Origin of the sequence: Streptomyces sp. NBC_01571, from assembly GCF_026339875.1 — a bacterium.
GTDB lineage: Bacteria > Actinomycetota > Actinomycetes > Streptomycetales > Streptomycetaceae > Streptomyces.
Window position 1 is genome coordinate 9,490,162 of the sequence record NZ_JAPEPZ010000001.1, and the last position, 167,857, is coordinate 9,658,018.

Annotated in this window: 136 protein-coding genes, 1 tRNA gene and 16 pseudogenes (1 of these 153 cut by a window edge); 58 read left to right on the plus strand and 95 right to left on the minus strand. The window is 70.0% G+C overall.

What is annotated here, in order from left to right:
* The 3 genes from OHB41_RS42365 to OHB41_RS42375 all read right to left on the minus strand — a co-directional run.
* Positions 1-153, minus strand: partial view of an Rv1733c family protein gene (locus OHB41_RS42365; RefSeq protein WP_266705329.1) — the start only. 432 nt of this gene lie to the left of the window's left edge; 153 of the gene's 585 nt are visible here — the first part of the coding sequence; the start codon lies at positions 151-153; its stop codon lies off the left edge, out of view.
* A gap of 516 nt (positions 154-669) precedes the next feature.
* A complete protein-coding gene (locus tag OHB41_RS42370) occupies positions 670-948 on the minus strand; it encodes a hypothetical protein (protein WP_266705331.1) in 279 nt (92 codons plus the stop codon).
* Positions 945-1,808, minus strand: coding sequence for an isocitrate lyase/PEP mutase family protein (locus tag OHB41_RS42375; protein WP_266705333.1), 864 nt, complete (start codon positions 1,806-1,808; stop codon positions 945-947). The genes OHB41_RS42370 and OHB41_RS42375 overlap by 4 nt, the downstream gene beginning before the upstream one ends.
* Positions 1,809-2,108: 300 nt before the next feature.
* Here OHB41_RS42375 and tmpA point away from each other — a divergent pair, with 300 nt between their 5' ends.
* Positions 2,109-3,785, plus strand: coding sequence for a 2-trimethylaminoethylphosphonate dioxygenase (gene tmpA, locus OHB41_RS42380; protein WP_266705335.1), 1,677 nt, complete (start codon positions 2,109-2,111; stop codon positions 3,783-3,785).
* A 44-nt stretch (positions 3,786-3,829) separates the two neighbouring features.
* Here tmpA and OHB41_RS42385 read toward each other — a convergent pair whose 3' ends face one another.
* Positions 3,830-4,615, minus strand: a complete 786-nt coding sequence (locus OHB41_RS42385) for a GntR family transcriptional regulator (protein ID WP_266705337.1) — start codon at positions 4,613-4,615, stop codon at positions 3,830-3,832.
* A gap of 741 nt (positions 4,616-5,356) precedes the next feature.
* On the opposite strand from OHB41_RS42385, the gene OHB41_RS42390 reads away from it, so the two are divergent.
* On the plus strand, positions 5,357-6,271 hold the full coding sequence (locus OHB41_RS42390; protein WP_451289665.1) for a YihY/virulence factor BrkB family protein: 915 nt from the start codon (positions 5,357-5,359) through the stop codon (positions 6,269-6,271).
* Positions 6,272-6,310: 39 nt separating this feature from the next.
* Positions 6,311-6,511, plus strand: a complete 201-nt coding sequence (locus OHB41_RS42395) for a hypothetical protein (RefSeq protein WP_266705339.1) — start codon at positions 6,311-6,313, stop codon at positions 6,509-6,511.
* A 21-nt stretch (positions 6,512-6,532) separates the two neighbouring features.
* Here the strand turns inward: OHB41_RS42395 and OHB41_RS42400 are convergent, their stop codons facing one another.
* The gene (locus OHB41_RS42400) at positions 6,533-8,806 is read right to left on the minus strand and encodes a SpoIIE family protein phosphatase (protein WP_266705341.1); all 2,274 of its coding nucleotides are present in this window, start codon (positions 8,804-8,806) and stop codon (positions 6,533-6,535) included.
* Between the two features lie 697 nt (positions 8,807-9,503).
* Between OHB41_RS42400 and OHB41_RS52110 the strand changes: the two genes are divergently transcribed.
* Together OHB41_RS52110 and OHB41_RS42410 are read left to right on the plus strand one after the other, a co-directional pair.
* Positions 9,504-10,463: a lamin tail domain-containing protein gene (locus tag OHB41_RS52110; RefSeq protein WP_323138440.1), complete on the plus strand. Its 960-nt coding sequence runs from the start codon at positions 9,504-9,506 to the stop codon at positions 10,461-10,463.
* Between the two features lie 405 nt (positions 10,464-10,868).
* Positions 10,869-11,564, plus strand: coding sequence for a L,D-transpeptidase family protein (locus tag OHB41_RS42410; RefSeq protein WP_266706545.1), 696 nt, complete (start codon positions 10,869-10,871; stop codon positions 11,562-11,564).
* Positions 11,565-11,638: 74 nt separating this feature from the next.
* On the opposite strand, the gene OHB41_RS42415 is transcribed toward OHB41_RS42410, so the two are convergent.
* Genes OHB41_RS42415 through OHB41_RS42430 form a run of 4 tightly spaced genes read right to left on the minus strand, consistent with a single transcriptional unit; the run spans position 11,639 to position 16,085 of the window.
* Positions 11,639-12,823, minus strand: a complete 1,185-nt coding sequence (locus OHB41_RS42415; protein ID WP_266705343.1) for a Gfo/Idh/MocA family protein — start codon at positions 12,821-12,823, stop codon at positions 11,639-11,641.
* A 13-nt stretch (positions 12,824-12,836) separates the two neighbouring features.
* Positions 12,837-14,180 (minus strand): ABC transporter substrate-binding protein, encoded by a 1,344-nt coding sequence (locus tag OHB41_RS42420; protein ID WP_266705345.1) that lies wholly within the window; start codon positions 14,178-14,180, stop codon positions 12,837-12,839.
* Positions 14,181-14,190: 10 nt separating this feature from the next.
* Positions 14,191-15,108 carry a carbohydrate ABC transporter permease gene (locus tag OHB41_RS42425; protein ID WP_266705347.1) on the minus strand — a complete coding sequence of 306 codons (918 nt, stop codon included), beginning with the start codon at positions 15,106-15,108 and terminating at the stop codon, positions 14,191-14,193.
* 14 nt (positions 15,109-15,122) lie between these two features.
* Positions 15,123-16,085, minus strand: coding sequence for a carbohydrate ABC transporter permease (locus OHB41_RS42430; protein WP_266705349.1), 963 nt, complete (start codon positions 16,083-16,085; stop codon positions 15,123-15,125).
* Between the two features lie 164 nt (positions 16,086-16,249).
* Here OHB41_RS42430 and OHB41_RS42435 point away from each other — a divergent pair, with 164 nt between their 5' ends.
* Both OHB41_RS42435 and OHB41_RS42440 read left to right on the plus strand, forming a co-directional pair.
* A complete protein-coding gene (locus OHB41_RS42435; RefSeq protein ID WP_266705351.1) occupies positions 16,250-17,410 on the plus strand; it encodes an ROK family transcriptional regulator in 1,161 nt (386 codons plus the stop codon).
* A gap of 71 nt (positions 17,411-17,481) precedes the next feature.
* Complete coding sequence (locus tag OHB41_RS42440) at positions 17,482-17,670, plus strand: hypothetical protein (RefSeq protein ID WP_266705353.1); 189 nt, start codon at positions 17,482-17,484, stop codon at positions 17,668-17,670.
* A 75-nt stretch (positions 17,671-17,745) separates the two neighbouring features.
* On the opposite strand, the gene OHB41_RS42445 is transcribed toward OHB41_RS42440, so the two are convergent.
* Entirely contained in the window at positions 17,746-19,122 is a 1,377-nt protein-coding gene (locus tag OHB41_RS42445) for a S1 family peptidase (RefSeq protein ID WP_266705355.1), read from the minus strand.
* Positions 19,123-19,397: 275 nt separating this feature from the next.
* On the opposite strand from OHB41_RS42445, the gene OHB41_RS42450 reads away from it, so the two are divergent.
* Entirely contained in the window at positions 19,398-20,054 is a 657-nt protein-coding gene (locus tag OHB41_RS42450; RefSeq protein ID WP_266706546.1) for a type 1 glutamine amidotransferase domain-containing protein, read from the plus strand.
* A 101-nt stretch (positions 20,055-20,155) separates the two neighbouring features.
* On the opposite strand, the gene OHB41_RS42455 is transcribed toward OHB41_RS42450, so the two are convergent.
* A complete protein-coding gene (locus OHB41_RS42455; protein WP_266705357.1) occupies positions 20,156-21,502 on the minus strand; it encodes an NAD(P)/FAD-dependent oxidoreductase in 1,347 nt (448 codons plus the stop codon).
* 224 nt (positions 21,503-21,726) lie between these two features.
* Between OHB41_RS42455 and OHB41_RS42460 the strand changes: the two genes are divergently transcribed.
* From OHB41_RS42460 to OHB41_RS42475, 4 genes are all read left to right on the plus strand, one after another.
* Positions 21,727-22,362, plus strand: coding sequence for an HAD family acid phosphatase (locus OHB41_RS42460; RefSeq protein WP_266705359.1), 636 nt, complete (start codon positions 21,727-21,729; stop codon positions 22,360-22,362).
* 24 nt (positions 22,363-22,386) lie between these two features.
* The gene (locus OHB41_RS42465) at positions 22,387-22,773 is read left to right on the plus strand and encodes a PPOX class F420-dependent oxidoreductase (protein WP_266705361.1); all 387 of its coding nucleotides are present in this window, start codon (positions 22,387-22,389) and stop codon (positions 22,771-22,773) included.
* A gap of 169 nt (positions 22,774-22,942) precedes the next feature.
* Positions 22,943-23,341, plus strand: coding sequence for a hypothetical protein (locus tag OHB41_RS42470; protein WP_266706547.1), 399 nt, complete (start codon positions 22,943-22,945; stop codon positions 23,339-23,341).
* 133 nt (positions 23,342-23,474) lie between these two features.
* Positions 23,475-24,794, plus strand: a complete 1,320-nt coding sequence (locus OHB41_RS42475) for an MFS transporter (RefSeq protein ID WP_266705363.1) — start codon at positions 23,475-23,477, stop codon at positions 24,792-24,794.
* A 223-nt stretch (positions 24,795-25,017) separates the two neighbouring features.
* Here the strand turns inward: OHB41_RS42475 and OHB41_RS42480 are convergent, their stop codons facing one another.
* Entirely contained in the window at positions 25,018-25,644 is a 627-nt protein-coding gene (locus OHB41_RS42480; RefSeq protein WP_266705365.1) for an ATP-binding protein, read from the minus strand.
* A gap of 12 nt (positions 25,645-25,656) precedes the next feature.
* On the opposite strand from OHB41_RS42480, the pseudogene OHB41_RS42485 reads away from it, so the two are divergent.
* Positions 25,657-26,337, plus strand: a pseudogene (locus OHB41_RS42485) (pectate lyase); the annotation flags it as partial.
* Positions 26,338-26,403: 66 nt separating this feature from the next.
* Here OHB41_RS42485 and OHB41_RS42490 read toward each other — a convergent pair.
* From OHB41_RS42490 to OHB41_RS42500, 3 genes are all read right to left on the minus strand, one after another.
* Positions 26,404-26,793: a Zn-ribbon domain-containing OB-fold protein gene (locus OHB41_RS42490; protein ID WP_266706549.1), complete on the minus strand. Its 390-nt coding sequence runs from the start codon at positions 26,791-26,793 to the stop codon at positions 26,404-26,406.
* A gap of 361 nt (positions 26,794-27,154) precedes the next feature.
* Complete coding sequence (locus tag OHB41_RS42495; protein WP_266706550.1) at positions 27,155-27,823, minus strand: TetR family transcriptional regulator; 669 nt, start codon at positions 27,821-27,823, stop codon at positions 27,155-27,157.
* Between the two features lie 607 nt (positions 27,824-28,430).
* A complete protein-coding gene (locus OHB41_RS42500) occupies positions 28,431-29,891 on the minus strand; it encodes an MFS transporter (RefSeq protein ID WP_266705367.1) in 1,461 nt (486 codons plus the stop codon).
* Positions 29,892-30,124: 233 nt separating this feature from the next.
* Here OHB41_RS42500 and OHB41_RS42505 point away from each other — a divergent pair, with 233 nt between their 5' ends.
* A complete protein-coding gene (locus OHB41_RS42505; protein WP_266706551.1) occupies positions 30,125-30,619 on the plus strand; it encodes a MarR family winged helix-turn-helix transcriptional regulator in 495 nt (164 codons plus the stop codon).
* Between the two features lie 657 nt (positions 30,620-31,276).
* Here the strand turns inward: OHB41_RS42505 and OHB41_RS42510 are convergent.
* The 5 genes from OHB41_RS42510 to OHB41_RS42530 form a co-directional block, all read right to left on the minus strand.
* Positions 31,277-32,455 (minus strand): acyltransferase family protein, encoded by a 1,179-nt coding sequence (locus OHB41_RS42510; protein ID WP_266705369.1) that lies wholly within the window; start codon positions 32,453-32,455, stop codon positions 31,277-31,279.
* A 511-nt stretch (positions 32,456-32,966) separates the two neighbouring features.
* Positions 32,967-34,049, minus strand: coding sequence for an aldo/keto reductase (locus tag OHB41_RS42515; RefSeq protein WP_266705371.1), 1,083 nt, complete (start codon positions 34,047-34,049; stop codon positions 32,967-32,969).
* 202 nt (positions 34,050-34,251) lie between these two features.
* A complete protein-coding gene (locus OHB41_RS42520; RefSeq protein WP_266705373.1) occupies positions 34,252-34,647 on the minus strand; it encodes a luciferase domain-containing protein in 396 nt (131 codons plus the stop codon).
* Between the two features lie 175 nt (positions 34,648-34,822).
* Positions 34,823-35,503, minus strand: a complete 681-nt coding sequence (locus OHB41_RS42525; RefSeq protein ID WP_266705375.1) for a DUF6445 family protein — start codon at positions 35,501-35,503, stop codon at positions 34,823-34,825.
* Positions 35,504-35,624: 121 nt separating this feature from the next.
* The gene (locus OHB41_RS42530; protein ID WP_266705377.1) at positions 35,625-38,087 is read right to left on the minus strand and encodes a SpoIIE family protein phosphatase; all 2,463 of its coding nucleotides are present in this window, start codon (positions 38,085-38,087) and stop codon (positions 35,625-35,627) included.
* A 224-nt stretch (positions 38,088-38,311) separates the two neighbouring features.
* On the opposite strand from OHB41_RS42530, the gene OHB41_RS42535 reads away from it, so the two are divergent.
* Positions 38,312-39,172, plus strand: coding sequence for a peptidoglycan-binding protein (locus tag OHB41_RS42535; protein ID WP_266705379.1), 861 nt, complete (start codon positions 38,312-38,314; stop codon positions 39,170-39,172).
* Positions 39,173-39,318: 146 nt separating this feature from the next.
* Here OHB41_RS42535 and OHB41_RS42540 read toward each other — a convergent pair whose 3' ends face one another.
* A complete protein-coding gene (locus OHB41_RS42540) occupies positions 39,319-40,302 on the minus strand; it encodes an alpha/beta fold hydrolase (protein WP_266705381.1) in 984 nt (327 codons plus the stop codon).
* 284 nt (positions 40,303-40,586) lie between these two features.
* Positions 40,587-41,096, minus strand: coding sequence for a methylated-DNA--[protein]-cysteine S-methyltransferase (locus tag OHB41_RS42545; RefSeq protein WP_266705383.1), 510 nt, complete (start codon positions 41,094-41,096; stop codon positions 40,587-40,589).
* Between the two features lie 274 nt (positions 41,097-41,370).
* Here OHB41_RS42545 and OHB41_RS42550 point away from each other — a divergent pair, with 274 nt between their 5' ends.
* A complete protein-coding gene (locus tag OHB41_RS42550) occupies positions 41,371-43,203 on the plus strand; it encodes a hypothetical protein (protein ID WP_266705385.1) in 1,833 nt (610 codons plus the stop codon).
* Here OHB41_RS42550 and OHB41_RS42555 read toward each other — a convergent pair.
* The 8 genes from OHB41_RS42555 to OHB41_RS42590 all read right to left on the minus strand — a co-directional run bounded on the left by OHB41_RS42555 (position 43,133) and on the right by OHB41_RS42590 (position 50,079).
* A complete protein-coding gene (locus OHB41_RS42555; RefSeq protein WP_266705387.1) occupies positions 43,133-43,834 on the minus strand; it encodes a nucleoside/nucleotide kinase family protein in 702 nt (233 codons plus the stop codon). The genes OHB41_RS42550 and OHB41_RS42555 overlap by 71 nt on opposite strands.
* Complete coding sequence (locus OHB41_RS42560) at positions 43,831-44,148, minus strand: DUF6191 domain-containing protein (protein WP_266705389.1); 318 nt, start codon at positions 44,146-44,148, stop codon at positions 43,831-43,833. The genes OHB41_RS42555 and OHB41_RS42560 overlap by 4 nt, the downstream gene beginning before the upstream one ends.
* Positions 44,149-44,259: 111 nt before the next feature.
* Positions 44,260-45,516 carry a serine hydrolase domain-containing protein gene (locus OHB41_RS42565; protein WP_266705391.1) on the minus strand — a complete coding sequence of 419 codons (1,257 nt, stop codon included), beginning with the start codon at positions 45,514-45,516 and terminating at the stop codon, positions 44,260-44,262.
* A gap of 161 nt (positions 45,517-45,677) precedes the next feature.
* Positions 45,678-46,958 (minus strand): CAP domain-containing protein, encoded by a 1,281-nt coding sequence (locus OHB41_RS42570; RefSeq protein WP_266705393.1) that lies wholly within the window; start codon positions 46,956-46,958, stop codon positions 45,678-45,680.
* A gap of 74 nt (positions 46,959-47,032) precedes the next feature.
* Entirely contained in the window at positions 47,033-47,344 is a 312-nt protein-coding gene (locus OHB41_RS42575) for a DUF1232 domain-containing protein (protein ID WP_266705394.1), read from the minus strand.
* Between the two features lie 105 nt (positions 47,345-47,449).
* Positions 47,450-48,364 carry an MBL fold metallo-hydrolase gene (locus tag OHB41_RS42580; protein ID WP_266705395.1) on the minus strand — a complete coding sequence of 305 codons (915 nt, stop codon included), beginning with the start codon at positions 48,362-48,364 and terminating at the stop codon, positions 47,450-47,452.
* Positions 48,365-48,414: 50 nt separating this feature from the next.
* The gene (locus tag OHB41_RS42585) at positions 48,415-48,792 is read right to left on the minus strand and encodes a hypothetical protein (RefSeq protein ID WP_266705397.1); all 378 of its coding nucleotides are present in this window, start codon (positions 48,790-48,792) and stop codon (positions 48,415-48,417) included.
* Between the two features lie 363 nt (positions 48,793-49,155).
* Positions 49,156-50,079, minus strand: coding sequence for a MurR/RpiR family transcriptional regulator (locus OHB41_RS42590; protein WP_266705399.1), 924 nt, complete (start codon positions 50,077-50,079; stop codon positions 49,156-49,158).
* A gap of 299 nt (positions 50,080-50,378) precedes the next feature.
* Here OHB41_RS42590 and OHB41_RS42595 point away from each other — a divergent pair, with 299 nt between their 5' ends.
* The gene (locus tag OHB41_RS42595) at positions 50,379-51,545 is read left to right on the plus strand and encodes a glycoside hydrolase family 88 protein (RefSeq protein WP_266705401.1); all 1,167 of its coding nucleotides are present in this window, start codon (positions 50,379-50,381) and stop codon (positions 51,543-51,545) included.
* 134 nt (positions 51,546-51,679) lie between these two features.
* Positions 51,680-52,663 (plus strand): aldo/keto reductase, encoded by a 984-nt coding sequence (locus tag OHB41_RS42600; protein ID WP_266705403.1) that lies wholly within the window; start codon positions 51,680-51,682, stop codon positions 52,661-52,663.
* 138 nt (positions 52,664-52,801) lie between these two features.
* On the opposite strand, the gene OHB41_RS42605 is transcribed toward OHB41_RS42600, so the two are convergent.
* Positions 52,802-53,422 carry a DUF2238 domain-containing protein gene (locus OHB41_RS42605; protein WP_526025081.1) on the minus strand — a complete coding sequence of 207 codons (621 nt, stop codon included), beginning with the start codon at positions 53,420-53,422 and terminating at the stop codon, positions 52,802-52,804.
* A gap of 248 nt (positions 53,423-53,670) precedes the next feature.
* On the opposite strand from OHB41_RS42605, the gene OHB41_RS42610 reads away from it, so the two are divergent.
* Positions 53,671-54,411: a TetR/AcrR family transcriptional regulator gene (locus tag OHB41_RS42610; RefSeq protein ID WP_266705405.1), complete on the plus strand. Its 741-nt coding sequence runs from the start codon at positions 53,671-53,673 to the stop codon at positions 54,409-54,411.
* A 4-nt stretch (positions 54,412-54,415) separates the two neighbouring features.
* On the plus strand, positions 54,416-55,591 hold the full coding sequence (locus OHB41_RS42615; protein WP_266705407.1) for an FAD-dependent oxidoreductase: 1,176 nt from the start codon (positions 54,416-54,418) through the stop codon (positions 55,589-55,591).
* An 85-nt stretch (positions 55,592-55,676) separates the two neighbouring features.
* Here OHB41_RS42615 and OHB41_RS42620 read toward each other — a convergent pair whose 3' ends face one another.
* The gene (locus tag OHB41_RS42620; protein ID WP_266705408.1) at positions 55,677-56,786 is read right to left on the minus strand and encodes a hypothetical protein; all 1,110 of its coding nucleotides are present in this window, start codon (positions 56,784-56,786) and stop codon (positions 55,677-55,679) included.
* A 227-nt stretch (positions 56,787-57,013) separates the two neighbouring features.
* On the opposite strand from OHB41_RS42620, the gene tgmA reads away from it, so the two are divergent.
* Both tgmA and OHB41_RS42630 read left to right on the plus strand, forming a co-directional pair.
* Entirely contained in the window at positions 57,014-57,205 is a 192-nt protein-coding gene (tgmA, locus tag OHB41_RS42625; protein WP_148008417.1) for a putative ATP-grasp-modified RiPP, read from the plus strand.
* Between the two features lie 15 nt (positions 57,206-57,220).
* Positions 57,221-58,162, plus strand: a complete 942-nt coding sequence (locus tag OHB41_RS42630; protein ID WP_266705410.1) for an MvdC/MvdD family ATP grasp protein — start codon at positions 57,221-57,223, stop codon at positions 58,160-58,162.
* 135 nt (positions 58,163-58,297) lie between these two features.
* Here OHB41_RS42630 and OHB41_RS42635 read toward each other — a convergent pair whose 3' ends face one another.
* The 3 genes from OHB41_RS42635 to OHB41_RS42650 all read right to left on the minus strand — a co-directional run bounded on the left by OHB41_RS42635 (position 58,298) and on the right by OHB41_RS42650 (position 61,931).
* Positions 58,298-59,941: a serine/threonine protein kinase gene (locus tag OHB41_RS42635; protein ID WP_323138441.1), complete on the minus strand. Its 1,644-nt coding sequence runs from the start codon at positions 59,939-59,941 to the stop codon at positions 58,298-58,300.
* Between the two features lie 192 nt (positions 59,942-60,133).
* On the minus strand, positions 60,134-61,351 hold the full coding sequence (locus tag OHB41_RS42640) for a 4-hydroxybenzoate 3-monooxygenase (protein ID WP_266705414.1): 1,218 nt from the start codon (positions 61,349-61,351) through the stop codon (positions 60,134-60,136).
* A 367-nt stretch (positions 61,352-61,718) separates the two neighbouring features.
* Entirely contained in the window at positions 61,719-61,931 is a 213-nt protein-coding gene (locus OHB41_RS42650; RefSeq protein WP_266705416.1) for a DUF6188 family protein, read from the minus strand.
* A 310-nt stretch (positions 61,932-62,241) separates the two neighbouring features.
* Here OHB41_RS42650 and OHB41_RS42655 point away from each other — a divergent pair, with 310 nt between their 5' ends.
* Positions 62,242-62,664 carry a hypothetical protein gene (locus tag OHB41_RS42655; protein WP_266705418.1) on the plus strand — a complete coding sequence of 141 codons (423 nt, stop codon included), beginning with the start codon at positions 62,242-62,244 and terminating at the stop codon, positions 62,662-62,664.
* 354 nt (positions 62,665-63,018) lie between these two features.
* Here OHB41_RS42655 and OHB41_RS42660 read toward each other — a convergent pair whose 3' ends face one another.
* Together OHB41_RS42660 and OHB41_RS42665 are read right to left on the minus strand one after the other, a co-directional pair.
* Positions 63,019-63,789: an SMI1/KNR4 family protein gene (locus tag OHB41_RS42660; protein WP_266705420.1), complete on the minus strand. Its 771-nt coding sequence runs from the start codon at positions 63,787-63,789 to the stop codon at positions 63,019-63,021.
* Between the two features lie 47 nt (positions 63,790-63,836).
* Positions 63,837-64,454 (minus strand): helix-turn-helix transcriptional regulator, encoded by a 618-nt coding sequence (locus OHB41_RS42665; protein WP_266705422.1) that lies wholly within the window; start codon positions 64,452-64,454, stop codon positions 63,837-63,839.
* A 69-nt stretch (positions 64,455-64,523) separates the two neighbouring features.
* On the opposite strand from OHB41_RS42665, the gene OHB41_RS42670 reads away from it, so the two are divergent.
* Positions 64,524-65,228, plus strand: coding sequence for an ABC transporter ATP-binding protein (locus tag OHB41_RS42670; protein WP_266705424.1), 705 nt, complete (start codon positions 64,524-64,526; stop codon positions 65,226-65,228).
* A 2-nt stretch (positions 65,229-65,230) separates the two neighbouring features.
* A complete protein-coding gene (locus tag OHB41_RS42675; protein ID WP_266706553.1) occupies positions 65,231-68,056 on the plus strand; it encodes an FtsX-like permease family protein in 2,826 nt (941 codons plus the stop codon).
* A 277-nt stretch (positions 68,057-68,333) separates the two neighbouring features.
* Here OHB41_RS42675 and OHB41_RS42680 read toward each other — a convergent pair.
* Positions 68,334-68,585 (minus strand): annotated as a pseudogene (locus OHB41_RS42680) (integrase core domain-containing protein); the annotation flags it as partial.
* Positions 68,586-69,281: 696 nt separating this feature from the next.
* Between OHB41_RS42680 and OHB41_RS52115 the strand changes: the two are divergent.
* The 4 genes and pseudogenes from OHB41_RS52115 to OHB41_RS42705 form a co-directional block, all read left to right on the plus strand.
* Positions 69,282-69,581, plus strand: a pseudogene (locus OHB41_RS52115) (LysR family transcriptional regulator); the annotation flags it as partial.
* A 653-nt stretch (positions 69,582-70,234) separates the two neighbouring features.
* Complete coding sequence (locus OHB41_RS42690) at positions 70,235-71,692, plus strand: serine hydrolase domain-containing protein (protein WP_266705426.1); 1,458 nt, start codon at positions 70,235-70,237, stop codon at positions 71,690-71,692.
* Between the two features lie 255 nt (positions 71,693-71,947).
* On the plus strand, positions 71,948-72,973 hold the full coding sequence (locus OHB41_RS42695) for an alcohol dehydrogenase (protein WP_266705428.1): 1,026 nt from the start codon (positions 71,948-71,950) through the stop codon (positions 72,971-72,973).
* Positions 72,974-74,222: 1,249 nt separating this feature from the next.
* On the plus strand, positions 74,223-74,684 hold the full coding sequence (locus OHB41_RS42705; RefSeq protein ID WP_323138442.1) for a hypothetical protein: 462 nt from the start codon (positions 74,223-74,225) through the stop codon (positions 74,682-74,684).
* Here the strand turns inward: OHB41_RS42705 and OHB41_RS42710 are convergent.
* The 3 genes from OHB41_RS42710 to OHB41_RS42720 form a co-directional block, all read right to left on the minus strand.
* Positions 74,656-75,471 carry an IS5 family transposase gene (locus OHB41_RS42710; protein WP_266705432.1) on the minus strand — a complete coding sequence of 272 codons (816 nt, stop codon included), beginning with the start codon at positions 75,469-75,471 and terminating at the stop codon, positions 74,656-74,658. The genes OHB41_RS42705 and OHB41_RS42710 overlap by 29 nt on opposite strands.
* A 427-nt stretch (positions 75,472-75,898) precedes the next feature.
* On the minus strand, positions 75,899-76,729 hold the full coding sequence (locus tag OHB41_RS42715; protein ID WP_266705434.1) for an SAM-dependent methyltransferase: 831 nt from the start codon (positions 76,727-76,729) through the stop codon (positions 75,899-75,901).
* Between the two features lie 381 nt (positions 76,730-77,110).
* Complete coding sequence (locus tag OHB41_RS42720; RefSeq protein WP_266705436.1) at positions 77,111-77,341, minus strand: hypothetical protein; 231 nt, start codon at positions 77,339-77,341, stop codon at positions 77,111-77,113.
* 141 nt (positions 77,342-77,482) lie between these two features.
* Here OHB41_RS42720 and OHB41_RS42725 point away from each other — a divergent pair.
* A pseudogene (locus OHB41_RS42725) lies at positions 77,483-77,830 on the plus strand (transposase family protein); the annotation flags it as partial.
* Between the two features lie 290 nt (positions 77,831-78,120).
* On the opposite strand, the gene OHB41_RS42730 reads toward OHB41_RS42725, so the two are convergent.
* The 3 genes from OHB41_RS42730 to OHB41_RS42740 all read right to left on the minus strand — a co-directional run bounded on the left by OHB41_RS42730 (position 78,121) and on the right by OHB41_RS42740 (position 79,541).
* Entirely contained in the window at positions 78,121-78,615 is a 495-nt protein-coding gene (locus OHB41_RS42730; protein WP_526025082.1) for a transposase, read from the minus strand.
* Positions 78,616-78,655: 40 nt separating this feature from the next.
* Positions 78,656-79,006, minus strand: coding sequence for a hypothetical protein (locus OHB41_RS42735; protein WP_266705438.1), 351 nt, complete (start codon positions 79,004-79,006; stop codon positions 78,656-78,658).
* 145 nt (positions 79,007-79,151) lie between these two features.
* Positions 79,152-79,541 carry an ArsR/SmtB family transcription factor gene (locus OHB41_RS42740; RefSeq protein ID WP_266705440.1) on the minus strand — a complete coding sequence of 130 codons (390 nt, stop codon included), beginning with the start codon at positions 79,539-79,541 and terminating at the stop codon, positions 79,152-79,154.
* Between the two features lie 93 nt (positions 79,542-79,634).
* Between OHB41_RS42740 and OHB41_RS42745 the strand changes: the two genes are divergently transcribed.
* From OHB41_RS42745 to OHB41_RS42755, 3 genes and pseudogenes are all read left to right on the plus strand, one after another.
* Positions 79,635-81,611 carry a heavy metal translocating P-type ATPase gene (locus OHB41_RS42745; protein WP_266705442.1) on the plus strand — a complete coding sequence of 659 codons (1,977 nt, stop codon included), beginning with the start codon at positions 79,635-79,637 and terminating at the stop codon, positions 81,609-81,611.
* Positions 81,608-82,023: pseudogene (locus OHB41_RS42750) on the plus strand ((2Fe-2S) ferredoxin domain-containing protein). The gene OHB41_RS42745 and the pseudogene OHB41_RS42750 overlap by 4 nt, the downstream one beginning before the upstream one ends.
* A 556-nt stretch (positions 82,024-82,579) precedes the next feature.
* A complete protein-coding gene (locus OHB41_RS42755) occupies positions 82,580-83,809 on the plus strand; it encodes an IS110 family RNA-guided transposase (RefSeq protein WP_266705444.1) in 1,230 nt (409 codons plus the stop codon).
* 75 nt (positions 83,810-83,884) lie between these two features.
* Here OHB41_RS42755 and OHB41_RS42760 read toward each other — a convergent pair whose 3' ends face one another.
* Positions 83,885-84,151, minus strand: coding sequence for a hypothetical protein (locus tag OHB41_RS42760; RefSeq protein WP_266705445.1), 267 nt, complete (start codon positions 84,149-84,151; stop codon positions 83,885-83,887).
* Positions 84,152-84,399: 248 nt separating this feature from the next.
* Here OHB41_RS42760 and OHB41_RS42765 point away from each other — a divergent pair, with 248 nt between their 5' ends.
* The 3 genes and pseudogenes from OHB41_RS42765 to OHB41_RS52785 form a co-directional block, all read left to right on the plus strand.
* Positions 84,400-85,047 (plus strand): cysteine hydrolase family protein, encoded by a 648-nt coding sequence (locus tag OHB41_RS42765; RefSeq protein WP_266705446.1) that lies wholly within the window; start codon positions 84,400-84,402, stop codon positions 85,045-85,047.
* A gap of 202 nt (positions 85,048-85,249) precedes the next feature.
* Complete coding sequence (locus tag OHB41_RS42770) at positions 85,250-85,603, plus strand: DUF1622 domain-containing protein (RefSeq protein WP_266705447.1); 354 nt, start codon at positions 85,250-85,252, stop codon at positions 85,601-85,603.
* Between the two features lie 331 nt (positions 85,604-85,934).
* Positions 85,935-86,240, plus strand: a pseudogene (locus OHB41_RS52785) (transposase); the annotation flags it as partial.
* 784 nt (positions 86,241-87,024) lie between these two features.
* Here the strand turns inward: OHB41_RS52785 and OHB41_RS42780 are convergent.
* The 6 genes and pseudogenes from OHB41_RS42780 to OHB41_RS42805 all read right to left on the minus strand — a co-directional run bounded on the left by OHB41_RS42780 (position 87,025) and on the right by OHB41_RS42805 (position 98,254).
* Positions 87,025-89,562: a SpoIIE family protein phosphatase gene (locus tag OHB41_RS42780; protein WP_266705448.1), complete on the minus strand. Its 2,538-nt coding sequence runs from the start codon at positions 89,560-89,562 to the stop codon at positions 87,025-87,027.
* 109 nt (positions 89,563-89,671) lie between these two features.
* Complete coding sequence (locus tag OHB41_RS42785) at positions 89,672-93,925, minus strand: HAMP domain-containing protein (protein WP_526025083.1); 4,254 nt, start codon at positions 93,923-93,925, stop codon at positions 89,672-89,674.
* Between the two features lie 438 nt (positions 93,926-94,363).
* Positions 94,364-94,909, minus strand: a complete 546-nt coding sequence (locus OHB41_RS42790) for a hypothetical protein (RefSeq protein WP_266705450.1) — start codon at positions 94,907-94,909, stop codon at positions 94,364-94,366.
* A gap of 555 nt (positions 94,910-95,464) precedes the next feature.
* Positions 95,465-96,904 carry a serine/threonine-protein kinase gene (locus OHB41_RS42795; protein WP_266705451.1) on the minus strand — a complete coding sequence of 480 codons (1,440 nt, stop codon included), beginning with the start codon at positions 96,902-96,904 and terminating at the stop codon, positions 95,465-95,467.
* Between the two features lie 229 nt (positions 96,905-97,133).
* Positions 97,134-97,391 (minus strand): annotated as a pseudogene (locus OHB41_RS42800) (hypothetical protein); the annotation flags it as partial.
* Positions 97,392-97,798: 407 nt separating this feature from the next.
* On the minus strand, positions 97,799-98,254 hold the full coding sequence (locus OHB41_RS42805; protein ID WP_266705452.1) for a hypothetical protein: 456 nt from the start codon (positions 98,252-98,254) through the stop codon (positions 97,799-97,801).
* Positions 98,255-98,457: 203 nt separating this feature from the next.
* Between OHB41_RS42805 and OHB41_RS42810 the strand changes: the two genes are divergently transcribed.
* A complete protein-coding gene (locus OHB41_RS42810) occupies positions 98,458-98,931 on the plus strand; it encodes an ATP-binding protein (protein ID WP_266705453.1) in 474 nt (157 codons plus the stop codon).
* Positions 98,932-98,940: 9 nt separating this feature from the next.
* On the opposite strand, the gene OHB41_RS42815 is transcribed toward OHB41_RS42810, so the two are convergent.
* From OHB41_RS42815 to OHB41_RS42905, 19 genes and pseudogenes are all read right to left on the minus strand, one after another.
* Entirely contained in the window at positions 98,941-99,171 is a 231-nt protein-coding gene (locus tag OHB41_RS42815; protein WP_266705454.1) for a hypothetical protein, read from the minus strand.
* Between the two features lie 346 nt (positions 99,172-99,517).
* Positions 99,518-99,912, minus strand: a pseudogene (locus tag OHB41_RS42820) (GNAT family N-acetyltransferase); the annotation flags it as partial.
* Positions 99,913-99,943: 31 nt separating this feature from the next.
* Positions 99,944-100,348, minus strand: a pseudogene (locus tag OHB41_RS42825) (serine/threonine-protein phosphatase); the annotation flags it as partial.
* 680 nt (positions 100,349-101,028) lie between these two features.
* Positions 101,029-102,267 carry a L,D-transpeptidase gene (locus OHB41_RS42830; RefSeq protein ID WP_266705455.1) on the minus strand — a complete coding sequence of 413 codons (1,239 nt, stop codon included), beginning with the start codon at positions 102,265-102,267 and terminating at the stop codon, positions 101,029-101,031.
* A gap of 316 nt (positions 102,268-102,583) precedes the next feature.
* Positions 102,584-102,898, minus strand: a pseudogene (locus OHB41_RS42835) (transposase); the annotation flags it as partial.
* Between the two features lie 155 nt (positions 102,899-103,053).
* Entirely contained in the window at positions 103,054-103,413 is a 360-nt protein-coding gene (locus OHB41_RS42840) for a transposase (RefSeq protein WP_266705456.1), read from the minus strand.
* A 45-nt stretch (positions 103,414-103,458) separates the two neighbouring features.
* Positions 103,459-104,043, minus strand: coding sequence for a DinB family protein (locus tag OHB41_RS42845; RefSeq protein ID WP_266705457.1), 585 nt, complete (start codon positions 104,041-104,043; stop codon positions 103,459-103,461).
* A gap of 763 nt (positions 104,044-104,806) precedes the next feature.
* Positions 104,807-105,574, minus strand: a pseudogene (locus OHB41_RS42850) (SDR family NAD(P)-dependent oxidoreductase); the annotation flags it as partial.
* Positions 105,575-105,777: 203 nt separating this feature from the next.
* Positions 105,778-106,068, minus strand: a pseudogene (locus tag OHB41_RS42855) (transposase); the annotation flags it as partial.
* 606 nt (positions 106,069-106,674) lie between these two features.
* Entirely contained in the window at positions 106,675-107,025 is a 351-nt protein-coding gene (locus OHB41_RS42860; protein ID WP_266705458.1) for a UBP-type zinc finger domain-containing protein, read from the minus strand.
* Positions 107,022-108,470: an ATP-binding protein gene (locus tag OHB41_RS42865; RefSeq protein ID WP_266705459.1), complete on the minus strand. Its 1,449-nt coding sequence runs from the start codon at positions 108,468-108,470 to the stop codon at positions 107,022-107,024. Before OHB41_RS42865 ends, OHB41_RS42860 begins: the two co-directional genes overlap by 4 nt.
* The gene (locus OHB41_RS42870; RefSeq protein WP_266705460.1) at positions 108,467-110,143 is read right to left on the minus strand and encodes an NAD(P)/FAD-dependent oxidoreductase; all 1,677 of its coding nucleotides are present in this window, start codon (positions 110,141-110,143) and stop codon (positions 108,467-108,469) included. The genes OHB41_RS42865 and OHB41_RS42870 overlap by 4 nt, the downstream gene beginning before the upstream one ends.
* A 118-nt stretch (positions 110,144-110,261) precedes the next feature.
* A complete protein-coding gene (locus tag OHB41_RS42875) occupies positions 110,262-111,551 on the minus strand; it encodes a DUF4032 domain-containing protein (protein WP_266705461.1) in 1,290 nt (429 codons plus the stop codon).
* Between the two features lie 49 nt (positions 111,552-111,600).
* Complete coding sequence (locus OHB41_RS42880) at positions 111,601-112,233, minus strand: amidohydrolase family protein (protein WP_266705462.1); 633 nt, start codon at positions 112,231-112,233, stop codon at positions 111,601-111,603.
* Between the two features lie 691 nt (positions 112,234-112,924).
* Positions 112,925-113,713, minus strand: coding sequence for a hypothetical protein (locus tag OHB41_RS42885; RefSeq protein ID WP_266705463.1), 789 nt, complete (start codon positions 113,711-113,713; stop codon positions 112,925-112,927).
* Positions 113,710-113,892, minus strand: a complete 183-nt coding sequence (locus tag OHB41_RS42890) for a hypothetical protein (RefSeq protein WP_266705464.1) — start codon at positions 113,890-113,892, stop codon at positions 113,710-113,712. The genes OHB41_RS42885 and OHB41_RS42890 overlap by 4 nt, the downstream gene beginning before the upstream one ends.
* Positions 113,893-113,985: 93 nt before the next feature.
* Complete coding sequence (locus tag OHB41_RS42895; RefSeq protein WP_266706554.1) at positions 113,986-114,756, minus strand: N-formylglutamate amidohydrolase; 771 nt, start codon at positions 114,754-114,756, stop codon at positions 113,986-113,988.
* Between the two features lie 151 nt (positions 114,757-114,907).
* Complete coding sequence (locus OHB41_RS42900) at positions 114,908-115,366, minus strand: cyclic nucleotide-binding domain-containing protein (RefSeq protein ID WP_266705465.1); 459 nt, start codon at positions 115,364-115,366, stop codon at positions 114,908-114,910.
* 193 nt (positions 115,367-115,559) lie between these two features.
* On the minus strand, positions 115,560-118,268 hold the full coding sequence (locus OHB41_RS42905; protein WP_266705467.1) for a SpoIIE family protein phosphatase: 2,709 nt from the start codon (positions 118,266-118,268) through the stop codon (positions 115,560-115,562).
* 175 nt (positions 118,269-118,443) lie between these two features.
* Here OHB41_RS42905 and OHB41_RS42910 point away from each other — a divergent pair, with 175 nt between their 5' ends.
* Positions 118,444-118,683, plus strand: a complete 240-nt coding sequence (locus tag OHB41_RS42910; protein WP_323138443.1) for a DUF6296 family protein — start codon at positions 118,444-118,446, stop codon at positions 118,681-118,683.
* 493 nt (positions 118,684-119,176) lie between these two features.
* On the opposite strand, the gene OHB41_RS42915 is transcribed toward OHB41_RS42910, so the two are convergent.
* Positions 119,177-119,977, minus strand: a complete 801-nt coding sequence (locus OHB41_RS42915) for a VOC family protein (RefSeq protein WP_266705469.1) — start codon at positions 119,975-119,977, stop codon at positions 119,177-119,179.
* A gap of 242 nt (positions 119,978-120,219) precedes the next feature.
* The gene (locus OHB41_RS42920; protein WP_266705471.1) at positions 120,220-120,435 is read right to left on the minus strand and encodes a DUF4177 domain-containing protein; all 216 of its coding nucleotides are present in this window, start codon (positions 120,433-120,435) and stop codon (positions 120,220-120,222) included.
* Between the two features lie 168 nt (positions 120,436-120,603).
* On the opposite strand from OHB41_RS42920, the gene OHB41_RS42925 reads away from it, so the two are divergent.
* A complete protein-coding gene (locus OHB41_RS42925) occupies positions 120,604-122,076 on the plus strand; it encodes an aminotransferase class V-fold PLP-dependent enzyme (RefSeq protein WP_266705473.1) in 1,473 nt (490 codons plus the stop codon).
* An 81-nt stretch (positions 122,077-122,157) separates the two neighbouring features.
* Here the strand turns inward: OHB41_RS42925 and OHB41_RS42930 are convergent, their stop codons facing one another.
* Both OHB41_RS42930 and OHB41_RS42935 read right to left on the minus strand, forming a co-directional pair.
* Positions 122,158-123,885: an ATP-binding cassette domain-containing protein gene (locus OHB41_RS42930; RefSeq protein ID WP_266705475.1), complete on the minus strand. Its 1,728-nt coding sequence runs from the start codon at positions 123,883-123,885 to the stop codon at positions 122,158-122,160.
* Between the two features lie 181 nt (positions 123,886-124,066).
* On the minus strand, positions 124,067-125,005 hold the full coding sequence (locus OHB41_RS42935) for a tetratricopeptide repeat protein (RefSeq protein WP_266706556.1): 939 nt from the start codon (positions 125,003-125,005) through the stop codon (positions 124,067-124,069).
* A 493-nt stretch (positions 125,006-125,498) separates the two neighbouring features.
* On the opposite strand from OHB41_RS42935, the gene OHB41_RS42940 reads away from it, so the two are divergent.
* Positions 125,499-126,128 (plus strand): DUF6629 family protein, encoded by a 630-nt coding sequence (locus tag OHB41_RS42940; protein ID WP_266705476.1) that lies wholly within the window; start codon positions 125,499-125,501, stop codon positions 126,126-126,128.
* 171 nt (positions 126,129-126,299) lie between these two features.
* Here OHB41_RS42940 and OHB41_RS42945 read toward each other — a convergent pair whose 3' ends face one another.
* The 4 genes from OHB41_RS42945 to OHB41_RS42960 form a co-directional block, all read right to left on the minus strand.
* Positions 126,300-128,360, minus strand: coding sequence for a beta-galactosidase (locus tag OHB41_RS42945; protein WP_266705478.1), 2,061 nt, complete (start codon positions 128,358-128,360; stop codon positions 126,300-126,302).
* A gap of 112 nt (positions 128,361-128,472) precedes the next feature.
* Positions 128,473-129,813, minus strand: a complete 1,341-nt coding sequence (locus OHB41_RS42950; protein ID WP_266705480.1) for an ABC transporter substrate-binding protein — start codon at positions 129,811-129,813, stop codon at positions 128,473-128,475.
* Positions 129,814-129,913: 100 nt separating this feature from the next.
* Positions 129,914-130,870 (minus strand): carbohydrate ABC transporter permease, encoded by a 957-nt coding sequence (locus tag OHB41_RS42955; RefSeq protein WP_266705482.1) that lies wholly within the window; start codon positions 130,868-130,870, stop codon positions 129,914-129,916.
* Between the two features lie 4 nt (positions 130,871-130,874).
* Entirely contained in the window at positions 130,875-131,801 is a 927-nt protein-coding gene (locus OHB41_RS42960; protein ID WP_266705484.1) for a carbohydrate ABC transporter permease, read from the minus strand.
* Positions 131,802-132,081: 280 nt separating this feature from the next.
* On the opposite strand from OHB41_RS42960, the gene OHB41_RS42965 reads away from it, so the two are divergent.
* Positions 132,082-133,113 (plus strand): LacI family DNA-binding transcriptional regulator, encoded by a 1,032-nt coding sequence (locus tag OHB41_RS42965; protein ID WP_266705486.1) that lies wholly within the window; start codon positions 132,082-132,084, stop codon positions 133,111-133,113.
* Between the two features lie 1,084 nt (positions 133,114-134,197).
* Here OHB41_RS42965 and OHB41_RS42975 read toward each other — a convergent pair.
* Positions 134,198-134,743 carry a hypothetical protein gene (locus OHB41_RS42975; RefSeq protein WP_266705488.1) on the minus strand — a complete coding sequence of 182 codons (546 nt, stop codon included), beginning with the start codon at positions 134,741-134,743 and terminating at the stop codon, positions 134,198-134,200.
* Between the two features lie 432 nt (positions 134,744-135,175).
* On the opposite strand from OHB41_RS42975, the gene OHB41_RS52440 reads away from it, so the two are divergent.
* Positions 135,176-135,853, plus strand: a complete 678-nt coding sequence (locus OHB41_RS52440; RefSeq protein ID WP_526025020.1) for an IS5 family transposase — start codon at positions 135,176-135,178, stop codon at positions 135,851-135,853.
* Positions 135,854-135,986: 133 nt separating this feature from the next.
* Positions 135,987-136,484: a hypothetical protein gene (locus tag OHB41_RS42980; RefSeq protein ID WP_266705490.1), complete on the plus strand. Its 498-nt coding sequence runs from the start codon at positions 135,987-135,989 to the stop codon at positions 136,482-136,484.
* Between the two features lie 120 nt (positions 136,485-136,604).
* Here OHB41_RS42980 and OHB41_RS42985 read toward each other — a convergent pair whose 3' ends face one another.
* Positions 136,605-136,826, minus strand: a complete 222-nt coding sequence (locus tag OHB41_RS42985; protein WP_323138444.1) for an IS3 family transposase — start codon at positions 136,824-136,826, stop codon at positions 136,605-136,607.
* A gap of 263 nt (positions 136,827-137,089) precedes the next feature.
* On the opposite strand from OHB41_RS42985, the gene OHB41_RS42990 reads away from it, so the two are divergent.
* Positions 137,090-137,494, plus strand: a complete 405-nt coding sequence (locus OHB41_RS42990; protein ID WP_266706558.1) for a DUF5959 family protein — start codon at positions 137,090-137,092, stop codon at positions 137,492-137,494.
* Positions 137,495-137,522: 28 nt separating this feature from the next.
* On the opposite strand, the pseudogene OHB41_RS42995 reads toward OHB41_RS42990, so the two are convergent.
* Positions 137,523-138,365, minus strand: a pseudogene (locus OHB41_RS42995) (IS5 family transposase); the annotation flags it as partial.
* Between the two features lie 621 nt (positions 138,366-138,986).
* Between OHB41_RS42995 and OHB41_RS43000 the strand changes: the two are divergent.
* A pseudogene (locus OHB41_RS43000) lies at positions 138,987-139,241 on the plus strand (transposase); the annotation flags it as partial.
* A 321-nt stretch (positions 139,242-139,562) separates the two neighbouring features.
* Here the strand turns inward: OHB41_RS43000 and OHB41_RS43005 are convergent.
* The gene (locus OHB41_RS43005) at positions 139,563-140,396 is read right to left on the minus strand and encodes a group II intron maturase-specific domain-containing protein (RefSeq protein ID WP_266705494.1); all 834 of its coding nucleotides are present in this window, start codon (positions 140,394-140,396) and stop codon (positions 139,563-139,565) included.
* On the minus strand, positions 140,350-140,709 hold the full coding sequence (locus OHB41_RS43010; RefSeq protein ID WP_266705496.1) for a reverse transcriptase domain-containing protein: 360 nt from the start codon (positions 140,707-140,709) through the stop codon (positions 140,350-140,352). Before OHB41_RS43010 ends, OHB41_RS43005 begins: the two co-directional genes overlap by 47 nt.
* A gap of 4 nt (positions 140,710-140,713) precedes the next feature.
* On the opposite strand from OHB41_RS43010, the pseudogene OHB41_RS52790 reads away from it, so the two are divergent.
* A pseudogene (locus OHB41_RS52790) lies at positions 140,714-140,896 on the plus strand (ISAzo13 family transposase); the annotation flags it as partial.
* A gap of 512 nt (positions 140,897-141,408) precedes the next feature.
* On the plus strand, positions 141,409-143,028 hold the full coding sequence (locus tag OHB41_RS43015; RefSeq protein WP_266705498.1) for an alpha/beta hydrolase: 1,620 nt from the start codon (positions 141,409-141,411) through the stop codon (positions 143,026-143,028).
* Between the two features lie 247 nt (positions 143,029-143,275).
* Here OHB41_RS43015 and OHB41_RS43020 read toward each other — a convergent pair whose 3' ends face one another.
* Positions 143,276-146,269 carry a glycosyl hydrolase gene (locus OHB41_RS43020; protein WP_266705500.1) on the minus strand — a complete coding sequence of 998 codons (2,994 nt, stop codon included), beginning with the start codon at positions 146,267-146,269 and terminating at the stop codon, positions 143,276-143,278.
* Positions 146,270-146,606: 337 nt separating this feature from the next.
* Between OHB41_RS43020 and OHB41_RS43025 the strand changes: the two genes are divergently transcribed.
* Together OHB41_RS43025 and OHB41_RS43030 are read left to right on the plus strand one after the other, a co-directional pair.
* Positions 146,607-147,299, plus strand: coding sequence for a response regulator transcription factor (locus tag OHB41_RS43025; protein ID WP_266705502.1), 693 nt, complete (start codon positions 146,607-146,609; stop codon positions 147,297-147,299).
* The gene (locus OHB41_RS43030; RefSeq protein ID WP_266705504.1) at positions 147,296-149,134 is read left to right on the plus strand and encodes a sensor histidine kinase; all 1,839 of its coding nucleotides are present in this window, start codon (positions 147,296-147,298) and stop codon (positions 149,132-149,134) included. Before OHB41_RS43025 ends, OHB41_RS43030 begins: the two co-directional genes overlap by 4 nt.
* 594 nt (positions 149,135-149,728) lie before the next feature.
* Here the strand turns inward: OHB41_RS43030 and OHB41_RS43035 are convergent.
* Together OHB41_RS43035 and OHB41_RS43040 are read right to left on the minus strand one after the other, a co-directional pair.
* Positions 149,729-150,271, minus strand: coding sequence for a phosphate-starvation-inducible PsiE family protein (locus OHB41_RS43035; protein ID WP_266705506.1), 543 nt, complete (start codon positions 150,269-150,271; stop codon positions 149,729-149,731).
* A gap of 430 nt (positions 150,272-150,701) precedes the next feature.
* Positions 150,702-151,895 (minus strand): PP2C family protein-serine/threonine phosphatase, encoded by a 1,194-nt coding sequence (locus tag OHB41_RS43040; RefSeq protein ID WP_266705508.1) that lies wholly within the window; start codon positions 151,893-151,895, stop codon positions 150,702-150,704.
* 1,617 nt (positions 151,896-153,512) lie between these two features.
* On the opposite strand from OHB41_RS43040, the gene OHB41_RS43050 reads away from it, so the two are divergent.
* Positions 153,513-153,854, plus strand: a complete 342-nt coding sequence (locus OHB41_RS43050) for a hypothetical protein (RefSeq protein ID WP_266705510.1) — start codon at positions 153,513-153,515, stop codon at positions 153,852-153,854.
* Positions 153,855-153,916: 62 nt separating this feature from the next.
* On the opposite strand, the gene OHB41_RS43055 is transcribed toward OHB41_RS43050, so the two are convergent.
* Positions 153,917-155,602, minus strand: coding sequence for a ribonuclease J (locus OHB41_RS43055; protein WP_266705512.1), 1,686 nt, complete (start codon positions 155,600-155,602; stop codon positions 153,917-153,919).
* 1,022 nt (positions 155,603-156,624) lie between these two features.
* On the opposite strand from OHB41_RS43055, the gene OHB41_RS43060 reads away from it, so the two are divergent.
* The gene (locus OHB41_RS43060) at positions 156,625-156,882 is read left to right on the plus strand and encodes an acetyl-CoA synthetase (RefSeq protein ID WP_266705514.1); all 258 of its coding nucleotides are present in this window, start codon (positions 156,625-156,627) and stop codon (positions 156,880-156,882) included.
* Positions 156,883-156,920: 38 nt separating this feature from the next.
* On the opposite strand, the gene OHB41_RS43065 is transcribed toward OHB41_RS43060, so the two are convergent.
* Together OHB41_RS43065 and OHB41_RS43070 are read right to left on the minus strand one after the other, a co-directional pair.
* A complete protein-coding gene (locus tag OHB41_RS43065) occupies positions 156,921-159,572 on the minus strand; it encodes a WD40/YVTN/BNR-like repeat-containing protein (protein ID WP_266705516.1) in 2,652 nt (883 codons plus the stop codon).
* Between the two features lie 207 nt (positions 159,573-159,779).
* Positions 159,780-159,974, minus strand: a pseudogene (locus OHB41_RS43070) (aquaporin family protein); the annotation flags it as partial.
* Between the two features lie 4 nt (positions 159,975-159,978).
* Here OHB41_RS43070 and OHB41_RS43075 point away from each other — a divergent pair.
* From OHB41_RS43075 to OHB41_RS43080, 3 genes are all read left to right on the plus strand, one after another.
* Positions 159,979-160,275 (plus strand): hypothetical protein, encoded by a 297-nt coding sequence (locus OHB41_RS43075; protein WP_266705518.1) that lies wholly within the window; start codon positions 159,979-159,981, stop codon positions 160,273-160,275.
* Between the two features lie 327 nt (positions 160,276-160,602).
* Positions 160,603-160,710: an ATP-binding protein gene (locus tag OHB41_RS52795; protein ID WP_526025021.1), complete on the plus strand. Its 108-nt coding sequence runs from the start codon at positions 160,603-160,605 to the stop codon at positions 160,708-160,710.
* Between the two features lie 2 nt (positions 160,711-160,712).
* The gene (locus OHB41_RS43080; protein WP_266705520.1) at positions 160,713-160,913 is read left to right on the plus strand and encodes an ATP-binding protein; all 201 of its coding nucleotides are present in this window, start codon (positions 160,713-160,715) and stop codon (positions 160,911-160,913) included.
* A 400-nt stretch (positions 160,914-161,313) separates the two neighbouring features.
* Here the strand turns inward: OHB41_RS43080 and OHB41_RS43085 are convergent, their stop codons facing one another.
* Positions 161,314-162,141, minus strand: coding sequence for a helix-turn-helix domain-containing protein (locus OHB41_RS43085; protein ID WP_266705522.1), 828 nt, complete (start codon positions 162,139-162,141; stop codon positions 161,314-161,316).
* Between the two features lie 111 nt (positions 162,142-162,252).
* Between OHB41_RS43085 and OHB41_RS43090 the strand changes: the two genes are divergently transcribed.
* Entirely contained in the window at positions 162,253-163,029 is a 777-nt protein-coding gene (locus OHB41_RS43090; RefSeq protein ID WP_266705524.1) for an alpha/beta fold hydrolase, read from the plus strand.
* 185 nt (positions 163,030-163,214) lie between these two features.
* On the opposite strand, the gene OHB41_RS43095 is transcribed toward OHB41_RS43090, so the two are convergent.
* From OHB41_RS43095 to OHB41_RS43110, 4 genes are all read right to left on the minus strand, one after another.
* The gene (locus tag OHB41_RS43095; protein ID WP_266705526.1) at positions 163,215-163,628 is read right to left on the minus strand and encodes a hypothetical protein; all 414 of its coding nucleotides are present in this window, start codon (positions 163,626-163,628) and stop codon (positions 163,215-163,217) included.
* A 145-nt stretch (positions 163,629-163,773) separates the two neighbouring features.
* Positions 163,774-164,097: a hypothetical protein gene (locus OHB41_RS43100; RefSeq protein ID WP_266705528.1), complete on the minus strand. Its 324-nt coding sequence runs from the start codon at positions 164,095-164,097 to the stop codon at positions 163,774-163,776.
* Positions 164,098-164,168: 71 nt separating this feature from the next.
* Entirely contained in the window at positions 164,169-164,564 is a 396-nt protein-coding gene (locus tag OHB41_RS43105; RefSeq protein WP_266705530.1) for a hypothetical protein, read from the minus strand.
* A gap of 85 nt (positions 164,565-164,649) precedes the next feature.
* Positions 164,650-164,886 (minus strand): hypothetical protein, encoded by a 237-nt coding sequence (locus tag OHB41_RS43110; protein WP_266705532.1) that lies wholly within the window; start codon positions 164,884-164,886, stop codon positions 164,650-164,652.
* Between the two features lie 78 nt (positions 164,887-164,964).
* On the opposite strand from OHB41_RS43110, the gene OHB41_RS43115 reads away from it, so the two are divergent.
* From OHB41_RS43115 to OHB41_RS43125, 3 genes are all read left to right on the plus strand, one after another.
* The gene (locus tag OHB41_RS43115; RefSeq protein WP_266705534.1) at positions 164,965-165,588 is read left to right on the plus strand and encodes a His/Gly/Thr/Pro-type tRNA ligase C-terminal domain-containing protein; all 624 of its coding nucleotides are present in this window, start codon (positions 164,965-164,967) and stop codon (positions 165,586-165,588) included.
* A gap of 191 nt (positions 165,589-165,779) precedes the next feature.
* A tRNA-Thr gene (locus OHB41_RS43120) sits at positions 165,780-165,854 on the plus strand.
* Between the two features lie 114 nt (positions 165,855-165,968).
* The gene (locus OHB41_RS43125) at positions 165,969-167,072 is read left to right on the plus strand and encodes a UDP-N-acetylglucosamine--N-acetylmuramyl-(pentapeptide) pyrophosphoryl-undecaprenol N-acetylglucosamine transferase (protein ID WP_266705536.1); all 1,104 of its coding nucleotides are present in this window, start codon (positions 165,969-165,971) and stop codon (positions 167,070-167,072) included.
* A gap of 6 nt (positions 167,073-167,078) precedes the next feature.
* Here OHB41_RS43125 and OHB41_RS43130 read toward each other — a convergent pair whose 3' ends face one another.
* The gene (locus OHB41_RS43130; RefSeq protein ID WP_266705538.1) at positions 167,079-167,468 is read right to left on the minus strand and encodes an HIT family protein; all 390 of its coding nucleotides are present in this window, start codon (positions 167,466-167,468) and stop codon (positions 167,079-167,081) included.
* Between the last annotated feature and the right edge of the window lie 389 nt (positions 167,469-167,857).

Sequence of the window (167,857 nt, forward strand, 5' to 3'; positions counted from 1 at the left end):
TTGGGCGGCCACCAGACCGACGAGGGCGCCTCCCACCAGGATGACCGTCCAGACGGCCAGCACGATCCAGGCTTCGACGACATCCTCGTGCCGGCGCAACGGATTGCTCCGCCACCGCCAGCACCACCGCTTCGTACGCCGTGTCCTGTGCATCGCCGCACCTCCTCGTCGTGCCTACGGCCAGGTGACGCCCGGGGAGCGAGGGGTGGCGGGGCCGACCGGACGGATCACGGGGCCGTCCGGCCCTCGTTCGCACACGGGGGCCGTTCCGTCCCGGCCGGCAGGGGCCTCGTGGGGCCCGCCCTGGGAACGGGGACCGATCGGCCCGTGCGCGCCACGGGCGCGAGGGGCCGGTGAAGGGATGTCAGGGCCAGGCGCCGGGGCGGGAAGGGCCCCACCCGCTTCTCGCGGGTCCTGATTGTGCGGTGCACGGCCGCCGACCGCTTCTCCGCGTCCTTCCCGGGTCCTTCCCGTCCTCTCCAGGACAGCACGTGCGGCACGGAACCGCCAGGGCCGATCGGCCCCGGCCCCCTGTTCCGTGACCTCGCCGACCCCTCGTGAGCAGGCGCGGCACCGCCCGGGCCGCCGACGATTCCCGCCCAGGACGGCAGGAGCGTGAGCGTCACCGGTCGCGAGGGCGCCCCCCGTCGTCCTGCGCGATCCCCGGTGTCAGTCGTCGCCCTCCGAGCCCTCCTCGGCCTGGTGCGCCGCCACGAGGGCCTCCACCATGTCCACGGCACTGCCCTCGTGGTCGCTGCCGGCCGTTCCACTGCCCTGCTGGACGTTCGCGGCCCGGTCCACCTCGAGGATCGAGTCGGCGTGCGAGTTGTCGAGCACGGTGATGAAGATGTCGCCCGCGGCCGCCGGTGCCGCCACGGCACCCAGCAGGGCCACGGCCAGTACGGAGGCCGTGCCCAGCCGCCGTGACGGGACGCACGGCGGTGTCACGCGCCCACGCCCTGGGGCTCAGGCCGAAGGCGCGCGATGTTGCGCTCCAGCAGCTGGGTGGCGGTCGCGACGCCGACACCGTTCGTCGTGTCCACCACCGGGAGCCGGCCGTCCGCCGCCCGGAGGTCGGCGAGCGCGGAGTGCATCGCCTGGTGGGCCGCGAACAGACACGGTGTGCTGTAGATGGCGACGTCCACGCCGAGTTCGGACAGCTCGCTCAGGGAGAGCCGGGGCGACTTGCCGCCCGCGATCTGGTTGAAGAGCAGCGGCTTGTCACCGACCACCTTGCGGATCCTCCGGATCCATTCCACGCTGCGCACGCCGTCGACGAGCACCACGTCCGCGCCGGTCGCGGCGAGCGTCTCGGCCCGGTGCAGGATGTCGTTCTCGTCGGTCGCGTCCGTGCGGGCCACCACGACCATGTCCTGCCGGGTCGCCAGCACCATCTCCAGCTTCGCGAGGTACTCGGACAGCGGCAGCACCTGCTTGCCGTCGGCGTGGCCGCACCGGCGCGGCCGCTTCTGGTCCTCCAGGATCACCCCCGACGCCCCGATCCGCTCCAGTCCCTCCACCACATGACAGGCGACCTCGGGATCGACGTACCCGTCGTCGATGTCCACCAGCAGATGGTGCCGGGGGAACGCGCCCCGCAGCCGCTGGACGAACGCCACCATGTCCGGCCAGGCGATGAATCCGATGTCCGGCAGCCCGTAGTACGAGGCCGCGAAACCGAAGCCGGAGACGAACATCCCGTCGTAGTGCTCGGCCGCGATCGACGCCGAGTACATGTCGTGCACGCCGATCAGCGGAGTGGTCCCCGGTCCGGCGATCTGCTCCCTCAGCCTCTTCCCGTAAGTCAACGTCCGGTTCCTTCCTGGGGGTTGAACATGGCGGGCGGAACGGGCCGTCGCGACACGACACCCCTTTGCCAAGACAAAAGGATCTCTATATCGATACGGGGCCCTCCCCTTGGGCGGGCTTTGCTCACCCCAATGGCGCAAGCGGTTCACCGGAGAAACGTCACTCGTCCCCCGTCCGGTCGCCGGATGCCCTCGCCTGCTCGTTCATCCACGCGCAAGCCGCGCGTCACCCCCCGCTCAACTGCGACTGAGACCTTCACGGCATCGATAAAGTTGGCTATACAACTTAGGGAGAGAGTGATGACCAAGTCACCATCAGTCACCCGGCCGTCGGCCGAGGAACCCGTCGTGGAGGACATGCCGCTCATGTGGCTGCGGGACAACTGCGCCTGCGCCCGGTGCCGGGACCCGCGCAACGGCCAGAAGCTGTTCCAGATCACCGAGCTGCCCGCCGGCCTCGCGCTCGGCGCGGTCCGGCGCACCGCCGACGGCGTCGAGGTCGACTGGGCACCCGACGGCCACCGCTCGGAGTACTCCACGCGGTGGCTGACGGACAACCGGCCCGGCACCGGTACCGACGACGGCCCCGGGGACCGGCGTGGCGAGACGGGCAAGACACTGTGGACCGCCGCCGACCTGGACGGCCTGCTGCCCGAGGCCGACTGGGCGGACTACCTGGGCGACCCGGTCGTCAAGGCCCGCGTGCTGGACTCGGTCCTCGGGCTCGGCTTCGCCCTGCTGCGCGACGTTCCCTGCCGCGCGGGCCAGGTGCTCGAGGTGGCGGAGACCTTCGGCTACGTCCGCGAGACCAACTACGGGCGGCTGTTCGACGTACGGGTCGAACCGGACCCCAACAACCTGGCCTTCACCGGCTCGCGCATCACCCCGCACACCGACAACCCGTACCGCGACCCGGTCCCCACCCTCCAACTGCTGCACTGCCTGGCCAACTCGGCGACCGGCGGTGACTCGGGTCTCGTGGACGGATTCAAGGCCGCCGCGCTGCTGCGCGCCGAGGACCCGGAGGGCTTCGCGGTCCTGACCCGCACCCCCGTGCCGTTCCGTTTCGGTGACGCCCGCACCGTACTGGAGGCCGAACGGCCGCTGATCGACGTGGACGGCCGCGGACGGATCCGCGAGGTGCGCTTCAACAACCGCTCGATGTCCACCCTGCGGCTGCCCGTCGACGAACTGGAGGCGTTCTACCGGGCCTATCGGAAGTTCGCCGAGATCACTCTGCGCCCCGAACTCCAGCTGGACTTCCGGCTCGCGCCCGGCGACTGCCTGATCTTCGACAACGTCCGGCTGCTGCACGCCCGCACCGCCTTCGAGGAGAGCGGCGCCCGTCACCTGCAGGGCGCCTACGCCGACATCGACGCGCTGGCCGGCACCCTGGCCGTCCTGCGCCGCGAACGGGACGCGGCCGGTGCGGAGTTCCTGGACGGGCTGTCCGACCTCTTCGCGGGCGAGGGCGCGGGCGCCTACCTGGGCGAGCCGGTGACGATGGCGCAGCACATGCTGCAGGCCGCCGCGCGAGCCCAGGAGGCGGGAGCGTCCGACGCGCTGGTGGCGGCCGCCCTGCTGCACGACGTCGGCCACTTCCACGGCCCGATCACCGGGGAGGACCTGATGGCGGGCACCGACAACCGGCACAGCCACACCGGGGCGGACCGCCTGGCCGACTGGTTCGGTCCCGAGGTCACCGAGCCGATCCGGCTGCACGTGGCCGCGAAGCGGTACCTGTGCGCGGTCGAGCCCGAGTACTTCGGCCTGCTCACCGAGGCTTCCGTGTACACCCTTCAGGTGCAGGGCGGTCCGATGTCCGCGCCCGAGGTCGCCGAGTACGAGGCGAATCCGTACGCGGCGGACGGCGTCGCGGTGCGCCGCTGGGACGACGAGGGCAAGGACCCCGAGGCGTCGGCCCCCGACTTCGCGCACTTCCGGCCGCTGCTCGCCGCGCTGCTGCGGACCGCCTGATCAGGCGGTCCGTCGCCGAACCTCCCGGCCGGGCGGAGGTGCGCTCAGGTGTCGCCGGCCGGGCGGCGGGCCAGCGAGCCGGAGGCGGCCGAACTGTGGACGGTGAACGCCACGGTGTCCGGCAGGTACCGGTCGTCGGACCATTCGATCGGAGTGCCTGCCGGGTCCGTGCTGCACCGCCGTTCGCGCAGCAACGGGCCGCCGGGCCGGCAACCGAGCAGCCGGGCGTCCTCCGCGTCGGCCGGACACAGGTCGATGGTGTGCTGGGCGTCCGCGAACAGCACACCCCGTTCCTCCAGGGCCACCGTGTACGACACGGTGTCCGGCGGCAGTTCGGCGACCAGTTCACCGACGGCCGGCGGGAAGACGGTGCGCTCCACCATCGCGGGCCGGCCCGACAGCGTACGAAGCCGACGTACGTGGTGGACCTCGGTTCCCTCGGCAAGGCGCAGTTGTGCGCACTCGGTCGCGTCGGCGGGCCGGGTCTCCGTGGCGATCATCAGGCCGCCGGGTTCCTCGCCCATCGAGCGTGCCCAGCGGGTGAAGCTGAGCAGTTCGCCGAAACTCTGCGGCCGGGGCATCCCGATCACGACCCGTCGGGTACCGCGCCGCGAGGCGACCAGCCCCTCGGCCCGCAGCAGGGCCATCGCCTGACGGACCGTGCCCCGGGAGACGCCGTACCGTTCGGCCAGCTCGCCCTCGGCGGGCAGCCGTCCGCCGGAGCCGTATCTGCCCTCGCCGATCTCCCGGCCCAGGTCCGCCGCCACCTTCCGGTACAGCGCCTGGTCCTTCGCCGCGCGTTTCCCGGTCCCGGCCGCGCCGTCCGTCACCGTGTGTCTCTCCGTCCTGCCCTGCCGCGGCCCTGCTCGACCGGGCGGCGGATGTGCTCCGACCAGGGAGCCTAGCCGGGTTCGCCTGGGTACGGCCGACCTCCGCCGTCACCCGCTCCTCGTCGTGCGGTAGGGGGACACGCGGCCCGGGCTCCCTTCCGTCGGTTCCGCCCGTCGGACACCGGCGGGCCGTGTCCCGGCACGCGGTACGGGCGACCGCGGATGCGGTGATCGCTTCCGGGTTTCGCGGGCACATGGGAATTCGGGGGCACACGGAAAGAGGCACGGGACGGCCGTACGGACGGAGGCACGGAAACAGACCGTGAATCCGCGTCACGGATCCCGCGGCGAACGTGGGCCGCGGGTCAAGGCCGAAGCCGGGTCCCGAGTGAGCTCGTACCCGGCGGTCGACCGGGGGAGAGGTGGAGAAGGAGGGTGACCGGGCACACCGCCCACGCCGACGTCACCGCCGCGACCCGCCGGGTTCTCGGCGGCTCGCGGCCACGACGCGCCCCGCGGGACAGGATCGTGCCGCGCACGGAGCCGGTGGGGCGGCCGACGCGACCCGAGGCCGAGGGGTCGTGGCCACCCGCCCCGGTGGCGACGGCGCACGGACTCGGAGAGGAAGACGAAGGCTGATGGAACAGCCCCGCTCGGCGGCCGACCGGATCACGCAGGCCGTGACCCCGTACCGTCTCGTCACCCGGGCGCACTTCAGCGCCCACGCGCACCGGAGCCCTCATGTCCGCTGACCCCCGTCCGGACGGCCTCGCCGACGCCGGCCCCCTCCGGGCGGCCCGCCCGCCCGCGTTCCGGCCACCCGCCGCCTGGTGGCCGGCGCTGCGCCGCACACCGGTGTCGATGTGGAACGACGACGTCTCCGACTGGGCGGCGGCGCTGACCTACTACGCGATCCTGACCGTGCTCCCCGCCCTGCTGGCCATGGTCATCGCGTTCGGTCTGATCAGTCCGGACACCGCGGAGCAGTTCACCGAGCACGTCACCTCCCACGCGCCCGCGCAGTCCGGTGCCGAACTGCACGGTGTCCTGGCCGGGACCCTGCGCGAACGTTCGGCCGCCTGGACCCTGCTCGTCACGGGTTCCGCGAGCGCGCTGTGGTCGGCCATCAGCTATCTCGCCGTGTTCCGCCGCGCCTTGCACCGCATGCACCAGGTCAAGGACTCGCGTTCCGCCTGGCGCACGGCGCACCGCATCGTGCTGACCGCCCTCACGCTGCTCGGCCTGCTGGTGGTCAGCGCCCTCCTGCTGCTCCTGACCGGGCCCGTCGCCGAGGCGCTGGGGCATGCCTTGGGACTCGACACCACGGCGGCCGTGGCCTGGAACCTGCTGCGCTGGCCGCTGCTGCTGTGTCTCGTGGTGGTGCTGGTGGTCGTCGTCTTCCACGCGGGCCCCCCTCCCGCCCGCAGGCGGAGTCTCAGCCTGCCCGGGGGAGTCCTGGCCGCCGGCCTGTGGCTCACGGTCTCCGCGGGCTTCGCCCTGTACGCCTCGGCACTGAGCAACTACAGCAGGCTGTACGGCTCGCTGGCCGGTGTGGTGGTCTTCCTGGTCTGGCTGTGGCTGTCCAACCTCGCCCTGCTCGCCGGAGCGCAGTTCACCGCCGAACTCGCCAAGGCGGCTCCCGAGAGTGCCCGCTGACAATATGTGACTTTGGTGTGTAGATATCGTTGTATCCGTGTGACCGCTCGCCATGACTCCAGCCCGCAGCAGCTGGTTCTCGCCGCTCTCCTCGGCGCCTACTGGCTGGACTCGCCGCCGCAGTACCACGGTCGGCACACGCAGCGCGCCGACGGCCCGCAGCCCGCTTCGAGGACGGAGACGACGCGGCCGCCCCGACAGGAACGCGACGGGCCGCCCACGGGGAGCCCGGGGCGATAGCCGGGCCGGAGTGTCGTTTCCTCAGAGACCGAGGGTGAACCAGGTCGTCTTGCCCTCGTCGGTGGGCCGTACGCCCCAGTCGTCGGCGAGGGCGCGTACCAGGATCAGGCCCCGTCCCGACTCCGCGTCCTCGGGCGCCAGGCGCGGCTGGGGAAGATGCGGGCTGTGGTCGCTGACCTCGACGGTGAGATCGGTCGCGGTCCGGCACACGTGCAGGCGGATGGGGCCCTGGGCATGCTGCACCGCGTTGGTCAGCACCTCGGAGAGCAGCAGCCGGGCGTCGTCCGCCAGGGCGGCGCAGTCCCAGGAGGTGAGGGCCTTGCCGAGGAAGGCACGGCCCTCGGGCACGGACTCGGGGACCGCGGGCAGGCCGGTGGTGACAGCGGCCAGGGGCGCGTCGGGGAGCCGGGCCAGCAGCAGGGTGACGTCGTCGTTGTGGCTCTCGGGGTCGGGCAGGAGTGCGGTCAGCACGTGGTCGGCCGCCGCCTCCAGGTCGGGGGCGGTGGTGAACAGCCGGCTCAGCGTGGTGGTGAGCTTCTTGAGTTGGTCCTCGATGTCACTGCCGGGGGTTTCGATCAGCCCGTCGGTGTAGAGCACGAGCGTCGCGCCCGGTGGGATGACCACGCTGGACTGCTGGTAGAGGACGCCGCCGACCCCGAGCGGCGCGTTCACGGGCACCGGGAGCGGACGGGCGCCGTCGCCGGGGGTGGCGACGAGGGTGGGCAGGTGACCGGCCGAGCAGATCGTCACCTCGCCCGCGTCCGAGGCGATCACCAGATAGCAGCAGGTGACCAGCTGGTCCGGCACGTCCAGGTCGGTGACACAGGTGTCGAGGGCCTGCATGAGCTGACGCGGCTGCATACCGGTCTTGGCCAGGGCGTGGGCGGCGGAGCGCAACTGTCCCATGACGGCCGCCGCTTCCAGGCCGCGTCCCATCACGTCGCCGATCAGGACTCCGACCCGGCCGGCCCCGAGGGGGATGAGGTCGAACCAGTCGCCGCCCACCCCCGCCCCCTGGGTCGCGGGCCGGTAGCGGCTGGCGGTGGGGAGACCGGGGATGGCCGGAGGGGTGCCCATCAGGCTGCGCTGCAGGGTCAGCGCGATGTGCCGCTGCTGCTCGTAGAGGGCGGTCAGCTCGGCCTCGGCACGCTTGCGGTCGCCGATGTCCCGTACGATCGCGCACGCGCCGACGACCGTGCCGTCCGCCGTCCGGGTCGGCCACAGCGTGATGTCGACGTCCAGCAGGTCACCGGAGCGGGTGAGCCGTAACGTCTCGAAGTGCTCGACCTTCTCCCCGCTGCCCAGCCGCTCCATGAGGGCGTCGATCTCGTCCCGGTGCTCGGACGGAGCGAGCACGGACACGTGCCGGCCCATCACCTCCTCCGGGACGTAGCCGTACAGCCGTTGCGCGGCGGCGTTCCAGTACGTGATGTCGCCGTCGAGGGTCTTGGCGAGGATCGCGTCCTGGGAGGACTCAACGAGCCCGGCCAGCTCGTTGATGCGTTCCTCGGCGGCTTTGCGGTCGCTGACGTCGCGGACGGCGGCGGAGAGGAGGAGGCCGTCGGTGGTTTCGAGGGGGGAGAGGCTGATCTCGACGGGGAATTCGGTGCCGTCCTTGCGGAGGCCGTTGAGTTCGAGTCCGGCGCCCATGGGGCGTACCTGGCGGTTGTTGGCGTAGCCGTTGCGGTGTTGGGTGTGGTGGGTGCGGAAGCGGCCGGGGACGAGGATTTCGACGGGGTGGCCGAGGAGTTCTTCGCGTCGGTAGCCGAAGAGGGATTCGGTCTGTGCGTTGACGAGTCTGATGGTGCCGGTGTCGTCGACGATGACCATGGCGTCGGGTGCCGCTTCCAGGAGCCCCCGGAACCGTTCCTCGGCGGCTTTGCGGTCGCTGACGTCGCGGACGGCGGCGGAGAGGAGGAGGCCGTCGGTGGTTTCGAGGGGGGAGAGGCTGATCTCGACGGGGAATTCGGTGCCGTCCTTGCGGAGGCCGTTGAGTTCGAGTCCGGCGCCCATGGGGCGTACCTGGCGGTTGTTGGCGTAGCCGTTGCGGTGTTGGGTGTGGTGGGTGCGGAAGCGGCCGGGGACGAGGATTTCGACGGGGTGGCCGAGGAGTTCTTCGCGTCGGTAGCCGAAGAGGGATTCGGTCTGTGCGTTGACGAGTCTGATGGTGCCGGTGTCGTCGACGATGACCATGGCGTCGGGTGCCGCTTCCAGGAGCCCCCGGAACCCCTCCTCGGCACCCGTGGGCGCTGCCCCGTCCAGCAGGGCCCCGCACCGGCACGGTTCCTGGAACACTGCACCGGCGGTCCGAGTTGAATGCGATCCGACGAAGTCGCCCATGTCCGCCCCAGGTGTGCTGTTCGCTCTGAATCGGGCCATCCCAGCGGAATGGGGCGGAGGCCGCCCCGCCATGTCGGTTACTGGCTTCACAACGGCCGAATCTGTCCGGCGGTGTTACGTCCGCTGACCGTCTGCCGCCGCAGTCGTCTCCCAGTCGGTGGGGCGGCTGACCGACCCGTGTGTCCGGACACGCACCGCGCCCGGGCCGGCGGGTGACGTGAGGGCGTGGGCTGAGGGTGGGGGTCCGCGCACGTCCTGCCGCTGGGAGGCGGTGGCCCGCCGGGTTCGGGGTGGGTGTGGGGTGGACAGGTGTTCGGGGTGTCGCTGGGTTGGACGCATGGGTGGGGCGGCGGTTGTTACTCACTTTCGAGTGAGAGGTGGGGTGACGCGGAGGTGACGGTTGAGGTAATTGCCGTTAATTTGTGGGGATTTCGTGTCAATGTGGGGATATCGGGCGATAGGTGTATATTACAGGCGAGAGTCATGGTCGTGTTGTCGGTAGGTAATGCCGTGCGGGTGGTGGGCTCGGGTGCCGTGGTGGGGCGGGAGAGTGTGGTTCTCGGCCAGCGGGCCGGGACCCAAACTCGCGGATCCTGATGTGTGGTCCGCCCGTTCCCTCTAGGGGGCGTTCGTGTCTGTTTCGCAGTCTGTGATGGTTCGTCGTGCTGCCGCGGCTGCGGTGGCTGCCGGTGTGGTGGTGGGTGTGGCGGCGCTGCCGGCGTCGGCGGACCAGGGGCGGCTTCCGTTTCGTGCGCAGGTGCAGATCGGCCAGGTGCAGTACGACTCTCCGGGCTGGGACTCGGGGAGCAACGCGTCGCTGAACAAGGAGTGGGTGGAGGTGACGAACACGGGCCGTTACGGGGTCAACCTGAACGGCTGGACGCTGTCGGGCCGTGACGGCCGCGCGTACGTGTTCCACCTGCGCCTGGGAGGCCGTGAGACGGTGCGGGTGCACACGGGAGTGGGGCGCGACGCGGGCCGGAACGTGTACCAGGACCGTCGTAGCTACGCCTGGGACAACCGCGCGGACACCGCGACGCTGCGCAACGACCGTTTTCGTGTGATCGACGTGGTGACGTGGGGCCGCGGACCCATCGGCGGCCACGTGCTTCCCGGTCGTCACTTCGGTCGCGGCCACGTGCTTCCCGGTCGTCACAACGGTCGCGGCCACGTGCTTCCCGGTCGCCACAACGGCCGTGGGCACCACCTGCCGGTCGGTCACGGCCACGTCTTCCCCGGTGGGAACAACGGCCGTGGCAACGGGCTGCCGGTCGGTCACATCGGCCGTGGCAACGGGCTGCCGGTCGGTCACGTGGGTCGTGGTACCGAGCTGCCGGTCGGTCACATCGGTCGCGGCAACGGGCTGCCGGTCGGTCACGTGGGTCGTGGTACCGAGCTGCCGGTCGGTCACGTGGGTCGTGGTACCGAGCTGCCGGTCGGTCACATCGGTCGTGGTACCGAGCAGCCGGTCGGCCACATCGGCCGTGGTACCGAGCAGCCGGTCGGCCACATCGGCCGTGGTACCGAGCTTCCCGGCGGTCACATCGGTCGCGGTACCGAGCTGCCCGGCGGCCACCTGGGCAACGGCGGTCACGGCCTCGGCGGTCACTGACACCACCGACAGGCGGACGCGGTAGGCGAACCCGTCCGCTCGCCTCCTGGAGGGCGTGCCACCGACCATCGGTCGGTGGCACGCCCTTTTTGTGCTGTACCGACACCCGAAAAGCACTTAAAGAAGGGCAATCGCGACTCATGCTCCATGTCGGTCATGGAGGCGACGGGAACGGGGGTTCGCCTCTGCTCGACGACCCGAGGCATACTTCATCGACGACTGGAGCGGGTCTGCTCCCGCGCCCCCGAGGTTCATCGCCGCACCGGGAGGGGGCGTTCGATTCCGACGGTCAATGTCACCGTTTCGTCGCAGCCTGATCCGCCGCGCAACGCAGGTGCGCCGACGCGTGTCTAGCAGACAGAACACCGAAGGAATCGCCAGGACATGCAGAGGGAAGGGCCCGCCATGGGTGACGTACGCAGACGGGGAGCCGTCGCGCTGGGGATCACCGGACTTGTCGCACCGCTGGCACTCGCGCTGGGCACGGCGCCCGCGCAGGCCGCCAGCTGCACGACGCAGACAGGTCCGTATCAGAAGCAGGTGGAGAAGTTCCTCGGCCGCCCGGTCGACGGCAGGCAGTCCACCGCCGACTGCAAGGCGACCCAGGCCTTCCAGACCAAGCACGGCATCACCCCGAACGCGGGGTACGCGGGACCCGTCACCTGGGGCGTGATGGACCTCATGAACAAGCAGAAGGCCGTCGGCACCAAGCCCAACAAGGACGGCAAGTGCCCGGTCAACAAGGGCCGCATCGCCTGCGTCAACCTCACGCTCCAGCTCAGCTGGATCCAGGACGGCAGCAGGCTGGTCTACGGCCCGGTGCCCGTCCGTACGGGGCGCGACGGCTACGAGACCCGCACCGGTCTGAAGAAGATCTACTGGCGTGACCTCCACCACGTGTCGAGCATCTACAACGTGTCGATGCCGTACAGCCAGTTCTTCGACGGCGGCCAGGCCTTCCACTCGGTCGGCGTCTCCATGTGGAACCCGCCGGGCTCGCACGGCTGCGTCAACATGACCTCGGCCACCGCCAAGAAGTACTGGTCGCTCCTGAAGAACGGCGACGACGTCTTCGTGTACGGCCGCAAGCCGGGCACCTGACCGCGCCATGAGCCGGGCGGCCGGCCCGGCCGCGAGCCGGGCACCCGCGTGCCCGGCTCACCGAGGACCGGGCATCACGCCTCGGGCGCGTTCCCGAAGTCCGGGATCTCCAGCCTGACCCCGCCCTGACGCGCGGACTCGTGCGCGACGATGCCCGGCAGGGTGTAGCGGGCGGCGACCCACGCGTTCACCGACGGCAGTGTCCGCGTGTTGACCGCGGTCACGAAGTCGTCGGCCAGGAAGTGGTGGCTGCCCTCGTGGCCGTTGTGGAGATGGTCGAAGGCACGGGGCAGCCGCGCCCGGTCATGGACGGGCGCCGATCCGGACGTGAACGCGGCCCGCAGCGCCGGCGCGATGTGCTGGAGCGACGGGTCGTCGGGCGCCAGCGTCGGCTCCAGCAGCTCGGTGATGTCCCGCACCCCCTTCTTGTCCTGCCAGAAGCTCACCGTGGCGAGCTGCTCCATGCTGGCGTCGGTGCCGAAGAACCGGAAACGCGATTCCCGGATGTGCGAGGGATAGCCGACCCGCCGGAACTCGTTCGTACGGAACGAGCCGCCGCCCGCCACCTCGAACAGCGCGGTCGCGTTGGAGAAGTCGTTGCCGAACTGGCTGATCTCCTTGTCGAAGACCCCGTCCCCGCGTTCGTCGCGCACCCCGATCGCGGACACGCTCAGCGCGTGCGTCCGCCAGGCGCCCAGCACCCCGCCCACCGAGTGCGTCGGGTAGAGAAGCGGGGGATAGCTGGCGGTCGCCTTCCAGTTCTCGCCGCCGCTGTACCGGTACGCGTCGTAGAACCCCAGGTCCATGTCGTGGACGTAGTCGCCCTCCGCGTAGAACAGGCGGCCGAAGGCACCCTCGGCGATCTGGTTGCGGGCGTGCACGGTAGCCGGGTTGTACTGGCTGGTCTCGCCCATCATGTACGTCAGGCCGGTGGCCCGTACGGCGTCGATGATCGCCGCGATCTCCTCCGTGGAGACCGCCATCGGCACGGCGGAGTACACGTGCTTGCCGGCGTTCAGCCCCTGCAGCACCAGGGGGCCGTGTGTCCAGCGCTGGGTGAAGATCGCGACCGCGTCCACGGCCTTCGACTCCAGCATCGCCTCGTACGAGGGGAAGGTGCCGGACAGTCCTTCGGCGGCGGCCAGCCGCTCGGCCCGCTCGGGCAGGAGATCGGTGACGTGGACCTCGCGGACGCCCGGGTGGGCGAGGAACAGTCTGGCGAACTGCCCGGCGCCGACGATGCCGAGGGAGAACGTCATGAATGCGTGTCCTTTATTGGTCGAGAATCAGGTTGATCTGGCCGTTGGTCCTGCTCAGCCCGCTCACGGGTGCGTGGTTGGCGTAGATGTCCTGCATCGCGGGGTGCATGAGTGCGAAGACGTCCGCCGCGTAGTCGGTGATGGGATAGGAGAAGGTCGTGAAGTCCTTCCTGTCGGCGACCGGCCGGGTGAAGGCGGTGACGTCGATGCCCTTCTGCCGGTAGGCCGCGACCGCGGCCCGGGTGCCGTCCGAGGTGGCGGGGAAGACGATCCCGTACCGCCCGACCGTGCGCTGGCACGCGTCCGAGGCCAGATAGGCCACCCACTTCTCGGCGCCCTTCTTGTTGCGGGCGTTCTTGGTGACCGAGTCGGCGAGGCCGTTCATCATCGTCGCGCGCTTGCCGGTGGGGCCGACGGGAGTGAGGGCGGTGCCCGGGTCGAGGCCCTTGGAGCCGTAGTACGTGGAGATCATCCACGCGCCGTCGAAGGCGGCCGCCGCCCGGCCCGAGGCGAGCTGGGCGTTGGGCGGGTTCGCGCCCTCGCTGTAGTCGGTGAACGGCGCGAGGTATCCCTTGCGGGCCAGACCGAAGTACCACTTCACGACGGACTGGAAGGTCCCGCTGTCGTAGCGGTACCTGGTTCCCCACCGCTTCTTGTCGGTGTAGGTCCAGCCGGCCGAGCCGGTGAAGGGGCTCCACTGGGTCTGGCCGTCGCCGTCGCCCGCGCCGCCGGTGGCCAGCCCGTACACCTTGACGTGGTGCTTGTCGAAGCCGGGTTCGTCGCCGCGCCTGCCGTTCTCGTCGACGGTGAGGTGCGCGACGGCCTTCTCGAAGGTGCCTCCGTCCCGCGGGTTCCAGGAGAGGCTGTTGAGGTCCCGCGCGGACAGGCCGGCCGCCCCGGTCATCTTCTGGTTGTAGAAGAGCGCCACGGTGTCCCAGTCCTTCGGGGCTCCGTAGCGACGGCCGTCCTGGCCGGTCCAGTTGGCGGCCAGCCCCGACTGGTAGGAGGAGTTCTCGATGCCCAGGCCGTCGAGCGGCTCCAGCACCTTGAGACCGGCGAACTGCCCGAACTTCTGTATGTGGTCGGTGAACACGTCCGGCTGGGTGCCGGCGATGAAGCTCGCGGTGAGCTTGGTCCAGTAGTCGTTCCAGCCCAACTGGGTGATGTCGACACGGAGTCCCGGGTTCTCCTTCTCGAAGTCCTTCGCGCAGGCCTGGTAGGCGGGCAGTTGGTTGGCGTCCCACAGCCAGTACGTCACCGTGTGCGCGGACGACCCCGCCGCACCGCCCTTCGCGCACCCGCTCACCAGGGACAGCGCCAGCGCCCCGGTCAGCGCCACGACCGTACGAAATCGCATGCCCGTCCCCTTACTTGATGCCGGTGAAGCCGACCGAGCCGACGATCCGCCGCGCGAAGATCCCGAACAGCACGAGCATCGGGAGCGCCGCGACGAGCGTCGCCGCCATCAGCCCCGACCAGTCGGTGCCCGTCTGCGGGGTCTGTGCCCGGAAGACGTCCAGGGCCACGGTCAGCACGCGTGAACTGTCGCTGTACGACACCATCAGCGGCCAGAAGTAGTCGTTCCAGGAGGTGATGTACGTCAGCACGGCCAGCGTGAGGACCGGGGTGGACGCCATCGGCAGCAGCACCCGGAAGAAGACCCGCACCTTCCCGGCGCCGTCGAGCAGAGCGGCCTCCTCGACCTCAGGAGGCACGTTCATGAAGAACTGCCGCAGGAAGAACACGGCGAACGGCGTCATGAACATCGTGGGCAGAGCGATCCCCAACAGCGTGTCGATCAGGCCGAGTTGTTTGATCAGCACGAAGTTCGGCAGCAGGGTGAAGATCGCGGGCACCATCAGCCCGGCCAGGAAGAGACCGAACACCCTGGCCCGGCCGCGCCAGCGCAACCGAGCGAAGGCGTAGGCGGCCATGGCCGAGAAGAGGATCTGACAGACGGTGACCAGGGTGGACACGACGAAGGAGTTGAGGAGGTAGCGCCAGAACACCAGCCCGCCGCCCGAACCGCCCTGTGCGATGGCCTCCTTGGTGGACTGCAGGCCCAGGGCCCGGGCGAAGCCGCCGCCGGTGAGGCCCACCGGCAGGGGGTTGCCGGGGTCGGCGGCGAGCGCCGCGTCGGAGGAGAGCGCGGTGCGCAGGATCCAGTAGAACGGCAGCAGGGTGACGAGCACGAACGCGCCCATCGCCGCCCAGGCGGCGGCCCGTCCGAGGGTGAGTCGGCGCCGGGCCGGCCGTAGCGGCGTCATCGTTGCCATCGCGGTCATGACGACTCTCCCGCTCAGCCGAGGTCGGTGTGGCCGGCCCGGGTGAGCCGGTACTGGACGAAGGTGATCGCGCTCAGCACGACCAGCAGGGCGACGGACATCGCCGAGGCGTAGCCGAACTGGAAGCGGCCGAAGGCGGAGCCGTAGATGTAGTACTGGAGCACGTTGGTCGCGTTCGCCGGGCCGCCCGCCGTCGTGACGGCGACCGTGTCGAAGACCTGGAACGAACCGATCACGGTCATGATCAGTACGACGGCGAGCACCGGCCTCAGCAGCGGAAGGGTGATCCGCCAGAACATCCGCCACTCGCCCGCCCCGTCGACCTTCGCCGCCTCGTACATGTCGGCCGGGACGGCCTGCAGCCCGGCGAAGAGCAGGAGGGCGGTGTAGCCGACGTGCCGCCACACATTGATCAGGGCGATGGTCGGTATCGCCCAGGTCTCGTCGGCCAGGAACGGGACGCGGCCGAGCCCGAGGCCCTGGAGGATCTCGTTGCCGATACCGAGCTGCGTGTCGAGCATCCAGAGCCAGACGATGCCCGCGACGACGTTCGACACCAGGTACGGGGTGAGGACGACCGCGCGCAGCACCGAGGAGCGGGTCAGGCGCTGCAGCAGCACGGCGACGGCCAGCGCCGTGACCGTCTGCACGCCGATGTTGATGAACACGTACTCGACGGTGACCCACAGCGAGTCCCAGAAGATCGGGTCGTTGACCATCCGGACGTAGTTGTCGAGCCCCACCCACTCGGCGGGCGTGAGCAGGTTGAAGCGGGTGAAGCTCAGATAGATCCCGCGCAGTGTCGGCCAGAGCAGGAACACCAGGAAGCCCAGCAGGGCCGGGGCGATGAACAGCGCCGCGAGGGGGCCGTCGCCCCGCCCCTCGCGCTCCCGGACCCCGCGGACCTTCGACGCGGACTGCGGCCCCGCGACGCCGCGCGGCGGCAGACGCGACGGAGGGCTGGAGGCGACGGTCATCGGGAGACTCCCTCGGCTGCGACTCATCCTCGGGTCACTTACTTTCGAGCTGAAAGAATCCATTCGTCAAGGGTCGCGCACACTTCTGTGCAAGACCCGAACGGCGGCCTAGAGTGCGGCTGTTACTTCCAGGGCAAAAGGAATCTTGGGGGAGTCCGACGCTCATGACCACACCTGCCGCCAGCTGGCTGCCGCTGAGTCCGGGGGAACGGGCCGTGGCGATCGAGGTGCTCGTGCACGGACCGCTGTCGCGCAGCGAGATCGCGCGCCGGCTGAACCTCTCGGCGGGCAGCCTCACCCGGCTGACCAAACCCCTGATCGAGACGGGCCTGCTGATCGAGGCCGCCGGATCGGGGGAGGGGGCCGAGGTGCGCCAGGGGCGCCCCTCGCAACCCCTGGACATCGTCGCCGAATCCCGCACGTTCACCGGGTTCAAGATCACCGAAGACAGGGTCTACGGGGTCCTCACCACCCTGCGCAGCGACATCGTGGCGCGCCACGACCGCCCGCTCACCACCCACGATCCGGCCGAAGTCGCCGACCTCCTGCGGGAGATGACCGAGGAGTTCGCACACGCCCTCCCGGCGCCGGCCGGTATCGGCATCGGCGTCGGCGGCCGGGTCGAGAAACGGGCGGTCGTCGTCGAGTCCGCCTTCCTCGGCTGGACCGACGTCCCGCTGGCCGAACTCGTCCGGGAACGCACCGGTCTGCCCGTGGTCGTCGAGAACGACGTCGCCGCGCTCGTCGAGGCCGAGACCTGGTTCGGCGCGGGCCGTGGCCTCGACCGCTTCGCGGTCCTCACCATCGGCGCCGGGATCGGCTACGGCCTCGTCCTCGGCGGCAGACGGGTGCCCTCCCCCGAGGACGGCCGGGGCATCGGCCGCCGGTGGTTGGTGAACCCGCAGGGCCCCCTCACCCCCGACGGCGAACGCGGCAGCGCCGTCTCGCTGCTCACCATCCCCAGCATCCGCTACCAGGTCCGCGCCGCCACCGGGCAGGAGGCGACGTACGAGGAGATCCTCGCCCGGGCGGCCGCGGGTGACCCCCTGTCAGCTCGCGTCGTCGACGAGGCGGCCCGCGCGCTCGGCGTTCTCGTCGCGCAGATCGCCAACTTCGCCATGCCCCAGAAGATCCTGCTCGCCGGAGAGGGCGTCGGCCTCGTCGACGTGGCGGGCCGCGTCGTCGACGAGACCGTCCTCGCCCACCGGCACCCACTGGCCGGTTCGGTCGACCTGGAGACGAAGGTGTCCGACTTCCACGACTGGGCGCGCGGAGCCGCCGTGTTGGCGATCCAGGTGCTCGTGCTGGGATCGGCCGACGAATGAGTGATCAGGTTCACGGTCCGTATTGTCGCCGGGTGTACCTTTACTCACATCGCCTTCACGCCAGGGCCCGTATGCTTCACACCATGTCCACCACTCCTGAAAGCGACTCCGTGCGCTCTGCCACCGATGTCAACGAGGAGATCCGGGCCCTTTGGTTCCGCGCCGGCGGGACGCTGAACGGGGAAGAGCGGCGGGAGTACCAGCGGCTCGTCCTGGAGTGGGCGGAGGCCGCCCCTCCGTCGCCCACACAGGCGGCGTGACCCCGCTCGGCCGCCCCGCACCACGGTGACGAACGGGGGCCCGGGTCCCGGACCCGTTCCCCCTTCGCCCCTGCCTCAGCCCCAACTCTGCGAGTACTGCCGCCGATAGCGATTGCGGTCCTGCTCCGTACGGATGTACCGCGTGGCGACCAGCGCGATGATGCTGCCGGCGATGACCAGCAGCCCCGGACCGATGTTCTGCGGGTCGGTCAGCCGGTCGAGGAGCGACACCGAGTCGCCGGACCCCACCGCCTGGACCGAACCCGGAGCAACGGAGCCCGGCGCGACGGCGGTTCCCCGCGAGGCCGCCGGTGCGGGGGAGTTCTGGGCGGTGGCACCGGACGCCCCCCGGGCGCCCGGCCCGGTCAGCTTCACCGCGAGCGCGGTCATCGCCTTGGTGATCGGCTGGAAGAACGTCGTACCGCCCGAGGTGCAGTCCCCGTTGCCGCCCGACGTCACACCGAGCGCGATGCCCTCGGAGAACAACGGCCCCCCGCTGTCGCCCGGTTCGGCGCACACATCGGTCTCGATCAGACCGGTCACCGTGCCCTCGGGGTAGTTGACCGTCGCGTTGAGCCCCTTCACCCGCCCGTCGTGGAGCCCGCTCGTGCTGCCGCTGCGAAAGACACGTTGCCCGACGGTCGCGTCTGCGGCCCCGAGGATCTGAACCCCTTTGCCGCCCCCGATCGCGACGACGTTGTTGCCCGTGTCGTTCTCGCCGTTGTTGTACTGGATGAGAGAGAAGTCGTTGCCGGGGAACGCCGTGGTGATCGTCTGCCCCAGCTGTTTGGTGCCCTGGTTGTCGGCGAACCAGACGGAACCGGCCGGCCCGCAGTGTCCGGCCGTGAGGATGAACTCGTTCTTCCCGTTGGTCACGTTGAAGCCGGCCGAGCAGCGCCCGCCGGTCGAGAACATCGGCTGCGCTCCGTTCAACCGGGTGGTGAAGGTGCCCTGGGTGCGCTCCATGCGGACCGAACTCCCCATGCTCCCGGCCAGCTTCGTCATCCGCGACCAGTCGGAGGCGGAGACGCTGCTGTCGGCCCGCACCACCACCTCGTTGTCGACGTAGTCCATCGCCCAGGCGGTGCCGGCCACCCGCGGCGCCGACTTGAGCGCCTGCGTCACGGACTTCAGCTCCTGCATGCTGTGCCGCACGACCTTGGGACGGGCACCCGCTCTCTCCACCTCGGCCGCCGCGGTCGAGTCGGTCACCGCGACCACGGGACGGCCGTCGTCGGCGATCCAACTGCCCGCCGTACGTGCGGTACCCAGGCGCGACACCAGGCCGGCGCCCTTGTCCGCGGCGAGCCGCGCGGCACTCTCCGGCGCACGCGACGAGGCGGACGGCTCGCTCGCCATGGCGTGCGTCACCATCAGCCCACCGCAGAGGAGCCCGCCGACGGCCGCGAATCGCGCCCCCCGTCGGAAGATCCGTCGTCGTGCGTGCCTCATGCATGGGCTCCCGAAGCCGTACGGCGCGGTGTCACCACCGCCGGGACCCCGGTCGTGGGCCCTCCTTCCATACGTGCGTCCGCGCCACCGCGTTCACCGCCGGCCGGGTCCACGGTTCACATCGTGTGTCCCGCCCCGTCCACCACGGCGACTTCGGGAGTTCGCCGACCGCCCGGCCGGCCTCGTAGTGACCCCCACGCAGCACGAGTTCAACGGCCGCGACCGCCCCGGCGGAGACCGTCCGGGCCTGCCATGACGCATCCATGCGTGTGCTGATGCCGGTCCCCGACCGCGATGCAGACGTCACCGAAGTGGCCGTACCCTGGCGGATCCTCACTGACGCGGGGCACGAAGTCGTTCTCGCCACCGAGCGGGCGGCCAGCCGCCCGGCGGCCGACCCGCGGCTGCTCACGGGCGTGCTCCTCGGACAGCTGGGCGCCGCGGAGGAGCCTCGGCGTTACTACCAACAGCTCACCGAGGCAGCGGAGTTCACCGCAACCGTGTCCTGGGAGGACGTGGCCGTCGACGACTTCGACGGTCTGCTCCTGCCGGGCGGACACGCGCCGGGCATGCGGCAGTATCTCGGCTCCGCCGCGCTCCAGCGGCAGGTCGTTTCTGGGCCCTGGGGCGGCCCGTCGGAGCGATCTGCCACGGTGTCCTCGTGCTCGCCCGGCGCCTCGGCCGTTACTACCGGACCTATCCCGCCTACGTCGAGGACGAGGTCAAGGCGGCCCTCGGCGACCCGGGTGCGCAGTTCTCCCGCGGCCCTCGCAGCCTCACCCGCCGCGGCACCGCCACCGACGACACCCACGCGTTCGTCGTCCAGGACGGTCCCTACCTCTCGGCCCCTGGCCGGGCGACGCCTACCTCTTCGCCCGCCGCTTCCTCGCCCTCCTGGACGGCACCACCGAACACTGAGGGCTGCCGCGTGAAGCCCGCCGGGCGGCCGGCGCGCACGGTGGAGCACCCTCGGGCGCCGCACCGCACCGCGCGCCGGCCGCGCCGCCGAACGCCGCCCGCCCGGCCGGGTGCCCTATCCGCCCGCGCGGGCGGCCACCGCCTCGGGGCTCAGATACGTGTCGGTGTGCTCGAAGTCCCGCAGGGTTCCCTTGCGTCCGGCGAGGAAGCCCGTGCGGACGAAGTCGTCGCCCGCGACCGCGTTGAGGAGCCAGTTGGCGCTCGTACGGAACCTGGCCGTGCCCGTGCGCAGCGCGTACAGGTGGTATCCACGGGCCACGACCTGCGCGGGCACGCCCTTGAGGTCGATGCCGAGAGGCTTCGACACCGCGTCGTGTCCACCGAGGTCGACCACCAGGCCGAGATCCTTGTGCCGGTACGACGTGGTCGGCTGCCCGTGCAGCAGCGCCGTCAGGTTCTTCGCGGCGTGCCGGCCCTGCCGGGCTGCGTGCTGCGCGGTGGGCGCACAGTAGGAGCCGTCCCCCTTGGCGAGGTCGGGCACGGCGGCCGCGTCGCCCAGCGCGAACACCCCGTCCATGCCCGGCACCGTGAAGTCCGGCGCGGTCAGGATCCGGCCGCGTACGGTCTCGGCGCCCAGCGAGTCGACCAGTGGGCTGGCCGCGACACCGGCCGTCCACACCAGCGTCCGTGACGGCAGCACCCGGCCGTCCGTCAGGGTGACCGTGTCCTCGGTGACCGAGGACACGGACGTCTTCAGCGAGATCTGCACCCCGCGCTTGCTGAGCATGCGCAGTGCGCTCGCTCCGAGCTTGTCGCCGAGCTCCGGCAGCAGCTTGGGGGCGACGTCGAGCAGATGCCACTGGATGAGGCGGGGATCGAGGCGCGGGTGGTAGCGCTTCGACGCGGCGGTGGTCAGGCGCTGCAGACAGGCCGCGGTCTCGGTGCCGGCGTACCCGCCGCCGACGACCACGAACTGCAGCCGCGTCGCCCGCTCGGCCTCGTCCGACGTGGCCGCCGCCAGGTCGAGTTGGGCGATGACGTGGTCGCGCAGGTACACGGCCTGGGCGAGCGTCTTCATGCCGCGTGCCTCGTCGAGCAGTCCGGGAATGTCGAAGGTGCGGGTCACACTGCCAGGAGTGAGCACCAGGTAGTCGTAGGACAGGTCGACGAGTTCGCCGGTGATCTTGCGGACGACGCACACCTTGGACCGGGGATCGACGCCGGCGACCGTACCGGGGACCAGCTCCGTGCGGCGCAGGATCCGGCGCAGCGAGGGTGCCACGGACTGTGGGGTGACGACTCCGGAGGCGACCTGTGGCAGTAGTGGCAGGTAGAGCTGGTAGTCGGTGGGGCTGACCAGGGTGATCCGGGCGGCGCCCGGTCCGAGCGTGCGCTCGAGGCCCCGAGCGCACTCGACTCCGGCGAAGCCTCCGCCGACGATCACGATGTTCGGTGCGTCCATCCGTGATGCCTCTCTCCGTGTGCCGACACCGTGTCCGCCGCCCGCGAGCCAAGGCTCACACGGGTCGTCCCGGTCTGCCACCGCTGGGCTGCGGGGAGGACGGCCACGGAATTCTCTACCGATCAGTAATTTCGTCTTCCCCTTTCGTCCATCCTTAGGCACGATCATCGGTCGCGGCGATGGTCGAGGCTCCCTCGCCGCTCCGACGGGAAAAGGGGACGGGTATGACTGGACGCGGTGTGGGTCGCCGGATCGGCGCGCTCTCGGCGGTCGTCGCGCTGGGCATCGGAGGGACGGTCACCGTCGCGGGGTCCGCCGCCGCGGCCCCGGCGCGGACGACGGTCGCCGCGACGCAGGCTGCCGACGTCGACTACGCCACCTGGCAGCAGGACGTCCGGGCGGTGCTCGACCAGGCGGTGCCCTACGTCCAGCAGCGCACCGCGAACGCGGCCGGGCAGAAGCTGGCCCTCGTCTTCGACATCGACAACACGTCGCTGGAGACGGACTTCCACCCCTGGTACCAGCTGCCCACGCCGGCCGTGGCGCCGTCGCTCGACCTCGCCCGTTACGCGCGCTCACGCGGCGTCGACATCTTCTTCATCAGCGCGCGTCCGGGCATCATCGCCAGCGAGACGAAGTGGAACCTGACGTCGGTCGGCTATCCGGTCTCCGGTCTCTACACGCGTGACCTGCCCGACCTGTTCGACGAGGTCAGCGCCTACAAGACCGGCAAGCGGGCGCAGATCGAGTCCCTGGGCTACACCATCATCGCCAATATCGGCAACAACGACTCCGACCTCGTCGGGGGCCACGCCGAGCGCACCTTCAAGCTGCCCGACTACGACGGGCAACTGTCCTGAGCCCCGATTGCCTAGACTCCCCGCATGGACGAGACAAGGCTCGACACGCTCGGTTCGGGCAAGTTCCTTCTCATCACGAGCTACCGGAAGAACGGTACGGGCGTCCCGACGCCCGTGTGGGTGGTCCGGGACGGTGACGCACTCGGTGCCTGGACCGGCGCGAACTCCTGGAAGGTGAAGCGGATCCGCAACCGGCCGGACGTTCTCGTGGGCCCCTGCGACGTACGCGGCAACCCGACCGGTGAACAGGTTCCCGCCACGGCGGAGATCCTTGATCAGACCGCGACGGCGCGCTACCGAGGGCTGGTCGCCCGCAAGTACGGCATTCTCGGCCGTCTCACTCTCTTCGGCAGCCGGCTGCGCCGGGGCCGGGAGGGCACGGTCGGAGTACGCATCTCCCTGACCCCGTGAGGGTGGGACGTGGGCCCGGGCGGCGCCGGGCCCACGTCCGCGGCGTCGTCCCGCGTGGTGCGGCCCCGGAGCCGGGCACGGGGGCGGCAGGCCCGTACGCTCAAGTGCCGTGTGTCCGCCGTGCACGCCGGGGCGATCGGCACCTCCCGTGTCGGTGCACTGCGGCATGATGACCGCCGTGAACTCCGAAGAACTGACAGACGTCTGGCAGCGGCTTCTGGCCGACCCTCAAAAGTCGTGGGTGCTGTTCGAGCACGGCACGTGTGTCGTGCTGACCGCTCCGGACGGAGAGCTCGCCGAACAGGCCACCGAGATCCTGAAGGAGTTCGGCCCGTCGCACGCCGGTTCTCCGGCAGGAGACTTCGGCGTGATCGATCTCAAGGACGCCGACGGATGGGTCGTCACCGGGCACCACAACGACGTCCTCACCTATGTCGGCCCCGCCGAGCCTCACGACCCGTCGCACCTCGCTGTCGGGGTGTTCGGACGTGCCAAGCGCCATCGGGACGGCACGGAACTCCACGTCGTCCACGTCGAGGACAGGCGAGGCTCGACGGACCCGGCGTGAATACCCCGCTTCACCGTCCGTGGGCCGCCGGGGCGTATCGGCTCCAGGGTCCGCGCTTCGGTGACCACGCTGCTGGTCGTTGGCGTTCCTGTCGGGGTAACGGAGGGCCTTCGCGACGACGGAGGCGGCTGGGGTGGGATCTGTGACGGAAGTGGCGAAGGATTTTCAGGAAGCCGAGCCGGTGTCGGAGCCGGACGGTCCGGGCCTGTGGCGTCAGCGGGATTTCCTGCTGCTGTGGAGCGGGCAGACGGCCAGTGAGATGGGCTCGGCGGTCACCCAGATCGCGCTGCCGCTGCTCGCGGTCGTCGCGCTCGACGCGAGCACGCTCGAGGTCGGGCTCCTGACCGCCGCCGCCACGGCGGCGTTCGCGCTGATCGCGCTGCCCGCGGGGGCGCTGGTGGACGGCGGTGCCAAACGTTCCGTCATGATCGTCTGCGATGTTCTCCGCCTGGTGATCGTGGGTTCGGTCCCGGTGGCGGCGGCGTTCGGCGTTCTGACGATGGCTCAGCTGTACGTGGTCGCGGCGGCCGCGGGTGTATGCACGGTGTTCTTCGACGTCTCCTACCAGAGTTATGTGCCGTCGCTGATCCGCACCGAGGATCTGATGGCCGCCAACGGCAAGCTCGGGACGACCCAGGCGTTCGCGCAGCTTGGGGGCCCGGGTCTCGGCGGTGGCCTGGTCGGGGCGTTCGGCGCGGCGGGGGCGATGACGGCCGACGCCGTCTCGTACGCGATCTCGGTGCTGTCGATCCTCGGGATCAGGAAGCGGGAGGAGCCGCCGCCGGCCCGGACGGCGGACGAGCCGTTGCGGCGCCGGATCACCGAGGGGCTGAGGTTCGTCTTCGGGCACCCGATCCTGCGGAGGGTCGTGGCGTGCACGGGCACCGCGAACCTGTTCTCCGGGATGAGTTCGGCGCTGGTGATGGTCTTCCTCGTCCGGGTGCTGCACGTGCGCCCCGCGCTGACCGGGCTGATCGTGGCGGGCGCGGCCGTCGGCGGGATGGCCGGGGGCGTGTTCGCCGGCCGGCTCGCCAAGAGGATCGGCTCGGCGCGGATCATCTGGGTGTCGTCGCTGGTCCTCAGCGCGCCGCAGGTCATCGCGGCGGCGGCCTGGCAGGGCTGGGGAGTGCTGCTGTTCCCGCTGGGCTGGGGCATCGCGTACTTCGCCGGGATGGTCTACAACGTCGCGCAGCTCAGCTACCGGCAGTCCGTGACGCCGCCGGAGCTGCTGGGCCGGATGAACGCGGCCGTCCGCTGGATCGTGTGGGGCACGTTGCCGTTCGGGGGCATCCTCGGCGGGGTGCTCGGCTCGCTGATCGGCGTACGTCCCACACTCTGGGTGGCGTTCATCGGCACCTGGGCCGCGGGCTGGTTCGTGTACTTCTCCCCGCTCCGCCATATGCGGGATGTTCCCCGACCCGTGCCTGTGCCGGGTCCCGATGTCCCGAGCTGACAGGGAGCGCGGGGCCGTCGCGCCGCCCGGCGCGACCCGACGGCGTGACCCGCCAGGTGGTTCCCGGAGGCCAAGGCTTCCGCCCACTTCCTTCGGCGACTCGACCGAGGTCCTGGCCGACGGGCCGTCAACCGGGCCGGCCAGGGGCGGGCCGGCCAGGGGCGGACCGGTCGGGGGAGGACCGGTCCGCCGCCGTCGGCCCCGTCCGCGGCCCCGACCGGCCTCAGCCCTCGCGCCGGTCGTCGAGGCGGAGCGTCAGGCCGGGCCAGTGCTCGGCCCACCGCGCCAGGTCGCCCGCGGTCAACGACCATCGTGCGCGCAGGACTCCGTCCGGCAGGAAGCGGACGCAGGTCCCCGTGGTCCCGTCGGTCTCGACGGGGTCCAGACCGGTCACCGGGACGCCGTGTTCATAGCGTCGGCTCCAGGATCCGTTGAGACGGCGGTTGGTATGAATCAGCCACTCGCTGAGCGCCGCGACGACGGACATGCCGCGACGCGGATGCTCGTCCGGAAGCCGTTCCGCCTCCGGGAGGTCGAAGAACCGAAGGTCCTTCGTGGCCATGACCGGCTTCTTCACCACCTGGCCGTGCTCGTCGACGCGTGTGTCGGTGCCCCGTCCGTCGTCCTTCACCGACACGGAGCCGTCGGCATGCAGCGTGACGACACAGCGTCCGCCGCCCCCACTCGCCGCCTCGTCGGCGGCATAGGCGACGACCTCGAGAACAAGGTGTCCTGGCCCGCCCGGCGCGAACTCCGTGGACCGCTCGCGGATTCCACGGAGATGGTCCACGTCCACGGAACCGGCCCAGTCGTGCGTGGTGTTGACCCAAGAAGCCCTTGATCCATCCATCCGGCAAGTATCGAGAACGCACCGATCGGCTTCGGCGCCGGCACCTCCGGCGGCGGAAGTGCCTCCGCCGTCACCGTCACCACCCTGGACGCCTTCGAGACGGCCGTCACGGGCAGCACGGCCAAGGTCGTACGCGTCAGCGGACTGATCTCGCTCGGCGGACAGGTCGACGTCGGCTCCAACACCACGGTCCTGGGCGTCGGTTCGTCGTCCGGGTTCACCGGCGGTGGGCTGCGCCTGAAGAAGGTGACCAATGTCGTCGTCCGCAACCTGGACATCAGCAAGCCGGTCGCGCCGTCCGGCGGCGTCACCGTCCAGGCGTCGACGAAGGTGTGGATCGACCACAACTCCTTCTCGGCTGACCGCGACCACGACAAGGACTACTACGACGGGCTGCTGGACATCACCAAGCTGGTGCGCAGTTGCGGCAACTGCTCCACGCAGTACAAGCGCACGATCGTGGTCAGTGACGTGGACGTGACCGCGTCCGGCAAGCCCGTCGTCGGCATCAACCAGAACTACGGTGACACCGCGACACTGACCAAGGTCCGCATCCACGGCGACAGCAGCAAGAAGATCAAGCCGTGCGTGCGCTACCAGGGCAACAGCACGGGCGCCGAGCCGACCGGGACCGGCAGCGGCGCCGACCGCACGTACTGCCGCTACGCGGGCTCCGACATCACGTACAGCTGACTCGCGAGGGCGGCTGAACGGGCCTGCTCCGCACGGCGGTTCGTTCGGCCGCCCGGGTACGGGGTGTCAGCTCCGGCTCCGGTAGGGCCCGTCGACGAGCTGGAACACCGGCTGGCTGCGCACCGGGTCCTGGGCCGTGGTGAGTTGGACCCGGTCTCCGCTGTGCACGTCGGTGGCCGGTCCCGTGACCCTGCCCCGGACGGTGAAGCCCTCGGCCATCTCGACGAGGGAGACGTTGCGGGCGGCCGGGGTGTTGCGGTGGACGACGGTGGCATGACGGACGACACCGGTCCCCGTGCTCGCCTCCGTCCGCAGGTCGCTGCCGGCGCAGACCGGACACAGGAGGCGCTGGTACATCGCGCTGCCGCACCAGCGGCAGCGCTGGAAGAGGAGGGCGTCCGCGGCCGAGGTCCCGTGCGACGCGGAGTCGGTGCCGAGGACGGCGGCACCCGGCATGGTGCCCTCGGGTCCGGTGTCGAGCACGTCCGTCGAGGGCCGCGGACCCGGATGAAGGGCGATTCCTGGGTGGTGCACGATGTCATCTCCCTGCGCTCGGCCGGAGTCGAAGGTGCCCGGATCGCCGCGCACGAGCCACAGGTTATGGCACTCAGTGCCACCCGTAAAGGCACTCGGTACCCTCAGGTGGAAACGGGCATTCCTCGGCCGCGCCCGATCGGTCCCGTTCGGACGGTTCCGTCCAGGCAGTTCCGTCCGGACAGCCCCGCGCCGGCGGTCCCTGTCCCGACTGTTCGGCTCGGCCCGTCCGGCCGGTCGGCCCCGCCGGCCCGGTCCGATCACTCCCGTGCGGCCGGTCCGCTCAGTCCCGTCCGAGCGTGGACTCGATCTCTCGCACCACGCGCCACAGGGGCGCCCCGCGCCGGGAGATGACGACGACCACGTCCTCCTGCTCCTCGGCCGGAGCGCCGGCGGGAGGGGTACCGAACACGGCCTGCACGTGTCCGAGCGCGTGGTTCACGGCGGTGTCCGCGTCGCCCTGCCCGGCCGAACGCAGCCATGAGCGCAGCGCGTTGTTGTGCGCGGCGACCACGGCCGCGGCGATCACGTCGGCCCGCAGGGCGCCGTCGGGCCGGCCGTCGAAGCGCCCGCGCAGATACTCCGCGAGGGCACGCTCGTAGCGCCAGACCACCGACAACTCGTAGGCGCGCAGACCGGGCACCTTCTTGGTGAGGCGGTAGCGCTGTACGGAGAAGGTCGGGTTCTCGGCGTACATGCGCAGCACGAGCCGGGCCGCGTCGCAGACCCGTCGCACCGGCTCGTCCTCGTCGGTGCCGTCGGCGAGGAAGGCGGTCATGTCGGCCAGACAGCGCTCGTGGTCCGGGAAGACCACGTCCTCCTTGGACGGGAAGTAGCGGAAGAAGGACCGCCTGCCGACCCCGGCTAGTGCCACGATGTCGTCGACCGTGGTCTGCTCGTAGCCCCGCTCGGGGAACAGCCGGAAAGCCGCCGCGACCAGCGCGTCCCGCATGGGGGGCTTCGCCGTCGTCGTGTCGGCGGTGTCGCTGCGCCGGGGTCCCTCGCTCATGGACGGGAACCTAGCATCGCGCGGACGTGATGGCACTCGGTGCACAGACCTGGGGAACCGGGTGCCCTCCCGTGGGGAAGGTGCCATGTGCGCTCCGGACCCGAAGGTGCGTCGGTCGCGGGATCGACCGGCTGTGCCTGGCGCCGCCGCGACCCGGTGCGTCCTTCGCCGGAGGGTGCCGGGGTGCCTGGCGCGCCGCGCAGGAATGACGTGTTCCTGATGCGGTCGGCCACGCCGTCGGTGTCCGGGTCGACCACGCCGCCGGCTCCCACGCCGAACGGCGGTGGGCCGACCCCGCCCGGCGACCTCGCGGAGACCGGTGGCGGGACACGCTGCCGATCGCCGCCGGCGCCGCCGCTCTCCTCGCGGCCGGTGGAGCGATCACCGTGATCACCCGCCGTCGGCGCCCGGCGCGCACCGCATCCCGACCCCGGCGTCGTCGCACCGCGGTGACGCGTCGACGGGCCCTGGTATTCATCAAGTGCGTGCATACCGGGGCCCGTTGCGCTGTGCCGGAGCGGCGCGCGCCCGGCGCATCCGCCCGGGTGGCTCAGGCCTCGACCGCCAGGTGCTGCTCGGGGGCGCCGGCCGTGGCCGCGTTGTCGCCGCGGTCCGTGACGGCGCGGACGGCCGGGATGGCGGCCGCGATCACCGCCGCGACGACGGCGACGCCGCCGCCGATGATCAAGCTGGTGCGGAAGCCGTCCTCGGAGGCGAAGGTGTAGCCGCCCAGCGTGGTGGTCATCTGGGCGAGGACGACTCCGATCACGGCGGCGCCGACGGACGTGCCGAGGGAGCGCATGAGCGTGTTGAAGCCGTTGGCGGCGGCGGTCTCGGAGAGCGGCACCGAGCTCATGATCAGGGCGGGCATCGCTCCGTAGGCGAGGCCCACACCGCTGTTGACCACGATGCCGACGAGCATCAGGCCCCAGGCGGTGCCCATCAGGGTCAGGGCCAGGCCGTAGCCGGCGGCGATGACCAGTACGCCGGAGATCAGTGTGAACTTCGGTCCACGGGCGTCGGTGAGCTTTCCGCCGAGCGGGGAGACGATCATCATCATGATGCCGCCGGGCGCCATCCACAGGCCGGCGGCGAGCATCGACTGCCCCAGGCCGTAGCCCGTGGCCTCGGGGAACTGCAGCAGCTGCGGCATGACCAGCATGCTGGCGTACATCGCGCAGCCGACGAAGACCGAGGCGAGGTTGGTGAGCAGCACCCGCGGCCGGGCGGTGGTGCGCAGGTCGACCAGGGGGTCGCGGGTCCGCAGCTCCCACACCCCCCAGCCGAGCAGCACCACGACGGCGGCGACGAACAGCCCGACGGTGGTGGCCGAGCCCCAGCCCCAGTCGGCGCCCTTGGAGACCGCGAGCAGCAGGCAGACGAGTCCGGCGCCGAGACCGAGTGCGCCGGGCAGGTCGAAGCGCTGCCCCTTGGCGCCGGCGGGGATGTCGGGGATCAGGAACCAGACGAGCGTCGCCACCACCGCGGCCATGACGGCCGCGCCCCAGAAGAGCACCCGCCAGTTCGCGTACTGGGCGACAGCCGCGGCGATGGGCAGGCCGAGGCCACCGCCGATGCCCATGGAGGCGCTGACCAGCGCGATCGAGGAGCTCAGCTTCTCCTTGGGGACCACGTCACGCAGGAGGGCGATGCCGAGCGGGACCATGCCCATGCCCATGCCCTGGAGACCGCGTCCGAGGATCATGGGGACGACCGAGGAGGACAGCGCACACACCACCGAGCCCACGATCAGCGGTACCGAGCAGGCGAGGAGCATCCTGCGCTTGCCCAGGAGGTCGCCCAGGCGTCCCGAGACCGGCACGAACACGGCGGCCACCAGGAGGGTGGCGGTGATCACCCAGGCCGCGTTCGACGAGGTGGTGTCCAAGAGCTGCGGCAACTCCGCGATCAGCGGCGTCACCAGGGTCTGCATGATCGCTGCCGTGATGCCTGCGAAGGCCAGGGTGGCGACCACGCCGCCCGAGCGGCTTGATGCCTGGGTGGCATCCATAGAGGGCTCCTCGTACTTGTCTGCGGTAGCTGTATGCGGAGGGACGGTATGCATCATACATTGGACATGTATTACACACATTGAATGTAGGCTGCATATCTGCGTGAGACGGTGCGACGGAGGGTCGAGGCGGCGTGCGAGGCCGGCGCGCCGGACCGACGGGAGTGCCGGACCGACGGGAGTGCCGGACCGACGGGAGCGTCGGACCGATGAGAGAGGAAGGCGGCGGGCACATGGTCAGGTCCACGCGCGACGTCGAGTACGAGCAGATGCTGCTCAGCCGCCACGCGCTCGTGCGGCACAGGAGGACCCGGCGCGAGGGCGGACTGGAACGCAGCGCCTACATCCTGCTGAGCCGTATCGGCGTCCAGGGGCCCATGTCCATCAGCGAGTTGAGCGACGCCTTCGGGCTCGACGCCTCCACGCTCAACAGACAGACCCGCGCGGCCGTGCGCTCCGGCCTCGTGGCCCGCATCCCCGACCCCGACGGCGGGATGGCCCGCAAGTTCCGCCTCACGGAGACGGGCGCACGCCTGCTGAACGAGGAGCGCGCCCGCAACGTCGAGAGCCTGGACCGGGTGATGGCCGCCTGGTCGGACGGCGACATCGCCGGATTCGCCGCCTACCTCCAACGCTTCAACACCGACATCGAAAGACTGGGCGGCCGTCCCTGGCCGCGCCCTGAGGCTCCGTCGAATCCGTTCGACAGCGAGCGCCGCGCCGGATGACGACCATGCGATGACAAAAGCATCTCACCATCCGATGAATGGCTTATTCCGTGCATACATGGACATGACATCGGCACGCGACGGTCGGTGAACACCGCGGGGGCGGACATGGGCGTGGACGACGCGATGGTGCGTGCGCTGGGCACGGTGGCGAACTGGTTCCTCCTGGCCGTCGCGGCCCTGATCGCGCTCGGGGTCGTACGCAACGCGTCGGCACTCCTGCATCGCGTACGCCCGGGGCCGGATCCTGCCGCTCATCCTGCTGCCCGAGCATCCGGCCGAGGAAGACGGCACCGCGGCACCGAGCGCGCACCTCACCGCCCATCCACCCCGCCGGCCCCGCGCCTGCGACCGCCCACCGCGCCCCGACCCGCCGGCCGGCCCCGCGTGCCGGGCCACTGACCGCCGACACCGCACCGGGCGCGGCCGGTCCGGTCCGGCCGACCGCCAGTCGTCGAGCAGGGCGGGAATCCACCTGCCCGCGATCCCCGGGCCCGGCCGGCCCTCCGGGGACACATGGCGCGACCGCCGTCGGGGCACCGGCACGGACCGGTGCCCCGACGGCGGTCGGCTGCTCGACGGACGCGGGGCCGAACCGGCCTCGCCGTCGATGACGAGGAAATCGTGCTCGGGCGCGTTCCTCGGACGTGCCGTCGCTCAGCCGGTCTTCGACCGGCGCGACCGGCTGAACCGGCGCATGAGCGGGGCTTCGACCGTGGAGTAGAGCACCCACGAGAGCAGGACCGTGACGGCGGCGGTGCCGAGCAGCATCGCGAAGCCGGCCGTGTTGGAGTACATCTGCTGCGTGCCGAGCGCCTTGCGCAGCCAGGACAGCGCCGTGTAGTGCAGCAGGTAGAAGGCGAAGGAGATCTCGCCGAGCCAGACCATCGTGCGATTGCGGAACAGGGTGAAGCGGCCCTCGATGTCCGCGGTCGCCGTGGCCGCGATCAGCAGCACGATCGGCAGGATCATCGTCGCGCGCTGGCCGTACAGGTAGGGCACGTGGAAGGTCAGCACGTATCCGCCCACCAGCAGCAGACTCGACCAGACCATGCCGATGTTGCGCCAGCGCCCGTGCTTCACCGCGAGCGCCACCAGGATGCCGAGGGCGAAGTCGACCATGCGGACCGGGGGCAGTACGTAGGCGAACCAGTACTGCGAGACCGAGAGGACCTGGCCACTGGGCACCAGCGGGGTCTTCGGGAACAGCGCGTACGCCAGCGCGGGGGTGGCCACCACCGCGGCGATCGCCCCGGCGATCCAGTACTTCAGGCGACGGGGGTCGACACGCCGGAACACGTGCAGCAGCAGCGGGAAGCAGAGGTAGAAGACGGCTTCCACCGCCAGGGACCAACTCGGCGAGTCCACACTGAAGTTGGTGAAGTAGCTGGGCACCCACACCTGGACCATGAAGAGGTTGGCGACGGCGACGCGGGTGGAGGTGTAGGAACCGGCGAACAGCAGCATGGCGAGGGCCCAGGCGACCACGTAGATCGGGTAGATCTTGACGAACCGGCGCCGCCAGAACGCCGTCGTGGTGTCGCTGTCCCGCGCCGACCAGGTCAGTACGAACCCGCTGAGCACGAAGAAGAACGCCACGCCGAGTCCGCCGGACTGCCCGAACCAGTCGGCCAGACGGTACTCGGTGCGGTCGTCGGCCAGCAGCCGCAGCGGGGGGATCGGCAGGAAGGCGTGGTGGGCGAACACGGCGAGCGCGGCGGGGAACCGCAGGCCGGTGAGCGACGGCAGCCGTGAGGGGCGGGGACGTCTCGGCTCCGCGGCGGCGCCGCTCTCACCGGCCGGCGCGGAGCCGGTCAGAACTTGATCAGTGGCCATGGGATCTCCGTTGTCGGGCCGTTCTCGGGGAGTCCTGCGGTGTCCGGTCCCGCACGAGGGGGAAGGGACCGGGTCTGTACGGCGCACGGTGGTGAGGCTCGGCCGGTCGGGTCGTGCGTGTCGTCGCGTGGCGGCCGAGTCCGTCCGCCACCTCGCCCTACGGCGCTTCTCCGGTGGGGAGTTACACCGTTTTTTGTACAGTCGCGGGCTAGTGGCGCACTCAAGAGCCAGAGGTGGACCGAGCCGGCCGGGGTGGTGTCGTACTCGACCCGGCCGCCGGGCCGACCACGCGCGTCAACGGCCCGCGCGTCGTCGACGCGCGGGCCGGTCGGTGGTGCCTCGGTGACGCGCGGGCGCGTGAACCGTCAGCCGTCCCCTGTGCGGCTGTCCCCCGGCGGTGAGCCGTTCGCCGGTCGTCGGCGGTCTCCCCGGTCGGTCGGGGTCACCGTCCTATGGCGCGTGGCCCCGACCGACCGCACCGTCCTCCGGCCCGGTGCGGGAGCGCGGTTGCTCAGTAGCGGACGTCGCTCTGGACGAGCGGCGGATACACGGTGGAGGTGTGCCCGTCGACGGTGGTGCCCGCGAACTGCAGCATCGACCGCAGGGCACCGTGCATAGGTGCCGGGTAGTCCAGGTCCGGAGTGGACACCTCGTCCAGCCGTCGGAGCTGTTCGGGGGTGAGTGTCACTTCCAGGCCGGCGAGGTTGTTCTCCAGATGGTCGACGCGCCGGGCGCCCAGAATGGGTACGACGGTGCCCTCGCGGGCCCGCAGCCAGGCCAGCGACACCGCCGCCGAGGTGGTGCCGAGTTCGTCGGCGACCTCCGCCACGGCGTCGATGACCAGGTACTCGTCCTCGCCGGGGCCTCCGACGAAGGCCGTACGCGCGGAGTCGGTGACCTGGGTGTCCCGCCGGTACTTGCCCGACAGGAAGCCGTTCTTGAGCGGGCTCCACGGCACCAGTGCCATGCCCTGGTCGAGCGCGAGCGGCGCGAGTTCACCCTCGACGGTGCGGGCCAGCAGGGAGTACTCGACCTGCAGCGCGATCAGCGGGCTCCAGCCCTTCAGCAGCGCCGTCGTCTGGGCCTGCGCGGTGACCCAGGCAGGGGTGTTGGAGAAGCCGATGTAGCGGATCTTGCCGGCCGTGACCAGGTCGTCGAGGGTGCGCAGCGTTTCCTCGATCGGGGTGTGCCGGTCCCAGTTGTGCAGCCAGTACAGGTCGAGATGATCGGTGCGCAGACGGCGGAGGCTCTCGTCGAGCTGGGCGATGATCGACCGGCGGCCCGCCCCGCCCCCGTTGGGATCGCCGGGGAAGAGGTTGGTGAAGAACTTCGACGCCAGCACGACGCGCTCGCGCTGTCCGGGACGCGCGGCGAAGAAGTCGCCGAGGATGCTCTCGGAGTGGCCGTTGGTGTAGAAGTTCGCGGTGTCGATGAAGTTCCCGCCCCGGTCGAGATAGGTCGCCAGGATCTTCTCGGACTCCTCGACGCTGCATCCGGCGCCGCCGGGGTCCTCTCCGAAGGTCATCGCGCCGAGGGCGAACGGGCTGACCCGCAGCCCCGACCGGCCGAGGGTGACGTAGTGGTCGAGCGGCATGACGGTGCTCCTGTGGGTGTCGCGACGGATTCGGACTGCTCACCACCATCGAAACGCGAGCGGCAGGGGCCGGAGTAGGCCGATCCGCGCGGGTGCTTGCACGATCCTCTTCGCTTCGCCCCGACCGGGCCTGCCCAGCGGCGCCGGAAGGATTCCGTGGCGTGTGCGCACGTCCGCCGGCCCGCCGAGCGGGTCCGTCGCCTCAGCTGCCGCTGAGTATCGTGCGCGGCAGTGACGCGCCGCGGTGTTCGTTGCAGTCGGCCGGTGCCGGGTCGCCGGGGACGGGCCATGCCTGGTGGGACTGCAGGGCGACGCTCACCAGGGTCAGGAGCAGATGGATGTCGGCGTCGACTTCGAGGCGTATGGTCACCCAACGTGAACCGGGCACCATCCGGACCGCGGTCGCGCCCCTGAGGTGATCCTCGTAGCGGTGGATGGCACGGGCCGTCAGATGCAGGTCGACCTCGTGTTCGGAGTGGAAGTGCACGATCTCGTCCCGGGCCGAGCGCAGTGCCCGCCCCGTGCCGCAGCTGGGCCGGGCCTCCGAGAGGTCCGGCCAGGCCGCCAGTTGCGTCATGGCACGCAAGGCCAACGTCATGCCCCCATCATGACCAGCTCATCGCTCGGCCACCAGGACTTCGGGATGCCGTAACTGAGTTGTGGTTCGCGTGTATCGGTGCATATCGGGCAGAACGACGAGGGAATCGCGGGCGACGGGAGGGGCGTCGCTCGGGCCGGTCGAACGGGCGGTCACGCCCCCGGCGAGCGGAGCGTCAGGCCATCCAGAAGAACACCGCGGTCATCCGCTTGTCCTCGATGGTGGTGCCCGCGTAGCCCGTGGCGCTGTGCATCAGGTTGGCGTTGTACAGCAGCAGCCGGTTGTAGCGATGCGGCACACGGACGTCCTCGACGAACGAGTCCGGCGGTACGAAGCGGGTCCCCAGCGCCTCGACGAGGTTGTTGTGGGGGGCCGCCACCACGTTGCCGCCGAGGCGGCCGCCGGGCAGGTTCTGCCGGTAGAAGCTCGTTCCGCAGTCCTTGGGCACGGCCGGGTTGAGATACAGCACCGCGGCGTACCGGCACAGCGCGCGGGAGTCGGTGTGCGGGCGCGGCTCACCCTCGTCCTCGCCGACCACCTGGATGCAGTTGTGGTTGAGGGTGGCCCCGGAGGCCGTCGCCTGCTGCCACAGCTCCCGCGCTCCGGTGGCCTTCTTCACCAGCCGCTCCACGCGGGCGAGTTCGCCCGGTTCGAGACCCGGCATGGTGCGCAGGCCCGGCCAGCTCTCCGAGGTGTACGGGTGACCCTTGACCCAGTCGTCCTTGGCGAGGCAACGGGCCCGGACGGCTTCCACGTCGGGGAGGACATCGTCGAGGACCCAGTAGTCCCGCTCGCGGGTCGGTTTCCGGTAGGGGAGAACGGGGAGGGCGGGAGTCCGTGGGGGGTGTGGGGACATGCGGCAGACCATAGTGGCGGCGCCGGTCACCACAGGCCAAGGAGTTGGTCAACAATCTGTCAACTTCCCTTGGTCGCAGGGGAGTCGCGTGGCCCCGGCGAGCGGATCGACGGCGCGTACGTCACACCGGCGGCTCCGTCAGGGACTGCTCGGCCCAGATGATCTTGCCCTCGGGGGTGTAGCGGGTACCCCAGCGCTGGGTGAACTGGGAGATCAGGAACAGCCCGCGGCCGCCCTCGTCGGTCGTCTTCGGATGGCGCAGATGCGGAGCGGTGGCACCTCCGTCGGAGACCTCGCAGATCAGGGCGTGTTCGGCGATCAGGCGCAGCCGGACAGGACCCGGGGCGTGCCGGATGGCGTTGGTGACGAGCTCGCTCACCACCAGTTCGGTGGTGAAGGCCAGCGCGTCCAGGCCCCAGACCCTGAGCTGCTCGGCTGAGGCCTTGCGGGCCTGGGCGACCACCGCCGGATCGTCGGGCAGGTCCCAGGTCGCGACCTGCTCGGTCCCCAGCCGGCGGGTGCGCGCCATCAGCAGCGCCACGTCGTCGTACGGACGGGTCGGAACAAGATCGTCCACGATGGTCCGGCACAGCCCGTCCAGTGATCCCCGGTATCCCTCCAGCGCGCGTCGCAGACGCTCCCGGCCCGCTTCCGGGTCCCGGCCGGTGCGGGGCGTGGCGATGAGCCCGTCCGTGTGGAGGCCGAGCAGACTGCCCTCCGCCAGGGTGAACTCGGCGGATTCGAAGGGCAGTCCGCCCACGCCCAGCGCGGGACCGCGGGGGAGGTCGGCGAACGAGACCGTGCCGTCGGGGGCGACGATCGCGGGTGCCGGATGTCCCGCGCCCGCCATGGTGCACCGCCCGCTCACCGGGTCGTACACGGCGTAGAGACAGCTGGCACCGACGGCCTGCATACCGCTGGTGAGCGTGTCCGCCCCGCTGCCCTCCTCCCGGGCGGCCCGGCTGACCAGGTCGTCCAGATGCGCGAGCACCTCCTCGGGGGGCAGGTCCAGATCGGCGAGCGTCTGCACCGCGGCCCGCAGCCGCCCCATGGCGGCGGCACCGTCGATGCCGTGGCCGGTCACCTCGCCCACGACCAGCGCCACCCTGGCCCCGGACAGCGGAATCACGTCGAACCAGTCGCCGGCCAGCCCCGTCAGCACGTCCGCGGGCCGGTAGCAGGCGGAGACCTCCACGGCGTTCTGCTCGGGGAAGCGGTGCGGAAGCAGATTGCGCTGCAGGACGAGTGCCGCGTCGCGTTCGCGGGTGTAGCGGCGGGCGTTGTCGACGCACAGGGCGGCCCGGCCCACGAACTCCTCCGCCAGGCTCAGGTCCTCCTCGTCGAAGGGGTCGTGGCGCTGGCGCCGGAAGAACGTGGCGATGCCCAGGGTGACGCCCCGCGCACGGATCGGCACGATCATCACGCTGCTCAGCCCGAGATCGAAGAAGTGGGCGGGCTCGCGCCCCTCGTCCGCCGTGGCCCACTCCTCGGCCGACGGATCCAGCCGCTGCTCGCGCCACGACCGACCCTCGGCCAGACACCGGATCGGGGGAGAGCCCGCCTGGTACGTCGCCACCGCGCCGACGGGCACGGTGGTTTCGGGCACCCCGGCCCGGGTCGACTGCTGGCCGGCGCGCCGCAGCGGTACCGCGTCCGTGTCGTCCAGCGGACCGGCGGCCGGTTCGGCACCCTTGAGCACGGAGTCCAGCAGGTCCACGGTGGCGAAGTCGGCGAGGCCCGGCACGGCCACGTCGGCCAGTTCCTGCGCGGTCCGCGAGACGTCGAGACTGCGGCCGATGTGCTCCCCGGCCCGGTCCAGCAGGGCCAGCCGCCGCCGGGCACGGTAGCGCTCGGTGACGTCGACGACCGTGTAGTACACACCGATCGGACGGCCGTGGTCGTCGTCGAGCCGGACGAACGACAGGGAGTGCGCGGTCTCGCGATGCGGCGCGGACCGTACGCGGCCCACGTGCTCGAATCCGACCACCGGCTCACCGCTCCGCAGCACCTGGCGCATTCTCGCCTCCAGGGCCTCGGCGTCGAGCCCCGGCTGCACATCGGCGAGTCTGCGACCCAGCCGCCGCTGCGGCGAGCCGCCCCCGAACTGCTCCAGCGCCCTGTTCGACCACACGAACCGCAGCTCCGTGTCCACGATCGCGATGCCCACCGGCGAGCCCGCGTTCATCCGCTCCAGTACGGACCGGCTCATGTCCCAGCCGGGGCCGTCGGCGAGGTCGGCGAGCAGCACCACCCACCGCGTCGGCGCACCGTCCTCCCGCATCGGGACGGCCCGCACCATCACCCGGACCGCGTGGCCGTCCCGGTGCAGCGCGGACAGCAGCCCGGTCCAGCCGCTGACGCCGCGGCACCGCCCGGCGTGCTCGGAGATCCGCGCCGCGTCCTCGGGGAGCAGCAGGTCGACGACGCGGTGGCCCACCACCTCGGCGGGCCGGTATCCCAGCAGCCGCTCGGCGTCCGTGGTCCAGCTGGTCACCGTCAAATGGGCATCGAGCAGAAGTGGCGCGGCATCCGCCACGTCGAAGCGCCGACGGGGCGGCACCTCTCGTTCCTCGCTCACGGCCACGGCGACCCTCTCCGCTTCCTGAAGGTGGTCCTACCCCGTATGTGCCCATTCTTCACGTCGTCCGACCGGGGCCGCGGGGAGCGGCCGGCGGCCGTCACGCGGGAGGACGGTCACCGGGTGCCCGTCGGCCGTCCGTCCGGGGCGCCCTTCGCTGAACTCCGGGGCCGACCGTCCCGTATCACTCCACGGGGATGGCGTGAGCTCGCGCGCGGAAGGAGAGCAGTGTGTCGACACCGCCCGAACCGGGGCAGCCCGCGAGGCGACGGGCGATCGAGCCCACCCATGTGCAGCGGCGCCGCCGGACGGAAGCACTGGCGCAGCTCATGAAGGAGGTGCGGGAGGAGCAGTACGGGGCCGATCCGGACGGCGGCTACGAGGTGGTCGCCGTGCCCGCCACCTCGGCGAAGGCCGTCTCGCCGGCTGCGGACGAGGCGACGGAGGAACTGCCGCCCGTACCGGGTGGCGAGGACTACGCCCGCGACGCCGGAACCGCGGGCGTCGCGCCGGGAGCCGCACGGCGGACCGGGCGCGCAGCCGACGCGGGGCCGGGGAACGGGCGCGCACCCGACGTGGGGCCGGGGAACGGTCCCCGGCCCGCGCGGGGACGGCAGCCCGGGCCGGGGCGGCAGCCCACGCCCGGCCGCGAACACGAACCCGGCGACGGGCACGCCGACGGTGCCGGCCGACGCCGGGCCGCCATCGCCCTGGGCGTGACGGCGGCCGCCCTCGCCGGCTTCGCCCTCGCGCTCCTGCTGCCCGGCGACCAGGACAGCCGCGCCCGGGCCGGACAGCCCGGAACCAGCTCCTCCGCGACAGCCGTCGCCCCGGCACCCTCCGGATCCGCCGACCCGGACGGCACGGGCACCCTCCGTGAGGGGGACAGCGGCCCCGAAGTGACCGCACTGCAGCAGCGGCTGCTCCGCATCCCGGACGTGTACACGGGCGGCTCCACCGGCGGCAGCTACGACGCCACGCTCACCGCGGCCGTCGCCCGCTTCCAGCTCTGGTACGGCATCCGGGGTGACGAGACCGGCGTCTACGGCGACGACACCCGCGCCGCACTGGAATCGCGTACGACGCCGTAGACCGTCGGAGCGCGCGTGAACCCCAGGACGGCCCGCCCTGGGAGCGCGGCGCCTCGCGGGGGCCGGCCGAGTTGGCCTGCGAGCCCGGGTCGGACGGAACGGCCCGCGAGCCCCGGGTCAGAGGGGCAGGCCGGCGAGCCCCGGGATCAGACGGGGAGGGCGGCGAGCCAGTCGATCAGGATGCGGTTGACGTCCTCGGGCCGTTCCTGCTGGATCCAGTGGCCGCAGCCCTCCAGCATGTGCGACGAGACCAGACCGGGCAGGGTCGTGGGGAACGCCGTGATCGCGTCGGCCAGCCAGGTGGTGGACGCGTCGAGGGCGCCTCCGACGAACAGCGAGGGCTGGGTGACGGGCGCGCCGTCGTGGTCGGCCAGGTCCTCCCAGTCGCGGTCCATGTTCCGGTAGCGGTTGAGCGCCCCGCTCGTCCCGGTCCGCTCGAACTCCTCCGCGTAGGCGTCGAGGGTGGACTCGTCGAGCCAGTAGGGGAGACGCCCGGTGGGAAACCGGTCCCTCAGGGTTCCGCCGGGGCTCACGAAGTGCGGGTCCGGCGTGCCGGAGCCGGGCATGGTGTCGCCGGACAGTGCCGCGTAGAAGCCCCCGAGCCAGCCGCGGACGTCGGGCTCGATCTCGGCCTCGGCCCGGCCGGGCCGCTGGAAGTAGGAGACGTAGAACTCCTCGGGGCCGCCCATCCGCGCGAAGACGTCGCTGGGGCGCGGACCGCCGCGCGGGGTGTAGGGCACGCTGAGCAGCCCGACCGCGTGGAACACGTCGGGGCGGACCAGCGCGGAGGTGGCGGCGATGGTGGCGCCCCAGTCGTGTCCGACGACGGTCGCGGACCGCTCACCGAGGGCGTGCACGACGGCGGCGCAGTCCTCCACCAGGTTCAGCATCCGGTACTCGGCCACGCCGTCGGGCCTGGACGAGCGACCGTAGCCGCGGACGTCCAGGGCGACCGCCCGGTAGCCGGCCGCGGCGAGCGCCGTCAGCTGATGGCGCCAGGAGTACCAGGACTCAGGAAACCCGTGAACCAGCAGGACCAGCGGGCCGGTTCCCTGCTCCACCAGATGGATCCGGCCGGCCGGCGAGGACACCAGACGGTGGGTGCGGTCTGTTGCGGACGACTTCGGCACGGATCCTCCCGGGACACTCCGCCTACGGTGGGTGCGACCAGCGGGGCTCCCGGGGACCGGCCTCCCCGCGTCGGCACTACGAGTGATCATGCGGCGGTCGGCAGGGCGCGGCCCAGTCCTGTTGCCGATCCGGCAAAACCGGGCCATCGCCGCGGCCTTCGAGCACCCTGGTGCCGTCGCCCGCTCGCAGCGGCGGGGCGACCGCCGCAGGCGTCACGCGGCGCCGTGGAAACCGGGCCTCGGCGCGGGGAGCCGTCCCGAGCGGGCGGCGTCGGGCACGCGGATCACGCGGACCGCCCGGTGTTCTCCAGGTCCAGCAGCCGCTGCTTGCGCTCCAGACCCGCGGCGTACCCGGCGAGTGCGCCGCCGGCACCGATCACGCGATGACAGGGGCGCACGACGAGCAGCGGGTTCGCGCCGATGGCGGTGCCCACGGCGCGCACGGCCGCGCGTGACACCCCGATCCGTGAGGCGATCTCGCCGTAGCTGACCGTCGTGCCGTACGGGACGCCCTCGACGGCCTTCCACACCCGCCGCTGGAAGTCGGTGCCCGCCCCGCCGGCGTACTCGATGGCGAAGTCGGTCAGCCCGCCCTCGAAGTAGGAGTTCAGCTGCGCGACGATGTCCGTGAACGCTCCGTCGTCCCGCGTCCAGCCGTCCCGCACGACGGCACCGGCCTTCTGGCCGGGCATGGAGAGCGACACGAGCGCCGTGCCGCCCCTGGCGGTGGCCGACTCCTCACCCACGAGAAGCAGCTCGCCCAAGGGGCTGTCGATGGTCGTCCAGACCGTCATCGGAGGTGTCCTTTCACGCGTGCTCCAAGCGGTGCGAGCACCGCTTCACCTGCCATGTTGCCGTGTTCCCCGCACGGCGTCCGGCGGGATTCGGACATCTAACCGCAGGCTGCCACCACAGCCTGCGCCGGAGCGGCGCCGGCCGGCCCCTTCGTCCCCGGCACGATGTTCGCCAGGCCGACACGCGCCCTGCCGCCCACGCTCACCTGCTTCACCGTCTTCCGGAGGAGGCTGGCGCAGCGACCGGCGACCTCCGGAAAGAAGGGCTGATCACGTGTATCTCCCCTACCAGCGCGGCCGGTTGCACGATCTCCCGGACGACCCGGCCGCGTACGACACCGTTCTCGCCGCCGTCACCGAGGAGGCGTTGGCCCGCCTCACGCCGGACGGCAGCCTCGAACACCCCGCAGCCGTCGACGACATCGGCGACACCTCGCTCGGCGTCACCTCGCTGCTGGCGCTCGCCTGGCAGCGCACCGGGGACCCGCGCCTGCCGGACGCCGTCCGCCGCAGCCTCGCCTTCCATCTGCGCGAGCGCGTCTTCACGCGGGACAACCCCGGTTACCCCAACCTGAGGGTCCGTGACTCCGGTCTGCCGTACGCCCGTTACGTACTGGAGGAGGGTGCCCACCCCATCGGCGACTGGCCGAGCACGGTGTGGGCGCTGCTCCAGGCGGTCAACGTGCTGGACCTGTCCGAAGGGCTCGTCGACGACGCTCAGCACGGCGAACTGCGGGACGTGGCACGGGGATACTGGCGCCGGCTGACCGAGGCGACCTTCTTCAACCCGCAGGAGGCCGGCAACCAGGCCATCGGCTGCGTCGTCGGCGGACTGATGCTCGCCCGCCGTCTCCCGGCGGCGGAAGGGGAGTCGGTCCGGTCACACGCGATGCGTCTGTACACCGACGAGATCCGGGCCCGCCGCGTCCGCGACCGGGGAGCCCTCCTGCTCCCGGAGCACGGCGGAGCCTACGACAACAACTACGGACCGATCTCCCTGTCCTTCCTCGCCCAGGCCCACCGGGTCAGCGGCGAGCCGGTCTTCGCCGAGGACGGCGACACGCTCGCCCGGTACCTCGACGCACGGCTGACGGCGGGTGGCTTCGACCTCGGCGGTCCGCGCTACAGCGAACAGCACTGCGGCTTCGAGGCCGTTCTCGGCCTGCGCCGTTTCGGCGGCCGGATCGGGTCCGACCTCGGCCGCTACCGGGGGGACACCCGCTGGGGACGGCACGCGACCGGGCCGGACGGCGCCGTCGACGGCCACTTCGCCTTCATGCTGGTCTGGCAGATCCAGGACACGGCCCGGTGGTACCGCACGCCCAGGACGGCGCCGGTATGCCACCAACTACGCGCGGGCACCGTCTCGGTGGCGTTCGACGACCGGATGACGCCGTCCCTGGTCGAGGCGGCGGGCACCTATCTGCTGCCCGCCGCCGTGAACCGCCAGCACGGCTTCGGGCCGGTCGTCGACGGCTTCCTCCTGGCCCGCCCGATGGGCGCGGTGCGGGTGCGCGACCTGGAGAGCGACGGACTGACGGCCAAGCTCGTCAGCAAGCCCGTCGTCACCCGGGACCACGTCCTGCGCCACGTCAGGTCGCTCTACGTCACGGACGGCACCAGCCTGTGGACGACGGTCGTCGTCGAACGGCTGGACGGGGACCCGTACCTGCTTGCCGGAATGCCGTACGCCGCCGACGACGGCGACCGGGTCCGCAGGGTCGCGGCGGCGGACGTGGCGTCCGCCGGCACCCTCCGGCTGACGCACCCGCGGGCCGAGGGCGCCGACCGCTTCGACGCCCGCGCGCGGACCACCCAGGAGGAGGCGGCCTTCGTCCTCGCCGCCGACCCCCGGGTCTACGGCAACCCCGACGAGGGCTGGCGCCACCTGGTCGCCTCCACGGCGTTCGAGGCGGGGCCGGCTCCCGGCGCCCCGGAGGACCTGCACGTCTTCGCTGTGCGCTACGGCTCCCCGGGTCCCTTCGCCCCCGTCGTGGAGCACGCGCCCGAGGGGCTGACGATCCGCACCGAGGCGTTCACCGCACTGATCGGGAATCCGGCGGGCGATGCGCGGGGGGAACCCGGGGCGCGGGTCCGGAGGCGGTGACCTCGGGTCCCACGACCAGATCGGCACGGTCCCGCGTCGCGGCGACCAGATCGGCGTTGCGCTGGTCCGTGCCGAGCACCCAGTCCACCGCGGTGTCGTGGTCCTTGCCGAACTCCTCGTGGCGGGCGACGAGCCGGCGTACGCGTTCGGTCTCGTCGAGGTCGCAGAACCAGACCTCGTCCAGCCGCGACCGTACGCGCTCCCATGCCGCGTCGCGCAGGAGGAGGTAGTTGCCCTCGGTGATGATCAGACGGGCGGTGCGGGGGACCGGGACGGCGCCCGCGATCGGCTGCTCCAGGGTCCGTTCGAAGCCCGGCGCGTAGACGATGGCGTCGTCCTCCTCCTCGTCGCGCAGCCGGCGCAACAGTGCCGCGTACCCCGCCGCGTCGAAGGTGTCGGGTGCGCCCTTGCGGTCCCGGCGGCCCAGGCGCTCCAACTCGACGTCCGCGAGGTGGAACCCGTCCATCGGCACGTGCGCGACCCAGCGGGAGCCGTCGCCGTTCAGCTCCCGGACCAGGCGCTCGGTCAGCGTCGTCTTGCCCGATCCGGGACTCCCGGCGACGCCGAGGATCGCCCGCCGGCCCGGACGGACGAGGGACGCGGCCCGCTCCAGAAGGTCGTCGAAGGTCATGAGCGGCGCCCCGGACGCACGACCGTCGTGCCGGTGTTCAGATCGACGGTCGTACGGTGCGCAGGCGCCCCGTCCTCCTCGTCGTCCCGCATCACCAGCGCCGACTGCCGTTCCTTGAGCTCGTGCTGCTTGCCCGGCGAAAGACTCGCGTGCAGTTGCTCGAAGCCGGTGGCGGACATCTGGCCCTGCCGCGCGCCGTTCCGCCACGGCAGGAGGCCGGCCCGTCCGGCGCGCAGCAGCGCCTGGTCGGCGAAGGCCGTGAGGGTCGGTACGACGACGAGTCCCGGCAAGGTCATGAAGACGGCGAATCCCATGCCACCAGTATCGGGCGCGGAGGCGGGAAGCGGCCGCCCCGGCTCCACCGGGGCCCGCGCCGACCTGGGTGACGGGTGCGGCCGGCGCCGGTCCGGCGGCACCCTGGCACGTCAGTCGCGGGCGATGTCCGGCGCGATGTCCTCGTACCGCTCCGTGGGGGCGGCGGGCGCGATGGCGCGCCGGGTCGCCTTGGACGACTTGCCGCAGAACGCGGATTCCAGCGTGCCGGCCATGGTGTTGAGCACGTTCGCGTTGTTCGAGGTGTTGGCGAGCGAGGTGACGCTGCGCTTGCCGTCCTTCGAGGTGAAGGCGTACGTGTAGTAGCCCTGCACGGTGCCGGTGTGCCCGTACACGGAGACACCGCAGGAAAGGTCACGGCGGCGCAGACCGAGGCCGTAGCCCTGGGTGCTGCTGACGGTGGTCCACTGCTGCATCTGGGCGAGCTGCGCGGCGGCCATGAGCTTTCCGGCCATCACGGCGGAGAAGAACGTGTTGAGGTCCCGTGCGCTGGAGATGATCGCGCCCGCGCTCTGCGCCCAGGACACCGTCTGCGCGGTGGAGTCGACCAGGGCCGCACCGGCCGCGTCGGGGGTGAGATAGCCGTTGGCGTGCGTACCGGGGATGGTGGTGGAGGGGTGCACGTAGAAGGTGTCGGTCAGGCCGAGCGGTTTGAAGATGCGGTTCCGGTACTCCGTGGCCACCGCGTTCCCGGTGAGCTTCTCGATGAGCATGCCCGCGACGACGAAGTTGGTGTTGGAGTACGAGTAGGCCGCCCCCGGCGCGTTGGTGAGCGCGTGCTTCAGGGACAGCCGCACCAGGTCCCGGTAGCTGAAGACCTTGTTGCGAACGGACTCGAAGCCCGGCACCGTCTGCGCGAACATGTCGTTGGTGTAGTCGTAGAGCCCGCTGCGGTGGCTCATCACATGGCGCACGGTGATCCTGTCGTCGGGCAGCAGCCCCGGCAGATACGTGTTCACCGAGGCGTCCAGGTTCAGCTTGCCCTCGTCGACCAGCTGCAGCAGGACCACGGCGGAGAAGCTCTTGGTGACGCTGCCGACGCGGAACCGGTCGGCCGTGGTGATGGCCCGCCCGGTGGCCCGGTCGGCGACCCCCTCGGACAACTCGTGGACGGCGCCCGCGTCGTCGACCCGGACCATCGCACCCGGCGCTCCCTGGGCCAGCGCCGCGTGCAGCACGCTCTGCAGCCCGGCGTCGTCGGGCGCACCCGACTTCGCCGCCGCGACGCTCGTGACCCGTTCGGTGCCCGAGTCGCCCGGCGCCGCGGAGGCCGCCTGCGCGGGGAGCGCGACGAGGGACAGCAGCACCGCGCCCAGCGCCGTACCCGTGCCCACCGATCCTGAGACCATCTGATTCTTCTCCCGACTCTCTCCACCGGTTCGTCCGCCGGTGCGGACGTCCGGCGCGAACCGTGCCGCGGACGCGGCGTCGACACCCTCTTTACGCGCCGGAAGGCCCCCGGGTTGCACGGCACGGAGGGGAATCGGAAGGTACGTCAGAAAGGGTCTGGTCAGCCGCCGAAGAGCTGGGTCCAGTACATGCCCGCGTCGCCGCCGCCCGCGAGGCCGATGCCTATGTGGGTGAAGTCGGGCTTGAGGATGTTGGCGCGGTGTCCGGGGCTGTTCATCCAGCCTCGGACGACCTCCTCGGGGGAGCGCTGGCCACAGGCGATGTTCTCGCCGATGGTCCGGCGCGCGGAGCCCGCCGCGGCGGCCCGGTCCCAGGGCCGGCGGCCGTCGGGCGAGGTGTGGGAGTAGAAGGCGCGGGCCACCATGTCGTCGCTGTGCGCCTGGGCGGCGGTGGTGAGCGGCGCGTCGACGAGGAGCGGCGGCAGGCCCGCGGCGGCCCGCTCGGCATTGGTCAGCGCGACGACCTCCCGCGACGTCCGCGCCAGCCCGTCGCTGCTGAACGGCCGCGCCCACAGCGCCGTCCAGTACAGATCGCCGGAACGGGGGTCGGCGACGTACGCGAGACCCGTCTGGGTGTACGCGCGGTCGTACAGAGTGGCGCGGGACTGCTCGGTGGTGAGGCAGTACTCGACGAACTCGCCGGGTGTGCGCGGGCCGGAGACGAGATGCTCGCCCACGGTGAGATACGCGTATCCCGCGGCCGTGACGCGCTGGTAGACCGACGTCCCGTCCGCGCCCTCGGAACTGAGGAGCCCGCGCGCCGCCATGTCGGAGGCGTGCGCCCGCGCCGCGCCCGCGAGCCGCGCGTCGAGCGACACGGGTGGGGAACCGGCGGCGGCGCGCACGGAGTTCACCAGCTCCAGGAAGCCGTCCCGGTCGGGGGCCGCGACCGGCGGGGCGTCGTCCTCGGTGACGTCGACCCCGAAGTCCCGGGCGACGCCCGCCAGTCCCTCCGCGTACCCCTGGCCCAGCGCCCGCAGCTTCCACTCCGTGCCCCGCCGGTAGATCTCCGCGAGCAGCAGCACGGTCTCCCGCTGCGGGCGCGGGGGAGTGAAACGCGCCAGGGTGCGCCCGCCGGGACCGGTGACGAGCAGGGTGGGGGCGGGGAGCCGGCCCAGCGGTGTGCCGGGATCGGCCGGAGTGACGAGCACGGTGACCCGGCTCGCTCCGGAGCGCAGGCCCGGTGGGTCGACCGTGAGGCTCTCCCCGGTGAGCCGGGCACCCGGCACCGCGGGCTGGTTGTAGAAGACGAAGTCGGCGTCGCCGCGCACCTTGCCGGTGTCGTCGGTGATGAGCGCCGAGACGTCGAAGGGGCCAGGCACCCGGATCGTCAGGGTGCCGCCCGGCAGGGGTACGTTCCCCCCGGGAACCAGCTCGGTCATCGTGCCGCCCGTCGAAGTGGTGATCCCTGCGGACCTCCGGCGCGGGCGTCCTCGACTCCGGCCCGCTCAGCCCGTCAACGTCCGGTGCGCGCGGGAGGGTTCCCGGGTTCGTCGGCATCGAGCAGCTCCGGGCGGCGCAAGGAGCGCAGGGCCAGCAGGAGTACGCCGATGTCGTCCAGGTAGATCGGGTCGGGCAGCAGGTCGGTCGGGAGCAGCAGGTAGGCGACGGCGCCCCAGAAGACCCAGCGGGAGCCGGTCGGGAGTCCGGCACGCCGCAGATCGCGTCGCGCCCGTACGAGCCGGGCCAGGAGCGCGATCGCCACCGCGAGCGCGACGGCCCCCAGGATCGCGACGACGACGACCACTGTCCATGCCGTGGAATCCATGAGTCCGTCCAGGGGGGTCGGCGGGAAGTTCGGTTTCTCCCTGTCGTCTTCCCGTCCGCGGCGTTCGTACCGCCCCGGGTTCGGCCATGTGCGGGGCGTGGACCTCTACGCGCCTTCGGAGGCACCCTCGGGCAGGTCACGGCGGCAGAGGACGAAGTCGTCGAAGACGTGCCGGCCCGGCCGGTCTCCGACGGCGTCGATGGCCGCGCGGATGTCGTGGAGCTGGGCCGTCGTCATCTGCAGGGGCGGCTCGTCGGGCTGGTAGGTGGTCCGCACGGGGTAGTCCTCGCCCGGTTGCCGGGTCATCTCGATGTGGCAGCCGAGCACATGGGTGACCGGCCGTTCGGCGCAGAACCCGATCAGGCGGTCGACGGTGCGGGTGAAGGCCTGCCAGTCCTCGACGTACAGCCGGCCGGGGTAGACGGTGTCACCGGTGAGGAGGAAACCGGTCCAGGGGTCGAAGTACGTCACCGAGGCCGCGTGATGCCCGGGCGTGGCCAGGCACTCCAGGACCCGGCCGCCGAGGTCGACGCGGGCGACGCCGTCCGGGTCCCGGTCGAATCCGAAGAACGTCCACGCCTCGTCGAGGGCCGCGTCCACCACCCTGGTGCGGGGGCGGTCGGTGAACTGGCCGTCTCCCGCGACGTGGTCGCCGTGCGGGTGGGTGTGCAGCACCAGCAGCTCGTAGTCGTCCCGGGGACGCGCGGCCAGCCGGTCCCGTATCAGCCCGTCCACCACCCGCCGCAGCGGGAAGTGCGCGGGCGAGGCCGTGGCGCCCGTGTCGACGAGCACGGCCCGCGCCTCGCCGAACAGCAGGAACAGGAAGGGCGCCTCGTAGTCGACGGCCATGTTCTGCCGCAGGATCACCGTGTCCGCGTCGTGGACGTGTACCTGGAGGTCCGGATCCGTGTTGTGCTTGGCCGACGGCGATCCGTGGATCCACCGCACATCGAGAGTCCGTGCCGCGGCGGTTCGCTCCGCCGCGCCGTCGTCCACGGCCCTGGGCCCCTGTGCGTCCACGACGTCTCCCGGTGGTCGTTGCACCGGGACCGTCGCCCGGCCCCGGGGCCTCAGTTTCGCGTGGCGCCGCTGTCCGTGAGTGCGTGGGTGACCGCTCGGACGCTGCGGGCGATATGACTGAGCTGCAGAACTTCGGCAGCGTACATCTTGATGGTGTGCTCGATCACCGACTCGTGCAGGCCGAGGGCGGGCAGCTCGGAGCGGGCGGTCTGCAGGGCCGTGCGGGCGACGCGTATCTCGTGCTGCACCTGGATCTGTGCGTGGCGGGCGAGCAGAACGGGGTGCTTCATCAGGGTCGGATAACTCGCGTAGCGGGCCGGCACCAGTTCGCGCAGCCACTTGGTGGCCGATCGCTCCCAGTCGAAGCTGCCGGGGGTCTTGACCTGGCACGGCCAGTCCGAGGTGATCGGTGAATACGTCAGGGCCATGTTCATCGCTTCCGGGTCACGTCGGCGGCAAGGGTGGTCAACGGTTCTGGGGCGGCCCCGGTCCAGGGGAAAGGCCGGGGCCGCCACCGCGGGCCCCGTTCGCACGGAGCCCGTCCGATCACCCGGAACCCGTTGCGGGTAGGAGCGGACGGCCCCGGATGGTCGTAGGACGCGACCCGGAGGCCTCCTGGTCGCGATCCGCGAGCAGTATTTATATATACCGGCAGTTACGCAAGGACATGAAAAAATTCATGCGCGATATGGGGCGATAGGTCCCGTGATGCCGTGGTGACGCGCGGTGGGGGAGGGGGTGTCAGACCCTTGGGTGGAGGGCCGGAAGGGCTCAGGTCTTCCGTGCGAAGGTCAGTCCTTCAGGAAGAACTGATGCTGTTCGGCGATCTGCTCGTACTCCTCCAGGCGGGCCTGCGTCCGCTCCGGATCGGCGTCGGTCATGGCCTGGAGCAGTGCCGCCGACATCACCACGGGCGCGGCGTACGAGTCGAAGACGAGCCGGGAGCCGGTGCCGACGGTGAAGGTGATGTCGGCCTCGTCGGCCAGCGGGCCGAGCGCCAGGTCGGTGATCAGGGCCACCTTCAGCCCGGCGCTGCGCGCGACCCGCACCGCGGTGAGCGTCTCCTGTGCGTGCCGCGGCATACCGAACGCCAGCAGCCAGGTGCCGCCCGCCTCGCGCGACTGGAGCAGCGCGTCGTAGGCGACGCTTCCGCCCCGGGTCACCACCCGTACGTCGGGGTGGACGCGGCGCGCCGCGTAGGCGAAGTACTCGGCCAGCGACACCGAGATGCGCAGCCCGAGAACCGTCAGCGGTGTCGACCGGGAGAGCGCGCGGCCGAGTTCGATCACCTGGTCCGGGTCGGCGAAGTCGCGCCGCAGGTTCTCCAGGTTGTCGATCTCCACGTCCACCGCGGCCTGCAGTTCGTTGCCGCGGTCCTCGGTCGGCGCGCCCGGGGTGCTGCCCAGTGTGCTGAGCGCGATGGCCTGGAGCTTCTCCCGCAACGCGGGGTAACCGCTGAAGCCGACCGCTGCGGCGAAGCGGGTCACGGACGGCTGGCTCACCCCTACGCGCTCCGCGAGGTCGGTGATCGACAGGAAAGCGGCCTCGGTGATGTGCTCGATCAGGTACTGGGCGATACGGCGCTGCCCCGGCGAGAGCCGCGGCCCGTCGAACAGTTCCCGGAGCTGGGACGCGGGCGCCGCGCCCGCCTCCGGAGCCGTTTTTCCCGACGTGATCGCGGACGCCTGCGCGCGTGCCTGCTGCGGCGATGGCACCGATGTGCCTCCTTCATGTCCCACGAGGATTCAACATAGCTCACGGACCGTGCACACCAGGGCATGGATGACCACACGCAGTAGCTCACCGCACGCGGGGAGGGGCGCGGCGCAGGGTCGGACACCGGGTCGGCGACACCGTCCGGCGGGTCGGCGGACCGCATGACGGCGGTCTCGCCACCTGACGATCGTACGTGGATGTGAACTCGGTTCGGTTCACGCCAAGTTGACGAGCAGCCATGGACAGTGCGCGAGGCGGGAGTTGAGGATGGGAATCCCCATCCGTAGGAGTTGTTCATATGCGTAGACGACACCTGCTGGCCGGCGGCACCGCTCTCGCGGCCGCCGCCTCGCTCCGCCCCGTTCTGACGACGCCCGCGCGGGCCGCCGGGACCGCGGTGCCGCCGAGGGCGGGGGACGCGCCACCGCTGCCTTCGAGGAGCGAGGTCGTCGCCGTCCTGCGGCGCGTGGCAGACCACTGGATCGCCGCGCACACGGACCCCGGCGACAACGGCTGGGCCAACGCCACCTTCTTCAGCGGGCTGCTCGCCCTCCACCGCCTGACCGGCGACGCGCGCCACCTCGCGTACGCCCGGTCCTGGGCGGACCGGCACGCCTACGGGCTCAACAGCGGGGTGACCACACGCCACGCGGACAACCAGTGCGCCGGGCAGGCCTACCTGGACCTGTACGAGATCGAGCCCGAGGAGCGGAAGCTCACCGCGATCGAGACCTCCCTGCACCGCATGGTCTACACCGACCAGCCGGACAAGAACGACGACTGGTGGTGGGACGACGCCCTCCACATGGCCATGCCGCCCTTCGCCCGCCTGGGCGCCCTCCGCCGGGACCCGCAGTACTGGCGGAAGCTGTACTCCCTGTACGACCACACCAAGCGCGCCGAGGGCGGCCCCGGCCTGTACGACACCGCGACGGGCCTGTGGTACCGCGACGCGCGCTTTCTCCCCGGGGGCATCGTCTCGCCCTCGGGCCGGCCCGTCGTCTGGTCGCGCGGCAACGGATGGGTGGCGGGCGGTCATGTGAAGACCCTCAAGGCGCTGCCGTCGACGGAGCGTCACACCGCCGAGTACCGCGACACGCTGACGCGGTTGGTGTGGGCCGCCGCGGCTGTGCAGCGCGGCGACGGTTTCTGGAACGTCAACCTCGCCGACGCGACCCATCTGCCCGGCCCCGAGACCAGCGGCACGTCCTTCCTCCTGTACGGCACCTCGTACGCGGTCGGCGCCCGTCTGGTCGACCGGGACACCTTCCTCCCGGTGGTGGCCCGCGCCTGGAACGGCCTCGTCACCACGGCCGTGCACCCCGACGGCTTCCTCGGTTACGTCCAGAACGTCGGCGACCGCCCGGAATCCAGCCAGCCGGTCACCTACGACAGCACCGCGGACTTCGGCGTGGGCGCCTTCCTGCTCGCCGGCACCGAACTGGCCCGGCTCACCACGCCCTGACCGCCCGCGGAGCGGCACCCCGGCGTGGCACGTCCGGAACGGACGAACGCATCGGCGACAGCCGAGTGCGGCGGCGGCAGCCGTCGCGAGGCCGGGGTGCCGTCGCTGTCGTCGGGGGATGACAGACTGATCACATGGACGAGCGTGAATTCGGCAGGTCAGGTCAGAAGGCATCGGTCATCGGTCTCGGCACGTGGCAGCTGGGCGCCGACTGGGGCGACGTGAGCGCGGCGGACGCCAAGGCGGTGCTGGAGACGGCGGCGGAGTCCGGGGTGACCTTCTTCGACACCGCGGACGTGTACGGCGACGGACGCAGCGAGCAGACGATCGCGTCCTTCGTGAGCGGCCGCCCCGACCTGCATGTGATGGTCGCGACGAAGATGGGCCGCCGGGTCGAGCAGATCCCGCAGAACTACGTCCTCGACAACTTCCGCGCGTGGAACGACCGCTCCCGGCGCAATCTCGGTGTGGACCGCCTCGACCTGGTGCAGCTGCACTGCCCGCCGACCCCGGTCTACTCGTCGGACGAGGTGTTCGACGCGCTGGACACCCTGGTCGAGGAGGAGCGGATCGCCGCGTACGGAGTGAGCGTCGAGACCTGCGACGAGGCGCTGACGGCGATCGCCCGCCCGAACGTCGCGAGCGTCCAGATCATCCTCAACCCGTTCCGCATGAAGCCCCTGCGGCAGGTTCTTCCCGCCGCCCGGGAGGCGGGCGTCGGCATCATCGTCCGTGTTCCGCTGGCCTCCGGTCTGCTCTCCGGCAAGTACACGAAGGACACGGTGTTCGCGGCCGACGACCACCGTACGTACAACCGTCACGGTGAGGCCTTCGACCAGGGCGAGACCTTCTCGGGCGTCGACTTCGTGACCGGCGTCGAGGCGGCGGCCGAGTTCTCCGCCCTCGCCCCGGAAGGCTGCACCCCGGCCCAGCTGGCGCTGCGCTGGATCATCCAGCAGCCCGGCGTCACCACGGTGATCCCGGGCGCGCGTTCCCCCGAACAGGCCCACGCCAACGCGGAGGCCGCGAAGCTCCCGCCGCTGTCGCGGCAGACACTGGACGCGATCGACGAGCTCTACGACCGCCGGATCAAGGAGCAGGTGGAGAGCCGCTGGTAGTGGGCCGCGAGAGCCCCGACCGGGGACGCCGATCGCCGGCCCGCGGCACCAGGGCCGGCGGTCGGCGTTCGCCGTTCGGCGTGTCCGGAGCGCGGACGGGTGACGTACCGCCCGTGGGCCCGGCACCGGACGTCCAGGTCACCGGACGTCCATCCCGAGCCCTCCGCTCCGGAGCGCGTCGAGCTGCCGGTCGTGCGCCCGGCCGAGCAGCAGGACGGACAGCGTGGCTCCGATCAGCGCGCAGAACATGTCCCACTGGGTGTCCCACACGTCGCCCTGGGTGGCCAGGAAGGCGTCCGCCGAGTGGCCGCCGATGACCGCGGCCGCCCACTCGAACATCTCGAAGAGCGCGCTGAAGGCCAGGCACGCGCACACGGTCAGCGGTGCGAGCCAGCGACTGCCGCACAGCGGTGAGGTCCGGCTCAGCACCTCCCGCACCAGGATGGCGGGCACGAACCCCTGCATGAGGTGACCGAACCGGTCGTACGGATTGCGGGAGAGCCCGAGCAGGTCCCGCACCCAGTCGCCCACCGGTACCTCCGCGTACGTGTAGTGGCCTCCCCCGGCGAGGACCAGCGCGTGGGCCGCCAGCAGGCAGCACAGCAGGTTCGTGAGCGGGAAGCGGCGCCGGAACAGGACGGCGAGGGGCAGCCCGAGCGGCACCCACACGGTCTCCAGCAGCCAGGTCGTCCGGTCGTGCGGGTTCCAGGCGGAGACGGCCAGACCCGCGACGACGAGCGCGACGAGCGCCGTCGGCAGGACCCGCCGCCCGGCACCGGGCTGCGGCGGCCCCTCGGACGCCGGGCGGCGGGTGAGCGAGGAGAGGTGAAGTCCGTTCACGGGTGGGCTCCTTGGTCCGGGTCGCCCCATCGTGCTGGAGCGGCGGAGCGAGGGCATGAGTACGCCTACTCACCCGGGGCGGGAGGACGAGATGCGGCGGCGGTCGAAACCACGAATATGTTCGTCACGTACTTGTTCGCAACGAACATGTTCGTTACCTTGAAGGGGTGACAGCACACCCCGCACCCCGCCCGAGCCGTCGTGAGCGACCGGCGAAACCAGCCCTGACCAGGGAAGGCATCATCGGGACCGCCGTGGCGCTGATGCGTGCCGAAGGTCTCCGACGGGTCACCATGCGCCGCCTGGCACAGGAGCTCGACACCGGCCCGGCCTCGCTCTACGTCTACGTACGCGACACCGCGGAACTGCACGCGGCGGTGCTCGACGAGCTTCTCGGCGCCGTCGACCTCGGTCCGGCCCGCGCGGACGGCGACTGGCGCGACCGGCTCGTCCAGGTGCTCACCTCCTACACGGCCGTGCTGTTCGAGCACCCGGGCCTGGCCCGCTCGGCCCTGGTGTCCCGCCCGTTCGGCGACCGCTACCTGGACCTGCTGGACGCACTGCTCTCCCTGATGGACGAAGGCGGCATCCCCCGGGCGCGAGCGGCCTGGGCGGTGGACCTGCTCCTGCAGTTCGCCACCGCGACCGCCGCCGAATACGCCCCCGGGGAGAAAAACGCCGTCGACTCCCAGGGCGACTCCGAGGGCGAATGGGCCGCGCTCGCCGCCGCATTGCACGGCGCCTCCGGCGAACGGCATCCGCACGTCACCGCCGCGGGCGCCGAACTGCTCTCAGGGCCCGGTGAGGCGCGTATGCACTGGGGCTTCCAGGTGCTGATCAGCGGAATCCTGCACACCCCGAGGCACGGGCCGTCCGACACGCCCCGGCCGTCCCTCCCGAAGGAGTAGCGACATGTCGATCCATCACCCCATAGCCGTCGTAGGCGCCGGTCTCGGCGGCCTCACACTCGCCCGCGTGCTGCACCGGAGCGGCATCGAGACCGCGGTCTTCGAGCTCGACGCCTCACCCACCGCCCGCGCGCAGGGCGGCATGCTGGACATGCACGAGGCATCAGGGCAGGCCGCGCTGCGTGCCGCCGGTCTCCACGACGCGTTCCGGGAACTCATCCACCGCGGTGGCGAGGCCATGCGCATCCTCGACAAGTCGGCCGTCGTCCACATGGAGAACGACGGCCAGGGCGGCGGACGGCCCGAGGTCGAGCGAGGGGCGCTGCGCGACCTCCTGCTCGGCGCGCTGCCCGCCGGCGCCGTCCGCTGGGGCGCCAAGGTCACCGGCGTACGGACGCTCGACGACCGCGGGCACGAGGTGACGCTCGCCGACGGGGAGACGTTCACCGCCGATGTGCTGATCGGTGCCGACGGCGCCTGGTCGAAGGTCCGCCCGCTGGTCTCGGACGCCACCCCGGTCTACTCCGGCCTCTCCTTCGTCGAGGTGCACCTCCCCGACGCCGACACCCGGCACCCCGCGGGCGCCGCCCTCGTCGGCCAGGGCATGATGTTCGCCCTCGCCGACGGCAAGGGCCTCCTCGCCCACCGCGATCCCGGCGGCTCGCTGCACGTCTACGTCGCCCTGCGGACGTCCGCCGACTGGGCCACCTCGGGACCCATCGACTTCACCGCGACCGCGGCGGCGAAGGCGGCCCTGCTGAAGCACTTCCCCGACTGGGACGAGCGCCTGCGCGCGCTCGTCGCCGACGCGGACGGCGAGCTCGTGCCCCGGCCGGTCCACGCGCTGCCGGTCGGCCACCGCTGGGACCGCACGCCGGGCGTCACCCTGCTCGGCGACGCCGCGCACCTCATGTCCCCCTTCGCCGGTGAGGGCGCCAACCTCGCCATGCTCGACGGTGCCGAACTCGCGACCGCCGTCGCCACCCACCGGGACGACATCGAGAAGGCGCTGGCGGTGTACGAGGAGGCGCTCTTCGTCCGCAGCGAGGCGGCGGCGGCCGAGTCCGCGGACAACCTGGAGCTCTGCTTCCAGCCGGACGCGCCGCGCCCCCTGGTGGACCGCATGATCCAGTATCAGGGCCGGGCCCAGGCCCAGTCGGTGTCCGGATCCGAGTCCTGATCCGAGCCCTGATCCGAGACGCTTCGACCGGTGCCGGTGCCGGTGCCGGTGCCAGTACCGGTACCGGCACCGACGGCGATCCGGCTCATTCTCGCGGCGCCGCGCCCCGAAGCGCCGTGATGCAGGAGCCGATCGCCTGCTGGAGCTCCTCCAGCCGCTGCACCATGTCGTCCTCGTAGATGTCGTCGGCGTCGTCGAAGGTCAGCTCCTCGAAGACCCTCGTGGCCCGCTGCAGGCTGTTGTAGAACTTCGTGCGGCGTTCCTGGACCCGCAGTTCGGGGTCCGCCTCGACGGTCTCGACGACCAGACCCTTCATCGTGTCGTAGGCCTCCGTCGCCCACTCGCCCGTGTCCTCGCCCTCGTCCAGCTCGTCGAGGAGCGACAGATGGCGCTCGGCCTCCGAGCGGAGCTCGGCCGGCGCGTCGAGGGTCTGCCCCGCCGGGGTCCTGATCTGCCCCTTCTCGGCGATCTGGCGGACGTAGCCGATCCGGTCGGCCGCCCTGGTCTCGGTGGCCACCGCCTTCTTCAGTTCGTCGGTCCGGGCGATGTCGCGGGCCAACTCGGCCTGCAGCGCCGGGTCTTCCTTCACCCGGTCCAGGAGCGCGGTGCGGGCCGCCTGCGCCGTCGAGGGGTCGGCGAGGATCGCGGCCCGCAGCGCGGTGGGATTCTCGGCGACCTCCAGCGCCTTGGTGGGGCGGATGCCCTCGGCCTGCGCCGCCTCGGCGATGGCGGTTCCCCGTTCGGAGGACGCGCTGGAACGGGAGACGTAGTACGTCAGCCACGCGTCCGCGCCCGGCAGTTCGATCTCCTCGCCCGGGACGAGAACCTCGAAGTGCGGGACGAGGCCGTCGTCGGCCGCCTTGTCCCACGCCTTGTAGAAGCGCATCACCCGCTCGGGTGAGCAGGCGGCCAGCTCGGCGAACTCCTTCGCGGACACCTTCGCGGTCTCGTCGGCGGACTGCCCGCCGGGACGCACACTGCGCGCGACCTTGAGGGCGAAGGCCCAGCCGCCGGTCCGCGCGTAGGCCCCGAAGTCACGCGCATCACGAGAGACGGCGTCGTCCTGCGCGTCACGGGAGACGGAGTCCTGCGGGTCGCGTGAGACGGCGTCGTCGTCCTGCGCTTCGCGTGAGACGGGGACCTGTGCGTCGGGGCGCGCGGCGGATTCGGCGGTCGGGACGAAGGTTGCGGTCACCGGGAACTCTCCAAGGTAAGTGCGGAGTTAAGATCACAGAGAATGAAGCTTTGGCCGTAGGTTGGGCCGGATCAAGCAGACACACAAGCAACAACGGAATCAAGTAAGCCTGAAACGACGCGATGTGACGCTGTTCACCCCGATGTGGCGCAAAGTGATGAATTCCTTACAGTCATCACACGTAGGGGAGGGGGCAGTACATCGTGAGACCGGCGGGAGGATCCATCGTGCGACCGTTCACCCTCAACTACGCCTTGCCCACAGGGCATTCGGCCGCTGTACCCCCGTACCACTTCGACGTGTCCCTGCAACTGAACGTGCTGCCGGACGGTCGGCCGGCCGTCAGCGACCGCGCTCTCCTCATGGCGACCGGTACGACGACATCCACCGCCGGTTCCCAGACGCACTTCGACGACTGACGGCCACCCACCGCGATGACGGTACTGATTCTCACGGCGGAGCAGGACGTCACCGCCGACATGGTCGTGGCCAGGCTGCACGAACAGGGCGTGCCCATGGTGCGCCTGGACCCCGCCGACGTGCCGGGCAGGGCTGTCCTGTCCGCGGACTACGCGCACGGCGACTTCGACGGCTACCTCTCGGTCAACGGCCATGTGCTCAGCATGGGCGGCCTCCGATCCGTGTGGGTGCGCCGCCCGGGCGAGCCCGCGGCGCACGCGCCGGAGCCCTCGCCCTGGCTGACCGCGGAGACCCGGCAGGCGCTGTTCGGGATGCTCTACTCCGCCTCGACCCGCTGGATGAACCACCCGCGCCGCGCCGAGCAGGCCCGGCACAAGCCCTGGCAGTTGAGGGTGGCGCACAGCAGCGGGTTCGCGGTGCCGCCGACCGTCATCACGACAGCGCCGCGGGTGGCCCAGCAGTTCGTCGAGGAGTACCGGCAGGTGGTGGTCAAGTCCGCCTCCGGGCCTCCGCCAGGCGAACCCCGGGTGGCACTGCCCACCACCCTGATCGGCCCCGACGCGGACTTCTCCGGTGTCGCGGCCGGACCCGCGCTTCTTCAGCAGTACATTCCCAAGCGCGCCGACATCCGGCTCACCTGCATCGGGGACCGTCTCTTCGGCGCCCGAAAGACCGCGGTGGCGGGACAGGTCGACGGACGCTTCGGCGAGACCGGGCACGTCTGGGAGCCCGTCGCGGTGCCGGGGCGCATCGCCCGTTCGGTGCAGGAGTACACGGCCTTCACCGAACTCGCCTACACGGCCTTCGACTTCGCCGAGGACGAGGAAGGGGTGTGGTGGTTCCTCGAGGGCAACCAGGGCGGCCAGTTCGGCTTCATCGAGCTGGAGACCGGCCAGCCCATCTCCGAGGCGGTGGCGCTGTGGCTCTCCCAGCGAAGACCGGCGGACCGCCGCTGACCGCGGTCGACCTTCACCCGCTCGCCGGACCCCGGCGGCGCGGGCCGGGTACGGGACCCCGGCGGCACGGGCCGGACACAGAACCGGACAAAGGACCGGGCGCGGGCGTGGCGGGTCGGCTGTCGTGATCCGGGATCACTCCGCCGTGTACGTGAACGTCCGCAGGAACGTGTCCAGCGCCTGCTGGTTGGCGGCCGTGTCCCAGTCGTCCGCCGGGGTCGTCCACCGCAGGGAGAACCCGCGCTGGTCGTCGACGAGGAAGCCGCGCCCGAACGTGCGCTCCCGGACCCCGTCGGACGTGGAGAGCCACTCCATGTCCGCGCCCTGGTAGCCGCGGTAGTCGACGGAGCGGATGCCGCCCAGCCGCTCGTAGCCGATGGAGTCGCCCCGCAGGGAGGTGTCCACCTCGTTCCAGACCGCGACCGGGTCCGGGGCCAGCCGGGTGCTGTAGGTGACGGTCAGGGCGCGTGGGTCGCCGCTGGCGCCGAGCAGGACACGGTAGGACCGGTCGGCGGACCGCTCGGTCCGCAGGGGTGCCCAGCCCTTGGGGAGGTCGATGCCGAAGCCCTGGGGTGCGGTGAAGCGGAAGAACCCCGCCGGCGGATCCGGTCGTTCGGTGCGGGACGGGGACGGGGACGGGGAAGTGGACGGCGACGGGGACGCCGAGCGGGACGCCGAGGCCGAGGGGGTCCCCCGGGGGTCCGTGCCCCCGGCGGTGGGAGCGGGGGAGGCGGCCGGCCGGCCGGGCGCGGAGGCGGACGGCGCGGAGCCCGACGCGGACGTGCCGCGCTCGGACAGCCCGCCCGCCGCGGCGAGACCGGCGAAGCAGACGACCGTCACGGCCAGGGCTCCCCCCAGCAACACCGGTCGGCTGACGGGCCGTCCGCCGCGCAACCGTCCCGGGCGGGCGCCTTCGAAACCGGACTCCTCGAACAACGGCAGCGTCCCGGTCGGCTCCGAGTCGTCGAGCTCCGCCTTGAGGATGCGCGTGAGCGCCTCCCGTACCACCGACTCGGGCACCCGCTCCACGGGATCCCGGCGCAGGAGCCCCTGGATGGCCGGGCCGAGCGGCCCGGCGTTGAGCGGGGCCCGGATGGGCAGCCGCTCCACGGCGCGGAACGTCGCCTCGAGACTGCCCCGGTCCCGGATGACCGGCCGGCCCTCGACCATCTCGTACATGATCGCGCCCAGTGCCCACAGATCGGTGGCCGGTCCGCCGCCCTCACCGCGGGCCTGTTCGGGCGAGGCGTACGAGGGCGCCGTGACGCGGGGTGCGTCGGTGGCTCCCATCAGTCCGAATCCGCCCACCGTGATCCCGCCGAACTCCTCCACCCACACCTGCCCGGGACTCAGGTCGCCGTGCGTGAAGCCCTCTTGGTGCGCGGCGCCCAGGACCTCGAGCAGATCGAGCCCGATGCGGGCCGTCCTGACGTGGTCCACGGGGCCGTGCGCGAGGAGTGTGCTCAAGGGGACGCCCGCCGGCCTCGCGGTGACGGTCCACAGGAACTCGTCGTCCTCGATGACATCGACGACGACGGCAACCCGCCCGGAGCAGACCATCCCCAGCGCCTCGGACTCACGGGTGATCCGTACGGCGGTGCGCAGCCCGGCCTCCTCGCGCAGGTGGTCCGGGCGCCGTGAGCGGGTCAAGGTGACGAGTCGTCGGGACTCGACGTCCTGGCCGTTCCAGCTCTCGCGTCCCTCCTCCTGGTGGACGACCTCCAGGAGCCGGTATCTTCCCGCGACCGACTCGTCCGTGGAGACTTGCACCTTGACCATGGTCATCCCTCGCTGCACAACGGGCACTCACCTTTCCCGTTGGTACGGCGGGTGTGACGGTGGGTGTTCAAAGGCGGGCGATTCCCAGGTCCTGTTTTTCCTGAATTCTTTTCATGTAGCGCACATGTACGAACAGTTCGGGCCTGTTCTTCCACCAGGCCGCCGTGCTGCCGCCCGGTCGTCCGCGGCGGTTCAGCTCACGGTGACCTTGCCGATGTACGACGCGGCGAAGGTGGCCGCCGCCGCGGGCGAGTCCAGGATCCGCCGCAGCCGGGCGCGCGCGGCACCCGCCCGGAAGGGTTCGCCCGAGGACGGCCCGTGCAGCAACTCGGCCAGCCACTGCGAGAATTCCTGGTACTCCCAGACCCGCCGCAGGCAGGCCGCCGAGTAGTCGCGCAGCCCGCTGCCGTCACCCGTGCCGCAGTACGCCACGAGGGCGTCCGCGAGGAGCAGGGCGTCGTGCAGCGCGAGGTTCATGCCCTTCGCGGCGATCGGCGCCACGAGGTGGGCCGAGTCGCCCGCCAGGAACAGCCGCCCGTACGACATCGGTTCGACGACGTAGCTGTGCATGTCGAGCACGCGCTTCTCGATCAGCCGTCCCTCGGTCAGCGGGGGCGCCCCGGCCACCGCCAGCCGGGCGTGCAGCTCCGACCACACGCGGTCGTGCGACCAGCGCTCCGGGTCCTCACCGGGTGCCACCTCCAGGTAGTAGCGGGTGACCTCCGGACTGCGGGCCATATGAGCGGCGAATCCCCGCGGGTGGACGCCGAAGACGACACAGTCGCTGGACGGCGGCGCCTCGGCCAGCAGCGCCAGCCATCCGACGCCGTAGTCGTGACGGGCGACGGTGCCCCGCCCGGGCGCCACACAGGAGCGGGTCACTCCGCGCGCGCCGTCGCACCCGGCCACGATCTCGCAGTCGATGCGGCGCCGTTCGCCCGTGGCCGGATCCGTGTACAGCACCGAGGGCTCGTCGCCGTCGAGGCCGTGCAGGGCCACGTCCTTCACCCCGAACCGGATGTCGCCGCCCTTCACGTCGGCGTACGCCCGCACCAGGTCGGTCACCAGCAGGGGCTGCGGATAGACGAAGTGCCGCTCCCCGGTCAGCTCGGCGTACCGGAAGCGGTGGCGTTCGCCGTCGATGCGGAACTCGCAGTCGCTGTGCGCCTGCGCCCGCTCCACGAGCCGCTCCGCGAGCCCCCGCTCGCGCAGCGCCCGCACCGCCCACTCCTCGATGAATCCCGCGCGGGGCCGCTGTTCGACGAACTCCCGGCTCTCGGTCTCCAGAACCACACAGCCGACGCCCGCCGAGCGCAGTATGTTCGCGACGGTGAGCCCCGCGGGCCCCGCGCCGATGACGACGACCGGGACACGCCGCGTCGGCGCGGAAGTGGGGGAGGGCTTGATCATCTGTGCATTATGTCGGTGGCCCGACAACCCCTGGCAGGGTCTGCACAACCCTCTGACACTTCCTTCGCCGACGCGGCGCGACTTCCTCGATGCCGAAGCCGATGCCGATGCCGCTCAGGCGCGCCATGAAGTCCCAACGCCCCTTTGAACACCCGGCGGGCGCCGGTGCCGTCGTCGGCGAAGCGGATGACACCGCCGGACTCTGAGATCCCGGCCCGCTCGACTATGGCCATCGACCGGCGAACAGCGAGGCGTCAACCGGCGGACCCGCGGGTACCAAATCCCTTCCACCTGTGGTCAACGGGGCAGCAGTCGCGGAGCTACCTGAGCTTCCCAAGGTGAGAGTGCGAAGGGCTTGCTGTCGCTGTCAGGACTCCCGGGCCTTTTCACCGTCAGGGCCCACGGTGACAGCGTGGACGCCGCTCCCGAGCAAGTGCCAGGAGTCGAACTGCGGGTCCGGGTTGATGCGCAGGCCGGCGCCGTCCTCGGAGTCGATGGTCAAGGTGCCGAGACCTTGGACGTCGACGGCCGCGAGCGTGTCACCGAAGAGCCCGAGCACGGGAGCAAGAAAGACGCCCATGCGCCCCAACTTGCCACAGTCGGTGGGGCGTGGTGCTTCCAGGCTGGGTCGTCTCTGGGCCGTCCGAGGTCACTCAGCAGGGGCCAACGACGACCAATGACGACCACCCAGCCGTACGGGACCACCGTCCTGCGCTGTGAAAACCCAGGTCTCCATGACCCCGACAAGACCCAGGGCAAGAGGAAGCCGAGGCCACAACAGCAATCGGCTGGCCAGGACGGCTCGTTGCGCTCACGATGGGCGCATGGACCGGTTGCAGCACAGCGCTTGGCAGTATGTGGCGGAGCTACTCCCACCCGAGGAGCTCCCGATGCTCGCTGCTCGTGCACTCGTCGACGGATGTGATTTCCCCGCCCTGCGCGAACTGGCCGGCCTGCCACGCAGGAGCGAAGAGACCGAGATCCGTGAACTGTACGTCCAGGCCCTGCACGAACTCGGCATACCTCTTCCCGACGAGGAGACAGCCGGCCGCTGGTGCCTCGTGAACCTCGCGTTCGGTCTCGCGAAAGGCGAGCTGGGCCCCAAGGACGTAGCCGACCGGCTGTCAATGACGGTCGCGGCTCGTACACCGGAGGAGACTCAGTTCCTCTCCGTCGCAGCGGACTACAGCAGACGGATGGGACCGGACGAACTCCCGGGATGGGAGAACGATCTCAGGACCTCGGCCCACTCGTTGATCGCCTGCACCGATCTCGAATCCGTTATCGGCGTGCCGGGTTCGCGGCGCGACTGACTGACCTGCCGGAATGCGCCCCGGGCCAGACCCGCGCCAGATACTGCTGGGAACCACGGGGAACAGCGGTCACCCACCCAGAAGCTCCCACAGATCGTGACGCGGCTGGACAGCAGGTCAGCGGGACTCTCTAGTCAATGACGGCTCGTCGCAGTCGAGATGCACTGTTCACCTGGGCCGCCGCTACAGCCGAGGCGCCCTGGGGAACTTCGCCGCTGACCACGTCATCCTTACAAGGCAAGTGTCGGCGGTTCGAAACGATGCACACCTACGTCGACGTGGCACCGTGCATCAATCCAGCGGCGTGCCAGTCGTCGCGGCAAGGCGCTCGTCTACGCGCCTCGCAAGCAGGCTTCACCGCTTGAGTGCATCATCCCAAACGTCACCGCCATCCGCCCAGGTCCGTAGCCAATTACGCAGTGAGGCCGATGCGTGTCTCACGCCGTCGTGCGCGTCTTGGCCCCAGTTGGGCACCCAACCGTCGGCGTCGTAGAGCAGCACCGGGTTACCGACCGCGGTGAGCGAGAGGTACCACTCCATCGTGCATCCGCCGTAAGCGAGGTGCAGCCACGACGTCGGCACTCCACTCGTACGGTTGCGTTCATGGGTGCTGACCGCGCTCGGCCAGTCACTCATGTGCCCCGGGGCCCGGTTGCCGTCGGTGAGCGAGGCCAGACCGCTGTCGGGACCGAAGCCTCCATTGGCGACCTCGGTGTAGACGCGCCGTAGAAGCTTGGGAAGGCGGCGTCCGATTCTGTGTTCTGCCTTATCGACATCCGCCATGGAGAGCGGCGGAAACAGCGGGCCGCGGGGAGCGTCAGCGTAGTAGACGGCCACCTCCTCGACGTCGGACTTGAGCTGTACCGTCCCGTCGCTGCAGTACGACCTGATGAGGTCCCGGCGCTGCTCCAATCGCGCGCTGCCATAGCGCTCGGAGATCCACGGTGTGGGAACGTCAGCCGTGTCGAAGCGCCGTCCGGGATCGCACGCCCGAGCACGAAGCTTCTCGATCAGCGCATCGTCGTTCTCGTCCTTGACGCTCGGCTCGTCGAGAGGCTCCGGTCTGAGCGGTGCGGGACCAGAAGGCGATCGGTTCCGGGCGGAGGTTGGGACCTGGACGTTCATGCCGTACCGCTTGTGCTTCCCCCGACGGCCCGTGATCGCGGCGTCGGCTACGCGGACCTTTCCGCTCCGTCGATGCCGTCAGTGGCCTCGACGGGGTCGGGTGCCTGCTGTTGTGAACGCCCTGACGCTTGTGCGCCGTGTGCTGTGGCGAGTGGGCCCAGATGTTGTGCCGCGCTGTCGAGCAGTGCGAGATCGGCCTTGGTGTGCGCGATGGCTGCGTCGATCAGGACCGCAACCAGTGGCTCGCCGGTGTGGGACCGGCGCTGCTGCGCCAGCCCGGCGAGTTCGGACAGGTAGGTCTGCCGCTGCGACTCGATCAGTTTGTCAAGCGTCTGCGGACCCAGGGCCACGGCACCGAGGAGCTTCAGGAACAGCTCGTCACGGAAGCCGCCGACTCGTACCCAGGCGGTGGTGGCCCAGTCACGCAACTCGCTCTCGCCGGCCTCGGTGAGGGTGTAGAGGTTCTTGTCGGGCCGGTCGGTCTGTGCGACCTGTGAACGTGAGACGAAGCCGTCACGAACCAGGCGTTCGAGGATCTGGTAAAGGTGACCGATGTTCAGGCCGCCCCACTGCGGGCCGATGGTCTCCTCGAAGCGCGTCTTGAGTTCGTATCCGTGGTTCGGCCGCTGGGTCAGCAGCGCGAGCACGGCGTGGTGGAGTGGCATATACCTCCCTTCCGTGTTGTGACAGGATACCCCTACATTGCAACAATGTATGAGGGTGAGGCTGCATCGATGGCTGTGAGCGTGGCGTTGCGCGGGGTGAGCCGGCGGTATCCGAAGCTCGTCGCCCTGGACGGCGTGGACCTGGAGGTCCCCGCTGGCGAGGTGGTGATGCTGACCGGACCCTCCGGTGCCGGCAAGTCCACCGTGCTCCATGTGACAGGTGGTATGGACCAGCCCGACGAGGGGCACGTCGAGATCGACGGGACGAAGCTGGTGCCCCGGGATCTGGACGGTCACCGGCGCCGCATCGGCTTCGTCTTCCAGCGCTTCCACCTGCTGCCCGCGCTGACCGCGCTGGATAACGTGCTCGCACCCGTCCTGCCACGCAGGGTGGACTTCGACCGGCGAGCGCGTGGCATGGAACTGCTCGAAGCGGTCGGCCTGGGCCAGCGGGCCGATGCCCTTCCCTCGCAGTTGTCGGGTGGCCAGCAGCAACGCATCGCGATCGCACGTGCATTGGTCAACCGGCCGGGACTGCTGCTGGCCGACGAGCCGACGGGCAACCTGGACAGCATCATCGGGCGAGAGATCATCGACCTGCTGATGTCGCTGCGCGAGCGGTACGGGATGACGATGCTGATCGCCACCCATGACGCGGAAGTCGCCTCCAACGGCGACCGCGTGGTGCGGTTGCAGGACGGCAGGATCACTTCTGACCAGCGGCTCACACCCTCCGACGACGTGCTGGACCGGCTGGGGGGCCTGCGCCCGTGATAATGATGATTCTCGACCAGCTCCGGCGGCGGCGCGGGCGCGCGCTAGCTCTGGCCGCCGGAATCCTGGTGGCGGCGACCAGCTTCACCCTGCTGACCGCCACGGTGAGCACGAGTAAGGCCACGACGGTGGGCGAGGTACGCCGGAACGCACGGTCCGCCTACGACGTCCTGGTGCGTCCGCCCGGCTCCCAGACAGCCGTGGAGCGGCAGAGCGGACGGGTCGCGCCGAACTTCCTGTCCGGTACGTTCGGCGGCATCACCATGGACCAGTACCGACGTATCCGCGACATGGCCGGAGTTGACGTGGCCGCGCCGGTCGCCAACATCGGTTATCTCGTGGTGGGAAGCTCCGTCACCGTGGATGTGTCCCGCTTCCTGGACAGCGGCGCATCCCGGCAGATCCTGCGGCTCAGCCCCATGCTCACCGCGGGGCTGGGTACTCACCGCATGTCCGATCAGTATGTCTACCTCACCCGCAGACCTTTGACGTCGGCAGAGAGTTCGGACGGCATCTTCAGATCCGACACCCTGGAAGAGGGCACGACGCAGAAGAGCACGCGGCAGTACCAGTTGAAGGGCAAGTATGACGTCTGCTACTACTTCAACTGGGACAAGACTGAGCAGACGAGCTTCAACGGGGAACTGCCCATGAAGCCGAACCTCATAGCCGAAGACCTCAGTGGCAAGTCCGCGTTCGACCGGGACCTGCACTCGCTGATGAACTGCCAGTCCGGGCAGGACAAGGCCACCATTGACGTCTGGACGGGCTACCCGGTGCTGCTGTCCGCCGTCGATCCGGTCGCAGAGGACCGTCTGGTGGGCCTGGGCGACGCGGTCACCTCGGGCAGAATGCTCACCGAGAAGGACAAACCGTGGGTGCTGTCCTCCACGAAGAGCGTCCACGGGCAGCGCGACTCCTACATCCCGGCAATGCTCAGCAGCAACCCGCTGACCGCCGGGACGCTTAAGGCCACTGTCGAGCGACTCGATATCGGTGACCCGGCCGAACTGCCCTCCAAGTTGGGCAACCCGACCGCTCACAGCTTCGTGAGCGGCCTGCACGGCACCCCCGTAGGCCTGGTCCGCGCCGACCTGAGCAAGGGTTACCGGAAGACGCTGGGTGAGGACTCGTTCAACACCGACGCCTACTGGACGGTCGGCCCGGTCACCTACCGCAAGACGTCGGGCGGTGAACTCGCCGCCGAGGCGCAGCCGCCACAGAAGCCCAGCCTGTGGGTGACCAACTCGTCCGAGCAGCCGTTCCCCTACGTTCCCGAGGAAAACCAGGGCGAGCAGTACCGGAAAGTGACCAAACACGCCGCCACAGAGTGCATCGGGCGGGGCTTCTGCGACGGCGTCGACTCAGGGCGTCTGCCCAATCCCTTCGTGCACCTGGTCGGCCGCTACGACACCGGGAAGCTGCCAGGCTTCGCACCGCTCTCCGACGCCCCCTTGGAGACCTATCAGCCGCCCCAGGTCACCGGAGCGGACGCAGCCACCCGCAAAGCACTTAAAGATCGACCGCTCCGGCCCGACCGAAACTTGGGCGGCTACCTCAGCCCGCCGCCCACCATGCTGACGACGATGGACTCCATCACCGCGCTCACCAAGAGCCGCCGGGTCCCAAGCCTGCAGGACAAGGCGCCGGTCAGCGCGATCAGGATCCGCGTGGCCGGGGTGAGCGGCGTCGACACCGCGTCCCGGGCGCGGGTGAACGCTGTGGCCGGGAGGATTCAGGCCGCCTACCCCGGCCTCCAGGTCGACGTCACCGTCGGCAGTTCGCCCGCCCCGCAGACGGTGGCGCTGAGTGCCTCGGCACAGGTGACGGAGCGCTGGGTCGCCAAGGGTGTGGCACTGCGCATCCTCAGAGCGGTGGACACCAAGAGCGCCGTGCTCTTCGTGCTCGTTCTCGTCGTGTGCGCGCTGTTCCTCGGGCAGGCGGCGCTGGCCTCGGTACGCTCGCGCCGCACCGAGATCGGCACCTTGCGCTGTCTGGGATGGAGCAGCGCCGAGGTACTTCGCCTCGTGCTCGGCGAACTGGCGGTGATCGGCCTCGCCGCGGGGGCTGCAGGCGCGGTCGTGGCCTATGTGCTGAGCCAGGTGCTGGGGCAGACCAATACCGGCGCCAAGTCACTCCTTGTATTGCCGGTGGCGTTCCTCCTGGCCACGGCGGCGGGCCTGGTTCCCGCCTGGCTCGCCACCCGGCTGGGGCCGATGGAAGCAGTCCGGCCTGCGGTGACGCCGGTCCATCGCACACACCCGGTCCGTTCGGTGGCTGGACTGGCCGTGCTCAACCTCCTACGGGTGAGGGGCCGCACGTTGCTCGGCGCGGCCGGGCTGGCACTGGGAGTGGCGGGCTTCACGATGCTTCTCGCTATGACGCTGGCCTTCCGGGGCGAGGTGGCCGGATCGCTGCTCGGCAACGCCGTGGTGGCGCAGGCGCGCGAGGCCGACTACCTCAGCGTCGCCCTGTCCTTGTTGCTGGGCGCGGCCGGCGCCATCGACGTCCTGGTCATCTCACAGCGCGAGCGAGCTGCCGATCTCGCGGTGCTGCGGGCAACTGGCTGGACCAACCGCGAACTGGCGATGCTGACCCTCTATGAGGGAATCGGCCTGGCCCTGCTGGGCGGACTGGCCGGCGCGGTGGCGGGACTGGCTGGGGTGCTGTCGCTGGGACAAGGCGTCCTGCACGGACACCTTCTCGCGGTGACCGGCGCCGCACTCCTGGCCACACTGACGGCGACCATGCTGGTGAGCGCGGCTTTGCTGGTGCCGATCCGGGCACTGTCCCGGATCGCCCCCGTTCACCTGCTCGCCGCCGACTGAATCAGGGGCGGCGGGGATCGCGTGCTCGCCGGTGACGAGCAAGGCGCGGATCAGGCGACGAGCCTTGTGGTCGACCTTCGTCGCTATGGACGAGCGGCGGGCTGTCAGCTGTTGATGACGGCGAGGTGCTCCACGCCGGGGCACTGCCGCCACCGATCTCGTTCGACGTGCGGGGACGGGTCTGCTGCAGGTTTGGGTGGGTTGACCTGCCCCACGGCTCGGGTTCCAGCTGCGGTGGCCAACTGGCGACGGGGGCGGTGTCTTGTTCGGAGAGTGGTTCGTACTCGATCGGGGTGCGGTAGCCCAGCGCTGAGTGGCACCGCTGTCGGTTGTGGAAGACCTCGATGTACTCGAAGATCGCGTTCGCCAACTCGACCCGGGTCTGCGACCGTTTGCGGTTCAACAGCTCGATCTTCATCGAGGACCAGAACTACTCCGCCATCGCGTTGTCCAAGCCGTCTCCGACCGTGCCGAACGATGGCAGGAGCCCGGCGGAACGGATCCTTTCCCCGACGGCCCAGGAGGTGAACCCAGGTTCCGTCTCATTCAGCTTGGTTCAGGGCCATCCACGGCGGGACCGAACCCGAAGCCAACAGGACCGCCGAACGCCCATGAACGCAGTGGTCAGCCTTGTATGTAACCCGCGCAGCATCAACAGACTTCGAAAGCGTGCGCCGACCGGCGCTCACGCCAGAAGTGGTGCGCGGCCGGCGCTGGCAGGTCACCTCGTGGCCATCGACGAAGCCCGACCGTCGGTTAGGTCCCGGACAAGTCTCCGGGCCGCCCCCAGACAGGCCGGGGATGAAGCCATCCCTTCAGAGCTGGAACCCCCGGAAGCCGACCGCGCGCTTGAGACCATAGACGCAGGCACTGACAACGGACCTGCCGGCGATGGACCGTTGAGCGATGAGTGTCTAACTGCGTGACAACGCAGACGCACAACGGCGGACGCCCCCGAACGTCTGCGGACCATCAGCGCAGGTGAAGGGCCCACCAGCTCAAGGCGCAGCTCCCACCTGGGTTGCTTCGGGACGAAGCAGTCCCCGTGCCACAGTTGTGCCACATCGTGCGGTCATTCACGGTCAACGACGGCTCGGCAGAGTCGAGATGCTCCGGTTACCTGGGCTGCCGCTACAGCCGAAGTGACCTGGGCGGACCGGCCGCCGATCACGTCCGCCCTTACAACGCAGTAGTCGCGGACGCCTCGGCGGGTCATGATTTGTCTATGGCCGTCGCGGCGGAACTGCACTTCGGCCGTGCCGCCGAGCGCCTCGGAATGGCCCAGCCACCGCTCTCCCGGGCGATCCAGCAGCTCGAGCGGCGTCTCGGCGTCTCCTTGCTGAATCGCAACCGACGCGGTGTCTCCCTGACCGGCGCCGGAGAGATGCTGCTGCACGAGGGCCGCGCAACGCTCGACGCGACCACCGCTGCCGCTCGGCGCACCTGTCGCGCCGGTGGCGCCGATGGTCCGGGCGGTCCCCGCAACCGCCTGGTGCTCGCGGTGAAGGCCGGTGCGTCCCAGGACTGTGAGCCGACCGGGCCTTCCACCGCCGCGACACACCGCCTGACGGTCGGCCGAGGTCGCGTACGGCACGCAGCTCCTTCCCGGCAAGCGCCACCCGCACCTGGTGGGCGGACTGCCGGGTGCCCCTTCCGGGAGCGTCCAACTCCCGGGTGAATCCGGGGGTGTTCGACCTCGGTTCCGAGCGGTGCCGCCGCGTACTCGACGGTCGTTCGCCCCCATGCGTGGCTGCCCCCCGCGTGTGGCCGGCCCTCATGCGCGGCCCGCCCTCCTGCGGGGGCGTCCGCGCCCGACCCGGGCGACGCGGAGGCGGTGACCGCGCTGCCGGAACCGAGTGCGACGGAAGCTCCCGCGACGGAGCCTGCGGAGCTTTGACGGGAGCCTGCGGAGCTGCGGAGGAAACCGCGGCGGCGTCAATCCCCCGACTACGTGTCGCCCTTGATCAAAGTGATTCGGTTCGCGTGCTGACGACCCCATGCGCCATACCACTTGAGCCTCCAGAGAGGCGTGGACGCCTCATGGACAGGTGGCGACGTACAAGGGAAGGATGGTGAATGCACCGAATGGCATCACTCCTTCCGTCGCCACCCGTCACCGTCAGTAAGTAGCCCGTTGCCACCCGCCGTGTCACCCGTCGTCGCCCCGGAGGCCCGCGTATGAGTGCCCGTCCCCTGCCCGTCAGCACCCCCGCCGCCCAGGGGGTCGACGCCGCGGGCGTCCACGCGTTCCTCGACGCGGTCGAGGCCGCGCCGGACATCGAACCGCACAGCCTGATGCTCCTGCGTCACGGGCACGTCGTGGCCTCCGGTTGGTGGGCGCCGTACGCACCCGACCGCCTCCACCTGCTGTACTCGCTCAGCAAGAGTTTCACGTCCACGGCCGCCGGATTCGCCGTCGCGGAAGGGCTGGTGCGCCTCGACGACCCCGTGATCTCGTACTTCCCCGAGTTCGAGGCGGAGATCACCGACCCGCGCAGCCGTTCCATGCTCGTCCGGCACGTGGCGTCCATGGCCAGCGGACACCTCGGTGAGACCTTCGAGGCGGCCGCCCGAGTCGACCGGAAGGAGATCGTGCTGGGATTCCTCCTCGTGCCGCCGGACCAGGAGCCGGGGACCGTCTTCGCCTACAACCAGCCCGCCACGTACACGCTCGCCGCGATCGTCCAGCGGGTGACCGGACAGTCGCTGACCGAGTACCTGCGGCCCCGCCTGCTCGACCCGCTGGGCATCGGTGAGACCGCCTGGCTGCAGCGTCCGGCGGGGCGCGACCTCGGCTTCAGCGGTCTGCACGCGGCGACGGACGCGATCGCCCGGCTCGGCCAGTTCTACCTCCAGGACGGAGTCTGGGACGGCGAACGCCTGCTGCCCTCCTGGTGGATCACGGAGGCCACGCGCGAGCAGATCCCCACCGCTGACGGTACGGCCGTGGACGCTGGCTCCGACTGGCAGCGGGGATACGGGTTCCAGTTCTGGATGGGCCGGCACGGCTACCGCGGCGACGGTGCCTTCGGGCAGTTCTGCGTGGTGCTCCCCGAACAGGACGTGGTGATCGCGACGACGGCCGCGACCGAGAACATGCAGGCCCTGCTGAACCTGATGTGGCGGCACCTCCTCCCGGCGTTCGGTTCCACGCCGCTCGCGGGCACCGAGGACGAGGGGCTGCGACGCCGTCTGGCGGGGCTGGCCCTGCCACCGGTCGAGGCGAGCCCCGAACCGCCCGCTGCGGGTGACGCCTGGGCGCGCACCGTGTTCGTCCCCCAGGACGGCGTCTGCGCGGAGCAGCGAACCCTGACGGGTGTAGAGGTCGTGGCCCCGGTGGACGACGGCGGCTGGAGGGTGTCGCTCGCCGAGGGCGACGAGCGGCACGAACTGCGGCTCACCGCGGCGGGGTGGACGGTCGAGGACGGGCCGATCCCCATGGCGGTGAGCGGAGGATGGACGGATCCGGACACGCTCCGCTTCGACGTGGTGTTCCTGGAGACCCCGCATCGCCTGACCGTGCGCTGCGTGCTGTCGGACGGCACCTTCGGCGTGCGCTGGCACACGACGCCGCTGCACCGGGGCCCACTGCGCTCACTGGCGGCACCCGGACGGGAACGGGTGTGCCAGGGGTAGGGGCAGCCGGGGCATCGGCGAACTCGCCGACCACTTTGAGCTGCTGTAACGTGAAATCACCCGCCGCCGCGCCCGTCAGCGGCCCGTCGAGGTGCGGGGGCCTGCCCCCGCACCGCCGCTGACCGGCGCCCACCACAGGGGTGATGCCCGCCGGTCCGGTCCGCGTTTCACACGCGTCGGGTTCGCGGGCCCAGCGCGACCACCTGCGAGCAGAGAGCCTCGAGATCGGTCCGACTCTCCAAGGCAGGGATCCAGATGACCACCTATCGAGTCGCTCAAGTGGAGTCCGCCGGCGGTTCGTTCGAGATCGTCGAGCGAGAGGCCACTCCGCCGGGCCCCGGCCATGTGCGGGTCACCGTCGACGCCTGCGGGGTGTGCCACAGCGACACCTTCTTCGTGAACGCCGGGGTTCCGGGCGTGACGTTCCCGGTGGTCCCCGGGCACGAGATCGCCGGGCGCGTCGAGGAACTCGGAGAAGGGACGCAGGGCCGCGGCTGGGAGGTCGGCGACCGGGTGGCGGTCGGCTGGTTCGGCGGCGCCTGCGGCTACTGCACGCCCTGCCGGGAGGGCGACTTCGTCGTCTGCGAGAACCTGAAGGTTCCCGGGTGGCAGTACGAGGGGGGATACGCGGAGTCGGTCGTCGTACCGGTGGACACCCTGGCCCGGATCCCCGACGCGCTGGCGGCGACCGACGCGGCGCCGCTGGCCTGCGCGGGAGTGACGGTGTTCAACGGACTGCGGCGCAGCTCGGCACGGCCGGGTGACCTGGTGGCCGTCCTCGGAGTCGGGGGACTCGGCCACCTGGCGGTGCAGTACGCGGTCGCGATGGGCTGCGAGACGGTGGCCATCGCCCGTGGTGCGGGCAAGGCGGACTTCGCCAAGCGACTCGGCGCCCACCACTACGTCGACAGCACGGCCGACACGCCGGTCGCCGAGGCGCTGCGGTCCCTGGGTGGCGCACAGGTCGTCCTCGCCACCGCCTCCAACTCCGAGGCCATCACGGCGACCGTGGACGGACTGCGCCACCGCGGCGAGCTGGTCGTCATCGGCCTGGACGGCACTCCCCTGGGGGTCAGCCCGGCTCAGCTGATCACGGGCGCCAAGGTCGTCCGCGGGCATCCGAGCGGCACCTCGCAGGACACCCAGGACACCATGGCGTTCAGCGCCCTGCACGGCATCCGTCCGATGACGGAGGTCGTACCGCTGGACCAGACGGACGAGGCGTACCGGAAGATGCTCGCGGGCTCCGCGCGGTTCCGCATGGTGCTCAGTAATCGGTAATCAGTAATCGGTAAATCAGTAACGGGTGACGCTGTGCGGTTCCATCCGTGTGCCGGGGGCGCGGAGCGCGGATGGCCTCTGGCCAGGACCGAGCGTCGGCGCACGCTTTGCAGGTCTGTCGGTGGCCCGGACGTCGGGACGGGGCGAACGCTGCCTGTCGCGGCGCTAGGCAGCCTCGAGGTTGAAGTGGCCCGTCCGGGTGTCCGGTGTGCGCCGCGGTTCCTCGCAGGATCTGGCTCGCTTCTGCCCCATCTGAGGTGGTGCCGGTCGCCGTAAGGCTGTTGTCAGTGGGGGGTGTTAGCTTCCCGATCAGAGATGAGCCGGTTCAGTGTTCCTGCTGAGGAACACGGCGGCCAAGGGGGGTGGCCGGATAGGGGTCCCCGGACCTGCGTGGTCGTGGTCCCGGGACACCGAATGGCTCCGCACCCACCCCCCTCTCCATCTTCTGATCGTGCCTCTGGCCACTTCGGTCAGCGACGGTAATTCCGGTCGCTTCGAGACCCCGGAGGGACGGCAGCGGACAGGGGCAGTCACCGGGGTCGAAGTACCGCGCTGCTCTGTCGCGCGCTTGGCTGCCGTGGGTCTCTGACACCGACCAGCGCGTCCTGGGCCACCCCCATCGAGGCCCAGTTGGGACCCTTACGGGTGGCGCAACGCGAACGCCCGGCACCCCGACATCCTCGCCGCCCAACGCCGCGAACGTGCCAAGGTCCGCGGCGAACGACACCAACGCTGGGGTCGACCACGACCACAAGCCGCATGACCAACCCCGGCAAATGTCCTTCGACAGCGAAGTCAGTCGACGTCGTCGCTCTGATCTGGGGCGACTGACTTCACTGTCAAGGCGTCTGCCTTGTGGCCACCCGCCACAGGGAGGCGAGAATCCTCGGCTTCGCCACGCACGATGGACCAGCCCGTCGCCACATCACCCAACCGTTGTGGCAGACGTACTCGACCCCGGGAAACTCGTGCATCCACGCGGCCAGGGTCTGGGCGGTGCGGTCGGGCAGGCCGTCCATCCGCTCACCTGCCGGTGTCGATGCCGAGGAGCTTCGCCACCCCGGCGACCCGCCGGCCGGAGGTGCGGCTGCGCGGCGATCATCATCCGGGGATCACGTCTAAGACGCCATCCGCTTTCCGAACGTGATCGGTTGGTTCGGGGTGGGTGGGCATGAACTCCGGTCGGCGGCAGGAGAGATGGGCATGGTTGGTCCGCTCGTCTCGCTCGTGGGGGTGGCTGGTGCCGTCGGTGCTTGGTTTGCTGGAGGCCCGGGAGAAGAGGGTCCGGGAAGAGATCGCGCGGCTGCGGGAGGAGACCGAGCGGGTGCAGGCCGCGCTCGGCGACGCGGAACGTGCGCTTCAGCGGCTGGTGGATGCCCGCGTGACGGTGGCGGAGGTACTGGCCGAGCCGTCGTCCAAGGTCGCTGAGTCGGCGCGGAGCGCGGTGGCGGGCTCGCCCGTGCCGCGGCGGGCCGAGGGCATGGCGGTGGCGGTCCTCGCACCGGACTACCAGCGGATCCTGTCGGTGCTGGAGTCAGAAGCGGGCCGAGAGGGCATGCGCTGCCAGCAACTGGCCGCGGCCCTGGGGCTGGAGGCCATCCCGGCGAAGGTCGAGGGGCTGCGCTCGAAGACGAAACGTCTGGTGGAGCGGGGGTGGGCCCTCCAGGTGCGGCCGGGGGTGTTCACCGCGCTCGTGGTGCCGGCCGTCTGAAGGCACCCGGGCGGCGTCCGGCCAGGCGGCCGCTCATGAGCATGGTCATCGACCACAGCACCATGGCCTCGTGCATGGCGGGCAGCGTCTCGTAGTCGCGAACCAGTCGACGCGAACGCATCAGCCAGCTCAGCGTTCTCTCCACCACCCACCTGCGCGGCAGCACCACGAACCCCACGGTGTCATCAGTCCGTTTGACGATCTCCAGAGTGAGCCGGAGCTTCTCGCGGGCCCAGTCGACCAGGCTGCCGGCATAGCCGCCGTCCGCCCAGACCAGGCGGATGGAGAAGTACATTTTGCGCAGCCACTCCAGCAGGGGCACCGCGGCATCGCGGTCCTGCACGCTTGCCGCGGTCACTGCCACGGCCAGGACCAGGCCGAGGCAGTCCACCACCAGGTGCCTCTTGCGCCCGCCCACCTTCTTCCCGCCGTCCCATCCGGATGTCGAGCGCGGGATGTTCGCCGCCGCCCGCACCGACTGCGAGTCCACGATGGAGGCCGTCGGGTCCGGTGAGCGGCCCTCCTTCGCCCGGACCTTGTCGCGCAGTCGGTCGTGGAGCTCGGCGAGCAGGCCGTTGACCTGCCAGCGGCGGGCGAAGGCGTGCACCCGCCGATACGGAGGGAAGTCCGCAGGCAGGTTGGCCCACTTGACGCCGTTGTCGACCACGTAGCGGACAGCGTCGATCATCACACGGTGGCAGAAGCCCTCCGGCCGCCCACCCCGCCCCTCCAACCAGGCCGGAACCGGCAGTACCGCCCGGATGACCTGCCACTCCGCCTCCGTCATGTCGGAGGCATAACACGGGGTGCGGTCCGGCCGGTCTGCAGCGTTGCCGAACCTGTGCGCGAGACAGTCACACGGGAGAGACGGCGCGTTGGACTCCACGCATGCGGACGCGAAAGACTGCGGCAACAGGGCCTCCTGGTGATCGGTTTGGTTCGCACCTCCGAACTACCAAGAGGCCCTGCTGCCATGCGCCGCTTCTCGCGTGATCACCCGATCAGGAATCCCGTTCGCCCAGACCAGCCCCGCGATCGATAAGCGGATGGCGTCTAAGGGCTGTCCCGTAATCCCCGGTGGGTCAGCGCGCGGCGTCAGATGGTGCATCGCAAGGCGGAGGTCGTCCTCATACTGGGCGTATTCGGGCGATCCGACAACGCGGCGAGGTGCCGTAGCTGTCGTCGTGCGCCCGCCGGGGATTACGGGACAGCCCTTAGGCTTTCCGGGCCAGTCCGGCGGCTATGAGGTGTTCCCAGACCGTGAGTTCTCGTCTTCCGCCGCTGTTCTTCCAGGGGTTGTCGCTCTCGTCGGGACGCCACAGGGACGCGGGGACGATCCCGGGGTCGAGGATCTCCAGGCCGTCCAGCAGAGAGGCGATCTCCGCGTCGGTGCGCCACCGGCCGCGGCCGAACGTCTGCTGGAGGACCTTCTCGGCCTCCGCGGTCTCCGGGTTGTTGCCGGAGCGGAAGTGGCTGATGAAGAAGTAACTTCCGGAGGGGACGTGGTCTCGCCAGTAGCGGACGATGCCGGCCGGGTCCTCGTCATCGTTGACGTGGTGGAGGATAGCGCTGAGGACGACGGCGACGGGACGAGTGAAATCGATGATTTCCAGGGTGTCAGGGTGAGTGCGGATGCCTTCGGGGTTGCGCACATCGACCGCGACGACGCGGGTCCGGTCGTTGTTCTCCAGCAGCGCGCGGCCGTGGACCAGCACTTGGGGGTCGATGTCGACGTAGACGACCCGGGACTCGGGGGCATGCCGTTGCGCGACCTGGTGGACGTTGTCCGCGGTCGGCAGACCACTGCCCAGGTCGATGAACTGTCGAATGCCGGTGGTCTTCGCGATCTCCCTGACAGCCCGGGTCAGGGCCGCGCGGTTGGCGAATGCGATGGCCACCGAACCAGGTAGGTCGCGCTTGAACACGTCGCCGATCTCACGGTCCACGGCGTAGTTGTCCTTGCCGCCGAGCAGGTAGTCGTAGACGCGGGCGATGCTGGGCTTGGCCGGGTCGATGGAGGAGCCTTCGTACGTCATGGCGGCCATTATTTCCCGCAACGTCGCCTGCGGACCCTCGTTTTGGGATCCTCCGGCCGGTTGGGGGGTGGCGCGAGGCCATGGGTGCCTGAGCTCGGTGTCAAACGCCTCGATCGGATGACAGCGCGACTGGCTTCACTGTCCAAGGACAGCGAACGTTCGTGGACAACGCACTGGCGACGCTCGCCAGGGTCAGCGCGTTTCCTCGCGCCCACTCGGCCAGAAGACACCCTGAGCCTTTTCCCACCTGATCGCTGAGCCTGCCCCGTACGGCTCGCGTCGAGTGGCAGATCACCTTCAACCGCCAAAGCGCGGCTGAACAGGGCCCCCAACGGGCCCACAAAGCGCCTGCCAGGCACCATCTGACATCGGCGTCCCGAAGTCGTCGTCTCAGCTGGTTGTGTGCGCCTGTTCCTCCAGCCAGGTCATGAAGCGCGTGCGCTCTTCGCCGCACCCGCCGCTGCCGGAGGCCTCGCTGTTCGGGCTGAAGGTAGAGCCATACGGTCCGGAGGTGAGGGCGCAATCCTCCCGCACGGGCCGCAGAGCGTAGTAGCCGAATGCTGCCAAACCCACGACCAGCAGGGCAGTCAGCAAGTAGCGGCGGGCTATCGGGGAGGGCATGCTGTGATGCTATCGGCGCGACACATGGCCGGGGCACTGCCAACCTTCGGCGTAGGCGGGTCGGTTGGTTCGACACATGGGTGAAGCCCTTGGTAGACGGATTCACGACCAAGATCACCCAGTACCCACCAGAGGCCTGACGTGCTTGTCCACCCGTGCGGGCTGGACGTGTCCAGCCGGTCCCTGTCCTTCCTCGCTGCTCGTCTGCTTGAGCAACGTCGTCGGATCGGGAGCCGGTGGCGCCGGCTCTCAGCCGGCCGCCAAGCCCTGCTGGTGCTGGCGCATCTGCGCAACGGGACCACGTACGCCCGGCTCGCGGCGGTTTCGAAGTCGGGACGAGCACGCTCTACCGCTACATCAACGAGGCCGTCGACCTACTGGCCGCACTCGCCCCCACCCTCGACGAGGCCGTCCGGGCCGCTTCGCGCACGGCGTACGTCCTGCTCGACGGGACGCTTCTGCCGATCGACCGGATCGCCGACGACCGACTTGTCGAGGCCGGGCGGGCGACCCGCTGCCCGGCCCCGGCGTACGCGGTTCATGGCGTGGCCGCTCTTCTCTGGGATGACGTGGCGGATGCCTCGTCATCGCAGATAGCGCCGGGTCCGGCGGTTGCTGTGGGCCCTGTCGGCACTCACGCTTTCCCGGTGTGCCGCGTGGGCGCCCCGGCCCGAGGCGGGGCACCCGGATGCGCTCCATGACCGGCTCGGACCGGGTGCAGTCCGTCCGCTGTCCCGCCGTCAGCAACAGTGACGGCACGCGGCAGCGACCGTCGGCACTCAGGTGGATCTTGGCGGTGAACCCTCCTCCGGAGCGACCGAGCGCCTCACCTCCTGCACGACCCCCACCAAGCGGGCGCGTAGCCTCGCCCACGGCATCCCGCTCTGATGTGCCATCGCCACCGCCCTTTTTGACGCAGCGGGTGGCAGGGCTCGCGGGCGCCGGCGGCGTGCTCGTGGGCACGAATCGAGGTGGAACCGACCGAGACGTCCCAGTCGGTCCCGCTCGCGGCATCGGCCTGGGCCTGCACCTGCTGGAGCAGCGGCTCCCAGGTCCCGCCGGGCTGCCCAGCGTCGGTGGCGCTCATAGACGGTCTTCCACGGCCCGTAGCGTTCTGGCAGATCCTGCCATTGCACCCCGGTCCGGACCCGGTGCGGGATGCCGTCGACCACCTGACGGTGGTCGCGCCACCGCCCGCAGCGGTTGTTGGCCGCTGGCAGGAACGGCTTCGGACATCGCCACTCCGCCTCTGTCAGATCTCCCCGACCAGTCAGGCAAGAGCCAACGAGTCAGTGGACGGCATCGACGACGCGATCAGTACCGGCGATGCCACCACGCCACCTCCGGATCCGCCATGGGCTCATGGTGCGTTCGTCTGAGCAGCACCTCGTCCAGGCGCTCGACCCGCACACGCAGTTCGGCGGCGGCGCTCGGCGGCAGCATGAACAGAGCCTCTTGCAGCTTGTCCCGGGCCCAGCCCTCGCCGCAGCATGGGCAGGCGAACTCGGCCTCCCACCGCTTCCACCGACGTTCGGTGCCGTGGACGCGGACCGACCACACGCTCAGCGCGACGGACACAATGCCCGGCGCCAGTCGACCCCGCTCGAGCGCGCGGACGGCTGCATTCGCCGCCCCCGACAGGCCAGGGACATCGCGATAACGCACCCAGGGACTCCTCCAGCCACGTTTCTGCGGCCGAAGTGAAGCTGGCGTTCTACGCGGCACGGCCCCTTCGAATGTCAATCATGGACGGCATCCTTCCACGGCCGAGATCGGCCGGACAGAACCTGGAGCGCTGGACGCCCGCAAGCTACGGCCCGGCCGGCGTCTCTTCAGCGGAAGCCACAGGAGCATCGCGGATTCCCATGCGCAGGTGCTCAACGTGGTAGAGGGCCTGGTCGAGGAGTTCGGCGACGTGGTTGTCGTAGAGGGCGTAGATGATCGAGCGACCTCGGCGTTCCCCGCTGACCAGACCTAGATTGCGCAGCAGACGAAGTTGGTGGGAGCAGGCGGAGGCTTCCATACCGACGGCATCGGCGAGCTCTCCGACCGAGCACGGGCCTTCCTGGAGATGGGCCAGGATGTGGAGACGGGAGGGTGTGGCGAGGGCCTGGAGGGTGGCGGCGACATCGGCGGTGCCGACGGCATCGAGGCGCTCGCGGGTGGTGGCACTGCTGGCGGTGTCGGTTCCGTGGCCCATGGGGACATCATAGCGGTGACATATGAAGACCTGTTCAGATGTTCCTGTATGGTGAATATGTTGCCCCATCCGCCCGTGAAGGGTTGTTTTGTCATGTCTTCAGTCCTGGACCAGCGGCCTGCACGGGCCGCTACCGGGCCACGTCCGGCGTCGCCGAAACGGCGCACGCGGGTGCTGGCACTGCCGGAGGCCCGGTGGGCACTGGCCGCGCTGGTGCTGTTCCTGCTCGCCTTCCCCCTGCACCTCCTCGGAGCCCCGGCTTGGCTGTGGGCTCCGCTTTATGCGGCCGTGTATGTCACCGGTGGCTGGGAGCCAGGGTGCGAGGGCCTGAAGGCCTTGAAGGACCGGACCTTGGACGTGGATTTGTTGATGGTGGTGGCAGCACTTGGCGCCGCGGCCATTGGCCAGGTTCTCGACGGTGCACTGCTGATCGTCATCTTCGCCACTTCCGGAGCCCTGGAGGCCGTCGCGACCAGGCGGACCGCGGATTCGGTGCGTGGTCTACTCGACCTTGCGCCGACCACCGCGACCCGGCTGCTGGCAGGCGGCGGGGAGGACAGCGTTCCGGCCGACTCCCTCGCGGTAGGGGACACCATCCTGGTGCGGCCCGGCGAACGGGTCAGCGCCGATGGTCAAGTTCTCGACGGGACCAGCGACGTCGACCAGGCCACCATCACTGGTGAGCCGCTGCCGGTGGCAAAGCAGCCGGGAGATGAGGTGTTCGCCGGCACTGTCAACGGCACCGGCGCCCTGCGCGTACGGGTCGAGCGCGATCCGGCTGACTCAGTGATCGCCAGGATCGTGAAGATGGTCGATGAAGCCTCCGAGACCAAGGCACCCACACAGCTGTTCATCGAGAAGGTCGAGCAGCGCTACTCGATCGGCATGGTCATCGCCACGCTGGCTGTCTTCACGGTCCCGGTCGCCGTGGGCTCCGCACTCCAGCCGGCTCTGCTCCGCGCGATGACCTTCATGATCGTCGCCTCGCCCTGCGCCGTGGTTCTCTCCACCATGCCGCCGCTGCTCTCGGCGATCGCCAACGCGGGCCGCCACGGTGTCCTGGCGAAGTCCGCTGTCGTGATGGAACGCCTGGGCCAGGTCGACACCGTGGCGCTGGACAAGACGGGGACCCTCACCGAGGGCGCGCCTTATGTCACCGACATCCGGCCGGAGCGCCAATCGGGCCTGGACGCGGACGGGTTGCTGGCGCTCGCGGCAGCGGCGGAGCATCCCAGCGAACACCCTCTCGCGCGCGCCGTCGTCCAAGTCGCCCGCGAACGCGGCCTCGCCCTCTCCGAGGCTGCCAGCTTCACCTCCACGCCCGGCGTGGGCGTCACTGCAACCGTCGGCGGCCGTACCGTCCAGGTCGGCTCGCCGCCCAGACTCACCCTCACCGTCGGCCCAGACGTCACCGGCCTGGTGCAAGAACTCGAAGACGAAGGCCGTACCGCGGTCGTCGTCCTGCGTGACGGTGCCCCGGTCGGAGTGCTGGGTATCGCCGACCGGCTCCGGCCGGACGCGAAGGCGACGGTGGCCGCGCTCGCCGAACTGACCGGTCGAACCCCAGTCCTGCTGACTGGCGACAACGAGCGCGCCGCCCGGTACGTCGCCGCCGAAGTCGGCATCACCGATGTTCGGGCTGGTCTCCTCCCGCAGGACAAGGTGAGCGCCGTCCAAGAGTGCGACGCCGCGGGCCGACGGGTGCTCGTGGTCGGCGACGGTGTCAACGATGCCCCTGCCCTGGCCGCAGCGCACACCGGCATCGCGATGGGCAAAGCAGGCTCCGACCTCGCTCTGGAAACCGCCGACGCAGTCGTCGTTCGAGACGAACTCGCCACCATCCCCACCGTCGTGAACCTCTCCCGCAGGGCCCGACGCCTCGTCGTACAGAACCTGGTCATCGCCGCGGTCTTCATCACCGTGCTGGTGGTCTGGGACCTGATCGCCACCCTCCCGCTCCCGCTCGGCGTCGCAGGCCACGAGGGCTCCACCGTCATCGTCGGCCTCAACGGCCTGCGTCTGTTGCGTGAGCAGGCTTGGACCGGCTCCCTCAACAAGGGCACGCTGTGAGTAGACGCCCCCGCTCGACAGCTGCCCATACGAGGCCGGCCAATACCCGATGCACCGTCACCGTCTGCCGAGGGTGCTGTTGCGGCACCCCCTCCGAAGTCCGGCACTTGGACCACGAAGCCCAGCTCACCGACCTGCGCACCGCACTCGCCGGAGTAGTGACGGTCCGACGCACCAACTGCCTGGATGCGTGCGAGCGCGCGAACGTCATCGTCATCCAGCCCTCCGCAGAAGGACGAAAGGCCGGAGGGCGCCCTGTCTGGCTCGGCACGGTCAATGACTCCGGCGCCTCCGCAGACATCGCCACCTGGATCAGCAACGGTGGTCCTGGACTGGCCGAACCACCAGACACCCTTGGCCTTTACACCTTCCGGGCTCACGCCGCGTCCGCGCCGAGCTGCACGACGAATAAACCTCCATGCACACTGCACAGCGGCAGCAACCTTGCCCGGTGCTGTGCAGTGTGCACCCAACCGCTACGACCGCCGACCCGGTGAACCTAATTCGTTCTCAGCGGCCCATACAGAGCGGTTGTCGCTCCAGCGGGCTGTTCGAGTACGGGACTGCGACGCCTCCGGCGAACCGGGTTCATTGAGACCTCCGCATAGAGCGGCGTGCAGCCCCCCGTGCTCGTGGTGGTGGTCGCGTGGGCGTCGGACGGATTCCTACACGAAGCCTGGCTTGAGAAGCCTTGAGCGAAGAGCGAAGCGCTCGTGCCTGCGTGACCGCCGCCACCCCAGGCCGTGCTTGCTCGTTGACGTTGGTGGTGCGAGCCCGCTACATGGTGACCTCTCGATATGCCCGAGCTGCGAGCTCCCGTCGAGACCGAGGCCCGTGTGACGCGCTGGTGCCACGAACGGCTAGTGAGGTGGCGGACCGGCCCTGTCGCCGAGTCCTGGAATTAGGTCGCTGCGTGGCCCGCATGCGCTCGTGACCAGCGCAAACACCCACGCCATGGGGAGGATGCCTTGATCTACTGCGGAATCGACTGGGCCGAGAGGACGCACGACGTCGCCCTGGTCGACGACTCGGGCCAGCTGCTGGCCAAACGCCACATCACCGATGACGCGGCTGGCTACAAGATCCTGTTGGAGCTGCTCGCCGAGTACGGCGACACCGAGGAACACCCGATCCCGGTGGCGATCGAGACCTCCCGCGGTCTGCTGGTCGCCGTGCTGCGGCAGGGCAAGAGGAAGGTCTTCGCGATCAACCCGATGGCCGCCGCCCGCTACCGCGACCGGCACAGCGTCTCCCGCAAGAAGTCCGACCCGGGCGACGCCCTGGTGCTCGCGAACATCCTGCGCACCGACATGCACGCCCACCGGGCCTTGCCCGATGACAGCGAACTGGCCCGCGCCATCGCTGTCCTCGCCCGCGCCCAGCAGGACGCCACCTGGAACCGCCAGCAGATTTCCAACCAGCTCCGCTCCCTGCTGCGCGAGTACTACCCAGCCGCCCTGACGGCGTTCGAGTCGTGGAAGAACGGTCTGTGCCGCCCCGAAGCCCACGAAGTCCTCAAACTGGCTCCAACTCCCACGCGAGCTGCTCGACTGACTCGCGCCCAGTTCCAAGCCGCCCTCAAGCGAGCCGGCCGCCAACGCGGCATCGAAGCCGAGACCGAACGCCTCCGTGAGGTCTTCCGCGAGGACCACACCCACCATCCTGCCCTCGTCGAGGACGCGCTCGGCAAGCAGATGCTCGCCCTCCTGGTCCAGCTCCAGGCTGCCTGCACGGCTGCCGACGACCTCGCCCAGGCGGTGGAGGAAGCTTTCCCTCAGCATCCGGACGCTGAGATCATCCTCAGTTTTCCCGGCCTCGGCGTCCAGCTCGGCGCCCGGGTGCTCGCTGAGATCGGGGACGACCGCGGCCGTTTCGCCGACGCCCGCGGCCTGAAGGCATACGCCGGCTCCTCGCCCATCACTCGGGCTTCCGGCAAGAAGTCCAGCATCACCCGCCGCTGGGTCAAAAACGACCGCCTCAACCACGCCGGCTACCTCTGGGCCTTCTCCGCCCTCCGGGCCTCGCCCGGAGCCATGGCTCACTACCGTCGCCGCCGCGACGAGCATGGGGACTGGCACGCTGCCGCCCAGCGCAACCTCTTCAACCGCATGCTCGGACAGATGTTCCACTGCCTCCAGCGACGCGAACTGTTCGATGAGAACACCGCATTCCCAACTGCCTTGGCCGCTGCGGCTTGACGACTTGGGGTCGTGAGGTGTCTATGCGGTCACAGCACTCGGCGGGATGTCTGCCCGGTCCTGGCGGTAGCGCCGTCAGGTCACTTTCTGGTCGAGCAGTCTGCCTCGGCGGTGGTGCGCGCTGAGTGGCGGGGGGTCGCCGGAGCGGTGGCGGAGACAGGGAGCGACGACGCCCGTGGCCGCCGGCGCGCGGGCCGCCGCGGGCGGGCCGCCTTGATCCAGTAAGGAAACTCCTGCGTAACCGCGCTCCGCGCTCAGCGCGATCAGCAGATCGTCGACCAGAAGGGAGCGGGCGACAACTGGAAGGGAGTCGGCCACGGCCTCGCGACCGAGGTGCAGCAATTCACTGATGCATAACGCCGCGTCATGGGGCAAAGTGGAACGGAGGAGCGAATGACCGGAACAGCGCCTTCTCAGGGCACACACCCCGAAGGCGGGCTACGGCACTCGAGTGATGTCGCTTGGTGTCGGAACTATCCGCAGCGGCTCAGGAAGGCACCTCGCGTCGAACCGGAATGTGCTTCGGAGGGAAATCCACTGTACCGAATGCTTACCGCGCCAGCGGTTTGTTATCGCGTGAGGAGCGCAAGGTGGATGTGAAGAATAGTGACACGGCGGTTGTGTTCATTGACCCGCAGAACGACGTGCTGAGCGAGGGCGGGGCGAACTGGGACGCGGTGGGAGCGAGCGTCACAGAGAACAGGACCGTCGAGAATATGGAGAGAATCTTCGAGGCGGCTAAGGCGGGCGGATATGAGGTCTTCATCTCGCCCCATTACTTCTTCCCGACCGACAACGGATGGAAAATGAACGGGCCGCTTGAGACAAGCGAGCTCGAGACCCACACGTTCGCACGGGCGGGACAGCTCGATCTGACCGGGTTCCAAAACTCCGGGGCAGACTGGCTGGACCGCTTCAAGCCCTATATCGAAGATGGCAGAACGGTGGTCGCCAGCCCGCACAAGGTGTTCGGACCGGAAAGCAATGACTTGGTACTGCAACTGCGCAAGCGCGGAATGCAGAGGATTATTCTCGGCGGAATGCTGGCGAACATGTGCGTCGAGTCCCATATGCGGCACCTCATCGAGGAGGGATTTGAGGTCGCCGTGGTAAGGGACGCAACCGCTGGACCCCGACACCCCGTCTGGGGCGATGGCTATCAGGCGGCGATCATCAACTACCGTTTCTTCGCCCATGCGTTGCTGTCGACCGACGAAGTACTCGATCGAATGCACTGAGGAACTCGCAGCCGGGAAATAACACTCGCGCCCGTCCGATAGTTAATTTCAACGGGCGCCGTCGACGGTCGCCGGCCTACTGCGCGGGGAGTGCCGTGGAAACACGTCTGGCCCATTGTAGCGGGTGCTCGGAAAGGCGTGTCGGTAGCAACAGAGGTTGCGGCCACCAACGAGCGGATTCGTCGGCGCGAAAGAGGATACTGTGGAGTTCCAGCACATCGTGCAGCTGGTCGGTCGAGCCGTTGACGCCGTCGGCGTAGCCATCATAGTCGTGGGAATGCTCTTGGCGACCGTTCTCGCGACTATCCGGCTCAGCCGCCGACAGGTGGGCGTGTATCGCGGCTATCGCCGTCGCGTCGGGCGGTCGATCCTGCTGGGGCTGGAGTTCCTCGTAGCCGGCGATATCATCCGTACGGTCGCCGTTGCGCCGACGTACACAAGCGTCGGAGTGCTGGCCGTGATCGTGGGTATCCGCACCTTCCTCAGCTTTTCTCTCGAGTTGGAGATCACCGGGCGGTGGCCATGGCAAAAGCCGGTGGCCGAAGCCGAAGACTGACCCCGCGTGGCGCCGGCGGCCAGCGGAACGGCGCCATCCTGCCGTGAATTCTTGCGCCAGGGCTCAGTCTCACCAAACGTTTCGCACCAATTGCTCGTGCCTCTGTACACGTTGATGATGTTCCTCGTGGCGTATCCGGCAGGACGGCCCAGGCCAGCGCGAAGTCGGCGACGTCCTCCCAGCCGTCCTGTCCGATGGTGTAGTGGGCCACGCTCGCGCAGCCAGCTGAGGTGTTCGGCGGGACCGGACGGCGGGGATGCCGAGGATGAGCGGCTCAGTACTGCAACGGTTCTTGCCGTGACTGATGGCCAGGTCGTTCGTTGGTGTGGTTATGGGTGGGGACCTTGCTGATGTCAGGTTGTGGGCGGGTGAGCTCGAGGCGGTGCACGAGCGGTTTGTGCACCGGTTCAACAGGTCGGAGCCGCGGGAGTCGGCGCTTGCCTATATGCGGGGGCTGGTCGCGCCGCTGGAGCGGAAGAACGGCTGGACGCTGGCGGAGGAGGCCGGGCATGCCGGTCCCGATCGCATTCATCGGCTGCTGAACCGGATCGAGTGGGACGCTGACGAGGTCCTGGACGACGTGCGGACCTACGTCGTGGAACACCTCGGGGACCGTGAGGCCGTTCTGATCGTCGAATGGCACCGGATTCCTGTCAAGTCCGCCGCCATCCCGGCTGGCACCGCCACATGACCCTGGCCATGGCGGCCCACGCCTGCCTCACCGTCCTGCGCGCCCGCCAGCTGGATCAGGAAAGAGCAGAAACGGATCCTCCCAGCTCATCCACTACAGCCTCGCTGAAATCCGACGGCTGATCACCCGCCTCACGGACCGCCGGGACACCCCGGTCAGCCACATTCTGCACTGGTCACACTGGCGACGACGACGTCAATACCAAGCCCGCGTCCGCCACTACAAACGACGCGGGCACAGTCCATGACATCTACCCAGCACTCAGAGCAAGCACCGTTGCAGTACTAGGGCCTGTCCGATGTTGCAGGTCGCGGCTGCGGACGCCATGACCTGCGATACCGATCAGTCGGGGGCCTTTGCTGGGGCCTCAGCCTCTGGCAGCGCCGGATAGTCGGTCGGGTAGAGCCCGGCAGCGAAGCCGTACACCACATCGCCTCCGCGGGGCAGTTGCGCGTAGTCGTTGGCGAGTTTCCGCGGTGACGCCGTCGTCCGAGTAGCGCACCATACGGTGTGCCTGGGCCGTACGCGGATCGAGGTCGAATCCCTCCAACAACGGTTCCATGTCGGGTCGTCTGCGGGCAGTACGTAGCAGGTCGGTGGCATTGTCCTGCCGCAGCTTTTCGTAGGCTTTCGTCTTCTGTCCTGACCCCGTCAACAGAGCGATCGCCGCTAACTGGCCGGGCCCTTCCACCACCGCGGGGCAACTATGCGGGGCCCAGTTTTCTGTTGATCATTCCGGTGGCTTTGCGGGGATCTGGATGCCGATGAGGCAGGTGTCGTCGTCCGTGTCTGACTTGCTGTAGGTGAGCAGCCGGTCGAGGCGCTGCCCGAGGGCACCGGCGGGGGTCTCGGCGGTGCGCAGCAGCTGGGTCAGGGAGTCCTGCACGGCGGTGTCGCGGCGCTCGACGAGGCCGTCGGTGTACATGAGCAGTGTGTCACCGGGCTGTAGTTGAGTCTGGTCTTCTTCGTAGTCCGCGTCTGCCAGGGCGCCGAGCAAGAGGCCCCCGGTCAGGGGCAGGGTGTCCGCCTGGTCGCCGCGGACGAGGACCGGGGGGAGGTGGCCGGCTCTGGCCCAGCGCATGATGCGGGTGGGCGGGTCGTACAGCGCGCACACCGCGGTCGCGGTGAGGTGGTCGGTGAGGTGGTGGACGACGTTGTTGAGCCAGGACATCAGCTGGGCGGGGCCGGCGCCGGTCATGGCCAGGCCGCGCAGTGCGTTGCGCAGGACGACCATGCCGGTGGCGGCTTTGATGCCGTGCCCGGCGACGTCGCCTACGCTCAACAGGACTTGGCCGGTGGGCAGGACGACGGCGTCGTACCAGTCGCCGCCGACCATGGCTTCGGATTCGGCGGGCCGGTACCGCACGGCGACCTCGAGGCCGGACACCTCGAGCGGGCCGTGCGCAGGGGGCATGATGGCGTGCTGTAGCTGCAGGGCGAGGCGGTTGCGTTCGGCGGATTCCTGCTCGGTGTGGGCGAGCTGGTCGCGGGTGGCGGCCAGGGCCACTTCCGTCCAGTGCTGGGAGGAGATGTCCTGGTAGGCGCCTCGCAGGGCGGCAAGCCGGCCGTCGGAGCTGGTGACGGGTTCGGCCACGACCCGGATGTGCCGGGTGACGCCGTCGGATCGCTGCAGCCGGAAGGCGACGCTGGCGGAGCGGCCGTGGTGCACAACAGTGCGCAGGAAGCGGCCGATGGCGACGGCGTCGTCCGGGTGGGCGTGGGCGGCCAGCTCGTGCAGGGACAGCGGTCCGGCGGCGGGCGGCCGCCCGTAGAGGGCGAACAGCTCACCATTCCAGGTGATGTCGCCGGTGAGCAGGTCTTCCTCAAAGCCGCCGATCCGGCCGAGGCGTTGTGCGTGCTGCAGGATGCTGGCCAAGCGGGCGGTTTCGTCCTCGATGCGCCAGATCATCAGCAGGCTGTCGCCGTGACGGCTGACGCTGATGTCGGCGACCGTGCTCAGGGGGACCTGGTCGATGAGGGTGGGCAGCGTCATGCGCCGAGCCCTGAAGGGTTCCCCTGTGGCGTAGACCCTCTCCAGCTGTCCGAAGAGGTCGCTCGAGCCGACGATCAGGGGGTAGATCTGCAGCAGCAGTGCGCCGGTGAGGGTGCTGCGCGGCCGGCCGGCGGGGTCCTGGAAGTGGCTGTTGGTGTGGTGGATGCGGAAGTCGGCGAGCCGGCCCACGGTGTCCAGATGGGGGGTCAGGACCAGGGCTGGATCGTGCAGCCCGTCGGCGAGGTGAATGAGTTCGGTGGCGGCCCCGTCGGGTGCGGAGGCGCCCGGCGAGGGGCTGTCGCCGGTGGGGCGGGTCTCGAGGGTGTGGGCGCACAGGTCGGCCAGCGCCTCGAGTTGGCGGTGGATGGCGGGGGGCTGCTCGGTGAGCGGCTGGGGCCAGCAGATCTCCAGCACTCCGCTGATGCGGCCGCCGGTGCCCGCGCACAGGGCGATGCGCCCGCCGTCCGGGAAGTCGAGGTATCCGATGGAGGGCACGTGTCCGCTCATGGAGGCGATGTGCACGAGGCAGCGGTCGGTCAGGGCGCGCCTGGCCACGGTGGCGACGCCGGGCGGCACATGGCGCCAGCGTTCGGCTTCGTCGTCGCTGAACCCGGCGTGGCCGCGCAGGGTGAGCGAGCCGTCCGGGCTCGCCCCCCACACGGCGACGGCCGCGGCGCCCAGCGGGGTCAGAGCGTGCTGCAGCAGGGACTCGGCGACGGCCTGGGTGTCGCCGGCGGCCAGGGCGCCGCTCTCTGCGGCCCGCAGCCGCACCGCCAGGGACGCGCGGTCGTCTTCGCCGGTGCCGTTGCCGCTGAGCTGGAGGAATTCCAGCGCGATCTGGGCCACCTGGTCGCGGGCGGCCTGGTTGATGATGTCGGCGGCCAGTTCGAGGTCGGACACACCGGACCGTTCCGCGAGCTTCGCGAGTTGCCGTGCGGCCTGGACGGGCCCGCAGTGCAGCCGCTCGATCAAGATGCCCTTGGCCAGTTCGATCAGTGCGCGGCCATCCGCGGCGGCCCGGGCGGCCTGCACTTCCTCGTTCAGCCGTGCCACGGTCGCGGCCAGGCGGCCCACCGCGACCTGGCCGGTTGCCTGCGCAGCCGGCTCTATCTCCACGCCCGCGGACTCCGCCCGCTGCGGCTGGGCTGGGACCAGGCCCGCGTCCTGCGATGAGGCCGCGGTGCCGGGCACGCGCTCGTGCGGACGTGGCCCCTGCCGTGAGCCGTCGGCGAACGCGGCTTCCGCAGGGTCCTCGGCATACTCGGGTGCGCTCATCGTGCCGGCGACTCCTCGCAGGACCAGGCGCGTGCCGCCGGCCAGCCAAGGCGGCGACGGCCGGCGGGCACGGATGCGCGGCTGGAGACGGGAAAGACCAGCATGGTGCTCACTGCTCCTTGAGCCAGCGCCGGATGCACGCCACGAGATCGTTGGCGTCCACAGGCTTGGTGACGTAGTCGCTGGCGCCGGAGGCAAGGCTCTTGTCCCGGTCTCCCGGCATGGCCTTCGCGGTCACCGCGATGACCGGCAGGTCCACGTACTCGGGCATCTGCCGTATCTCGGCGGTCGCGGCGTAGCCGTCCATCTCCGGCATCATCACATCCATCAAGATCAGATCGATCTCGGGATGCGCCTTCAGGCACTCGATCCCCTTACGGCCGTCCTCGGCGTGCAGAACACGCATACCGTGCAGTTCCAGGATCCCGGAGAGGGCGTAGAGGTTGCGGGCGTCGTCATCGACGACCAGCACGGTGCAGCCCTGCAAGTGCTCATCGAGGGTGTCGAGCCGAGGCTGCCGGCTCTCCTCGCTGCGTACCAGCGCCACCACGTCTCCCGGCTGCTCGGCCGACAGATGCAGGGCGATGCGCTCGCGCAGTTCGTCCAGGCTGCCCAGGACTTCCAGCGAACGCCCGGCCGCCCGAGCCCGAAGTGCCTGCTCCAGGTCCGCGCCGAGCTGACGGTTGCTGTGCGCGAGCACGGGCACGTGCCGCAGTGCCTCATCACCGTCCATCGCGTCGAGGAAGGCCCCTGCCTGGCCCTCGGCCATGTCCAGCTCCAGCACGACGCAGTGGAAGGGCTCGGCCGCCAGTGCGGCGGCAGCTTCCTGGGCTCCGACCGTCGTGATCACCTCGACGTGGCCATGGCGATCGGATGTTCCAGGGCTTCCCTCAAGCCCGACCGCGCTTTCGGCGACCAGCGACAGCAGGCCGCGCTGGCGCTCTTCGATCACCAGCAGCCGACGCGGCTGCCCCTGCCCCGGAGCCTGTTCCGCGGGGGCAGACAGCTCCCGATTCGCTGGCAGCGCACTGGTTACCTCCCCGGGGGCCGGCATGCCCTGCTCGTCGGCCGGGGTCTGGTCGAGGAAGTCACCGCGTGCGGCCGGCAGGTACAACGTGAAGGTGCTGCCCCGGCCGGGCGTGCTCTGGGCGGTGAGAGCGCCGCCCAGGAGATGGGCGATCTCGCGACTGATGGACAGCCCCAGCCCGGTGCCCCCGTATTTGCGGCTGGTGGTCCCGTCCGCCTGCTGGAACGCGCCGAAGATCGTCTCCAGGTGCTGGGCTGCGATGCCGATCCCGGTGTCCTTGACCCGGAAGGCCACCACCGGCCCGTCCCGGTGCACACCGGCGGGTACCTCCTCCTCGCCGGCCGACTCGATGCACAGCTCGATACCCCCGCGCTCGGTGAACTTGATCGCGTTCGAGATCAGGTTGCGCAGCACCTGCCGCAGCCGGGCATCGTCGGTGACCAGATCCGAGGGCACCCGGGAGGCGGAGGCGATGGCGAAGGACAGGCCCTTCTGTGTGGTCATCGGGCGGAACGTCGCCTCGATGTAGTCCAGCAGCCCGCGCAGCGGGACCTGCTCGAGGTTGATGTCCATCTTCCCGGCCTCGACCTTGGACAGGTCCAGGATGTCGTTGATCAGCTGGAGCAGGTCGGAGCCGGCCGAGTGGATGATGCCCGCGTACTCCACCTGCTTCGGCGTCAGGTTGCGCGAGGGGTTCTGGGCGAGCAACTGGGCCAGGATGAGCAGGCTGTTGAGCGGGGTGCGCAGCTCGTGGCTCATGTTGGCCAGGAACTCCGACTTGTACTTCGACGCCAAAGACAGCTGCTGGGCGCGGTCCTCCAGCTCCTGGCGGGCCTGCTCGATCTGCAGATTCTTGCCTTCGATGTCGCGGTTCTGCGAGGCCAGGAGCTGGGCCTTGTCCTCCAGCTCCGCGTTGGAGCGCTGCAGTTCCTCCTGCTGCACCTGCAGTTCCTCGGAGCGGGCCTGGAGTTCCCCGGTCAGCCGCTGGGACTCCTCGAGCAGTTCATCGGTGCGAGCGTTGGCGAGGATGGTGTTGACGTTCACGCCGAGCGTTTCCGCGAGCCGCTCGAGGAAGTCGCGGTGGATGGAGGTGAAGGGCGTGAAGGACGCCAGTTCGATCACGCCGAGCACCTGGTCCTCCACCGCAATGGGCAGCACGATCAGTCCGCCCGGGGTGGCCTTGCCCAGTCCGCTGGAGATGCCGATGTACTCGCCGGGCACCCCCTCGGCGGTGATGACGCGGCGGCTGCGGGCCGCCTGGCCCACCAGCGACTCACCCAGCGTGAACCGGTCGTGGCCGTCGATGCCGGCGGGCCGGCCGTAGGAGCCCACGAGCCTGAGTTCCGTACCGCCCGGGGTGTCTTCGGCCAGGTAGAACGCGCCGTACTGCGCCGACACCAGCGGGGTGAGATCCTCCATGACCAGCTCGGCCACCACCGACAGGTCGCGGTGGCCCTGCATCAGGCCGGAGATGTGCGCCAGGCTGGACTTGAGCCAGTCCTGTTCCTGGTTGGCCTGAGTCGTTTCCCTGAGGGACCCGACCATGGCGTTGATGTTGTCCTTGAGTTCGGCGACCTCGCCGGAGGCTTCCACGGTGATCGAGCGGGTCAGGTCGCCCTCGGCGACCGCGCTGGCCACCTCCGCGATCGCCCGCACCTGGCTGGTCAGGTTCCCGGCGAGTTCGTTGACGTTCTCCGTCAACCGCTTCCACGTGCCCGAGACGCCCTCGACCTCTGCCTGACCGCCGAGGCGGCCCTCGCTGCCCACTTCACGTGCCACACGGGTGACCTCGGCGGCGAACGAGGACAGCTGATCCACCATCGTGTTGATGGTGGTCTTCAGTTCCAGGATCTCCCCGCGCGCATCGACGTCGATCTTCTTGGACAGGTCGCCGTTGGCGACCGCGGTTGTCACCTGGGCGATGTTGCGGACCTGGCCGGTGAGGTTGTTCGCCATCGAGTTGACGTTGTCGGTCAGGTTCTTCCAGGTCCCGGCGACGTTCGGCACCCTCGCCTGGCCGCCGAGCCGGCCCTCGGTGCCGACCTCACGTGCCACCCGCGTGACCTCGTCGGCGAACGCGGAGAGCGTGTCGACCATGGTGTTGATGACGTCGGCGAGGGCTGCGACCTCGCCCTTGGCCTCGACGGTGATCTTCTGGGACAGGTCGCCCTTGGCCACCGCGGTGGCGACCTGGGCGATGGAGCGGACCTGCCCGGTCAGGTTGGAGGCCATGACGTTGACGTTGTCGGTCAGGTCCTTCCAGGTACCGGAGACGCCACGTACGGTCGCCTGCCCCCCGAGGTTTCCTTCCGTGCCCACTTCGCGGGCCACGCGGGTGACCTCGTCGGCGAACGCCGACAGCTGGTCCACCATCGTGTTGATGGTCTCCTTCAGCTGCAGAATCTCACCCCGGGCATCCACCCGGATCTTCTGCGACAGATCCCCCTGGGCGACCGCGGTGGTGACGTCGGCGATGGAACGGACCTGCGCGGTCAGGTTGTCGGCCATGACGTTGACGGACTCGGTGAGGTCCTTCCACGTTCCCGAGACGCCCTTGACATCCGCCTGGCCGCCGAGCCGGCCCTCGGTGCCGACCTCGCGGGCCACGCGGGTGACCTCGTCGGCGAACGCCGACAGCTGGTCGACCATCGTGTTGATGGTGTCCTTCAGCTGCAGAATCTCACCCTTGGCCTCGACGGTGATCTTCTGGGACAGGTCGCCCTTGGCCACCGCGGTGGCCACCTGGGCGATGGAGCGGACCTGGTTGGTGAGGTTGCCGGCCATGAAGTTCACCGAGTCGGTCAGATCCCGCCAGGTTCCCGAGACGCCCTTGACGTCCGCCTGGCCGCCGAGCCGGCCCTCGGTGCCGACCTCGCGGGCCACGCGGGTGACCTCGTCGGCGAACGCCGACAGCTGGTCGACCATCGTGTTGATGGTGTCCTTCAGCTGCAGAATCTCACCCCGGGCATCCACGGTGATCTTCTGCGAGAGGTCGCCCTTGGCGACGGCGGTGGTCACCTGCGCGATGTTGCGGACCTGGTCGGTGAGGTTGCCGGCCATAAAGTTCACCGAGTCGGTCAGATCCCGCCACACGCCACCCACGCCCGGCACCTGAGCCTGCCCGCCCAGCCGGCCCTCGCTGCCCACCTCGCGGGCCACCCGGGTGACCTCGTCGGCGAACGAGGAGAGCTGGTCGACCATCGTGTTGACGGTCTCCTTCAGCTCCAAGATCTCCCCGCGCGCATCGACATCGATCTTCTGCGACAGATCCCCCCGGGCGACCGCGGTGGCCACCTGCGCGATGTCCCGAACCTGGGTGGTGAGGTTGCCCGCCATCGCGTTGACCGAGTCGGTCAGGTCCGCCCAGGTGCCCGAGACGCCCGGAACCTCGGCCTGGCCGCCCAGGGTGCCCTCGGTGCCCACCTCGCGGGCCACCCGGGTGACCTCGGAGGTGAACAGGGCCAGCTGATCGACCATGCCGTTGAACACAGTGGCGATCTCCCCCATGAGACCGTCGGCCTCATCGGGCAGCCGGGTGCCGAAGTCACCGTCGCGCACCGCCGTCAGCCCCGCCAGCAACTGGCGCAGCTCCGGCTCCGCGACCTTCCCACCAGCCCGCGCCGGCCTGGAGCGGGGCACGGGGCGCGACGCCTCAACCGACGCCTCAGGCATGATCCATCCTCATTCCACCTGGCAGCAGGACGCCAGAGCGCCCCGCCAAACGACCGGCCCCGCAGAACCTTCACTACCGGGCCCCACATCCCCGAGAACCTTTTACATGGGGAAAGTATTTAGTACGCCATCCAGCGCCCGTGCGGCAAGTGGACACAGACCCAGGCAGCGACCGTGCCCTGTACACCGAAGGGGCGAACCGCCCCTGAACCTGGGCAAACCGGGCATGAGCTGTCCGGGCTCCCTCAAGCAGTGACCAGACAGCGCCGGTACCGCACCCGGGCCGTGCCAGTCCTCCAGAATCTGGTTGATCAGCGGGAACAGGCCGCTGATTGTGCCCTTGCAACGCCCGCGCCGACGGCGCAGCGCCTCACGGACGGCGGCGACGACCCGTTCGTCGGAACGCCCGGTGGGGCCGGAGGCGCGGGTGGTGCGGTGGTCCAGGAGCCCCCACAGGCCCTGCTTGCCGCAGGCCAGGCGCATGCGCTGCACCGTGGTACGCGACACTCGCCCAACCCCCAGGGCGGTCAGCTCCTCGGCCTTGGCCTGCTCCCGCTCGGCCAGCGTGTGCCGTGCGGGGTCGTACTGGTCCCGCACCACCCCTTCGCTGCCGGGCCCGTCCGCAAGGTCGCATTCGACTTCTCTCACGTGTCGCTGCCAGGCCAGGGCCCTCTCCCGCGCCGCGGCAGGTGCGGTTTCGAACAGCCCCCACTGCGGGGGCCGCCTGCGGTACGCAGGCCCCGATGACGCTGAAGCCGGGATCGGCGAACGGGTACCCGGCGAGCACGGCCTCGCCACCGCCGTCCGGGCCGACGAGGTGAAGTGTCTGCCCGGACAGGGTGATCACCTGCCACTTCACGCCGCGGAAACGGACATGCGCCTCGACCGCCACGGCCGCCCGGGCGTTGCGCCGCGCGGTCACCGGGCCCCTCCCGCCGTGCCCGGACCCGGGCCACTCCAGCCCGGAGGGCCGACCAGGACGCGTTCGTGCAGCGGCTGTCCGCGAGGTTCTGCCGTGGCTGAGGAGCAGGGCTACTCGTTCGGCTTCCCCGTGCGCTGAGCCCGTGGCGGCAGCGGTATGAGGCGGCTGACACGCGCGCTCCGCGGGGAGCCGGAGAGCCGATCCGGCGAGCAGCCCCCACCCACCGGCGACCAGAGCATCCGTCATGTTCCATAGGCACCCCAGGAGCCCTGCGCCGCAGGTCAGCCGTGGCTCTTCCGGCCTGCCCTGTCCTGGGAGCCGCCGGACGCCCCGGCCGGCTTCCGCGCGCCGCCGGGCCCGGCGTGGGCGGGAGCACCCTTGGTCGCCTCCTTGTCGCGGCCCGGGGCGTGGTGCTGAGGGGTGTCGCCGCCCTTCTCCGCACCGGGTGACGTCCGGCGCGCGGCGGCCGGAGCCGCGGCTTCGGTCACGGCTGTCTCGCTGGCCGGGGCCGTGTCGCCGACCGTGGCTGCGGTGGTGGTGGAGCGTGACGGCTCGGACGCCGAACCCGACTCTGGCCGCCGCGTGTTCGGGTCTGCGGCGGCGGTCCTCGGCGCCTTGGCGGAGTCGGAGGGCGGCTGGGCCAGTTCGGACGCGGGGGAGCCGGAGCCGGCGCGTTCGTCGCTGTGCGCGCCGGTGCCCAGGGTCATGGCGAGGGCGGCCCCCAGAGCCGCCGAAAGCGCGGTCAGGGCGGTGCCGACCGCGAGGCGGCGCGCGTGTCCCGTCCTGCCGGTGTGCCGTGCCCGGGCCCGGCTGCGCGTCTCGTCGTCCGCCCGCGCGGAGAGGGTGACGGGGGCCACCGAGGACAGCGCGGCGTCCGTTACGGCGTGCGGAGGTGCGGCGCACAGAGCGGACAGCGCCCGGGCACAACTCGGGGCGTCGGGCCGCGTCGTCTCGTCCTGAGCCGTCATGGCGTGCAGGAGACGGGCCAGACCGGGCGGGAGCGAGCCTGGGACGACGGGCGACCGGTGCACGCGTGCCACAGCCGCTTCCAGCGGGGTCCCCTCGTACTCCAGTTCCCCTTTCAGGCATTCGAGCAGGACCAGGCCGAGGGCGTAGATGTCGGCGGCCGGTCGGACCTCCCTGCCCATGACCTGCTCCGGCGCAAGATAGGCAGCGGTTCCTATGAGGACGTCGGAAGCGGTGTGATGAGTGGCGTTCACCAGCCGGGCGATGCCGAAGTCCGCGAGGTGAGGAGCGCCAGAGGCGTCCAGCAGGACGTTCGACGGCTTGATGTCGCGGTGCACGATGCCGGCGTCGTGCACATGGGCGAGCGCCCGCGCGAGGGCGGCGCCCAGCTCGGCGACGCGCCGGGGGGACAGCGGCCCGCTCGCGAGGCACTCGCGCAACGTCCGCCCTGTGACCAGCTCCATGACGAGGTAGGCGCGGCCCTGGTGCCGGCCGGCGTCGTAGACGGTCACCAGACCGGGGTGCTGAAGCCGCGCCAGAAGGACGGCCTCCTCGGCGAACCGTCGTTCCATCTCCGGGTCGGCTCCCGCCCGGAAGATCTTGACGGCGATCCGTCGTCCGAGGCGGACGTCGACGCCCTCGTAGACGTCGGCGGCACCTCCTCGGCCGATACCGGCGCCCAGCCGGTACCGGCCACCCACGGTCTCGGCGGCCACCCTCTGCGTCGGCGGGAAGTCTGTTCGGGGGCCGTTCATTCGTCTCTCCGTTACTGTCACCGCGAGCAAAGCCGACAATCGACGCTGTGTGGCGCGGGTACCCGCTCCTGCGGCAGGCACCCCGGCCGCTTCGGTGGTCGACGGCCGCGCCCTCGTGGTGACTTCGCACACCTCAGAACTCCGAGCGGCAGGATGCTGCGCACCCGGTTCAAGACCCACGCCCACAGCCAGTTCCACCTGCCTCATGCGCTTAAGCTGGTCGTCAAGATCACCGTCCGGTCGATATCCCCACCCGCCTGGCCCGGCTCCGGGGCAGGTTGATGTCGGGCCCGAAGGCGAGGTAGGTGCCGTCCGTGGTGGCGCAGCCGAAGGCATCGGCGAGCCGCAGACGGCGGCGAGAGTTGACACGTCCCATGTGCACGCGGATGCCGCGCTCGCGCGCCTCAAGGGCTAGGCGGTGGGCGGCCGGCGAGGTCTTCCACTCGGTGGAGCCCGCGAGGAACAGCACGTCGACGCTGTCCCAGGGGCTGTGCTCACGAGCTGCGGCGCATTTCTTGGGACGGGTCGTGACCGGGGACTGCGGCGGTTCTGTTGCTCAGGGCCGAGGCTGAAGTCCTCACCCCGGTCGTGGGCGCGCGCGTTGTCGGCGCTGACCTGACGGGCCTCCCGGGTGCGCCGGGCCTGCCGGATGACGGCTTCCGCCCATACCCGTACGAAGTGCCGGGCGGTCTCCTCGGCCTCCGTCGGCTGGTCCGGCCGGAACCACTGCTTGTCCATCTGGGAAGGCTGCAAGCCTGCCGAGGTCGGCGCACAGGTGGCGGGCGATGGCGGTGGGCAGGGTGACGATCGGCGCGCCGAGCGTGGCGTTCGGGTCCGCGGGGGAACGTCACGATCGATACGGTGCTGGCCCTGGTCTACCTGCAGCAGCACCACTCACCGCGTGAGTGTGGGTGAGCGGGCCACGGCGGCGAGGTCGAGTGGGCTGACGAACTCCAGGTGGCGGGCGCCGATCACCAACTCGCGTCGAGAGCGGTCCTGCAGGCGCAGGTGGCCGCGCAGGAGTTGGGTGAAGGTCGTGTTGTCGAGATACCGAGGCACCGTGTGGTAGCCGAACAGCTCTCCCCCTTTCGGGCCGGTGGCCAGTCCGGGCCGCCCTCGCAGCCACTCGACGTGTTGGTCCTGGGCGGCCCCGAGCGCGAGAAGGGGCCGGGCCCAGCCCGCGCAGGAGCCGCCTGTTCCGCTGTCCACGTAAGGAGCGCCCCGTGGGCCGTTACCGCTGTCGGCCGAACGCAGGGACTTCTTGCCGTACAGGCGCGCGTTGGGGTTGAGGCTCATCGCCCTGTACTCCAGCCGCAGCACCTGCCCGGCGATGTCGGGGTGGGCATGCATCCGCTCCATGTGGGCCGGAGCGAACCCATGGAGATCGGGTAGCGACAAGTTATTGAGAATCGAGACAGGGTCGTGACCTCTCAGGTGGTGGGGTAGCGGCGAGGACTGCCAGGTCGGAGCCTCGCGAGGGGGTTGTTAGAGTTCGCGGTTTGGGGGTAGGCGCGCGTGCGTGGCAGGGCTGCTTGGGAAGCAGGGCGGACCGTATGGGCCAGACGGCAGACGATGACGACCGAATGTCGCTGGTCAGCGACGTCATTTCGGTGTCCGAAGCGTTCGAGGGCAGTGAAGAGATCGCTGCCGCTCGCGATCTGGCTCGGTCCTTCCTGACGGGCGTGCAGGCGGTTCACGGACTTCCCGTGTCCGGCCGCGCGATGGGCATGGTGCAGCTGGTGGTCAGCGAGCTGGTGACCAACGCCCGCAAGTACGCGCCCGGTCCGTGTCTGCTGACGATGCAGGTCCAGGACGGCGCCATCGAGGTGACCGTCTGGGACAGCAGCACTGACCTGCCCGCGGTCCTCCCGCCGGACCCTGACAGGGTCGGACAGCACGGACTGGAGATCGTGATGGCCGTCTGCCAGAGCTTTCGGTTTCATCGGGAACCGGTGGGCAAGCGAATCACCGCGGCTATCGTGCTGGCCGACGATCCGGGCGGGGACGCGGCCGGTCGCCTGCTGTGATCACCGGCTTCAGCGTCGCTCCCGGTCGTTGCCTTGCGGAGTGATCGTCTTCATGAGGTGGGTGAGGGGGACGAATCCGCTGGACGTTCCGAGCTCGGTGGGGGTGGGGCCAGCGGGCGTGGGGGTGTCGGCGAGTCGTTCGGCGAGAGCGGTGACTGCTTCGCGGTCGCCTTCGAGAGCTTCGCGTTCGTCGTCGGTGAGATCGAGCTGTTCGAGCATCTGGTCGATGCCGTCCTTCACGGCCGGCAGCTGGCCGCGGGCGGACTGTTTGGGGACGTAGAACGGGCAGCGTGCGCAGGCCAGCCGGTGGGGGCACTTGGCGAAGAAGTCGTAGCTGCAGTAGCCCTCGCCCAGGTCGTAGGACTTCCAGGATTGTTCGCCGCCGGCGGCGGCGCCGGTGAGGATGGACTCGCGGTATATGAGGACCTGGATGGTGCGGACGTTGCGGGCGAAGTAGTCGGCCTTCTTGTAGGCGACGGTGAGAGTGCGCCGCAGGATCTCTAATGGTGGAGTCGGGTATTGGAACCCCCTGAATGCCTCCCGCCCTCGGGGTTCCGCGTGGGTCCCGGCGTGCTGCGGACCTGTATCAGGTCAGGTCGGTGCGAGGGTCGATAGCCCAGTGGTTGGTTTGCAGGACTCGACCGGCGAAGGGCACGTCTTGCTTGCCCAGGAATCGGAATCCGAGGGTGCGGCAGATGCCGTTGGACGGTGCGTTGGTTGTTGCGGGGAATGCGTGTATCAGCCCCCACCGGCCGTCGTCGCGGGCCAGCTCACCAGCGTGCGGACGCCCTGCTTTCCGAGTCCCCGTCCCTGGTACTCCGGCAGCACCATCCAGCCGATCTCGGAGATGCGCTCGCCGTCTGCGTCATGGGGCCACAAGGTCACGGTTCCCGCGACCACGTCCAGCTCGGCCTCATCGGGCACGATCATCTTTGTCCAGTCAGTGTCCGCTGCCACCCGTTGAACATCACGTTGGACCTTCGCCTGGTCGACATGTCGACCGGACGCGGCCGTACGCTCCCCGTTGGGCCGCGTCGCGGACCTGTCGGAGCACGGTGTCGTCGGCGGACTGCAGGGTCACCTCCAGGACGCCGATGCAGTCGCCGCGGTTGGTGACCGGCGTGATGACGCGCCGCCCGCCCTGTCCGTCCGGTTCCACATGCTGGCGCTGGCTCTGCAGAACGTGGTCGTAGACGCTGCCCTGCAAGGCGATCGGCTCGCCAGGGTCGGCGGCCTCATCGCCGGCCGCGGCGAGGCGTACCAGCCGCTGGCCGATGAGGTCGACGAACAGGAAGGACGTGTGCTCGGCACCGAAACGCTTTTGCAGGTCGTGTGCCACGACGTCGACGGACTCACCGGGCGGGGCCGCTTCCGCAGCGGCCAGCAATTCGCCCAGTTCCAGATCTCCACCCTTCACAGCAACCTCCTGTCGGTTGCCGCATCTTCTTCCCCGAGTCTGCGCAGCATCACCTGATCTGCTTATTTTCCCTGGTCAGGACAGCGGGCCAGATCGGTACGAGCAGGTCCCGGGGCCGTCAGGCGGCGCCCGTGGGCGGTCGTGCGGTCAGCGCGTCGGCAGCCCTCGATACAGAGGAAACAGCACGTCGACTGCATGGCGAGCGATCCGGGAACGGGCCGATGCGCTGTACGGGGTCGTGTACCAGGCCGCGCTCTTCCCGCGGCGCCCGGATCCTCCGGGATGCGCGAGGACTGCGGTATCCGGCCCTCGCGTTGCTGTGCGCAGCCTTCTCGGCGGTGCTGACCGGGGCTCGCGCGCTCATCGCGATCAGCGAGTGGCCCGGGATCACCGCGCCCGGGGTCGGCGTGCATGCGCACGCTGTCGGCCCGTAGCGAATTCATGGAGGAGCTGACGGCCTGGTTCTCACTGTCCGGCAGTCCCCGCGATGCGGGAAGGGCCGACGGACTCGGCGACGCGGCGCATGGCCTCGATGCCGTCCATGCTGGGCAAGCGGACGCGGGGTCTCCCCGGGCCGAGGGCTGCTCGAGCGCCCTGACGACGCAGGCGCGGTCGACATGGTGTCGGTCGCCGCCCGGCGGAAGGGATTCCGGTTCGGCTGGGTGGAGAGGGGCGCGGTGTCAGTGGGTGGTGCTGCCCGCGACCCACTCGCTCCACGGCATGGTCCAGTCGCTGAGGCCGTTGTCCGGTGCCAACGTGGTCTTGTCCTCGGAGTTCTTGACGATCACGACGTCACCAATCATCGAGTTGTCAAAGAGCCAGGCGGCGGGCTGCTTGCCGTCGCCGCCGCCCTTGACGTCCTTCAGACCCACGCAGCCGTGGCTGGTGTTGACCTTGCCGAAGACCGCGTCGGCACCCCAGTAGTTGCCGTGGATGAACGTGCCCGAGGCCGTCAGGCGCATGGCGTGCGGTACGGCCTCGATGTCGTACGCGGGCCTGCCGTCCTTCTTCGTGAGGCCGACGCTCGCACCGTTCATATGGAGATTCCTGAACTTCTCGGAGATGACCATCTGACCGTTGTACGTCGGGTGCTCGGTGCTGCCGGACGAGATCGGGATGGTCTTGATCGTCTTGCCATCCCGTACGACGGTCATCTGCTTCGTCTTGGCGTCGACGGTGCTGACCTGGCTCCGACTGATCTCGAACGTGACCGTCTTCTGGATGCCGTGGAGGTTGAGCTTGACAGTGACGGTCGAGCCGGGCTTCCAGTAGTTCTCGGGGCGGAAGTCCAGGCGGTCGTTGTTGAACCAGTGGCCGACGACCCGCTGCCCGCTGCTCGAGCTGACCCGGATCTCCGACTCCACGGTCGCCCTGTCACTGATCGCCTTGTCGAAGGAGACCGTCACCGGCATGCCCACGCCGACGGTCGAGCCGTCCTCGGGGGAGAGATGCCCGATGAAGTCGTTGGCCGGGGAGACCGTGGTGATCGTGGCGTTCCCGGTGGTGGAGCGGCCCTTCGTGTCCTCGGCCTCTGCGGCGATCTGATATCTGGTGGCCCGGTCCAGCCGGCCGTTCGGCTTCCAGGAGGTATCGTCCGCGGACAAGGTGCCCGGAATCTCGGCACCGCTCGCGACGGCGGTCATGGTCACCTTGGTGAGCTTGCCGTTGCTGACGGTGACTTTGAGGGGATCTTCGATCCCGACATTGAAGGCACCTTGCCCGGGCGTGATTTTTATTCGTGCGTCGGAAGCATCGGCGGCCGCCTGATCCACCCGCGCCTGCGGTTTCGGGGGATTCCCGGCGTCGTTGCGGATCGTCGCAGCGCTGCTGGTACCGCCGAGGACCGTGACTGCGAGTACGCCGCCAAGTACGCCGGCTGTAGCCGCCAGCCCGGTGTGTCGTTTACGTACCGTGATCAAGCGCTTCTCCCATGCCACTGGTCTATGCGTACCTGCGAGCTGATCGCCGGAGGAAGTGCAACCGGCTTGAAACCACTTATAGACCTGTAACTATCCAGAAATGGGCAAATTGTGGTGAAGACCACGCGTCGCCGAGACCTTGCTCGACGGCCGGATGGCGTCCAGACGCTGGCCGGTAACAGCCTTCGAAGAGTTGGGGTGGGATCCGGTGTCAGCGACCTGGTAGCCGTAGTGGAACGGTCGCTACGCGACGTGCGATCGAGGTGGCGGCGCGGGCCGGGCTCATCGATGAGGTCGATCCGGATGGAGCAGGCATAAACGGGATCTTCTCGGCGATGGCCCTGCGGACCATCGCCTTGACCATGCTCACTTTCGTCTCGACGGCGACGCTGTCGTCGATGCCGGCCCGTCGGCATCGCTCGCGGTCGTCCGTCCAAGACGTGGGCAGATACTGCCGCCGGTCGATCAGCCTGCCTCCACGTTCAGTCGCGTAGGCGAGGAAGACACCGATCTCGCTGTTCTCGGTGCGTCCGGCGGTTCCGGAGTACTGCCGTTGCACGCCGGCCGAACGGACGCCCTTCTTCAGGAAGCCGGTGTCGTCGACGACGAGGACGGCGTCTGTGTCGCCGAGGTATCGTCGAGGACCTCATCGGCGTCCCACTAAAAGGGCGAGACTGTCGTGCATGTTCGCACCTGACACGGCGACGGCGAGCGGGGCGCCCCTGGCATCGGACAGCACGTGCAGCTTGCTGCCCTTCTTGCCGCGATCGACCGGTTTCGGCCCGGTCAGCGATCCCCCCTTTTTGGCGCGAACGGAGGCCGCGTCGAGATCCCCGAGGTCCAGTCCACCTCGCCCCGGACCCCGAGTTCGTCCAGCACCGCCCGATGCAGCCGACGCCACAGGCCGACCTCGGTCCATGCCGTGAAGCGGCGATGGGCGGTAGCGGAGGACGTACCGGACGTCGGCGGCAGATGCCGCCAGGCACAGCCGCTGGTCAGCACGTACACCACTGCGGTGAGCACGGCCCGCTCGTCACACGGAGCGGTCCCACCACCTTGCGGACGAGCAGCGAACGACGGCAGCAACGGGGCGACCAGCTCCCAGAGCTCATCAGGAACCAGACGCTTCGACAGATCAGCACTCACGGCCGGCATCATGCCGCTCGAACATCAAGTCACTGGGACAGCCTTCTATGCCTTGACTGATGAGGCCGATCTGGCGGCCTGCTCGATCTTCGCGCAGTAGGCGGTGCGGGCCTCCTCATCGATCTGCGTCTCGTGTTCGGGGCGCATCCCGGTTCGGCCGTCGACGCCTTCGCGCAGGATGTCGGCGTGCCCGGCATGCCGGTTTGTCTCGCCGAGGACGTGGACCATGATGGCGAACAGGTTCGTGCTGAGATAAGGCTCCGGCCACCACGGCACGTGGCCGGGGGCATCGAGGGCAAGCTCGTCGATCGTTGCGTCTGAGTGTTCCCACGTGCGCCGGTAGGACTCGATGATCTGATCGCGCGCCTCGTCCTCAGCCGCCCACAGATCGCTGCCGTCGTGGTCCTGCCACCGGGGCAGCGGTTCCGGGGACGGCCGGTCGAAGACCTCGCCGAAGTACCTGGCCTCAACGCTGGCTACGTGTTTGACCAGGCCGAGGAGGTTGGTCCCGGTCACTGTCAAAGGTCGGCGGGCGTCGTATTCGGACAGGCCGTCGAGTTTCCAGAGCAGCGCCTCGCGGTCCCGCCGCAGTCTCCCGTGCAGGTTGTCCTTCGCGAATTCATCGATCATGCGGCATGAGCCTGCCATGGGTTACTCGTGGCCTCAAGATCCCGTAGGTGGACCGCGATGACCGGCAGAGCCGAAGCCTGGCCACGGCCACCGCTCTGAGTTACTCAAGAAGCTCGCGGAACTTGCCACGTGAGACAGCCTCTCAGTGTTGGTGAACGCGTAATGGAACTGGCGGGGAGTCAGGCCCGCTGCCTTGTTCTTGTTGGCAGGGTCGCCCAGCACGGGCCAGGCCGGTCTGGGCGTGGACAGCGGGACCGGAAGCACACCCTTGACCGGCCCTGAGTCGATGGCCACGCCGGAGATGCCGAGGCACCGGGCCAGCAGGATCTCCACGAGCACGCCCCCGAGGGAGTGGCCCATGATGATCGGCGGCTCGTTCAGGCCGCGGATGGTCTGTTCGTAGTGATGTGCAATCTCGCCCAGTCCGACACCCGCAATCGAGGACCGGGCCAGGCCGGTGCCAGCACGCGGTGGCCGGAGGCGGTGTATCGGTCGCTCCACTGTTCCCGACTGCGCGGAGTCATCCACAAACCGTGGATGAGGACGATCGTGCCGGTCTCCGGCATACCGATCGGGGGCATGAGGCGCTCCTGGGGATAGAACGTTGTGCCACGTCTCACATCCGTCGACTCGGCGTGGTCGTCGGGGTTCATCAGGTGGGTCGCGGGTCTGTCGGCTGGCCCGCGTTCCAGTGGGGTGCTCGGTGACGTGACGTCGGCTATGTGCACGCGCCGGTTGACACAGTTTCGGGCGTGCACAGTGGTCAGATCTGGCGCAGGGCACCGCCGTCGACGTCCCACTCCGCGGCGGTGACCGGGCGTGACAGGGGTGAGACGAGGTAGGCGACGACCTGTGCGACGTCGTCCGGCTGTCCAATCCGGCCCGTGCGCAGCGGCCGGATATCCGTCACCATGCGGGTGATCGCGCTCTCCCTGTCCGTACTCCACAGCTCGGCGCCCTGCTCGCCGAAGCCGCCGGGCCGGTCGTACAGCGGGGTACGGGTGCGCCCGGGGATCACGACGTTCGAGCGGATCCCCTGCGGGCTGAACTCGGTGGCCAGTGAAGTGGACAGTGCCAGCACCGAAAGCTTGGCTGCCGCGTAGTCCATGTTGCCGGTCTCCGGCAGCCGCGCGGAGTCGCTGCCGACGTGGACCAGGCGGCCGCCACCGCCACCGCCACCGGCACCGGCACTGGCACCGAGCATGGCGGGCACGGCGGCGCGGCTCATGCGGCGGGCGGCGTGGAAGTTGATCGAAAGTGGCCAGCCACTGTTCGTCGGTGATGGTCAGGAAGCTGGAACGGGCTTGCAGCCCCCGGCGTTGTTGACCAGGGCGTCGATGCGGCCGTGCTGTTCGAGCACGGTGGCGATCACCCGGGCGGGCGCGGCGGGGTCGGTGAGGTCGGCTTGGACGGCGGTGCCCCGGGCGCCGAGACCGATGTCGACCGGATCGCGGTCGACACCGACCACCACGGCTCCTTCCTCGGTGAGCAGGCGGGCAGTGGCTTGTCCGATGCCTGAGGCGGCGCATAGGACCGAGACGACTCAGCTGTGCACATCACCGCTGGCAGGTGAACTCATCGCGGAGGACTTCGACGGATGGAGTCCGCAGCTTCGACAGGAGTTCGCCGACAACGTCCACAACCGCCAGGTCGGCTCCGTCCTGCTGTCGGAGACCGACGAAGTGAAGGTATGGAGCGTTCGACTGGCTCCCGGCGAGCGAGTGCCTGCCCACCGGCCCGCGACCGGTCCAGCTGGTTCTTCGAGCGCAGTTCCTTCAGCAGCGCCACGTGTAACTGTCCCAGACGCCGGCCTCGTTCCAGGCGGCCAGCCGTCGCCAGCAGGTCATTCCCGAGCCGAAGCCCAACTCCTGCGGCAGGTAATCCCACTGGATGCCGGTGTGCAGCACGAACAGGATCCCCGCACAGTGCCTGCCGGTCCGGCACTCGAGGTCTGCCTTCCACCAGCTTCGGTCCCGGCGCGGGCAGCAATGGCTCGATGAGCGACCACAGTTCATCCGGCACGATCCATGGCCTCGACTGACGTTTCCCCACGACCAGACCGGCGAGCGGACAAGCCAACAGTCACATGATCAACAGTTTTTGTTGGAGCCAGTAAGAGCGAGGTGAGGCCATCACTGGCGTGACTCATTTCAGCATCCTCGCAACGTCGGTCCGAGCTGGGGAACTCGACCTCCTTCGTAGATCATCTGGCCACCTGCCACTGCCCGACTACCTCCACCATCACCCGCCCCCACCTCCCACCCCGCGCATGCCACTGCTGGCGGGCATTCGCGAACCGCCCTCGCCATTTCGGAGGCCGAGAGCCCCCGCCGGAGGCATGCTTTGACCTCCTGCGCGTCGTGCGGTGATCCACCCATTGCCACCGGCCCTATCCGCACGGGGGCGCGCGTCGGCACGGCGCCGGCCGCGCGGGCCCAAGGCAAGAGCGGCGCGCGGCGCGGAGGGGGGAGCGCAACCAGGCTTGATGAAGTGGGGAAAGTTCACCGCGCCGCCGGTGCGCAGCCCCCCGTGTTGGTGTACTTCTCACCTGCGCTGATGGTCCGTGGGCGTCCGCGGTTGTCCGCCGTTGTACGTGGCGCTGTTGCCGTCACCCCAGTCGCGCACGACCCCTCACCGCAGCGTGTCCGCCCAGTTCGCGGGCACGCGTCCCGCGGGGCCGGGCGTGGGCTGGTCCAGGGGGTGGCTTTCCGGGGCCGCGAGCTCGGGGCCCGTCTCGTACAACTCGGACGTCTCGAAGTTCCAGAACCACGACTCGCCGGGCTCGTAACTGCGGATGATCGGATGGCCGGTGCTCTGCGCGTGGGCGGTGGCGTGCTTGGAGGGCGAGTCGTCGCAGCAGCCGATGTGACCGCACTGGGCGCACCGCCGCAGATGGAACCACCAGCCGTCGACGGCGTCACAGTCACCGCACCCCGTACCGCTCGGCGGGACGGTCGGGTCGATTCCGGCGGGCAGGGTCATGACGCCTCCTCGGGCGTTTCGGTGTCCGCCGCGGTCAGTGGCAGACGGACCTGGAAACGGGTGTCACCGGGGACGGACTGCACCGACAGGCTTCCGTGGTGCTTGTTGGCGACGATCCGCCAGGAGATGTCCAGTCCGAGCCCCGTGCCCTCACCCACCGGTTTGGTGGTGAAGAACGGATCGAAGATGCGGTCGCGGATCTCGGCCGGTACCCCGGGACCGGTGTCCCGGAACTCGACGAGCAACTGGTCGTGATCGTGCGCGGTGCGCACCGTCAGCGTGCCCTCGCCCTCCATCGCCGAGGCGGCGTTGTCGATGAGGTTCGTCCACACCTGGTTCAACTCGCCCGGATAGGCGGGGATCCTCGGCGCCGTGCGGTCGTAGTCCTTGGTCACCTTGATGCCGGAACCCATCTTTCCGGCGAGCATCAGCAGTGTGCTGTCCAGGAGTTCGTGCACGTCGACGACCTGGTACGGCGCGCGGTCGATCTGCGAGTACTGCTTGGCCGCGTCCACCAGGTGCGAGATCCGGGTGGTGGAGTCCTCGATCTCGTTCATGAGGAGCTCGGTCTCCACGGTGTAGTTCAGCCACCGCACGGCGCCTTCGAGGGTCTCCTCGTCCACGGTCGCCGCGACCTGGTCCAGCCATTCCGTGTCGAGCCCGGCCTGCACGAACGCCGGCGCGAGCTGCCACCCGCCGGCGATGTCGTGGTCCTCGAGCCAGTCACCGAGCGCGTCCTCCCGGTCGGAGGCCTCGAGGGGGCTCAACGGCGTGGCCTTGGCGACCCGTTCGGCCGTGCGCTCCTGGATCTCGATGAGCGTCTCCAGGGTGTCGCGGGCGTACGGGCCCGAGGCGATGGCGCCGAGCTTGTGCCGCATGTGGGCCACGCGGTCCCGGAGGGTGGAAGTCGCCCGTACCGCCGCCGCGGCCGGATTGTTCAGCTCGTGCGTCAGTCCGGCCGACAGCGAGCCGAGCGCGAGCAGCCGCTCGCGCTGGCCGATGGTCCGCTGGGTGTTCTGGCTGCCGAAGAACAGTCCTTCGAGCAGGTGGACGGCCATCGGGAACCAGTCCCGCAGGACCGCGGCGAAGGTCTCGGCGGGCAGGACGAAGAAACGGGAGGGCTCGGTGACCCTCATCGACCCCTTGTAGAACGTCTGGTCCGGCCCGTTCAGATAGGCCTGCATGGCCCCCGCGTACACCCCGCGCTGGGAGCTGCGGCTGATCTCCACGTCGTCGCCGCCGACCCGGCGCGACATCACGACGGTCCCTTCGAGCAGCACGTAGAAACAGGTGGCCGCGTCACCCTCGGTGTAGACCGGACCGGCGTCGAACTGCTCCACCCGTCCTTCGCGGCACAGTCGCTCCAACTGGTCCTGGTCCAGCTTCTCGAACAGGAACAGTGTGCTGAGCTCGCTCTTGTCGCACGGCAACGGCCGCCCGCTCACGACTGCTCCAGATATCGGTGGACGAGCATGACGGCCATGGCTCCCTCTCCGACCGCGGAAGCGACCCGCTTCGCGGACTCGGCACGCGCGTCCCCGGCCACGAACACGCCGGGCACATTGGTCTCCAGGTGGTACGGCGGCCGGTCCAGCTCCCAGCCCTTGGGCGGCTTTCCGTCGACGGTCATGTCGGGCCCCGCCATGATGAATCCGCGGGTGTCCCTCTGCACCGTACCCTCCAGCCAGTCGGTGAGGGGGGCCGCGCCGATGAACACGAACATCCACTGGGCGTCGACGAGTTCGGTCTGCCCGCTCGTCACGTCCCGCAGGGTGAGCTGTTCCAGATGGTCCGTGCCGTGCGCGGCCTCGACGACCGTGCCGGTACGCACCGAGATGTTGGGGGCCTCCTCGATCTGCTGGACCAGGTAGTGCGACATCGACGCGGTCAGCGAAGAGCCCCGGACGAGCAGGGTGACCGACTTCGCGCCCCGCGACAGGTACATGGCGGCCTGTCCGGCCGAGTTCGCCCCGCCCACGATGTACACGTCGTGGCCCTGACAGGAGGCCGCCTCGGTCAGCGCCGAGCCGTAGAAGACCCCGCAGCCCGTCAGGTCCGCCAGACCGGGCGCCTCCAGCTGCCGGTACGTGACGCCGGTCGCCAGGATCACCGCGTGCGCGGCGATCGCGGAGCCGTCGGAGAACCGGATGACGCGCGAGGCTCCGGTGACCTCGAGGCCCGTCACCTCCCGCGCGGTCAGGATCTCGGCGCCGAACTTCGCCGCCTGCCGGCGCGCCCGCCCGGTGAGCTGGGAGCCGGACACCCCGTCTGGGAAGCCGAGGTAGTTCTCGATGCGCGAGCTCTGCCCGGCCTGGCCGCCGGTCGCCGACCGCTCCACGAGGACGGTCCGCAGCCCCTCGGACGCGCCGTACACGGCGGCCCCGAGGCCGGCCGGGCCACCGCCGATGACGACCAGGTCGTAGAACTCCTCCGTCGGGGTCGTGGCCAGCCCGACCTGCGCCGCGAGGTCCGGGTCCTCCGGCTCCACGAGCGGCGTGCCGTCCGGCGTGATCACCAGCGGCAGCCGGTCCCCGTCCTGGCCGGCCGCGGCCAGCAGCCGCTGCCCCTCCGGCGTGTCCGACGAGTACCAGCGGTACGGCACCTGGTTGCGGGCCAGGAACTCCCGTACGTCCGAGGAACGCGCCGACCAACGGTGCCCGACCACCTTGCAGGTCGGCACGGGCCGGAAGTCGCTGGCCCGCCAGGCGTCCAGCAGATCGTCCAGCACCGGATAGAGCTTCTCCTCCGGTGGGTCCCACGGCTTGAGGAGATAGTGGTCGAGATCGATCACGTTGATCGCGTCGATCGCCGCGTTGGTGTCCGCGTAGGCGGTCAGGAGCACCCGGCGCGCGCCGGGATACACGTCGAGCGCCTGCTCCAGGAACTCGATGCCGTTCATCTGCGGCATCCGGTAGTCGGCCAGGATCACCGCCACCTGGTCGCCGCGCAGCTTCAGCTCCCGGAGCGCCTCCAGGGCGGTGTCACCCGACTCCGCCCGCACGATCCGGTGCGACTCGCCGTAGCGGCGCCTGAGGTCGCGCGCCACGGCGCGCGACACCCCGGGATCGTCATCCACGGTCAGAATGACGGTCCGCGCTGTACCGGCGGCCTGTGCCATACGTCTCCCACCCCGAGCAGGTCGATGTCGTCCCGGCCGCGCGCACGCCGTACGAGCCCGAGCGGCCGGTCCTTGCTCAATCGTATGTATGAACGGTCGCCTTCGCTCTGCAACCGCCTCACGCGGGCCCGGTGGAACTCTCCGGCGGTGGCAGCAGGGACTCCCGGACCTTGGGGAGGACGGTGGTGACGTAGTCCTCGACGGCCGTGTCCAGTCCGATGTCGTGCTGGGCGCGCTCGGACAGGTACCAACGGTGTTCGAGCAGCTCGTGGTAGATCTCCGCGGGGTCCATGGAGCCGCGCAGGTCCGGCGGTACGGCGCGGACGGTGGGCCGGAAGACGTCGCGCACCCAGCGGTGGGCGAGCACCTCGGGGCGCGCCGCCCGGGGGTACCCACCGCCCGGGTAGGGCGACGAGCTCGCGGAATCGTCTTCGGGGGCGTGGTCGTCCTGGGTGGCCATCCAGCTCTCCAGGTCGTTCAGCAGCCGGCGGGCCTGGTTCTCCTCCGCGTCGAGCCCGGTCAGCCGCAGCAGCTGGCGCTGGTGGTGGCCCGCGTCGACGACCTTGGGGACGAAGGTGACCGTGTCCCCGTTCGAGGAGTGCGCTATCTGCATCTCGGCGACATCGAAACCGAGGTCGTTCAGGCGCCGGATGCGGCGGTCGATGTAGTGGTGCTTGCCCGCCGGGTACACGGAGGTCCGGGTCAGCTCCTCCCACAGGCTCCGGTAGCGCGCGCAGATCTCCCTGCCGAAGTCGATCGGGTCGACGGAGGGGTGCAGCGCCCCGGCCGCCTCCAGGTCCAGCAGCTCACCGCTGATGTTGACGCGGGCGAGATCGAGGTCGTACTCCCGCTGCCCGTCGCTCAGCCGGGGGTGCAGCTCGCCGGTCTCGGCGTCCACCAGATAGGCCGCGTACGCTCCGGCGTCCCGTCGGAAGAGCGTGTTGGACAGCGAGCAGTCGCCCCACGCGAACCCGGCCAGATGCAGCCGCACCAGGAGCACCGCCAGCGCGTCCATCAGCCGGTGCATGGTCGCGGGCCGCATGGTCGTCTCGAACATCGACCGGTAGGGCATCGAGCCGCCCAGGTGCCGGGTGATGAGGACGGACTCCAGCGGGCCGCCGTCGGCGTCGGTGCGCCCGGTGACCACGGCGAGCGGGTCCACCGCCGGGATGGAGAGCCGGTCCAGGCCGCGCAGCATCTCGTACTCGCGCAGGGCGGGGCGCTCGGCGAGCTCCTTGACCGCCACCACCTCGTTCCCGGCGCGCGCGTAGCGCACCACGTGCCGGGAGATGCCGCGCGGCAGCGGCACCAGGTGGTGCTCGGGCCATTCCTCCAGCGGCAGCTGCCAGGGCAGTTCGAGCAGGAGCGCGGGGTGCTCCGGGTTGGTGGCGCTGATCTGCAAAGCCATCGGCGGACTGCCCTCACCTCGGAGTCGAACGTGTACCTGCTTCCAGCATCTACGAATGATCGCCGAGGCGGAAGACGCGCCGTGCGTTGCCCGACAGGAACAGCTCGGTGGTCTCCTCGTCGAGGCCCAGCTCGGAGAGGTGCTCCAGCGCCCGACTCGGCGTGATCATGGGGTAGTTGCTGCCGAAGAGGACCTTCCGCCGCCCCCGGCCACGCAGATAGGCGACCCGCTCGGGCGGGAAGCGGCGGGCGGTGTAGGCGCTGGTGTCGATGTACACGTGGGCGTGCTTGTCGGAGACAGCGATCATCTCCGTGCTCCAGGGGTAGCCGATGTGCCCGCACACGATGGTGAGTTCGGGGAAGTCCAGCGCGACCTGGTCGATGTACGGGATGGGCCGGCCGGTCTCGGAGGGGCGCAGCGGCCCGGTGTGCCCGACCTGGGTGCAGAACGGGACGCCGAGCTCGACGCAGGCCGCGTACAGCGGGTAGTAGAGCCGGTCGGTGGGCGGCAGCTGCCACAGCCACGGCGCGATCGGCAGGGCCACGAAGCCCAGCTCCTCGACGGCCCGGCGCGGCTCGCGCACGGCCGGGACCGGTTTCGCCAGGTCCACCCCCGCGACCCCGCGGAGGTCGCCGACTTCGTCGCCAGGTCCGAAGGACGGCTGCGGGTGAGGAGCCCGCATGAGCGGCCGCGCGACACCACCCCGCGATTCGAGTGGCGGCACCGGCAAGACGACGGCTGGGGCTGGAGCGTCGCCCACACCGTCGAGGGCCCATGCTCAGGCTGCTGCCCACGGGAGTCCCTACGGGCCTGCCCGCGCTGGGGAGGACGTCTCCACCGCGACCCCGCCATCCTCGATGACGGCCTGGGCGAGGCGCTGTACTGCCGGCAGGAACGGATCGTCTTGAGGGTGTGCCCGACGAGGAGTACGGCGAAGGTCTGCTCGGTGACGATCATCCGCCTGACCTCATCATCTTCTCCGTAGGGCTGGAGGGCGGTGATGGGGTCGTGGCAGGCGTCGGCTGATGCGAGGGTGAGGGCTTCACTCGAGGTCGGCGGCAGTCGTGGTGGGTGTCGAGGTTCGCGACGTGCCCCATTTGGCCGTATTGACGTGTCGGACGGCGCGGTGCGGCGTTAGTCGTGCATGAGCAGAAGTCGCAGGTTGCGGGATCTGTCAGGGCCTCAGGCGTTCGACCAGTTGCGTTCGCAGTTGGCTCGTGCCGCTGCCGGGGTGGCCAGGGAGAAGGCGCCTCGGCAGATGCCAGTCGAGTCGGCGCTTGGTCCGACGCATGCGGAGCCGGATGACATCCGGGGTGAGGCGGGTCCGCCACCGTCGAGCTGAGGTCTTCACGTCGTCCGCCATAGCGGTGCCACTACCGGCGGACGGGCGCAGGGAGTCGCCGGACGGTCGTGGTGCAGTCGCCGTAGAGACGCCCGGAAGCGTCGTCGGAGTCGCACGTCGGGCAGGCTCGCGGTGGTGCTGCTTTCTCGGCCTGCTTCAGGCGCGTGCCGAGGGTGACGATGCCGCCGTGGAGGTCGTCGAGTTCGGCGGGGAGGATGACGCCGCGTCGGGCACGGTCGACGAGGTGGAGGAGGTGCTGCTCCGTCACGGCGGTGCGGTCGGGCACGCGCTGTCCCGGCTGTCGTCGGCGAGCCGGTTGAGGATGCCCTGTACTGGTCCACCAGCTCGGGGACGTCGGTCCAGTTGGCGCCCATCGGAGGAGCGGACGGCCGTCCTCGGGCCGCCCCCAAGGGGCCTTGGCGCGGTCGGCTGCCGACTGTGCGAGGTCCGCCGACAGCGGGACACCGGTCCTAGCGACCTGGTCGGCGAGAGTCGGATCGAGGATGCTCATCGAGTTACCGCCGCAGCCTCGGCCGGCGTCGGAATCCGCGCTCGATGCGGAACTCGGCGATGGCCTTCTCGCAGCACGCGGCTCACCCTCGACGGTGTGCTCGTCCTGCCGGTACGAGGGGGCGCCCGCCCACGAGGCGGTCAGCACTTCCCACCCGAGGTCGCACCGCGAGCACACGTGGGCCTCCGTGCAGTCGACCCGTCCGCTCTTCACGTGCGGGTGGCGCAGCGGCGCGGCGAGCATCGACTCGCAGCGCGCCTTGTAGGCGCCGTCGATGCCCTGGCTGGCCATGCGATCGCTGACCGTCATGCCACTGCCGAGGTCACCGAGGCGGCGCGGGGTGACCGTGATCCCGAAGGGCGCGCCATCGAGTTCGCCGTCGAGGCCCTGTCGCCCAGGTCGAATCCGAGGGCCCTGCGGGGGATGCGTGGTGAGCGGGGCGCGATCTCGATGATCACACGCCAGTCGTCGCGGAAGGCGAGCTGCATCCGGATGCCTCGTTCGCGGTCGCAGCCGCCTCCAGCAGGAGTCCATGACTAAGCGATTGCTTACCCGACCCTAGGGGGTGGCCCCCCGCACGGCTACCCCGACACGGCGTCGACGAGGGCTCCGAGCGCGGCGGCGAGGCGCCCGAGCCCTGGGCCGGCCGGGCCGCCGGGCTCGCTCATGTACGTGTCCCGCCGGATCTCCACCATCAGTGACATGACCCGTGGATCCTCGCCGTGGAAGCGCAGCGGCACGTAGGCGCCGGAGAACGGGCTGTCGATCCCCACGGTCCCGACGCCCTCGAACGCCTTCCTGGCGTGCTCCACCAGCCCGGCGGGTGTGTGGAAGTCGTCGGTGCCCAGGCAGACCGGTGGACGCGGTCCCTCGCCGTGCAGTTCGTACGGCAGCCTGGCCGTCGGATACGAATGGACGTCGATCACCACGGCCCGCCCGGTGACGGCCAGCCGGTCGGCCACGGCGGCGGTCATCGCCTCCGCGTACCGGCGGAAGTAGCGCGCGATCAGCGGCGCCGGGTCGACGTCGGCCGGGCGCAGCGGGGCGCCGTGTGTCGTGCGGGTGTAGACCGCGCCCATGCCGACGGCCAGCATCTCCTCGCGCTCGTCGGGAAAGCGCTCGGGATCGACCACCAGACGGGACAGGCGGTTCACGAACCGCCACGGAGTGACGCCGGCCGCCCGCGCCGCCGCCTCGGCGAGCTCCGCGGTGTGCGCGTCCGTGATGTGGTCCAACTCGCCTTCCAGTGCCGGGTCGTCGAGCGTGATGCCTGCGCGGACCTGCAACGGTATGTGCCGCGACGAGTGCGGGACGTGCAGGACGACGGGGGAGGTGTCGGCGCCGGGCAGCAGCTCGAAGGAGTCGGCGTTCGCGGAAGGGGTGTTCCTGGAAGGGCCGTTCGCGGCAGCGGCGTTCGTGGAGGAGGGGTTCGCGGGGGCGCGGTTGGTGGCGGCGGGGTTCTCGTTCACCCCTTATTCCTATCGCAGCCCGGGGAACCCCGTCTCAGCGCAGTCCGCCGCCTCCGTGGCGCGCGTAGTGCTCGATCAGCGCCGCCCGCGTCGTTTCGAGCCGGTGGGCGAGGATCGCCGCGATCGTCCGGGTCAGCGACAGCTCCAGCGCCGGATCCTTCGCGCAGAGTCCGCGCACCTGCCCGGCGTCGAACTCGTAGGCGCGCACCGGGCTGAACGCCTCCGCGCCGAAGTCCCAGTGGTGCGGTGGGAACAGCCACGACCAGCCGAGCAGATCGCCCGGTCCCAGCGTGGCCACGGAGATGCGCCGCTCCCCGACGACCTGTTGGTACAGCGAGACGGTTCCCGAGCGGACCACCCAGAAACGGTCCGCGGTTCCCCCCGCCTCGAAGATCTTTCCGTCCGCCGGGAAGGAGACTTCCTGGGCCACGGTCATCAGCCGTTCACGGTGTTCGGCGGAGAGGGCGGGCAGCAGCCGCAGGGCAGTGGGCATCGCGGACCTCCATCGCACCGCCGCAGGACCACGCGGGCTCGGCGGCGCTGTCGTGCCGGTGGTATACCGTCACCCTCCATTGGAGCCGGATCCGCCGCATTCGTCTCGTCGGGGGACTCCGGTGACCGACAGTGGCGCCGCGGCACCCGGAGCAGGCGCAGTCCTCCGGGCCGTCCGCCCGCTCGTCGCGAGGTCAGGGCATGGGCAGCTCGGCCCAGATCACCTTGCCGGCGAGCGTATAGCGCGTTCCCCAGCGCTCGGCGAGCTGGGCCACCAGGAAAAGGCCGCGCCCGCCCTCGTCCGTGCCCGCCGCGTAGCGCAGCCGGGGCGAGGTGCTGCTGCCGTCGAAGACCTCGCAGATCAGGCTGTGGTCGCGCAGCACGCGGACCTGAATGGGGCCGCTGCCGTAGCGGAGCGCGTTGGTGACCAGCTCGCTCAGGATCAGCTCCGTACTGAACGCCAGCTCTTCGAGACCCCACTCCGCGAGCTGACGGGTGACCGCGGCGCGCACCTCGCCGACGGCCACCGGATCGGACGGGACCTGCCATTCGGCGATGTGGTCGGCGTCGAGCACCCGTGTGTCGGCGACGATCAGGGCGATGTCGTCGCTGGGCCGGGCGGGCAGCAGGGCGTCGAGCACGGCCCGGCAGGTGTCCTCCGGGGAGCGGCGGCCCGTCGCGGTGAGGGCGGTGCGCAGCAGCTCCAGGCCGGCGTCGATGTCCCGGTCGCGGTCCTCGACGAGCCCGTCCGTGTAGAGCACCAGACGGCTGCCCTCCTCCAGCTTGAGCTCGGCCGTGTCGAACGGCAGGCCGCCCACCCCCAGTGGGGGACCGGCCGGCACCTCGGGGAACTCGACGCTGCCGTCGGGCCGGACCAGCGCGGGCGGCGGATGCCCGGCCCGGGCCACGGTGCAGAGCCGGGACGACGGGTCGTAGATGGCGTACAGGCAGGTGGCGCCCGTGATCGCGGCGCTGCTCTCCTCCGTCGCCTCGTCCAGGTCGATGCGGGCGACCAGCTCGTCGAGGAGACCGAGGATCTCGTCGGGCGGCAGGTCCAGGGAGGAGAAGTTGTGGACCGCGGTACGCAGCCGGCCCATCGTGGCCGCGGCGTGCAGCCCGTGGCCCACGACGTCACCCACGACCACGGCTACACGTGCGCCGGACAGCGGCAGGACGTCGAACCAGTCGCCGCCCACCCCGGCCTGCGCCGGGAGGTAGCGGTAGGCGATGTCCAGGGCGCTCTGCGCGGGCAGGTTGCGCGGCAGCAGGCTGCGCTGGAGCGTCACGGCCATGTTGTGCTCGCGGGTGTAGCGGCGCGCGTTGTCGATGGAGACGGCGGCACGCGCGACCAGCTCCTCGGCGAGGGCGAGCTCCTCCTCGTCGAACGGTTCCGGCTTCTCGGAGCGCCAGAAGTTGACCACGCCCATCGCCAGCGGGCCCACCCGCAGCGGAACGGTGATCAGCGAGTGGATGCCGTACTCCACGACCTGGGTGGTGCGCCGGAGGTCCTGGGCGAGCCAGCCGGGGGCCTCGTCCAGCTCGGGCTCGACGACGGCCTCACCGGTGCGCAGACTGTGGGCCTGTGGCGAGGTGGCGACGAACCGGATGTGCTCGCCCACCGGGTACAGGGGGGCGTTGTCGCGGATGCCGCTGAACGCCGTACGGCGCACGTCGGTGCCCGCTTCCGGATCCTCACCGTTCAGTACCGAGTCGGCCAGGTCCACCGTGACGAAGTCCGCGAACCGCGGCACGGCCACCTCGGCCAGCGCCTCGGCGGTGCGGGTCACGTCCAGGCTCGTACCGATGCCCACCCCGATGTCGTACAGCAGCTTCAGCCGCTCCCGTGCCACCTCGGCCCTGCCGGACAGCGCGCTCAGCTCGGTCGAGTCGCGCAGTGTCGCGACGCTGCCGGGCGGGCCGCCCTGGAGGTCCGTGGGTCGCTGGTTGATGGCCAGCAGCCGGTCCCCGACCAGGTGCACCTCGTCCGTGACGACGCGTCCCGACGACAGCAGCGCGGCGGTGTCCGGGTCGAGACCGAGGTCGAGGACATGCCGTCCCTCGGCGTCGTGGGGCAGATCCAGCAGCCGCTGCGCCTCGTCGTTGGCGAGCAGCAGCCGGCCCTCTCCGCCGGCGATGATCACTCCCTCCCGGACGGCGTGCAGCACCGCGTCGTGGTGCTCGTACATCCGGGTCATCTCGTACGGGCCGAGGCCACGCGTCTGGCGCAGCAGCCGTCGGCTCACGAGCGCCGTCCCCGCCGTGGCCAGGGCGAGCGCGGCGGCCGCGGCGGCGAGGACGAGGGGCAGCTGCCGGTTGGCGACACCGCCCACGTTCGCCGTCGTGATGCCGGCCGACACCAGCCCCACGACCTTGCCGCCGGGTTCCTTGACGGGAACCACGGCCTGGACCAGCTGTCCGATGGTGCCGTTGATCTCCTCGACGCTGGTGCGGCCGTGCTGGGCGGGGGCGAGGTTCCCGACGAAGTTCTTGCCGATCCGGTCCGGCTTGGGGTGGGTGTAGCGGATCCCTTCGGTGTTCATCACGACGATGAAGTCCACACGGGACGCCCTGCGGGCGGCCTCGGCCCGCGTCTGCAGCGCCGCCGTGGGGTCGGCGCTCCTCAGCGCCTCGCGGGTGCCGGGTGAGTTCGCGAAGGTCTCGGCGACGGCCAGTGAACGGTTGCGGGCCTCCTGCGTGCTGTCGTGCCGCACCTGCAGCACCAGCGCGACCACCGCGGAGACGACCAGCAGCAGCACGATGACCACTTGCAGGAGGAACACCTGGCCCGCGACGCTGCGTCCGCTCAGCGCCGACCGCAGCATCGCCACCCGCCCGGTCCGCTCGCGCGGCCCTGCGGGGCGAGGGGTCGACCGAGACCGGGATCGACCCAATAGTCGGACCATGTGCCTATGTCTACACTGCGCGGCGCCCTGAGGCGAGAGACGTCGCACGGTGCGAGGGGGCGTCCGATACGGGCCGCACAGCCGGGACCTCCGGCGCGTGGTGCCGGGCGGAGCATCTGGCCGCATCATGGAGGGAAGTCATTTGCCCGCATTTGTATCTCGGGCGCGGGAGGCCATGATGCATACCCCGGACCGCTACCGGTTGAGCTTCACCCACCAGGAATCAGGTGTCGGCGTCATCACGGACGAGGTGGTCGTCGAACGCACCGCCACCCTCGGGCCGGGCGGAAACCCGGTGTACTCCGATCCCACCGGCATACTCCGCGCCGAGATCAGCTCGGCGGGAGAGGTGCGGATGCTGGCCAGTGGCGGCTACCAGTCGCCGGTGTCACCCACCGCCGAACCGCTTCCCTGAGCGACGCTCCCGGACCACCCGCCCCGCCCCGGCCCACGGGTGCGGGGCGTGCTGGCGGGCCGGGCCTGTACGGCTTGGCGGGCCGGGCCTGTACGGCCTGGCGCGGGGCGCGAGCATGCCGGTCAGTGAGCTGAACGTGCGCACACCGCACACCGCATGCCGCGCACCCGCACATCGCACGCCGCCGCACGCCGGTCTGACGGCTGACTGTGCGCGCGCCCCGCACCGCTCACCAAGGGGACGGGGCTCCCGCGACCCCGTCATCGCGCGACCCCGTCCCGGACCGTCGGCGGGGCGAAGGCCGTGGCCGACACCCAGGCACCGGGTGCCGCACCGGGCGGCGGCCACGCCAGCACGCCAGGGTGCAGGTTGCCACCGAGGTGCCCGCGACCCCCGCCGCTCCCACCGCCCCGAATCGTGAACACCGGCGGCAGGCGGCTCCACCGCCCCGAATCGTGAACACCGGCGACAGGCGGGCCCCGCCGCCCCGCGTCTATTCGGCGTCCTGGGAGCTCACGCTGAAGTGCGCCCCGTCGGGGTCGCTGAGGATCGCCTCCGTGGAGCCGGCCCCCTGCTGGTGGGCCGTGCCTCCGTGGGCGCGCGCGGCGCGGGCGCAGGCCTCCACGTCGTCGACGGTGAAATGGATCCGCCAGTGGGGCCTGATCGTGGGGTCGGGTGCCGCCCCGACCGCGCCCGAGTGGATCCGGGCCACGACATCGCCCTGACTGCGCAGGACGACCTCGTTGTCCTCGTAGTCGACCTGACAGGAGGCGGGGTCCGAGGAAGCCCACTGCAGGACCTCCGCGTAGAAGATGGCGGCGTCGAACGCGTCGCGGGTGTGCAGTCGTACGAAGACCGGTGCCGCCCGGCGCCACGCCTCCCAGCCGGCCACCAGCCGACCCTCCCAGATGCCGAAGACCGCGCCGTCCCGGTCGGCCAGCAGCGCGGCGCGCCCCGGGGGGAAGGAGATGGGGCCCACCGCGGTCGTACCACCGCGTTCCTGGCTGCGTGCCACGGTCTCGTCCGCCGAGGCCACGGCGAAGTAGGCCGTCCAGGAGGCCATCTTCGCCCCGATCCCGGACATCCCCGAGACGCCGGCGACCGGCACCCCGTTGACCCGTGCGAACCGGTACTGGTCGCCCAGCGTGCCCGAATGCCACTCCCAGCCCAGGACGGCGTGGTAGAAATCCTCCGCGGCGCGCAGATCACGTGTGGTCAGACTGACCCAGCACGGCGCGCCGAACACCGTATGACTGGAGACGACCCCACGGTCGAGTGTCCTGTCGCTCATCATCGCCGCACCGTCCTGACATCACTGGCCGGCTGCGGTCGGGCAGGAGTGCCCGTGGGGATGTCCGCGGCCTGCAGCTCGCCTCCGGTATCCGCACAGCCGACAGGGGCCTTCCGGTCCGGAAGGCCTCCGTCGGCATCAGTGCACTCGCGGATCCGCTGTCCCATCAGTAACAGCATCCCCCGGTGCGGCGTCCCGCGCACTCCAACGAGGTCATAAGCGGGCATAAAAAGACGTAAACGGACTTATCCGCGAGGTCGCTCGAAGGTCAGGAGAAGCCCCTCGACGGCGCCCGGCCCGATGCGGCCCTTGACGTCCGCGGACGTGATCGCCTTCAGGGCCCAGCCGTCCTCGGCGTGCTTGTTCAGCACCTTCTCGAGCTTGTCGCTGTCCAGCGCGTCGCCGATGAGCGACTCGCGGAAGCTGACGACCTTGTATTCGTACGTGTAGGCGCTGCTCATGGTGGTGAGGTTCTCCTGTGGATCGGTAGGTAGGGCCGGGCCCACCCAATCACCCTTCGTCGCCGCGGCACAGGGGGGAACACACCTGTCGCGATACCTTTGTTGAAGCTTCATGAAGGGCCGGTGCCGGGGCTCGGGCGAGGACCGGCCGCGCGGAGGGGACTCATCATGGACGGGGCACGGATCGACGGACGCGTGGGCGACGGCGTGGGTGAGGGCGCCGCGGACGACGGCTTCGCGGAACTGCGGACACGCGAGTTCGGCTACCTCGACGAGGGCGGCCACACCTACCTCGACCACACGGGCGCGGGGCTTCCGCCCAGGTCGCTGGTCACCGCGAGCGCGGAGCGCATCACCGGCGGGGTGTTCGGCAACCCGCACTCCGAGAGCCCGGCCTCCCGCGCCTCGGGGCTGCTGCTGGCCGAGGCCCGCAGGGCCGTCCTCGCGCACTTCAACGCCGATCCCGCCGAGTACGCCGTGATCTTCACGCCCAACGCGACGGGCGCCCTGCGCCTGGTCGGAGAGGCCTATCCGTTCCGGCGCGGCAGCAGGCTCGTCATGTCGCTCGACAACCACAACTCGGTGAACGGACTGCGGGAGTACGCGCGGGCGGGCGGCGCCGCCACGGCCTACGTACCGGTGAGCGGGCCCGGTCTGCGGATCGACGAGGAGCGGTTGAGCCAAGCCCTCTCCGTACGGCGCCGTCGGCCCGGTCCGGCGCGCGGGCGGGGCGCGCCGGGCGCGCGCGGACTGCTGGCCTACCCGGCGCAGAGCAACTTCACCGGGGTCCGGCATCCGCTCGAATGGATCGCACGGGCCCAGGACCACGGTTACGACGTCCTGCTCGACGCGGCCGCGTTCGTGCCGGCCAGCCCCCTCGACCTCAGCCGGTTCCACCCCGACTTCACCGTGGTCAGCTGGTACAAGGTCTTCGGCCACCCCACCGGTATCGGCAGCCTGATAGCCCGCCGGGCGGCCCTCGCCAAGCTGCGCCGCCCCTGGTTCTCCGGCGGCACCATCTTCGCGGTCAGCGCCCAGGCCCAGTGGCACGTCCTCGCGGACGACGAGGCGGCCTTCGAGGACGGCACGGTGAACTTCCTGTCCGTCCCGGACGTCACCGCGGGTCTCCGGTGGATCGACCGCCTCGGCATGGACCGGGTGCACGCCCACGTCGCCGACCTGACCGGCCGACTGCTCGACGGGCTGCGCGCGTTACGCCACAGCGACGGCTCCCCGATGGTCAGGATCTACGGTCCCGAACAGGCCGGGGCGGCCCGTGGCGGCACGGTCGCGCTGAACCTGCTCGGAGCCGACGGCCGGATCGTCGACGAACGGATCGTCACCCGTGACAGCGCCGCCCGCGGCATCTCGCTGCGCACCGGATGCTTCTGCAACCCGGGCGCCGGCGAAGCGGCGTTCTCCCTCCCGCTGCGCCTGCTGCGCTCGGTGGCGCGCCGGCGGGTGGGTTCGCTGGAGGAATACCTGGAACTGCTGCGGCTGCCCTCGGCGGGCGCCGTGCGCATCTCGCTGGGCGTCTCGTCGCAGCCCAGGGACATCGAGACGTTCCTGACGTTCGTGACCCGGACCTACCGGGACCGGATACCGGGAGCGACGGGACTCGCGGCCCGGGTGGGCTGCTGAGCGACGGCGCGCGGGGCGAGGGAGCCGGGCACGTGCCTTTCCGGTGTCGAGCGACCGATCATCCCGGTGTCGAGTGACCGATCACCGCCCCGCCCGGCTCAGCACCACGCCTTCCCGGCACTTGCGTACCAGGATCACCCACGTCACCGCCAGGAACAGCACCGCGAACCCTGCCAGGACCAGCCAGCCCCGCCCCGCCGGATGACCGAACGAGTCCCCGTACGACGCCAGCAGCGGGCGGCCCAGCGGCGAGGCGCCCGCGCGCCACAACGGCTCCAGGCCGACCCCGCTGCCCAGCGCCTCGAACGCCCACCGGTTGGTCATCGCCCAGCTGATCGCCTCCCCGGCCCCCGTCATCCGCGGCACCGGCACGAAGGCCCCCGAGAACAGCACCTGCGGGAAACAGAGCAGCGGCAGCATCAGCGTCGCCTGCGCCGGCTCCGTCACCGCGGCCGAGGCCAGCAGCCCCAGTGCCAGCGCGGCGACCGAGGCCAGCACACTCGACACGAACAGGGACCCGTACGTCGTCCACCCCGCCGCGGGCAGCCGGTCCAGCGCCCGCAGCACCACCAGCAGCAGCGCGTCCGCGACCGCGAGCACCGGGAGCGTCGTGGTCAGCTTCGACGCGAGGTACGGACCGATCCGCAGCCCGGCCAGCCACTCGCGACGCAACACGGGTAACTCCGTGCAGATCTGCAGCAGTCCGTAGGTCAGCCCGAAGAAGAACGCGCCGAAGGCGATCCAGAACATGATCATCGCTGTCGACCCTGGACCCGGCGCCGCGGGGTCGAACGCGCCCGCGCGGAACAGCACCGCGAACATCGCCACGATCATCACCGGCGAACCGGCCAGGACCGCGACCGAGAGACGGTTGTGCAGGAGCAGCGCGGTACCGCGGCGGGTGAGCAGCGACCACTGCCGTACGGCGCCAACGCGCCGCGGACGTACGGGAGACGGCGGGGCACCGGTGCGCTCGGCGTCCGGTGGAGCGGTCCCTCCGACGTCCGCCGGGACGGCCCGCTCGACGCGCGCCCCGCCCGCCACCGCCTCGTAGACCTCCTCGACCGTGTCGACCCCGAACGCGTCGCACAGCGCGCCCGGTTGACCGTCGTACGCCACCTCGCCGCCGGGCGAGAGGAACACGACCTGGTCACCGCGGAGCAGATCGGCGAGGGTGTGCGTGGTGAGCACGACGGTGGTGCCCTCCTCGGCCAGCGCGCTCAGGGTCCGCAGCAGAGCGGCCCCGGTCACCGGGTCGAGTCCGGAGGTGGGCTCGTCGAGGAACAGCACCCGAGGCCGGGTGAGCAACTCGACGGCGATACAGGCTCGTTTGCGCTCCCCACCACTGAGCACGCGCACGGGCGTCGAGGCCCGAGCGGAGAGGCCGAGCGCCTCCAGGACCCCGTCCACGCGCACGGTGACCGCCTCGGCGGGCGCGCCCGCGGGCATCCGCAGCCTCCCCGCGTACACCAGCGTCCGGTGCAGCGGCAGCTCGCGGTGGATGATGTCCTCCTGCGGCACGAACGCGAACTCCGGCCCGGGCGCCCCGGGTCGGGCCCCGTCGTGCAGGACCACCCCCTCCGTCGAGGCGCGCAGCCCGGCCAGCGTCTGCAACAGAACGGTCTTGCCCGCCCCGCTGCTGCCGGCGATCACGGTGACCTGCCCGGGGGCGAGGTCGAGGGACACGTCGTCCAGGACACGCCCCGCGCCGCCCACCCGCTGACTCACCGAACACGCCTGTATGCGCGTGCCGTTGAGCGGAAGCACGGGGGCTTCGGCGGACGGGCGTGGCTGCATGGGCGTCGGCATGGATGCAGCATGCCAGGGGCGACCCCGGCACGCGGCCCACCCGGGTGTCGCGAACCCCGCCGGACGGGCCTGTTCCGGACGAAGGACCCCTGCGCGGCCGGTGCTCGGACCGGCCGGGCATCCCCGCCTGCTGCCGCCGTGCGGGGGCGGCGGGCTGAGCGTCTCGGGAGAGGGCGCGTGTTCAGTTCTCGCAAGTACGGCGCGCCTCGGCCACGAGTTCCCTTGGCAGCCCCGGTCCCGCGCATGCGTAGCCGACCAGCAGCCTGCGGTAGGAGATGTCCGCGAGCTCCGGCGCCAGGACGACGAGGGCCCGCAGGTCGTCGGACGAGCCGGACAGGCGTGTGCGGTAGGCGATACCTGCCGCACGCAGGGAGACTTCGTGCGGTGCGTACGCCAGGCCCCGTTCGGTGAGGCTCACGGCCCTGGCGAAGTCGCCCTGTTCGGCGCGCACGTCGGCAAGGTCCAGGTGGAGGGACCAGTTGTCAGGGTCCAGGAGCAGGGCGTCGTCGTAGGCTGCCGCGGCCTGGTCCAGGTCGCCCACCACGCGCCAGGTGGCCGCTCGGGCGACCGCGGTCCACATGACCCGATCAGTGGCATCGGCGCGGTCGCACAGCGCGAAGGACAGCTCGTATCGGCCGCAGGCCCGAGGCAGCCGGGCCATGGCGGCCAGCGACTCCGGCGCGGGACTCCGTTCGGACACCACGTCGATGGCATGAAACCAGGGCGCGAATCGCTCACGCATCTCGTCGGTGTCCAGGTCGTGGCCGTAGTCCAGCGTCCGCAGACACGACTCGGCCAGGGCCTCGGAACTCACCGCGGCGAGAAAGCGCGCATCGCCGAACCATGGGGCAGCGCCCCACGCCACGTCGGGCCGTACCCCCGTCACCGAACCCAGGGTCATCACCGCGTCGTCCATGTCTCCTTCGAGGAACAGGAAGTACGCCTGCGCCAACATGGTGCGCAAGGAGCCGTTCCCTTCGAGGCCCTCCTCCAGTTCCGCGCGCCGGTCTCGCCACAACTCGGCGAGGTTCGTATAGGGCTCCGGGGCCGCCGGTGCTGAGGCTATCGCTCCCACCAGAAGCTCCACGGCGCCGATCGGGCTTCCGCCGCAGTGCGCCATCACACGAGCGAGACCGACTCCCGCCGCAACTGACCGGTTCGACATTGCTGAAGAATATCGTGAGCCATGCTCATGACCTGTGGATCGGCCTCGGGTTGAACGCCGAGGACTCCTCACAGAAGTGGTGGGCTCGACCTGGTCAGCGGTCGGTGTCGTGCACGAGGCCGCCCGGTGGCAGTACGCGGTCAGCCGCGCCATCGCACCCGATCACGCGGTCAGCCGCGCCGTCGCACGCGATCAACCCGGCGACGCAGACGGTCGATCCCGGGAGGGTGAATGCCCGGCACGAGCAGCACCACGAGGACTCGGTGGTCAGCGCGGGGAGGCGAGTGGAGTACGGCGGCGTCCTCCGGAGCGGCTTCGAGCCGGCCTGACAGGGTGCCGCAACGACCTGACATGCTGCAGCAAGGTGATCCGAAGGAAACGCCCTGGTCCCGGTAGCGTGGGGCGGAGTGAGCTGGAAAACCGTGACGGCCGACCCCATGGTGACGCGATGTGTTGGAGTGCGACCGCCGACCTGGCAGCCGGTGCCGGTATCGCCGCTGTCGGAGTTGCCTGTGTGACGCGTGCGCGGCGGGCCCGGGATCTTCCGCTGGCGGCGCTGCCGCTGCTGCTGGGAGCCCATCAGATCGTCGAGTCCCTGGTCTGGCACGCCGGCGGGGGAACGGGCCCCGCCACCGTCGCCTGGGCCGCCATCGCCCTTCCGCTGCTGCCCGTGTGGGTGTCGGCGGGCGTGCTGTGCGCGGCGCCCCGGCACGCCCGCCGCCGGCTCACGGTCCCTCTCGTGATCGGCGTCGTCACCGCCGCAGCCCTCGTGTTCGCTCTCGCGACCCGTCCGGTGCGGGCCGAGATCCGCGGCCACACGCTCGGCTACGTGGTCGATCTGGCCCACCCGGAACTGCTCGTCAGTGGCTATCTCCTGGCCACCGTCGGCTCGCTGCTGCTCTCCGGCGACCGGCTGCTCCGACTGCTCGGGCTGCTCGTCGGCGCGGGCGCGCTGATCTGCTGGGCGCTGTGGGAGCTGGAGTTCGTGTCCACCTGGTGCGCGTTCGCCGCGGTGTGTTCGGTGGCGCTGTACGGGTGGGTGCGGCGTCGGCCGGATGCCCCGGGCCAGGGAAGCTGACGCCGCACCCGGCACCCGCACGGCGCAACCGGAATCGGGCGTCCCCCCGCGTGTGTGCCGGGTGCGCGGACCGCCGTGCCCCACGCGGGGGACACGGCGGTGGGACCCTCGACCCGGCGCGGTGCCGGGCGTTCGCGGGTGTCAGCGGGCGTCAGTGGGTGTCGGGCGGCCTCAGGGGGTGGGCTGGCGCAGTACGGCGACGTCCCTGGGGGAGAGGACGACGGCGCCGTCGTCGTCCGTCCGGCCGATCAGGAGTTCCCCGGTGACCCCGGGCAACGGCACCGTCTCGTCCGTCCGGTTGACCAGGAAGAGATAGCGGCCGCCGTCGCCGCGGCGCACGATCAGCTCGACGCTCCCGCGTGCCGCGTCCGGCAGTTCACTGCCGACACCGGCGGGCGCGAGCAGGTGCGGGAGCAGACCGGTGAGGCCGTCGGCGCCGAGCCTGGTGGAGACGTACGCGGCCGAACCCTGGCCCACCGTACGGCGGGTGACCGCGGGCCGGTCGGCGTACGTGCCGCTGCGGTAGTGGGCCAGCACCTCCACCGCCGGGTCGGTGACGGTGATCCGGTCGGTCCACACGACACCGGTCGCCCCGCCGGTCGCGCCGGTCACGTCGACGTCGACCGTCTCCGTGCCGAGCAGCGGGCCGAACTCCTCGATGCGGATGCCGAGAAGCTCACGCAGGGCTCCCGGGTGACCGCCGAGCCAGACGTGGTCGTTCTCGTCGACGACGCCGGAGAAGTACGTCGTGATCAGGTGGCCGCCGTTCTCCACGTACCGGGTGAGTTCCTTGGCCAGGGGAGCCGGGACGACGTGCAGCACCGGCGCGATCAGGACCTGGTACCGGTCGAGTTCGCCCTGCGGGGTGACGACGTCGGCGCGGACACCGAGGGCCAGGAGGGCCGAGTACCAGTTCAGGGCCTCCTGCCGGTAGTCGAGGAGGGAGGTCGGGTGGGAGTCCTGCTCGCTCGCCCACCAGGAGTCCCAGTCGAAGACGATGCCGACCCGGGCCGGCTCGCGCTCGGTCCCGGCGACCGGGGCCAGCGCCCTGAGCGTCTGCCCGAGGCCGGTCACCGCACGGAAGACCTCGCTGTCGGCACCGGCGTGCGGGAGCATCGCCGAGTGGTACTTCTCGGCACCGGCCGCCGACTGGCGCCACTGGAAGAAGCACACCGCGTCGGCGCCGTGCGCCACATGGACCAGCGAGTCGCGGGCGAGGTCGCCCGGCCGCTTGGCCACGTTGACGGGCTGCCAGTTGACGGCACTGGTCGAGTGCTCCATGAGGAACCACGGACGGCCCCCCGCGATCCCGCTGACGAGGTTGGCGGAGAAGGACAGCTCGTCCCGGTCCTGCGGGCCCGGCACCACGTAGTGGTCGTTGGACACGAAGTCGATCTCGGCGGCCCAGTCCGAGTAGTTCATGCCCTTGGTGCCGCCCATCACCATGAAGTTCGTGGTGACCGGCACCGCGGGCGTGAGCTCGCGCAGCACGTCGCGCTCCGCGCGCAGGTAGTCCTTGAGCGCGTCGGAGGAGAAGCGCTTGAAGTCCAGCTGCTGGGTGGGGTTCGGGTGGGAGGCGGCCAGCCGGGGCGGCAGGATCTGCTCCCAGTCGCTGTAGCGCTGCGACCAGAACGCCGTGCCCCAGGCGTGGTTGAGTGCGTCGAGCGTCGTGTAGCGCACGCGCAGCCAGTCGCGGAACGCGCGGGCGGCGTCGTCCGAGTAGTCGTAGACGTTGTGGCAGCCCAGCTCGTTGGAGACGTGCCAGGCCACCAGCGCGGGGTGGTTCGCGTACCGCTCGGCCATCGCCCGCACCAGACGCAGCGCGTGCTCGCGGAAGACGGGTGAGGTGGGACGCCAGTGCTGCCGCGCCCCGGGCCACAGCGTCTCGCCGGAGGCGGTCACGGGGAGGATCTCCGGGTGCGCGGTGGTGAGCCAGGGCGGCGGGGACGCGGTGGCGGTGGCCAGGTCGACGCCGATGCCGCCCGCGTGCAGCAGGTCCATGATCTCGTCGAGCCAGGCGAAGTCCCAGTCGTTCTCGGCCGGCTGGATGCGGGCCCAGGAGAAGATCCCGACGGAGACGATGTTGACGCCGGCCTCCCGCATCAGCCGTACGTCCTCCTCCCACACCTCGCGCGGCCACTGCTCCGGGTTGTAGTCGGCGCCGTAGGCGAGTCGGGGAGTGGGGTCACCGTCCGGCCCGTGCCGCAACTGGGACAGGAGGGTGGAGATCATGGTGGTCCTTCCGGTGTGCCGCACGGAGTGGTGCGAGGTGCGTGATTGCTTCCGGGCGGCCGCCGCCGAGCAACTGCTGCTGCTCAGCGGCGGATCCGGAGAGGAATGCCGGTCACTTCGAGACGGTGAAGCCCTGCTCGTTGCCGTACTTGACGGAGGCGTCCTGCCAGGACTTCAGACCATCGGCCAGCTTGGTGCCGGAGATGTAGGCCTTGCCGACGGTGTCGTTGAAGATCGAGTTGGCGTACTGCTGGAAGGGCAGGTACGACCAGTCGCTGCCGACGTTGGCGGCGGACTCGGCGAAGATCTTGTTGGCCTGCTGGCCGCCGAAGTAGTCGAACTTGATGTTCTGGAAGTCGGTGGACTGGAGTTCGGCCTTGGTCGCCGGGAACGCGCCCTCCTTGATGCGGCTCTGCACGCCGGCGCCGGAGTTGGCGTACTCGACGAACGCGTACGCGAGTTCCTTGTTCTTGCCCAGCGCGGGCAGGGCGAGGGAGCTGCCGCCGTTCTCCGCGGTCGCCTTCTCTCCCTTGGCCCACTGCGGCATCGGGGCCGCCCGCCAGTCACCCGAGGCGTTCGGCACCCCGGAGACGAAGTTGGCGGGCATCCAGGCGCCGGTGGTCAGGGTGGCGATGGTGCCGTCGCCGAGGCCCTTGTACCAGTCGTCGGTCCAGCCGTTGATGGGCGCGAGGAGCTTCTCGTCGATGAGCTTCTGCCAGGTGTCGGTGTACTTCTTGGCGCCCGCGTCCTCGAAGTTGACCGCCACCTTCGTGCCGTCGACCTTGTACGGGCGCGAACCGGCCTGCCACAGCATGCTGGTGGTGAAGCCCGCGTCACCGGCGTCGTTGGCGATGTACGCCTTGGGGTCGGCCTTGTGCAGCTTGCGAGCCGCGTCGACGTACTCGCCCCAGGTGGTCGGGACGGCGATCTTGTACTTGTCGAAGACCTTCTTGTTGTAGAACATCGCCATGGGGCCGGAGTCCATCGGCAGGCCGTAGACCTTGTCACCGTCGCTCACGGCGTTCCACGGACCCGGGGTGTACTTGGAGGCGAGCTTGTCGGCGCCGTAGGGGGCCAGGTCGCTGAGGCCCTTGGTGAGGGAGTACTGACTCAGCGCGAAGTACTCGACCTGGGCGACGTCGGGGACGCCCTTGCCGGCCGCGATGGCGTTCGACAGAGCGGTGTAGTGCTTGTCACCGGACCGGTCGCCGACGAGGTTGACCTTGACCTTGGGGTACTTCTTCTCGAAGTCGGCGACGACCGTCTTCAGCGTGGGCTCCCAGGCCCAGACCGTGACCGAGCCGCCCTTCTTGAGGGCCGCCTGGATGTCCGTGGCGGAGACCGCCTTCTGGCCGGAGCCGCTGTCGTCGGAGCCTCCGCAGGCGGTCGCCCCCAGGGCGAGGACGGACAGGAGGGTGAAGCCGCGCAGCAGGCGGCCGGTGGTTCTGCGCATGGAGGTGCTTCCACTTCTTCGTGGGCGGGACTTCTTCATGGGTGGGACAGAGGGGAGCAGGAAGAGATGAGGCTGCGGGGATCGGCGGCCTGAGGCCGGGCTATTCCTTGACGCTTCCGGCGGCGAGCCCGGACTGCCAGTACTTCTGCAGCAGCAGGAACGCGGCGATCAGCGGCACGATGGTGAGCAGCGAACCGGTGATCACCAGGTTGAAGATCACGTCGCCACCGATGGTCTGGGCCTGGGAGTTCCACGCGTCCAGGCCCAGCGTCAGGGGGTACCACTTCGGGTCCTTCAGCATGATCAGCGGCAGGAAGTAGTTGTTCCAGGTCGCGACCGTGGTGAACAGCAGGACCGTCACGGTGCCGGGGGCGAGCAGCGGCAGGACCACCTGGAAGAAGGTGCGGATCTCGCCCGCTCCGTCGATGCGGGCGGCCTCCATCAGCTCGGTGGGGATGGCCTCACTGGCGAAGACCCACATCAGATACAGACCGAAGGGCGACACGAGCGAGGGGATGATCACCGCCCAGGGCGTGTCGGTCAGCCCCATCTTGCTGAACATCAGGAAGGTCGGTACCGCCAGGGCGGTGCCGGGCACGGCAACGGCACCGATGACCACGGCGAACACGGCACGTTTTCCGGGGAACTTGAACTTCGCCAGCGCGTAGCCGCCCAGGATCGCCAGGAGGGTGGCGCCGCCGGCGCCGAGCACGACGTACAGCAGGGTGTTCAGCAACCATCGGACGAAGATGCCGTCGTGGTACGTGAACGTGTCGTGGATGTTGCTCCACAGGGCGAACTTGTGGCTGAACCACAGTCCGGACGAGTGGGCGAGTCCGTCCTGGGTCTTGGTGGCGCTGATGACCAGCCACAGCAGGGGCACCACCGTGTAGACCAGGATCAAGCCGGTGAGCACGGTCAGGAGAATGCTGCGCTTGGGGCGCCTGGACGCGTTCTTGCGGGGGGTGCGCAGTCGGGGTGCCCCCTTGGAGGCGCCGCCGACCTCGGCGGGTGCGGGATGGGAGCCGGTGGTGACGGGGCTGCTCGTGCTGCTCATCGGGTCACGCTCCCTTGCGCATGCCGCGGAGCTGCACGACATAGGCGATGACCATGGTGATCAGCCCCATGATGATGGCGACCGCCGCGGAGTAGTTGTGCTGCTGCCCGTTGAAGGACAACGAGTACGTGTAGAAGTTCGGGGTGTAGTCCGTCGTGATGGCGTTGCGTGCCAGCGGCCGCAGGATGCTCGGCTCGTTGAACAGCTGGAAGCTGCCGATGATCGAGAAGATCGTCGCGATGACCAGGGCGCCGCGGATCGCGGGGAGCTTGATGGCCGTGATGACGCGGATCTGCCCGGCGCCGTCGATCTCCGCCGCCTCGTACAGGGACTGCGGGATCACCCGCAGCGCCGAGTAGAAGATCAGCATGTTGTAGCCGACGAACTCCCAGGTGACGATGTTGCCGATCGACGCCAGGATGAGGTTCGAGGAGAGCGGGTCGGGCAGGGTGACGCCGAAGGCGCTGTTGATGTCGCCGACCAGGCCGAACCGGGTGCCGTACATGAAGCCCCACATCAGGGTGGCGACCACGGCGGGCACCGCGTACGGCAGGAAGATCGATATCCGGAAGAAGTCCCGGCCGTACAGGCGGCCGCTGTCCAGGGTGAGCGCCACGAACAGGGCGATGCCGAGCATGATCGGCACCTGGACCGCCAGGAACAGCGAGACGCGGGCCAGGGAGTCCCAGAACTGCTGGTCCTGGAGAGCCTGTTGGTAGTTGTCGAGGCCGACGAAGGACGTGCCGCCGATGAGCTTGTCGCGGAAGAGGCTGAGATAGATCGAATAGGCGATCGGAGCCAGGAAGACGAAGGCGAAGACCACCGCGAAGGGGCCGATGAACCCCCAGCCTGTCCAGGAGCGGCGGTCCCGTTTCCCCGGAGGCCTCTCCGGACGCCGTGTCACGGCCGCGGGGGGTTGAAGCGTCGTCATGTCGTTCCTCGCTCGTCCATCTCGGAACCGGCGGAGCACGCCGTCGCGATGTTTGCGTAAACATCAGCCGCGGAAAACGCCGTGGCCTGTTATGTTTACGTAAACATCTGATGGCGGCATGTCTACACTGCGCCAATGTCGGTGGTCAAGAGTCGCCGGGGGAACGGTGACTTGGGAGCGGGGGAGACGGGTGGACACTGCGGACAGCGGGTCGACGGACCTGGATCGGGCCCCTGCGCCCAGGGGAAAGCGGGCTGGGCGTCGTGCGCAGGGCGCGTCCATGGCGGACGTCGCGCGGCTGGCCGGCGTGTCCTCGCAGACGGTCTCGCGCGTGTCCAATGGTTACGACGGTGTCAACGAGGAGACCCGGCAGCAGGTACTCGCGGCCATGAAGGAGCTGGGATACCGGCCCAACAGCGCGGCCCGGGCCCTGAAGCGCGGTGAGTTCCGCACCATCGGCGTCATCACCTTCAACCTCTCCACCACGGGCAACATGCGCACGCTGGAGGCGATCGCCACCTCCGCGGCGCAGGAGGGCTACGCCGTCACGCTCCTGCCCGTCGCCGTCCCCACCCAGGACGAGGTGCGGGGCGCCTTCTCCCGACTGGGCGAGCTCGCCGTCGACGCCGTCATCGCCATCATGGAAGTGCACCTGCTCGACGCGGCGACCATCTCCCTGCCTCCCCATGTACAGGTCGTCGTGGCCGACTCCGACGCCGGTGACCGCTACGCCGTGGTCGACACCGACCAGGCGGGAGGAGCCCGCGCCGCCGTACGGCACCTGCTGGACCTCGGCCATCGCACCGTCTGGCACCTCGCGGGTCCGGAGGAGTCGTTCGCGGCACAACGTCGCGCCGACGCCTGGAACGCCGCGCTGACCGAGGAGGGGCGCGTCGCACCGCCTCTCGTGCGGGGCGACTGGTCGGCGGAGTCCGGCTACCGCGCGGGTCTGCGACTCGCGGACGAGCGGGACTGCACGGCGGTGTTCGCCGCCAACGACCAGATGGCCCTGGGGCTCCTGCGGGCCCTGCACGAGCGGGGCCGGAGGATTCCCGAGGACGTCAGTGTCATCGGCTTCGACGACATTCCGGAGGCCGGTTCCTTCCTGCCGCCGCTGACCACCGTGCACCAGGACTTCGCCGAGGTGGGACGCCTCTGCGTGGAGGGCGTCCTGCGGCGGATGCATCTGGACGGGACGGAACACGGGACCACCCTCGTCCCCACGAAGCTCGTGGTGCGCGCCAGCACCGGGCCGTCGCCCGCCCGGGAACGGTGTGACGGCGGCACGCGGGTGGCACTCGACGCCGGGTGAGACCTGTCGTGGGGAGGGGGCCGCGCCGCGTGGGACCCCGCGTCGCGTACGGGCGGGCGCGTACGTGTGCGTGTGCGTGCGGGGCGGGTATTCGAGTGGGATCTTCTGGTGGCCGTCGGTACCGTGCCGGCCACGGACGTGACGTTCAGCAAGGTGTCCGGGCGCTGATACCGGGACTGACGAGCTCGTGCACGGTAGGCGGGGAGACGTCGAGCATCTGATCGTTGGTCATGGTCGTGTGGTGGGGAACGCGACGCGTGAAGCAGTCCGGTCGACGCCCCGGAGCACGTGCTGGAACAGATCGGCGCCCATCCCGATCCGCTTCTGCCTAGGCGGGTGCCCGCCGGGACAACGGTCCGTCGGCTGCTGGCCCGCATCGACGGCGACGCGCTGGACCGGGCCGTCGGACGCTGGCTCGCGGACCGCCGGCCCGTGACTACGAAACCCTGCCCGCACGCTCCGAAGCCATGTCCACATCGCGATGACCGACCTCACCATCTCCTGGCGCGACCCGACACCCCGGTCCAAACAGCAGATTCCGGGATAAAACACTGGGAAAAAACGACCTATGACCGAGCAACCCGGCTGCGACTCGCGTCCGGCCAGTGACCGGCGCGTCGCGCTCGATCCGGTGAGCGCGCCTGCGTCGATTTTTTTCCTTCAACGCCCGCCAACACCGTGGGAAGGGCCGCCATCGGACCGAAGTCGGGCCGCTGGTGCGCCAGCAGCCCGACACGGATGCACCTCGCACCGGGCGTGATCGCCACCGCCCGGTCGACCCGGAACTGGCCCCGGTCGTGCAGCGGATGGAACCCGCGCCTGGTCAGCGCCGACGACAGAGCGCCGGTCAGGTCCGGACGCTCCGCCATCCGCCGCAGATGCACCCCGGCCACATGACCGACGTGCCCCTTCCCGTCCCCCTGCATGACCAGAACACGACTCCACTCGCTACCGTGCACGCGAAAGGTGCCCCGCCCGCTCAAGATCGCGGGGCACCTGTTCTGCGCCGTGACGGGCAGTCAGAGTCTTCTGGGCCGCATGGCGGAACACCGAGGACCGGGCGCGGGCCTCGGGAGCGCGCCGGTCAGCAGCCGCCGCAGTTGTAGTAGAGGACGTCCCAGTGGCTGCCTTCGTCGGTATAGACGTTGCCGGAACCGGACGTCCACATCTGGTAACCGTCGCCGCGCAGGCCGGAGTAGCTGAAGTAGGTCTTGATGTAGTTGCCGATACAGGTGTACTTGCTGTAGTCGAGCTTGTAGCCGTTCCAGTGCGAGTAGGTGCCGCTGGCGTGGCCGGTCTCGGTGCCGCCCGTGATGTTGAGTGCGCAGCCGCTGGCATTCTTCAGGGTGACGGCGCCCTGGGCGGTGGTGAGGTTGAGCTGGTCGAACGACGTACAGGTGGAGTTGTTGCGGTTCGTGCAGTTGCCGGACGAGGACCAGGTGATGCCGGCGCTGCGGAACTTGCTCTCCGCTTGGGCCTGGGTCAACTTGGTGGCAGCGTAAGCGTCGTGCGACGAGGCCAGGCCCACGCCGGGCGCGAAGAGCACGGTCAGGACGAGGGCCAGGACGCCGGCCACGGCCCGGGCGCGCGGTTGCAGCCGAAGGCGGAACTGGGCGGCGGGACTGTTCATTCGGGTTCCTCCTGCTGATGCCGACGAAGGTTGGGGTGTGCAGGTGGCGCAGAGGAGAGTGTGCTGACATCTACGCGCGTCCGCCAGTAGGCGTATGTGTACGCGTCAAGAATGTGGAGTCCGGGGCGCCCGGCGGCACCCCCTGACCGCTGCCGCCGCCCACTCCTGCGGTTCCAGCCCGGCGCCCAGCAGTGCAGCTGGCGTGACTGGGGTGCACCGGCAGGGCGCCTGCCAGGTGGGCATACCATGCAGGACATTCACTGCGGAGCGCCGTGTGGGCGAGTTCGGCCCCAGGTGGGCGGAACGGCCGCCGCACCACTCAGCCGATGGGGCGCGCGAGTTGTGTGAGGTCCTCCGTGGTGAGGGCGGGCTCTCTGAGAGCGTGTTTGAGATCCGCCGTGTCCCATAGCGAAGGCCGCCGTTGAGCCTGCCGTGACCGGTAATGGGGGTTATCCGTCGGACCTGACCGATGCGCAGTGGGCGCTGGTGGAGCCTCTGCTCCCGCCACCGCGAACGGGACCGAAGGGCGGGCGGCGCGAGAAACACGCGCGCCGCCGGATCGTGGACGCGATCTTCTACGTGGTGCGGACCGGCTGCGCCTGGCGGCAGTTGCCGCATGACTTCCCGCCCTGGCAGACCGTGTACTGGTACTTCGTGCGGTGGCACGACGAGGGCACCGTCGCCCGACTCCACGACGTTCTGCGCGTCCAGGTCCGACAGGCTGAAGGGAGAGAAGCGGAACCGCCTGCCGGGCTGATCGACTCGCAGTCGGTTCGTACTGCTGACACCGCTCCCTCCGCGACGCGCGGCTTCGGCGCGGGCAAGAAGGTCAAGGGGCGTTCCTGGTCACCGATACCCTCGGCCTGTTGCTGGCCATCCACGTCATGGCCGCGAGCATCCAGGACCGCGAGGGAGCCAAGCGACCGCTGCTGTGGGCACGTCTGGACCACCCGTCAGTGCGGAAGATCTGGGCCGACCAGGGCTTCGCCGGCTGCCTGGTCGACTGGGCTGCCCATCTCCTCGGCCGCGAACTGGAGATCGTCCGCAAGTGCCCAGGCCAGCGCGGCTTCCAGGTCCAATCCAAGCGGTGGGCGCCGAGCAACTTCGTGAGGAGGCGGGCAGTCGTCTGGTCGGGGCACTGTCGAGTGTCTGCGGGATCAGCGGATCCACGCGGGCAGGAGCCGGTGGGCACAGGATCGGCGTCACAGGTGAGGTCTCGGCCACGATCTGGGATGATCGCGCGGTGCTGCGAAGCGTTGAGATCACTCCCGAACTGACCGTCCCCCTGCGAGGCGAGGGCTTTCACAACCTGCACTGGCAAAAAAGGCTGGAGCTGAGCCTGGACTGCTTCATCTGCCAACGCACCCGGCGCACGACCTCCTTCAAGCACGGGCAGGAGCACGCCCTCTGCTCGGCCGATGAGGAGAACCCCGAGCACCCCACCGCGGCCCGGATCGCCGCCTTCGACGTCACCGACGAGCTGGAACGGACGGCGCTGCGGGCCGTCGTGGACTACTGGTGGGCGCCGTTCCACGACACGAAGCGCGACCATGCGGCCACCGCACTGTCGCTCACGCCGTGGGTCCGGCTGTATCTCGGGTACTACTGCCCCGAGGCCCGACAGTCCGGAACGTTCAGCATCCAGACCAACATGGTCCGACCGGTACGCGACATGTGCGGCCACTGCGACCACCCGCTCGCCACCAGCAAAGACGCTCCCGCCATCCGGCTCCTCGCCTGAGACCCGCCCGGGTGTCGTCATCAAAAGAACCCGAGCATGCCCGAGATCTCAAACGCACTCTGAGCGAACGCGGGTATGAGGTTCCCCCGTTGCGCGGGGGGGGGGGGGGGGGGGTACTGATCAGCTGGTCAGAGCGGGTTGACGGAGTTTCAGGTTCGTTCGTTTGGTCGTTGCCTGGTCGGCGTAGTGCTTCTCCTCGAACTCAATCGGACTGAGGTAGTCGAGTCGTTTCTGGTTTCGACGGGAGTTGTAGAAGCCGTCGATGTACCCGAACAGCGCGAGGTTCGCCTCGGCCCGGGTAGCGAAGACGCGCCCGCGGATGCACTCCGTCTTGATCAGCATCCACAAATTCTCCGCGAGAGCATTATCGTAACTGTCCCCGACCGAGCCCATGGAGCGTGAACTCCCGCCCACACCAGGCGAGTTGTCAGCTTCACAGACGTGCACTGCTTAGAACTCCTAGCAGAATGAGGCTGGGACAAGCTGGTTGAGACTGAAGATCCAGTCCAGCACCATGAGCCCTGGCAGATGCGGGCGGGCAAAGCAAAGGGCACACGGTGGAACTGATCAGTCTCTCGGATGGCGACAACAGCTTCCGGGTGCGCGTGCTGGGGCGTCGGTCGCCGGGTGTGCTGCATCTTCACGACCAGTTCGACGCAGAGGTCCTTGTCACGAGCAGCTTTGTCAGCGGGCGACTGGCCATGTCCCTGTCCCCTTCCGACCTGGAGAACTGGTCGCGTGCCTTGGACCTGCTCGCTGCCGGCGAGGACATCTGCTGGAGGGATGACGACCACAGCCCGGAGATCAGGATCCAGCCGTACAACGAAGAGCATGAGACGGCCGCTGTCCGTGTAGAGGATCTGGGCAGCTCGTGCGTCTCCGTGTTCCTTCCCATGAGTCTTGAGGAGGGTTGGATCGACGAGCAGCGCAGGCTGCTTGTACTGGTGCGGAAGGAGTGGCCGAGCAAAGTCCTGCAGTCATCACCAGGTGTCTATGAGTGGCGGCGCTGACTGCCGCCAAGCAGCGCCAGCAGATGATGGCGCAGCCGAGGGTGAGGAAAGCTTCGTGGAGGTCGTCGCGGATCTCCCAGCGGATCCGCAGGCGGCGGAACCAGTGCAGGAGCGCGAAGGCGGCTTCGACGACCCAGCGGTGGACGCCCAGGCCGGAGCCGTACTCGGTCCCGCGGCGGGCGATGACCGGGCGGATGCCCAGGCCGCGCACGTCGCGGCGGTAGGTGTCGTAGTCGTAGCCGCGGTCGGCGTACAGCACATCGGGGCGCCGGCGGGGACGCCCGCGCTTGCCCTTGACCGCCGGAACAGCGTGGACCAGGGGCATGAGCTGGGTGACGTCGTGACGGTTCCCGCCGGTCAGCGTGGCGGCGAGCGGGATACCGTGCGCTTCCAGATCACGTGGTGCTTGCTGCCCGTCCTGCCCCGGTCCACTGGAGACGGCGGTCTTCGCACCGCCCTTCATCGCCCGCAGGTGGGAGCCGTCGACTGCGGCCCGGGTGAAGTCCAGCAGGTCAGCCGCCCGTAACTCGGCGAGCAGCAGCTCGTGCAGGGCCTGCCACACCCCAGTCTGATGCCAGTCCCGCAACCTGCGCCAGCAGGTGCTCCCCGAACCGTAGCCCAGCTCCTGTGGCAGGAACTCCCAGGGGATCCCCGTGTACAGCACGAACAGGATCCCGTTGAGGACCCGCCGGTCCTCCAGCCGTTTGCGCCCCGGGTGCCGCTGTCTGCGTTCGACCACCGGCAGCAGCGGAGTGATCCGTTCCCACAGCCCGTCATCGACCTCCCACGGCCTCCGCTGCCCCACACCCCACCCCGATCCATCGAATGCAGGCACAACATCAGCTGACTGCCCGTCATTCCAAGGTGGCATCCACTCTTTTTGCTAGGAGTCCTTAGTACTCCAGTTGTAGATCGCGATCTTGCTGGTCGGGTACCAGGTCTCGGGGCGAACTGATTCCCGTCTCGATTGGTCCGGTCCGATGCGCTTGCCGTCTCAGCTGGACTGGTCACTCGAGGGGCCGATGGTGCTGTCCGTGCCGTAGAAGCGGCCCTGGCGCACAGGGCGTCGATCTCGGCGTTGTCTTCCTCGCTCAGTTGTGCATCCAGCGCGACGCTGATGACGCGTCGGACGCCGGCCAATCGCCGAGCGACATCCCAGTCGGCGATGAATTTACCGACGGTGTAATCGTCGGCGGTCCCGGATCCCTGGCAGGATCCGAGTCGGTCGAGGGAAACGACGAACTCGTTCAGGTCCTGCAGTACTGCGACGACCTCGGTGAGGGGCATGCGGATCTCTCGGGAGGACATGTCCATCAGCCGATTCAACTCCAGAGCTGGTGCTCGGGACCAGATCCTGATTTTGCTGGTCGGGGTTGGTCCGGGAACGGGTGCGGCCACCGGTGATCATCGGTGTGTGAAGACAGAAGATCAGGCGGTGGCCGCAGGTCACAGCATAGATCCTGCCCGCTGGCAGAAAGCGTTCGAGGTCCTGATGGGCCGTATCGCGGGACGGTTCGTCCGGGTGGAACCCCGGCGCCGGGCAAGGGCGTTCGTGCTCGGGCTGCTGTCGGACCTGCCGCGCAAGAACTGCTGGACACTCGCCGAGCAGGCCGGCGACGCGACCCCGTACGGACTGCAACACCTGCTGTCGAGGGCCAAGTGGGATGCCGACGCGGTACGCGATGACATCCGCGGCTACGTCGTCGAGCACCTGCACCACGAGGACGCTGTGCTGGTCGTGGATGACGGCCCGGCGACCTGGCCGGCGGGAACGGGGTGCACCGCACCACCGTCACCCGCTGGGTGCGGGAAGTCGTCGGTCTTCTGGCTGCCCGCGCCCCGTGTCTGGACCGCGCGTTGAGGAAGATCACCCGAAAGGGTGGCGGGGTGGTGCTGCTGGACGGCTCTCTGATACGCACCCGGCGGCGCACCGGGACCGAGAACCGGATGAATTGTTGAGTCGGCACGGAGCGCGGTGCCGGTGTTGCCACCGGTCCGTTTCTCCGTGCCGCTCGCCGAACCCGGCGTGCGGCTCTCACCGCATCGGGCTCTCCACGGTCTCTGCCGTTCAAGCGTGGTTGAGTGCCCAGGGGTTGGGGATCGTGTTGCCCCGGTATCGGTAGCGGGTGACCGCGATCGAGACCGTGGGGAACAGTTCGATCCCGTCCGCCGAGAGCTTGTGCCACCGGCCGTCGCGGTCGGTGAAGCGTCGGTGGACGTCCTTCCACCTCCAGCGATGCAGCACCATCCACCAGCTGGTCACCCGTCGCCATACGAACTGGTCCAGGGCTTTCAGCGTGGTCTTGCATACCGCGTGCTTGAAGTAGTTGACCCAGCCGCGGAGAATCGAGTTGATCCTCTTCAGCACGGTCCCGGGGTCCTGCTGCGACGTTCTGTTCGTCAGGCCACGGATCTTGTCCTTCAGCTGCCGGATGGGTCTTTTGGCGATGAAGGTGTAGACGTACCACTTGTTCGAGCCTCGCCTTCGGCGCCACTGGATGTGGAACCCAAGAAAGTCGAACCCGTCCGACATGTGCACGATCTGCGTCTTGGCCGGTGACAGCCTCAGCCCGAGAGGGTGCAGTACGTCGGCGATGTCCTCGCGCAGACGGGCGAGGTCATCACGGCTGCCGTCGACCAGGACGACGAAGTCATCCGCGTAGCGGACGATGCGCCAGTTCGCGCGGCCGTGGAGACGATGGCGTGCCCGCCTGCCTCTGGTGGACATCCTCCCGCCCGGCTCCCACGGCTCCATCACGTGCTCGTCGAGCATGGGCAGGGCGATGTTCGCCAGCAGCGGGGAGAGGATGCCGCCCTGCGGAGTGCGGGTGAAGGTCTCCTCGCGGCCGCCGCCCTCAGTGAGGAGGCCGGCCTTGAGAAACGCCTTGACCAGCCGCAGCACGCGCTTGTCCTTGACTCTCGCGCGCACTCGGTCCATGAGGGCCGTGTGGTCGATGGACATCGAAGCACGCCTCGATGTCCGCATCCAGCACCCAGCGATAGCCACTGGTGCCGTAGCGGTGGATCTCGGCGATCGCGTCGTGTGCGCGCCGCATGGGCCGGAAACCGTAGGAGACCGGCAGGAAGTCGGCCTCGAAGATTGGCTCCAGCACCAGCTTGAGGGCTGCCTGGACCACCCGGTCGGAGACGGTCAGGATGCCGAGCTTGCGCACCTTCCCGCTTCCGCCGAGCTTGGGGATCTTGCGTTCGCGCACCGGAAAGCACTCTCTTCAGGAGCTCCTCGGGCGACTCTTCAGCACCACCGCCATGACCATCAGCCGTGCCGTCAGAGACGTCCGCCCATTCCTCGATGCGCAAGGCCTCCACATCCCCGCCTCGACAGCCCGTTCCCGCATCCCAGACGACATCATCAGATTTCTCAAGATCAAATCAACGTGTTGATTCCCGGCAAGCCTTAAGCGGTGCTGGCGGTGCCGGTCACCTCAGACTCACGGAGAGGCGATGTTCGCCGCCCCGAGGCTGCCGCCGTGGCTGGAGCGACGAGGGCAGGGCCAGGAGGCCCTGGCGTCCCTGGAACTGGAGCATGGGATGGAGCGCACCCCACGGCTGTGGAGAAAGCGGCGCCCGACGCCGCCGGCCCCGGCTGGCTGCCTTCCGTCGCTGGTGGGCGACTGAGCGCCGCCGCGAGTGCGACGAGCAGCAGACGTACCTGGGCTCGCCTCCTGTTCCGGCTGGATGCGTTCGCCTCGCGCTGCCGGTGGGCGACGGCATCACGCTGTCGTGGCCGGGCGCCACGGCGGGGATGCGCCACGGGCGGGCGACCGGGACTCGGTGAACCCGTCCCGGTCCCCGTCCGAGCGTCACCCCTTCGGCCCAGCTGTGGATGCTCCGCCGGTGTCGGTGGAGTCGACTGGGTGGGCCGTCGAGGCGACTTCCGTCGAAAGGGACACAGCGTGCCGATATCCGGTTCCATAGTGGGCCGTCGGCGTGGGGCCGTGGTCTTCGCGTCGGCGGTGTTCTGTTCCACGGCCCTCTCGGTGGCGTACCCCGCTCCGGCCGACGTGCCGTTCCCCTCGGCACCCGCCCCGCGGCTGGACTGGCAGCCCTGCGCCGAGGGACCGGAGTTCGACTGCGCGATCGCCAAGGTACCGCTGGACTACCTCGACCCCGGCCGTCGCACCATCGAGCTGGCCGTCATCAGACGAAAGGCGACCGGCCCCGGACGTCGCGCAGGCACCTTGTTCTTCAATCCCGGTGGCCCGGGCGGCCCCGGAACGGTGCAGATGCCGCAGAACTACGAGTCCTTCCCCCGCGAGGTACGGGAGCGGTTCGACATCGTCAGCTGGGATCCTCGCGGAGTCGGCAACAGCACCGCGGTGACTTGCTTCGCGAGCACCGGGGAAGCCGCGGCCTGGAGCGCCGGCAAGCCGGCCGGTCTCCCGGTGGGCGAACAGCAGCGGGCGGCCTGGATCGCCGCGTACGCGGATCTGGGCCGGCGCTGTGAGCAGCGTGACCCCGAGCTCCTGCGCCATGTGTCGACCGCCGACACCGCCCGCGACCTCGACCAGCTCCGCCAGGCGGTGGGCGACCCGCAACTGACCTACCTCGGCGTCTCCTACGGCACGTTCCTCGGCGCCACCTACGCCAACCTCTTCCCCGGCAAGGTCCGCGCGATGGTCCTCGACAGCAACATCGACCCGCAGGCCTGGACGAACCACGCCTCGGACGCGGAACCACGGCTGACGCCGTTCCTGCGCATGGGTTCGGACGTCAGCGCCGCGGCGACCCTGGACCAGTTCCTGACCCTGTGCGGGTCCGCCTCCACGACCGGCTGCGCCTTCTCCGCCGGCGGTGCGAAAGCCACCCGGGACAAGTTCGACGAGCTGATGCGGCGCCTGCGGCAGCATCCGGTGGGCGAGTGGACCTACGGCCGGACGGTCGCCGACGTGGTGAGCGCCCTCTACGTCGTCCACCCCGGCTGGACGGACCTCGCGGGAAGGTTGCAGGACCTGTGGCGGGGGCGCGTTCCGCAGTCGGCCGCACCGTCGCCCGCGCCGCCGGTCCCGGTCCCGTACACGGGAGACGACCAGGCCGGCTCCATCCTCTGCTCCGACAGTCCCTCTCCCCGTGACCCCGTTGTGTACCACGCGCTGGAGGAGGCTGCCGCGCTACGCGCGGGTGACGCCGGACGTTTCTGGGCCTGGGCCGCGGAGCCGTGTGCCACCTGGCCCGTCATCGCCGCGAACCGCTACCGCGGGCCGTGGAACGAGCCGACGGCACACCCCCTCCTGGTCGTCGGCACCACCTACGACCCAGCGACTCCGTACGCGGGCGCGCAGGCCATGGTCAAGGAACTGGCCTCCGCCCGTCTGCTCACCAACCACGGCTACGGACACACGGCGCTGCTCAATCCCAGCGCCTGCGTCAGGGAGTACGAGAGCCGCTACTTCGTGGACGGCACCCTCCCGCCCGCCGGAGCGACGTGCCAACCGGATGTACGTCCCTTCCCCGCCCCCAAACCGCGGGGCGGCATCGCCACCGGAGGCGGCGGGACGGCCGGCACCACCTCCTGAACCCCGGCACCGGGGGACCGGCCGAACCGCCTCGCGGGCTTCACCGGTGCAATGCCGCCGAGGCAGAGCTAGAGCTAGAGGCAGAGGCAGAGGCAGAGGCAGAGGCAGAGGCAGAGGCAGAGGCCGGGGCCGGGGCCGGAACGGGATCGGGACCCGGACCCGGCCCGGCACCGCGACGAGGCGGGTGCGCACGCCCGCTGCGCGCACCCCACCCACTGCGTCAGGTTCGGCCCCGGGCGACGAGCGGTCAGGCGATCCGGGCCTCGCCGTAGGGAACCAGCCGTACGGGTCCGGTCAGCCCGTACGCCTGGCGGGCCGTACCGCCGTAGACCGCCGGGTCGCTGACCCGAAGCCGGTTGGCCAGGGGAGTGGCGACCTCGACCTCGATGACGTTGGCGCCCCGCACGAGGAGGCCGCCCAGGTCCACCACCGGATGGATCTGGTCGACCGGGTCGAGGCGGTGGCCGTTCACGGTGACCCGGCAGGTGTCGGTCACGCCGCCCAGTTCCAGGCGGGCCCCGCGGCCGCCGCTCCAGCCGTCGTCGAGGGTGACGGTGGTCCGGTAGCGGCCGATGCCCGCCACGTCGGCGAGTTGGGTGATCTGCGACCAGGGCAGCAACGCGTCGAGGGTGAGGTCGTGGCGGACGACGGTGGTCTGATAGGCCGTGTCGCCCGGTCGCCAGTCCTCGACCCGCAGCTGCCAGGAGGTGAGCTCCCTCGGCTCCGGGACGGCCTTCAGCGTCGTCCGCACGGTGCGGCCGGAGGACAGGACGGTGCTGTACGTGCCGGCCGTGGCGGCCCGGACGGTCAGTCCGGCGGCGCTGAAGCGCACCTCGTCCGCGTCGCTGCTCACCGCGTGGGTACGGCCGTCCGTGTGGTCGCCGAAGAGGCCGGGGCGGCCCAGGGCCACGATCAGGGTCTCGGCGGGCTGGAGGGTGACCCGCACGGTGACGGTGTCTCCGCCCTCGGTGTAGCGGGCGAGCCGCTCGGCCCGTCCCGACCACGGGTCGAGGAGGTAGGGAACGGCGTCGGCGGTCGTGCGGCGCAGTGTGACCTCGTGGTCGATGGCGGCCACCGGAGGTTTGACGGTCTCGGCGTGCTTGCCGTTGCACAGGTAGTAGTAGTCGACGCCGTCGGCTACCCGGCGGGCGTTCAGCAGGGTGGAGGACGTCGCGTACCGGACGTCCGGCTCCACTCCGAGGTCGGCGAGCGCGGTGGGGACGGCCGTCTTGTCGGCGACCTGACGGACCCGCGGCTGGGCCAGCAACTCGGCCACCAGGGAGCTCAGTTCCTCGCTCTCGCCGGGGCCTGGGACACCGGGCGGGACGACGGTGTCCCAGGCGCCCAGCAGGACGACGGGCAGTCCGGCACGGGTGAGGCGCAGCAGAGCACGGGCATCCGACAGCGCGAGGGTCACCGTGGAGCCGTAGAAGAAGTCACCTTCGACGAACAGGGCCTTGTACGCCGGGCCGTCGGGTGCCAGCCGTCCCCGGCGCACGGTGGCGCTCGGCAGATCGAGCAGGGGGCCGCTGAGGAACTGGTGGGTCCAGCCGAGCGGGATGCCGGTGGCGGTGAACCAGGAGGCGCCGATGCCGGTGGCGGTGTAGCCGGTCTGCCGGAAGACCGCGACGTCGGCGCGCGGGCGGCCGGTCTGCAGCACCTGGTGGACTCGGCTCAGATACCCGGACACGTCCTGGACGTGCCGCCAGGTCGGGTGCCGCGGTCCCCAGGACTCGCCGTAGCCGACCGTTCCCTTGTACGGGGTGAAGGCCGCGTATCCCGGCCAGTTCACACCAGGCAGCTCGGCGTACGAGAAGCCGTGCACGACCGTCTGGTTGACACCGGCCGCGTAGGCGCCGCCCATGGTGCGCAGGAACTTCTGCCAGGTGGTGTTGTACGCGCCGCCCGCGTACGCGCCCGCCTCGCAGGACAGCACCGTACGGCCGGCCATGTCGCGTCCGCCGGCCAGGCAGCGGTAGTCGTCGAGGTTCTTGAAGCCGAGGGACTCGCCCTCGGGGATGTCGAGGATCGCGGCCGAGGCGATCGCGTCGGTCTGCAGGCCGTAGGGCTGGGAGCGCAGTCGCAGGCCGAGTGAGTGGGCCCAGGTGCGCAGTGCCGTGACGTGGTGCCGGTTGTAGAGGCCGGAGACGGTCTCCCAGAAGTCGTGCCGGATCTGCCGGGTGACGGCGGCCTCGAACGCGTAGACCTGGTTGCCGTGGTTGAGGACCACGGCGGGCAGCAGCGGCAGCAGGGTGCGGCCGGTGTGGGCGAGGAAGGCGTCGGGGAGTGCGGGTGTCCACTGCAGTCCGTCGGTCTCCAGCTCGAGGGAGTCCTCGAACAGTGCTCCGCCGGACACCTTCAGCAGCCGGCGCACGGCGGGGGTGAGAAGGCGATCGTCCCAGAAGTCGGTCACCGCGCGTGTGCCTGCCGCGCTGAAGTGGTCGACCACGTACGCGGCGGGAGCGGTGTGCGGACCGCCCTCCGGGGTCTGCCCGGAGCCGCGCACCCAGTACGAGAGGATCACCCAGGTGCCGTCGTCCGGCGCGGTCCAGGTGAGGGTGCCGGCGGTGACGGCGTCGCTGAGGTCGGTCACCGAGTCCAGGTCGAGTCCGGTCTCCTTGCGGGTGGAGTTCGCGGTGTTCACCCGGGCCGCCTGCACCAGCAGCAGGTCCTGGCGGGTCACCCCGGACGCGGCGGCGTACACAGGCGCCGGGACGGCCCCCGAGTACGCGGTTCCGGCGGGCAACGTGACGGATCCGTAGGCGAGTTCCTTGACGGCCGCGTCGCTGTCCGGCGTGATGCCGGGGACCGCCGCGGGCCAGCTCGGACCGATGGTGAGGTCCACCGTGATCCCGCGCCGGGCGGCCTGGGCGAGCGCCGCCTCCACTCCGGCGACCCAGGAGGCGCTGCCCCAGCCGTGGTGCGCGGTGTCCAAGTCCGCGGTGTCCGTGACGCTGTGGTGGACGGCCGCTATCTCGGCCCCGCCGAAACCGGCGTCGGCGATCTGGTCGATCTCCCGTCTGATCTCGTCCGGCCGCACGAGCCCGTCCGGCCACCACCAGCGGAACTTCGGCCGTACCTCACGAGCGGGCTCGGCGAAGGGCAGGGACGAAGCGGACGCGGCGGCGGCCGGTACGGGAAGACGCCAGTCCAGCGCACCGGCCGCGGCGGTGGCGACCGCGGCTCCGAGGAGGGCGCGGCGGGGGAGTCCCGCGCGAGGCGTCGGGGCGTGGTTGCTCATGGATCTCGTCCACTCTCTCGGAGGGCAGCACAAAGAAGACCCCTGCGGGCCCACGGCTTTGAATCGTTTTAATCCTTGGGGAAGCTAAGACGCCCGATCCGGGAGCGTCAAGATCCGTGCGTGCGGCAACTTCCGTCCGGCCAGGGCGCGAAGACACCGGCCAGGGCTCGCCGAACGGGCCGGACGGACCTGCGCCCGGGACTCCACCAGGTGGGTGCGGCGAGGACCGGCGAAGCCGCCCGGCCTGCCCCGCACGCGGATATCAGGAAGTTGTCAGCGTGTGGGAAGCGTCTCCCACCTGCACCGTTCCCGCCCGCCGACGCCTACCATCGGCCGGGTGTGCGCACATGTGCTGGTCGCGGAGGACGACGAGAAGCAGGCGGAACTGATACGCCGCTCGCTGCTGCAGGAGGGACACACCGCGACCGTGGTCCATGACGGCGGGGCGGCCCTCGAAGAAGTCCGTCGCCTCAAACCGGACCTCGTCGTCCTGGACCTGATGCTCCCCGTGATCGACGGCTTCGGGGTGTGCCGGGTGCTGCGCAGGGACGGCGACATCCCGGTCCTCATGCTCACCGCCCGCTCCACCGAGGACGACGTCCTGCTCGGCCTGGAACTCGGCGCGGACGACTACATGACCAAGCCCTACAGCCCGCGCGAACTGATGGCCCGGATCCGCACGGTCCTGCGGCGCAGCGGGCGCTCGGCCACCGAACAGGACCGGGTCGTACGCGCCGCCGGTATCGCCGTGGACCCCGTACGGCACGAGGTGCACTGCGACGGCTCACGCGTGGAGTGCACGCCGGGCGAGTACGAGATCCTGCGCGCCATGACCGCCGAACCCGAACGGGTCTTCTCCCGGCGGCAGTTGCTGAACTGCACCCGCGGCAGCGACCGGGCCTCCACCGAGCGGGCCATCGACGTGCACATCATGAACCTGCGCAGGAAGATCGAACCGGATCCGCGCCGGCCCGTGCGGCTGCTGACGGTGTTCGGCGTCGGGTACAAGCTCAGCGGTGACCGCGGATGAGGTCCGGCATACCGCTGCGCAAGAGCCTGCTCGTACGCCTGATGATCACCTCGGTGCTGATCGCCCTGTGCTCGGTGGCGGCGACCGCGTGGCTCGCGGTGCAGACCACGACGCGCGCCATCCAGGAGGAGCAGGGGCAGGCACTCGCCGACGACACGGAGATCCTCCGGCAGCTCAGCGGATACGCCGCGACGCACGCCGACTGGTCAGATGTCGGGGGCACCCTGCGCGAACTGTCGGGCAGAACCGGACGGCGCGTCGCGCTGACGGCGCCGGACCGCACACCGATCGCCGACTCCGCGACTCCCGGCACCGCACTGCCGCCCGGAGCCGCGGCCACGGTCGACCCCCTGCACACCGACACCTACTCCGAACCCGGGGCGCAGCTCAGCGGGATCGACCCCCGCGCGGTGGGCCCGTACCGGCTGACCTCCCCGGAACGCACGCGACTGCGGGCCCTGGCGACGACGCGGCAGAAGTGCTTCCTGCGCAACGGCATCGAGACCACCGTCAAGGAGACGCCGAGCGGCCGCCCCGTCCTGATCGACGCGAACGGAGTGGACGGCAACGCCAACGTGCCGAACGAATGCGCCGACGGACGGCTCAACACGCCCACGGCGACCGAGCAGCGGGCGCTGGACCAGCTGACCAGGATCGCCCGGCCGTGCCTGGACCGGGAACACGTGGGCTCGGCCGCGTTCATCGCGTTCGGATCCACCGACCGGATCATGGAACCGGGCTTCGCCTTCACCAAGACGGCATCCGGCGGGCACGACGCGGAGCGCGAGCGCAAGGGGAAGGACTGCGTCACCGAAGCGCGCCGCGAACAACTCGACCCCACGGTCGCCCCGATCGCCGAACTGTTCCTCGGCACGGGCGACACGGCCGTACCGCACTTCGACATGTCACCCGCCAACAAGGCCAAGGTCGTCGCCGTCACCGGTCTCGTCCTCGCCCTCACCGTGGCCGTGACCGCGCTGGTCGCCACCCGACTCGTACGTCCGCTGCGCGCACTGACCCAGGCCGCCCAGCAACCGCCCGAGGCACACGCACGTGTTCCCGTCACCACCCGGGACGAGACCGGCATCCTGGCCATGGCGTTCAACGAGCTGACCGAGCGCCGCGAACGGCTCGAGGCCCAGCGCAAGGCGATGGTCAGCGACATCGCCCACGAACTGCGCACCCCGCTCACCAACATCCGGGGCTGGCTCGAAGTGACCCGGGACGGCATCGTCGCACCCGACCCGGAGCTGCTCGCCTCCCTGCACGAGGAGGCGATGCTCCTCCAGCGGGTCATCGACGACCTCCAGGACCTCGCGGCGGCCGACGCGGGCGCCCTCACGCTGCACCCCGAGGCGGTCCGCGCCGACGAACTGGTCGAACAGGTCGCCGCGGCACACCGGGTCGGGGCCGAGGCGGCGGGCATCGCTCTACGGACGACGGTGCACGGGACACCGTGGTTCGACGCCGACCCGGTGCGGATGCGGCAGGCGCTCGGGAACCTGGTGTCCAACGCGGTACGCCACACCCCGCCGGTCGGCACGGTCACCCTCTCGGCCCGCCGCGCGGACGGCGAGGTGGTCCTCGACGTGACCGACACCGGCAGCGGCATCGCGCCCGAGGATCTCCCCAGCGTCTTCGACCGGTTCTGGAGAGCCGAGAAGTCGCGCAGCCGGCGCACCGGCGGCAGCGGGCTCGGCCTCTCCATCGTCCGCCAGCTCGTCGCCGCGCACGGGGGTACCGTCACCGTGACGAGTGAGGTCGGGACAGGCTCGGTGTTCACCCTCCGCCTTCCCGCCAGCGTCCCTCCGACCGAGCCGGAGAACGACCGCTGACCTGCGCAGGGTGGTGGTGCCGGTACCAGGATCCGCGTTCCTCCTCACAGCAGGGATCTGGTTGCCCCGCCTCCCTGGGAGCACTGTGGTCGCATGAACACCATCAGGATGTCGGGGGCCGGAATCCGGGTCACGCCCCTGCGGTCGCTCGTGGGACGCACCTACGTCCCCCGCGGGGGACACGGCGGACGCGGCGCGAGGATCGGAAGCGCGAGCGTCGGAAGCACCGGCACCGGAAGTGCGAGCGTCGGAAGCATGGGGATCGGAAGACGGGGAGAAGGGGCGGGGGGCCAGGCTCCAACGTTCGAGGCGAGCGGGGCCGACGGCGAGGGTGCCGGGGGTGCTGTCCGTGACATGGAGCCTTCAGACGCTGTCGGCAGGGGGTGCCGAGGCGTCTACGGTGCGGGTCGCGTGCGGCTCCGCCCCGGTGCCCCCGACGAAGTCCTTCACCGTGCCGCGACAGGCGACGTTCTGGTCGGCTCGGCGGTCAGGGACTGTCCGGGCGGACCAGAACGGTCCTTCCTGGAACGGGACGTCTGTTCTGCTCGCGAGGAGCAGCGGGTGCGGGCGGCCGTGGCGGCGGAAGGTGACGGATCAGGAACCGCGCCCGCGCACCGGGGTGGGTGACGGCTCCGGCGACAGGGAGCGCCGCGCCTCCTGGAGCGGGAAGTAGTCTCCCGGCCGCGTCGAGCGCCGCCACACGTACGCCGCTGTCGCCATCACGAGGATCAACCCCGCCAGGATGAGCAGTTCGATCCCCTCGACGTTCCACCGGAAGGACTTCTGCGCCTCGGCCGTCACGATGAGCACCTTGCGGATGCCGGCGATCAGGCCGACGACGAGGAACGGCTCGGCGTCGAGGGTCTGGTTCCTGATGGTGAGGCGGACGGTGTGGAGCAGCTCGGCCACGATGAACAGCACAAGGCCGTTGTCCAGTGCGGAGAGAACCACCGTCTCCTCGCGGTACGGACCCTGCACCGACTTGATGACGTCGTGGACGACCCCGACGGTCAGGAGCCCCGCGAGCAGTACGAGGAGCGCCGCGACGACGAGGTGGATGCCGTCCTCGACGAGCTGCAGGAGGCCCTGTACCCGGCCGCCCTCGATCTTCGGGAGAATGGGTCGCACAGTCAGCATGCTAGGGGTGCCCCGGCCCGCAGGCGCGTCGAGCTGGCGAACGGGTGGACGGGCGGGTGGATGAGCGGATCCCTCCCCGTGGTGCCAGTTTGGGGGAAGCGGTGAGACGCGTCATCACCGAGACCTACCCGGCGGCAGGACGAGAGTGCATGAGGCAGCCCGACGCCGAAAGGCAGGAACCTGCGGTTCGTCCTGGTCGCCGACCACCGCCTGCCGCACCCGGCGCCCCTCATGGCGGACGAGCGGGTCGACGTGGCCGAAATCGTCGCGAAGTGCCCGAGTGGCTGTTTCCCCAACCCCCTGCCGCCGAGTCGCCCTCCCGTCCAAGCTCACTTCGCTTCGTACGGCCAACGGCCGCGTTCAAGATGCTCTCCGGGGTACGTCACCTGGCGCCGCTCTCAGTAGGGACTCAGGAGCGCGCCGTTGCGGCTCATCGCTGCGGGTCGGGTCTGGTCTCGGGTGGCCGGCTGCGATTGCCGTGCCAGTCCAGTATCAGGACCGTAGCGTCGTCCTTGAGGCTGCCGTGGCAGGCGTCAAGCACCGCGGCGGTCAGGGTCCGGACGGCTTCTCGGGGGTGCAGCGCGCGGGTGTCGTGAACGACCGAGGCCAGGTCGACGGCCGCGGCACCGCGCTCCTGCATTCCGTCGGTGAGCAGGACCAGGCGGTCCCCGGGACGCAGGTGCAGTTCCTGTAGGCGGTAGGTGGTGGGTGCCGCCACACCGAAGGGCAGGTCGACGGCGAGTTTCACCTCTTCGACGGCGTTGTCACGCAGCAGCAGTGGCCGGGGGTGGCCTGCGTTGACCAGTTCGCACAAACCCGTTTCGAGGTCGACGCACAGCAGCTGCCCGGTGACCAGGCCGCGGCTGTGACTCAGCAGGGTCTCGTGGGCGTGGCGGGCCTGCTTGAGGGCGTCACAGCCGCTGCGACGTGCCCGCCGCAGCGCGCCGACCAGCAAGGTGGCCAGCAGAGCGGAGTTGGTGTCGTGGCCCATGGCATCGGTGATGGACAGGTGCAGGGTGTCGCGGTCGAGGGTGTAGTCGTAGGTGTCGCCGCCGATGTCGTCGGCCGGGACCAGCCCGGCGGCGAGGGTGAACTGGGCCGCCTCGCAGCAGGGGGCCGAGGGAAGCAGCTGGTGCTGGATCTCCGCGGCCAGGCTGGTCCTGGTGGTGCGCCGGCCCAGGTGGTACAGATCGGTGAAGCGGCGGTCCGTGACGATGATGTAGGCCAGTGCGTGGGCCGCGTCGCGGACCTGTCGGAGCACGGTGTCGTCGGCGGACTGCAGGGTCACCTCCAGGACGCCGATGCAGTCGCCGCGGTTGGTGACCGGCGTGATGACGCGCCGCCCGCCCTGTCCGTCCGGTTCCACATGCTGGCGCTGGCTCTGCAGAACGTGGTCGTAGACGCTGCCCTGCAAGGCGATCGGCTCGCCAGGGTCGGCGGCCTCATCGCCGGCCGCGGCGAGGCGTACCAGCCGCTGGCCGATGAGGTCGACGAACAGGAAGGACGTGTGCTCGGCACCGAAACGCTTTTGCAGGTCGTGTGCCACGACGTCGACGGACTCACCGGGCGGGGCCGCTTCCGCAGCGGCCAGCAATTCGCCCAGTTCTAGATCTCCACCCTTCACAGCAACCTCCTGTCGGTTGCCGCATCTTCTTCCCCGAGTCTGCGCAGCATCACCTGATCTGCCCATTTCTCCTGGTCAGGACAACGGGCCAGATCGCTACGAGCAGGTCCCGGGGCCGTCGGGCGGCGCCCGTGGGCGGTCGTGCGGTCAGCGCGTCGGCGGCCCTCGATACAGAGGAAACAGCACGTCGACTGTATGGCGAGCGATCCGGGAACGGGCCGATGCGCTGTACGGGGTCGTGTACCAGGCCGCGCTCTTCCGGTACCTACCAGAGCAGTCGCCGTTGCACCTGGCCCTTCGGACGAGGCCGCTTGTATGCCACCGTCCCGCACAGATGACGCGCTTGCCGTGGTTCTCTTCGATCATCTGGCGTCGGGATGCGTGTGCGGTCCGCCGTTAGCGGCCGTCTTCACCGCGTCCCAGGGCTGGCCGTCGGCATCGCCGTGGACGGGGCCGTCGAGACGGTCGTCGTGGCGCACCGAGATCTGGAGCGTCTGGGCGATGATCTCGCAGGTCTAGGACGCCAAGGGCTTCGTCTTGTTGCCCAAGCGCTGGGTGGTTGAGCGGTCGAATTCGTGGACGGTGCGGGCCCGCCGCAACGCGAGGACGAACGCCTCATGTCCACGCCGAAGCCCACGTCCAGTGGGCGTTCATCACCCTCATGACCCGCCGCCTCACCCGACGAAACCGCCGGACCGAGACGGCCCAATATCCCCTCACCGCAGCCGCCTGGCGATGCCTCCGGCTGCCGTTCGCTTCAGCGTCCATCGACGCTCAACCGAACGGCGAAGCCGATCAACACCCAGCTTCAGGACACCGTGACCTGCGGAAAGAGGATGTGACACAGGCACTGAACGCGATCGTCGCGACCGTCAGCAGCCATGCCGTCCGGCGCAGCAGACCCTCGCGCTCATGGAGCGTGTGTGCGGTCGCCTACCCGTAACGGCTGCTGGTGAGGGCAGAGTCGGTTCTACAGGGCGGTCTGTCTGCAGGAATGCCGCTGTAGTTCGGGCGAAACGGGCCGGCCTGTAGCGCGAGGACGGGGGTGCTGGTGCGACCCTGTCTTCCTGAGGGCCTGCTACGTGGTCGAAGCGGCGGATCTCGAGCAGCGGCTGGCCGCCGCGGTCAGCGTTCTGCAGGACGTTCCGTTCCGGGCCAGGAACCTCGACCCGTGGGCGGAGGCAGGCCCGGGCGCAGTTGGTCGACAGGCCCGTTAGAGCCGGCAGTCGCGCCGACGGGGCTTGTGAGAGTGGCCTGCGAGCCGTACTCCAGCCGCCGATTGTGATCCTTATGTCGAGAGTGCGGTCTGCCGCCGGTAACGGCCCGTGCGGGATGGGGCGTGGTGGCGGCGCCTACATTTGGAGCGGATCCGGTAGCAGATCCCGTGCCATCCGCCCGGTCCGTGCGCGGGGTTCGTACCGGGCGAAGCCGCCCGCTAGTCACTTCGGAAGCGTGGCGGCCTCGCCGACGGCAGCGAGCAGTTCGAATGGAACTCTCGATCGGCTTGGCCGATGGTCAGCCCGAGCCAGCGACCGGTGGACGGTACTTGCCATCTCTGCATGCTGCCAGCCAGGTTGCACAGGGAGTTCAGGGCTCGGGTGGCTCCTCCATGTATGGGTGGTCCGGGTTGTCGAAGCCATCCAGCTCCTCGACGGCGAGGTCCTCCATCCAGCTGGTTTCAGCGTCTCCTGCGTAGCCGAGTGGCGAACGACGTTCCCTCCACTCGCCAGTGACTTCGCCTCACGCGCCGCGAAACGGTATCGCAGCGAGCTGCGGGATCTGACCGGGTGGTACGAGGGTACGAAGCTCGACCTGGTCAAGCTCATCTCGCACCTGGTGGGCGTGATCTGGCACGACGAACGCCGCGAGGAGCGGGTGCGGGCCGAGCGCGTTTATCCGTTTTCTTTCTGGCGCGCGGTCGGTGCCCGACCTCGGTGTCTTGAACGCCGCTCTACGTAAGTGTGGATGCCAGAAGCCGTTCCTGCTGCCGGCTGGGCAGGAGTGGGGAAGGGGACCGCCGGTCAGGCGTCGATGATGACGGGGATGATGAGGGGCCTGCGGCGGTGGGTGCGGAAGGCCCAGTTCGCCACGGCACGGGCGATGAGCTGTTCCAGCTGGTGTGCTTCGCCGACGCCTTCCTGGGCTGCGGTCGCCAGAGTCTTTTCGATGACGGGGATGACCGGTTCGAAGGTGGTGTCGTCGTGGACGAACCCGCGGGCCAGGAAGTCGGGTGTCTCGGCGAGGGCGCCCGTGTCGGCGTCGACGATCGCCACCACGGTGACCACGCCTTCCTGCGCGAGGGTGACGCGGTCCTTCAGGGACGCCTCGGTGGCGCCGCCGACCTCCATGCCGTCCACGTAGACGTTGCCCGCGGGCACCTTGCCGGTGATCGACGCACGCCCGTCCACGAGGTCGACGACCACGCCGTCCTCGGCGATGACCACCCGCTCGGGATCGACCCCCGTACGGATGGCCAGGTCGGCGTTGGCCCGCAGGTGGCGCCATTCGCCGTGTACGGGCATGACATTGCGGGGCTTGACGATGTTGTAGCAGTACACGAGTTCACCGGCGCTGGCGTGCCCGGAGACGTGCACCTTGGCGTTGCCCTTGTGGACGACATGGGCGCCCCACCGGGTCAGCCCGTTGATCACACGGTAGATGGCGTTCTCATTGCCGGGGATCAGCGAGCTGGCGAGCAGGACGGTGTCGCCCTCGCCGATGCGGATCACGTGGTCGCGGTTGGCCATCCGGGACAGAGCCGCCATCGGCTCGCCCTGGGATCCGGTGCACACCAGGGTGATCTTGTGGTCGGGGAGCTTCTCCAGCTCCTTGGTACTCACGACGAGGCCGCTGGGCACCTTCAGGTAACCGAGGTCGCGGGCGATGCCCATGTTGCGGACCATGGAGCGGCCCACGAAGGCGACCTTGCGCCCGTGCTGGTGCGCGGCGTCCAGGACTTGCTGGATGCGGTGCACATGGCTGGCGAAACTGGAGACGATCACCCGGCGCGGGGCGGTGCGCATCACCTGCTCGATCGCCGGGTTCAGTTCGCGCTCGGAGGTGGTGAAGCCAGGGACCTCGGCGTTGGTGGAGTCGGTGAGGAAGAGGTCGACGCCTTCTTCGCCGAGGCGGGCGAAGGCGCGCAGGTCGGTGATGCGGTCGTCCAGCGGGAACTGGTCCATCTTGAAGTCACCCGTGTGCAGCACCATCCCGGCACCGGTGCGGATCGCGACGGCGAGACTGTCCGGGATGGAGTGGTTGACCGCGACGAACTCGCAGTCGAAGGGTCCGAAGCCGCGCCGGTCGCCTTCGCGGACCCGGACCGTGCGCGGCCTGATGCCGTGCTCCTTGAGCTTGGCCTCCAGGAACGCCAGGGTCAGCTTCGAGCCCACCACAGGGATGTCGGAGCGCTCGCGCAGCAGATACGGCACGCCACCGATGTGGTCCTCGTGGCCGTGGGTGAGCACCACGGCCACGATGTCGTCCAGGCGATCACGGATCGAGGTGAAGTCCGGCAGGATCACGTCCACGCCGGGCTGGGTCTCTTCGGGGAACAGCACGCCGCAATCGACGACGAGCAGCTTGCCGGCATGCTCGAAGACGGTCATGTTGCGGCCGATCTCACCGAGACCACCCAGGGCGACGACCCGCAGCCCTCCTTCCGGCAGGGGAGGGGCGGCTTTCAGTTCGGGATGCGGATGACTCATATTCTGACGTTACCGGAGAGTCTGCCGAGGTGATCCACTGGCTGCCCGGCCAGCCGGTGCAACACAGCGCGGCCGCGGCGGTCGGCGCGTGGAGCGGGGCTGCGCCCGCGCCGGCAGCGACGACGAACTGCCCTGCTGGATGCCGTCATCGCTGCCACCAACGACCTGTCCGGCCAAGCGGACGTGGCCAGGTCGTACGCCGGGCGCGCGCTGCCTGACACTCTCGAACGTTGATCGGCGAGCATCGGCGTCTTCCGCCAGGCGGGCCGCCGACAGCGTCGACCGCCTCACCGAGGCCCCGCCGGATGGGGCTGGCGCGGGGCAGCGTGCCACGCGTCGATAGCAGTTGTCGCGTGGGAGGATTTCTGCAGGGGACGTTTCGGCAGAGCTCATTGACGCGCACGGCGCGGTGCCTCCGGTTGAGGTAGATCGGGTGTGCGGTCAGCGGGGTGGGTGTTCCCTTCCAGGTGTAGTTGGCGCAAGGTGCTTTCTGTCTCGTGCCTGAGGTGGTCGGGAGAAGCCAGACGCTGCCACGCGGGTCGGGGCGGCAGGGGACGGTGGCGCCGCGGGCGGCCCATTCCGCGGCGAGCTGTGTGTACACGGATGTGCCCTGGCCCGGGGCTTCTGACGTTCGGTGGCGCAAGGGAGTGGTCATGATGATGGAGGACTGCAGGCGGGGTCGAGGATCCTGGATCTCTCTCGTGGCCGCCCTGGTCGCCCTCTCCTCTCTTCTGGCCGCCTGTGGAGGCAGCGGCGACGATTCGGAGGCTGACTCGGCGCCGGCGCGTCCTTCTGCCAGTTCACCCACCGCCACCCCTTCGGAGAGCGGCCCCGGCACGCCGAGAATCCCCAGCTCGCCCTCTGTGACAAGGCCGGCAACGTCACCGTCGACGCCGTCGACACGAGCCCCGGCCCCTCATGGGACAGCCTCCGCGCCCCCAGGGTGCGTCGCAGGCTCTACCACCGTCACCCACCGGCCGGGAGACGCCTCTGTCCACGACCTCTGCGTTCGGCCCGGGACCGTGGTGTCCCTCGTCCTACGGCCGCGGAACGACGACAAGCGGTGGGCGGGTGTGCTGAGTTCCGCGCCGATCTTCGTCCTGGTGTCAGGGTGGGAGGTGGCGGCGGACGGCTCGGCCCACACCTCGCTGCGCTGCGCGGGCACCCGGGGTGGTTCCGCCAAGATCACGGCAACGGCGAAAGTGCCGGACGTGGCGGGCGCGGCGCGCGTCGCCTTCACGCTTGACGTGAATGTGGTGCCGTACACGACGCAGGGGTGACCCCGAAGACCAGGGATCACCCCTGCGACCTTGCTACGTCAGGCGCAGTCGCTCACCTTGATCGTATAGATGCCGCGGCCGTGCGTGGCCGCGTACAGCGTCTTGCCGTCCGGGCTCAGCCTGAGCTGGAGCACGGCGACGGCCGGGAGGTTCCCGACGCGCTGCCATGTCGTACGGCCCGGCGCGCGGTAGACGACGCCGAGGTCGGTGGCGACGGCGAGGCCGCCGTTCGGCGTGACGACCGCGGAGTTGGCCGGCACGTCGGGGAGGTTCTTCGAGATGTCCTTCCACGTGGTGCCGCCGTCCGTGGACTCGAAGACGTGGCCGACGCCAGCGCCGGGGCCCTCGGTCCAGTGACGGGAGAAGCCGTTCACCGCGAGGTAGACGTGGTCAGCGTTCTTCGGGTCGACGGCGAAGCCGCTGAGGTAGCGGTTGGGCACGGTGCCGTCCGTGCCGGTGGCCGGGAGGGTGATGTCGTGCCAGCCGGTGCCGTCCGCGTTGCCGACGGAGATGCCGCGAGCGAAGCCCTGGTTGTTGCAGGGGCCGCACCAGGCCGCATAGACCTTGCCGCCCGAGGCCGCGACCGCGGTCGCGGTGCGGCTGGCACCGAGGTCGTAGACGCTCTTCCACTCCGAACCGCTGCGGATGGCGTAGCCATTGGTCTGCACCCAGATGTGGCGGCCGCCCGCGATCCAGGTCGAGCTGTTCTTCATGTCGGCCGCGAGCGGGGCGATGAAGCGGGCCTCGCTCGTGGCATTGTCGGCCGGGGCGACGTTGTACGACGTGACCCTGCTGGAGTCGGTGGTCCAGCTGCCGTCGTTGACCGCGCAGTTCTGGGTGATCTGGACGGCGAGGTAGACGTACTCCTCAGCGATGTTGCAGCCGTTGGCCGGGTCGGTGAGCGTGTCGCCCCCGTCGCCGCCGAAGTTGGAGCCCATCACCTTGTCGTTGCTGCGCAGGACGGACTGCCCGTTGTCCTGCAGGCCGCCGGTGACGGAGACGCCGCCGTAGGTCAGGTCCTTGCCGACGCCCACCGAGTAGTACTGGAGGGTGTCGATGGTGCCGTCGTTCAGCGAGGTCCAGTCGGTGGCGTGCCCGGAGGCGTCCTGGGAGCCGCCCACCGGGCGCTTGTAAACGCCGCCGTCGTTGCCGACGTACACGAAGCTCTTGCCGTGGTAGCGGCCGATCGCGACGCCATGCTGGTCGGAGTGGGTGGTCTGGTTGCAGTCGCCCGTCTGCTTGGCGGGGTCGATGCTCCAGCAGGAGAAGCCGAAGTTCCAGTACGGACCGACGGTCGACCAAGTGCTGCCGCCGTCCTTGGACTCGTAGACCTCTTCAAGGCCCGCGTACACATGTTGCGGGTCGGCCGGGTCGACGGTCAGGAACTGGTTGTACCAGGACTGGACGCCCGGCATGTAGCCGCTGGAGGTCAGCGCCGAGCCGTCGGCGGCCAGTTGCTTGTAGTCAGCGATCTTCGTCCAGGGGCCGAACGGCGAGCCGGCGCTGTAGATGCCCTCAAGGCCGCTGTCGGGGTTGGCGGCCATCTGCGCGGGCGACTCGTCGATGGCGTAGTAGCGCGAGCCGTCGGCGGAGTGGGCGAAGGTGACCGTGCCGACGTTGTCGGCGTCGATCGGCAGGTCACCGAAGCCGCTGGTGATCCGCGTCCAGGCGCCGTCGGAGCCCTTGGTGTAGAAGCCGTTGTAGTCGTCACCACTGCGCCAACCGACCGCCAGGACCACCTTGGACGGGTCCTTGGGGTCGATGGCGATGTCGTTGGTGATGTTCTTGTACGCGGCGCTGTCGTCGGTCGCCTTGGAACCCCCGGGCAGGTAGTCGGGGTTGGGGGCGAACTCCAGCTTCCAGGCGCCGCTGAGCTTCTTGGTGGAGTGGCTCCACACGCCCTCGCTGGTCGCCGCCCACACCTTGCCGCCGCCGAAGCGCAGCTGGCGGATGGTGGTGGACTCCAGTTCGTCGCCGCCGACCCGGCTGCGCGTGGAGAACGTGCCGTGGTGCGGGTGGGACAGGACGTAGACGCCGCTGCCGAGGTAGGCGTCCGCGTTGGTGTTCGCCTCGCCGGTACCCAGCCACAGCCGTCCGGTCCCGTCCAGCGCGAGCGCACCGGTGGACTGCGAGGACAGCCGGTCGCTGATCGGCTGCCAGTGACTGCCGCCGGTGCGTGAGCGCCACACGCCGCCGCCCGCGCTGCCTGCGTACACGTAGCCGTCGTCATCGGCGGCCATCGCCGCCATCCGGCCGGTGACGTTGCCCGAGCCGCCGCTGGAGTTGGAGTCGTAGTCGCGGTAGCGCGCATCGTCGGAGTTGTACGGCAGATCGGTGACGTTCCGCCAACTGCCGCTGGTGCTGCGCATGTTGGTCAGGCTCTGCCAGGCGGCGCCGTATGCGCCCGGCGCGACGATGCCGGGTGAGGTACGGGCTTCCGCGTACTGGTCCGCCCCCTCGGCTATCTCGTCGGCCTCGTTGCCGCCGTCACCGTCGTCGTCCGCCTTCAACCTGGAGGTGATGCCACCTGTCGACTGCGCGCGCTCGGCGGCGAGTTGGGCAAGTGCGCGGGCACCGAAGGGGGTACCGTCCGGGCCGGACGCGGCGCCTGCGGGTATCGCGACGAATGCGGCGGATGCGGTGATGGCACAGATCGTGAACCATCGTCTCTTATGGGTTGGTGCTGACACCAGGTCCTCCGAAGAACGGGTGGTCATACAGCCGTCACAGAGAACCCGATCACCGGCGGCAGGAGGTGTCCGGCACTTGGACAAGTCTTTGACCGGAACCTGTCACTGCACATGGCCAAAAGCCGACTGGCCCCAACGCGAGGTCCGCCTCGGTCGTGCTGAGCGGGCGGCTCTGGGCCATCGGGGTCGGCGACCTGGCTGCTCGCCAGTCGTTCGCCACGACATAAAGATCAGCGTCACCCGTGACAGTCCGACCACGGCCCCGACGAGCTGCATGCCGATGAACCCCGCGACGGGCCCGGGCCCGATGCCCGCGAAGGTATCGGTGAAGGCGCGGCCGATCGTCACCGCCGGGTTGCCGAAGGACGTGGACGAGGTGAATCAGTACGCAGCGCTGATGTAGGGGATGAACATCCGGGTTGCCGAGAAGACTCACGACCCAGACCACCCGAACTCCTGGAAGCTCAAGGACGACTACTGGATCGGCGACGAGACGGACCATCGGACCTTCATCATTTACGTCTACGAGTTGCCGAAGGCTGCGGGCGACATCCTCCGCCAGTGGTCGTATCCCAATCACTTCGAAAAGGAGCACCCTGGCTGGCAAACCACCCTCGCCGGTGCACTGGCAGATGGGCGTGGAGGTGTTGCACGGCGACCTGGCGGCCGCGGTGGCGGAGTTCGCGGGCCAGGAGTTCGCTGAGGCCGGCTGCCCGGTGCTTGCCGCCTGTTCTCTCGCCTATTGCGAGCTGTTGCTCCCAAGGTCAATCGATCTCGGTTCAGCTGCCGTTCCCGCGTACCAACAGGCTCGGGAAACGGTCAGGCTGTTTTCGAACTCCAGGATGACTGGATCTGCCCGGAGGCACGGTAGGGATCTCAAGGACCGAGCCGTCGGAGAACCGTGATGGCACATCCCCCTGAAGAGGACCGCGGGCCCCTTGACGATGACAGCGGCCTTCAGGCGGTTGGGCAGGTCCGGTGTGTGGCCCGCGGGTTCCTGGCTGTTGCCGCGCCGGAGTGCGAGGACGCGGTGGACTCTGTGTTGTTGGTGGTGTCGGAGTTGTTCACCGACGCGGTGCGGCATGCCGGCGGGGTGACCGGGTTCCGGCTGGAGGCCGGGCCGGGCCGGGAACGGTGACCGTGGCGGTCCACGATGCCAGCACCGACCCTCCGCTGTCGCTGCCCTTGGATGCCACCAGGCCGGGTGGGCTCGGCTGGCATCTGGTGCAGGAGCTGTCGGTGGACGTGAGGGTCGAGGTCCTTGCGGTGGGCAAGACGGTGACCGCCGTCGTGTCGTGCCCCACCGGCGTCGTGAACCACGTTGCTGACGGAGGTAGTTGACGCTTGCGTAACCACGTCCGGTGGCGCTGCGTTGGTCTGGGTGACACGCGTGCACCGGAGTGTTCGAGCGGGTTTTGGCTCCGCCGGCGTTGGGGCTGAGGACCTCGTAGGCCGTTCCGGGCTGTCCTGTCATGGCAGGTGGCCCCTCGCCTTCCCCCTCGGAGGCCGGGGGCTATCGACGTTCGGGCGACCTTGCGACGGGAGTGAGGCGGAGGCACTCACTCGTCCGAAGCATCGTGGTGCAACTGGCGCGCTGCTTCCCGCTGGGGAAGGTGCGAAGCGGCTGGACTTGGCGGGCCCGGGATTCGGTGAGCCGACCAGTGACCTGGTGATGGTGCCGGTCCATCCGCAGACCGGAGATCGACTCCACCGTCAGGGGGGCTTTTCGTGAGCGCTCTCATCATTCGACGGCCACCGTCGCCTGCCACGCCCCAGGGCGCATGCCTGTCGCGTTCTGGAAGAACACCGAGAAGTTGGACGCGTCGGGGAAGCCGAGCGTGCCGGCGCAGGCCGCCGCGGTGAGGCGGTCGTGCGCGAGGAGGCGTTTTGCTTCCAGGACGATCCGGTCGACGATGTACGCCTTCGCGGTGCGGCCAGTGGCCTGCTGCACCACTCGTGAGAGGGTGCGGGGCGCGTAGCCCAGAGTCCGGGCGTAGTACCCGGCGTCGTGATGTTGCCTGAAGTGTGCCTCGACGTTGGACCGGAACAGCCGGAACACCGGATGTGCTGAGCGTGCTCCGCCGTGCGGGGGCCGGAGCCGGGCGATCAGCGCGGAGAGGAGGATCTCGGGCAGCTCCGTGGAGAGGTCCCCGGGCGGGGCTGACGCCTCAAGGAGGAGATGGTTCCGCGCGGCGTCGATGAACGGCCAGTCAGCGTCGGGGATTCTCCAGTGCGCGGCCAGGTCCGGGGACGCGACGAGTTCCCGGGTGGCGTGGGTGACCGGCGCGGTCGGCACGAACAGCACGACGTGCCCTGCCACGCCGGCGATGTCGTCCCACCTGTGCACCGCCCCGGGAGGGATCCATACCGCGGAACGCTCCCGCAGCGGGTGCCGGAGGAAGTCCACCGTGACGGATCCGGGCCCGGCATCGACGACGGCGAGGACGTGGAAGTCGGCACGTTGTGTCCCGCCGTCGTTCAGCTCGCGGAGGCGGTCGAACGTCATCGTTTCGACGGCGGCGGCCCGGCGCTCGACGGGCTGGTAGGTCATCTGCCGGATCACGGTCACGCGTCCAGTTTCCACCATCGAGCGACCGGTTACGCCGATGCCCGGGACCAGCGGGAGATATTCAATGAACACAAGGCGAATCGCCTCGTAGGCCAGATCGAGAGAGGCACAATGAACACCACGCAGAAACCGCTTCTACCCGTTTATGACCACAGACAGGGGGCCGGGCCGACCCTGGTGTTCCTGCACTACTGGGGTGGTTCAGCCCGCACCTGGGACCTCGTCGTCGACCGCCTCGCGGGTCGCGACCTGCTCACTGTCGATTTCCGCGGGTGGAACCGCTCCAGCAACCTGACTGGGCCTTACACTCTCCGCCGGTTCGCCGAAGACACGCTCGCCGTGATCGCCGACTCAGGCATCACCGACTACGTCCTCGTAGGGCACTCCATGGGCGGCAAGGTCGCGCAGCTCGTCGCGGCGACCCGGCCCGCCGGGCTCCGCGGGATCGTCCTCGTCGGTTCCGGCCCGGCGAAACCCGCCACGGCGGTCACCGCGGAGTACCGGGAAGCCCTGTCCCACGCCTATGACTCCGAGGAGTCCGTCGCCCGCGCACGCGACGACGTCCTGACCGCGACCGAACTGCCCGCGTCGATCAAGGCGCAGATCGTGGCCGACTCGCGTGCCGGAGCCGATGCGGCCCGCACGGAATGGCCGCTGCGCGGCATCGCGGAGGACATCGCCGAGCACACGCGCATGATCAGTGTTCCCTCCCTCGTCGTCGCCGGAGGCAACGACCGCGTCGAGCCGGCCGGCGTGCTCATCAACAACCTGGTGCCCTACCTTTCCGGAGCCGAGTTCGTGGTGATCCCCCACACGGGGCACCTGATCCCACTGGAAGCTCCGGCCGACCTCGTCAACGCCATCACGGCCTTCGCACCAGCAGCCTGACCATCTGGACGACCCGAGGGCACAGGCTGTCCCCGATCGTCCGCCGAAGGCCCCACCGCGTCGAAGCATGAGGTGTCGAGGCGGTTCCTTCGTAGCGGGCGTGTGTCTGGTGCTGCGGGGCGGCCGGAGCCGGTGTCGACGGCCGCCCCGCAGGCGTGGGGGTGTTCCGGCCGGGGCCGGGCGGGTCAGTGGGCGGTGAGGGCGGCACGCTGGTCGTGTCCGGTGGCCGCGCTGTCCGAGGACGTGGGCGAGTCGTCGACGGTCCACCGGTGCCCGCAGACGGGTGCGGGGCAGAGGTGTACGCGCTGACCGGTCTTCCGGGCGTAGTCGAGTCCGCGGCTGGGGTGCCTGCAGGCCGGGCAGCGGACGGGGTTGCCGATGCCCTGGGTGTGGGCGTCGGAGGCGTACATCCAGGTGAGGGGGAGCGCGCCTGGTGTGTCCTTGGGCACGCTGCGGAGCCGCCATTCCTTGCGGGTGGGGTAGGCGACGAACTGCCCCCAGTCGCGTGTGATGTTGTCGGCGAGGACTCGGCCGTCGAACGGGCGCAGGCGTGAGCCGCATCTCGCGGTAGTAGGCGCTCGTGGCGGCCAGGACTTCACGCGTATGCGGGTGGCCGATGATGAGGAGGTCGCCGTCCTCACCGCCGTCGTTCACGAGCAGGTCCCGCGCGGTGAAGGCGACGTCGTCGGCGGTGGGGACGAACGCGGCCTGGTCCATGTCGTGGTCGGTCTCGGGGACCGTGGCCTACGCCCAGATCCCGGTGCCGTCCAGGACGGTGTCCAGCCGGTCACGGGCGCCGTCGATGAGCGGTTCGGTGCCCAGGGCTCGCGCCCACGCGGTAACGCCGTCGGTGTCGTGCGCGCCGATGTGCAGGATCAGGCTGTGCAGGGGGCGTCCCGGCTTGGGGAAGACGCTGCTGGAGATCCCGAAGCCGGACAGCGGCAGGCTGGGGTGCTCCCGCAGCAGGCGTCGGGCGGCTGCGAGTTGCCCGGTTTGGAGGGATGCGTACCGCTCCAGCTGTGCCAGCAACTGCTGAGTCCGCTCGGGTGCCGGCGGGTTCATGGGCATGGTGACTCCTTGGCGAAGGGGGAGCGCCGTGGCTGCCTGGGGGAGGGTGCGGCGCTCCGGGGTGGCGGCCCCTACGGGGTGGGGGTGTGCACGGTGGAGGCGAGGAAGGCGCTCAGGGTGCGTGGCTGGTCGGTGGCGTCGAGTGTCCACAGCCGGATGCGCATCTGGTCGACGGTCGTGTCGAGGAAAGTCATCCGCCACCACAGCCATTGCGACAGGCCGGTCTCCTGGCGGGGTTCGGTGGTGCCGTAGCTGCTCGCGCCCGTGGTGTGGGCGGTCGTGTTCAGGGCCTGTGCCCAGGACCGAAGTGCGGACGTGTTCTCCACCTGGATCAGGGCGGCCGGTCCGAGACCGTGTACGTGGGCGACGTCCACCGACGTGACGGAGAGCTCGGGGTGCGCGGCGAGGAGGGTGGCGGCCGCGTTGGAGGCGGCGGCGTAGGGGCGTCGTGGATGGGTGACGGTCATGAGGTCCTCGTGGGACTAGCTGGCGGACGGGGCTGGGGCGTGCCCGGTCCTGCCAGGAGTGGCTGGACCGGGCACGCAGTTCAGGTCAGCGGGCGAGCGCCGTGCGGTGCTCGTCGCGGGGGGCGCGGGCCGCGGGCTCGGCGACGGCCTTCACGTGGTGGGGGCTGTGGACGTCGCCGTGTTCGCTGCACACGACGGCGAACGCCGTCCTTCCGGGGCAGCCGGAATCCGGGTCGCGGGGCTTACCGGAGGGCTTGACGGCATGGTCGCAGGGGCTGTTGTCGGCGTGCCGGGGCTCGATGCCAACGAGGATGCGGGCCATGGAGGGGTTCTCCTTCGCAGACGCGAGAGCACCGTGGCTCCTGCCGGGAGGAGGTGCCGCGGTGCTCGGGGGTGTGTGGTGTGGCTGTCCGATCGACCGGACTGGTGGCTCTGCGCACCGGGCCTGCCACCGCTGCACCCGCACACCGCCGAACTGCACGGCGCCGCCGAGGACATGGGGTGCGGCCGCTGCGACGAAGGCCGCTACCACACGGTCCGGGCGGTCGAAGTCGCCCACGTCTTCGAACTCGGCACCCAGTACTCCGCCCCGATGAACCTCAACGTCCCCGACCCGTACAGCGCCCGCCGCCCCGTGCACATGGCGTGCTCCGGCATCGGCATCACCCGTTGCCTCCAGACCCTCGCCGACCTCCACCGCGACCGCCACGGACTGCGCTGGAAGCCGGGAACCGGCCCGGCCGACCTCCACCTCATCGTCCTGCGCGCCGACCTGCCGGAGATGCGCCAACGCACCGACCAGGCCGTCAGTCAGCTCCAGCACCACGGCATCCGCCTCCTCGTCGACGACCGGCACGAAGCGGCCGGCGAGAAGTTCGCCTACGCCCAGCTCATCGGAACCCCCCGCGCCGTCGTCCTCTCCCCGCAGCAGACAGACGGCCGCGTCGAAGTCATCGACCGCTGGACCGGCCGCCACGACACGACACCGCTGGACCGCATACCCGCCCCCGAGGACTGCCGGTAGCCCAGCAGACGGAACAATCCGCGCCGCAGGATGCCGCCACACATTTCATCGGCGGCATCCCGAAATCGCCCGCCACGATAGATTCGAAGCCTCAATGGAATAGATCGGAGGAGACGGATTACATTTACAAACAATTACGCTCTTCGCGTTGACTGGCACACTCGTCCCCTCCTAGCCTTTGGATGTACCAACGGGTCGTAGCTCAAGTTGTGGAGCACGGCAAAAGTTTTGCCGAGGAGCCGGTTCAATTCCGGCCGACCCGACCAGATTTGACAGTGCAACAGCAGGACAGGCGACATGACGCCAGGCATCGTCCGAGATGTCTCCTGGCAGGCCAGCCCTCGAAACGGAACCCGAACAAACGAACCGGTACGGTGTATATGAAAATCGGGATCACCGGCGGCGGCAGCGCCGGACACGTCGTCCCCGCCCTCGCAGTAGCAGCCCAACTGCAGGCGCGCGATGCACGTGAAATCGTCTTCTTCGGCCGTGCCGGAAGTATCGAGCACGAATACGCGGGAAAAGCAAACATCCCCTTCCGTCCGGTCCCCTCGGCGGGCCTGAAACGCTACGGCTCATGGAGCAACCTACGCATGCCCTTCACCGTGCTACGCGGCATCGGCGCCGCATGGAAAGCCATGCGCAGAGAACGCCCCGATGCCGTCTTCAGCAAGGGCGGCTACGTCACCGTCCCCGTCGGCATCGCCGCCTGGCTGTGCCGGATCCCCCTCGTGATCCACGAATCCGACCACTCCCTGGGCCTGGCGAACACGATCCTCGCCCGCATGGCCGCCCGGGTCTGCCTGACCACGCCCGCATCCGACACCCCGGGCTGGCTCAGCCAGAAAACCGTCGTCACCGGACTGCCCCTGCGCCACGACCTCGCCTCCGGCGATCCGGACCGGCTGCGCCGCCGCCTGCGCCTGAGCCCGCACCTGCCGGTCCTGCTGGTCTTCTGCGGCAGCCAGGGCTCCACCCGCATCAACGACGCGGTACGCAGCCAACTGCCGAAGCTGTGCGCCGAATTCTCGGTCATCCACCTCTGCGGCACAGGAAACCTGGACGCCTCACTCGACGGCATCGACAACTACCGGCAACTGGAGTACCTGCACGAGGACATGGCCGACGCGCTCTGGCTCGCTGACCTCGTCATCGGCCGCGCCGGCGCAACGACCCTGGCCGAACTCGAAGCCCTCGGCAAACCGGCCGTCCTCATCCCCCTGCCCGCGACCGTAAGCCGCGGCGACCAGGTCGACAACGCCCAGGCCTACGCCCGCCGCCATCCCGGCCGGTGCCTGGTCATCGCCGACGACGACACACTGACAGGCGGTGTCGCGCTGACGGAGGCCTGCCGGCGTCTGGCCGACATCGGCCAGACGCAGCAGCCCGACCCCACAGACATCCACCGGGCCGCCGGCCTCGTCGCGGCAGAAACCCTGACCGCAGCTGCGGCTGGGCCCTGGGGCAGGCGCCAGGGGCGGTAGCGCGGCTCAGCCGTCGTGGTGCCCGTAGGCCGCCAGGATCTCCTGCTCGTTCTCACCGCGGTGGCAGACGTGCCAGTGCATGTGCTTCGACTCCTGGTACAGGCCCTCGTTCGTGGTGATCGAGGCGGCACCATGCTCGGCCCGTACTTTCCCCGCGACCTCCCGCACGACCTCCATCACCTCCAGCAGAAGATCCGCGTTGTCGTCACCGAGATCCACCAGCGACGGAACGTGCTCCTTCGGCACCACCACGATGTGCACCGGATACGCCGGCCGAGTGTGGTGAAACGCCAACACTCGGTCCGTCTCGGTGACGACGTCGATGTCCGCCAAACCAGGAATGGCCTGGTGGCAGTAGAAATCCGAGAGCGCGGTGGGCGCGGCAGCAGAAGTCACAGTCAGTCACTTTCCGTCTCGCGTGGTGATGAAGCCCGCAAGACTACCGGCTGCCCCTGCAGCCACAGCTCTGGCCAAGACCAGCACAACACGCCAGCGACACAGAAGATCGGGTCCCCCTCGCGCCCGTTTTTGCTGGCAGCGCCGCACTGTCCAGCCAGATCAGAGACCCCCTGGAGAGTGAATAACCGAGAAGTCCGCCTTCACCTTCCAGTGAGACTCTGACCGGGCAGCACGAGCCGATATCCACTTCCGGCAATGGCGTTCCTTTTCCGCCAGGTGGCGAGATAGGGTCAAATTCAATGAAGATCTTGTACGGAGGTGCTCGGGATGGAGAACGCTGCGCCCGCACGACGCGGCCGTCCCCCAGGCACGCGGAACAGAAGCTG

What these genes read in the sequence shown, in the direction of transcription:
- OHB41_RS42565 (WP_266705391.1), bottom strand. Translation starts at nt 45,516, where the DNA reads ATGGTCTCAGGATCGGTGGGCACGGGTACGGCGCTGGGCGCGGTGCTG.
- OHB41_RS42745 (WP_266705442.1), top strand. Translation starts at nt 79,635, where the DNA reads ATGTCTTCAGTCCTGGACCAGCGGCCTGCACGGGCCGCTACCGGGCCA.
- OHB41_RS42905 (WP_266705467.1), bottom strand. Translation starts at nt 118,268, where the DNA reads ATGGTCCGACTATTGGGTCGATCCCGGTCTCGGTCGACCCCTCGCCCC.
- OHB41_RS42920 (WP_266705471.1), bottom strand. Translation starts at nt 120,435, where the DNA reads ATGAGCAGCGCCTACACGTACGAATACAAGGTCGTCAGCTTCCGCGAG.
- OHB41_RS42960 (WP_266705484.1), bottom strand. Translation starts at nt 131,801, where the DNA reads ATGACGACGCTTCAACCCCCCGCGGCCGTGACACGGCGTCCGGAGAGG.
- OHB41_RS52110 (WP_323138440.1), top strand. Translation starts at nt 9,504, where the DNA reads ATGGTTCGTCGTGCTGCCGCGGCTGCGGTGGCTGCCGGTGTGGTGGTG.
- OHB41_RS42925 (WP_266705473.1), top strand. Translation starts at nt 120,604, where the DNA reads ATGGACGGGGCACGGATCGACGGACGCGTGGGCGACGGCGTGGGTGAG.
- OHB41_RS42575 (WP_266705394.1), bottom strand. Translation starts at nt 47,344, where the DNA reads ATGGATTCCACGGCATGGACAGTGGTCGTCGTCGTCGCGATCCTGGGG.
- OHB41_RS42560 (WP_266705389.1), bottom strand. Translation starts at nt 44,148, where the DNA reads ATGGGATTCGCCGTCTTCATGACCTTGCCGGGACTCGTCGTCGTACCG.
- OHB41_RS42465 (WP_266705361.1), top strand. Translation starts at nt 22,387, where the DNA reads ATGGACGAGACAAGGCTCGACACGCTCGGTTCGGGCAAGTTCCTTCTC.
- OHB41_RS42880 (WP_266705462.1), bottom strand. Translation starts at nt 112,233, where the DNA reads ATGCGGGCTCCTCACCCGCAGCCGTCCTTCGGACCTGGCGACGAAGTC.
- OHB41_RS42675 (WP_266706553.1), top strand. Translation starts at nt 65,231, where the DNA reads ATGATGATTCTCGACCAGCTCCGGCGGCGGCGCGGGCGCGCGCTAGCT.
- OHB41_RS42740 (WP_266705440.1), bottom strand. Translation starts at nt 79,541, where the DNA reads ATGGGCCACGGAACCGACACCGCCAGCAGTGCCACCACCCGCGAGCGC.
- OHB41_RS42875 (WP_266705461.1), bottom strand. Translation starts at nt 111,551, where the DNA reads ATGGCTTTGCAGATCAGCGCCACCAACCCGGAGCACCCCGCGCTCCTG.
- OHB41_RS42600 (WP_266705403.1), top strand. Translation starts at nt 51,680, where the DNA reads ATGGACGAGCGTGAATTCGGCAGGTCAGGTCAGAAGGCATCGGTCATC.
- OHB41_RS43055 (WP_266705512.1), bottom strand. Translation starts at nt 155,602, where the DNA reads ATGAGTCATCCGCATCCCGAACTGAAAGCCGCCCCTCCCCTGCCGGAA.
- OHB41_RS42430 (WP_266705349.1), bottom strand. Translation starts at nt 16,085, where the DNA reads ATGACCGTCGCCTCCAGCCCTCCGTCGCGTCTGCCGCCGCGCGGCGTC.
- OHB41_RS42505 (WP_266706551.1), top strand. Translation starts at nt 30,125, where the DNA reads ATGGTCAGGTCCACGCGCGACGTCGAGTACGAGCAGATGCTGCTCAGC.
- OHB41_RS42555 (WP_266705387.1), bottom strand. Translation starts at nt 43,834, where the DNA reads ATGACCTTCGACGACCTTCTGGAGCGGGCCGCGTCCCTCGTCCGTCCG.
- OHB41_RS42860 (WP_266705458.1), bottom strand. Translation starts at nt 107,025, where the DNA reads ATGACCCTGCCCGCCGGAATCGACCCGACCGTCCCGCCGAGCGGTACG.
- OHB41_RS42900 (WP_266705465.1), bottom strand. Translation starts at nt 115,366, where the DNA reads ATGCCCACTGCCCTGCGGCTGCTGCCCGCCCTCTCCGCCGAACACCGT.
- OHB41_RS42415 (WP_266705343.1), bottom strand. Translation starts at nt 12,823, where the DNA reads ATGACGTTCTCCCTCGGCATCGTCGGCGCCGGGCAGTTCGCCAGACTG.
- OHB41_RS42780 (WP_266705448.1), bottom strand. Translation starts at nt 89,562, where the DNA reads ATGAGCGCACCCGAGTATGCCGAGGACCCTGCGGAAGCCGCGTTCGCC.
- OHB41_RS42470 (WP_266706547.1), top strand. Translation starts at nt 22,943, where the DNA reads ATGACCGCCGTGAACTCCGAAGAACTGACAGACGTCTGGCAGCGGCTT.
- OHB41_RS42615 (WP_266705407.1), top strand. Translation starts at nt 54,416, where the DNA reads ATGTCGATCCATCACCCCATAGCCGTCGTAGGCGCCGGTCTCGGCGGC.
- OHB41_RS43125 (WP_266705536.1), top strand. Translation starts at nt 165,969, where the DNA reads ATGAAAATCGGGATCACCGGCGGCGGCAGCGCCGGACACGTCGTCCCC.
- tmpA (WP_266705335.1), top strand. Translation starts at nt 2,109, where the DNA reads ATGACCAAGTCACCATCAGTCACCCGGCCGTCGGCCGAGGAACCCGTC.
- OHB41_RS42410 (WP_266706545.1), top strand. Translation starts at nt 10,869, where the DNA reads ATGGGTGACGTACGCAGACGGGGAGCCGTCGCGCTGGGGATCACCGGA.
- OHB41_RS42975 (WP_266705488.1), bottom strand. Translation starts at nt 134,743, where the DNA reads ATGAACAGTCCCGCCGCCCAGTTCCGCCTTCGGCTGCAACCGCGCGCC.
- OHB41_RS42690 (WP_266705426.1), top strand. Translation starts at nt 70,235, where the DNA reads ATGAGTGCCCGTCCCCTGCCCGTCAGCACCCCCGCCGCCCAGGGGGTC.
- OHB41_RS42665 (WP_266705422.1), bottom strand. Translation starts at nt 64,454, where the DNA reads ATGCCACTCCACCACGCCGTGCTCGCGCTGCTGACCCAGCGGCCGAAC.
- OHB41_RS42955 (WP_266705482.1), bottom strand. Translation starts at nt 130,870, where the DNA reads ATGAGCAGCACGAGCAGCCCCGTCACCACCGGCTCCCATCCCGCACCC.
- OHB41_RS42940 (WP_266705476.1), top strand. Translation starts at nt 125,499, where the DNA reads ATGTGTTGGAGTGCGACCGCCGACCTGGCAGCCGGTGCCGGTATCGCC.
- OHB41_RS42670 (WP_266705424.1), top strand. Translation starts at nt 64,524, where the DNA reads ATGGCTGTGAGCGTGGCGTTGCGCGGGGTGAGCCGGCGGTATCCGAAG.
- OHB41_RS43090 (WP_266705524.1), top strand. Translation starts at nt 162,253, where the DNA reads ATGAACACCACGCAGAAACCGCTTCTACCCGTTTATGACCACAGACAG.
- OHB41_RS43100 (WP_266705528.1), bottom strand. Translation starts at nt 164,097, where the DNA reads ATGCCCATGAACCCGCCGGCACCCGAGCGGACTCAGCAGTTGCTGGCA.
- OHB41_RS42650 (WP_266705416.1), bottom strand. Translation starts at nt 61,931, where the DNA reads ATGGGCGTCTTTCTTGCTCCCGTGCTCGGGCTCTTCGGTGACACGCTC.
- OHB41_RS42425 (WP_266705347.1), bottom strand. Translation starts at nt 15,108, where the DNA reads ATGACCGCGATGGCAACGATGACGCCGCTACGGCCGGCCCGGCGCCGA.
- OHB41_RS42445 (WP_266705355.1), bottom strand. Translation starts at nt 19,122, where the DNA reads ATGAGGCACGCACGACGACGGATCTTCCGACGGGGGGCGCGATTCGCG.
- OHB41_RS43110 (WP_266705532.1), bottom strand. Translation starts at nt 164,886, where the DNA reads ATGGCCCGCATCCTCGTTGGCATCGAGCCCCGGCACGCCGACAACAGC.
- OHB41_RS43105 (WP_266705530.1), bottom strand. Translation starts at nt 164,564, where the DNA reads ATGACCGTCACCCATCCACGACGCCCCTACGCCGCCGCCTCCAACGCG.
- OHB41_RS42595 (WP_266705401.1), top strand. Translation starts at nt 50,379, where the DNA reads ATGCGTAGACGACACCTGCTGGCCGGCGGCACCGCTCTCGCGGCCGCC.
- OHB41_RS42520 (WP_266705373.1), bottom strand. Translation starts at nt 34,647, where the DNA reads ATGACGTTGGCCTTGCGTGCCATGACGCAACTGGCGGCCTGGCCGGAC.
- OHB41_RS42420 (WP_266705345.1), bottom strand. Translation starts at nt 14,180, where the DNA reads ATGCGATTTCGTACGGTCGTGGCGCTGACCGGGGCGCTGGCGCTGTCC.
- OHB41_RS42720 (WP_266705436.1), bottom strand. Translation starts at nt 77,341, where the DNA reads ATGCCCTCCCCGATAGCCCGCCGCTACTTGCTGACTGCCCTGCTGGTC.
- OHB41_RS42490 (WP_266706549.1), bottom strand. Translation starts at nt 26,793, where the DNA reads ATGCCGGGTGCCGCCGTCCTCGGCACCGACTCCGCGTCGCACGGGACC.
- OHB41_RS42500 (WP_266705367.1), bottom strand. Translation starts at nt 29,891, where the DNA reads ATGGATGCCACCCAGGCATCAAGCCGCTCGGGCGGCGTGGTCGCCACC.
- OHB41_RS42630 (WP_266705410.1), top strand. Translation starts at nt 57,221, where the DNA reads ATGACGGTACTGATTCTCACGGCGGAGCAGGACGTCACCGCCGACATG.
- OHB41_RS43020 (WP_266705500.1), bottom strand. Translation starts at nt 146,269, where the DNA reads ATGAGCAACCACGCCCCGACGCCTCGCGCGGGACTCCCCCGCCGCGCC.
- OHB41_RS42885 (WP_266705463.1), bottom strand. Translation starts at nt 113,713, where the DNA reads ATGACGGTCAGCGATCGCATGGCCAGCCAGGGCATCGACGGCGCCTAC.
- OHB41_RS43075 (WP_266705518.1), top strand. Translation starts at nt 159,979, where the DNA reads ATGAACATCCGGGTTGCCGAGAAGACTCACGACCCAGACCACCCGAAC.
- OHB41_RS42515 (WP_266705371.1), bottom strand. Translation starts at nt 34,049, where the DNA reads ATGCCGCTCGACCACTACGTCACCCTCGGCCGGTCGGGGCTGCGGGTC.
- OHB41_RS42890 (WP_266705464.1), bottom strand. Translation starts at nt 113,892, where the DNA reads ATGCAGCTCGCCTTCCGCGACGACTGGCGTGTGATCATCGAGATCGCG.
- OHB41_RS42455 (WP_266705357.1), bottom strand. Translation starts at nt 21,502, where the DNA reads ATGGACGCACCGAACATCGTGATCGTCGGCGGAGGCTTCGCCGGAGTC.
- OHB41_RS42660 (WP_266705420.1), bottom strand. Translation starts at nt 63,789, where the DNA reads ATGAACGTCCAGGTCCCAACCTCCGCCCGGAACCGATCGCCTTCTGGT.
- OHB41_RS42695 (WP_266705428.1), top strand. Translation starts at nt 71,948, where the DNA reads ATGACCACCTATCGAGTCGCTCAAGTGGAGTCCGCCGGCGGTTCGTTC.
- OHB41_RS42585 (WP_266705397.1), bottom strand. Translation starts at nt 48,792, where the DNA reads ATGGCCCTGACGTATTCACCGATCACCTCGGACTGGCCGTGCCAGGTC.
- OHB41_RS42715 (WP_266705434.1), bottom strand. Translation starts at nt 76,729, where the DNA reads ATGGCCGCCATGACGTACGAAGGCTCCTCCATCGACCCGGCCAAGCCC.
- OHB41_RS42950 (WP_266705480.1), bottom strand. Translation starts at nt 129,813, where the DNA reads ATGCGCAGAACCACCGGCCGCCTGCTGCGCGGCTTCACCCTCCTGTCC.
- OHB41_RS42655 (WP_266705418.1), top strand. Translation starts at nt 62,242, where the DNA reads ATGCTCGCTGCTCGTGCACTCGTCGACGGATGTGATTTCCCCGCCCTG.
- OHB41_RS42910 (WP_323138443.1), top strand. Translation starts at nt 118,444, where the DNA reads ATGATGCATACCCCGGACCGCTACCGGTTGAGCTTCACCCACCAGGAA.
- OHB41_RS42945 (WP_266705478.1), bottom strand. Translation starts at nt 128,360, where the DNA reads ATGATCTCCACCCTCCTGTCCCAGTTGCGGCACGGGCCGGACGGTGAC.
- OHB41_RS42545 (WP_266705383.1), bottom strand. Translation starts at nt 41,096, where the DNA reads ATGACGGTCTGGACGACCATCGACAGCCCCTTGGGCGAGCTGCTTCTC.
- OHB41_RS42570 (WP_266705393.1), bottom strand. Translation starts at nt 46,958, where the DNA reads ATGACCGAGCTGGTTCCCGGGGGGAACGTACCCCTGCCGGGCGGCACC.
- OHB41_RS42435 (WP_266705351.1), top strand. Translation starts at nt 16,250, where the DNA reads ATGACCACACCTGCCGCCAGCTGGCTGCCGCTGAGTCCGGGGGAACGG.
- OHB41_RS42640 (WP_266705414.1), bottom strand. Translation starts at nt 61,351, where the DNA reads ATGATCAAGCCCTCCCCCACTTCCGCGCCGACGCGGCGTGTCCCGGTC.
- OHB41_RS42525 (WP_266705375.1), bottom strand. Translation starts at nt 35,503, where the DNA reads ATGTCCCCACACCCCCCACGGACTCCCGCCCTCCCCGTTCTCCCCTAC.
- OHB41_RS42710 (WP_266705432.1), bottom strand. Translation starts at nt 75,471, where the DNA reads ATGACGGAGGCGGAGTGGCAGGTCATCCGGGCGGTACTGCCGGTTCCG.
- OHB41_RS42795 (WP_266705451.1), bottom strand. Translation starts at nt 96,904, where the DNA reads ATGAACGGCCCCCGAACAGACTTCCCGCCGACGCAGAGGGTGGCCGCC.
- OHB41_RS42935 (WP_266706556.1), bottom strand. Translation starts at nt 125,005, where the DNA reads ATGGCGCACTGCGGCGGAAGCCCGATCGGCGCCGTGGAGCTTCTGGTG.
- OHB41_RS42805 (WP_266705452.1), bottom strand. Translation starts at nt 98,254, where the DNA reads ATGCATGCCCACCCCGACATCGCCGGGCAGGTGCTGCGGCTGGAGTAC.
- OHB41_RS42785 (WP_526025083.1), bottom strand. Translation starts at nt 93,925, where the DNA reads ATGGCGGGCAACCTCACCACCCAGGTTCGGGACATCGCGCAGGTGGCC.
- OHB41_RS42510 (WP_266705369.1), bottom strand. Translation starts at nt 32,455, where the DNA reads ATGGCCACTGATCAAGTTCTGACCGGCTCCGCGCCGGCCGGTGAGAGC.
- OHB41_RS42845 (WP_266705457.1), bottom strand. Translation starts at nt 104,043, where the DNA reads ATGATCGATGAATTCGCGAAGGACAACCTGCACGGGAGACTGCGGCGG.
- OHB41_RS42480 (WP_266705365.1), bottom strand. Translation starts at nt 25,644, where the DNA reads ATGGATGGATCAAGGGCTTCTTGGGTCAACACCACGCACGACTGGGCC.
- OHB41_RS42930 (WP_266705475.1), bottom strand. Translation starts at nt 123,885, where the DNA reads ATGCCGACGCCCATGCAGCCACGCCCGTCCGCCGAAGCCCCCGTGCTT.
- OHB41_RS42495 (WP_266706550.1), bottom strand. Translation starts at nt 27,823, where the DNA reads ATGCGGGACGCGCTGGTCGCGGCGGCTTTCCGGCTGTTCCCCGAGCGG.
- OHB41_RS43030 (WP_266705504.1), top strand. Translation starts at nt 147,296, where the DNA reads ATGAGGTCCGGCATACCGCTGCGCAAGAGCCTGCTCGTACGCCTGATG.
- OHB41_RS42915 (WP_266705469.1), bottom strand. Translation starts at nt 119,977, where the DNA reads ATGATGAGCGACAGGACACTCGACCGTGGGGTCGTCTCCAGTCATACG.
- OHB41_RS42810 (WP_266705453.1), top strand. Translation starts at nt 98,458, where the DNA reads ATGGGCCAGACGGCAGACGATGACGACCGAATGTCGCTGGTCAGCGAC.
- OHB41_RS42460 (WP_266705359.1), top strand. Translation starts at nt 21,727, where the DNA reads ATGACTGGACGCGGTGTGGGTCGCCGGATCGGCGCGCTCTCGGCGGTC.
- OHB41_RS42965 (WP_266705486.1), top strand. Translation starts at nt 132,082, where the DNA reads ATGGCGGACGTCGCGCGGCTGGCCGGCGTGTCCTCGCAGACGGTCTCG.
- OHB41_RS42985 (WP_323138444.1), bottom strand. Translation starts at nt 136,826, where the DNA reads ATGCTGATCAAGACGGAGTGCATCCGCGGGCGCGTCTTCGCTACCCGG.
- OHB41_RS42450 (WP_266706546.1), top strand. Translation starts at nt 19,398, where the DNA reads ATGCCGGTCCCCGACCGCGATGCAGACGTCACCGAAGTGGCCGTACCC.
- OHB41_RS42390 (WP_451289665.1), top strand. Translation starts at nt 5,357, where the DNA reads ATGTCCGCTGACCCCCGTCCGGACGGCCTCGCCGACGCCGGCCCCCTC.
- OHB41_RS42870 (WP_266705460.1), bottom strand. Translation starts at nt 110,143, where the DNA reads ATGGCACAGGCCGCCGGTACAGCGCGGACCGTCATTCTGACCGTGGAT.
- OHB41_RS42440 (WP_266705353.1), top strand. Translation starts at nt 17,482, where the DNA reads ATGCTTCACACCATGTCCACCACTCCTGAAAGCGACTCCGTGCGCTCT.
- OHB41_RS42635 (WP_323138441.1), bottom strand. Translation starts at nt 59,941, where the DNA reads ATGGTCAAGGTGCAAGTCTCCACGGACGAGTCGGTCGCGGGAAGATAC.
- OHB41_RS43035 (WP_266705506.1), bottom strand. Translation starts at nt 150,271, where the DNA reads ATGCTGACTGTGCGACCCATTCTCCCGAAGATCGAGGGCGGCCGGGTA.